The sequence below is a fragment of the Delftia sp. genome (genome assembly GCF_059499305.1).
On sequence record NZ_JCABYI010000030.1, the window covers coordinates 277,477 to 504,295 of the forward strand.

Sequence of the window (226,819 nt, forward strand, 5' to 3'; positions counted from 1 at the left end):
GATCCACGAGGACGGCCTGGAGCTGATGAAGGCCGGCCTGCCGATCGGCAAGCGCCAGCTGCCGCCCTGCCGCGTGAGCTGGCAGAACGAGAACCACCTGCGCTTTGCGCTCAAGGGCATCGCCCCCGACGAGATCGACGCCATGTGCACCGAAGTGGGCCTGCGCGTGGTCAGCCTGCGCCGCCTGCGCATTGGCCGCCTCTCTCTGGCCAAGGTGCCCGAAGGCCAGTGGCGCTACCTGATGCCCTGGGAGCGGTTCTAGGCCGGCATTGCCGGGTGCGCGGCGGGCAGCACATTCGGCAAATGAGAATCATTTCATAGAATGCGGGATTCCCGTGCTGCCTTCGGGCCTCCCGCATGCCTGCGCCCGCCTCTTCCTCTTCTTCCCTGCTGAGCAACTTCCAGGACAGCTACCACGAGCTGGTGCGCTTCGTGGCGCGCCGCGCCGGCCCGCAGGCCGCGCGTGACCTGGTGCATGACGCCTGGATACGCCTGGCCGAACGCCAGCGCGGCGAAAGCGATGCGCCCGCCGCGCCGGACAGTCCGCCAGGCGCCAGCCGCGCCTATCTCTACGCGGTGATGGAGAACATCGCCATCGACCACCTGCGCCATGGCCAGCGCACGGCCGAGCGCTTTGACACCAGCGCGAGGGAAGGCGAGCCGCCCTCCCCACTCAGCCCCGATGTGGCCGACACCCATTCCTACCGCCAGGCCCTGGCCGGGGTCGAAGGCGCCCTGGCGCAGTTGCCGGCGCGCTGCCGCGACATCTTCCTGGCCGACCGCATCGAGGGCGCCTCGCATGCCGAGCTGGCCGAGCGCCACGGCGTCTCGGTCAAAACCGTGGAACGCGAGGTCATGCGCGCCATGGACAGCGTGGAAGCCTCGCTGCACCGCTGGCGCGGAGACACCGCCGCACCCGCACCACGCACGGGCCGCCGCCGCGCCCTGTCCACCCTGCTGGGGATGGCGGGCCTGGGTGTCGGCAGCCCGGCGATCTGGCTGGCCTGGCGCCAGTGGATGCCGCAGTACCAGGTGCGGCTGGCCACGGCCACCGGCCGCCTGCTGAACCAGCCCCTGCCCGACGGCAGCACCCTGACGCTGGACGCCGCCAGCCGCGCCGAGGTGGATTTCTACGCCACGCGCCGCCAGGTGCGGCTGCTGGCCGGCAGCGCCTTCTTCGCCGTGGCGCGCGACACGGAACGGCCCTTCGTGGTCCAGGCGGCGGACGTACAGGTCACCGTGCTGGGCACGCGCTTCGAGGTGGCGCTGGAGGACGATGCGGTGCTGGTCGCCGTCGATGCGGGCCGCGTGCAGGTGCGCGACGGCAGCGGCGCCCGGCATGCACTGGGCGCAGGCCAGATGCTGCGCCTGGCGCCAGGCCAGACGGCCGCCGTGCAAACGGTTGCGGCAGTGGCCGCCTGGCGCGAGGGCTGGCTGGACTTCCAGAACACGCCGCTGGCCGAGGTGGTCCGGCGCCTGGAGCGCTACAGCCTGCAGCCACTGCGCGTGGAGCCCGACGCCGCCGCCCTGCCCGTGCTGGGGCGCGTGCGCATTGTGGCAGCCCAGGGCTGGCTGCGCATGCTCCCGCGCACCCTGCCGGTCAGCGTGCAGGAAGAGGTGCAGCAAAAGGAACAGGGCCCGGGAACCGGGCGCACCCTGGTCATCCGCCGCCGCAGCTGATGCGCCCATAGCCCCGGAGCGCCCATGGCCCCGGAATGCACGGCGCATGCGCACCAGGCGTGAGGGAATGCCTGCGCCCGTTCGTATAGGCATGAGGACCCGGGAACGCGACGCATTCGCAGCCCGGGAATCGCCATTGCCCAGATCCGCCACGGGACCTTCCATGTCTTCATTCCCCTCCAAGCCTTCCCGCCTTGCCTGCAGCCTTGCCCGCCACCATGCCGTTGCCGCGGGCATCGCGCTGCTGGCCGTGCAGCTGTCTCCAGCCGCGCTGGCCCAGGCAGCACCGGCCACGGCCACGGCCGCCAGCACCGACTTCCACATTCCCGCCCAGCCGCTGGACCAGGCGCTGGCCCAACTGGCCCGCCAGGCCGGCCTGCAACTGCTGGCTGCGCCCGAACTCGTGCAGGGCCGCCGCGCGCCCGCCGTGGAAGGGCGCCTGAGCACCGCCGCCGCCGTGGCCCGGCTGCTGCGCGGCAGCGGGCTGGAAGGCCATGTGAGCCAGGGCACGCTGGTGGTGGAAAAGCCCGCCGGTACCGTGGCCCTGCCCGAAGTCACGGTGTCCGCCGTGGGCGAGACCACGACCACCGAGGGCTCGGGCTCCTACACCACGGGGCTGATGAGCACCTCGACCAAGCTGCCGCTGTCCATCCGCGAGACGCCCCAGTCCCTCACCGTGGTCACGCGCCAGAAGATGGACGACCAGGGCATGCTGTCCATCGACGACGTGGCCAACAGCGCCACCGGCATCACCATCAACCGCTGGAGCGACGACCGGGCGCGCTATTTCTCGCGCGGGTTCGTGATCGGTTCGTTCCTGCAGGACGGCGTGCCCGTCTCGTATGAAACCGACACCTCCACCTACGACACCATGGCCATGTACGACCACGTGGAAGTGGTGCGCGGCCCCACGGGGCTGATGACGGGCGTGGGCGACCCTTCGGGCACCATCAACTTCGTGCGCAAGCGCGCGCCGCGCACCACCCAGCGCTCGGTCACCCTGCGCGGCGGCAGCTGGAACCAGGCCGTGGGCGAGGTCGATGTGGGCGGCGCCCTCAACGAGGACGGTTCGGCACGCGGGCGTGTGGTGGCCTCGGCCCAGTCGCGTGACCACTTCATTGATGGCTACAGCAGCCGCCGCCAGCTGCTGTACGGCACCGCCGAGTTCGACCTGGGGCGCGACACCACGCTGAGCGTGGGCGGCTCCTATGTGAACGAAGACAACCCCGGCTCGCAATGGATGGGCGTGCCCATGGGCTTCGATGGCTCCTTCCTCGACATTGCGCGATCCAGGCGTTTCTCGCCCTCCTGGAGCAAATGGGACAAGAAGGAGGTCAGCCTGTTCGCCGACCTGGAGCACCGCTTCGACAACGGCTGGAAGGCCAGGCTGGCCGCGCGCGCCCTGCAGGCCCAGTCCGCGCTGGACGGCGCCTACCTGGTCTCGGGCGGCCAGGACGACCAGGGCCGCACGCGCTACGACGTGGCCGGCGGCCTCTACGACTACGACAAGCGCCAGCTCAGCCTTGATGCCTCGGCCCAGGGCCCCGTGCGCCTGTTCGGCCGCGAGCATGACCTGGCCTTCGGCCTCAGCCGCCGCACCATCCGCTGGAGCGACCAGGGCTACAGCTACCTGTCGCCCACGGGGGAATGGCTGATCGCCAATGGCGTCGATCCCTATACCTGGAACCCCGACTCGCTGGACCGCTCCGGCCTGCTGGCCGAAGACCTGTGGACGCGCCGCCAGAAGACCACGCTGACCTCGGCCTACGCCACGGGCCGCTTCCTGCTGGCCGAGCCGCTGAACCTGATCGCCGGCGCGCGCCTGGACTGGTACGACTTCACCAACGTCCAGCGCCAGGGCAGCTGGAGCCGGGAGCGCGAATTCAGCGAGAAAGCCCATGCCACGCCCTATGCGGCGCTGACCTATGACATCAGCAAGACCTACTCGGCCTATGCCAGCTACACCAGCATCTTCCGGCCGCAGGATTTTCTGGATGTCTCGGGCAGCATGCTGGCGCCGGTGGAGGGCCGCAATTTCGAGCTGGGCCTCAAGGGCAGCTACCTGGACGAGCGCGTGAACCTGGCCGTTGCCGTGTTCAACACCACGCAGGACAACCTGCCCCAGGCCATCGCGGACATCAACTCCTGCACGGTGAAGACCAATTGCTACCGCTCCGTCGGCAAGGTCAGGAGCAAGGGGCTGGACGTGGACATCAGCGGCGAGATCCTGCCGCGCCTGAACGCCGGCCTTGGCTATACCTTCACCCAGGCCGAGATCGCCAGCGACAGCACCGAAGGCGCCAAGGGCGCGCCCTATGCCAGCTACACGCCGCGCCACCAGCTCAAGCTGTCGGCCATGTACCACCTGGGCGGCGAGCTGGGCGCATGGCGCGTGGGCGGCGGCCTGCGCTACCAGAGCCGCACCACGTCCGAGTCGCTGACCAGCGCCGAAGGCTATGCAATCCGCCAGCCCGCCCATGCCGTGGCCGACCTGGTCATCGGCTATCGGGTGAACCGGCAGCTGGACCTGCAGATGAACGTCAGCAACCTGTTCGACCGCCGCTACTTCGAGACCCTGGGCACGAACAACGGCGGCAACTATTTCGGCGTGCCGCGCAGGCTGCTGCTGACGGCCAAATACCAGTTCTGAACCGCCCATGAAAATGCCCCGCCGGTGGCGGGGCATGGAAAAAAGTGTGAAGCGCGCCGATAAGCCGGATTCTGTGCACGCGGTTGCCCGCATGTGACCGCCATTAATCTGGGCCGGGCGTCGCCGCCCGGCTCGGTGCTACCTACCCGCACACTCCGGGGGCCCCGTCAACGTGTGCCTACTTGGTATTGCTGCGCGTAGAGATTGCCCGTTTCACCCGGGGACGCGTTCCGCGTCCCCGGGTGGCTATGGGGCCCAGGCTTTCGCCTGGGCGTCTGGCTTGCGCCATCCGTCGCCAGCTTGCGCTGGCACCCCATAGAACACCAAGTTGGCGGCACATGTCCCCGACTCGTCTCTGTTGCTCTGATCCTCACCTCACGGTGGACAGCCGTTAGCTGCTACGCTGCCCTGTGCAGTCCGGACGTTCCTCCAGTGCCGTGTTTCCACGATTGCACCAGCGGCGGTCTGGCGTGCTTCACGGGCGGCATTATCTCGCGGCTGGGGCCGGGCTGCAGACAGATGGCGCAACAGCCTCACGGCGGCATGCAGAACTCGCGGCGGAATTGTTCTGGCGAGGTGCCGGCCTCGCGCTGGAACATGGCGATGAAGGCCGAGGGCGTGCTGTAGCCCAGGTCATAGGCGATCTGCTGCACGCTCAGGCCGGCCTCCAGCGCGTCGATGGCCAGCAGGTAGCGCATGCGCTGGCGCCATTCGCCCAGGCCCATGCCCAGCTCGCGCTGGCAGTGGCGCGCCAGGGTGCGCTCGGTCATGTGCACGCTGGCGGCCCATTGGGCCAGGCTGCGGTGGTCCTCGGGCGCAGCGCGCATGCGGGTCAGCACTTCGACCAGGGCCGGGTGTTCGGCGGCCGGCAGATAGCCGGGCTCCACGGGAACGGCCCGCAACTGGTCGTAGAGCACACGGGCCAGGCGCAGGTCGGCGTCGGTGGCGGGAATGTGCACGTCGCGCACGGCAAAGTCGGCCAGGATGGCCTTGACGATGGCGCCGATGCGCATGGAGCACGGCTGCGCCGGCAGCTCCCTGCACAACGCAGGCGCCAGGTAGACCGAGCGGTAGACCACGGCGTGCGCCACATGGCAGCTGTGCACCACGCCGGGCGGCACCCAGACGCCGTACTGCGGCGGCGAGACCCAGCGCTGGCCTGCCGTGTCCATGCACATGCTGCCGTGGGGCGTGTAGTTCAGGTGACCCCAGCTGTGGCTGTGCGGCGGCACCTCGGTGTCGGCGCCGAATTCGTCGTAGCGGAAGTAGTACTCGCCCGGCACATCCTCGACGTTCTGGATGCGCATGGGCTTGCTGGGACGGGGCATGGCGGATGGTCCGGGTTGCGCTATCGATTGTCCGAAACCAGGGATGCACTCCAAGTCGGACAGAACGATCATAGGACCAGTCTTAGGAGTCTTCCAATGGGGTCTTACCTTTTCCCTTTGATCGCCGTGCTCATCTGGTCGGTCAATACCGTGGTCAGCAAGATGGCGGCCGACAGCATCGGCGCGGCCGAGATCGGTTTCTACCGCTGGCTGGTGGCAGCCGTGCTGTTCACGCCTTTCCTGCTGCCGTCCATCTGGCGCCAGCGCGCCGACATCCGGCCGCTGCTGCCGCGCCTCGTCGTGCTGGGAATGCTGGGCATGGTGATCTACCAGAGCCTGGCCTACTACGCGGCCCATATGACATCGGCCACGCACATGGGCCTGATCGGCTCGCTCACGCCCATGATGGTGCTGGGCCTGTCCACCGCCATGCTGGGCCAGGCGCTGAGCCGGGGCGCCGTGCTGGGCTGCGTGCTGGCGATTGCGGGCGTGGCCCTGGTGGTGTCTTCGGGGCAGCCTGCCACCTTGCTCACCCAGGGCCTCAATGGCGGTGACGCGCTGATGTTCGTGGCCATGCTGGCCTATGCCGTCTACAACATCCTGCTCAAGCGCTGGCCCATGCCGCGCCTGGCCACGGTGCAACTGCTGTACCTGCAGATCCTGGTGGCCGTGATCGCGCAGCTGCCGCTGTTCCTGATGGCGCCGCGCACGGGGCTGAACGCGGCCAACCTGCCGCTGGTGGGCTTTGCGGGCATCATGGCCTCCATCGCCGCGCCGCTGCTGTGGATGATGTCGGTGGCGCGCATCGGGCCGGGCCGCTCCAGCATGTTCTTCAACCTGGTACCCATCTTCACGGCCGTGATCGCCTTCATGGCATTGGGCGAGCCCCTGGCGGCCTACCACGCCGTGGGCGGCGTGCTGACCATCGGCGGCCTGCTGCTGGCCGAGCTGTGGAAGCAGCCCTTGCGTGCGCCGCGTGCCGCCGCCACCGCCTGAAAAAATCAGGGTTTTCCCGAGCGCAAATGGTGCACGCATGCCGCATGCCGGTGCGGCGCCCGCACCATTGCTGCCCATAAGAATTTGCATTCAGGCCTGCTCATAATTTCTTGTTGGACAGCCCTGTCCTGCCTTTCGATACTGCCGCCAAAGGAACCGCTGCAAGCGCCAGACGCCTGAGGTTCCCACGACACACGGGCCCGGTCCCAGCGGCCTGGCCCGTGTGCCCGCTGCACTTTCGAAGACAGGAGACACCCCATGAGCAGCCCGGCATCCGCCGCACATCCCCTCGCACAGAGCACAGGCGCCGGCGAGGCCGCGTCCCTCGACATGGACGCCACCTACCGCAAGATCGCCTGGCGCCTGATCCCTTTTCTGGTCCTGCTCTTCATCCTGGCCTGGATAGACCGCGTCAACGTCGGTTTCGCCAAGCTGCAGATGCTGGACGACCTGCAGTTCAGCGAGGCCATCTACGGCCTGGGCGCAGGCATCTTCTTCATCGGCTACTTCCTGTTCGAGGTGCCCAGCAACCTGCTGCTGGAGAAGATCGGCGCACGCAAGACGCTGGCGCGCATCACCATCCTGTGGGGCGCGGCCTCCATGGCCATGGCCTACGTGACCACGCCCACCATGTTCTACGTGCTGCGCTTCGTGCTGGGCGTGGTGGAGGCCGGCTTCTTCCCCGGCGTGGTGCTGTACCTGACCTACTGGTTCCCGGCCCGCCACCGGGCGCGCGTCAACGGCCTGTTCATGACCTCGTTCGCCATTGCCGGCGCCGTGGGCGGCCCGATTGCGGGCGCCATCATGAATGGCATGCAGGGCGTGGGCCATCTGTCCAACTGGCAGTGGCTGTTCATCCTGGAAGGCATTCCCTCGGTGATCGCCGGCTTCTTCGTGCTGCTGTACCTGCCCGAAAAGCCCGCCAACGCCAGGTGGCTGAGCGCGGCCGAGCAGCGCGCCGTGACCGCCGCCGTGGAGGCCGAGAACCAGGGCGGCCACAAGCATGTGTCCTTCCTGGATGCCTGCCGCAACTACCGCGTGTGGCTGTGCGCCGCCGTGTATTTCTGCATCGTCAGCGGCAACGCCACCATCGCGTTCTGGTCGCCGTCCATCATCAAGGAGATCGGCATCCAGAACACGCTGCAGATCGGCCTGATCTCGGCCATTCCCTTCCTGGCCGGCACGCTGGCCATGGTCTGGAACGGCATGCATTCGGACAAGACCGGCGAGCGCCGCATGCACTGCGCCCTGTCCGCGCTGATCGCGGCGGCGGGCCTGATCCTCACGGGCCTGTTCCTGCACAACGCCGTGCTCGCCCTGTGCGCGCTGACGCTGGCCTCCATCGGCATCCTCGCGGCCTTTCCCGTGTTCTGGTCGATTCCTGCCGCCTTCCTGGCCGGCACGGCGGCGGCCGGCGGCATTGCACTGATCAACTCCATCGGCAACCTGGCCGGCTTCGTGGCGCCCTACATGATCGGCGCGCTCAAGACCAGCACGGGATCGCTGTCCTCGGGCCTGTACTTCGTGGCAGCCCTCGAATTCCTGGCGGCCTTCCTGGTCGTGCTCTTCGTCAGGAAGCAGTGAGGCCTGCGCGTGCGGTGCCGCTCCACGCCCTCCGCACGCCACAGCCTGACTTCCGCGTTTTCTCACCGGGGCCCGCGGCCCCGAATTCCCCCTGGATCGCCTGCCATGCAACTGCAGTTCACCACCCCCGAAGGCCAGACCTTCGCCCCTGAATTCGACACCCTCATCGTCGCCGGCTGGGCCGGCCGCGACCGCGATGCCATCGAGCACCACATCGAGGAGCTGGCCGCCATCGGCATCCCGCGCCCCAGCGCCGTGCCGCTGTACTACCGCATCTCCAGCAACCAGCTGAGCCAGCACAGCGCGCTGCAGGTGCTGGGCCCGGACTCCTCGGGCGAGGTCGAGGTCTTCGTGTTCACGCACGAAGGCGAGATGTTCGTGAGCCTGGCCTCCGACCACACGGACCGCAAGCTGGAAGCCTACAGCGTGGCCTTTTCCAAGCAGGCCTGCGTCAAGCCCGTGGCCACCCAGGCCTGGCGCTTTGCCGACGTGGCCGGCCACTGGGATGAGCTGGTCGTGCGCTCGTGGATCGTGGAAGACGGCCGCGAGGTGCTCTACCAGGAAGGCACGCTGGCCAGCCTGCGCACGCCCCAGGACCTGATCGCAGGCTTCACGGGCGGCAAGGATCTGCTGCCCGCAGGCTGCGGCATGACCTGCGGCACGGTGGGCGCCATCGGCGGCATCCGCCCCTCGACGCAGTTCTCCATGGAGCTGTACGATCCCCGCAGCCAGCGTTCCATCCGCCACAGCTACCGCAGCGAACTGCTGGACGTCGTGGCCTGAGCCGCGACTCCGATCCGCCCACGCCCGCCTTCACCCACAGGACTTCCCACATGACCCAAGCCCTCCCCCTGCCCAGCCTGGAACTGGCATCACAGCGCCTGCATGGCGGCGAAACCACCTCGGTGCAGCTGACCGAGCAGGCCCTGGCCCGCACCATGTCGGGGGAAGGCCCCAAGGTGTTCACGCGCGTGTTCCAGGGCGCGGCCCTGGCCGAGGCCCGCGCCAGCGACGTGCTGCGTGCGGCCGGCCTGGCGCGCTCGCCCATCGAGGGCCTGCCGGTCTCGGTCAAGGACCTGTTCGACATCGCCGGCTTTCCCACGCTGGGCGGCTCGCGCCTGCTGGCCGACGCACCGCCCGCGCAGCGCACGGCCGAAGTGGTGCAGCGCCTGCGCCAGGCCGGCGCCGTCATCGTGGGCACGACCAACATGACCGAGTTCGCCTACTCGGGACTGGGCATCAACCCGCACTACGGCACGCCGCGCAATCCCTGGCAGCGTGACGAGGACGGCGGCCGCATCCCGGGCGGCTCGTCCTCGGGCGCGGCCATCTCGGTCACCGACGGCATGGCCATGGCGGCCATCGGCTCGGACACAGGCGGCTCGGTGCGCATTCCTTCGGCGCTGTGCGGGCTCACGGGCTTCAAGCCCACGGCGCGCCGCGTGAGCATGGAAGGCGTGCTGCCGCTGTCGGCCAACCTGGACTCCATCGGCCCGCTGGCCCCCAGCGTGCGCTGCTGCGCCACGCTGGACGCCATCCTCTCCGGCGAGCCGCTGGGCGAGCTGCATGCCGCGCCGCTGCAGGGCCTGCGCCTGCTGGCACCCACCAACGTGGTGCTGGACGGCATGGACGCCACCGTGGCCGCGGCCTGGGAGCGCACGCTGGCCCGGCTGTCGCAGGCGGGCGCCCACATCACCCATGCCGTGGTCGCGCCCTTCGGCGAGCTGGCCGACATCAATTCCAAGGGCGGCTTCACGGCCGCCGAGGCCTGGGCCTGGCACCGCCACCACATCGCCACGCGCCTGTCCGAGTACGACCCGCGCGTGGGCACGCGCATCCTGCGCGGCAAGGACATCAGCGCGGCCGACTACATCGACCTGCTGGCACGCCGCAGGCAGTGGATTGCCACCGTGAGCACGCAGATGGCCGACCATGACCTGATCGTCATGCCCACCGTGCCCGTGGTCGCCCCGAAGATCGCCGACCTCACGCAGAGCGACGAGGCCTACTTCGGCGCCAACGGCCTGATCCTGCGCAACCCCACGCTGATCAACTTCCTCGACGGCTGCGCCATCTCCCTGCCCTGCCACCGCGCAGGCGAGGCACCCGTGGGCCTGAGCCTGGCCGGCCTCGGCGGGCAGGACCGGCGACTGCTGTCCGTGGCCCTGGCCGTGGAGCAGCTGCTGGCTTCGGCGCAGGGCTGATCGACCAGGCGGCCTCGGGCCTAGCCGCCCAGGCCGCTGCCCGGCAGCCGCGCCACGGCCTGGCCGTGGTTCAGCGCAAAGGCGGCAGCAGTCTCCTCGGCCGCGCGCGCCACCACTTCGGTCAGCGGGTTCTGGTGGTCATTGCGGTAGCAGGCCACCAGCGGCAGCGAGGGGAACTCCCGGTCCACGCGCAGCAGGCGCAGGCGCTGCTCGGCCAGCTCGCGCTGGATGATGGCCGGCGGCACGGCGGCCACGCCCAGGCCGTCGCAGACCACGCGGATCATGGTGGCCACCGAGGCAATGCAGTTCAGGTGCACCGAGGCACTGCTTTCGGTGGAGAACAGCTGCTCGATCACCGCATACGGCTCGGAGCCGCGCGCAAAGCACATGATGGGAAAGGCCGCCAGCTCGGCCAGGCTCAGTGTCTCGTCGCCAATGCCCAGCTTGGGGCTGCCCACCCAGGCCATGGGAAATTCACCCAGCGACAGATGGCCCACGCCGGCCGCCGTCACGGGCTTGGCCTGCAGCGACAGGTCCAGCTGGCCCTTCACCAATTGATCGGACATGTGCAGCGTGGTGTCGCAGGCGATCTCCACCTGCAGGCGCGGATAGCGCTGCTGCAGCAGCGCCAGGAAATGGGGAAACCAGCTGTGCACGATGGACTCGATGGCGCCGATGCGGATCACGCCCGCATAGGCCTGCTTGTCCAGCATGTCCTCGCGCATCTCGCGCATGAGGCGCAGCATGCGCTCGGCATGGACCAGGGCCTTGGCGCCGTCGGCTGTGAGCGTGACCTCGCGCACGCCACGGTCGAACAGGCGCACGCCGAACTCCTGCTCCAGCGTGGCGATGCGGCTGGAGACGGCGGCCTGCGTGGTGTACAGCCGCTCGGCCGTCATGCGGAAATTGCGCAGTTCGGCCAGCAGCACAAAGGTTTCCAGGAACCGTAGATTCATGCGGCGATGTTAGCCGTCCAGGCCATATCGATATAGCCCATGCATGGAACGCCTGCGTGCACAATGCTCCGTGACCGCGCACGCTGGCTGCGCAACACCCCGACTGTCCAACCACCACCCCAAAATCGCGGAGGTCCGATGAGAGCTGACAACATCCTGCAAACGATTGGCAACACGCCCCACGTGCGCATCAACCGCCTGTTCGGCGCCGGTGCCAATGTGTGGATCAAGTCCGAGCGCGGCAACCCCGGCGGCTCCATCAAGGACCGCATCGCCCTGGCCATGGTCGAGGACGCCGAAAAATCCGGCGCCCTGAAGCCCGGCGGCACCATCATCGAGCCCACCAGCGGCAACACCGGCGTGGGCCTGGCCCTGGTGGCCGCCGTCAAGGGCTACAAGCTGGTGCTGGTCATGCCCGAGAGCATGAGCATCGAGCGCCGCCGCCTGATGCTGGCCTACGGCGCCAGCTTCGACCTCACGCCCAAGGAAAAGGGCATGAAGGGCGCCATCGCCCGCGCCCAGGAACTGGCCAGCCAGACGCCTGGCGCCTGGATTCCCCAGCAGTTCGAGAACCCCGCCAACATCGATGTGCATGTGCGCACCACCGCCCAGGAAATCCTGGCCGACTTCCCCGAAGGCCTGGATGTGCTGATCACCGGCGTGGGCACGGGCGGCCACCTGACCGGCGTGGCGCGGGTGCTCAAGGCCCAATTCCCCCAGCTCAAGGTCTTTGCCGTGGAGCCTGCCGCATCGCCCGTGATCTCGGGCGGCCAGCCCTCGCCCCACCCCATCCAGGGCATTGGCGCAGGCTTCGTGCCCAAGAACCTGGACACCAGCCTGCTGGACGGCGTGATCCAGGTCGAGGCCGAACCCGCGCGCGAGTACGCACGCCGCTCGGCCCGCGAGGAAGGCATCCTGGTCGGCATCTCCTCGGGCGCCACCCTGGCCGCCATTGCGCAAAAGCTGCCCGAGCTGCCCGCAGGCGCCAAGGTGCTGGGCTTCAACTACGACACGGGCGAGCGCTACCTGTCGGTGGAAGGCTTCCTGCCTGCCTGACCGGCGGCAAGCCCCGCCCGCTGCAGTGCACTGCACTGCGGCATGAAACACAAGGCCTCGCAAGAGGCCTTTTTTGTTGCCGCCAGCGGCATGCTGCATTCCCCATTCGCGCACAACGAAGCGGCCCCGGACGCGGACAATCTTCCCCACGGCGCCGTGTTTCCCCTGCACTGAAATCCGGGCGCGAACCCACGCGTATGACAGTTGTGTGGAGATCTCTTACAAAACATGTTGCGCCCAAAGGTCATGCTGAACGCGCATCGGGCAAACCCGACTCTGGCCTACGATGGTCTGACCAAGGAGTAAAAAAATCTTGTTCGGTTTCTTTGAAAAACGCGTTCCGCCCTATCCCAGCGTCGAGCCCACGGTCCCGCCCAAGGGCTTTTTCGCCTTCATCTGGGCCTGCACGCAAGGCATGCGCGGCTGGATCGCGCTGCTGACCTGCACCTCGGCGCTGCTGGCCGTCTACGAGGCGGCGCTGTTCGCCCTGATGGGCCATGTGGTGGACTGGCTGTCCACCGTGTCGCCGGCAGGCTTCTGGGAGCAGCAGCGCGGCACGGTCTGGGGCATTGCCGCCATCCTCTTGTCCAGCGTGCTGCTGCTGGCCTTTCACACGGCAGTGATGCACCAGGTGCTGGCCATCAATTTCCCCATGCGCCTGCGCTGGGTGTTCCACCGGCTGATGCTGGGCCAGAGCATGTCGTTCTATGCGGACGAGTTCGCGGGCCGCATCACCACCAAGATCATGCAGACGGCGCTGTCGGTGCGCGAAGTGGTGTTCATGGTGGTCGATGTGCTGGTGGGCGTGAGCGTCTACATGATCGGCATCCTGGTGCTGGCGGCCAGCTTCGAGTGGCGGCTGATGATTCCGTTCGCGCTGTGGCTGCTGGCCTATATCGGCGCCTGCTTCTACTTTGTTCCGCGCCTGGGCAAGATCGGCAAGGAGCAGGCCGACGCGCGCTCCATGATGACGGGCCGCGTGACCGATGCCTATACCAACATCGCCACCGTCAAGCTGTTCGCCCACACGCGCCGCGAGGCAGAGTACGCGCGCAACGCCATGGACGCCTTCAAGTCCACCGGCTATGCGCAGATGCGGCTGGTCAGCCTGTTCGAGATCACCAACCACCTGATGATCACCCTGCTGCTGGTGGGCTCCACGGGCACGGCGCTGTACCTGTGGTCTGCCGGCCAGGCCAGCGCGGGCGTGGTGGCAGCGGTGATTGCCATGGCGCTGCGGCTGATGGGCTATTCGCACTGGGTGATGTGGCAGATGACGGGCCTGTTCGAGAACGTGGGCACCATCCAGGACGGCATCCTCACGCTGACCAAGCCGCGCACCATCGTGGACGCGCCCGACGCCAGGCCGCTGCAGGTCACGCACGGCGCCATCGCCTTCGAGGACCTGAGCTTTGCCTACAAGGACGGCGGCAAGCAGGTGATCGACCACCTGAACCTGCACATTCGCGCGGGCGAGCGCATCGGCCTGATCGGCCGCTCGGGCGCGGGCAAGTCCACGCTGGTGAACCTGCTGCTGCGCTTCCATGAACCCCAGGGCGGGCGCATCACCATCGACGGGCAGGACATCCGCACCGTCACGCAGGACAGCCTGCGCGGCGCCGTGGGCATGGTGACGCAGGACACCTCGCTGCTGCACCGCTCCATGCGCGACAACATCCTCTACGGCCGCCCCGATGCGACCGAGCAGGAGATGCTGGCCGCCGCGGACAAGGCCGAGGCCTCGGACTTCATCGCCACGCTGACCGACCTCAAGGGCCGCAGCGGCTACGACGCCCAGGTGGGCGAGCGCGGCGTCAAGCTGTCGGGTGGCCAGCGCCAGCGCGTGGCGATTGCGCGCGTGATGCTCAAGGACGCGCCCATCCTGCTGCTGGACGAGGCCACCAGCGCGCTGGACAGCGAGGTCGAGGCCGCCATCCAGCAAAGCCTGGACAGCCTCATGCACGGCAAGACCGTGATCGCCATCGCCCACCGCCTGTCGACCATCGCGGCCATGGACCGGCTCATCGTCATGGACCAGGGCCAGATCGTCGAGCAGGGCACGCACCAGCAACTGCTGGAGCTGGGCGGCATCTACGCCAAGCTGTGGTCGCACCAGAGCGGCGGCTTCCTCGCAGAGCAGGGCTCGGAAGCTGCCAACGCCAACGGCTAGACGCTCGCCAGATCCCGGTCCAGCTGCGTATGCAATGTGTAGCGGCTGGCCGGGTGCAAGGTCACACTGAGGTCCATCAACTCCCCATCGGTATCCAGGTAGCGGCGCACGATCTTCAGCGCCGCTGACCCGGCCGGGGCCTGCAACTCTTCCGACAGCGCATCCGGAATGAGCGCTCCCACCACGGCCTGCCGCACCCGCGCGATGCGCAGGCCGTATTGCTGCTCCAGCAGGCTGCTGACCAGCAACTCGGGCGCGGCGCGCACGCGCTCGGCCAGTTCCTGCGTGTCAAAGCGCTGCGCATCCACATAGACCACGGTCCAGGCAATGGGCAGGTGCGGCGCTGCGCCGTCGCGGCGCAGGCTGCAGATGGCCAGCCAGCGGCTGCCGGCCGGGCAGTCCAGTTCGGCGGCCAGGTCCTGGTCCAGCACCACCTCCTCGATGCGCCGCACTTCGCGCACATGGGTGGCGCCGAACTGCACCAAGTCCTCCAGCGAGGTCAGCGCCTGGCGGTAGTGCGCATGGGGCTGCGCCGCCTCCACGCGCGTGCCGACCTTCTTGCGCCGCGAGACCAGCCCCGACTGCTGCAGCTCGGCAATCGCCGCGCGCACGGTGTGGCGGCTCACGCCATAGCGGTCGCACAGCTCCAGCTCGGTAGGCAGCAGGGCGCCCACGGCGTATTCGCCCGAGGCAATGCGCTCGGACAGGTCGCGCGCCACCTGGGCATAGCGTGTCTCAGCCATGGGCGCAGGCCTTCCCCCCAGGCAAACCCGGATGTTCGTAATGTACGTACATAAATAAAAATATCGATATGTCCGAACTTAATTGCAATTACGCACCATGACCCTTCCGTCCTTCACCGCCAGCACCGCCATCGATTCGCTGCTGTTCCGCGACGCCTTCGGCACCCCCGCCATGCGCGCCATCTTCGCCGACAGCGCGCTGGTTTCGCGCTACATCGAGGTCGAGGTCGCGCTGGCGCGCGCCCAGGGCCGCTGCGGCGTGATTCCGGCCGAGGCCGCACACGAGATCGCGCAGCGCTGCAGCCTCGAAGCGCTGGACTTCGAGCTGCTGCGCAAGGAAACCGACATTGTCGGCTACCCCATCCTGCCGCTGGTGCACCAGCTGGTGAAACAGTGCGGCGACGCAGGCCGCTACATCCACTGGGGCGCCACCACCCAGGACATCATGGACACCGCCACCGTGCTGCAGGTGCGCGATGCGCTGGACCTGGTCGATGCCGACATCGCCGCGCTGCGCACCATCCTGGCCGACCTGGCAGAACGCCACCGCGACACGCCCATGGCCGGCCGCACGCACCTGCAGCACGCCCTGCCCATCACCTTCGGCTACAAGGCCGCCATCTGGCTGGCCATGTTCGACCGCCATGCCCAGCGCCTGAAGGAACTGCGCCCGCGCGTGCTGGTGGGCCAGTTCGCGGGGGCGGCAGGCACGCTGGCCTCGCTGAGCGGCCGGGGCCTGGAAGTGCAGCAATTGCTCATGGAAGAACTGGGCCTGGGCGTGCCCGCCACCACCTGGCATGTGGCGCGCGACGGCCTGGCCGAGGCCGTGAATTTCCTGGCCCTGGTCACCGGCTCGCTGGGCAAGATCGCCTACGACGTGATGCTGCTGTCCTCCACCGAGTTCGGCGAGGTGTTCGAGCCCTTCGTCACCGGGCGCGGCGCCAGCAGCACCATGCCGCAAAAGCGCAACGCCATCTCCAGCGAGCTGATGCTGGCCGCCTCCAAGGCCGTGCGCCAGCATGCGGGCCTGATGCTGGACGCCATGGTCCAGGACCTGGAGCGCGCCACCGGCCCCTGGCACGCCGAATGGGTGGCCCTGCCCGAGAGCTTCGTGCTCTCGGCCGGCGCCCTGCACCAGGCGCGCTTCATGCTGGGCGGCCTCATCGTCGATCCCGAACGCATGGCCCGCAACCTGGACATGACCGACGGCCTGATCGTGGCCGAGGCCGTGATGATGGGCCTGGCCCCGCACACGGGCCGCCAGCAGGCGCACGACATCGTCTATGCCGCCTGCCGCAGCGTCAACGCCGAGGGCGGCACGCTGGCCGATGCGCTGGCCCGCCTGCCCGAAGTCACAGCCCATTTCGACCGCGCGGCGCTGCAGCGCCTCACCGACCCGCGCAACTACCTGGGCGAGGCCCAGCAGATGGTGGACCGCGCCCTTGCGCTGTCGCGCGCCCATACAGCCAGCGGCCGCTGACATCCCGGCCCAGGACAGAACACAGCACTACAGGAGACAACACCATGCCTTTCCATCTTCCCCGCCTGCCACGCCTGGCCCTTGCCCTGGCCGCCACCACCTTCGCCCTGGCCGCGCACGCCCAGGGCGGCTACCCCGCCAAGCCGCTGACCTGGATCGTGCCCTTCGCGGCCGGCGGCCCCACGGACGCCATGGCGCGCGACATCGCCCAGCGCACCAGCACCCAGCTGGGCCAGCAGATCATCATCGAGAACGTTCCGGGTGCGGGCGGCACCATCGGCGCGGCCAAGGCGGCGCGCTCGGCGCCCGACGGCTACAGCTTCCTGGTCGGCCACATGGGCTACATGGGCGCGGCGCCGTCGCTGTACAAGAAGCTGGCCTATGACCCGGTCAAGGACTTCGAGGCGGTGTTCCGCTTCCCCGACACGCCGCTGGTGCTTCTGGTGGGCAAGAACTCCCCGTACAAGACGGCCGAGGAGCTGGTGGCCTTCGGCAAGCAGAACCCGGGCCGGCTGAACTTCGGCAACGCGGGCGTGGGATCGACCTCGCACCTGGTGGCAGCGCTGTTCGCCAGCCGCGCGCAGATGGAGATCACCCAGGTGGCCTACAAGGGCGCGGCACCGGCCATGACCGATGTGATCTCGGGCCAGGTCGATGCCATGTTCGACCAGACCAACACCGCCCTGCCCCAGCTGGCCGGCGAGCGCATCCGCGCCATCGCCCTCACCTCGGACAAGCCCATGCCCCAGTTCCCGGGCGCCGCCGCCCTGGGCCAGAAGCTGCTGCCGGGCTTCGAGACCGCCACCTGGTACGGCATCTACGCGCCCAAGGGCACGCCGCGCGACGTGGTGCAAAAGGTCTACCAGGCCTATACGAAGGCCCTGGCCGACAAGGCCTGGACCGACAGGATGGCCGCCCAGGGCATACGCCTGCTGCCCGCAGATCAATACGCGCCCGAAGCCCTGGCACGCCACACGGCCGCCGAGGTGGAGCGCTGGCGCAAGGTGGCGGCCGACGCGAAGATCTCGCTGGACTGAGCCCATGGACCAGACACGCACCCAGGCCCAGGCACCGACCCAAGCTCATACCCGCATCGAGCACGATGCCTTCGGCCCCGTCCACATCCCTGCCGACCGACTCTGGGGCGCGCAGACCCAGCGCGCGCTGGAGCTGTTCACCATTGGCGAGGAGCGTTTTCCGCAGGGCCTGTACCGCGCATTCGGGCTGCAGAAGCTGGCGGCAGCGCTCGCCAACCGGCGCCTGGGCGTGCTGGACGACCAGCGCGGCGCGGTGATCGAGGCCGCAGCCGCCGAACTGCGCGACGGCCTGCTGGACGCGCATTTCCCGCTGACCATCTGGCAGACGGGCTCGGGCACGCAGACCAACATGAATGCCAACGAGGTCATCGCCAACCGCGCCAACCAGATGCTGGGCCAGCCCCCGGGCACGCGCAGCCCGGTCCACCCCAACGACCATGCCAATGCCTCGCAGTCGTCCAACGACAGCTTTCCCACGGTGATGCACCTGGCCACGGCGCTGGAGCTGCGCGACCACCTGCTGCCCGCCCTGGAACAGCTGCAGCAGCGCCTGCAGGAACGCGCCCTGGCCTTTGCCGGCGTGCTCAAGGTGGCGCGCACGCACCTGATGGACGCCGTGCCCATGACGCTGGGCCAGAGCTTCGAGACATTCGCCCACCAGGTGGGCCACGGCATCCACCGGCTGCGGGACACCCAGCCCCGGCTGTGGAGCCTGGCCCAGGGCGGCACGGCGGCCGGCACGGGGCTCAACGCGCCGGCCGGATTCGACCGGATCTTCTGCGAGGAGATACAGGCGCTCACGGGCCTGGCGGTCACGCCCAATCCCTGCAAGTTCGAAGGCATGGCCGCGCACGATGCGCTCATCGAGGTCTCGGGCGCACTCAATGTGGTGGCCGGTTCGCTGGCCAAGATGGCCAACGACATCCGCCTGCTGGGCTCAGGCCCGCGCTGCGGCCTGGGGGAGCTGGTGTTTCCCGACGATGGGCTGAGCTCCTCCATCATGCCGGGCAAGCGCAACCCGACCGTGGCCGAGGTCGTGGTGCAGGCCGCCTACCAGGCCATGGGCCACCACCTCACCGTCACGCTGGCGGGCTCGGCCGGGCACTTCGAGCTCAACGTGGCCAAGCCCGTGCTGATCCACCACCTGCTGCGCGCCATGCGCGCGCTGGGCGACGCCATCCGCGTGTTTGCCGAGAAACTGGTGGCCGGCCTGCAGGCACATACGGAGCGGCTGGAGCAGCAGGTCAGCCACTCGCTGCTGCAGGCCACCGCGCTCAACCCGGTGCTGGGCTATGACGCCGTGGCACGCATCACGCGCGAGGCCATGGCGCGCGGCATTGCGCCGCGCGAGGCGGCCGTGGAGCTGGGGCTGGTCACGGCGGCCGAGTACGACCGGCTGGTGGACCTGCGGGCCATGGCCGGGCTGCCGCCCGCGTAGCGGCCTCAATCCTCCAGGCCTATGTTCTGCACGATCTTCTTCTCGTCCTCGAACGCCTTCCTGGCGAACGCCGTGTACTCCTGGCTCCCGCGGAACTGCGTGCGCACGCCATAGTTGCCGACGACCTGGCGGAAGGCCGGGTCGTCCATGGCGGCCTTGATGGCGGCTTCGAGCTTGCGCACGATCTCGGGCGGCAGGCCGCGCGGCCCGGCAATGCCCAAGGGCGAGGGCACATCGAAGGCATAACCGGCCTCGCGGAACGTGGGCACGTTGGCAAAGGCCTCGGGCCGCACCTCGGAGGCCGAGGCCAGCGCGCGCAGCTTGCCCGAGCTCAGGTACGGCAGCACCGTGTTGGCGTACACGCCGGACTTGATATGGCCGGCCATCAGCGAGTTCAGTGCCTCGGCATCGCCCTTGAAGGGCGCATGCGTAAAGCGTGCGCCCGTGGCCTGCTCCAGCAGCGCCATCACCACGTGGTTGGCCGTGAACTTGCCCGGCGTGCCGTAGTCCACGGCGCCCGGATTCTTCTTGGCGAACTCGACCAGGTCCTGCACCGTCTTGAACGGCGAGTCCTGGGGCACGGCCAGCACGAAGTCATAGGTCATGTAGGTGGCGATGTAGCTGAGATCGCGCACCGGGTCGTACTGCACCTTCTGGATGTGCGGCTGGCGGAAGATGCTCACGGGCGCCAGCGTCAGGCGGTAGCCGTCCGGCTTGGCCGATCGCATGTCCATCACGCCCATGGACGCGCCCGCGCCGGGCTTGTTCTCGATCACCACGGTCTGCCCCAGCTGCTTGCCCATGCCCTGTGCCAGCGCACGCGCCACCACATCGGTCACGCCGCCCGCGCCGTAGGGCACGACCAGGCTGATGGGGCGGCTGGGATAGCTGTCCTGCGCCCATGCTGCGCCCGTCATCAGGACCGATGCGCACATCCATGCGCCAAACACTCGTCTTTGCATTTCCATCTTCCTCAGAGGCTCACGACCATCGAACTTGCTGCTGTTCAATTTAGATGGATGCATGCCAACCATGGATTCGGGCAAGCCCGTAGCGTTGGGGATTGTGGGGAAAACGCGCAGCGTGGGTGCGGGGAGTGGAACTCTATAGCGGAGGGTGACGTGGTTACTTGGTTTGCGGAGTTTGCGGGCTGCTTTTTGTGCGCATCGCGGTGATTGGGGCATGTCTTTGACGTGACAGTTACGGGGCGTATGCCTTCAGAGCGGCTGCCATTCAGGGATGTTTTTTTGTCCCTGCCGGGGGCAGGCTATGGACCCCATAAAAGAAAAGCGCCACCAGCATCCCTGCCAGCAGCGCCTTCCTCAGTCAATCATCAGACCGAAATCAGCGAACGGTATCGCCCAGAACAAGCCCTTCACGGCGCGGATCAGCCCCACCTTCCAGCTGCGCCTGCCCATTGCGCTGCACCCGCAAGATGGTGCCGATGCCGCTGGACTGCGCACTGATGGACACCACATGGCCCAGGGCACGCAGGCCGCTGACCAGCGGATCGTCGTTGCCGCCATTGGCCGTGTTGATGTTGGGGTGCTCGCCGCCCACGTTGGTGGTCGGGCTGTTGGCCGCGCCGAAGTCCACCATCGACGTGGCCTGCTGCGCATCCAGACCCCAGTCCAGCGCGCCGACCAGGGTCTTGGTCACGTACTGGATGATGGTGCTGCCGCCCGGCGAGCCCGTGGCCATCTTGAAGTCGCCGGCGGTGCCGTCGGTCTTCAGGTCGAACACCAGCGTGGGCGCCATGGAGCTGCGCGGGCGCTTGCCCGGCTGCACGCGGTTGGCGACCGGGCCGTCGGCGGTGCTGGGGATGGCCGCGAAGTCGGTCAGCTGGTTGTTGAGCACGAAGCCGCGCGTGACGTGAAAGGACCCCATGCTGGACTCCACCGTGGTCGTCATGCTCAGCGCGTTGCCCTTGGCATCGACGATGCTCATGTGCGTGGTGCCGGCCTCCTTGACATCGACCACGCCCTGCGAAGGCGTGCCGAAGTTGCCTGCCTGGGCCGTGCCCATGCTCTTGGTCGTGGAGATGAGGGCGGCGCGCTGGCGCAGGTAGCTCTTGTCCAGCATCAGGGCCGGCGAGCCGCCGGGCAGGGACACGAAGTCGGTGTCGGCCACGTACTTGTCACGGTCGGCATAGGCCAGGCGCAGGGCTTCGCTGACCAGGTGCACGCCCATCACCGAAGGCTTGCCGCCCTCGCCATCGATGGCCGTGGGCGCATAGGCCTTGAGGTCGAAGTTCTCCAGAATGCCCATGGCCTGTGCCACGGCGATGCCGCCGGACGACGGCGGCGGCATGCTGCAGACCATGTAGCGCGCGCGGTAGGTGGTGCAGACGGCCTCGCGGCGCTTGGCCTCGTAGCTGGCCAGGTCCTGCAGCGTGGTCTTGCCGGGGGTGATGGGCGCACCGTCCGAGACGGTCTGCGTCACGCCCACCTTGCTGACGATGGCCTGGGCCAGGTCGCCACGGTAGAAGGCATCGGCACCGCCCGTGGCGATGCTGCGCAGCGTGTCGGCATAGGGCTGGTTGACGAACTTGGCGCCCAGCGCCAGCGGCTTGCCCTGGGCATCGAAGTACAGCTTGGCGGCATCGGCATCGCGCGCCAGCTCCGTCTTGGAGCCCTCCAGCGCGGCGGCCATGCGGCCGCTGATGGGAAAGCCCTTGCTGGCCAGGTCGATGCCCGAATTGAACAGCTGGGGCCACGCGGTCTTGCCGTAGTCCTTGTGCGCGAGTTCCAGCATGCGCACCACGCCCGGCGTGCCGATGGAGCGGCCGCTGGAGCGCGCCGAAGGCTTGGGCGCGGTCTGGTCGGTGGCATCGTCCACGTAGCGCAGGTAGTTTTCCGTGGCGGCAGCCGGCGCGGTCTCGCGGCCGTCATAGGCCACGACCTTGCCCGTGGCCGCATCGCGGTAGAGCATGAAGGCGCCACCGCCAATGCCGCTGGACTGCGGCTCCACCAGGCCCAGCACCATCTGCACGGCCACGGCCGCATCCACGGCCGAGCCGCCGGACTTGAGCACCTCGCAACCGGCCTTGGACGCCAGCGGGTTGGCCGTGACCACCATGTACTTGGAGGTGTGCAGGGCCTTCTTGCCGAGGCGGTAGCCCGACGAGGGTTCGGGTGCGGCCGGATCACCGGGCAGGCCCGAGCCCACGACCACGCTGCCATCGCCCGAGGTGATGGCACAGGCGGCCAGGTCGTCCTGGCCCGATCCGCCATTGCCACCACCACCGCACGATGCGAGGAACAGCGGCGTGGCGGCCGCAAGGCCGATCCACTGCCATGCAGGCAGGCGTTGCCTGGAAGGGGGTTGCTTCATGAAATGTCTCCTTGTGGTGCGTGGAATGCGTTGATCTTGTTCACCTGGGGCAGCACCCGCCCGCAGGCTTGCCGCGAGCTTACATCCGTTCCACCACCACTTCGCGCAGATGCAGCCACCCCATCAGAGCGGGACTGAAGGGCCCCGTTCGCGGATGGCCGGCCCTGCATGCAAGGTCCGTGCCCGGATCGGGACGGCACCAGCACCGGAAATATCTGGCGGAAAATCCGAACCCGAGCACACCCCAAGGCTGTGCGGCCCGCAGCCTGTGCGGTCGCCCACTTTGGCTTACCATCGCCGGCCCTCTGCTTGATAGGTACAAGCCATGATCCGCGTCTCTGAACTGAAACTGCCCCTGTCGGCAGTGCAATACCACCCCGACAGCCACACCGAATATCTGCCCCTGGAGCCGCTGCGCGCCCTGGCCGCGCGCCAGCTGGGCATTGCCGAGGAGGCCATTGCCTCCGTGCACGTGCACAAGCGCAGCTTCGATGCGCGCAAGGCCGAGCTGCTGGCCGTCTACATCGTCGACCTGACGCTGGCCGACGAGAGCCAGGAAACCGCGCTGCTGGAGCAGTTCTCCAGCCATGCCCATGTGAACCCCACGCCCGACATGCGCTGGCATGCCGTGGGCCAGGCACCTGCCGACCTGCAGCGCCGGCCCGTGGTGGTGGGCTTCGGGCCCTGCGGCATTTTTGCGGCCCTGGTGCTGGCGCAGATGGGCTTCAGGCCCATCGTGATCGAGCGCGGCCGCTCAGTGCGCGAGCGCACCCAGGACACCTGGGGCCTGTGGCGCAAGCGCGAGCTGGTGCCCGAGTCCAATGTGCAGTTCGGCGAAGGCGGCGCAGGCACCTTCTCCGACGGCAAGCTCTACAGCCAGATCAAGGACCCGCGCCACCTGGGCCGCAAGGTGATGCAGGAATTCGTCACCCACGGCGCGCCGCCCGAGATCCTCTATGCCGCGCATCCGCACATCGGCACCTTCAAGCTGGTGAAGGTGGTCGAGGGCATCCGCGAGGAGATCATCCGCCTGGGCGGCGAGATCCGCTTCGGCCAGCGCGTGTGTGACATGCGCATCGAGGGCGAGGGCAAGGATCGCCGTCTCACCGCCCTGGAAGTGCTGGACCAGGACAGCGGCGAGCGCCAGTGGCTGGAGACCGACCATGCCGTGATGGCTTTGGGCCACAGCTCGCGCGACACCTTCGCCATGTTCTACGAGCGCGGCGTGCACATGGAGGCCAAGCCGTTCTCGGTGGGCTTTCGCATCGAGCATCCGCAAAGCGTGATCGACCGCGCGCGCTGGGGCAGGCATGCCGGCCACCCGCTGCTGGGTGCGGCCGACTACAAGCTGGTGCACCACGCCAGCAACGGGCGCGCGGTCTACAGCTTTTGCATGTGCCCGGGCGGCACCGTGGTGGCGGCCACCAGCGAGCCCGAGCGCGTGGTCACCAACGGCATGAGCCAGTACTCGCGCGCCGAGCGCAATGCCAACGCCGGCATGGTCTGCGCCATCGACCCCTCCGACTACCCGCGCGATGCCAAAAGCTTTGCCTGGGCCTTCGACGGCAAGACCCATGGCGTGGAAAACCTCAAGGACGGCGAGCTGCACCCGCTGTCGGGCATCGTGCTGCAGCGCCAGCTGGAGACCAAGGCCTACCTGCTGGGCGGGCGCAACTACAACGCGCCGGGCCAGCTGGTGGGCGACTTCATCGCGGGCAAGGAATCGGCCGCGCTGGGCGAGGTCGAGCCCTCCTACAAGCCCGGCATCACGCTGACCAACCTGCACCACGTGCTGCCCGCCTATGCCATCGAGGCCATGCGCGAGGCGCTGCCCGCCTTCGGCAAGAAGATCCGCGGCTACGACATGCACGATGCCGTGCTCACCGGCGTGGAAACGCGCACCTCCTCGCCCGTGAAGATCGAGCGCGGCGCGGATTTCCACAGCCTGAACACGCGCGGCCTGTACCCGGCCGGCGAAGGCGCCAGCTACGCGGGCGGCATCCTGTCGGCCGGCGTGGACGGCGTCAAGGTGGGCGAGGCCGTGGCCTGCGCCATCCTCGGGCTGCCCCTGCCCTCGTCGGGGGCACGCGGCTCCGGTGGCGCAGCATGACACCGCGTCCGCCCCGTTTCGCCGCCCCCTCGCGCACCCAGCTGCTGGCCGCCATTGCGGCCATGGGCGTGGTGGTGCTGTCGTCCAACATCCTGGTGCAGTACGCCATCAACGACTGGCTGACCTGGGGCGCCATCACCTATCCGTTCGCCTTCCTGGTGAGCGAGCTGGTCAACCGCAGCTTCGGCCCGCAGCAGGCCCGGCGCGCGGCCTGGGTGGGCTTTGCCGTGGCCGTGGCCGCCTCGCTGGTGCTGGCGCCGCCGCGCATCGCGCTGGCCTCGGGTGCGGCCTTCATTGCCTCGCAGTGGCTGGACATCGGCGTGTTCCACCGCCTGCGTGCGGGCCGCTGGTGGCGTGCCCCCCTGGTGGCCACGCTGCTGGCCGCCTGCCTGGACACCTTCCTGTTCTGGAGCATCGCCTTCGCGGGCGCCGCCGAGCCCTGGGTGACCTGGGCCCTGGGCGACCTGGGCGTGAAGCTGGTGCTGGGCGTGGCGCTGCTGCTGCCCTTCCGGCTCGCCATCGCCCGGTGGTGGAAAGGCCCATCGGCAATCGCCAGCGCCAAATAAAGCCGACGCGGTTCGCACGGACTCGATCTCAAGCCAGGGGCACCGTGCAACGGGAAGCGGCTTCCGCCGCTCAGGGCGAGTCGAATAACTATGGGTTGCGCTGCAGATAGTCCACGGCCAGCGCGGCCAGTGAGCGCGCGCCCGTGGGCAGTTGCTTCTCGTCGATGTCGAACAGCGGCGAGTGGTTGGACGGCGCCTTCGCGAAATCCTGGCCTGCCGGCGGCGCGCCCAGGAAGTAGAAGAAGCCCGGAACCACCTTCTGGAACTCCGAGAAATCCTCGGAGCCGCTGACCTTGGGAATCACCATGGCCTTGCCGCCCATGGCCAGCTTGAGCGCGGGCAGCGAGGCCTCGGTCAGTGCGGCAGGGTTGGTGGTCACCGGATAGGCCACGGGACCGAAACGCACCTTGGCCTTGGCGCCGCTGGAGGCCGCGATCTGCTCGGCCGTGGCGGTGATGCGCTTGTGTGCCTCCTGGCGCATGTCCTCGTCGAAGGTGCGCAGCGTGCCCTGCATCTCCACGTTGTCCGGGATGATGTTGTAGCGCGTGCCGCCCTGGATGGAGCCGATCGTCAGCACGGCCGGCTCCAGGCTGATGTTGAGCTGGCGGCTGACCACGGTCTGCAGGCCCAGCACCACCTGGCTGGCCGCGACGATGGGATCGACCGCATTCCACGGCGACGAGCCATGGCCGCCCCGGCCCTCGACCTGGATGCTGAGGCTGTCCGAACCCGCCATCAGCGGCCCGCTGCGGTAGCCCACCATGCCCGACGGCAGGTTGGACGTGATGTGCAGGCCGTAGATGGCCTGCACGTCCTTGAGCACGCCGGCCTCCACCATGGCCTTGGCGCCGAAGCTGGGCACATGGCCGTGGGCATCGGCCTCCACGGGAGCGCCTTCCTCGGCGGGCTGGAAGATGAACTTCACCGTGCCGGGCAGCTTGGCGCGCATGCCGGCCAGCGCCTCGGCCGCGCCCATGAGCATGGCCACGTGGGCATCGTGCCCGCAGGCATGCATGACCGAAACTTCCTTGCCCATGTACTGGGCCTTGGCCTTGGAGGCAAAGGGCAGGCCGGTCTTCTCGGCCACGGGCAGCGCATCCATGTCGGCACGCAGCGCCACGGTCTTGCCCGGCTGGCCGCCGCGCAGCACGCCCACCACGCCCGTGCCGCCCACGCCGGTCTGCACCTCCATGCCGAGGCGGCGCAGGTGATCGGCCACCACCTTGGCCGTGCGTTCTTCCTGCCCCGACAGTTCGGGGTGCTGGTGGATGTCGCGGCGCCACTCCACCATCTTGGGCGCCAGCGGCTGGATGGCGGCATCCAGGGCCGCCAGGCCCTGTGCATCAAGCCCCTGGGCGCTGGCCGCCAGTGGCAGGCCGCAGGTCAGCAGCCCGGCCAGGGCGATGGAGCGCAGGCCTGTGCGCGGGAAGGAGGAAGGCTTTGTCTCGGCGCTGGTGTGGAGCATCTTCGTGGTCCTGGAAAGTGGCACAAGCAGCCATGCTAAAAGTGAAGCACGTATGACGGGCACGTCAAAATCGCCATTCGAGGAGCCAGAACCGCCATGCCCCGGACCTTTGTCATCGAGCTGCCCTGCCTGGAGCACAGCGCCATCGGCCACGCCGCGCACCTGGTGGAGATGCTGCGCAGCGCCAACCTGGTCGCCAGCCTGCGCCTGGGCCGGCGCGCACCGCGCTTTGGCTGGCGCTGGGTCGACGGCCAGGGCCGGCCCCTGCCCACCATGCCGCACGCGGACGAAGGCGCGGCAGCCGAAGGGCCCGCGCAGGCCGTCTTCGTGAGCGCGCTGCACTGCCCTGACATTCCCTCCATCCGCGACATCGTCGCCGCGCATCCGGCCCTCGTGCGCCGCATCACCACGGCCTTCGACCAGGGCCTGGCCGTCTGCACGCTGGGCAGCGCCGCCTGGTTTGCGGCAGCGGGCGGCCGCTGCCAGGGCCGGCTTGTGGCCCTGCCCTGGTATTTCATGGGCGGCTTTGGCCTGGACTTCCCGGGCATCGAACTGGCCGAGGGCCAGCCCTTCGTGGACGACAGGCCCTGGCTCAGCGCCTCCCATCCCGAGGCCCTGGCACCCATGGCCGTCGCGCTCACACGCCATGCCTTCGGCGACGACCTGGCCGCAGCGCTGGCCGCCGTGCTGCAGCCCGATGCCCAGCGCGAACGCGCCACCCGCGCCGCCCTGCAGGACCGCCGCATTCCCGCCACGCGCAACAGCGTGCTGGCCCATGCCATCGCCTGGCTGGAAGCGCGCGTGGAGCAGCCCTATGACCTGCAGGCCCTCGCGCACGCGGCATCCACCAGCCCGCGCACCCTGCTGCGCCACTTCCAGCAGGAGCTGGGCCACAGCCCGCTGGACCACCTGCACCGCCTGCGCTGCGCACGGGCCCGGGTGCTGCTGGAGATCACGCTGGAGAGCGTGCCGTCCGTGGCGCTGGCCTGCGGGTATGGGGATGCCTCTGCGTTTCGGCGGGTGTTCTTGCGGTATGTGGGGATGGCGCCTGCTGCCTATCGGGAAAGGCATGCGTTGAGAGCGCCGAGGAGGCGGTGGAGGGTGGGGGCTGCCTGATTGTTTTTGCCCCTGCCGGGTCAAAAAACAGACCCGAGAACAAGAAAGACTCAGTCCACCGTCACCTTCGCCTCCCGAATCACCCTCCCCCACTTCTCCGTCTCTGCAGCAATGAACCGATCACACTCCTCAGGCGTGGACCCCTCCGCAAACGTCCCCATCACCTGCTCCAGCCGCTGCGACACCTCGGCACTGCGGATGATGCGCGACACCTCGGCAGACATGCGCTGCACGATCTCGCGCGGCACGCCGGCCGGCGCGATCATGGCCGCCCAGGTGCTGCCCAGCAGGCCGTCGTAGCCCTGCTCCACGAAGGTGGGCACGTCGGGCAGCGCGGCCAGGCGCTTGTCGCTGGCCACGCCGATGAGGCGGATGCGGCCGGCCTTGGCGGGCTGGATGAGGTTGGGCGGCGGGTCCAGGAACAGCGGGATCTGGCCGCCCATGAGGTCGGCCAGCGCGGGCGCGGCGCCCTTGTAGGGCACGTGGACCATGTCCGTCCTGGTGAGCAGCTTCATCAGCTCGGTGGTCAGGTGGGCGCTGGAGCCGCTGCCCGAGGAGCCGAAGCCCACCTTGCCGGGATTGGCCTTGGCATAGGCGATCAGCTCGGGCGTGGTCTTGAAGGGCGCGTTCATGGCCACGGCAGCGACCAGGGGCGAGACGCCCATGAGCGAGACGCCGACCAGGTCCTTCTTCGGGTTGTAGGGCAGCTTGGGATAGAGCGTGGTGTTGGCCGCATAGGCCGCGATGACCACGCCGAAGGTGTGCCCGTCCGGCGCGGCCTTGGCAATCTGGTCCACGCCGATGATGCTGTTGGCGCCGGGCTTGTTCTCCACGATGACGGGCTGGCCCAGGGCCTTTTGCAGGCCGACCTGCAGCAGGCGCGCCATCTGGTCGGTGAAGCCGCCTGCCGTGTACGGAACGATGATGCGGATGGGCTTGGAGGGCCAGGGGCTCTGGGCCCAGGCCGAGGGGGCCAGCACGGTGGTGGCCGCTGCAGCGGCGGCAGCGGTCGATTGCAAAAAGCTGCGGCGGGAAGTCGAAGGCATGGTGTCTCTGGATTCTTCTCAGTTAAAAAATGGCCCCCACGCTACCCTTGCTGCGCAAGGTCCGCTGCCCCCCAAGGGGGCCGCTTTTCATCTTGGGGCGGCCCGGCGATGAAAAATGACCCCACGCTCCCCTTGCTGCGCAAGGTCCGCTGCCCCCCAAGGGGGCCGCTTTTGATCTTGGGGCGGCCCGGCGATGAAAAAACGCCACGCAACAGCGCAGCGTCGGATGGAAAACAAGGCTCAATACCCCCGCGCCACATCCACAAGGTTGAGCAGCGGCTCGCCCGCGCGCAGGCGGCGCAGGTTCTCCAGGCACTGGCGCGCCACGGTGTCGGCCGAGGCCTGGGCCGCGATGTGCGGCGTGACAAAGGCCTTGGGATGGCCCCAGACCTTGTTGCCGGGCTGGGGCGGTTCGTCGCGCAGCACGTCCAGCGCGGCGCCGGCCAGGTGGCCTTCGTCGAGCAGGGCCAGCAGGTCGTCTTCCACCACCTGCTCGCCGCGCCCCACGTTGATGAAGTAGGCGCCGCGCGGCAGCAGGGACAGGGTGCGGCGGTCCAGCAGGTCGCGCGTCTCGGGCGTGAGCGGCAGGGCGCAGACCAGGATGTCGCTGGTGGACAGCAGTTGCTTCAGACCTTCGGCACCGCTGTGCGTGGCCAGGCCTGCAATGCTCTTGGCGCTGCGGCTCCAGCCTGCGACGGGGTAGCCGATGGCCTGCATGGCGCCGGCCACGAAGCGGCCGACCTCGCCCAGGCCCAGGATGCCCACGCGGCAGTCTGCGCTGGCGCGTACGGGGCGGCGCAGCCAGTCGCCGGCCTGCTGCTGGCGCGCGAACAGGTCCAGCTCGCGCGTGTGGCGCAGCGCGGTGCCGACCACGTACTGGGCGATCTCCACATGCTGCTGCGGATCGACGGTGCGCGCCACGGGCAGGCCAGCCGGCAGGTCGGGCACGGCCAGCAGCTTGTCCACGCCCGCGCTGGGCGCGCACAGCAGCTTCAGGCCCGGATAGGCCGGCAGCACGCCCGGCTTGAGGCTCCAGGCAAGCATGGCCTCGACCGCATCGGCCGGCGCCTCCTCGCGGTGGCCCCAGACCTGCACGCCGGGCGCCAGCGCGCGCAGCGAGTCGACGATGGGCGCGCCCATGCTCGGATGGATGTTGACCAGAATTCCCATGGTTTCCTTCAGTCCTTGTAAGAAGGGTCTATGCGGTCCAGGCGGCGCAGCAGGCCGGGCCAGGCCAGGCCTGCGCCCTTGCCCTTGGTGACCTGGCGCGACTGGTTGACCGCGTCGGCAATGATGTCCTGCGGGATGCGCGTGAGCTCGCCGCCGCCCGACTGCGCCAGGATCTGGATGCGGCAGGCCGACTCCAGCGTGTACATGGCCAGCACGGCCTCGGCCACGTTGCGGCCGCAGGTCAGCAGGCCGTGGTTGCGCAGGATGAGGAAGTTGCTGGCGCCCAGGTCATCGACCAGGCGCGGCTTCTCGTCGTCGCGCAGGGCCACGCCTTCGTAGTCGTGGTAGGCCAGGCGCGCCAGCGGGAAGATGGACTGCTGCGAGATGGGCAGCAGCCCCTCCTTCTGCGCCGAGACGGCCACGCCATAGCGCGTGTGCGTGTGCAGCACGCACTGCACCTCGGGGCGGCCGTCGTGGATGGCGCTGTGGATGACGAAGCCGGCCGGGTTGACGTCGTACTCGGTCTCCATCAGCGGCCGGCCCTCGTGGTCCACCTTGACCAGGCTGGACGCGGTGATCTCGTCGAACAGCATGCCGTAGGGGTTGATCAGGAACTGGTCGGGCTGGCCCGGCACGCGCGCCGAGATGTGGGTGAAGATCAGGTCGTCCCAGCCGAAGTGGGCGACCAGCCGGTAGGCGGCGGCCAGCTCGATGCGGGTCTGCCATTCCTCGGCCGTCACCTGGCGGCGGACCTCGGACATCGTGGTGTCGTTGCTCATGGGGTGTACCTCTTGGTGGACATCGTGGTGGACATCGTTTGGAGAAAGCATCCGCCGGTTCAGCGCCCCGTCGCGTACTGGTCGCGCAGCTCGCGCTTGAGCACCTTGCCGATGGCGCTGCGCGGCAGCTCGGCAATGAAGCGCAGGTCCGCCAGGCGCTGGGTCTTGCCGGCCCGCTGGTTGTACCAGCCCATGATGTCCTCGGGCAGGGCCGGCTGCCCCGCGCGCGACACCACGTACGCCACGGGCGTCTCGCCCCACTGCTCGGACGGCACGCCGACCACGGCCACGTCGTCCACGGCCGGGTGGGCGCGCAGCTGGGTTTCCAGGTCGCTGGGGTAGATGTTGAAGCCGCCGCTGATGATCATGTCCTTGCGGCGGTCGAACAGGGTGAGGAATCCATCGGCATCGAAGCGGCCCACGTCGCCCGTGCGGATGAAGCGCTTGCCCGTGGGGTCGAACCATTCGGCTTCGCGCGTCTTGGCGGGCTGGCCGTGGTAGCCGGTCATCATGCTGGCAGAGTGGCCCACGACCTCGCCATCCTCGCCCGGGGCGACCTCGCGGCCGTCCTCGTCGATGAGGCGGATGTCATGGCCCTCGGCGGGCTTGCCCACGGTGTGCAGCTTGTCCGGGTGCAGATGGGCTTCGAGGATGCAGGTGCCGCCGCCTTCGGTCATGCCGTAGAACTCGGTCAGGCTGCCGGGCCAGCGCGCCACCACGTCGGCCTTGAGCTCGGCCCGGAACGGCGCGCTGGTGCAGAACTTGGCGCGGAAGCTGGACAGGTCATGCTCGCCGAACTGCGGCAGCGCCATGATGCGCTGGTACTGCACGGGCACCAGCATGGTGTGGGTGACGCGGTGCTGCTGGGCCAGCTGCAGGTAGCGGGCCGCGTCGAACTTGGGCATCAGTACCACGCAGCCGCCGCTGCCCAGCGTGGGGAAGAACACCACCAGCGTGGTGTTGGAGTACAGCGGCGTGGCCAGCAGCGTCGTGCCATCGGGGCCGTAGCCGTAGACGCTGCCCCGGTTGATGTGGGCCCAGCGCATGCCGTGCGACTGCACGATGCCCTTGGGGGTGCCCGTGGTGCCCGAGGAATAGATGATGTTGAACGGCGCGGCCGGCTCCACGCTCACGGGCGCGGGCTGCGCGCCTTCGGGCGCCAGCCAGTCGTCAAAGGCACGGCCGGGAGCGGCGCCGTCCAGCGAGATGCATTGCAGGGCGCTGTCAGCAGGCACCAGGTCCTGGGCCGCCTTGTCGAGGAACAGGTGGCGCGCCTGGGCATCGCGCAGCATGGAGGCCAGGCTGTCGGCCGTGGAGGACGGCGCCAGCGGCGCAACCACCACGCCCGCGCGCAAGGCGCCCAGGAACAGCGCGGCATAGCGCACCGAGTTCAACGCGCAGATGGCAATCGCCTGGCCAGGCTGCACGCCGTCGCGCTGCAGCGCGGCGGCCACGCGGTCCATGAGGGCGTCGAGCTGCGCGTAGCTCAGCGTCTGCTGGTCGTCGCGCAGCGCGGCATGGGCAGGCTGCTGGCGCGCGTGGCTGCGGATCAGCTCGGCCAGCGTGGTGAAGGGCGCATCGGGCGAAGGCAGGGAGACAGTCATGAGGAACTCCGTTTCACGAATTCACGAATCTCAAGCGGACTGCGCCCGCCAGCCCCCTGGCCCTGCGGGCGCATTGGAGGACAGGCCTACTTGGCGGCCAGGCCCAGGCGGTCGATCAGGACCTTGTCCTTGGCATAGGCCTCGCGCACCCACTGCGCATAGTCGGCGCCGGAGCGGTACCAGGCGTCCTGGTTCAGCTGCTTGAGCACCTCGATGTGGCGCGGGTCATCCATGGCTTTCTTGAAGGCGTCGTGCAGCTTGCGCACCACGGCCGGGTCCATGCCCTTGGGGCCGGCCAGTCCGTAGGGCGAGGTGGAGACCACGCCATAGCCCAGCTCCTTGGCCGTGGGCACGTCGGGCCAGCGCTGGGTGCGCTTTTCGCCGAAGGTCATGAGCAGGCGCATCTGGCCGCCATCCACATAGGTGTCCCAGCCCGAGGCATCGCTTTGCGCGGCCACGTGGCCGCCCAGCAGGGCCTGCTGCAGGTCGGCGTTGCCCTTGAAGGGCACGTGGTTGAGCGTGACCTTGGCGTTCTCGGCCAGCTCCTCCATCAGCAGGTGGGGCGAGGAGCCTATGCCGGTGGAGCCGTACTCGATCTTGCCGGGGCTCTTGCGCGCGGCGGCAATGTATTCGTTGAAGCTCTTGTAGGGCGAGTCCGAGCGCACCGTGAAGCCGAAGGTGTAGCCCGAGACGCCGATGATGTAAGTGAAGTCCGTGACCGGGTTCCAGGCCGTCTTCTGCATGTGCGCCATGCGCAGCATGGACATGGGGAACTGGGTGATGGTGTAGCCATCGGGCTTGGCCGTGCGGGACATGTTGCCCGGGCCCAGCGTGCCGCCCGCGCCGGGCTTGTTCTCCACGATGATGGTCTGGCCCAGCTGCTTGCCCGCGATGTCGGCCAGGGTGCGCATGTGGCGGTCGGTGGAGCCGCCTGCGGGGAAGGGCACGATCAGCGTGATCGGGCGCGTGGGAAAGTCGCTGGCCTGGGCCCATGCCGGCGCGCTGGCGCCCGTGGTGGCCACAAAGACAACAGCCGCAAGCGCAAGGCTGCGGCGCCCAATGGAAATCTGCATGTCTGTCTCCTGCATCTCTGAACCAGGTGGGGCCGGGGCACATGCCTTGTGTGCCGCTCTGGCCAGGGCCCGGATACTTCACCCGGGCCCGTTGGCACCGCCTCCCGGTGCGGCGCCTTGCATTCTTACAGCGACTGCACCAGCTCGGGCACGGCCTGGAACAGGTCGGCCTCCAGGCCGTAGTCGGCCACCGAGAAGATCGGTGCCTCGGGGTCCTTGTTGATCGCCACGATCACCTTGGAGTCCTTCATGCCGGCCAAGTGCTGGATGGCGCCGGAAATACCGGCCGCAATGTACAGCTGGGGCGCCACGATCTTGCCGGTCTGGCCGACCTGCAGGTCATTGGGCGCATAGCCTGCGTCCACCGCTGCGCGGCTGGCGCCGATGGCGGCGCCCAGCTTGTCGGCCAGCGGGGTCATGACCTCGTTGAATTTCTCGCTGCTGCCCAGCGCGCGGCCGCCGGAGACGATGATCTTGGCGGCCGTCAGTTCAGGGCGGTCGCTCTTGGTCACTTCACGGCCCACGAAGCTGCTCTTGCCGCTGTCGCCAGCGGCCGCCAGCTGCTCCACCTGGGCGCTGCCGCCCGTGGTGGCGGCTGCGTCAAAGCCCGTGCCGCGCACGGTGATGACCTTGACCTTGTCGCTGCTTTGCACCGTGGCAATGGCGTTGCCTGCGTAGATGGGGCGCTCGAAGGTGTCGGCGCTGTCCACCTTGGTGATGTCGCTGATCTGGGCCACGTCCAGCTTGGCGGCCACGCGCGGCGCGGCGTTCTTGCCGCTGGCGGTGGCAGGGAACAGGATGTGGCTGTAGTTCGAGGCAATCGCCAGCACTTGCGCTGCGATGTTCTCGGCCAGGCCGTCCTTCAGGCTGGCGCCGTCGGCGTGGATGACCTTGGCAACGCCGGCGATCTGGGCCGCAGCCTGCGCAGCGGCGCCGGCATTCTCGCCTGCCACCAGCACATGCACGTCGCCGCCGCAGGCCAGGGCCGCAGTGACGGTGTTGAGCGTGGCGCTCTTGATGGAAGCGTTGTCGTGTTCTGCAATAACGAGGGATGTCATGTCTGCGAATTCCTTTAGATGACCTTGGCTTCGTTCTTGAGCTTGCTGACCAGGGTCGCCACATCGGGCACCTTCACGCCAGCGCCGCGCTTGGCGGGCTCGGCCACCTTGAGCGTCTTCAGGCGCGGGGCGACATCGACGCCCAGCTCTTCAGGCTTGACGGTGTCCAGCTGCTTTTTCTTGGCCTTCATGATGTTGGGCAGCGTGACGTAGCGCGGCTCGTTCAGGCGCAGGTCGGTGGTGATGACGGCCGGCAGGCTCAGGGCCAGGGTTTCCAGGCCGCCGTCCACTTCACGCGTGACATTCACCTTGTCGCCAGCGACTTCGACCTTGGAGGCGAAGGTGGCCTGGGGCAGGTCGGCCAGGGCCGCCAGCATCTGGCCGGTCTGGTTGGCATCGTCGTCGATGGCCTGCTTGCCCAGGATGATCAGGCCAGGCTGCTCCTTGTCCACCAGGGCCTTGAGCAGCTTGGCGACGGCCAGGGGCTGCAGTTCCTCGGTGGTCTCCACCAGGATGCCGCGGTCGGCACCGATGGCCATGGCCGTGCGCAGGGTTTCCTGGCACTGGGCCACGCCGCAGGAGACGGCGATGACTTCGGTGACCACGCCCTTTTCCTTGAGGCGAACGGCTTCTTCGACGGCGATTTCGTCAAAGGGGTTCATGCTCATCTTGACGTTGGCGATGTCCACGCCCGTGCCGTCCGACTTCACGCGGACCTTCACGTTGTAGTCCACGACACGTTTGACGGGTACAAGGATTTTCATGAGAAAGCTCTTTCCTGGTTTTTGAAGTACGACCTACGCAAGAAGGAACAAGGCAAGCGGCTTGCCATGGGGCGCAGCACGTTGTCGCATCCTGTTTGCGTAAGCCCTGTGAAGATGGGCGGTCAGCGGGCCAGGCCGGCCAACCGCTCGTTGATCAGTGCATGGGCCTGGTCCATGATGCCGGAGATCAGCTGCTGGACCGTGGGCACGTCGTTGATCAGGCCGGCCACCATGCCACAGGACCAGACGCCTGCGTCCATGTCGCCGTCATGCATGATGCGCGGATAGACGCCGGCCACCTCGGGCGCGATGTCGGCGAAGGTGATGGCCGCGCCCAGCTCGCGCTCCTTTTGCAGCAGGCGCTCGGTGGCCGGGTTGGTCAGCACGCGCTCGGTGTTGCGCAGCGGGCGCATGACCAGGCGCGTGTCCAGCTCGCTGGCCGCGACGATGGCCTGCTTGACGTTGTCGTGCACGGGCGCTTCCTGGGTGGCGATGAAGCGCGTGCCCATGTTGATGCCCTCGGCGCCCAGCGCCAGCGCAGCCACCAGCGAGCGGCCGTCGGCCATGCCGCCCGAGGCGACGAAGGGAATCTTCAGTTCTTCGGCCGCGCGCGGCAGCAGGATGAAATTGGGGATGTCGTCCTCGCCCGGATGGCCGCCGCATTCGAAGCCGTCCACGCTGATGGCGTCGCAGCCGATGGCCTCGGCCTTGAGCGCATGGCGCACCGAGGTGCACTTGTGGATGACCTTGATGCCGGCTTCCTTGAGCGCGGGCAGCCATTTCTGCGGGTTGTTGCCCGCCGTCTCCACGACCTTGACGCCGCCTTCGATGATGGCCTTGACGTAGCCCGGGTAGTCGGGCGGGTTGACCGAGGGCAGGAAGGTCAGGTTGACGCCGAAGGGCTTGTCCGTCATCTCGCGGCAGCGCGCGATCTCGCGCGCCAGCAGCTCGGGCGTGCGCTGGGTCAGGCCCGTGATCAGCCCCAGGCCGCCCGCGTTGGAGACGGCGGCGGCCAGCTCGGCCAGGCCCACATGGTGCATGCCCCCCTGGATGATGGGATGCTCGATGCCAAAGAGTTCGGTGATGCGTGTCTTCATGTCGTTGTCACTCCACTGCAATGCCCTTGTCGCGGATCAGCTGGCCCCAGCGCGTGTAGTCCTGCTGGATGCGCTGGCCCAGCTGGGCGGGGTTCTGGTAGGCGGCGATGGCGCCTGCGTTGAGCAGCTTTTCCTGGATGTCCTTGTCGGCCAGGATCTGCTGCACTTCGCTGGCGATGCGGTCGACCACGGCCTTGGGGCTACCCTTGGGCGCCAGCAGGCCGCCCCAGGAGACGGCGTCGTAGCCCTTGATGCCCTGCTCGGCAATGGTCTTGGTGTCGGGCAGCATGGCCACGCGCTGGGGCGATCCCACGGCGATGGCGCGCAGCTTGCCGGCCTGGATGTGGGGCAGCGCGGCCACGAGGTCGGCATACATGATGGGCACCTGGCCGCCGATGGTGTCGGTGATGGCGGGCACGCCGCCCTTGTAGGGCACGTGCTGCATGTCGAAGCCGGCCATCTGCTTGAGCAGCTCCATGCTCAGGTGGCCGAAGCTGCCGGCGCCCGAGCTGGTGTAGTTGAGCGCGACCTTCTGCGCCTTGGCGTGGGCGATCAGGCTCTTGAGGTCGGTGACGTCGGGCAGCAGCGTGGGGTTGACCACGATGACGATGGGCAGGTCATAGACCGTGGCCACGGGCGTGAAGTCCTTGACGGTGTCGTAGCCGGCCTTCTTGTACAGGTGCGGCGCCAGCAGCGTGGGCGTGGCCAGCATCATCAGCGTGTAGCCGTCGGCCGGGCTCTTGGCGACCTGCACGGCCGCGATGGAGCCGGAGGCGCCAGGGCGGTTTTCCACCACCACGGTCTGCTTGAGGCGCTCGCCCAGCTTCTGGCCCACGATGCGCGATGCCGTGTCGGTGGGGCCGCCCGCCGGGAAGGGAACGACCAGCCGCAGCATCTTGCTGGGCCAGCCGGTCTCGGCCAGGGCGCCGCCGGCCAGGCCGGCCAGCAGCGGGGCTGCGGCCAGGGCCAGAACGCTGCGCCGCGTGGGGCGTGCCGGGGATGCGGGATTGCGCGTGTACATGAAGTCTCCTCTCAAAGCTGTCTCAGCAGTCGTCGGTGGCGGCCCGCTGCCGCGGGCCGGAAAAATCAATCAAGCTTCGCGCCGGCTTCTTCCACCAGCGCCTTCCAGATGGGCATGTCGCGCTGGTAGTTCTCGCGGAAGGCCTGCGGGCTGTTCATCAGCGGCATGAAACCTGCGCCCACGGTGCGCTCCAGCACCTTGGGGTCCTTGGCGATTTCGCGCAGGTGGCCGTAGAGCTGGTCCACGATCTCCTTGGGCACGCCGGCCGGCGCGCCCATGGCCACCCAGCCGTAGATGGCGTAGGCGTCGTCGGTGACGCCCTGTTCATGGATGGTGGGCAGCTTGGGCAGGATTTCCATGCGCTCCTTGCCGGTGACGCCGATGGCCTTGAGCTTGCCCGAGTCGATGAAGGGCTTGGTGTTGAGCGCGCTGGAAAAGCACATCTGCAGCTGGCCGCCGATCAGCTCCTGGATCATGGGCGCCTCGCCCTTGTAGGCGGCGTGGGTCATGTCGGCGTCCATGGTCTTGCTCATGTAGGCACCGGCCAGATGGGCATACGAGCCCACGCCCCAGGAGCCGTACGAGAGCTTGCCCTTGTTGGCCTTCACGTAGGCCAGCAGTTCCTTCATGTTGTTGGCCGGCACCGAGGGGTGGACCACCAGGGTGACGGGCGCCGCCGCGATCTGGGTGACCAGGGCGATGTCCTTTTGCGGGTTGTAGGGCAGCTTGGTGTAGAGGAACTGGTTGATCAGCATGGAGGTGCTGAGCGAGACCAGCAGGGTGTGGCCGTCGGCGGGCGCCTTGACCACGGCGTCCGTGCCCAGGATGCCGGCCGCGCCCGCGCGGTTGTCGATGACCACGGGCTGGCCCACGCGCCTGGCCAGGGCCTCGCCGATGGTGCGCGCAATGATGTCGGTGGCGCCGCCCGCGTTGAAGGGCACGACCACGCGGATGGGCTTGGTGGGCCACGCGGCCGGCTTGCCGGCCTGTGCGAGGGCGCTGGTGGCGCCCGTGGCCAGCAGGCTGGTGCCGCCGATGGCGGCCAGCCCTTGAAGAATGTCGCGGCGTGTGACTTGGTTGCTCATGGCTTTGTCTCCTGGGTGTTGCTGTCTATGGGTGCCGTCTTGGTGCGGCATGCAAACCTGGCGGGTCGGGAGCCGGGCATCAATGGCCCCCGTGGAATCAGTCGCGTGATCGGTCCTCTTATCCCTGTTGCGCGGGGGTCTCGGGCAGGGTCAGCACGCCCTTGGACTGCAGCTGCTGCAGCTGCTCGTCGCTCATGCTCAGCAGCCGGTGCAGCACCTCGCGCGTGCCCTCGCCCAGCGTGGGCGGTGCATGGCGTATGGGCAGGCGCTGGCCGTCCAGGCGGTAGGGCGGCGCGAACACGGGCGTGGTGCCGACCACGGGGTGGGGCATGTCACGCAGCAGGCCGCCACGGCGCGTGCGCTCGCTGGTCAGGGCCTCGTGCAGGCCGGCCACACGGCCGCAGGGAATGCCGGCGGCCGTCAGGCGCTCCAGCAGCAGATCGCGCGGGAAGGAGCGGATCAGTTCCTTGAGCATGGGGCCCAGCTCCAGGCGGTTCTTGGCGCGGTTGACGTTGGTGGAGAAACGCTCGTCCTCGACGATGTCGGGGCGCATCACCACCTGGCGGCAGAACTTGTCGAACTGGGCGTTGTTGCCCACGGCGATGATCAGCGGGCCGTCGGCCGCCTCGTACATGCCGTAGGGAACGATGGAGGGGTGGGCATTGCCGTAGCGCTCGGGGTCATGGCCCAGCTGCATGGCATCCAGGCCGTAGTAGCCGGTGATCATGATGCCGCTGTCGTACAGCGCCATCTCGATGAGGCGGCCCTTGCCCGTGCGCTCGCGGCGGAACAGCGCGGCCAGGATGGCCTGGGCCGCATACATGCCGGTCATGAGATCGACCACGGCCACGCCGAACTTGAGCGGCGGCGTGCCGGCCTCGCCGTTGAGCGCCATGAGGCCGGCCTCGCCCTGGATGACCAGGTCGTAGCCGGGGCGCTTGGCCTCGGGGCCGCTGCTGTCATAGCCGGCCACGGCGCAGTAGATGATGCCGGGTTTGATGGCCTTGAGCTGTTCGTAGCCCAGGCCCAGCTTCTCGGCGCCGCCGGTCTTGAAGTTGTGGATGACCACGTCGAACTGGGGCAGCAGGTCGTGGACGATCTTCACGCCCTCGGGGGTCTGCAGGTCCAGCGTGATGGACCGCTTGTTGCGGTTCATGCTGTTGTAGTAGGTGGTCTCGGTCTTGCCGATGCGCAGGCCCCAGTCGCGCGTATCGTCGCCGCGGCCCGGGTGCTCGACCTTGACCACTTCGGCGCCGAAGTCGGCCAGCACCATGCCGCACAGCGGCCCCGCGAACACGCGCGAGAGGTCGAGCACGCGCACACCCTCCAGCGGGAAGTCGATGTCCTGGTTCTGATCGTTGTGGCTGTCGGCCATGTGCGTTGTCTCCTTGGAAAGTCTTTTAGGTCTTGAGCGGTTTCAGCCGCGCAGCTTGGTGAAGTCGGCAGCGCGCTTTTCGAGGAAGGCGCCAATGCCTTCGCGCGATTCCTCGCTCTCCTGCGAGCGCACCATGTACTGCGCCTCCAGCTCCAGCTGCTCTTCCAGCGTGTTGCGCGGCGCCTGGCGGCACAGGTCCTTGATCAGGGCCATGGCCTGGTCGGGGCCGGTGGCCACCTGGGCGGCCAGCGCCACGGCGTCGGCCTGGGCCTGGCCCGGTTCGGACAGGCGGTTGACGGGCCCCAGGGCATGCAGGCGCTCGCCGCTGATGCGCTCGCCGGTCAGGCACAGCTCGGTCAGCACCTGGCGCGAGACGAACTCGGCCAGGAAGGCGGTGGCGCCGCCATCGGGCGTGAGGCCGACCTTGACGTAGGCGACCGAGAACACGGCGTTCTTCGCCGCCACCAGCATGTCGCAGGCCAGGGCCAGCGACAGGCCCGCGCCGGCCGCCGCGCCTTCGACCGCAGCGATCACGGGCTTGGGAAAGTCGCGCACGCTGCGGATCAGGTCATGCAGGCCTTCGAGCTTGGCACGTCGCTCCTGCACCGGCAGCTCGCGGCGCTTGGCCAGTTGGCGCAGGTCGCCGCCCGCGCAGAAGTGGCCGCCCTCGCCCGTGAGCACCACGGCGCCCACGGTGGGGTCGGTCGCCGCGCTCTTGAGCGCCGCCGAGACGGCCGCGTAGAACTCGGGCGACAGCGCATTGCGCGCGGCCACGTTGTTGTTGGACAGCACCAGCACGGCGCCTTCGCGGCGGGTCAGCAGGACTTGGTTCGCTTCGGTCATGGCGGCTTTCCTTGGCTCAGTGTTGCGAGCCGAGTGCGATGTAACGCGACAGATGGTGGTCCTCGTCGCCGAACTGGTGGTCGATCATGACCAGGCGCTTGGCGTAGTGGGCCAGGGGCAGTTCCCAGGTCATGCCGATGCCGCCATGCATCTGGATGCTTTCCTCGGCCACCAGGGTGCCGATGCGGCCGATGCTGTACTTGGCGGCCGACAGGGCCTTCTCGCGCGCCACGCGGTCTTCGTCCGCAATGGCGGCGGCCGCGTTGATCACGGCCGAGCGCGCCTGCTCCACTTCCAGCAGCAGGTCGGCCATGCGGTGCTGCAGGGCCTGGAAGCTGCCGATGGGCACGCCGAACTGCTTGCGCGTGCGCAGGTACTCCAGCGTCTGGTCCTTGGCCACGTCCATGGCGCCCACGGCCTCGGCGGTCAGCGCCAGCACGGCGTAGCCGCTGATACGTTCCAGCAGGGACAGGCCCCGGCCTTCTTCGCCCAGCAGGGCGTCTGCGCCGACCTGCACCTTGTCCAGCACCAGCTCGGCCGCGCGGCCGCCTTCGATGCGGTTGTAGCCGCGCTTTTGGATGCCTGCGGCATTGCCGGGGACCAGGAACAGGCTGATGCCGGCCTCGTCGTACTGGCTGCCCGAGGTGCGGGCCGAGACCAGCAGCAGGTCGGCCTTCTCGCCGAAGGCGACCACGCCCTTGGCGCCGTTCAGCACCCAGCCGTCGCCGCTGCGCACGGCCGTGGTGGCGACGTTGTTGAGCTCGTAGTGGCTGCCGGGCTCGTCATGGGCCAGGGCCGCGATGGACGTGCCGCCGATGATGGCTGCCAGCTGTTCCTTTTGCGCATCGCTGCCGGCCGCGATCAGGGCCTGGCCCACGACCAGGGCGCCCAGCAGCGGCTCGGCCACCAGGCCGCGGCCCAGGCATTCGAAGACCACGCTGATGTCGAAGCCCTGCCCGCCAAAGCCGCCAGCGTCTTCCGGGAACAGCGCGCCGATGGCGCCGATGTCCGCGAACTGCCCGTACAGCAGCGGGCTGTGGCCTTCCTCGCCATAGGCGACGTGGTTGCGCGCCTCGATGGCGTACTGCTCGGAGACGAAGCGGTTGAGGCTGTCCGCCAGCATGCGGCGGTCTTCGGTGTGTTCGAAGTTCATGTTCCGTTTTCCTTGCCGGATCAGAGGCCGAGGATCATCTTGGAGATGATGTTCTTCTGGATTTCGTTGGAGCCGCCGAAGATCGACAGCTTGCGGTAGTTGAAGTACGCGGCGGCGGCCGTGGCGGCAGCCGCGTCGCCGATGGCGGGCTGGTCGTAGCCGGCCTGCAGGGCCTCTTCGATGAAGGGCGCGGCGTAGGGTCCCATGGCGCGGCGCACCAGGGACAGGATTTCCTGGCGGATCTCGGTGCCGCGGATCTTGAGCATGGAGCTTTCGGCGCCCGGCACGCCGCCGCCGGCCACGGCGGCGATCACGCGCAGGTTGGTGGTCTTCATGTTCTCCAGGTCGATCTCGACCTTGGCCAGGCGGGCCGCGAACAGCGGGTCCTGCGTCAGCGGCTTGCCGTTGCGCAGCATGCGGCCGGCGACGGCCTTGAGCTTTTCCAGGCCGGCCACCGAGAAGCCCACGCCCGCGATGTTGGTGCGCTCGTAGGTCAGCAGGTACTTGGCGTAGGTCCAGCCCTTGTTCTCCTCGCCGACCAGGTTTTCCACGGGCACCCTGACGTCGGTGAAGAAGACTTCGTTGACCTCGTGCTCGCCGTCCAGCGTGATGATGGGGCGCACTTCCACGCCGGGCGAGTTCATGTCCACCAGCAGGAAGCTGATGCCCTGCTGCGCCTTGGCCTCGCGGTTGGTGCGCACCAGGCAGAAGATCATGTTGGCGTGCTGGCCCAGCGTGGTCCAGGTCTTCTGGCCGTTGACGATGTAGTGATCGCCATCGCGCACGGCCGACGTCTTGACCGAGGCCAGGTCCGAACCCGAACCCGGCTCCGAATAGCCCTGGCACCACCAGTCGGCGCCATTGAGGATGCGCGGCAGCCAGTGGGCCTTCTGCGCCTCGTTGCCGTACTTGATCAGGACGGGGCCCAGCATGCTCAGCCCGAAGGGCACGATGCGCGGCGTGCCTGCCAGCGCGCATTCATGCTCGAAGATGAATTTCTGCACCGCGCTCCAGCCCGGGCCGCCGTGCTGCTCGGGCCAGTGGTTGGCCAGCCAGCCGCGCTCGTTGAGGATGGCGTGCCAGCGCTCCATGTCCTGCTTGGTCAGCTGCAGGCCGTTCTTGACCTTGTGCGACAGGTCCTCGGGCAGCTTGTCCTTGAGGAAGCCGCGAACCTCGTCGCGGAAGGCCAGTTCTTCAGTCGTAAATTGCAAATCCATTGCTGTGTCCTCAATAAATTTCGAACAGGCCTGCGGCGCCCATGCCACCTGCGATGCACATGGTGACCACGCCCCACTTGACTGACGCGTCCCGGGCCTTGCGGCGCCGGCCTTCCAGCAGGATGTGGCCCGCCAGGCGCGCACCCGTCATGCCGAAGGGGTGGCCGATGGAGATGGCGCCGCCGTTGACGTTCAGGCGCTCGTTGGGAATGCCCAGCTTGCGCTGGCAGTACAGGGCCTGGGAGGCGAAGGCCTCGTTGAGTTCCCAAAGGTCGATGTCCTCGACCTTGAGGCCGTGGCGTGCCAGCAGCTTGGGGACCGCGAAGACGGGGCCGATGCCCATTTCGTCAGGCTCGCAGCCGGCCACGGCAAAGCCGCGGAAGGCGCCCAGCGGGGACAGGCCCAGGCGCTCGGCCTGCCTGGCTTCCATCAGCACGCAGGCCGACGATCCATCGGACAGCTGCGAGGCATTGCCGGCCGTGATGAACTGGTCCGGGCCCTTGACGGGTTCCAGCTTGGCCAGGCCTTCCAACGTGGTGGAGGCGCGGTTGCAGTTGTCCTTGGTGGCGACCACGTCGCGGTAGGTGATCTCGCCCGTGTCCTTGTTCTTCTCGGCCATGCGCGTGGCGCAGGCAATGATTTCGTCCTTGAACAGGTCGGCGGCCTGGGCGGCGGCCGTGCGCTGCTGGCTTTGCAGCGAGAAGGCGTCCTGGTCCTCGCGGCTGATGCCGTAGCGGCGCGCCACGATGTCGGCCGTGTCGATCATGGCCATGTACAGCGCGGGCTTGTGCTCGACCAGCCAGGGGTCCATGTCGGTGGGCAGGTTGTTGCCGGGGCGGATGCCCGAGATGGTCTCGACGCCGCCGGCCAGCATGGCGTCCACGCCCTCGGCCACGATGCGGCCCGCCGCGATGGCGATGGACTGCAGGCCCGAGGCGCAAAAGCGCGTGATGGTCGTGCCCGCGATGGACAGGGGCAGCTCGGCGCGCAGCACGGTCTGGCGGCCCAGGTTGCGGCCCTGGAAGCCGTCGGGGTTACCGCAGCCCAGGATCAGGTCCTCGATCATGGCCGGGTCGATGCCCGAGCGCTCGACCGCGGCCTTGACCGAGAAGGCCGCCAGCTGGGCGGCGGGCGTGACGTTGAACTCGCCGCGGTGCGACTTGGTCAGGGGCGTGCGGGCAGTGGAAACGATGACGGCTTCGCGCATGGTCGGTCCTTGCTTGTCTCTTGGGAATTTCTATTACTTGTTGCCGGCGCGGCCCAGTCGGGGACACCGAGGAAGGGCCTACGCCGGCCGCGCCACCCCACACCGAGGGTGTCGTCCCCCTCCCGCGTAGCGAGAGAGGGGGAAGCCGCGCAGCGGCTCAGGGGGTGATCAGTTACGCTGCCTTGTTCAGGCTTTCGAAATCGCGGCCTTCTGCCACGAGCTTTTCGAGCAGGGGAGCGGGCTTCCAGAACAGCGCGTCTTCCTTGGCGAATTCGCGGATGTCGGCCAGCACCTTGTCCAGACCTTGCATGTCGGCCCACTTCATGGGGCCGCCACGAAAGCGCGGGAAGCCGTAGCCGGACAGGAAGGTCACGTCCACATCCAGCGGGCGCAGGGCAATGCCCTCCTCCACCACCTTGGCGCCTTCGTTGACCATGGCGGCCATGTAGCGGCGCATGATTTCCTCAGGGGTGAATTGGCGCGGCGTCACGCCCTTCTTGGCGCGCTCGGCATCGACGATGGCCAGCACTTCGGGGTCGGGCTGGCCGACGCGTGCGCCCTGCGGGTAGAGGTAGAAGCCACGGCCCGTCTTCTGGCCGAACCAGCCGCGCTCGCAGACGCGGTCGGCCACTTCGACGTAGCGGGCCTTGGGATCGCCCGATTCCAGTGCCGCCGCGCGCCGCCGCTTGCGCGTGGCCCAGCCGATGTCGCCGCCGGCCAGGTCGGTGACCTGGAACGGGCCCATCGGGTAGCCGAAGCCGCGCACGGCCTCGTCGATCTCGTAGGGGCTGGCGCCGTCTTCCATGATGTAGTCGGCAGCCTGCTTGTAGACGGCCAGGATGCGGTTGCCGATGAAGCCGTCGCAGACGCCGGCGCGCACGGGCACCTTCTTCATGCGCTTGGCCAGCTCGAAGGCCGTGGTCACCACGTCGGGCGCCACCTTGGCGGGCACCACGATCTCCAGCAGCTTCATGATGTTGGCGGGGCTGAAGAAGTGCAGGCCGATCACGTCCTGCGGGCGCGAGGTGGCGGCGGCAATGGCGTCGATGTCCAGGTAGGAGGTGTTGGTGGCCAGCACGGCGCCGGGCTTGCAGACGCGGTCCAGTTCCTTGAACACGGCCTTCTTGACTTCGAGGTCCTCGAACACGGCCTCGATCACCAGGTCCACATCCTTGATGTCGTCATAGGAGGTGCTGGGCGTGTAGCGCGCCATGACGGCGGCCTTGGCCTCCTCGGTCATGCGGCCCTTGGCGATCAGGCCGTTGTAGACCTTCTCCACATTGGCCTGGCCGCGCGCGATGGACTCGGCGTCGCGCTCGATCATGGTCACCGTGAGGCCCGCGTCCAGCGCGGACACCGTGATGCCGGCGCCCATGGTGCCGCCGCCGATGACGGCGATCTTGGCAAAGTGGCGCGGCGCAGCGGCCTTGGCTTCGGGAATCTTGGCGGTTTCGCGCTCGGCGAAGAAGGCGTGGATCAGGCCGGCGCGCTGCGGGCTGTTCAGGCATTCCACGAACAGGGCACGCTCCTTGGCGATGCCTTCGTCGAAGGGCAGCTCCACGGCGGCGCGCACGCATTCCACGATCTTCAGCGGCGAGAACAGGCCGCGGCTCTTCTTGGCGGTGTCGGCGGCCAGTGCGTCGAGTTCGGCCAGGGCAGCAGCCTTGTCGGCGATTTCAATGTCACGCGTGCGGCGCGGCGCGGTATTGGTTGCCAGCAGTTCGTTGGTGTATGCCAGGCCTGCGGCCGTGGCATCCGTGCCGTCCACCAGCTTGTCCACCAGGCCGGCGGCGAGCGCGGCCTTGGCCGACAGGTGCTTGCCGCTGAGCATGAGGTCGGCGGCCGCCTTCACGCCCATCAGGCGCGGTGCGCGCTGCGTGCCGCCAGCGCCGGGCAGCAGGCCCAGGTTGACTTCGGGCAGGCCGAGCTTGGCAGCCGGCAAAGCCAGGCGATAGTGGGCCGACATGGCCACTTCCAGGCCGCCGCCCAAGGCCGGGCCATGGATGGCGGCGACCACGATCTTGTCGGAGGCTTCGAGACGATTGAGCACCTCGGGCAGCGAGGGCGGCATGGCGGGCTTGCCGAATTCGCGGATGTCTGCTCCGGCGATGAAGGCCTTGCCCTCACCCACGATGAGCACGGCCTTGACGGCGGCATCCGATTCGGCCTGCTCCACGGCAGCCAGCAGGCCGGCGCGCACGGCCTGGCCCAGGGCATTCACGGGGGGGTTGTTGATGCTGACCACCAGCACGGCGCCGTCAAGGCGGGTCTGGACCACGGAAGCCTGGGCTTGTTCGCTCATCTGCATGTCTCCGAACTTGGGTTTTCCACTCAAAACATCCATTCTTGCCACGACAATGGTTCTTTACAATCCCATGAATGATTGACAGACTGTAAAAACGTATTTGACAGTGTTGAACACCCCCTGAGGCGCTTGCGCGCCTTCCCCCTCTCTGCTTGCTTCGCAAGGGAGGGGGACGACAGCCTCGGTGCGGGGCGGCGCGGCCGGCGTAGGCCCTTCCTCGCTGCCCCTGGCTTTGGAGCGCGCCAGTTTCATAGGCTGTGGGCGAAGCAAAGTATCTGGACATACCTATGGATCTGAACTCGCTGACCCTGCTGGTGGAAATCATCGATAGCGGCAATCTGAGCCAGGCGGCGCGCAAGCTGAAGATGACGCGGGCCAATGTGAGCTATCACCTGACGCAGCTGGAAAAATCGGTGGGGGTGCAGCTGGTGCGGCGCACCACGCGGCGCGTGGAGCCTACCGAGGTGGGGATGCGGATGTACGAGCATGGCCGCGCGATCCAGAACGAGATGATGTCGGCGCGCGAGACGATCACGTCGCTGGGCCAGGGGATGGCAGGGCGCGTGGGGCTGAGCGTGCCCAGCGGCTATGGACAGATCGTGATGAGCGACTGGCTGATCGAGTTCAAGCGGCTGTATCCGGCCATCGTGCTGGATGTGCTGTTCGAGAACCGGGCCGACCATTTGCGCGACGAGGTGGACATCGCCATCCGCGTGATCCAGGAGCCGCCGCTGTCGGTGATTGCGCGCAGCCTGGGCAATGTGCACTACGTGGCCTGCGCCTCACGCGAGTATGCGCAGCAGCACGGCCTGCCCGCCACGCTGTACGAGCTGCGCAACAGCCCGCTGATCACGGCCGGCGTGATGGGCCGCCAGCTGCGCCTGTCGGCCTACCAGGGAACGGACCGCCAGGAGGTGCTGCTGGCGCCGACCATGATCTCCGAGCACTTCCCCTTCCTGCGCCAGGGCATTCTGGCGGGCCTGGGCGTGGGCCTGGTGCCCGACTACGTGGTGCAGGACAAGGTGGCCAGCGGCGAGGTGGTGCTGACCCTGCAGGAGTACCGCCTGAGCATCTTCGGCACCCACATGTACCTGCTGTACCTGCCCGACCGCCACCAGACGCGGGCCGTGCGCACCTGCATCGACTTCCTGCTGGCCAAGGCCGGCCAGGGTGGCAGCGCCGACGCCGCCGCCACCTGACTCAGCGGCGATACCAGCCGCCGGGACGCTGGTACCAGCCGCGCGGCCCATGGTCCCAGCGGTGCGGGCGCCAGGCATAGCCGGGATGCGGCGGCGCCGCCCAATAACCAGGACGCCAGGCATAACGGCCGCCACCCCAGCCCCAGGAGCCGCCGATCCAGACATGGACCGGCGAGGGAGCGACCGGAATGACCTCGGTCTGCACCGGCGGCGGCGCCATGGGCGCATAGACCACCTCGCCCGAAGGACCTACGGGATAGGCAGGCGCCACCACGCAGCCGGTCAACGCCACCGCAGCGGCAGCCAGGACCAGGGCCGGAACCAGGCGACGGCCCGGCGTTTGAATGAATACAGGCTTCACGATGCACTCCTGGCCGCGCTTAGTACGGCCATGCAGATACAACGAAAAAGCCCCTGCCGGTTGTTGACAGGGGCTTGTGAAGCCTGGGTAAAGATCAAGTCTGGCTGTACGTGGGGTTGAGACGGGCCCTACATCCAAGGGTTCAAGACGCGCACTCCATGAACTTGGAACGGCTCGAAGTCCTTGATGTTGCGGGTGACCACGCACAAGCCATGCACCTTCGCCGTGGCCGCGATCAGGCTGTCGGCCAGCGGCCGCGGCGCAGGCACGTGGTAGGCCGCGTTTTCCATGGCCACCATCGCATCCACTGGCAGCACACGTCCCTGAAAGGCCGTGAACACGCGTTCCACCAGCCAGCGGCGCAGCACCTGCCCGGCAGCCGGGTCTTGCCGGGCTTTCAACTGCACGCCTTTCTCCAGCTCCATCAGCGTGATCGCGCTGATGAAAAGGGACTCGGCCGCGACCGATTGCGCCCAGGCCACAACGCCATCGTTCGCGCGGCCGGACGATGCCTTGCGCAGTTCGGAAACGATGTTGGAGTCCAACAGATACATCAGGACAGGTCCACTGTGCGCGGCAAATCCTTCGCGCGCTCAATGTCGAAATCGATATCGGCGGCCTCGGGCATGGCCAGCAATTGAAGAATGTTCCGAGTCTGCCCCGACAGTTCACGGAATTTCTCAATGCTCATCAGCACGTGGGCAGGTTGCCCCCGGTCCAGGATGTAGACCACGTCGTCACCACTGGCCGCTTTCTTGGCAGCGGAAACATGCTGGTTGAATTCACGGCTGCTGAAGGTCGAAATCTGCATGACGCACCTCCGTCAAAGAAAATGCTTGTACGTTACTACATTCGCATAAATGCAGCACCGGACAAGCATTTCTGATGGGGCTTCGGAAAGCGGAGCCCAGTCGATGACCGGGCCCCACTGGACAGGCTCCAGCGTGTCGAACCTGATCCTGAATCAGAGGTTCTGCGCGTTTTGCAGCGCGGCAATGCGCTCTTCGATCGGCGGGTGGGTCGAGAACAGCTTGCCGATGCCACCGGCAATGCCCATGGCGGCCACGCTCTTGGGCAGCTCGCCGGGGTGCATGCCGCCCAGGCGGGCCAGGGCGTTCATCATGGGCTGCTTGCGGCCCATGAGCTGGGCGGCACCCGCGTCGGCGCGGAATTCGCGCTGGCGCGAGAACCAGGCCACGATGATGGCGGCCAGGAAGCCCAGCACGATGTCCAGCACGATGGTGGTCACGTAGTAGCCGATGCCGGGGCCCGAGCTGCTTTCGTCGTTCTTGCGCAGGAAGCTGTCCACGGCATAGCCGATGACGCGCGACAGGAAGACCACGAAGGTGTTCATCACGCCCTGGATCAGGGTCATGGTCACCATATCGCCATTGGCGATGTGGGCGACCTCGTGGCCGATGACGGCCTCCACCTCTTCGCGCGTCATGCCTTCCAGCAGGCCCGTGGACACGGCCACCAGGGCCGAGTTCTTGAAGGCGCCGGTGGCGAAGGCATTGGGCTCGCCCTCGTAGATGCCGACTTCGGGCATGCCGATGCCGGCACGGTCGGCGAAGCCGCGCACGGTGTTGACGATCCAGGCCTCATCGGCGTTGCGCGGCTCATTGATCACGTGCACGCCCGAGCTCCACTTGGCCAGCGGCTTGGAGATCAGCAGCGAGATGATGGCGCCGCCAAAGCCCATGATGAAGGCGAAGCCCAGCAGGGCCCCGAGGTTCAGGCCATTGGAGGTCAGGAAGCGGTTGACGCCCAGCAGGCTGGCGACGATGCCCAGCACCACCACGACGGCGACGTTGGTCAATAGAAAAAGTGCGATGCGTTTCATCAGTGGGTTCTCCACAAAGTGGGGAAAGGGGGAAGGATCTGGGCCCTGCAGCGTTGAAAAGTGAGGGCCGCACCGGCTGTTTTCAAGCCGGGTCCTGCGCCGTTGTCATTCCTTGTTGTGATGCTTGTACGGAACGGGGCGCCCGGAACACGAGAGAGTCATCATAGAAGGAAAAGTTCTCGTTTTCGCGCCACCAGCCGGGCACGCCCAGCACCGGCAAGGGCGCAAAAGGCTTGCACGCCAGGGTGTCGGCCTCCAGCCAGATGCTGCCGGCCAGCCAGGCGTCGATATCCGCTGCGCCAGAAGCCGGCGTGGCGCCTGCACCATCCGTGTGCACGCACAGCACATGGGCCGTGATGGGCTTGCGCGGCTGCACCAGCTTTTCCAGCAGCGCATGGCCTATGGGCAGCAGCCTGGCCTGGCGCCACAGCGCGCGCCGCTCCACGAAGAGCTGGTGCCAGCGCCGGTGGCGCAGCGCCTCGCACAGCGCGGCCGGCGCCAGCAGCAGGGCGCCGTTCTCGTCCAGCACGGTGACGGCATCGCGCAGCGGCCCGCGCTGCGCGCCCACGCCCGCCTGGGCAATGGCGCCGGCCTGCAGGGCATTGCAGCGCTGCTTGAGCGCAGGCCAGCGCAGCCAGATCAGGCCGTTGAAGAAGTCATGCAGGTTGTCGCGCGTGGGAATGCAGTGCGTCTCGAAGATGAATTGCTCGTAGGCCATGCCTTCGGGCAGATCGTGCTGGGGCACAAAGCGCCAGGGCAGCGCCTGTGCGTCGGCCAGTGACTGCAAGGCCTGCCAGACCGGCCGGCCCTGCGCCACCTGCAGGCAGGCCGCCCTGCCCTGCGTTTGCAGCCCCTGCAGCCAGGGCGCATTCCAGTCGATGGGAAACGTCAATTGCCGGACGGCCTGGACTGCGCCTTGGCCAGGCGCTTGTCACGCACGGCCACGCGCGAGGTGCCTTCGTCGCGCATCTCGAAGGCCTGCGTGGCCGCCAGCAGCTTGGTGAGCGTGGCATAGCCGTAGTTGCGCGCATCGAACGAGGCCTTGTTGCCGATCTGCGCGCCCACGGCGCCCACATGGGCCCAGCCGCTTTCGTCCTGCGTGGCGTTGACGGCGCTGCGCAGCATGTTCAACAGGCGCGTGTCCTGGCGCAGCTCCTGCGAAGGAACGCGCAGGCAGGGGCGCTGCGGCTCGGGAACCGACAAGGAGGCAGGTGCCTGCTCGGCCTGGGCCGGCGCGCGTTCCTTGCCGGCGCCGTTGGGCGGCTGGGGCGCGGCGGCGGCCGATGCAGCCACGGGCGGCACCGCCGCCTGGCTTGCCTCATGCGCGGCGTCCTGGCCATTGCCGTTGGCTGGCGCCGCCTCGCCCAGCGCTTCCAGGTACAGGAAGCGCGAGCAGGCATTGACGAAGGGCTGGGGTGTCTGCGCCATGCCGAAGCCGTAGACGGCCGCGCCCTTGGAGCGCAGGTGCATCACCAGCGGGGTGAAGTCGGCGTCGGAGGAGACGATGCCGAAGGCGTCGGGCCGCTCGGTGTAGAGCAGCTCCATGGCGTCCACGGTCATCGCCATGTCGGTGGCGTTCTTGTGCTTGGAGTAGTCGAACTGCTGCATGGGCCGCAGTGCGAAATCCAGCAGCTTGCGCTGCCAGCCGCTGAGCGAATGCTTGGTCCAGTTGCCGTAGGCGCGGCGGATGTCGATGACGCCGAAGGTCGACAGCTCGGTCAGGATCTCGTCGATCATCTCGGCCGGCGCGTTGTCGGCGTCGATCAGCAGGGCGATGCGCGGTTGCGGCTCAGGCATGGCAATCCTCTGGCGGGTGGCAGTCCCGCCAGCTTAAACCAGCTTCCAGGGCAGGGCTTCGCCGGAGCGCAGCGGCTTCAGTTGCGCCTCGCCGAAGGCGAAGCTGTCCGGCGGCGTCCAGCTCTCGCGCACCAGGGTGATCTTGCCGGTGTTGCGCGGCAGGCTGTAGAAGTCCGGGCCGTTGAAGCTGGCGAAGGCTTCGAGCTTGTCCAGCGCGCCGGCATTGTCGAAGGCCTCGGCATACATCTCGATGGCGGCATGGGCGCTGTAGCAGCCCGCGCAGCCCGTGGCGTGTTCCTTGAGATGGGCCGCGTGCGGCGCGCTGTCCGTGCCCAGGAAGAATTTGGGCAGGCCGCTGGTGGCTGCCTCGACCAGGGCCAGGCGGTGCGTCTCGCGCTTGAGCACGGGCAGGCAGTAGTAGTGGGGACGGATGCCGCCCGTGAAGATGGCGTTGCGGTTGAACAGCAGATGCTGGGGCGTGATGGTGGCGCCCACGAAGCGGTCGGCCTCGGTCACGTACTGGGCGGCTTCGCGCGTGGTGATGTGCTCGAAGACGATCTTGAGTTCGGGGAAGTCGCGGCGCAGCGGGATGAGGTGCTGGTCGATGAAGGCGGCCTCGCGGTCGAACAGGTCGATGTCGCTGCTGGTGACTTCGCCGTGCACCAGCAGCAGCAGGCCTTCGCGCTGCATGGCTTCCAAAGTGGGGTAGATCTTGCGCAGGTCGGTGACGCCGTGGTCGCTGTTGGTGGTGGCGCCAGCCGGGTAGAGCTTGCAGGCCACGACGCCGGCCGCCTTGGCGCGCACGATTTCCTCGGGCGGCAGGTTGTCGGTGAGGTACAGCGTCATCAGCGGCTCGAAGGCCATGCCCTCGGGCACGGCCGAGAGGATGCGCTGCTTGTACTCCAGCGCCTGCTCGGCAGTGGTCACCGGCGGCTTGAGGTTGGGCATGATGATGGCGCGCGCAAACTGCGCGGCCGTATGCGGCACCACGCTGCGCATGGCTTCGCCATCGCGCACGTGCAGGTGCCAGTCATCGGGACGGGTGATCGTGAGGGTGTCGGTGGAGGCGGTCATGGTGCGCTATTGTCCCATTGCCGGGCCGGCTGCGGCCGCGCGCCCCAGGCCGGCAAGATCGACCAGCGTCAGCCGCCCATAGGCGGCCTGCAGCAGGCCGCGCTGCTCCAGCAGGCGCAGCTCCTTGTTGATGGTCTGGCGCGAGACCGACAGCATGGCGGCCAGGTCGCTCTGCGAGATGCGCAGCACCACGCCCTGCCCGTCGGGCGCGGGCTGGCCATGCGTGGAGGCCAGCCGCGCCAGCAGCTCGGCCACGCGGTTGTCGATGTTGCTGAAGGCGTGGCGCTGCTGGACGACGATCAGCTCGTGCATGCGCGCCAGCACCAGCAGGCAGATGTCCTTCCACAGCGGCGGATGGGCATCGAGCAGGGCGAGGAAGGACTCGCCGGGGATCTCCACCAGCACCGTGGGCTGGTGCGCGTGGTAGTCGTAGACGAATTGCGTGTGCTCCAGCAGCCGCGCCAGGCCGACGATGTCGCCCGCGCTGTGCATGGACAGCACGAAGCGCGAGCCCGTGGCGTCCACGCCGCCCACTTCCACGCAGCCCGAAGCCACCACCAGCACCTCGCGCCGCTTGGGGTCGGCGGCGCGCACCTGCTGGTGGCGCTCGTAGCGGCCCAGGCGGGACAGCGCCGTCAGCTCATCGAGCACCTCGGGCGGCCAGTTGCGCAGCATGCGGCACAGGCCCAGGGCGCGGCGGATCAGCGCCGAAGGGTCGGCCACGGGAGCAGGCTTGGAGCGCATGGTTCTCTCACGAAGTCGAAGGCCCCGGGTTAGTCCGGTGCCCATGTACCGCCATTTGTCAATGGCTTGACAGAGTGCATCCCCTGTAGCTCGGGATAGTAGCAAGCAAGCCACCGGGCAAAGCATCCGGGGCGCTACCAAGGAGACAAGTTCGTGAAGCACAAGCATTGGCTGGCCGCCGGCGGCATGGCGGCCCTGGGCACGTCCGTGTGGGCCCAGGGCAGCGTGGAGATGTTCGGCATCGTCGACGTCCACATCAACAGCGCAAGGTCGGGCGCCACGCGCCTGAGCCGGCTGGAGGACGGGGGCAGCGCGGCATCGCGCATCGGCTTTCGCGGCAGCGAGGACCTGGGCGGCGGCCTGCGTGCCCAGTTCATGCTGGAGGCCGGCGTGGCGCCGGACACGGGCCTGGGCACCATTCCCGGCCCGGGCCTGGCCTTCACGCGCCAGGCCTGGGTGGGGCTGAACAGCGGCTGGGGCGCCGTGGAGATGGGCCGCATGTACACGCCCATGTTCGGCGCGCTGTTCCGCGCCGATCCGCTGGGCATGAACGCGCTGTTTTCCTCGCTGAACCTGGTGTCGGCCACCGATGCCCAGGCCGGCCTGCGGCCGTTTGCGGCACGGGCCAACAACCTGGTGCGCTACCGCACGCCGGCAGGCCAGCCCTGGCTGGCGGACCTGGCCTATTCCTTCGGCGAAGCGGCTTCACCGAACAGCAGCAACGGCCGCCTCTACGGCGCCACGCTGGGCTGGAACCAGAAGCCCTGGTTCCTGGCCTACAGCTTCCAGAAGTCCGTGGAAGGCAGCGCCGCCGCACCCGTGGCCGCACCCGCCACCAGCCAGTACCAGGCGTTGTCGGCCAGCTGGGAAGCCCTGAATGGGCTGCGCCTGACGGGCAACTACGTCATCAACCGCGTGGACCGCGCCGGCACACCCAAGGCGAAGCTGGCGCAGCTGGGCGCCGATTGGAGCGTGGATGCGCGCTCCAAGCTGCTGGTCTCGATGGCGCGGCGCGAGGTGGGCGGCACGGACCGCGCCCAGAACACCTGGACGCTGGGCTACGACTACGCGCTGAGCAAGCGCACCGTGCTCTACGCGCGCTGGCTGCAGCTGGGCAACGCGGCCAATGCCTCGGCCGCCATTGCCAACGTGCCGGTGGCCGCCCACAGCGGCGACGGCGTGCGGTCCCTGGCGCTGGGCGTGCGCCACAACTTCTGAGGGACATCCATGACCGACAGCCATTGCTTCGACACTTCCCGGCTCGACGCGCTGTTCGCGCCGCGCTCCATCGCCGTGGTCGGCGCCTCGGACCAGGCCAGCAAGATCGGCGGCATTCCGCTGGACTACCTGCTGCGCTTCGGCTACGGCGGCGCGCTGTATGCGGTGAACCCGCGCGCCAGCCGCGTGCAGGGCCTGCCCGCGCACGAGCGGCTGGCCGCCATCGGCGCGCCGGTGGACCTGGCCATCGTCGCCGTGCCGCAGTCGCAGGTGGCCGGCGTGCTGGAGGATGCGGCCGCCGCGCGCGTGCAGTCCATGGTGCTGTTTTCCTCGGGCTATGCCGAGACCGGCTCCGACGGCACGGCCGCCCAGCAGGCGCTGGCGCGGCGCGCGCAGGAGGCGGGCATACGCCTCATCGGCCCGAACTGCCTGGGCTTCATGCGCCCCGGCCACCAGGTCTACGCCACGTTCTCGCCCGCGCCGGGCGGCGGCCTGGTGCGGCCCGGGCGCATCGGCATGGTCAGCCAGTCGGGCGCCTTCGGGGCCTATGCCTACAGCCTGGCGCGCGAGCGCGGGCTGGGCCTGTCGCTGTGGGCCACCACGGGCAACGAGGCCGATGTGCAGCTGGCCGATGGCCTGGCCTGGCTGGCCCAGGACCCCGAGACCGACGTGATCATGGCCTACATGGAGGGCTGCCGCGACGGCCCCCGGCTGCGCGCGGCCCTGGCCCTGGCGCAGGAGCGCGGCAAGCCCGTGGTCATGTGCAAGGTGGGCACCAGCGCCCTGGGCGCGGCCGCCGCCGCATCGCACACGGCCTCGCTGGCGGGCAACGATGCCGTCTATGACGCGGTGTTCCGCCGCTACGGCGTGCTGCGCGCGCATTCCATCACCGACTTCTTCGCGCTGGCGGCCAGCGCCTCCATCGCCCGGGCCCCCAAGGGGCGGTCCATCGGACTGTTCACGGTCTCGGGCGGCGTGGGCGCCATGATGGCCGACGACGCCAGCGCAGCCGGCCTGGACGTGGCACCGCTGTCCGATGCGGCCCAGCGCCAGCTGCGCGAATGGGTGCCGTTTGCCGCGCCGCGCAACCCCGTGGACATCACGGGCCAGGTCACCAACGACATGACGCTGCTGGAGCGCAGCGCCCGCCTGATGCTGGCCGACCGGCAGTTCGACAGCTGGCTGGGCTTCTTCGCGGCAGGCGGCCTGTCCGACGCCTTCTGGCCCGTGCTGCAAAGCCTGGTGCAGACGCTGCGCACCCACCATCCCGACACCCTGCTGGCCGTCAGCACGCTGTGCCCGCCCGAGCGCCGCGATGCGCTGGAGGCGCTGGGCTGCCTGGTGTTCGCCGACCCGGGCGCGGCCATACGCTGCATTGGCGCGCTGGCCCGCCTGCATGAAACACCGCAGGCTTTGCCCGCGATGGCCGATGCAGGCAGCGCACTGCACCTGCCGGCGGGCACGCTGTCGGAGCAGCGCAGCATGGCCCTGCTGGCCGAGGCCGGCGTGCCCGTGGTGCCGCACCGGCTGGTGCGCACGGCGGCCGAGGCAGCGCAGGCCGCGCAGGAGATGGGAGGACGCATTGCGCTCAAGGTCTGCAGCGATGCCATCGCCCACAAGTCCGACGTGGGCGGCGTGGCACTGAACCTGGCGGATGCGGCCGACGCCCAGGCCGCCTTCGACCGCATCCTGGCCAATGCGCGCCAGGCCCGGCCCGAGGCGCGCATCGACGGCGCGCTGGCCGCCCCCATGGTGCAGGGCGGCGTGGAATGCATCGCCGGCGTGCACCGCGACCCGGTGTTCGGCCCGGTGCTGATGTTCGGGCTGGGCGGCATCCATGCCGAGATCCTGCGCGATGTCTCGCTGCGCCTGCTGCCCATCACGCGCGACGACGCGCTGGCCATGGTGCGCGAGCTGCGGGCCTTTGCCGTGCTGGACGGCGCCCGCGGCCGCCCCCGCGTGGACCTGGACAGCATTGCCGACACGCTGTGCGCCCTGGCCGGCTTTGCGCAGCGCGCAGGCGCCACGCTGGAAAGCGCCGAGATCAACCCCCTGATCGCCCGCCCGCGCGAGGACGGCGGCTGCGTGGCCGTCGATGCGCTGGTCATCGGCAGGGAGGCTGCATGAAAGCCAATGCCCATTCCATCTCCCGCCCGGAGGCCACCATGAACACACCCCTGCTGCGCACCGCCGCACTGACCTGCCTTGCCCTGGCCTGCAGCGCCGCGCTGGCCCAGGACGGCTATCCCGCCCGGCCCGTGCGCATCGTCGTGCAATACCAGGCCGGCGGCTCCACCGACACCGTGGCGCGCATCCTGGCCGAGGGCCTGGCCAAGCGCCTGGGCCAGCCCGTGGTGGTGGACAACCGCAGCGGCGCGGGCGGCATCATCGGCACCGAGCATGTGGCCAAGAGCGTGCCCGACGGCCACACCCTGCTGCTGACCGTGCCCGGGCCCATCACGGCCAACCTGGTGCTCTACAAGAAGCTGCCCTACGACCCGCGCACCGAGCTGCGCATGGTCTCGGACGTGGTCTCGCCCTCCATGGTGATGGCCGTCAACCCGGCCGTGCCGGCCAAGGACTTCAAGGGACTGGTCGAGGCCGTGCGCCAGTCGCCGGGCAAGTACGCCATGGGTTCCTGGGGCGCGGGCACGCAGCCGCACCAGGTCCAGGTCTTCATGGACAAGGCCTACGGCCTGCAGTCGCTGCACGTGGCCTACAAGGGCGAGGGGCCCATGTCCATCGACCTGATCAGCGGCGTGATCCAGATGACACTGGGCTCGGCCGCCACGCTCAAGCCCTTCATCGACGCCGGCAAGCTGCGCGCCCTGGCCGTGGCCGGACCGCGCCGCAGCAAGGCCCTGCCCGATGTGCCCACCTTTGCCGAGCAGGGCTACCGCGAGCCCGTGTATGCCATCACGGGATCGATCTCGCTGATGGCGCCCGCACGCACGCCCGATGCCATCGTCGAACGCCTGGGCCGCGAGGTCGCCGCCGTGATGCGCGAGCCCCAGGTGCGCCAGCGTGTCGAGGCGCTGGGCCTGGAGGCCCAGGGCAACAGCCCGGCCGAGGCCAGCGCCGCCTACGCCGCCTTCTTGCCCGTGGCGCTGGACCTGGCGCGCTCCACGGGCGTGACCCTCGACTGACCCCTCCTCCCCTGAAGAAAACAATGGACATGAACCCGACCCCTCCCTCCCTGCCCGAAGTCCGCCGCACCCTGGCGCGCTCCATCGGCCTGACCGCCTTTGTCTACGGCTATCCGCTGATAGAGACCTACCGCACCTGCCGCCTGCAGACCGATGCCGGCGCCGCACGTGCCACCGGTTTGGGCCTGGACATGCGCGGCGACTTCGACACGCTGCACCACAGCCAGCGCCCCTCCACCCATGAGGACCGCGACGTGGTCACGCCCGCCAACGACCTGCTGTACTCGCTGGCCTGGATCCACCTGGCCGACGGCCCGCGCCTGCTGACCGTGCCCTCCAGCGCCGCGCATCCGGGCCGCTATTTCGTGCTGGCCCTGTACGACGCCTATACCGAGAATTTCGAGAACCTGGGACCGCGCAACTGCGCGCCCGAAGGCGAGACCGTGGTCCTGGTCGGGCCGGGCGGCCAGGTGCCGGAACACCTGGCCGGCCACCGTCTGGTGCACTGCCCCAGCAACCTGGTCTGGCTGATCGGCCGCACCGTGGTGGGCGATGCGCCCGACTGGCCTGCAGCCCGCGCACTGCAGGCCGACATCCGGCTGGAGCCCGCGCCGGGCGTGCCGAAAGGAGGCCGCCCGGCCGCCGTCACGAACTGGGTCGGCCCGCCCGTGGACGCCATGGCGGCCGCCTTCGAGAACCAGGAGCCTGCGGCCGAGGTTGCGCCGCGCTTTTTCACCAACCTCTGCCATGCGCTGGCCGAGGCGCCCGGACGCAAGGAGGACCAGGGACTGCTGGCCTGGTTCGGCCAGGCCGGCCTGGTGGCCAGCGCCCACATGGCGTGGGAGCAGCTGGAGGAGCCCGTGCGCGGAGGCCTGACCGAGGGCTTTGCCGACGGCGTGCGCACCGTGGCCGCCATGGGGCGCAACCGCCGCCCCCGGCCCTGGACCATGACGCCGTCCACCGGCCGCTACGGCAGCGAGTACCTCGGCCGCGCACGCACCGCCTACTTGGGCCTGGGCGCGCTGGCCACCAGCGAGGCCATCTACGCGGCCGCCCACCACGACGCAGGCCTGCAGCCGCTGGACGGCAGCCAGCGCTATGTGCTGCGCTTCAATGCCGCCGACATGCCACCGGCCGACGCCTTCTGGTCCGTCACGCTGTACGACGCCGACCGCTTTCTCTACGGCAACGAGATCGGCCGCCACTCCATCGGCGACCGCACGCCGGGATTGCTGCGCGAGGCCGACGGCAGCCTGCAGATCGATCTGGGCCATGCCCGGCCGGCACAGGGCGCCGCCAACTGGCTGCCCACGCCGCACGGGCGCTTCTACCTCATCCTGCGCATGTACCACCCGCAGGCAGGCGCGCACCAATGGCCTGTTCCGCCCCTGCAGCCCGTGGCCGCATGAGACACGCCATGGACCTGAGCACCCTGGCCGAAGAGGCCGTCATCCACACCTGCCCGCTGTACGAGATGCGCCGCATGCGCGCGGCCACCTCGCCCCGGCGCAATGCGGCCGGCGAGGCTGCGCCCGCACCGCTGCGCTGGTGCAACCAGTTCGTGCATGCGCGCCAGTTGCTGCGCGCCGGCACCAGCCGCGTGGTCACGCCCAACAACGACACGCTCTACACCAACGCCTGGCTGGACCTGGGCGCCGGGCCGCTGGTGATCGACGTGCCCGACACGGCGGGCCGCTACTACGTGCTGGGCCTGCTGGACTTCTTCACCAACCCCTTCGCCCACCTGGGCCAGCGCCTGACGGGCACGGCTGCGCGCTCCTTCCTGGTCACGCCGCCCGGCTGGCAGGGGGCGCTGCCGCCACCGTTCGATGCGCCCGGCGCACACATTGCCGCGCCCACGCCCTGGCTGTGGGTGATAGGCCGCATCCTGGTCGATGGCGAGCACGACCTGCCCGCCGTGCACGCGCTGCAGGACGGCTTTGCGGTGCGCCCGCTGGCCGACTGGCAGGCGGGCACGCCCTCGCAGGCCCGCGCCTTCGACCCGGACTGCGATCCCCAGGCCCCGCCAAATGCCGAGCACTATGCAGCCCAGGTGAATGCCGCCTTGCGCGACAACCCGCCGCCGGCGGGGCATGCCGCACGGGTCGCGCGCTTTGCGGCCGTGGGCCTGGGCGCCGGGCTGGGCGCACCCGATGCGCAACAGCAAGCCGCACTGCAGCGCGCACTGGACAGCGTGCTGCCCCGGCTGCGCGCGGCCAGCACGGGCCGGCGCCTGGACTCGGGCTGGGAACTCCCCGCCCTGGTCGAAGGCAGTTTTGGCGACGACTTCCAGGCCCGCGCCGAGATTGCGCTCAAGTACATCGGCATGCTGGAAAGCCGCGAGGCCATCTACCCGCTGGCCTGGCATGACGCCCGGGGCCAGCCCCTGCACGGCAGCCGCCGCTACCGGCTGCGCTTTGCCCCAGGCGCGCTGCCGCCCGTGCAGGCCTTCTGGTCCCTGACCCTCTACGGCGCCCACGACTGCATGCTGGTGGACAACCCCATCGACCGCCATGCCATCGGCGACCGCACGCCGGGCCTGCGCCCCGACGCTGATGGCGATGACGATGGCGATGGCGGGTTGACTATCCACATCAGCCACGCGCCGCCGGCCAGCGAAGACCACCGCGCCAACTGGCTGCCCGCGCCGCGCGAAGGCTTTTACCTGTGCCTGCGCGCCTACATGCCCAGTCCCGAACTGCTGGACGGCCGCTACGCCCTGCCCCCCATCGAACCAGACCCGGAGACCCCATGAACGCCAGAGACGACGACAAGCCCTTCTTGCTGGTGGGCACCGGCAGCGAAACCGTGGCGCCGGGCCTGCACATACTGCGCGGCCAGGGGCAGTCCTTCGTGGCCGTGACCGACGCGGGCCTGGTGGTGATCGACGCCGGCCCCGGCGGCAAGGTCAGCCAGGACATGATCGCCAGCCTGCGCCAGCTCAGCGATGCGCCCGTGCATGCGCTGTGCTACAGCCACGGCCACATCGGCTACAACGCGGGCGTGCCCGCCTGGCTGGAGCATGCGGCCGCGCGCGGAGAGCCTGTGCCGCGCCTCATCGCGCACCGCAACCTGCCGCGCCGCCAGGCGCGCTACCGCGAGACCCGGGCGCTGCAGCACCGCATGGCCGAGATCCAGTTCAACCGCAGCGCGGGCTTTTTCGAGCACCGGCTGGACATGCACGAGCCCACCGAAACCTTCGACACGCGGCTGGAGATAGGCAGCGGAGACAGCCGCATCGAGCTGTTCTGGGCGCCGTCCGAGACCGACGACGCCATCGCGCTGTGGAGCCCCGGCCAGCGCGTGCTGTACGGCGGCGCGGCGCTGCTGGACTCCATCCCCAACATCGGCACGCCCTTTCGCACGCTGCGCGACACCGTGCGCTGGGCCGACACGCTGCAGGCCATGGCCGCGCTGCGCCCGCTCAAGGCCGTGCGCGAGTTCGGTCCCGTGATCGAGGGCGAGCAGGCCGTGCAGCAGGTGCTGCTGCACACCGCACAGGCGCTGCGCTGGCTGCGCGCCGAAGTCGTGCGCCTGATGAACGAGGGCCTGAACGAGCAGCAGGTGCTCGCGGCCATGGACTATCCGCAGGAGCTGTTCGGCGTGGAGTGGATGAAGCCCACCTATGGCGACCCCAGCTACATCGTGCGCGACATCTACCGTTCGGAAAACGGCTGGTGGGACCGCAACCCGACCACGCTGCACCCGGCCCCGCCCGAGGCCGCAGGCGCCGCCATCGCCGATGCCATCACCGACAAGCCCGGCCTGGTGGCCAGCGCCCAGGCGCTGGCCGACGCGGGCCAGTGGCAGCTGGCCCTGCATGTGATCGACGTGCTGGCCACGGCGCCCGGCGACGCGCCCGAGATCGGCCAGGCCCGCAGCCTGAAGGCCGCCTGGCTGCGCCAGCGTGCGCGCGAGGTAGACAGCTATGTCTCGCGCAACCTCTACCGCGTGGGGGCCGACATGATCGAGCAGGGCCGGCAGGCGCGCCTGGGGCTGCGCTGACGAGGCCGCTCACAGGCAAGGCGACACAAGGAGACAAGTGCATGAAGACGATAAAGAAGCACGGCATGGCCCTGGCACTGCTGCTGGCCATGGCCTGCACAGGCCACGCCCAGCCGGCACAGGATGCCGGCAACTACCCCGCCCGCCCCGTCACGCTGATCGTGCCCACGGCCGCCGCCGGCGGCACGGACACCATCGCGCGGGTGTTTGCCGAAGGCCTGACCAGGCTGCTCAGGCAGCCCTTCGTGGTGGACAACCGGCCCGGCGCCAACGGCCTGGTCGGCGTGGAGCAGGCCGCGCGCGGCGCGCCGGACGGCTACCGGCTGCTGTTCACCTACACGGCGTCCATGGCCGTGAACCCCAGCCTCTACCGCAAGGTTCCGTATGACCCGATCAAGGACTTTGCGCCCATTGCGCAGATCGGCCGCGCGGGCAATCTGCTGCTGGTCTCGCGCGATCTGCCCGTGCATTCGCTCAAGGAGTTCGTGGAGCATGTGCGCGCCCGGCCCGGCCAGCTCAGCTACTGTTCCTGGGGCCAGGGCTCGGGCGGGCACCTGACCATGGAATTCCTGCTCAAGCAGGCCGGCCTGCAGATGCAGCATGTGCCCTACAAGGGCAGCAGCCCCTGTGTGCAGGGCCTGCTGGGCGGGCAGGTGCAAGCGGCGTTTGCAGACACCTCTTCCACCGTGGAGCTGGTGCGTGCGGGCCGCGTGCGCGCCATCGCCCACAGCGGCGACAAGCGCATTCCCAGCCAGCCGGACCTGCCCAGCCTGACCGAGGCGGGCTACCCGTTCCACAACTATTCCTGGTACGGCGTCTTCGCGCCCGCCAAAACGCCGCAGCCCATCGTGGACAAGCTCAACGCCGCCATCAACCAGTTGCTGCAGGACCCGGCCACGGCCAAAAAGCTGGGCGAGCTCAACCTGACCGACCTGCCCCGGACCACGCCCGCGCAATTCGCCGACACGCTGCGCCAGGACCTGGCGGACTGGGGGCGGCTGGTGCGCGAGGTGGGTGTGCAGTTGGACTAGCAGCTCACTCGGCGACGATGCCCGTCCTGCGCACCACCTCGCCAAAGCGCTTGAGGCGGTCGGACATCATGGCCTCGAAGGCGGCGGGGCTCATTTCCTCGGGCGGGGTCACGCCCCGGTCCTGCAGGCTGGCCACCATGGCCGGCGCCGTGGCGGCCTGGCGCACGGCCTTGAAGAGGGCCTGCACCACGGGCGCGGGCGTGCCGGCCGGCGCGGCCAGGCCGGTCCATGAGCTCATGTTCAGCTGCGGATAGCCCACCTCGGCCAGCGTGGGCACATCGGGCAGCTGCGCCACGCGCTGCTCGGAGGCCACGGCCAGGGCGCGCACCTTGCCTGCCTGGATGTGGGGCAGCATGGAGATGAGGTTGTCCAGGAACACCTGCACCTCGCCCGCCAGCACCGAGGTGACCAGCAGCGTGCCGCCCCGGTAGGGAACATGGGTGATGTCCAGGCCCGCATCGGCCTTGAACATCTCCATGTTGAGCTGGCCCATGCTGCCCGTGCCGCCGCTGCCGTAGTTGAGCTGGCCAGGGTGCTTTTTGGCATAGGCGATGAACTCCGCAAAGCTGCGGATGGGCAGGCTCGCGGGCACGACCAGCACATTGGGCAGGCGGCCCAGGATGGCGATGTTCTCGAAATCCTTGATGGGGTCGTAGCCCACCTTGGGCTGGGTCAGAGGATTGGCCAGGTGGCTGCTCTGCGAGGACACGACCAGGGTGTAGCCGTCCGGCTTGGCGCGCGCCACGGCCAGCGCGGCCACCGAGCCACCCGCGCCGGGCCGGTTCTCCACGACGATGGGCACGCCCAGGATGCGTGCCATGGGCTCGGCGTACTGGCGTGCCATGGCATCCACCGAACCGCCCGGAGGGAACGGCACGATGAAGCTGATCTGGCGCGAGGGGTAGCCGGCGGCCTTGCCTTCGGCGGCCAGCGCCGCAAGCGGCGCCAGCATCCCCAGGCCCAGCCCCGCGCCAAGCACACGGCGGCGGGAAGGGTGGCTGGCAGCCTGGCGGGCGATAGGGGTCATGCTCATGTCTCCTCCTTATGGAAATACGTCGGCTGCGTCCGGCCATCCGGGGCGCCCTGGGGGCGCCCTGGGCGTGCCCTGCTTACTCGGCCACGATATGGGCCTTGCGCACCACCTCGCCGAAGAGCTTCAGGCGCTCGGCCATCATCTTCTCGAACGCGGCAGGGCTCATCTCCTCGGGCGCGACCACGCCGCGCTCCTTGAGGCTGGCCACCATGGCAGGCGCGGTGGCGGCCTGGCGCACGGCCTTGTGCAGCGTCTGCACGATGGCGTCGGGCGTGCCCGCAGGCGCCGCGATGCCGGTCCAGGAGCTCATGTTGAGCTGGGGATAGCCGACCTCGGCCATGGTGGGCACGTCGGGCAGCATGGGCAGGCGCTGCTCCGAGGCCACGACCAGGGCTCGCACCTTGCCCGACTGCACATGGGGCAGCATGAAGACCAGGTTGTCGAGGATGAACTGCACCTCGTTGCCGATGGCCGCCGTGACCAGCGGCGAGCCGCCGCGGTAGGGAATGTGGGTGGCGAAGATGCCCGTGGCGGCCTTGAGCATTTCCACGTTGAGCTGGCCCATGCTGCCGATGCCGGCGCTGCCGTAGTTGACCTGGCCGGGGCGCTTTTTCACGTACTCGATGAACTCCTGGAAGTTCTTCACGGGCAGGCTGGAATGCACCATCAGCGCATTGGGCTGGCGGCCCAGGATGGCGATGTTCTCGAAGTCCTTGATGGGGTCGTAGCCGATCTTGGGCTGGGTCAGCGGATTGGCCAGGTGGCTGCTTTGCGAGGACACGACCAGGGTGTAGCCGTCCGGCTTGGCGCGCGACACGTACTGCGTGGCGACCGAGCCGCCCGCGCCGGGACGGTTCTCCACCACGATGGGCACGCCCAGGATGCGCGACAGGGGCTCGGCGTACTGGCGGCCCATGATGTCCACCGAGCCGCCGGGCGGAAACGGCACGACCAGCGTGATCGGGCGCGAGGGGTACTTGTCATCGGCGCGTGCGGCCAGCGGCGCCAGCGCGGACAGGCCCGCCAGGCCAAGGCCTGCGCCCAGCAGCTTGCGGCGGGTGGGGAAGGATGCATTCACGGACAGGTTTTTCATGGGTATCAGCGGAGTCAAGGATGGTCGAAGATGGCGAGGGCCACGGCCTGGGCGCGCGGCACGAAGGTGGCCAGCTCGCAGTACTCGCGCTCGGTATGGGGATGGCCCCCCACGGGGCCGGTGGCGCACAGCGTGGGCACGCCCACCGAGGCCGTGAGGCCGCTGTCGGCCGCGCCGCCCGTGAACTCGCCCTGCACGTCGAAGCCCAGCGACTGCGCGCCGCGACGGTACAGCTGCAGCAGCGCATCGGGCGTGGGCGCCATGGGCAGGGTGCGGCGCACGGCGGTGACGCGGCCCTGGGTGCGGGGCACGGATTCTTCCTCCACGATGGCGCGGATGCGCTCCATCAGCGCATCGGGATCGGTCTGGGCCGTGTAGCGCACATCGAGTTCGGCCTTGGCGTGGGGCGCCACCATGTTCGGCACGATGCCGCCCTGCAGCACGCCCACATTGGTGGTCGTGCCCGTGGCGGGATCGGTCAGCGCATGCAAGGCCAGCAGCTTGCGCGCCATGGCTTCCAGCGCGCTGGCGCCGGCCGCGTGGTTGATGCCGGCGTGGGCGGCCACGCCCTGCACCTCGAACTCCACGGCCATCGATCCCTTGCGGCTGGTCACCAGGTTGCCGCTGACGCGGCCCGGCTCGGCGTTGAAGACGGCGCGCGCACCGCGCACCGTATCCATGATGGTCTGGCGCGTGGCGGGCGAGCCGATCTCCTCGTCGCACGAGAAGAACAGCTTGAGCGGCGCGCCCAGGCCGCCGCAGCGCGCAAAGGCCTCGGCCACGAAGACGTTGAGCACCAGGCCCGACTTCATGTCGGCCACGCCGGGACCGTAGGCCCGGCCTTCTTCCACGCGGAAGGGGCGGCGCGCCACGGTGCCGGCCGGAAAGACCGTGTCCATGTGGCCCATCAGATAGATGGGCGCGCCCTCGCCGGGCCCGGGCACGTCGGCATGCAGCAGCACGCCGTAGCCGGGAACGTCCTCGAAGCGCACGGCCACGCCGGCCGCCTCCAGCCGCTCGCGCAGGGCCTGGGCCACGGCCAGGATGCCGGCTTCATCGCGGCTGCCGCTGTCGATATCGACAATCCTGTGCAACAGATCTTGCATGGCCTGCTGCTGGCCGCCCAGCCAGTCCAGCAGTCTCGCGCGCTGCTGCACGCGGCTTTGTTCGAGGGTATCGTGCATGGTGGAATCTCCAGAGTGCATGCAGTGTTGCACGCGACCCCCTATTTTGCAACACACGTTGCATATACAAGAAAAACATGAAATCACCATTGCAAAAAGCCGCGCTGCTGCTGCCGCAGCGCCTGGCGCAGCAGGGCGCGGAACTGACGGCCAGCGAGCAGACGCTGGCCCAGACCCTGGGCAGCGACTACCCGCATGCGCTGCTGGAATCGGCCACCGCCCTGGCAGCGCGCACAGGCACCAGCGCCTCGACCGTGGTGCGCCTGTTCGCCAAGCTCGGCTATGCCAGCTATGCCGAGGCCCAGCGCGAGGCGCGCGGCGAGGTGACCGCGCTGCTGCAGACGGCTGCCCAGCGCGCGCCCGTGCTGCTGGGCGCGCAGCGCAGCCTGAGCGAGTGCGTGGACGATGCACTGCTGCACGACCAGCACAACATCCAATCCACGCGCGAAGGGCTGGACATGGCGGCCTTCGAGGCCATGGCCCGGCAGCTCGCGCAGGACGAGGGCCGGGTGTTCGTGCTGGCCCAGCTCAACAGCTCGCCGGTCTCCGCCTGGCTGGCCCTGCACCTGAACATGTGCCGCCCCGGCGTGCAGCAGCTGGATGCAGGCGCCATCGCCCCGGCCGACCAGCTGCTGTGGGTAGGCCCCACCGACACGCTGCTGGCCTTCAGCGTCAGCCAGTATTCACGCGGCACCTACGAAGTGGCGCAGCGATTTTCGGAAGCCGGCGCCCGGGTGCTGGCCATCACCGACAGCCCCACGGCCCCCCTGGCCACCGTGGCCCACCACTGGCTGCAGGTGCGCACGGCCAATGCCTCGCCCTTTCACTCCTACACGGCCGCCTTCTACCTGTGCAATGCCCTGGTCTCGGCCGTGGCCCAGTTGCGCCATGCCGATGTGTCCGAGGCGCTGGCCCGGCGCGACGCGCTGTGGAGGGAGTTCAACCACCAGCTGATCAGGACGCCCGAGCCGCGCGGGCCGGCTCGCGCCGCGCGCAAGCCACCCGCGCGCAGGTCTTCTACATAGACCAGTAGTACTTGAAGCTCAGCGTGGCCTCGCGATCCACGCCGCGGAAGATGCCTGCGAAGTACTTGCGGTTGAACAGGTTGTTGATGTTCAGCGCGATGCGGTACTGCGGCGTCTCGTAGGCCAGCGCCAGGTCGGCCAGCGTGGCGGAGTCGTTGATGTTCAGCGTGCCGTCCGCCGCCACGTTGTAGGGAGAGCGACCCTTGTAGCGCAGGCCGCCGGCCACCATCAGGCCCGGCACCGCGCGCGGGCGGTAGTCCAGCCACAGGCTGGCCATGTGGCGTGTGGTCTGTATGGTCTGGCGGCCGATTTCGGCGGGCCGGTTGCTCTGCGTGGTGCGCGGGTCCAGGTAGGTGTAGCTGGCCAGCGCGTTCAGCTCGCGCGTGAGCGCGAAGCGGCCTTCCAGCTCCAGCCCCGTGGAGCGCACCTCGCCCGTCTGGATGCTGAAGCGCGGGTGGTCGGGGTCCAGCGTGGTGACGTTGGTCTGGCGCAGGTCGAAGACCGAGGCCGTGATCAGCGAGGTGCTTCCCGGAGGCTGGTACTTCACGCCCGCCTCGTACTGCTTGCCGCGCCGGGGCTCGAACGGATTGCCGTCGTACTGCAGGCCCGTGACCGGATCGAAGGAGGTCGCATAGCTCGCATAGGGCGCCCAGCCGCTGTCGAACAGGTAGAGCAGGCCCGCGCTGCCGGTGGTGGCGCTGTCGCTCATGCGCGGCTGGGTGCTGCTGTTCTGCGTGGTGCGCGCCTGGTCATGGCGCAGGCTGAGATTGGCCACCCAGCGGTCCCACTTGAACTGGTTGAGCGTGTAGATGCCGGTCTGGCGCAGGTCCGTGCGGCTGTCCTCCAGCTCTGGATAGGCGATGGACTGGCCATAGGCGGGGTCGAGCATGTCCAGGTCGGGCACATCCCAGCCAAAGCCCAGGCCGCCGCGCTCCCTGTACTTCACATGGTCCATGCCGAAGGCCAGCCGGTGCTGCAGCCCGCCCCATCGCAGGTCCTTGTGCAGGCGGGTGTCCAGCGCCAGCGTGCGGCCCTTGGTGCGCTGGGCCAGGCTGGCGCGCGAGACGCTTCGGCCGTCGGCCAGCACGTCCATGGCGTAGATATGGCGGTAATCGATGTCGATGGCGGAGTAGCGCAGGTTCTGCGTGAGCTGCCAGCCGCTGTCGGTCTGGTGCGAGAACTCGTAGCCCAGCGATCGCGTGTCGCGGTCGAATCGGTCGAAGGACGGGTCGCCGGCGGTCAGGTGCGCGGGCAGGTCCTTGATCTGCGGGTAGGTGAACAGGCTGGGCCACCAGGACTTGGGCGTGCCGCGCTCGCGCGAGTAGCTGCCCAGCACGGTCAGGTGGGTGCGGCCGGAGAGGTTCCAGCGCAGCGAGGGCGCGATGGAGATGCGGTCATCGCGCGAGCCCACGGTGCGTCCGTCGCTGTCACGCGCCTTGAGGTTGAGCCGGTACAGCAGGTCGCCCGAGGCATCCAGCGCGCCGCCGAGATCGGCCGTGGCCTGGGCGCGCTGGTAGCGGCCATAGGACAGGCCCACGCTGTTCACATGGTCGGCCTCGGGTTTCTTGGAGACCACGTTGATCACGCCGCCCGGCCGCCCCTGGCCAAAGAGCACGGAGGCCGGGCCCTTGATGACCTCGATGCTGTCCAGCTCGTCGATCTCGTCGTTCCACGAACCATAGGTGCCGGCCGAGAACTGCCGCAGCCCGTCCTTGTAGTAGGAGCTGCCATCGCTGAAACCCCGGATGATGGCGCCCGTCATGCGCAGGTCCGCGCCCGTGACTTCGGTGGACACGCCGGCCGTGTACGACAGGGCCTGCTCGATGCTCTTGGGCGCCTGGTTCTGCAGCTGTTCCTGGGTGACGATGGAGATGGAGCGCGGCGTCTCGATCAGCGGCGTGTCCAGCTTGGTGCTGGCGCTCCTGCCGCTGCCCACGTAGCTGCCCGGCGCGGCCATGCGCTGCGAGGTCACGTTGACCGTGGACAGCGTGGTGCCCGCCGACGCCTGCGGCGCAGGCTCAGGCGCAGGCGCCTTTCGCAGCGTGAACGTGCCCTGCTCGGTGCTGTGCGCGGTCACGCCGGTGCCGGCCAACAGCCGGTCCATGGCCTCCTGCGGCGTGAAGCTGCCCCGGAGGGCCGGCGCCTGGCGGCCGCCCAGCACGGCTTCGTCGTACAGCACCTGGAACTGGGTCTGGCGGCCAAAGGCGCGCAGCGCGTTGATCAGCGGCTGGGCCGGCTGGTCAAAGGCCAGCCGCTGTCCGGATGACGGCATCGGTGAAGAGGCGGCCGGCTGCTGAAGCTGTTGCGCACGGGCGGACGGCGCGGCGCCCATGCCGGCCACGGCACCGGCCACCAGCCACGCCAGCAGGCGCGGACTGGCCTGCGGGCCGGCGCCCTGCTCCTTCATGTTCCTGCGTCGGGCATGTGTGCCCCTGCCTGCGAATTCCCTGCCTGCTGCTTCTTGCGCTCTCATTGCCACTCCGTTGCTGTGCCGTTGCACGGGCACGCGACGGGCAGGCCGCAGGCAGCCGTCGCGGGCGATCAGGAACCGCGCCGGACAAGCCATGCCAGCCCACCCGCGCATGCGCGTCAGGTGTTGCGGCCGTTGGCTGGGGCGTGAGGGACGAGCGCCCTCGGTGGTCCTTGGCTGGCAGCCGTGCGGGCCTGGAAAATCCACGCCCCTGCCCCTATAGAAGCCAAGAGCGGTGCAAAGCTGGAACCTGGGGTTGTCCACCAATTTGAAACAAATTGTTTCCCGTCCTTCGATTCATCCCCGCACGATCAGCCAACCTCCGCCGTTGCGCGGCTGCACGCGCACCGCAATCAAGGCCGGCAGCGCGCGCACAAAGCGCTCGGGCGCGGCCGTGGCCAGCAGGCCCGAGACACGCAGGCGGCCCAGCGACTCTTCGCCCAGCTCCACGGGCGCACCCAGATAGCGCGACAGCTCCTGCGCCACCTCCGCCAGCGGCGTGCCGCTGAAGCGCACCTGGCCCGTGCGCCAGTCGCCCACGCTGTCCGCATCGGCCACCACGGTGCTGTGCCGGCCGGCGCCGTCCACAGCCACGCCCGCGCCTGCCGCCAGCAGCAGGACATCGCCCCCGGCCCGGTCTCGCTCGGGCCGCAGCTGCACCTTGCCCTCCAGCACCTTCACCACCAGCCGCGGCGGCCCGGCGCGCACATTGAACGCGGTGCCCACCACCCGGACGCGGCTGGCGCCGGAGTCCACGGTGAAGGGCCTGTCCGGGCCGGGCGTGACCTCGAAGAAGGCCTCGCCCCGATCCAGCACCACCTCGCGGCGGCGCGGGTAGTAGCGCACCTGGAGTTCGCTGTCCACGTTGAGGGCCACGCGCGAGCCATCGGGCAGCTCGATGCTCTGCGTCTGCCCGGGCGCCGTGCGGGCCTGCAGCGTATAGCCTGGCGTGTGGTCCCAGCGGTACCAGCCACCCCAGGCCAGCAGCGAGACCACCGCCAGCACGGACAGGGCTGCCGCAGGGCGGCCGGGCCAGCGGTCAAGAACGCGCTGGCGCGGCGGCGCGGCCGCTGGTGCAGCGCAGACGGCAGGCGCGGCGGGCGGCACCGCTGCGCCGAACTCATCGGGAAACAATTCCCTGAGCTGTGGCGCGCCATGCCAGTGGCGCGACATGCCTTCGAAGATGCTGCGGTGCAGCGGGTGGGCGCCCAGCCACGCATCCAGCGCGCGCTCATCGGCGCCCGTCCAGTCCGGCTGCTGGCGGCGCACGAACCAGTCGGCCGCCCTGTCATGCAGCCCCACCAGCTCCTGCGGCGAAACGCCCGGGGGAAGTTCGTTGCTCATCGTGTGTTCTCTGCGGCGCCCGGCCGCTGCTCGTCTGCGCGCAGCAGGGCACGCATTTGCTCGGCGCTGGCGTAGCGTACGCGGATCTCGCAATAGGACAGTGCCCGGCTCAGGTGGCGCGAGACCATGCGCACGGTGATGTCCATGCGCTCGGCCGTCTGCTCCAGCGTCAGTTCCTGCACGCGGTGCAGCACGAAGGCCTGGCGCTGGCGCTCGGGCAGCTCGTTCAGGGCATCGCGCAGCCGGGCCAGGCGCTGGCGGCGCTCATCGTCCAGCGCATGGTCGGCTCCGTCGCGGGCCGGCAGGGCCTCGACCTCGTCGCGGCAATCCTCCACGGACACCAGCCGCACACCGGCCTGCTGCGGCGCCGTGCGGTGCGCGAAGGCCGCCACGCTGCGCACGACCTGATGCAGATAGGGCCGCTCTTCGTCCACAGGCAGGCGCTTGTCGGCCGACAGCATGCGCACGAAGACTTCCTGGGAGGCATCCTCGATATCGGCCGGGCTCTTGAAGTACCGCGCCAGCATGCGCTGCAGCGGCTTGCGCCAGCGGGTGTAGAGACTGCGGGAATGGCCACCGGGCTCTCCCGGGGCGTCGTCGCGCTTCATGGCAGGCATGGCACGGCGGACGTGGAAGTTGTCCGGTGGCGGGGAAATGGGGGCGGGATCTGGAGCACGGTGCAAACAGCTGAGCCGGCGATTGTATCGAGAACGATTCTCATCATCGTCTCGCCGTGGCCACAAAAAAGGGGCGCCGAAGCGCCCCCTTGATTGCCGTGCCCGCAAGGGCCGCACCGGTTCAGTGCTGCAGGATCTTGTTGAGGAATTCCTTGGTCCGGGGCTGGCGCGCTTCCGGGTTGCCGAAGAATTCGTCCTTGGAACAGTCCTCCAGGATCTTGCCACCCACGTCCATGAAGATCACGCGGCTGGCCACCTTGCGCGCAAAGCCCATTTCGTGGGTCACGCACATCATGGTCATGCCTTCGTTGGCCAGGCCGATCATCACGTCCAGCACTTCGCCGACCATTTCGGGGTCCAGCGCGGAGGTGGGTTCGTCGAACAGCATCACGATGGGGTCCATGGACAGCGCGCGCGCAATGGCCACGCGCTGCTGCTGGCCGCCCGACAGCTGGCCCGGGAACTTGTCCTTGTGCGCCGTCAGGCCCACGCGGTCCAGCATCTTGAGGCCGCGCTTCCTGGCGTCGTCCGCGCTGCGGCCCAGCACCTTGACCTGGGCAATGGTCAGGTTCTCGGTCACCGACAGGTGCGGGAACAGCTCGAAGTGCTGGAACACCATGCCCACGCGGCTGCGCAGCTTGGGCAGGTTGGTCTTGGGATCGTGCACGGCCACGCCGTCCACGAAGATCTCGCCCTTCTGGAAGGGCTCCAGCGCGTTGATGGTCTTGATCAGCGTGGACTTGCCCGAGCCCGACGGGCCGCAGACCACCACGACCTCACCCTTCTGGATGTTGGTGGAGCAGTCGGTCAGCACTTGAAAGCTGCCGTACCACTTGGAAACGTTCTTGAGTTCAATCATTGCAATTCCTCAATGGGGTGCTGGCTCATCGAATGATGGCAATTTTCTTGTGCAGGCGCTTCACTGCCCAGGACAGCGAATAGCACAGCACGAAGTAGGTCACGCCAGCGGCCAGATAGGATTCGATGGGACGGCCGTAGTTCTTGCCGGCCACTTCGAAGCCCTTGAGCATGTCGTAGGCACCGATGGCATAGACCAGCGAGGTGTCCTGGAACAGGATGATGGTCTGCGTCAGCAGCACGGGCAGCATGTTGCGGAAGGCCTGGGGCAGCACCACGAGGCGCATGTTCTGCCCATAGGTCATGCCCATGGCCTGGCCCGCGAAGACCTGGCCGCGCGGGATGGACTGGATGCCCGCGCGCATGATCTCGCTGAAGTAGGCCGCCTCGAAGGCGATGAAGGTGATGATGGCCGAGACCTCGGCGCCGATGGGCCGCCCGATGATCAGCGGCATCAGCAGGAAGAACCACAGGATCACCATCACCAGCGGCACGGAGCGCATTCCGTTGACGTAGAGCGTGGCGGGCACATCGAGCCACTTCTTGCCGGACAGGCGCATCAGCGCCAGCAGCGTGCCGAAGAGCACACCGCCGATGGTGGCGATGACGGTCAGCGTCAGGCTGAAGTACAGGCCCTTCAGCACGAAGTTGCTGAACAGGTCCCAGGTGAAGAACGACCAGTCGATTTGCAGGTTCATGTCAGTGTCCTCCGCCGCTGGCAGCGATCAGGCCCGGGACGCGCGAGCGCTTCTCGATGAAGGCCATGATGCGGTTGATGGCAAAGGCGGAGACCACGTACAGGCCGGTGACGGCCAGGTAGATCTCGATGCCGCGCGAAGTCTCTTCCTGCGCCTGCATGGCGAACATGGTCAGTTCGGCCACGGACACGGCAAACGCCACGGACGAGTTCTTGAACACGTTCATGGTCTCGCTGGTCAGCGGCGGAATGATGATGCGAAACGCCATGGGCAGCAGCACGTAGCGGTAGTACTGGAACGTGGTGAAACCCAGCGCCATGCCCGCGTACCGCTGGCCGCGCGGCAGCGCCTGGATGCCGGAACGCACCTGCTCGGCGATACGCGCCGAGGTGAAGAAGCCCAGCGCCAGCACCACGAGCACGAAGCCCGGCAGGGACTTCAGCGCGGGGAAGATGGACGGCACCACGTGGTACCACATGAAGATGTGGACCAGCAGCGGAATATTGCGGAACAGTTCGACCCAGGCATTGCCCAGCCGCACGATCCACGGCCGGTCGGGCAGCGTGCGCAGCGTGCCGATCAGCGAGCCGACGATCAATGCGATCAACAGCGACAGCAGCGACACGGAAATGGTCCAGCCCCAGGCCGACAGCATCCAGTCGAGGTAGGTGATGTCGCCGTTCTTGCCGAAGCAGCTTTGACCGACCTCTTGGGTAATGGTGTCCTGGCAGAACACCTGCCAATCCCAACTCATAGGAGCACCTCTTTATTCAGATTCTTGAAAAATGCACTACCGGCAAAAACGGCGCCGCAACAAAAAACGCCCCTTCCAACCGCATGGCAGAAGGGGCGGCATTCAGCTGGTGCTTACTTGACTTCGTACGACTCCATGGGCTTGTCGTTGGGGTTGGCCCATGCGTCCTTGGTGGCGTCGGACAGCGGCAGGCCGACCTTCACGTTGGCCGGGGGAATCGGCTGCATGAACCACTTGTCATAGAGCTTGGCCAGGGAGCCGTCGGCGATCTGGCGCTTGATGGAGTCGTCCACGGCCTTCTTGAAGGCGGGGTCGTCCTTGCGCAGCATGCAGGCGATGGGCTCGACCGACAGGGTTTCGCCGACGATCTTGTAGTCGGCAGGTGCCTTGGACTTGGAGATGTTGGCGGCCAGGATGGAGCCGTCCATGATGAAGGCGTCGGCACGGCCGGTTTCCAGCATCAGGAAGCTGTCGGCGTGGTCCTTGCCCATGACTTCCTTGAAGGTCAGGCCGTCGGCGCGCTTGTTCTTGCGCAGGGTCTGCACCGAGGTGGTGCCCGTCGTCGTGACGATGGTCTTGCCGTTCAGGTCCTTGATGCCGGTGATGCCGGAGTTGCCCTTGACGGCGATGCGCACTTCTTCCACATAGGTGGTCACGGCGAAGGCCACATCCTTTTGGCGGGCCTGGCTGTTGGTGGTGGAGCCGCACTCGATGTCCACGGTGCCATTGGTCACCAGGGGGATACGGTTCTGCGAGGTGACGGGCTGGTACTTGATGTCCAGCTTGGCCAGGCCCAGCTGCTTCTGGATGTCGGCCAGCACGCGCTCGCCCATCTCGGTGTGGAAGCCCACGTACTTGCCATTGCCCAGCGTATAGCCCAGGCCGGAGGATTCACGCACGCCCAGCGTCACGGCGCCGGAGGACTTGATCTTGGCCAGGGTGTCGCCAGCCTGCGCAAAAGCGCTGCCTGCAGCCAGGGCGGTCACGGCGATGGCCAACAAATGCTTCTTCATACGGGTCTCCTGAGATGAGAACGAAAACGGTCTTGATGAGAACGGTCGAGTCGCCTTGTGGGCTGTCTCGAACTATCAACGATGTGACACATATTGTGCAATCACGCACGGTGCTGGAGCACCGACACGTGCTAGGGCTTTCCAGCACGTCAGCCAGATTCAGGTAAGCAACTGCCGTGCCATGGCACGCGTTTTTTGCCCGATCCAGCGCGCCTGGGGGCCTGCACACGGCGTGGCTGCTGTGCGCGCACTCTAATGCCAGGCGTGGCAGCACAGCCAATGCCGTTTGCAGAAACCCTTATGCATGCCATGCATAATAGGTGTTTACCCTAGGCATAACCCATGCACCAAGTCGGTCTCTTGACGGGCTTTGCCGTGCACCAGCGTGCAGCAAAAAGGGGCTCGAGAGCCCCTTTGTCTTCATGTGTGCCGCCTGGCGTGTCAGCCGATGGTCTCGCCCTGCTCCAGCAGGAAGTTCCACAGCGCGCCGGCCACGCCCTGGGGCGCATCCTTGCTGGTGGGTTTTTCGCGGTAGGCGCGCACTTCCATGTCCATGCGGAAACCGTCGTCACCGGCAGGTGCGGCGCTGACCAGGCGGCCGGCCTCCAACTCGTTGCGCACGGCGCTGAATGGCAAAAAGGCCACGCCATGGCCTTCCAGCGCCATGGCCTTGAGGCCTTCGGCCATGTCGGTCTCGTAGACGCGTTCCAGGTGCACGGCCTCGGCCGCTTCCTTGAGGATGAGTTCCGTCACGCGGCCCAGGTAGGCGCCCGGCGCATAGCCCAGGTAGGGCAGCGGCTGGCCCTGGCGGCCCGGCAGCTGGTGCAGCGGCAGGCCGTCGGCGTCGGGCCTGGCGTAGGGGGCGAGCACCTCATGGCCCAGGCTGACCATCTCGTAGCGCGCCGGGTCAAGCTGGAAGGGCTGGGACGGATGGAAGTAGGCGATCAGCAGGTCGCAGCCGCCCTCGACCAGGCGCATCACGGCGTCGTGCACGTTGAGCGCGAACAGCCGGCTGCGGAACGGCCCGAACTTGGCCTGCACGCTGGAGACCCAGTTCGGGAAGAAGGTGAAGGCCAGCGTGTGCGGCACGGCAAACCCCACCATGCCCTTGCCCGCGCTGACATGGGCCCGCAGCATGGTGCGCGTGCTCTGCAGCGACTGCAGCATCTCCAGCGCCTGGTCATACATGGTCTTGCCGGCCGGCGTGAGCCGGGTCGGGTAGGAGCTGCGGTCCACAAGGTCGGTGCCGGCCCAGGCCTCCAGTGCCTGGATGCGGCGCGAGAACGCAGGTTGCGTCACATGCCGCAGTTGGGCGGAGCGGCTGAAACTGCGTGTTTCAGCCAGGCTGACGAAATCTTCTAGCCATTTGGTTTCCATGCCCGCCATTATCCGCTGTGATGGAAGGCACCCCCTGAGCGGCTACGCCGCTTCCCCCTCTCTCTCCGGGAGGGGGACGGCACCCTCGGTGCGGGGCGGCCCTTCCTCGGTGCCTCCACGCCGGGCATGCCCGTATCATCGTCCCGCATGGGCCGCCACACTGAGGAAACCGCCATCTGATGCGGCGCTCGTATGCGCACATAATGGCGCTGCGCCGCATTTACCCAATGTGACATTTTTTCCTCACGGCCCCCGGCACACGACGCCGAGGAAGCTCAGTGACTGCATCTGCCCCGCCATGTGTAATTTTCTGACTCCCCGCGTCCATGTCATCCCCTCCCACCGAAAACGGCGCCGCTGAGACGCCTTCCCAGCCGGACGAGCCGCGTTCGCTGCGCATCGAGGACTGGCTCACCGTGGTCATCATGGCCCTGCTGGCCCTGATCACCTTCGCCAATGTGCTGGTGCGCTACTTCACCTCCTCGTCCTTCGCGTGGACCGAGGAAATCTCGGTCTTCCTGATGATCCTGCTGGCCATGGTCGCGGGCTCGGCGGCCGTGGCGCGCAACGCTCACATCCGCATCGAATACTTCGCCGAAGGCGGCAGCGCCCTGCGCAGGAAGCGCCTGGCGCGCTTCGGCACGCTGATGGTGGCCCTGCTGTTCGCGGTGATCGCCGCACTGAGCGTGCGCGTGGTCTGGGACGACTACCGTTTCGAGGAAACCTCGCCAGGCATCGGCGTGCCGCAGTGGTGGTATTCGATGTGGCTGCCCATCTGCTCGGCGCTGATCACGCTGCGCGCGCTGCAACTGTTCCTGCGCCAGGGGCGCCCCGGCGCCTTCGTGGACGAGGAGAAGGCGCCATGATCGCGACCCTGCTCTTCATCGCCTTCCTGGGCCTGATGCTCCTGGGCGTGCCCATCGGCGCGGCCCTGGGCCTGGCAGGGGCGGCCGCCATCGCGCTGGCCAGCCCCGACACGCAGTGGTTCGGCCTGCTGGCCGTGCCGCAGAACTTCTATGCCGGCCTGGGCAAGTACCCGCTGCTGGCGATTCCGATGTTCGTGCTCGTGGGCTCGATCTTCGACCGCTCTGGCGTGGCGCTGCGCCTGGTGAACTTCGCCGTGGCCATCGTGGGCCGCGGCCCCGGCATGCTGCCCCTGGTGGCGATTGCCGTGGCCATGTTCCTGGGCGGCATCTCGGGCTCGGGCCCGGCCAATGCCGCTGCAGTGGGCGGCGTGATGATCGCGGCCATGAGCCGCGCCGGCTATCCGGGCAGCTTCTCGGCCAGCGTGGTGGGCGCGGCTGCGGCCACCGACATCCTGATCCCGCCGTCCGTGGCCTTCATCATCTACTCGGTGCTGGTGCCCGGCGCCTCGGTGCCGGCGCTGTTTGCGGCCGGCATGATCCCCGGCATCCTGGCCGGCGTGGCGCTGATCGTTCCGGCCGTGTGGATGTCGCGCAGGCACAGGATGGGTGCGCTGGAATCGTCCATGCCGCGCCCGCCGTTCTGGCGCAGCCTGCGCGAGGCCTCCTGGGGCCTGGCCGCCCCGGTGCTGATCCTGGGCGGCATGCGCGCCGGCTGGTTCACCCCTACCGAGGCCGCCGTGGTGGCCGTGTTCTACGGCCTGTTCGTGGGCATGGTGATCCACCGCACCATCACGCTGCGCGACCTGTATCCCATCCTGCGCGAGGCCGGCGAGCTGTCGGCCGTGATCCTGCTGGTGGTGTCGCTGGCCGGCATCTTCGCGTTCTCGCTGTCCACGCTGGGCGTGATCGATCCGGTGGCCAAGGCCATCGTGGAATCGGGCCTGGGCGAGTACGGCGTGATGGCGCTGCTGATCCTGCTGCTGATCACCGTGGGCATGTTCCTGGACGGCATCTCCATCTTCCTGATCTTCGTGCCGCTGCTGCTGCCGATCATGCAGCACTACCACTGGGACCCGGTGTGGTTCGGCGTCATCCTCACGCTCAAGGTGGCGCTGGGCCAGTTCACGCCGCCGCTGGCCGTGAACCTGATGGTGTCCTGCCGCATCGCGGGCGTGCGCATGGAGTCCACCGTGCGCTGGGTCGGCCCCATGCTGCTGGCCATGTTCCTGGTGATGATCGCCGTGATCGCCTTCCCGCAGCTGGCTCTCTGGCTCCCAGCACGCCTGGGCTACTGATTTCCCAAAAATTCAACAAGGAGACCTTCGCAATGAAACTTCGCACTTTCCTCGCCAGCGGCCTGGCCGCAGCGGCGGCCCTGGCCCTTTCGTCCGCTCCCGCAATGGCGCAGACACCGGCCAAGTACAAGAGCGAGTACCGCATGTCGCTGGTGCTGGGCACGGCCTTTCCCTGGGGCAAGGGCGGCGAGATCTGGGCCAACAAGGTGCGCGAGCGCACCAACGGCCGCATCAACATCAAGCTCTACCCGGGCGTGTCCCTGATCCAGGGCGACCAGACGCGCGAATTCAGCGCGCTGCGCCAGGGCGTGATCGACATGGCCGTGGGCTCCACGCTGAACTGGTCGCCCCAGATCAAGGAGCTGAACCTGTTCGCCCTGCCCTTCCTGATGCCCGACTACGCGGCCGCCGACGCGCTCACGCATGGCGAGCCCGGCAAGCGCCTGTTCCAGCGCCTGGACAAGGCCGGCGTGGTGCCGCTGGCCTGGGGCGAGAACGGCTACCGCGAGATCAGCAACTCCAAGCACGCCATCAAGACCCCTGCCGACCTCAAGGGCCTGAAGATCCGCGTCGTGGGCTCGCCGCTGTTCCTGGACACCTTCACCGCGCTGGGCGCCAACCCCACGCAGATGAGCTGGGCCGATGCCCAGCCCGCCATGGCCAGCGGCGCCGTGGACGGCCAGGAGAACCCCGTCTCGGTCTACATGGCCGCCAAGCTGCAGTCCGTGGGCCAGAAGCATCTGACGCTGTGGGGCTACATCAACGATCCGCTGATCTTCGTGGTCAACAAGGACATCTGGGCCACCTGGACCAAGGAAGACCAGGACATCGTGCGCCAGGCCGCCGTGGACGCCGCCAAGGAGCAGGTCGTGATCGCGCGCAAGGGCATGATCGAGGCCGACAAGCCCCTGCTCAAGGACCTGGCCGCCAACGGCGTGACCGTGACCCAGCTCACGCCGGCCGAGCGCGAAGCCTTCGTCAAGGCCACGCGCCCCGTCTACGACAAGTGGAAGCAGCAGGTCGGCGCCGACCTGGTGGATGTGGCGGAGAAAGCCATTGCCGCGCGAACTCGTTAGAATGCTATCGGTTGATCGCACACTCCGGTAGAAGCAAAAGGCCCCGCTCTGCGGGGCCTTTTTTTTTCGCCATCCTGCTTCGCAAGGACGACCAGGACTTCAGCCCGCCCATCAAGGCATGCCTTGCTGCGAAGCCGGTCCAGCGAAATGACACAGGCACAGCCCCTGCTGCCTATGGGGCAGGGGCACGGGCAGCGGCTCCCGCGTCCGTCGCGCCACCCAGCAACATATCTGCCCCCATCTCGCACAGCAGCTCCTCCAGTGCGCCCGAGGCGATCAGCGGCGAAGCCTCCAGCGAGGCAAAGCGCACCGTGCCCAGCACGGCCCGCGTGGCCACGTAAAGGCGCGCATAGGACAGCGAGGGGCCGCCCCAGCGCTGCAGGTGGGCGGCCATGCGCTCTGCGGTCTCGCGCATGGACAGGGCAATGCGCTCGTCACCATCCTGGCGCCAGGCAAAGCGCGCCAGCTTGCGCCGCGCAGGCGTGCGGCCCGCAAAGCCCTCGACGATGCAGGCGACCACGCCGCGCGCCACGGCCTCGCGCGGCAGGCCCTGCTCCGACGCCTGCTCCAGCCAGGCCTCGATGGCCGCGACGGCCGCACGGCGCTGGCCATCGACCATGGCGCGCAAGACGGCCTGCTTGTCGGGGAAGTACTGGTAGAGCGTGCCGATGGAAACGCCTGCGCGCTCGGCAATGCGATTGGTGGTGAGCGTGGCTTCGCCCTCCTTGACCAGAATCTGAGCTGCTGCCTGAACAATGGCCTCCAGCGTGCGCTGCGCACGGGCCTGTACGGGCTGTCTTCTTCTCTGGGATTCAGTGGTAGCGGAGGTATGGGAGGGCATGCGGCAAAACCTGAGCACAAGGCGAGTTTTCTGCCCGGAGTTTAAGCACTACAGTGGCCGGCCATTGCAGCAAATCCCAAGGAATACACCATGAAGAAGCATCAGCACACCGGCGCGTGGGAAGCCCTGCCGTGAAGGGCGTGCAACTGCTGGCCCTGGCCGCCGCCCTGTTCGACACGGCGGCCGCGCTGGCCCACTTCGCCTGCATCGTTTGGGGGGGACGTGGGCTGCGGCTCATGGGTGCCGGCGAGCGCATGGCGCGCATGGCCGAGGCCGGGCACTGGTATCCGCCGCTGGTGTCGGCGGCCATCGGCGTGGTGCTGTCGCTGCTGGCGGGGTATGCGCTGGCAGGCGCGGGCCTGCTGGGTCCCCTGCCCTTCATGCGCCCGGTGCTGGCCGGGGCCGGCCTGGTGCTGGTGGCGCGGGCCGCGGCCTTTCCGTGGCTGAAACCACGCTTTCCGGACAACAGCGACCGCTTCTGGCATGTGTCCTCGGCCATCTGCCTGGTCATGGGACTGCTGCACCTGGCAGCAGCTGCCGGGATGGCACAGGGCTGAATCCAGCCTCAGGCCGTGACCGGCGAGACCAGCGGGCGGCCTTCCAGGTGGCAGCGCATGTTGGCGATGAAGCGGTCCACCGAGGCCTGCACGGCTTCGGGCGACCAGCCGCCCACATGGGGCGTAAGCACCACGGCGTCCAGGTCCAGCAGTTCGGCCGGGGGCGCGGGTTCGCTTTCGTAGACATCCAGGCCCGCTCCGGCAAGGCGGCCTTCGCGCACGGCGGCGGCCAGGGCGGCGGTATCGACCACGCTGCCGCGCGCGATATTGACCAGGTGGCCCTGCGGGCCCAGTGCGTCCAGCACCTGGGCGTTGACGAGATGGCGCGTACCCGGGCCGCCCGGCGTGGCGACCAGCAGCACATCGGCCCATTGCGCCAGGGACAGCAGGTCGCCGAAGTAGCGGTGGGGCAGCCCGCTGCGCTGGCTGCGGTTGTGGTAGCCGATCTCCATCTCGAAGCCCAGCGCGCGCTGGGCGATCTTGGCGCCGATGGCGCCCATGCCCAGGATGCCCAGGCGCTTGTGCGAGACATTGGGCGGCAGCGGCATGGCGGTGCGCCAGACGCCGTCGCGCGTGGCGCGGTCCAGGCGCACCAGGCCGCGCACGGAGGCGATCAGCAGGCCCATGGCATGGTCGGCCACGCAGTCGTCATTGGTGCCTGCGCCGTTGCCCACGGCAATGCCGTGGGCCTGCGCATGGGCGACATCGATGTTCTCGTAGCCCGCGCCCAGCGCGCAGACCAGCCTGAGGGCGGGCATGCGCTGCATCTGCGCGGCCGACAGGCCGATGGAGCCTATGGTCAGCACGGCCTGTATGCGCGTGCCGTGCTCGGCGATGGCGGCCTCGCACTGGGCGGCGTCGGGCGCGTAGAGCAGGTCGAAGGAGGGAAAGGCCTGGGCCATCTGGCGCAGATGGGCCTCGGTATTGAAGTTGAGGACGAGCAGGGCAGGTTGCATGGCAGGAGGGCGGCGCCCGCCGCCACAGGGCGGGCCTTGGGGGAAAACCTCATTGTGCGCCGGCCGGCCGGGTCCCGCGCTACAGGTCCAGCACCAGCCGGGCGGATTTCGCGCGCGAGCAGCAGGGCAGGAACTGGTCGCAGGCGGCCTGCTCGTCCTCGGTCAGGTACATGTCGCGGTGCTCGGGCTCGCCCGAGAGCACACGCGTGAGGCAGGTGCCGCACACGCCCTGCTCGCACGAGGTCTGCACCTCCACGCCGATGCCGGCCAGCGCCTGGACCACGGTCTGCTCGGGCGCCACGCGCACCACCTGGCCGGTGCTGGCGATCTCGATCTCGAACCCGGCATCGCCCTCGCGCTGCACGGCCTCGCCTGCAAAGAACTCGTAGTGCAGGCGGTCCTCGCTCCAGCCCGATGTGCGAGCCATGCCCAGGGCCGCGTCCATGAAGCCGCGTGGGCCGCAGACATACAGGTGCAGGCCCGCCTGCGGGGCGCCGAGGAGCTGCGCCATGTCGAGCGCGCCCTCGCCATCCACATGCAGGTGCACGCGGTCGGCCCAGGGCATGGACTGCAGCAGGGCCGTGAAGGCCATGCGCTCGCGCGAACGCGCGCAGTAGTGCAGTTCGAAGTCGGCACCCTCGCGCGCCAGCTGGCGCGCCATGGCCAGCACGGGCGTGATGCCTATGCCGCCGGCCAGCAGCAGGTGCCGCGCAGGGCCACCCGCATGCAGCGCGAAGTGGTTGCGCGGCGCGCCGATGGCGATCTGCTGGCCTTCCTGCACCTGTTCGTGCACGGCGGCCGAGCCGCCGCGCGAGGCGGCCTCGCGCAGCACGCCGACCACGTAGCGGCCCGTGTCCTGCGGGTCGTTGCACAGCGAGTACTGGCGCACCAGGCCGCCCGGCAGGTGCAGGTCGATGTGCGAGCCGGCCGTGAAGGCCGGCAGGCTTTCGCCGTCCAGCGGCACGAGTTCAAGGCTGCAGATGTCCTGCGCCTCGGCGCATTTGCGCGCGACGCGCACCTGGAGGATGGGGTTGGCTTGCATGGGAAAAAAAGCGGAAAGGGATGGGTTCGGAAAATCAGGCCGCCGCCAGCGCACGGGCGCTGGCCTCGCGCAGCCGGCTGATCACGCGGCGCGCGCGGTTGGGGCCGGCGTCCACGTGGATGTCGATGACGGGGCGCGCGCCAAAGCGCTGCTGGTTGCGGAACTGGGCCTCGATGACGACCTTGTCCTCCTCGAAGGTGGCAGCCGTCTGGTCGATCACCAGGCGCGTGGTGTCCTGCATGTCGGGATGCGGGTTAGTGGCAATGGTCCAGAAGTAGTGGGCCGAATGCTCGGTCTCCGGCGTCACGCCGTGAAATCCCCGCATGTGAAAGCCCTCGCGCTGCGGATCGTCGAGCCGGCCGCTGCCTGCGTCCATGGCGCCGGTCCAGATGCACACGTGCGAGGGGTGGAACTCCACCTCCTGCCAGCGGTCGATGCGGCCCGCGAACGGCCAGGCTGCCGCATAGGTGGGCGGCGGGTCGGAGTCGGGCATCCAGCGCAGCACGGTGACACTGTCGCCCTCCTGGCGGACCTTGAGTTCGGCATTCATGTGGACGCCGGCATTGCCGCCAATGGTCTTGAGGTGCACATAGCCCAGGTGGCTGAGGTCCAGCAGGTTGTCGTGGATGAGCTGGTAGGGCGCGTCGTAGTGGTAGACATCGCCGCCGAAGCGGTAGCGCGCATCGCCGTGCACGGGATAGGCAGGCGGCTCCTGCGCGGGCACGGAATCGGGCGTGGCGCCCATCCAGATCCAGAGGATCTGGTCACGCTCGCGCAGGTCGAAGGACTTGACGCAGGCCTTGGGCGGTATGCGCTGCTGGCCCGGAATCTCCAGGCACTGGCCGGCGCGGTCGAACAGCAGGCCGTGGTAGCCGCAGCGCAGGCCGCGCGCCTCCACCGTGCCGCAGGACAGCGGCAGCTCGCGGTGGCAGCAGCGGTCCTCCAGCGCGGCCACGCTGCCATCGGGCGTGCGAAACAGCACGACGGGCCGGCCCAGCAGGGTGCGTGCCAGTGGCGTGTCCTGCAGCTCCCAGGCAAAGCCGGCGACATACCACTGGTCCAGCGGGAAGGCAGGCGTGGAGGCAGGTGCAATGGTGGTGCATTCGGTCATGGAGTTCTCCTTCTTGTCTGCAAGTCGCGCTCAATGCGCCGACAGCGTGCGGCCCGTGGCTGCGGGCCTGCCGGCCTCGGGCCCCTGCAGCCGGTGCAGCGACACGATGCAGGCCGCGAACACGAAGGCCAGGCCATAGCCCACATAGAGCTGGCTGGGCGACCACGCGGCGTCCAGCAGCGAGCCCGCGACCATGGGCGAGACGATGGCGCCGATGCGCCCTATGCCTATGCCCCAGCCCACGCCGGTCACGCGCACCTCGCCGCCATAGACCATGGGCGCGATGGCATAGAGCCCGGCCACGCAGCCGTTGACGAAGACGCCGATCAGAAAAGCCAGCGCATACGACAGCAGCAGCGAGCCCGGATTGCTCACGATGAAGCACAGCAGCACGGCCGTGGCCAGCATGAAGCCGGCCAGCGCGCGGTGCACGGGATAGCGCGCCGCCAGCAGGCCCAGCAAGGTGGCGCCCAGGATGCCGCCCAGGCTCAGCAGCACCCCGCCGGTCACGCCCTGCTCGGGCGTGAGGCCCGAGGCGGCCAGCAGCTTGGGCGTCCAACTCATGACGAAGTAAAAGCCGAACATCACCGCGAAGAACGACAGCCAGACCAGCAGCGTGGGCCGGCGCAGGCCCGGCGCGAACAGCTGCAGCGGGCCCCGCCGCGCCGGCCCCGCCGATGCGGGCGCGGCAGGCGGCAGCGCAGCCAATGCGGGCAGGCCCAGCCGCCCGACCAGGGCGTTGAGCCGCTGCAGCGCGCCGGCCGGGCGCCGCGCCAGCAGGAAGTCCATGGATTCCGGCAGTCGCCACCAGGCCAGGACCAGCACGCCCAGCGTCACGCAGCCGCCGAACAGGAAGACCGCGCGCCAGTCATGGCGCCCCAGCAGCCACACCGCGATGGAGCCGCCAATGCTGGCTCCCAGCGCATAGCCCGTGGACTGCAGCGTGACGGCCAGGCTGCGCCAGCGCTGCGAGGCGTATTCGCTGGCGATCACGTTGCTGCAGGCCAGGATGCCGCCCACGCCCAGGCCCGTAAGCACGCGCAGCGCCGCCAGCTGCGTGGCGCTCTGGCTGAAGGCCGAGCCCAGCATGCCCACGCCCGAGAGGGCCAGGCAGGCCAGGATCAGCGGCCGGCGGCCCAGCCGGTCGGCCCAGGGCGCGATCAGCAGCGATCCGCCCGCCATGCCGAACAGGCCCGCACTGAGCAGAAAGCCCAGCTGGGCGCCGCTGAGCTGCCAGTGCGCCGACACGGCAGAGGCCGTGAACGCCATGACCAGGACGTCGAAGCCGTCGATCATGTTGAGCACCATGCACAGGGCTATGACCGACCACTGGAAGCGCGTCATGGGCCGCTGGTCGACGCTTGCACGCAGGTCGGCGCTCATGGCCGCAGCTCCCGCAACGGGCAGTTGGACGATGCGGCGGCGCAAGGCCGCTGCAGCCATGGAACAGGGGTAGAGGCAGTCATCGTGGGTCTCCTTGGGTTGAAGCTCTGTGGAAGCTTTCTTGTGTTCTCAGCACATCATTACGTATGCTGAATGTGATTCAGTTTACTGAATGAAAATCGGCGCCAGATACCGGGATTTCCCCGATCAGGCGGGGCCGCGCAGTCTCGGACGCGGAGGCGGCCGGGCCGCTGTCAGTCGGATGAGGAAGCGTCGAGGGCGTCGCGTGCGTCGTGCAACTGCACGAACTTGCGCAGCAGGCGCTTGAACTCGGCCTGCTCCTCGGGCTCCAGCGCGGCCAGCATGCGGTTGTGCAGTTCGTGCACATTCGGCACGAAGCCGCCCAGCATGGCCTCGCCCTCGGCCGTGAGCGTCAGGCGCCGCTGGCGCCGGGGCAGGATCTCGCGCAGCACCCAGCCCTTGGCCTCCAGTCGCGCCGCGATGTCGGCCGTGGTGGAGTTGTCCAGCGCCACCAGCCGCGCCAGCGTTACCTGGTCGATGCCCGGTTTTTCCTGCAGCATGCGCAGGATGGCGTACTGCACGGGTGTCACGTCCGGCCCCAGCACGTCGCGGAACAGCTGCGCCGCGATCTGCTGCGCGCGCCGGATCAGGTGGCCCGGCTGGTCGTAGAGGTCGATGGAAAGCGGATCGGAGGCGGAGTGGACCATCGGTGGCGGCAGGCCTTGCGGCCCTGGGGTTGAAGCCCGCCGAGATTACCCCATCCCCGGCGCCGGTCCTGGATGCGCGCCGGGCCATGGCCGGCCTCAGGCCACCGCGGCGGCAGGCTGGGCCGCTGCTGCGGCCACCGCCGCCGCCTGCTGTTCCTGCGCAATCCATTTGTCGATGACCTTGCGCGACTGCACGCCGCCCGCATCGATGTTGAGCTTGAGCAGCTTGCGGTCGGGGTGGGCACTGAGGTTGCGCTGCTGCAGCTCCAGCATCTGCAGGTCTTCGCTGAAGATCTTGTGCTGGCCCTCGCGTATGCGGTCGGTGACTTCGGCATCGCCCGGATTGAAGCGGCGCGCCATGCCCCAGAAGTACCACATGGACTCCTCGGTCTCCGGCGTGATGAAGTCCACCACCATGCTGTAGACCTTGTGCTCGTCGGGCGCGTCGTAGCCGCCGTGGCCTGCGTGGGCCACGCCGACCTCGATCAGCACATGGCTGGGCGGGGTGAAGCGGCAGACCTGCCAGCGGTCCACGGGCACATCGTCGGCCAGGCCGTTGCTGCGCAGCGCCATCTTCCAGAACGGGGGCGCGGGAATGTCGTTCATGAAGCGGCTGGTGACCACCTCGACATCGGCGCCCTCGCCGCGCGTCTCGGTCTTGCATGGCGTCTCGTCGATCTCGGCCTGGCCGATGGAGCTGGCGTGCACATAGGTCTCGTGCGTCAGGTCCATGAGGTTGTCGATCATCAGCCGGTAGTCGGCCTGGATGTGGAACATGCCGCCGCCATAGGCCCATTCGGGGTTGTCGTGCCAGGGCAGCTTCGGGATGAGCGCGGCATCGGCCAGCGCCTTGTCGCCGGGCCAGACCCAGATGAAGCCGTGGCGTTCCTCGACGGGATAGCTGCGGATCTCGGGGAAGCCGCGCACGCGCTGGCCCGGCATGGCAATGGTCTTGCCGTCGCAGCCCATCTCCAGCCCGTGGTAGCCGCAGACCAGCTTGCCCTCGCAGACAAAGCCCAGCGACAGGGGCGCGCCGCGGTGCGGGCAGAAATCCTCCACGGCGGCAACGCCGTGCTGCGCGCGGTAGAACGCGATGCGCTCGCCGCAGATGCGACGGCCCAGCGGCTTGTCCTGGATCTCGTCGGACGTGGCGGCCACGTACCAGGTGTTCTTGGGGAATGTGCTCATGGGGGGTCTCCTTTATGGGTGGGGTCCGCAGTCCTTGGCGCTGCGGTGGCTGGGGCGCAGGCGGCCGAGGCCGCCGGCGTACATCAAGCGCAGATCAAGCGCGGGTCAGACTCGAATCAGGCTCGGATCAACTGCACGCCAGGAACCGCATGGCTGCCGGGCTCGCTCACGGCTTCGCGCAGGTTGCGGCGCGCAATGCGCGAGTGCTCTTTCATCAGCGCCTCGGCCCGGGCGCCCTCGCGCGCGGCAATGGCGTCCAGCACCTGGCGGTGCTGGTCCTGGGCCACCATCAGGCTGTGGCGCGCACGCGGGGATTCGGCCCGCGCCAGCACAAAGCCCGAGGGCGAGGCGAAGGGCATGCGCACCACGCGCTCCAGCTCGCGCTGCATGACGCTGCTGCCGGCCATGGAATGCAGCAGGTCGTGGAATTCGGAGTTCAGCGCCACATAGCGCGAGAAGGCCTCATCGCCCCAGTCGGGCGTCTCCAGCACGCGGTCGATGGCATCCAGGCAGCGGCCGGCCTGCGCCAGCAGCGGCTCGGCCACGCCGCGCTCGGCCGCCCAGCGCGCGGCCAGGCCTTCCAGCGTGCCGCGCAGTTCGATGGCATCGGCCACATCGGCCTCGGAGAACAGCCGCACGCGGTAGCCGCGCCCGCCGGCCATGGCTTCGAGCAGGCCTTCCTGCTCCAGCCGCATCAGCGCGGCGCGCACCGGCGTGCGCGAGATGCCCAGACGCTGCACCACGGTCAGCTCGGCGATGCGCTCGCCTGCGGGCAGTTCGCCCGCAAGAATCATCTCGCGCAGTTGCAGCTGGGCCTTGATGACCTGGGAGTGGCTTTCCGCTTCGGAGGCGGCGGGGGCAAGCTGGGGGCTCATGGGGCTTTGTCTGGATGGAATGGCGTGAATGTATACATCCAAGGCGATTAATGGTGCATTTTTCCGCAAAAACACGGGAAAACACCAATCAAATGTATACAACCGATCCCGGCAAAGACAGTGACCCGCCTGTTTGTATACATCGCCATGGCATCATGGCCGGCTCCCTTTTTCCCCTGCCGCTGCAACCCAGGAGGTCACCCTTGCCGACGTTTTCCCGACACCCCGCCATGGCCGCCCACATCCTCAACCTGGCACGGGATGCCAGCGCCGATGCGCAGGCTCCGCAGACCTATCCCATCAAGGACTTCTTCCGCAATCCGGAGCGCGGCTTCTTCCGCCTGGCCGATGACGGAAGCATGCTGGGCTTCATGCAGCCCGTCAGCGTGGACGGCCATCCGGCGCGCATGAACATCCATGTGCAGGCGCTGGAGGGCAGCACCCCTGTGGGCGAGCCGCGCCGCATCACGGCCGAGACCGAGCGCGACATCAGCAACTTCTTCTGGAAGGGCCCGGATGTAGTGCTCTACCAGAAGGACTTCGGCGGCGACGAGAACTTCCACGTGCTGGCAGTCAACGCGCGCAGCGGCGAAGCCACCGACCTGACGCCCTGGGAAGGCGTGCGCGCCAGCATCGAGGACGACCTGGAAGACGACCCCGACCATGTGCTGATCAGCCACAACCGGCGCGATGCCGAGGTCTTCGACGTGTACCGCGTGAACGTGCACACGGGGGCGGCGCAACTGGTGGCGCAGAACCCCGGCAACATCGTCGGCTGGCAGACCGACCACGCAGGCCGCGTGCGGGCCGCCGTGGCCAGCGACGGCCTGAACAGCGCCCTGCTCTACCGCGACGACGAGGCCGGCGAGTTCCAGACCCTGATCACCACCGATTACCGCACCAGCGTCAGCCCGGCCTTCTTCACCTTCGACGACCAAAAGCTCTACGCCCTGTCCAACCGGGGCCGCGACAAGCTGGCCCTGGTGGTCATCGACCCGGCCCGGCCCGACGAGGAAGAGGAAATCTTCGTGCCCGAGGAAGTCGATCTGGGCGCGGCGGCCTATTCACGCAAGCGCCGCGTGCTCACCCTGGCCGCCTACCAGACCGACAAGCCGCAGTACCGTTTCTTCGATGCCGAGACCGAAGCCCTGTACGGCCGGCTGGCTGCGCAGTTGCCGGGCTACGACTTCGCCATCCAGGGCGCCAACCGCGCCGAGGACAAGTTCATCGTCGCCGCCTTCAACGACCGCACGCCGGGCGCGCGCTACATCTACGACGCGGCCGCCGACGCGCTGACCAAGCTGGCCGACATCAACCCGGCCATCCCCGAGTCCGCCATGTCGCACGTGCAGCCCGTCAGCTACACCAGCCGCGACGGCCTGACCATCCACGGCTACCTGACCCTGCCGGCCGGCCGCGAGCCCAGGAACCTGGCCTGCATCATCAACCCGCACGGCGGCCCCTGGGCCCGCGACGGCTGGGGCTACAACCCCGAGGTGCAGTTCCTGGCCAACCGGGGCTTTTGCGTGCTGCAGGTGAATTTCCGCGGCTCCACGGGCTATGGCCGCGCGTTCTGGGAAGCGGGATTCGGCCAGTGGGGCCTGAAGATGCAGGACGACATCACCGACGGCGTGCACTGGCTGATCGACCAGGGCATTGCCGACCCTGCGCGCATCGGCATCTACGGCGGCAGCTATGGCGGCTATGCCACGCTGGCCGGCGTGGCCTTCACGCCCGACCTGTATGCGGCGGCCGTGGACTATGTGGGCGTGTCCAACCTGTTCACCTTCATGAAGACCATTCCGCCCTACTGGAAGCCGCTGCTGGACCAGATGCACGCCATGGTGGGTGATCCCGAGCGCGACAGGGAGCGCCTGGCCGCCACCTCGCCGGCCCTGCATGTGGACCGCATCAAGGCGCCGCTGTTCATCGCCCAGGGCGCGCGCGATCCGCGCGTGAACAAGGACGAGAGCGACCAGGTGGTGAATGCGCTGCGCGAGCGCGGCGTCGAGGTGCAGTACATGGTCAAGGACAACGAGGGCCACGGCTTTCACAACGACGAGAACAAGTTCGAGTTCTACGAGGCCATGGAGCAGTTCCTGGTCACGCACCTCAAGCCCTGAAGCCGTCCAGGCGCCCGGCCACCCGGCCACCCAGTCCCTCGGCCGCCCCGCGCTACAGCACGGCGGGCTCCCCGCTTTGCTGCAGCGCCCACATGTCCGCATAGCGCCCGCCCGCCGCGACCAGCTGGGCGTGGGTGCCGCGCTCGACGATGCGGCCCGCCTCCATGACCAGGATCTCGTGCGCATCGACCACGGTGGACAGGCGGTGGGCAATCACCAGCGCCGTCTTGTTGCGCGCGGCGCTTTGCAGCTCGGCCTGGATGGCGCGCTCGTTGGCCGAGTCCAGCGCCGACGTCGCCTCGTCGAAGATCAGGATGGGCGGGTCCTTGAGCAGGGTGCGCGCAATCGCCACCCGCTGCTTTTCGCCGCCCGACAGCTTCAGGCCGCGCTCGCCCACGCGCGTGGCATAGCCCTGGGGCGTGGCCTCGATGAAGTCGTGGATGCGCGCGGCGCGCGCGGCCGCCACCACCTGCTCGCGGCTGGCGCCAGGGCGGCCGTAGGCGATGTTGTATTCCACCGTGTCGTTGAACAGCACCGTGTCCTGCGGCACGATGCCCACGGCGCCGCGCACGCTGTCCTGGGTCAGCTCGCGCAGGTCGTGCCCGGCGATGCGCACATGGCCGGACTGCACGTCGTAGAAGCGGAAGATCAGCCGCGCCAGCGTGCTCTTGCCCGAGCCCGAAGGGCCGACCACGGCCACGGTCTTGCCGGCGGGAATGGTGAAGCTCACGTCCTTGAGGATGGGCCGCTCGGGGTCATAGGCGAAGTCCACATGCTCGAAGCGCAGCTCGGGCGGTGCGCAATGGGTCTGCAGCGGCTGGGCGCCGGGCGCGTCGGCCACCTCGCGTTCCTTGTCCATGAGGGTGAACATGCGCTCCAGGTCGGTCAGGCTCTGCTTGATCTCGCGGTAGATCACGCCCAGAAAGCCCAGTGGAATGTAGAGCTGGATCATGAAGGCATTGACCATGACCAGGTCGCCCAGCGACAGGCGGCCATCCACCACGCCCTGCGTGGCCCGCCAGAGGATGGCGACCAGGGCCGTGGCGATGATCAGCTGCTGCCCGCAGTTGAGCAGGCTCAGCGTGCTCTGGCTCTTGAGGCGAACGCGGCGCAGCGCCTCCAGGTTCTCGTCGTAGCGCCGCGCCTCGAAGCCCTCGTTGCCGAAGTACTTGACGGTCTCGTAGTTCAGCAGCGAGTCGATGGCCTTGGTGTGCGCCGCCGACTCCTGGGCATTGGCCTCGCGCCGAAAGCGCGTGCGCCACTCGGTCACCGTGACCGTGAACGTGATGTAGAACACCAGCGCCGCCAGTGTGATGGCCGCGAACCAGATGTCGAAGCGCAGCGCCAGGATGCCCAGCACCAGCGCCATCTCGACGAAGGTGGGCAGGATGCTGTAGAGCGAATACGAGATCAGCGACTCGGTGCTGCGCACGCCGCGCTCGATGTCGCGCGTCATGCCGCCGGTCTGGCGCTCCAGGTGAAAGCGCAGGCTCAGCGCATGCAGGTGCTCGAAGGTGGACAGCGCAATCGCCCGCGAGGCACCCTGCGTGGCCTTGGCAAAGACCAGATCGCGCAGCTCGGTGAACAGCGAGCTGGAAAAGCGCAGCAGCCCGTAGGCCAGCAGCAGGGCCACGGGCACGACGAGCACGGCCCGGGCATCGCCGGCCTTCAGATCCAGCGCATCGACCAGGTGCTTGAGCAACACCGGCACGCCCACGTTGGCGAGCTTGGCCCCGATCATGAAGCCCAGCGCCGCCAGCACGCGCCACTTGTATTGCCACAGGTAGGGCAGCAGGCGCCGCAGCGCGTTCCAGTCCCGCGACGGTGCCGGGGTTGGGACTAAGGGTAAATCCGTAGGGGAAGCGCTCTCGCGTCGCATGAAAGACAATTCTCGGTTGTTATATTGACCCGATTGTGCCCATGCCACCCCGCCCAGACCTCCCGCCCCATCCCTTGCCCGCAGACAAGGAGCTGGTTCTCAAGGTCATTCCCATGCCTGCCGATGTCAACGCCAATGGCGACATCTTCGGCGGCTGGGTGATGGCGCAGGTTGACTTGGCAGGTTCGGTGCTGCCCTCGCGCCTGGGCCAGAGCCGCATGGTCACCGTGGCCGTGAACGAGTTCATCTTCAAGCAGCCCGTGCGCGTGGGCGACATCCTGTCGTTCTACTCCAGCGTGCAGCGCGTGGGCCGCACCTCGGTCACGGTCGATGTCGAGGTCTATGCCGAGCGCTTTGCCGACCAGGGCCGCTTCGTCAAGGTGACCGAGGCCCTGCTGACTTACGTGGCCATCGACGGCCAGGGCAAGCCCCAGTCGCTGCCGGACAACGACCAGGTGCGTTCCTGGCGCGCAGCGGCCGAGCGCAATGCAGAACGCAAGCAGCAGCAGGCCGGCTGAACCCGCCCATCTGCAGCCATGAAAAAAGCGACCTTTGCAGGTCGCTTTTTCATTTCCGGCGCAGGGGTGGCTCAGGCCAGCGAGGGCGTGACGCGCGGCTGCAGCGAGGCGGCCGCGCTGGCCGCGGCCAGCGCAGCGGAGCTGCTGGCGGCGCTGTCGCTGGAGGCGGCCGACGAGGAAGACAGGCTGGAGGCGCTGGATGCCACAGCCGAACCCGACGAGGACGAGCGCGGCGAGGAGCCGGCCTCGATCTGGCCCGTGAGCTCGCCGCCCTCTTCGATCACCACCTTGCCGTAGCGGATCTTGCCGCTGACCTTGCCCGTGCCGTAGATGACCAGCTTCTCGCGCACGGTCAGCGTGCCGTCGAACACGCCATGGATCTCGGCGATGTCGATTTCGGCCGTGCCATGGAAGGCACCCTGCTCGGCGATCTGGATCACGCGCGAGTCCATGGTGGCTTCCACCGTGCCTTCGACGACCAGCGTGTCGCAGTCGGTGATCTCCACGCCCTTGAGCTTGATATTGGGGCCTACGGTGAGCTTGCTGCCCTGGGAGTCCTGCGCCACGGCTGATGCCTGGCGCTGGGCGGTCGACGGACTTGTCACGCTGGAGCTGGGCGTGACGGCACCGGAGGGGCTGCCGCCCGTACCGGTGGCGCCTATGCCGCTGCCCAGGGTGTTGCGGGAGGTGAAAGCATCGTTGTCGCGCTTGCCAAAGAACGGGTTCTGAACAGCCATGGGTGGGTCTCCTTCGGAAAAATCCGATGCTACGCACACGAACTGGCAACAAATGCCGGCATCTCGCAAGAAAAGTAACCAGATGGTTCTCCCGTTTCATGTGCTTGCAAGCCTTTCTCGATCACACACCGCGCATGCGCAGGTCGCGCAGCGGACATGCGCAAATCAATAGGTGCATCTACACTCATTTCCATTCCAGGCCACCTGCCCCACGCCCCATGACCTCCTCCACCTCAAGCGCCGCCAGTCCGGTCTGCACCTGCTTCATGGTGCGCAGCCTGTCGCGCAAGATCTCCCAGCTCTATGACGACACGCTCGCGCCCAGCGGCCTGCGCGGCACGCAGTTCAGCCTGCTGGTGCAGGCGCGCAATGCGCCCGACGGCCCGCCCACCGTCTCGGCCCTGGCCGAGCAGTTGCACACCGACCGCACGACGATGACGCGCAACCTGCGCACGCTGCAGCAGGCCGGCTTCATCGACCTGGTTCCCGGCGCGGATGCGCGCAGCCGCTGCGTGGTGGTCACGCCCGAAGGCCGCGCCCGCATCCGCGAGGCTGCCGCCCTGTGGCGCCAGGCCCAGCTGCGCGTGCGCGAGCTGTGCGGCAGCGAGCAGATCGGCGCGCTGGAAAGCCTGGTGCTGGGCATGCTGCCCGTGCTGGAAACCGCCACGCAGGAGAGCGCGGAATGAGCGCCGCCCTGTCCTCCGCAGCCCCTGGCGCTGCGGTCAGCGGGTCCGCGCATCCGTTGGTCAGTGGCCCCATCGCCTCCACCCTGATGCGCCTGGCCGTGCCCAACATGGTGGCGCTGAGCATGTCGGTGCTGGTCGCCGTGGCCGAGACCTACTACGTAGGGCAGCTGGGAACCGTGTCGCTGGCGGCCATGGCCCTGGTGTTTCCGCTGGCCATGCTCACGCAGATGATGAGCAACGGTGCCATGGGCAGCGGCGTGTCCTCGGCCATCAGCCGCGCGCTGGGTGCGGGCGACGGCGCGCGTGCCTCGGCACTGGCCCTGCACGCCATCGTGATCGGCACCATCGCAGGCCTGCTGTACTCGCTCATCTTCGTGCTCTGCGGCGCCACCTTCTACAGCTGGCTGGGCGGGCGCGGCGAGGTGCTGGCAGCGGCCACAGGCTTTGGCGCCGTGCTGTTCAGCGGCGCCATCCTGGTGTGGCTGTGCAATACGCTGGCATCGGTGGTGCGGGGCACGGGCAATATGCGCATGCCGTCGGCCGTGATCTTTGCGGCCTCGCTGGTGCAGATCGCTGTCGGCGGCACGCTGGGGCTGGGCCTGGGACCCATGCCGCGCTGGGGCATGCCGGGCGTGGCCGTGGGCAACATCGTGGCCATGGCACTGGCCGTCGCAGTCTTCCTGGCCTATCTGCAATGGGGCCAGCAGCGCCTGCAACTGGACTGGCGCAGGCCCCGCCTGGCCTGGCCCATGTTCCGCGACATCCTGCGCGTGGGGGCCCTGGCCTGCCTGTCCCCCGTGCAAACGGCGCTGGCCGCGCTGCTGCTGACAGGCATGGTCGCCCGCCTTGGCCCGCTGGCACTGGCCGGCTACGGCATTGGCCAGCGGCTGGAGTTCCTGCTGATCCCCATGGCCTTCGGCGTGGGCATGGCCGCCGTGCCCATGGTGGGCATGGCCATGGGCGCCGGCCAGGTGGCCCGTGCGCGCCGCGTGGCCTGGTCGGGCGGCGCCATGGCAGCGGCCCTGCTGGGCGTGCTGGGGCTGGTGGTCATGGTCTGGCCGCAGCTGTGGTCGGGCATTTTCACCGGCGACCCGGCCGTGCGCGCCTACGCCGACCTCTACCTGCGCACCGTGGGCCCGGCCTTCGGGCTGTTCGGCCTGGGACTGGTGCTGTACTTCGCGTCCCTGGGCGCAGGCCGCGTCTGGGCGCCCGTGCTGGCCGGCACGGTGCGCCTGCTGATCGTGGTGGTGGGCGGCGGCTGGCTCATGTCCAGCGGCCTGGGCAGCGCCCAGTCGCTGTTCATCCTCGTGGCCGTGGCCATGGCCGCCTATGGCGCAGGCACGGCCTGGGCCGTGTGGCGCGCGCGCTGGGGGTGAAGACACGCAAAAAAGAAGGCCCGCAGTCAGCGGGCCATGCTTCAAGAAACGATGTACGCCGCCGTCCCCGTGGACAGCAAGCTGCCATCGGCCCCCAGGAATTCCATGCGCGTGTTGGCCACGCGCGAGCCCAGCCGCAGCACCTCGGCGCGCAGGATGAATTCGCTGCCGATGCCGGGGCGCAGGTAGTCCACGCGCAGGTCGATGGTGCCCAGGCGCGAGAAGCGGTGCAGGCGCTGCAGCGGTGCGTCGTCCATGTGCTTGGCGCCGATGGCCGCCATGACGGCCAGGCCCCCCATGGAGTCCAGGCCGGCGCTGATCACGCCGCCGTGGATGCGCTGGTAGGCCGCGTGGCCTATGAGCTCGGGCCGCATGGTGATGCGGCCTTCAACCCGCTCGGGCAGCACTTCGGTGATGCGCAGGCCCAGCACCTGGTTGAAGGCGATCTGGCGCTCGAACACTTCGCGCAGCCCGGCGATGAACTCGGGCTCGAACTGCACGGGCGTCTCGGAGGCCCCGGAGGCCTTCGTGGATTTCAGCACTGGCTGAAGTCCGGCTTGCGCTTCTCCATGAACGCGGTGAACGCCTCCTTGGCAGCAGGCCCGCCCATCAGCTTGCCGAAGCTCGTTCCCTCCTCGGCCATGCGCTCGCGCACCAGGCCGGACTGGCCGGCCTTCATGAGGCGCTTGGTCTCGATCAGGGCCGACAGCGGCTTGGCGGCCAGCTTCCTGGCCTGGGCCTGGGCCAGCGCATTGCATTCGCTGGGCGGCACGACGCGGTTGACCAGGCCCACTTCCAGGGCGGCTTCGGCCAGGAAGGGCTCGCCCAGCAGCAGGGCCTCGGCCGCGCGGTGGTAGCCGAGCATCTGGGGCAGCAGCAGGCTGGAGGCCGCTTCGGGGCACAGGCCCAGGTTCACGAAGGGCAGCGAGAAGGCCGCGTTGTCGCCCGCATAGACCAGGTCGCAGTGCAGCAGCAAGGTGGTGCCGATGCCCACGGCCGGGCCGCAGACGGCGGCGATCACGGGCTTGGGAAAGGCGGCGATGTTGTGCAGGAAGCGCCAGACGGGGCGCTGCTCGCCCTCCGGCCTGGCGGCGCCGCCGGCCGACTGCTTGAGGAAGTCGGCAATGTCGTTGCCCGCGCTGAAGATGGCCATGTCGCCCTGGAAGACCACGCAGCGCACGGCGGCGTCTTCGCCGGCCTGGGCCAGCGCATCGGCCATGCTGGCGTACATGGCCTCGGTGATGGAGTTCTTCTTGTCTGCGCGGTTGAAGGTGATGGTGCAGACACCGGCTTCGGTGTGCACGAGGATGTCCTGGGTGGTTTCGCTCATGATGGTCTTGCCTTGCTTATTCCTTGAAATACACGATCTGGTGGCTGCTCGCCAGCATCACGCCGGCCTCGCTCCACAGCTGGGCGCTCTGGTCGAAGAAGCCGTTGCGAAATTCCTGGCCGCGCGCCTGGGCCAGCAGGTGGCCCGTGCCTGCGGCGGCCAGTTCCTCGCGCCCCGCATGGAAGTAGACGGTGATGGACACCGTGCCCGCCGGGGTGCGCTGTGCGCGGCGCAGCCACACGCGCGGGAAGAATACGTCAGCCAGGCCGGCCAGCGCGCAAAAATCCAGTGCGCGCGGCGGCTCGTCGCGCACCCACAGGCGAGTGAGGCTGTCGGTCTCGCGGCCATCCCAGGTCTGGGGAATGATGCCGTCGAGAAAGCGCATGTCGTAGCGGTTGAGCCATTCCACGCCGCCCAGCGGCGGCACGCGCGGCACGGCGGCGGGCGACGGCACCTCGGGCATGGCCAGGTCGGTGCCGCCCCAGGTGCTGCGCCGCACGGCCGTGACGGCCGTGGCCGTGGTGACGACCTGGGCATCGCCATCCTGGTCGGGCTGGGTGATGGTCAGCAGCCAGTGCTGGGTGGAGCGGTTGGTGCGAACGGGGCGGGCCTCGATGTCGAAGCGCCCCGCGCCCAGCGCGGCCGCGTAGTTGACGGTGATGGACAGCGGATCGCCCAGGCACAGCGGATGCTGCTGGATGGCCTGCACCAGCGCGGCGGCGGTGATGCCGCCGTACGGGCCCACCATGTTCCAGTAGTCCTGCGTGGTCTGGCCCTGGTAGTGGCCCACGGCGCCGGTGGGCGTGAGCGCCACGGCCTGGTCGAGAGGATGGATGTCTGTGCTCATGGCAAACGAGTGTGATGGCAAGCGGCGCCCGCGTCCGTCAAGCCGGCGACTCTGCGGGTGAGGGAAAGCGCGGGTGGGCCGCGGCGGCCGGCGCCTTGGTCCAGCCCGAGAACACGTCCACGGCCCGGCCCCAGAGCGCGTCGCGCATATCGGCGCGGAAGAAACCGAAATGCCCTATGCGCCGCAACTGCAGGGCCTTGGGTTCGATGCGCTCGATGCGGCTGGGGGCATTGGCGTAGAGCGCGAACAGGTGCTCGGTGCCGCGCCAGGTCATGAGTTCGTCGTCGCTCATGGACAGCGCCATCACCGGAAAGCGCACGGCGGCGTAGCTGCGCGCGGCGGCCTCGCCCTCGGCACCCACGCTGTAGCGCGGATTCAGGCACCAGCGGCGCCACTGCAGCATGACGCCGGCCGGCAGGTCGCCCACCTTGCGCAGGCGCCGGCCCGGAAAGTAGCCGCACAGGCGCGTGGCCACGGGCACCAGCACATGCCAGAAATAGGGAACCATGCGCTTGAGGCGGGGCGCGTTGTCGCGCCAGTAGCCGCTGCCGGCCGCAATGCTCAAAAGGCCGTCCACCAGCTGCGGGGAGCGCAGCAGGCCCGGCAGCTGGGCGCCCAGGCTGTGGCCGATCAGGAACAGCGGCTGGTCCGGCAGCTGCGCCTTGGCATGGGCGATGACCGCCTCGTAGTCGCGCGCCCAGTCGCACAGGTCGGCACGCACCTGGCGCAAAGAGCCTTGCAGGGAATCGCCATGGCCCCGGTAGTCAAAGCTGGTCACCCGATAGCCCTGGCCCGCAAGCCAGGTGGCAAAGGCCTCGTAGAAGGCCTGGCGCACCCCCATGGCCCCGCCGATGACCACGCTGGCGCGCGGCGGGCCAGCGGGCGTGTAGACGCGCAGCGCCAGCGTGGCGCCATCGCTGCTGAGTTGGTGTTGTTCCATGGCTGTCTCCTGGTCGGTGCCGTTTCTGTGCCGGCTCGCATGGATGGGAAAAAATGGGATGAGCGAAAAAGACAAAGCCCCGCGAACGGGGCCTTGAGCAACGGTCAGACCCGCTCGAAGATGCCGGCGGCGCCCTGGCCCATTCCGACGCACATCGTCACCATGCCGTAGCGCAATTGCTTGCGGCGCAGCGCATGCACCACGGTGGCCGAGCGGATGGCGCCCGTGGCACCCAGCGGGTGGCCCAGGGCAATCGCGCCGCCCATGGGGTTGACCTTGGCGGGGTCCAGACCCAGCGTGTTGACCACGGCCAGCGACTGGGCGGCAAAGGCTTCGTTGAGCTCGAACCAGTCGATGTCGTCCTGCTTGAGGCCCGCATAGCGCAGCGCGGCCGGGATGGCTTCGATGGGGCCGATGCCCATGATGGCCGGCGGCACGCCCTTGCTGGCATAGCTCACGAAGCGCGCCAGCGGCGTGAGGCCGAAGCGCTGCACGGCGGCGCCGCTGGCCAGGATCAGCGCGCCTGCGCCATCGCTGGTCTGCGAGCTGTTGCCGGCCGTCACCGAGCCGCGCGCCGCGAACACGGTGCGCAGCTTGCCCAGGCCTTCCAGGCTGGTGTCGGGGCGCGCGCCCTCGTCCAGCTCCACGGTGCGCGTGCGCACCACGGGTTCGCCCTTGGCCAGGTCCAGGCCCCGGTCGGCGACCTCGATGGGCGTGATCTCGTCCTTGAACTCGCCGGCCTGCTGCGCGGCCAGGGCACGGCGGTGCGACTCCAGCGCAAAGGCGTCCTGCGCATCGCGCGAGACCTTCCACTGCTGGGCCACCTTCTCGGCCGTCAGGCCCATGCCATAGGCAATGCCCACGTCGCCATCGCGCTCGAAGATGGACGGCGACAGCGAGGGCGCGTTGCCCATCATGGGCACCATGCTCATGCTCTCGACGCCGGCCGCGATCATCACGTCGGCCTCGCCCACGCGGATGCGGTCCGCCGCCATGGCCACGGCCGACAGGCCCGAGGCGCAGAAGCGGTTCACGGTGATGCCGCCCACGCTGGTGGGCAGGCCCGCCAGCACGGCGCTGATGCGCGCCACGTTCAGGCCCTGCTGGGCCTCGGGGATGGCGCAGCCGCAGATGATGTCCTCGATGGCAGCCGGGTCCAGCCCCGGCACCTGGGCCAGCGCGGCCTTCAGCGTGGTCGCCAGCAGGTCGTCGGGACGGTAGTTGCGGAAAAAGCCCTTGTGCGACTTGCCGATGGGCGTGCGCGTGGCGGCGACGATGTAGGCGTCTTGGATTTGTTTCATGGAGATTGCTCCTCGATCTCAGTTATTCATCACCCCCGCAGCCCCCGAAAAGGGCGCGCCCCAGACAACTGGCGTGCTCCAGACCAGGGACAGCGAGCAAGGGCCGCCCCGCCGCGAGGCTGTCGTCCCCCTGGGGGGGAAGGCGCGAAGCGACTCAGGGGGGACATATCAATTCCGGACGGGCTTGCCGGTGTTCAGCATTCCGAGAATGCGTTCATGGGTCTTCGGATGGCCGATCAGGTGGCAGAACGCCTTGCGTTCGAGCTTCATCAGATAGGCCTCGTCCACCAGGGTGCCCGCATCCACGTCGCCGCCGCAGACCACGTTGGCGATCAGGCTGGCCACATGCTGGTCGAACTCGCTGATGAAGCCGCCGTCACGCATGTTGACCAGCGAGCCCTTGATGGTGGCCACGCCGCTGCGTCCCGCCACGGGGAAGCTGCGCGGCAGCGGCGCGCGCCAGCCGCCTGCGGCCATGGACTTGGCCTCGTTGATGGCGACGAAGAGCAGCTCGTCCTTGTGCGGCACGATGAGGTCGCTGTCCAGCAGGTAGCCCAGCTTGCGCGACTCGATGGCGCTGGTGCCCACCTTGGCCATGGCCGCGGCCGTGAAGCCTTCGGTCAGGAAGGGCAGCAGGTCCTTGCCCGTGCTGGTGGCGGCGTTCTCTGCCGCGCGGCGCGCGATATAGGTCAGGCCGCCCGCGCCGGGCACCAGGCCCACGCCGACTTCCACCAGGCCGATGTAGCTTTCCATGTGCGCCACGCGGCGCGCGCTGTAGACGGCCAGCTCGCAGCCGCCGCCCAGCGCCATGCCATGGATGGCCGCAACCACGGGCACCTGGGCGTAGCGGATGCGCAGCATGAGGTTTTGCAGCTCCTGCTCCACGCTTTCGATGGCGTCGGCGCCGCCGATCACGAAGGCCGGCATGGTGGCTTCCAGGTCGGCGCCCACGCTGAACGGCGCATCGCCCGACCAGATGACCATGCCCTGGAAGTCGGTCTCGGCCACGTCCACGGCCTCCATCAGCGCTTCCATGACTTCGGGGCTGATGGCGTGCATCTTGTTCTTGATGCTGGCGATCAGAATCTGGCCGTCCAGCGTCCAGGTGCGCAGCGCCTTGGATTCGGCGATCGTGGTACCTGCCGTCTTCCAGTCGGGCAGGCTGTCTTCGCCCAGCAGCTTCTCGGGGAAGATCTGGCGCTCGTAGACGGGCAGCACGCGGCGGGGCACGAACTGGCCCAGTGCGGGGCTCCACGAGCCCTGCGCCGTGTGCACGCCGCCGGCCTCGGCCACCGGGCCTTCGAAGACCCACTTGGGCAGGGGCGCCTTGCTCAATGCCTTGCCGGCATCGATGTCCTCCTGGACCATCTTCGCCACTTCCAGCCAGCCGGCTTCCTGCCACAGCTCGAACGGGCCCTGCTTCATGCCGAAGCCCCAGCGCATGGCCTGGTCCACGTCGCGGGCGGACTCGGCAATGCTCTCCAGGTGGATGGCCGCGTAGTGGAAGCTGTTGCGCAGGATGGCCCACAGGAAGCGGCCCTGCGCCCCCTCGGCATTGCGCAGCAGCTTCAGGCGCTCGGCAGCGGGCTTCTTGAGCATGCGGCCATAGACCTCGTCGGCCTTGCCGCCTGCGGGCACGTAGTCCTCGCTGTCCAGCTCGAACTGCAGGATGTCGCGGCCGACCTTCTTGTAGAAGCCCTTCTTCGCCTTCTGGCCCAGGTTGCCCAACTCGATCAGCTTGGCCAGCACGGGCGGCGTGCCGAAGCTGGCGTAGAAGGGATCGGTCTCGGCGCTGAGGTTGTCCTGCAGCGTCTTGATCACATGGGCCATGGTGTCCAGGCCCACCACGTCGGCCGTGCGGAAGGTGCCGCTGGATGCGCGGCCCAGCTTCTTGCCGGTGAGGTCATCGACCACGTCGAAGGTCAGGCCGAAGTTCTCGACCTCTTTCATCGTGGCCAGCATGCCGGCGATGCCGATGCGGTTGGCGATGAAGTTGGGCGTGTCCTTGGCGCGCACCACGCCCTTGCCCAGGCCGCTGGTGACAAAGGCTTCGAGCTGGTCCAGCACCACGGGCTGCGTGGTCGGCGTGGCGATCAGCTCCACCAGCGGCATGTAGCGCGGCGGGTTGAAGAAGTGGATGCCGCAAAAGCGCGGCTTGATCGCGTCAGGCAGCGCCTCGGACAGCTTGGTGATGGACAGGCCCGAGGTGTTGGACGCCACGATGGCGTGCTTGGCCACATGGGGCGCGATCTTGGTGTACAGGTCGAGCTTCCAGTCCATGCGCTCGGCAATGGCCTCGATGATCAGGTCGCAGCCCTTGAGCAGCTTGAGGTGCTCCTCGTAGTTGGCGGGCTGGATCAGGTCCGCGTCCTCGGCCACGCCGATGGGCGAAGGCTTGAGCTTCTTGAGGTTGGCGATGGCGCGCTCGGCGATGCCGCTTTTCGGGCCTTCCTTGGCAGGCAGGTCGAACAGCACCACGGGCACCTTGACATTGACCAGATGGGCCGCGATCTGCGCACCCATCACGCCAGCGCCGAGCACGGCGACTTTCTTCACATTGAATCGGGACATGGATGTTCCACAAGTGGGAGGGAGGTGGCCGCTGCGGCCGCCTTCCGGAATGGTTTACTGCACGCGCACCCAGGTCTGGGTGCGGCCAAAGGGGCCGATGGAGCCGCGCACCTCGAGCTTGGCGCCGCCCTCGATGGGCGTCAGGCGCAGGGTGTAGGTCTTGCCGTTTTCGGGGTCGAGGATCTTGCCGCCTTCCCAGACGTCCTTGCCCTCGGCCTTCTTGGCGCCGCGGATGATCTCCAGCCCCTTGAGCGGCTGGCCCTTGCGGTCGTCAGAGCACTCGGTGCAGGTGGCGGCCGGATCGGCGCCCTTGCGCAGGATCTGCTCGATGCGGCCCGTGACCACGCCGTCGTTCTCGGCCACGCGGATCTCGGACTTGGCTTCGCCGCTCTTGTCGTCCACGCTCTTCCACAGGCCCACGGGCGTCATCTGCGCCTGCGCCGCGACGGCCGTGAGGCCCAGCACCATTGCTGCCAGTGCTTGATATGCCTTCATTTCAAACCCCTTTCGCCTAGAAAGGCGCACAGACCACGCTGATGCGCACAGCCCGTGCTCCCATGTTGGAGTGAAGCCGTTCAGGCCAGCGCTGCGTCCGTGTCCATCAGGGACTTGCTGCCCGCGCGGGCCGTGCGCATCAGCGTCGCGGTCTCGGGGAACAGCTTGGCGAAGTAGAAACGCGCGGTCTGCAGCTTGGCCTGGTAGAACGGGTCGGTGTTGCCCTTGGCGATTTCACGCAGCGCCACCTGGGCCATGCGGGCGAAGAAGTAGCCGAACACCAGGTGGCCCGCCACACGCAGGTAGTCCACAGAGGCGGCACCCACCTCGTCGGGGTTTTGCATGCCCTTGAAGCCGATCTCGGTGGTGAACTTGGTCATCTGGTCGCCCAGGTAGGCGATGGGATTGATGAACTCGGCCATCTTCTCGTTGACGCCCTCTTCCTCCACCAGTTGCGCCACCAGCTTGCCGAACTTCTTGAGCGATGCGCCCTGGTTGCCCAGCACCTTGCGGCCCAGCAGGTCCAGCGCCTGGATGCCGTTCGTGCCTTCATAGATCATGTTGATGCGCGCATCGCGCACGAACTGCTCCATGCCCCATTCGGTGATGAAGCCATGGCCGCCATAGACCTGCTGGCTCATGGTGGTGGCCGTCCAGCCGTTGTCGGTGATGAAGGCCTTGACGATGGGGGTCAGCAGCGCCACCAGCTCGGCGCTGTCCTTGCGCACCTTTTCGTCTGGGTGGTTGAACTCCTTGTCGATCAGGAAGGCGCAGTAGGTCACCAGCGCGCGGCCGCCTTCGGCATAGGCCTTGGCCGTCAGCAGCATGCGGCGCACGTCGGGGTGGACGATGATGGGGTCGGCCGGCTTGTCCTTGGCCTTGGTGCCCGACAGGCTGCGCATCTGCAGGCGGTCCTTGGCATAGGCCAGGGCATTCTGGTAGGCCACCTCGGTCAGGCCCAGCGACTGGTTGCCCACGCCCAGGCGGGCGGCATTCATCATCACGAACATGGCCTGCAGACCCTTGTTCGGCTGGCCCACCAGGGTGCCGATGGCGCCGTCGATATTGATCTGAGCCGTGGCATTGCCATGGATGCCCATCTTGTGCTCCAGCGCACCGCAGAAGATGGGGTTGCGCTCGCCCAGCGAGCCATCGGCCTTGACCACGAACTTGGGCACCACGAACAGGCTGATGCCCTTGGAGCCCGGGGGCGCATCGGGCAGGCGGGCCAGCACCAGGTGGACGATGTTGTCGGTGAAGTCGTGCTCGCCAGCGCTGATGAAGATCTTGTTGCCGGTGATTTTGTAGGTGCCCTCGGGCGCGCCGGCCACGGGCTCGGCCTTGGTGCGCAGCAGTCCCAGGTCGGTGCCGCAATGGGGCTCGGTCAGGCACATGGTGCCGGTCCACTCGCCGCTGGTCAGCTTGGGCAGGTACAGCTTCTTTTGCTCTTCCGTGCCATGCACATGCAGGGCCTCGTAGGCGCCGTGCGACAGCCCGGGGTACATGGTCCAGGCCTGGTTGGCGCTGTTGAGCATCTCGTACAGCGCCGAGTTCACCGCAAAGGGCAGGCCCTGGCCGCCATAGGCCGTGTCGCAGGACAGCGAAGGCCAGCCGCCTTCCACGTACTTCTGGTAGGCCTCCTTGAAGCCCTTGGGCGTGGTGACCTCGTGGGTTTCCTTGTTCAGCACGCAGCCCTCGGCATCGCCGCTGATGTTCAGCGGAAACGTCACATTGGCCGCGAACTTGCCCGCCTCTTCCAGCACGGCGTTGATGGTGTCGGCATCGACCTCGGCATGCGCCGTCATCTGCCGGTAGTCATCCGTGACCTTGAACACCTCGTGCATGAGGAATTGCATGTCGCGCAGGGGCGGGTTGTAGCTGGGCATTTGTCTTCTCCTGTGTTGGCGGGGTTTGCAGTGGATGCGGTGAAAACGGTGAAACTGAAAAATCAGGTCGGGCTGGCGTAGCGCGCCAGAATGCTCTCGAAGCCGTCGATGGCGCGCTGCATGGAGCCTTCGTTGCGCAGGAAGCGCGCCTCGTAATGCAGGGCCAGGATCAGGCCGTGGATCTCGAACAGCAGCTGGTTCTCGTCCAGGTCGGCACGCAGGTCGCCGCATTCGCGGCACTGCACGATGGTGCGGCGCATGGCTGCGTGCCAGGTCTGGACCGAGGCCGTCAGCGCATCGCGCACCGGCCCCGTGCGGTCATCGAACTCCACGGCGCCGCTGATATAGATGCAGCCCGAGTCCAGCTCGATCGAAGTGCGCTTCATCCAGTTGTCGAACAGCGCCCGCAGACGCGCCACGCCGCGCGGCGCCTGAAGCGCGGGAAAGAACACTTCCTGCTCGAAACGGTCGTGGTACTCATGCACCACGGAAATCTGCAGCTCCTCGCGCGAGCCAAAATGCGCGAACACGCCCGACTTGCTCATGCCCGTCAGCTCGGCCAGAGCGCCTATGGACAGGCCCTCAAGCCCGATGTGCGTGGCCAGGTTCAGGGCAGCCTCCACAATGGTGGCCTTGGTCTGCTGACCCTTGTGCAGCGCGCGGCGCGGCGCGGGCGCAGCCGCTTCGTGCACGGAAGAGCCGGCCTTGGGATCGGCATTGGAGTTGGCCGGAGAGCGGGCGGTGCGGCGTGGGGCGGAAACGCTGGACATGCGAAATTCTTGTTAAAACGAACGTTCGTGCTATTTTGCATGGAAAGCTTGTCGCGGCGAAGACATGCGGGGGAAAACACCTAGCAACCCGAAGCCCCCTCCACCGCGTGCCCATGAAAAAAGCCACCGGCACAAGCGGGTGGCTTTGCTGCAGAGCGGACCCTGGGGTCCGCTGGGCCATGTTCAGACCATCAAGGCCAGGCTGGCTTCCAGATGCTCGGTCGGCAGGCGGCGGAAACCCGAGCGCGCGTAGCGCTGCAGGCGGCCCAGCGCGAACGACGTCAGCACGCTGGCGGCCACCTGTGCATCGACCGTCGGGGCGGAGGAGCCCAGGGCACCGGCGGCGGGGCGCAGGCACTGGCGCAGCGTGGATTCGATGCGGTCGAAGAACTGGTTCATGCGGGCCTGCAGACGCTCGTGCTCGAAGACGATGGCATCGCCCACCATGACGCGCACCATGCCGGGGTTGCGCTCGCCGAACTGCAGCACCAGCGAGATCACGCGGCTGGCCTGGCGCATGCCATCCACTGCGGGCCGCTCTTCCTCCGGCACATCCCGCCCGACGATCTGCTGCACCAGCGTGAAGACGGATTGCTCGATGAACTCGATCAGGCCTTCGAACATCTGTGCCTTGCTGGCGAAGTGGCGGTACAGGGCCGCCTCGCTGACGCCCAGGTGAGCGGCCAGCGCTGCCGTGGTGATGCGTTCTGCGCCGGGCTTTTCCAGCATGGCCGCAAGCGCCTGCAGGATCTGCTCGCGCCGCTCCCCGGGTTTGGGGCGTTTGCGCGCAGGCGTGGGGGCGGAAGCGGAGGCGGCTTCGTCGGAAACGACATCAGCGCCAGGAGCGGATAAAGGCGACAGGACTTCAGACTCGGACATAAGCAGATCAACTATTTGTAAGTAATTCTCTCACAGCCCTCGGCGGCAACTCCGCACAAAGCTGTCCCCATGAGCGCAACCGTCAGGATCGCGTCCCTGTTGGCTGCGCTGCTACTGTTTCCGAGAGCACGGCCGGCATTTGCAATGGAAGCTCCAAGCGTACCAGCAGGCCCTTGCCCTGCGCGCCGGCGCCAAAGGCCAGAGTGCCCTGGTGCAACAGGGCGATTTCATCGGCAATCGCCAATCCCAGCCCCGTTCCATCGCCGGACGCACCCTGGGCGCGGTAAAAGCGCTGCGTGATCTGCGAGCGCTCGGCCTCGGGCACGCCGGGGCCATCGTCCTCGATCTCCAGGAAGGCCCACCCTGGCGGCTCATCCGCGGACTGCCCCGCGCCATGGTACATGCCGCAGCGCAGCGTGACGCTGCCGCCGGGCGGCGTGTACTTGATGGCGTTGTCCACGAGATTGGACACCAGTTCGCGCAGCAGCCAGCTGTGACCCCAGACACTGGCCGGAGCAACGTCAAGGCCGAAGTCCAGCCCTTTGGCGCTGGCCTGGTCGAAGAACATTTCCAGCATGCTTTCGCACAGGTCCTTGAGGTCCACCTGCTGCAGCGGCTGGACTTCGGCATTGCGGGCGTCGGCACGTGACAGCGCCAGCAACTGGCGTGCCAGCTGCGAGGTGCGCCGCGTGGCGTCGCGCAATTGCTCGATCTGCGTCACGCTGAGCACCACCTGGGCCTCGGTGCCCTTGCGCCTCGCTTCGGCCTGGGCAGCCTGCGCGCTCAGCGCCCAGGCCTCGACCTGGGCTTGCAAGGCCGCCAGAGGCGTGCGCAATTGATGGGCGGCATCGGCCACAAAGCGCCGCTGGCCTTCGGCCTGGGCGTTGACCAGTGCAAACAATCGGTTGAGCGAGCGCACCAGCGGGCGGACCTCGGCCGGCGAGCTGTGCTCAGAGATGGGACTGAGGTCGCGCGGCGAGCGCCGCTCCACAGCCTGGGTCAGGGTCAGCAGCGGCCGGAAGGCCCGGCTGACCGACCAGTAGATGGCAATGCCAGCGCCCGCGATCAGCAGAACGCTGGGCAGCAGCACATGCAGCAGCAACTGGCGCACCCATTGCTGGCGTACGTCGCCACCGTCGGCCAGCACGAGCACCATTTCACCGGCGCCATAGGTTTCGGCGCGCATGACGGCCACGCGGTAGGTCAGGCCGTCATGCTCCTGGCTGTGGAACTCGGCCAGCGGCGTGGAAGGCACATCGAAGCGGATCCAGGTGTCGCCGGCAACGACATGGCCCTGCAGGTCGCCCACGGCATATCCGACGTCGTTGCCGCGCTGGCGCAAGACTTCCTCGATGGCGGGCGTCAGCGCGACCAGCGGCGGCGTTCCCTCGGCAATCGACGGTGCCAGCACGGAGTCGGCCAGCGCGGGAAGCAGGCGCAAAAGGCGCTGGTCATGCTGGGTGGAGGCCTCGTCTGCCGAGCGGTAGCCGAACCAGCCGCCCATCAGCGCCAGCAGCGTCAGCGGCACCACCAGCAGCACCAGCAGGCGAAGTCGCAGATTGGCTGTCATGGGCGGTCAGCGCCTGGGGCCATGCGCCATATCCGCATCAGGCAACGGTATGCGAGAGTTCCAGCCGATAGCCGAAGCCCCGGATGGAGCGCAGGGCCACGCCGTGCGGCTCCAGCTTGCTGCGCAGGCGAGAGACATAGACCTCGACCGCATTGGGCGTGATCTCTCGGTCCCAGCCCGTGAGCGCCTGCAGCAGCTTGTCCTTGCTGGCCGGCTTGGGCGCGTGGATCAGCAGGTATTCCAGCACGGTCCATTCGCGCGGGCCCAGGTCGATGGGCAGCAGCTTTCCCTCGCTCTCATCGTCTTGTGCAGGCTGGCGCGCGCCGGCGCGGCGGCCTGCCGTGTCCAGCTCGATGGGACCGAAGCTGAGGACGGCCGATGTGGCTGCCTGTGACCGACGCAGCAGCGCGCGCAGCCGGGCCAGCAGTTCAGGAAGCTCGAAGGGCTTGACCATGTAGTCGTCGGCGCCCTGGTCCAGGCCCTGCACGCGGTCCTGCAGCGCGTCGCGCGCCGTCAGAATCAGCACGGGCATGGCCGAGCTCTCCACCGCGCTGCTGCGCAGGCGGCGCGTGAGCTCCAGCCCGTCGATACCGGGCAGGCCGATGTCGATCACGGCCAGGTCGAAGGCTTCCTGGGCCAGCACCTCCAGGGCGCGCTCGGCACTGCCGACCCAGTCCACGGCATACCCCGCATCGGACAGCCCCAGCTTGATGCCGCTGGCCACCATCACATCGTCTTCCACAAGAAGCAAACGCATATCAAACCTAAAAAACAAAAGCCGCCCAAAGGCGGCTTGCAGCAGACCGGCCCAGGCCGTCAGACCACGCCCGGGCCATGCGCGATGGTAACGCGAACCGCAAAGTCCGCGCCATCGGGCCTCAATGGCTGCGGATCATGGTGCCGTAGGCCTGGTCGGTCAGGATTTCCAGCAGCATGGCATGCGGCACGCGGCCATCGATGATGTGCACGGCGTTGACGCCGGCCTTGGCAGCATCCAGGGCGCCGCTGATCTTGGGCAGCATGCCGCCCGAGATGGTGCCGTCGGCGAACAGGGCGTCGATCTCGCGCGCCGTGAGGTCGGTCAGCAGGCTGCCGGCCTTGTCCAGCACGCCGGGGGTGTTGGTCAGCAGCACCAGCTTTTCGGCCTGCAGCACCGTGGCCAGCTTGCTGGCGACCACGTCGGCGTTGATGTTGTAGCTCTCGTTTTCCTCGCCAAAGCCGATGGGGCTGATCACGGGGATGAAGGCGTCATCCTGCAGCGCGCGCACCACGCTGGGGTCGATGGAGACGATGTCGCCCACCTGGCCCACGTCGTACTCGATGTTCGGATCCTTGTTGTCGACCATCTTGAGCTTGCGTGCGCGGATCAGGCCGCCATCGCGCCCTGTCAGGCCCACGGCCTTGCCACCGGCCTGGTGGATCAGGCCCACGATGTCCTGCTGCACCTCGCCGGCCAGCACCCATTCCACGACTTCCATGGTTTCCGCGTCGGTCACGCGCATGCCCTGGATGAACTCGCCCTTCTTGCCCAGGCGGTTGAGAGCCGTCTCGATTTGCGGCCCGCCGCCATGCACCACCACCGGATTCATGCCCACCAACTTCAGCAGCACCACGTCTTCCGCGAAGTCGGCCTGCAGGGCCGGATCGGTCATGGCGTTGCCGCCATACTTGATGACCATGGTCTTGCCATGGAACTTGCGGATGTAGGGCAGGGCCTGGGCGAGGATTTCGGCCTTGTCGCGGGGGGCAATCGAGAGGATATCGTTCATGGTGCTAGCCCGGGGGCGTGGAAGTAGTCAACAACAAGGCGGGCATTGTGCCGCAACTGCGCGGCAGTGTTGCATGCCCGGATGACGGAACGCCCATGGCGCCCGGTCATCATCCATTGTTCTGCATCCAGCCCGGCAGCTTGAAGCGCACGATGGCCAGATAGGCCACCACGTAGCTGACCACGAACAGCAGGCAGAACCCCACCAGGACCGGTGTATTGCTCCAGAACAGCAGCGCAGGCACCACGGTCAGCAGCGTGAAGGCCCACAGATAGGGGGAGGTCCGGTTATTGCGGCGAAGCATGCGCCGGGCCAGATCATCGTCGAACACGCCGCGCACGATGCGCCGGTAGATAAGCTGGTGGAAATGCAGCGCATCCGCCATGCCCGGCGACATGCCGCGCATCAGCTTGCGGTAAATGGAAAACACCGTCTCCCAGACCGGATAGATCAGCAGCAGCATGGGAAACCATGGAGAGACTGCGGAATTGCGCTGCACCAGGGCGATGCTGGCCAGGGCAATCGCCAGGCCCCAGACATAGGCTCCGCCATCGCCGGCAAACATCATGCCGCGCGGGTAGTTCCAGACCAGGAAGCCGCAGGTGGCGGCGGCCAGCGTCACCAGCATGGCGGCCAGCGTGCGGTCGCCCACCTGCAAGGCCACATGGGCCAGCGCCAGGCAGATGATGGTGGCCACCATGCCCGCCAGCCCGTTGTAGCCGTCGATGATATTGAAGGCATGGGGTAGGCCCGTCAGCGCCAGCACCGCAAGGCCCATGCCCAGCCAGGGCATGGCAGGACCCAGCGCCTGTTCCAGCCAGGGCCAGCCGAGCCGAGGCACGGTGAGGCCGCACAGCAAAACAGCCAGCACGGCGCTCAGCAGGGTCAGCACCAGCCGGTAGCGCACGCTCAGGCGCTGCGAGACATCCTCGATGACGCCGCCGACCACGGCCGGCAGCATGGCAGCCAGGCATACGACGACCCACAGCTGCATGCGCAGCGACGAAGGATCTCCGCGCATGCTCAGCCAGGTGCCGACTCCCCAGGAGACAGCCAGCCCGAGGTACATGGGCACGCCCCCCAGCCGGGGCACCTCGCCCATGTGGAAACGCTGCGGCTTGTCGTATCCGTAGGAGGACGTTGCGGACCGCCGGGCCCAGCGCAGCAGCAGCGCACAGCCGATGAAGGAGACCATGAAGGCCAGTACCGACATCCAGATCACGATGGTTCTCCACGCAGGCTGCGCAGCGATGGCGCTGCCTGCGGCAGGGCCCTGGCCTTGCGGTAGGCCGGCCGGCTCCACAGCCGCAGCAGGCTGGCCACGTGCCATGCGCCATGGCGCAGGCTGCGCCGGCTCGCCCTCTGGCCCGCATGGACCACAGGCAAACCGCCGCGCCTGAGCTCTCCGCCCAGCACCCGCAGGCGAAGGCACAGATCCACATCCTCACAATACATATAGAAACCTTCGTCAAACCCACGCAGCCGCAGCCAGCTGTCCCGGCCCAGCACCAGGCAGGCCGCATTCACCCATTCCACACGCCGCTCCACGCGCCCGCGCAGCTTGCGCCGCAGCAAATTCCACAGCGATGGCAGCTCCCGTTCGAAATCCTGCAGCGCGCCGTCTTCGCCGATCTGCGGGGGATAGGCCAGGGCCAGTCCCGGACGGGCCACCAGCGCCAGAAGGTCTTGCAACGGCTCCTCCTGCTCGCTCCAGAACACATCGGGATTGATCACGCAGACAAACGGCTCCCGTGCGCTCGCCAGCGCCCGGTTGTGGTTGCAGCCGAACCCCAGAGGCTGCGCATTGCGCCGGATCTCCAGCGCAAAGGGCCAGCCGGCCACGGGCGCCTGGGGCTCCGCCTCGGGAATGTTGAGCGTCAACACCACACGGGACACCGGCACAAGGCGCGCCGAAGCCAGGCACTCAAGCAGCCTCTGGATATGAGCGCCATGTCCGTGGCTCACCACCGACACGACCAACGATGAACCCATCAATGCCGCCCTTCAGATCTTCAAATTCCCGCACGGGAATCACGCGCCGCAGAAACGGCGGCACAGAGTATTCCGCCGACGGCCTTCGTCAAGCGTCAGCGGCCATGCCGTAATGCAAAAAAATGCAACAGCCGCGCAATATGTCATTACCCGGCCATGCCATGCAGTCACTGCAGTGGCCGGGATTATGATGCGCGACAATCTGCCGCCCGGACTTCCGGGATTTTTTGCGCCCTGACGTGGGCGCAGCTTGCTGCCCGCTGCGGACTGGCCAAGGCCGTCTGGCATGAATGAATACGGCCGCGGCACCTGCTCCCAGCGGAGAGATTGCCCGGCACCCTTTTTCCTATGACCACACCCATTCCCGATCCCCACGTCTACCTGCGCACTGTCGATCTGAACGAGCGCACGTCGCTGTCCGTGCTGGCCGGCCATGTCCGGGCCCAGGCGCACATACTGGATCTGGGTTGCGGCAGCGGTGCACTTGGAGCCTTTCTCGCCGAGCACAAGCAATGCGTCTGTGATGGCGTCACCCTGAGCCAGGAAGAAGCCCGCCATGCAGCGCCCTTCTACCGCCATGTCCATGTGGCCGACCTGGAGGATTGCGATCTGGACCAGCTCTTCGGCGATGCGCGCTATGACTACATCGTCTGCGCCGACGTGCTGGAGCACCTTCGCCAGCCCGAGCGCATCCTGGCTGCATGCCGCAAGCGGCTGACACCCGAAGGCCGTCTGCTGATCTCCGTACCCAATGCAGGCTACAGCGGCCTGGTGGCAGAACTGCTGCATGGCGAATTCCGCTACCGCGAAGAAGGCCTGCTGGACCGCACCCACCTGCGTTTTTTTACGCGGCGCTCGCTGTCGCGCTTTCTGGCCGAGCAAGGCTGGCAGGTGGACGACATCGACACCATCGAACGGGCGCTCCCCGAATCCGAATTCCGCGTCGCCTACGACAGCCTGCCCCCTGCCGTTGCCCGCCACCTGCTGGCCACGCCCGATGCACTGGCCTACCAGTTCATCGCCAGTGCCGCCCCGGTGGCCCAGGCACAGGCCATCGAGCCGCCGGTGAACTATCCACAGGCACATGCCCTATTCACGGCACAGCTCTACATGGCACGCGCTGGCCGCTATGACGAAGAAAGCAAGCTCTCCACCACGGGCATCATTGGCCAGGCACGCCAGACACTGCGCTTTGCGCTGCCCGACCACAACACTTCACTGAGCCATCTGCGTCTGGACCTGGCCGACCGGCCGGGCTTCATACACCTGCACCGGCTGGCCTTGCTCGATGCGCAAGGCGCCGTCGTCTGGCAATGGCTGCCCGAGGATTCGGACGCTGCCCTGCTGGGGCAACGCCCGCATCATCAGCTCGTGTGGAATGGACTTCATCCGGCAGGCGCCTTCTCGCTGATGCTGCTTCTGACCGGCGATGACCCCTGGTTCGAACTGCCCATTCCCGCAGAAACCCTGGCTGCACTGCGTGGCGCCTCGCTGGAGATCGAGATGGGATGGCCCATGTCGGCCGACTATCTGGCGCTGGCGGGCGCCGTGCAGCCGCTTGAACGGCAGATCGCGCAGGAGCGCAGCCGGGCCAATGATCTGCAGGATCAACTGCACACCCAGCAACTGGTGCATGAACAGCAACATGCGGAAACCCTTAGCCGGCTCGCCAATGAGCTTCAAGGACTGAATGTTGAGATTCAGCACAAGAGTGACTCCATCAAGGGCCTTTCGCATCGAAATGCTCTGCTAGAAGAGAGCCACGCGGCACAAAGCAAGGAACGCGCCATCTGGCAGCAGGAGGCCACCCGCGTGCAGCGGGACTTCGCGCGCCTGGAGCAGCACCTGCGCGATATAGAGAACTCCACCGTCTTCCGGGCCACGCGCCCTCTCGTCCACGCCAAGATGCGCATTGACCGCCTGCTGGGCCGCACGCCCGTGCCTGCCCCTGTCCTCCACACACCCGTGCCCCAGCCGATGCCGCAGCAGCCCGTCGATGTGATCGTGCCCGTGTACCGCGGCCTGGACGACACGCGCAACTGCATCGAATCCGTTCTGGCCAGCCCCTGCCGCACGCACTGGCAACTCGTGGTCATCAACGATGCCAGCCCGGAGCCCGAAGTCACGGCCTGGCTGCGCGAGAAGGCTGCGCAGGAGCCCCGCATCACTTTGCTGGAGAACGAGGAGAACCTCGGCTTCGTCGGCACCGTCAACTGCGGCATGGCGCTGAACACCGCCCATGACGTGCTGCTGCTCAACAGCGACACCGTGGTTGCCAATGACTGGCTGGACCGCATCCGCCAGGCTGCCTACGGAGATGCACGCATCGCCTCCGTCACGCCGTTTTCCAACAACGCCACCATCTGCAGCTACCCGCGCTTTTGCGAGGGCAACGACCTGCCGCCCGGCATGGATACGGCCGCCATCGACGCACTGTGCGCGCGCACCAATCCCGGCCAGGTGGTGGACGTGCCGACCGGCGTGGGCTTTTGCATGTACATCCGCCGCGACAGCCTGAACGCCGTCGGCCTGTTCGACACCGAGCACTTCGGCAAGGGCTATGGCGAGGAAAACGACTTCTGCCAGCGTGCCGCAGCCGCTGGCTGGCGCAACCTGCATCTGCTGGACACCTTCGTGCTGCACACAGGCGGCGTGAGCTTCGGAGAAAGCAAGAGCCCGCGTGAACGTGCCGCCATGGAAACCCTGCGCAGGCTGCATCCGCGCTACGAAGCCGATGTCATGGCCTTCGTCCAGGCGGATCCCGCATGTACGGCTCGCTTGGCAATTGATGTGGCTCGCCTGCAGGCAGACGCCGCGCACCTGCCGGTGGTGCTTTCCGTCCTGCATGATCGAGCGGGCGGCACCGTTCGCCATGTGCGCGAACTGGCGCAGCATCTGCAAGGCAAGGCCCTGTTCCTGACCCTGTCTCCTGCTGCAGGCGGCGCCGTGGTGCTGCGCCGCGCCGAAGAGAAAGAAGCCTTCGAGCTGGCCTTCCGCGTCGCCGACCAGATGGAGGAACTGGTGCAGGCCCTGCGCCAGCTTGGCGTGGTGCATGTGCACTACCAGCACCTGCTGGGCCACAGCGAAGCCATCCTGGACCTTCCCGCCCGCCTGGGTGCGGCCTATGACTTCACGACCCACGACTTCTACACCTACTGCAAGAACATATCGCTGACCGGCATAGACAACCGCTACATCGAACCGACACATGAAGGAGAGTGCGGCTGCTGCGAACCGGGAGACACCGCCCCCTACGCAGGCACCGTAGCCCAGTGGCGCCATCGCAATGCGCTGCTGCTGAACAATGCACGCCATGTACTCGCGCCCAGCCAGGACACGGCCGGCCGGATCGCCGGCTTCGCGCCCGGCGCGCGTGTCCAGGCGGTTGCCCACACCGACCTGCCGGCACAGCTGCCGGCTCCAACGGCGCGACCATTGGCCGAGACAGCCCCGCTCAAAGTCGTGGTCTTGGGTGCCATGAGCGCCATCAAGGGCGCCGACGTGCTGGAAGCCGTGGCGCAGGAGGCCGCCAAGCGTGGCGCACCCGTAGAGTTCCACTTGCTGGGCTACGGCTACCGCAGCCTGCAGACCCAGCCGCGCGCTCGCCTGACCGTGCATGGCGCCTACAAGGAAGAGGAGCTGCCTGCGCTGCTGGAGTGGCTGCAGCCCGACCTGGCCTGGTTCCCTGCGCAATGGCCGGAGACCTATAGCTACACGCTCAGCGCGTGCCTGGCTTCTGGCCTGCCTATCGTCGGCCCCGATATCGGTGCGTTTCCGGAGCGTCTTGCCGGGCGTGAATGGTCATGGGTCCACGCCTGGGATGCCAGCCCTGCACAATGGCTGGATTTCTTCGCCAAGGTACGTCAGGCGCATTTCATCGCCTCACAGGCACCGGCAACTCCTCCTGCGTCAGACATGCCGCAGGCGCTGGCTGGCGAAGCCTTCTATGGGCAAAGCTACCTGAAAGGCCTTCAGCCTTGCGAACAGGCCGTGCTCCAGCCCCTGCCCCAGGTTTTTCTGGCAACGCATCGCCTGCAGCGCGAAACCCATGTGGCCAGCTCAATGGCATTGGCCGCCCTGGCACGGTTGCGCTCCATGCCAGTCCTGCGCGGCGTGGCCAGGTGCATCCCCGCGCACTGGCAGCGGCGTGTCAAGAACTGGCTGCAGGCCTGAGCCCTGGACCATGAATTCGCAGGCGCCGCCAAGATGCCAAGGCCTGCGCAGTTCAGGACTTGCCCAGCAACAGCAAGATCTCGTTATTGCGCAACCAATCCTCGGGATATCGTCCCTGCAGCGCCTGCGGAACGGGCATATCGACATGGCGCCGCTCCTCGCGCAGCACGTCGAAGCCGGCCTGCCGGGCGATATCGATCAGCTCATCGGCAGTGAGTCGGTTCAGCGCCTGGTACTCCTTGAAGACAAAGCGCTTGTAACCATCGACACCGAAATCGGCAAAGCCGAAATCCACCTCGGCAGCATCCAACGGACCTTCATGCTTGTCGATGATGCTCCATAGCTCCTCTTCCGAAGCCATCAGGTGGTGCCAAGGTACATCGTCATAGCGGCGCAGATGCGAGCCCCAGGGCGAATGGAACAGCGGCTCAATCTGCAGGAAGAACACCCCGCCAGGGCGCAGGCAGGCGTGCAGGTCCGCCAGAATCGGCAGCACCTTGTCGCGCTGCACATGCTCAAAGGTGGACCAACTGAGCAATCCATCGTAATTTGCATGGCGCCCCGCCAGTGGCGAATTGGGCACGATGGTCTCAAAGCTCAGCGCTGCAGGAATGCGCGACATGCCCAATTGCTCTCGCGCGATGCGCGGCAGCTTGGCGTATTCCTGGCGGATGTCGATGCCGTGGATGGACGTCGCACCATGGCGCAATACCAGGGCCAGATCGGTAATGCCATCGCCGCAGCCGAAATTCAGCAGCCGAGCCTTGGACAGATCCAGCGCCCGACCCAGCCAATCATGCGCCAGATCTGCAGCATAGTTGAAATGTGCACGAAACCATTCATCCGTGATCTTGCCGGCATCCCATGGCGCCAGGCCGAACAGTCTCTCCTGCAAGCGCAGCTTCCAACTCATGCAATCGTCCTCTTTGTTCTATCAAATGGCCTGGCTGCCGTTCACAGCCGTTGAAGCACATAGGCATCCTGGTGGTTCCAGAAATGCACCAGTGAACGATGGCGCAAGGCATCACTGCCCCAGGTTTCGGCAATGCGCTCCAGCACGAAACGCTCCGAGGTGAACGCCGTGCCGTACTCATTGGCATCAATGGCATTCGATTCGCTGGACGGTGCGAAGAAAAAACCGTCATCGTCCAGTGTCACACTATCGAAATCCGCAGCCTTCACGCCATGGGTGCTGAACACCAGCAGACCACCCGGCGCCACCGCATCGCGCAGCACCTGCAGCCATCGCGTCCAGGTCGAGCGCGGCAGATGGCTGAACAGCGACAGTACAAACACCAGCTCGTACTGCTGAGGCCAGCGTACCTGCTCCGGCACGCTGGCCGACGCAAAGCCCTGCACACCGAAGGTCTGCCTGGAAAAGTCCACGGCATCGATCACGATGTCCGAGACCGTGACCCGTTCCGCACCCAGTGCCTTGACCAGGTGCCGTGTGAAGCGGCCATGGCCGCTGGCGAACTCCAGCACGCTGGCCGTGTGCAGCAAGGGCTTGTCCACTGCCTCCAGCAGCAGCATCAGCTCCGACAGCGTGCGCCAACCATCAGCGAAGTAGTCGCGCAGCGGATTGCGGCTGGAGGGATGTCCACGGAAGAAGCCAAAGATATCGTCCTGTGGCGAGATCCTGCACTCAAGCCCCATGATGTTGGAGAACGAGCCCACAAGGCCATGGGTCTCGATCAGCTCATGAGCCTGCAGCAGCGCATCGTTTTCGCTTCGTGCGCGAAGCAGTACCTGGGCAGCGCCAGCCCTGTCTCCCTGCTCCAGCAGTTGGCTGGCTTCTTTCAGCAGACGTTGCCCTTCGCTCAAATCCGTGGGCAGAGAACTCGTTGTATTCATTGAACTATCCGGGAGAGTTGTGTGCAAAGGCCGAAAAACCGACTTCAGCTCACCAGGCGCCGCAGCGGTGGAAGAGAAAAAAGCGCCAGCGATGTCACCGCAGACAGCGCAAACACCAGCAGCGTCATCAAAGGCCAGTAACTGCCGGCTTGTGCAAGACCATAGCCCCAACGTGCCAGCATATCGATCCAGAAGGGGTGAATGGCATAGATGCCCAAAGTGGCCTTGCCCAGGTGATTGACCCAGGCCGGCACCCTGTGCGCGGGAAAGCGAAGTGCCAGCAAGAAAACGCAGAAGGTCAGCATCATCGCAAACGGGCTGCGATTGCTGTAGAAGAGCACGAAGGCCCACTCCTTGAGCGCCGGGTAAAGCAATGCCACACCCCCTGCCATGCCCGCAATCGCCAGGATCACGCCCAGCCACAATTGCCATGACGTCAGGCGCACCTGGCGCCTGAGCAGATAGTAGCCACCGAGGAAATAGACGATAAACAGGGGAGCAAGCCCGATGAAGCTGGCATGCGAGGTCTTCTGCAGCGTCTGTGCGATGGAGACAAACCACGTCATGCCCGCTGCCACTGCCAAGAGATGGCGCCATCCCGGGCCATCCCCCACGCCCAGCACCGCATAGCGCATGGCAGGCATCATCAGGTACAGGCCCAGCATCATGTACATGAACCACAGGTGGTACCAGGGGCTGCCCAGCACCACATCCTGCACGATGCCCGCCCAGGTCATTCCGCCCCACATCCACTGGCGCCAAGCGAAATAGAACACCGACCAGAACAGCAGCGCCGGCAGCAGCCGGGACAGGCGTTGGCCCACCATGCCCCAGGGATCACGTTCGGCAGGCCGCGCCAACAGCACCGCCCCGCCCACCATCACAAACATGGAACTGCCCAGGCGCCCGGCCGCGTCTCCGATATTGGCAACCCACCAACCCAGGCTGTGCAAGTCGACCTGCGACACCCGCAGCACTGCCGTATGCACCATGATCACGCCGAACGATGCCAGTACCTTGAGCAGATTCAAGCGTGGATCAACACCCGACCTGGCCTCGCCAGCGGGCGGCGCGTGCTGCTGTGATCGTGCCGACTCCTGCGCCATCGTTCAGTTCCAGTGATGAGGAAGGCGCACCAATCCAGGCAGCGGCTTCGGGAAGATGAAGCGCAGATGCAGGAACTGGAACCATTCGTCATAGACGGCAAGACCTGTCTCATCGAACAGGAAGGCACTGATTACATAGTCGCCGCTGTGCAGAGGCAGTTCGGGGAAGGTCAATACCGTCTGCCAGGTTCCATCAGGCAATTGCCGCGGAAAAGCGCCATCTTCGTGGGTGGCCAGGGAGGTGATTCCCACTCCCTTGGACTGCTCGATCATGAAGCCTATGTGCGGGCGCTCCTCCCCGCGTCCACGCGCCGTGATGGTCACCACCAGATCCTGGCTCTGCAGCAGGCCAGGCTGATCGCCCTCAGGCTCGGCCAGATCCTTCACATCCACCGACAGGATACAGGCCGTGCCGCTGTCCACGGCAGCCACGGGCCCCGATGGCGGAGCCTCTGCCTCATGCGCCGTTGCCTGCTCACGCCCGCCTGCCCCCTCGGATGCAGCAGCACCTTCCAGCGCTTGCTGCTCGCGCTCCTGGCGCTCGCGTGTGTGCATATCGTAGGCAGCAAGCACCTGCTCGGTATCGCCGAACTGCGCCACCTGCCCCCCACGCAGCCACAGTGCAGCGTCGCAGAGATGGCGGATGTGGTACGGACTGTGGGAGCAGAACAGGATAGTGCAGCCGCTGTTGCGGAAGGCCATGATGCGTTCGATGCATTTCTTCTGGAAATGCTGGTCACCCACGGCCAATGCTTCATCGATGATCAGCACATCGGGTTGCACCGCCGTCACCAGCGCAAACGCCAGGCGCACGGTCATGCCCGAGGAATAGGTCTTGACCGGGCGCTCCATCGCCTCGCCCAGCTCGGCGAAGGCAGCAATCTCGGGCTCCAGCTCGCGCATGCGCTCGGGGCTGATGCCGATCAGGCTGCCGCCGAAATACAGATTGTCACGGCCGCTGAAATCAGGATGGAACCCGGCGCCCAGCTCCAGAATGGCCGTCACCCGGCCCACGCGTTCGATCTTTCCGCAGCTCGGCTGCAAGGTACCTGCCAACAGCTTGAGCAGCGAACTCTTGCCTGCGCCGTTGTCGCCAATCACGCCAATGCACTGGCCGCGGTGCAGTTCGAACGACACATCGCGCAGCGCCCAATGGCTGCGGTGCGTGGCGGTTCCTGTCAGCAGCGCCTTGAACCGCGCGCGCGGCGACGGATATAGCTTGTATTCCTTGCCCAGGTCGCGCACGCGCAAAACCAGGTCTTCGGGCAGCTCGACATGCTTGGCGTTCATAGCCAGTCCACCAATTGATCGCGGCTGCGCCGCACCAGGCCGTTCAGGAGCACGGCCAGCACCAGCAGCCAAGCGCCCAGGGCCACCCACACCGCAAGCTGGGGCCACAGGCCCTGCAGCAGCACATTCTGGTAGCCCAGCACCAGCGCCGTCATGGGATTGGCCCAGAGCACCCAACGCCAACGCTCGGGGAACAGCGTGAGCGGAAACAGGATGGGCGACAGGTAAATACCCACCGACAGCAGGAAGGTCACCAACTGCCCCACATCCCGCAGCGCCGCCGTCAGGATGGCCAGCGCATAGGCCAGCAGCGCGCACAGCAGCAACTGGCCCAGCAGCAGCGGCGCCAGGGCCAGCATCGAGGTGTTCAATCCATGCTGGGGCAGATAGGCCAGTGCCACCAGCACCAGCAAGGGCCCGAAGATCACGCTGCTGGCCAGCACGGCCCGCATGGGAAACAGCACGGGTGGCAGCGCGTTCTTCTGCAGAATACCTCCCGCCTCGATCAGGCTGTTCATGCCACGTGCCGTGGCGTCGCAGAACGCCATCCAGGGCAAGGCGCCCACGACCAGGAACGCGCCCACGGCATGCGTGGGCGCGTTGTCGCCCAGGCGCATGGAGAACACCACGTCGAACACGAGATAGTAGGCAGCCACCGTGAGCAGGGGCTGCAGATAGGGCCAGAGCACGCCTGCGGCCGTGCCCGCATGGCGAGCCGCCACTTCGCGCCGGGTCATCACCCACAGCAGGCTGCGGGCCTGCCACAGCGCGCGGCATTCGCCGAATAAAGAGTACATGCGTTGTTATGCGACAAGTGCCGCCCACGTCGCATGGCGACGCAGCGGCACTTCGTTCATGCCAAACCCGGCATTTTCGCGCAAGACGCCGGGTCTGTGCCTGCCTTTATGGGGCTGTCCAGGCAAAGAGTGTCAGTTTTTGCTGCCTGTGCGAGCAACGCAGCTTCACTCGATCGCGCAAGACAGGACTGCAGCAGTCCTGCCCCAATGGCTTCAGGGCTTTTTCACGCTTTCGCTGAAGCTGCGAATGGCATCGGTATGCGGCTTGGCCGCTGCACGCAGCTTGTCGGCCTCTGCGGTGATGGCGTCCTGCGCTGCCTTGTCCTGCACTTCAGCCAGCAACTGCTCGCGCACTTCCAGATACGGCTTGGTGCCAGCGGGCTTGCGGCCTTCCAGGCGCAGGATATGGTAGCCAAACTGGGTCTTGACCAAGTCGCTGAGCGCACCGGGCTTGTCCAGCGCAAAGGCCACCTTGTCGAACTCGGGCACCATGCGGCCCCGGCTGAAATAACCCAGATCACCGCCCTTGGCGCCACTGCCCTTGTCGGCAGAATTCGCCTTGGCCAGCTCAGCGAAGTCGGCACCTGTCTTGAGCTGTGCCAGCAGTTCCTCGGCCTTGGCCTTGGATTCGGGGGTATCGCCGGCGATCAAGATGTGGCGCACCTGCACCTGCTCGGGCATCTCAAAGCGCTCGGGCTTGGCGTTGTAGAGGCTGCGGGCCTGGGCCTCTGCCACCTGGGCAGGCAGGCGGCTGCGCTCGCGCACCTGTTCTATCCAAGCATCCGATAGCACCTTGTCGCGCGCCAGGCGCAGCACGGCCTGCACTTCGGGCGTCTTGCCCAGGCCCTGCTTTTCGGCATCATCTGCCAAGGCACGGCGCACATAGAGATTCGAGACGATCTGCTGCACCTGCTGCGGCTGGGACAGGATCACGGGGCGCACATCCTCCGGCATGCGCTGGGCATCGGCATTGACGTCGGCCGTGGTGATGCGGGTGGCGGGGCCGTCCATCAGCAGCCTGGCCTCGTCGGCCCAGGCCGGGGCACCGCCCAGGCCACCGGCCACCAGGGCCAGCGCCAGGCAAACGCGCGACAGGGGGAAGGCAGAAGTCTTGGTCACTTGCATAGTTGGCGTCTTTTCGTCAGTACAAATAAAAAAAGCGGGACTTTCGTCCCGCTTTTTTGAGTGCTACTTAGGCTTTAAGTTGCTTGCTCACGCAAACAAATTAACGCACATAGCGGTGGGGCCAGGTGATGCCGTAGGTGCCCGAGAAGCCTGCGCCAGCGCTGGGGTTGGTCAGCTTGATGAAGGCGGAACCCAGGATAGGCAGACCGTTGTCACCATTGGTGGTGGCAATGTTGGCCCAGCCGCGCTTGGAGACGGGGTTCTTGATGCCTTGGAAGGCAACGGAAGCACCCAGCACCGACACGTCGGATTGAGCCACGCCGAACTTCAGCACGCTGGTTTCGCCGCAGAACGAGGTCTTGGACGAAGGAGCGGGCGACAGATCGAAATCATCGCTCTTGACTTCTTCTTCACGACCGTAGGTCACGATGCCGTTGGCATCCACGCAGATACGTGCGTCGCCCTTGGCGGTAGCTGCATCCAGCTTGGCGTTGCCAGTGTGGAAGAAGGCGGTACCACCAGCGCCCAGGATCTGCTCCGTGAACACGGTTTGTGCGGCAGCAGCAGGGTCGTTGTTGTATGCCAGGGCCACGCTATAACGGCGGGTAGGCATGGAGAACACCCAGTCGGTCTTGCCGGAGATGCTGACATCGTTGGCGTACTGGTTGATCACGTTCTTCGTGGCCACGGCCGACGTCAGAGCGGCAGCTTGCACGACAGGCGACACCTTGGCAACGCCACCAGCCGTCACCAGGTAAGGCGTCGACATGTCGGGCAGGTCGTTCAGGTTGGCGCGGATGAACGGGTCATCGGTCGTGGCAATAGGGTTGGTCACAGTGCCTGCGGGCAGCTTGCCGAAACCAATGTTCGAGCCGTTGGACTTCAGCAGCAGCGGGTCAGCCGTAGCGTCGTTCACAACCACGAGAGCATCTGCAGCGCTGCTGGACTTCTGTTGGAACACAACGAAGTTGCCCAGGGCAGCCTTGCCAGCGTCGTCCGTAGCAGTCACAGCGGTAGCCGCGCCGGAGAACGTGGTGGTCTGGGGCACATTCATGATGTACCAGTCAGCCATCAGACCGGTGGAAGGAGCAGTCATGCCCTTCTTGGCGATCTCGGCTTCCAGGGTGTACTCGCCGTTCAGCAGAACGTCCTTCAGCACCGTCGTGTCGCAAGCAGCAACGCCAGAAGCGTTGTGCTTGATGGTCTTGTACAGATCGGACTCAGCAGTGAAGGCAGTGGCGTAGGTCTTGCTGTCCTTCTTCGGGATGTCAGCCATGTTGAAGATTTCAACATAGCCTTCACGCGTGCCGTTGGCCGCAGCGTCAGCCGACAGCTTGGGGTTCAGGCGGCCGGTCGTGGAGTTGAAGTAGCCAGCGGTACCAGCAGTCGTACGTGCGGGCACGTCGCTGAAGCTCTCGTCCAGAGCCACGGGGCGCGAACGCAGTGCGGGCAGCGTGCAGGTGTTGTCGAAGGTCGTCAGTTGCAGACGGCCATCGGGACCTTGGGCCACGGCAGCGGTCCACACGTCCTGGGGCGACAGCAGGACTTGGAAGTCCAGCAGGTCGTCAGAGTTGGCGGCGCCACGGAAACGCACCTTCACGGCCTTGCCGTTCTGGGTGTCGGTGTTCACCAGGTGCAGCACGGACATGTTGCCGTTCTGTGCATTGAAGTAAGGCACCACCAGGTTGTGGCCCGTGCCGCCTTCGGTCACTTGGAACTTCGTGGCGTTGGTGACGCCGATGCCGGTGGAACGGTCAGCGGCAACCTTGCCTTGAACGACGTCAGCCGAAGCCACGCCGGCGAAGCCCAGGCCACCAACCATGGCAGCAATGCTCAGGGCCAGAACATTTTTCTTCATAAGAACTATCTCCAGTAAAAAAGATAAGGTAGTTGCAACCACCACGATTGATCGCCGGGGAATCGTAGCACAGCCAGTTACGCCCCTATATGGCTTTTTCAGGGCGCCCAAGCGAGCTTTTGCGAAAAAAACAACACTTGCCTGGCCAGCTGCGGTACAGGGACGGCGAATTATCCCAGACATTTACACACAAGGGTAGCGGAACTTACTCCATGAACAGCCACCACTGGCCGTCCTCGCTGACCCAGGTTTCATAGATGCTCAGAGGCACCTCGGCATCGCCCATCATGGGGACCTTGGTCCTGTAGTTGCGCAGCACCTTGCAGCGAGTTTCCTCGCACTTGGCGGAGACCAGGTCCCCGCCCCTGAGTACGGTGGCGGCGCCTTGCTCCAGGCGGAAGCGCTCCTGGTTCTTGACGGCGCGGTAGGAAGGCGCCAGCAAGGCGTAAGCCTTGTCCACTTCACCGGCCTGGCGTGCCTTCAGGTAGGCGGCAGAGCGCTGGGTCACCTGCGCCTCGGGGCTCTGGTCCTGTGCACCGGTGGTGGCACAGCCTGCCAGGGCTGCGGCGCAGGCCAGGCCGGCGCCCCATTGCAGCCAGCGCGAACGCGCGGCCAGAGGAAAAGGGAATGTCGAGTGCTTCATGCGGTTTTTCTCTCCGGGAAAAGGGGAATTGGAGGCCTGGGGCGCTCAAATGTTCCTGATTGATTGCTCAATACTCAAGGCACGGCAGGTGTGAGCGGCCCCACCTCGACCGAGCTTGGAGTCTTGAGCAACGGCGCAAGAGAGCGCATCCGCTCACGCAGATCGTCGCTAACTTCACGCAAGTCAATGTCTGTACGTACCACGCGCGGGGTGATGATGACGATCAGCTCAGTGCGTGCACCCGAGTTGTTGGTGGAGCCGAACAAATTACCGACAACCGGCAGGTCATACAAATAGGGAATGCCAGAGCGACCTTCGCTAGAGTTTTCCTGAATCAGACCGCCCATAACGATGGACTCCCCAGAGCGCACTGCAACACGACTGGATATCTGGCGTTGCAGGAACGAGCGCTGCTGGGTCACTTCATCCTTACCACCAACATCCGTGACCGACTGGTTCACCGTCATGGTGACAAGATTGCCGGCGTTGACAGAAGGCGTGACCTGCAAGTTCACGCCGGTATCCTTGTATTGGTAATTTATAGAGGTGCCAACATTCACGGCGGAAGTGGAGCCAGCCTGATAGGGCTGCTGTGTTCCAACCGAAATTGCAGCCGTATGGTTGTCCAGAACGGTCACCGTAGGGCTGGCCACCACTTTGACCTGCGTCTTGCCAGCAAGCGCCGTGAGTACGGCCTTGATGTTGCCCAGGGAGTTCTTGAGCGTGTAATTAAATCCTTGACCCAGTGTGATGGCATCCTCTGTCAACTGGCCCGCCGAATTCATGCCGGCCGCGCCTGGCGGCGGCTTTTCGCCGCCGGCACTGAGCAGGCCACCGTTGCCGCTGTAGCCCTTGTTTCCCACATCGCCGCTGAAGGCCCATTGCAGCCCATAACGCAGTGTGTCATTTAGCGTGACTTCCACGATGCTGGCCTCAATCAAGACCTGCGTTGGCGGCAAGTCCAGCTTCTTGAGAGTGGATTCGATGCGCTCGAATTCCGCTGGCGTGCCCCAGACCAGCACGGTGTTGTTGAGTTCGTCCGCCATGACACGGATACTGCCCAGGTTGGCACCGACGGCACCCTGACTGCCTGGCTGCCCCATCGTCCCCGACTGTCCAAAGCCCGTATTGCTGCTCACGCGTTGGCCAGAACCGAAGTTGCTGCCGCCGAAGCCGCTATTGCCGAAGCCGCTATTGCCAAAGCCACTTCCTCCGAAGCCGCTATTGCCAAAGCCGCTGTTACTGCCGAAACCGCTGTTGCCGAAGCTGCTGTTCCCAAAACCGCTATTGCCAAAGCTGTTGTTCCCGAAGCCACTGCCACTGGTGGAAGTGCCCAAGCCAGGGGCTACACCGCTGTTGGCAGTAGCCCCCGCCATCGCGCCCCCAAAAATGCCCGCCAGCACGCCCGCCAGATGGCGGGCATTGCCGTTTTGCACTCGATAGATGTTCAACTGGGGCTGGGACCCCCCGGAACCAGGTTGATCCAGCTTGGCAATCCATCGCCGTGCTTCGTCCAGATAGGCAGCGCGCGGCGTGATCACAAGGATGCTGTTGAGGCGCTCGATGGGCATGATGCGCAGGGCACCAAACAAGGGATTGCCTTCCGTCAAGGCGGTGGCGCCCCCAGATGCGCCCGCTCCGCCGGCAATCGCACCTGTACCGACGGCCCCTGGGCGCACGGCGCTCGCTGCCCCGGGTGCCACACCCGGCGCAGCTGCACCGCCAGCCCCTGCACCGCCATTCATGATCTGCAGTGCAGCGCTGACCTCCTGAATGGAAACGTACTTCAGGGGAAAGACCCCCACAGACATGCCTTCCAGTAGATTGACGTCAAAGGTCCGCACCATGTCGAGCCAGCCTTCGGCCTGAGCGCGCGATCCGGCCATGACCAGCAGGTTGCGGATGTTGTCCACCCGCAGGATGGCATCGCCGGGAACCATGGGCCGCAGGATGGCGGCCATCTCGTTGGCGCCGATGTACTGCAGCGGCACGATGATGGTGCCGTAGCCCGGCGCCAGAGGCTTGTCTGACACGGCCTGGCGCACGGTGGCGCCGATGCTCTTGAGCGCATCGACCCGGCCCACATGGTAGGTGCCACGCGCATCGCGCACCATGGCCAGGCCATTGGCCTGCAGTGCGGTTTCGAGCAGGTTGAGCGCCTGGTCTGCAGGAATGGTGCTGCGCGTGCTCAGCGTGATGTTGCCCGTGATGGGGGGGTGCAGCACGTAGTCGAGCGACAGGATGTCCCCCAGCACGGTGCGCACCACCTGCGACAGCGGGGCATCCTCGAAATTGAGCTTGACGGGCTTGCCCTCCACGGCCGGAAAGCTCTTGGCCTCAGCCAGCAGCTTGCCGGTGCCGTCCAGGATGCGGGGCTTGGCACTGTCCGCACTTTCGGACTTCTTGCCTTTTGCCGCATCCGCCTCATCGTCCGGCAGGAATACATAGTCCGACTGCCGGGTGTCGTCGCGGAAGTGGCTGACGAAGTTGTTCTTGGCAGGCTGCGCGCAGGCCAGCAGCAACTGGCACACGGCAAGTGCCAATGCGGTTCGGATAGGTCGATTAGTCAGTTGCATAGGATGTGTTAGGTGAGTTCTTTCAATTGCGGCGGCGGGGCAGATTGGGGCCTCCACCCAGGGAGGCCTCTCCTCCCGCACCCGGCCGGGGCGGCTCGGGGCGTTCAGCGGCAGCGTTGTTGTTCGAGCCACCGTCAGGGGCGGTGCCGGACGCGCCAGCAGAAGGCCGCGGCAAGCGTGCACCCGCAGGCAGTGCAGGGGCCTTGTCCAGCGCAGCCTTGGTCAAAGTGAGAGAGCGGCGGGTTTCCCCGCGTCCGATCTCGATCCCGCGGCCCTGGATGCTCAGCAGCTTCCAGCCATCCAGGGACTGGTTGAGCATCAGGCGCTGCTCCTTGCCGCCGTACACGATGATGGCGCCGGAGACGCTTCCATCGAAAAGGCCCGTGACCTTGGCCTGGGACCATTGATCCTGCTCGGGAGGCGGTTCCGCGTCCACTTTCTTCGGCGGGGGTGGGGGCGGCGGCGGTCGGCGGCTCATCGCAAACAATGGCCGCTCCTGCATTTGCAGCAGTTGGCGATCATCCTCGGCGTCAGGTGCTTTCCTGGATGGCTGCGGCTGCAGCAGTGACTCGATATCCGCCTTGATGGCCTGCGGCGGCTGCCAGCGGCTGTCTCTGATGTCGCCCTGCGGAGTGAGCCATGCCCATGCCAGCGCACCGCACATTGCCACCTGGGCGCCAGCAAGACTCCAGCCCAGCCAATTGATGGGGTGCTTCACGATGTCTTGCTCCGGAGAATGCTGAAGGTGAGCTGGGCACTGAACTTGGGCGCCGCTTTCGTGTCGTTGGTCTGAAGAGATCCCATGAGGTTGATTTCAACGTTGTCCAGCCAGACGGTGGGACTGATGTCCTTCAAGGACAGTAGCCCCATCTGCATGGCTGGCCAGTCGCCCTCGACGGTAGTGACGACATCGATGCGCTCGAAAGGCCCTTCTTCGGGATTCGGCCGCACCTGGCTGCTGACCACCGTCAGACCAGCACGGTCAAGGGCCGAGCGCAGGCTTTGCTGCACGATGTTGCCCGTCTGCGTGGCATCGTTCTCGCCCGGATAGACATGGCGCGCCTTGACGCTGCCTATGCGCTCAAGCATCTGCTGTATTTCCTCCTCCTGGGCCTGCAGACCCAGCAGGCGCGCATAGCGCGGCTCCAGCGTATCGAGTTGCTCCTGGGCCCATTGGTGACGCTCATTCACCCAAAAAGCCAGCAAAACCATGGGCACCAGCACCAATACAACAGGCACAGCCAGCAGCGCCAGCTGGCGCAACGACAGTTTTGCACTAGTGCTCATGCGCCCTCCTTTGCGGAGGCTGGAGCATTCGGAGCATCAACATCCGAGGGCTTCTTTTCTGCATCTGCATCGGCTGCAGTCGCAGCGGGGGCCGCATACAAACCCAGAACCGCAGGATCAATCACAGCTTCCAGAGTAAAGCTCTCCTTGTTGGAGCGAGTGGGCCTCGTGACCGCACTGGGCAGCCGTACCTCACTGAAGCCCGCTTGCTTGGACAGCTTGGATACGACATCGGATGCGTTGTCGCTAAGACCTACGATGGTGAGTTTGTTGCCAGCGAACTTGATCCGCTGGACGGCCGTGTCGTCCGGCAGCAGCTCCGTCAGCAGAGCCAATACGCGCAGATGGTCAACCTGCTGCTGCTGGCGCGCCAGCAGGTCTGCGACGCTCTGCGATTCGTCCACCGCCGCCTGGCGCTTGGCCACGACTTCGGAAGATGCCTGGGAAAGCCGCTTGAGCTGATCGCTGGCATCCAGGGCCCTCAACCGCAACTGCAGCGTGGGAGTGACTGCCAGTGCAATGGCCAAGGCGATGGCCCCCCCCAGGCCCAGCATTATCCACATGCGCTGGCGCGCCTCGCGGCCGAAACGGCGCGACTCGCCAAATCCCTGGAGCAGTACGGGGCTGGACAGCGACGAGGCCCAGACCTCTGGAGCCATGCCCTGGGGAAGGCGCTGAGCCTGTTCCTGCAGCACTTTGGCAACCAGATCCTGCGATGTGATCACCACATCAACCTGTTGCATGCCTGCAGAGTCAGACCCGGCATCAGGTCGCAGCGCATAGCCCCAAAGCGTTTGCACAGCAGCAAATGGCGACATGGTCTGCACGTCTAGCGCCACCGCACTGTGCAACGCTTGCGGCGACAGGCGAGGTAGCCGCAGCGTACGCGCCAGCACCAGGTCTGGCGACAGCAGCACGCCAGCATAGGCAGCAGATGTAGAAACATCTCCTTGCCCCGCATCCGACAAGGTCAGTGAATGGCCACGCACCCAGGCCGAATGCGTCTGCCGCTGACCTGTACCGTCTGTGCTCACGATCTGCATGCGCGCGGCAGGCAGACAGCGGCGCAGCCAGGGCAATTGGGTCAATTGCTGCCAGGCGTCGCGAAATTGCCCGCCCAGTGAACTCAGATCGAGGCCGAAAAATTTGGCATCGGATGTCAGCAAGGCCATGCATCCCGCCGTTGTTGTAATGGTTGAACCATAGTCGTCAGTTCCTTTTTTTGCCCTGCCGCATCAGGCTTACATGCGTCCTACCCAAGCTTGGGAAGCCGAAAAAATAACCCAAGGCAGCCGCCTGTTTCCCATGCCGCCTTGCACATCCACCTGCCGCACCAGCCTCACGCCGCCCCCTCCGCCAAAGGGCACTTTCGCTACCAGGCTGTAGCGTGAGCTTATGGTGGTCTGTCTAAAGGCGGCGACGCCGTCCGCGCGTTCAAGCCAGGGCTGCAGTTGCGCAGGAGCGGCAGCAGGATTAATGCTGGAGCGTGCACTGACATCGGCCACGACAAAATCCCGCAAGCGGGAGTAGACGTCATAGGTCATGCCCGGGACTTGGAGCAAGTCCTCCGGCGACTCCCAAGCAGGACGCAACACCCGTCTTTGCCCATCGCCGGTGCGTGCCTGGACGATGGCCTGGGCAAGCACCTCTGCAGGCCCTTGCCCCAAGCCGGCCACCTGGGTGAGCAAGGCCGACAAAAGCGTAGACGATGCACCATTGATGTTCACCAGGCCGCTCCATGGGATGATATCCACCTCGACAACCGCGCCTCCCAGTGAGATGGGAACGACACTGAACTCCCGGAAGTCGGCTGGCCTGACCGCCATGCGTTGCAGCACCTGATAAATGGCTGCTTCTCCCAGTGCGCGTCCTTCCGCCAGTTGTCGTGTCACCCCGCCCACAGCTGCCTCCTGGCGAACGACCCTTCCCAGGCTGCTAGCAAAAATCGCCAAGGCAGCCACGATCCAGAGCACCAAAATCAGGGCCATGCCCTGTTGTTTGCAAGCCTTCTTGGCGACAAGGGTTTGATTTCTGTTCAAAAGCTGCGCCCCCCTCCAAGACTGGCCTCGTCGTCCACCCGCTGGGGATTCGATGCAGCGGGCGTGCGCAGGGCAATAACGGTCAACGGCCACGCTCCAGAAGCCGACTGCAACTCGATCTGCACGGCAGACGGCAGTTCCTTTTCGTTGTCTTTTTCGGGCCCCCATTGCGGCTGCCAATGTGCCACGCCCAGCTTGGCGTTCTGGTAACGCAAGGCAAAACCCGTGACACCGCGATCGATCACGTAGGACTGGCTCTGCCCCCAGTCGGGCATGGCATCTGGCCCCTGCCAGGGCGCAAAGCGCAGCACCAGGGCATCGCCTTCGACGGAAAGCTGGAAGTGGGTACGACCGCCCATGCCAAAGCGTGCGGGCATGATGCCCAGCCAGCGCATGCCCTGCGGGCCGCCTTCGAAAAACAGCTCGCTCTCGCCTTGCTTGCGCAGGCCCGCCTGCCGGCGCACGGCAGAGACCTGGCCCAGAACCGAGCGCAGGAAGGCAATGGACACACGCTGGTGGTCCATGCGGTCCAGTCGCGCATCGACACGCTCCTGGGTCTGGGAGACCGTGGACATGGCCGAGGCCAGCCCCAGCATGAGCAGGGACAGCAAAGCCATGACCACCAGCAGCTCCACCAGCGTGAAGCCGCGCTGCCTGGCCGAAGCCGAAGGCTTGACGCCGGACACTCTCATCGCGTTACCTCGCCTGGCTGCAATGGTCGCTGCGGACGCAGGGTTTCAAAGACCCAGCTGCGATTTTCGGCAGAGATGGTGATTCGCAATGCATGCAGGGGGACGGCGGTCTCAGGCAAGTCGCTTACCGGGAAAGGCGCCGAAGTCACTTGCCAAGCATAGATGCCATCCTGGCCGGAAGCCTGGGTGCCACCAGGATCGACCATGGGGAAGGCGTCCATCAGCGAATCGGCCAGCAGGGCCACGCCCTGGTTCTGTTCCAGCTTGGCGACGCCCCGCGCGGAACCACCCACCGCCCGATAGATGAGCGCCAGCGAGATCGCCATGATGGACAGCGCCACCAGCAACTCCAGCAAGGTCATGCCCCGCACCCGGGTGCGGGCTCCAGCGCGCCGACGCACTACAGGGCCTCTTTGGTGACTTGGCCGGACAGCCAGTCCACACGCAGACGCACGCCGCTGCCGCTTTGCGCGCGGGCGAGCGAAATGCTGCCGCCCGTGGCACCGCCCTCGGGCAGGAAGACGATGGTCTGGCTACCGTCGGGCAGGGCCATGCCGGCTGCCGTGGTCAGTTGCACCGTCAGGCTGTCGGGCAGCTTGGCCGTGGCCTGGCCGGCGATGCCGTACTGCCGATTATTCGTATTGACCGCAAACGCTACGGGCATGCCCTGCAACGTGGCCTGCTGGCGCGCCTTGCGCAGCAGGGCCGTCACGTCCTGCACCGTCTGCCGATAGTCCACGGCATCGCGCAGCTTGCCCATGGCAGGCGGCACGATGCCGATGATGGCGGCAAGGATGCCGAACACCACCAGCAACTCGATCAGCGTGAAACCATGGGCGCGCTTCAAGACTCATTCCCGGCACGGAGGCAGCGTTGCACTGAGGCGTCAGACCAGCAACTTACTTGGTGTTGCGGATATCGGAAGCTTCACCTTCTCCGCCGGGTGTGCCATCGGAGCCCAGCGAGAGGATCTCGAGGTCGCCATTGGCAGCCGGATAGGTGTAGCGGTAAGGATTGTTCCAGGGATCATTCGGCACGCCACCCTTCAGGTAAGGGCCTGCCCAGCCGGCGACGCCAGCGGGCTGCTTGACCAGCGCGTCCAGGCCTTGCTGCGAGGTGGGATAGCGGCCCACGTCGAGCTTGTACAGCTCCAGCGCCTTTTCGATGTCGGCAATCTGCACGCCGGCCGTCTTGGTCTTGGCTCCGCCCAACTGGTTCAGCACCTTGGGGCCGACCAGGCCGGCCAGCAGGGTCAGGATGGCCAGCACGACCAGCAGTTCGATCAGCGTGAAGCCACGCTTGCGGGCGCGGGAGGACAGTTGCTTTTGCATGCGCATCATCTTCTACATACCTTTCAGACAATTCAGATTCATCAGACGGCCAGATCGTTGACGGACAGGATTCCGAGCAGGATCGACACGATGATGGAGGCGATAAGGATACCGAGGACCAGGATCAGCGCCGGCTCCAGCATGGTCAGGAGGCGTTTGATCGCGTTTTCGACCTCGCGGTTCAATATGTTGGACAGCTCCAGCATCATGTCGCCCAGGCGGCCGGTTTCCTCGCCCACCCGCACCAGATTCAGGGCCAGGGGCTCGAATTCTCCGGTTTTCTGGGCAGCATGGGCCATGCGATGGCCTTCCTTGACCATGGGACCCATTTTTTCCAGGCGCTCGCGGATGGCGACGTTGGAGACCGTGTCGCTGGCAATGCGCAGTGCGGTCAGCAGCGTGACGCCGTTGCCCAGCAGCGTGCCCAGCGATCGGCTGAACAAGGTGAGCTGGTACTTGCGCACCACGCCACCCAGGCCCGGCAGGCCCAGCAGCCACGATTGCCAAGTCTGGCGGCCCTTGGGGCTCTTGGCCCAGCGGGAAAAGGCCCAGCCCAGCGCGCCCAGCACGATGAACACCGCCCAGCCGTAGCTGCGAAACGCATGGCCCAGCCCCATCACGAACTGCGTGGGAAGGGGCAGCGCGTCGCCCATGTCGTTGAAGAGCTGCTCGAACTGCGGGACCACGAAGCCCAGCATGGCCACCAGGGACAGCACGGCCACGCCCAGCAGGATGGCCGGATAGATGGTGGCCGAGACCACGCTGTCGCGCAGGGCACGCTGGCGCGCCATGTGTTCCACCAGCCGGTTGAGCACGCCCGACATCTGGCCGCTGGCCTCGCCCGAGCGCACCATGTTGATATAGAAGTCGCCGAACAGGTCATGGTGCTTGCCCAGCGCCTGGCTCAGCGGCATGCCGGCCTTGACGCTGTCGAGCACGGACTGGAGCATGGCCTGCATCTGCACCTTGTGGCTCATCTCCACCAGGACCTTGAGCGCATTGTCCAGCGACAGGCCGGCACGCATCATGATGGCCAGTTCGGTGGTCATGCCCTGGATGTCGTCGGCCTTGATGCGGCCTTTCTTGAGCGCACGCGCCGCCAGCGGCACATTGCCCAGGCTTGCGGCTTCCTCGACCTTGATGGGCGACAGGCGGCTCTTGCGCAGGTGCACCACCACCTCGGCCACGGCCGCAGCGGAAAAAGTGCCCTTGACCATCTGACCGCGGCTGTCCACGGCCTCCCAGCTGTAATCAGGCATCGCTCTGGTCCTGGGTCACGCGCAGCACTTCGTCGAGCGTGGTGACGCCCGAGGCCACCTTGCGCAGGCCGTCGTCATAGAGGCTCAGCATGCCGCTCTTGGCGGCCATGGCATGCAGGGCGTTGGCATCCTGGCCTTCGATGATGGCGCGGCGCAGCGGCTCGTCGATGACCATGAGTTCGTGGATGCCGGTACGCCCCTTGTAGCCAGTGCCGCGGCAGTGCTCGCAGCCGACGGCGCGGTAGATGGGCGAGCCCTCGCGCAGAAAGCGCTTGAGGCCGCTGCCCTCGATGGCGGCCGTCGGCAGTGTGTCGGGCTGCTTGCAGCGCGAGCACAGCGTGCGCACCAGCCGCTGGGCCAGCACGCCGTTGACCGAGGAGGTGATCAGGTAGCTCTCCACCCCCATGTCGCGCATGCGGGTGACGGCGCCTGCGGCGGTGTTGGTGTGCAGCGTGGACAGCACCAGGTGACCTGTCAGGGCGGACTGCACGGCAATCTGCGCGGTTTCTCCGTCACGCATTTCGCCGATCATGATGATGTCCGGGTCCTGGCGCAGGATGGAGCGCAGGGCGTTGGCGAAGGTCAGGTCGATCTGGGGATGGACCTGGATCTGGTTGATGCCGTCGAGCTGGTATTCGACCGGATCCTCGACGGTGATGATCTTGTTGGAAACCGCGTCGATCTTGGACAGGGCTGCATACAGCGTGGTGGTCTTGCCCGAGCCCGTGGGGCCCGTGACCAGCACAATGCCGTGCGGCTTGGCCAGCAGCGTGTTGAATTTCTCGAGCGTGTCCGCCTCGAAGCCCATGCTTTCCAGGCGCAGCCTCACGCTGGCGCGGTCCAGCACCCGCATGACGATGCTCTCGCCATGCACCGTGGGCGCGGTGGAGACGCGCAGGTCCAGTTCGCGGCCCTTGGCGCGGGTCTTGATGCGGCCGTCCTGCGGCAGGCGGCGCTCGGCAATGTCCAGATGGGCCAGCAGCTTGACGCGCGAGCCGACGGCGGCGCTCAGGCGCGGCGGCACGAGTTCGGCCGCGTGGATCACGCCGTCCATGCGGTAGCGCACCTGCAGGCCGGCTTCAAAGGGCTCGAGGTGGATGTCGGAGGCGTGCAGCTCGATGGCGCGGGAAATGATGCCTGTGACCAGGCGGATGACGGGCGCCTCGCTGGCCAGGTCCTTCAGATGTTCGACGAAGTCGCCACCCGTGGCGTCCGATTCCCAGTCCTGGCCTTCTTCCCCTTCGGGTTCCTGGCCTGCTTCGGACAGTGCCTTGCGGATGTCGGCCTCCAGCGCCAGCACGGGCTTGATCTGCAGCCCCGTGGCCAGGCGCAGCGCCTTGGTGATGAAGGGGTCCTGCGGCACGGACATGGCCACTTCGAGCACGCCGTCCTGCAGCGAAATCGGGCAGACGCACTGCGCATCCAGAAAACTGGCCAGCAGGCCCGGCACGTCGGGCAGCAGGTCGGGAAACTCTTCCGCACGCAGCCAGCGCATCTGCAGCTGCTCGGCCAGCGCCTGGGCCACGTCGGTTTCCGCCACCACACCCAGCTGTACCAGCACCTGGCCCAGGTAGCCGCCCAACTCCTGCTGCGCCTGCAGGGCGTTTTGCAGATCGCGCTCGTTCAGCTTGCCGGCGGAAAGGAGGCGTTCGCCCAGCCGCCCCTTGATCGGGGCTTCGACAGCGGCAATCGGTTCCATGAGGTGATTGGTGGAAGACATTGCCGCGGATTATCCACTGTCGCCGCATCCCCCGCCAAAGGCATAGCATGCGACACCCAGGGGCGCCGCCTTCCCGTCATCAACTGTTACGCGCGCAATCGTGCGGCGCGATGCTGCGCTGCACGATGAAAAGTGGCCTCAGGCGGTTTCAGGCGTTGTCAGGTGGTTCAAGGCGGCTTCAAGCCGCCTTCACCGCCTCCGCGGGCAGGCCGCTGGCATCGCCCCAACGGCGCTGGGCCATGACCAGCAGCCCCTCGAAGATGAGGTTGTCCACCAGTTCGAAAGGCCGCGTCATGCTGGGCACCATCTTCCAGCCTGCGCCGCCGGCCATGACGCAGGCAGGCTCCATGCTGCAGTGCATGTAGAGATGCTGGTACATGCGCTCCACGGCACCGGCGATGGCGTAGGTGCCGCCGCTGGTCAGGGCGTCGCTGGTGTTGGTGGGAAATGGCGTGACCGCGCCCGTGGGCACATGCAGGCCGGCCGTGCCGCTTTCCAGGGCGCGCAGCATGATGCCGTGGCCCGGAAGAATCAGCCCGCCCATGAAGTGGCCATGCTGGTCCAGCGCGTCCACGGTGACGGCCGTGCCGACCATGACCACGATCAGGGGCCGCTCGGGGCCGCGCTGCAGGATGTGCTGGCGCGCACCGATCATGGCCACCCAGCGGTCCGCACCCAGGCGCGACGGAAAATCGTAGCCATTGGTGACGCCGGCCTCGGCTGCGCTGGGCACGGCCCACTGCGGCTCGAAATCCCAGCCCAGCATCATGTCGATCTGGTCGTGCACGCGCCGTCGCGCCGTGTCGCCAGCCACCACGCAGCCCAGCATGCGCGTGGGCGTGGGCAGGTCGCTCCACGGCCCTTCGGCCAGGTGCTCGATGTGCTCAAGGAACTCGGCGCCGTGCGCCAGCAGGGCAGCGCCAGGCCGATGCGCGTCGTACATCGCCCATTTCAAGCGGGTGTTGCCGATGTCTATGGCCAAAAAAGTCATGGGCGGGATTATCGGAGTTTTCCGGAGGATAGCGTCAGCCATGGACGACAACTGAGTGAGGACGTGAACGCAAGAATGGCGCAAATGTCAAAAATCCGGGAGCGCTCCTGCCCGGCAGCGCGCGCTGCCACTGTTAGGCGTTACATTGGCCTTTCCGTTTTTCCACCCACCAACAGGAGTCACCCATGGGACTTTTCAGTTTCATCAAGGAAGCCGGCGAAAAGCTGTTCGGCGGCAGCGCCGCACAGGCAGCCGAGCCTGCGCAAGACCTGAATGCCAAGGCGGCCAAGGCCATCGAGACCTATATCGGCACGCAGAACCTGGGCGTCAGTGACGTGAAGGTGCAGTTCGACGGCTCGCAGGGCAAGGTCACGGTGCTGGGCACGGCACCTACCCAGGCGGCCAAGGAAAAGGTGACGCTGTGCTGCGGCAACGTCTCCAGCGTGCAGTCCGTGGACAACCAGATGACGGTGACCAACCCCGAGCCCGAAGCCCAGTACCACGACGTGGTGCGCGGCGACACGCTGTCGGCCATTGCAAAGAAGTTCTATGGCGATGCCAACAAGTACCCGGTGATCTTCGAGGCCAACAAGCCCATGCTGAGCCACCCCGACAAGATCTACCCCGGCCAGAAGCTGCGCATTCCGGCAATCTAAGCCCCCCTGAGCGGCGTCGCCGCTTCCCCCTGAGGGGGACGACACCCTCGCGGCGGGGCGGCCCTTGCTCGGTGTCTCTGACCTGGCTCATGCCAGTTCTGGATGCCGCGAATTAGACCTACCCCGCTCCGAGAAAGGCCGCAATAGCGGCCTTTCTCAATGAAAGCTTCAGTATTTACCGCTCAACAGCGCACCGAATCCCGGAACGGCTGTCGGCAAGCCCAGGCGCTTGAGCATCATGAACGTCGTGGCCACCGAGGAAGACAGTACCGGCAGGCCCACGCGGTCCTCGATGGGCTGCACCGAGGCCAGCGAGGGCATCTGCACGCAGGCCGAGGCGATGACCGCGTCGGCATTGGCCGTGTTCAGGCGCCGCGTGATCTCGATGGGTGCGCGCGCATCCTGGGCGCCCACCTGCAGGTTGTCGGCAATCTCCAGCGAGATGCTGTCCACCACTTCGATGCCTTCGTTCTCTATGTAGTCGATGACCAGCTGCGTCAGCGGCTTCATGTAGGGCGCCAGCAGCGCCACCTTCTTCGCGCCGATGGCGTGCAGGCCATCGACCAGGGCGCCGGCGCTGGTGACCACAGGCGCGGGGCCGCCGTTGTCCACGGTGCGCTGGTGCAGGCGCGTCTCGGAGACACGGTGGTAGCCGCGCCCCATGCTCATGATGGCCACCAGGCAGGCATAGCCGAGCACATCGACACGCGCATCCGACAGTTCCAGCGCGCAGTGGTCGCTGTCGCCGTCCATGGCAGCCAGCTCCTCCTTGGTCACATGCTTCATGCGCATGCGGCTCGAGTGAAAGGTGAAACGCTCGGGCGCCAGGGCCTCGCGGGCCCGCAGGATGGCGGGGATCTCGGTCTCCATCGTGGTGTTGGAGCTGGGCACGATCTGCCCGATACGGAAATGGGTTTTGGCTGTCATGTCAATCCATCGTGATGTGGTTGGCCTTGATGACCTTGCCCCAGTGGTCCGTCTCGCGCTGGACCAGGGCGGCCAGCGCCTGCGGGCCGAGGAATCGCGGCTCCACGCCCTGCAGGGCCGCGCGCTTTTGCACGTCGGGCGACTCCAGGGAGGTCTTGAGCGCGTCCGACAGCCTGGCGATGGCGTCGGGCGGCGTGCCCGCAGGCGCGAACAGGCCGACCCAGGCCTCCAGCTCGAAGCCTGGCAGGCCCGCTTCGGCCGTGGTGGGCACATCGGGCAGCATGGGATGGCGCGTCTTGCTGGTCACGGCCAGGGCCCTGAGCTTGCCCGTCTGCACATGACCCAGCACCGAAGGCGGCGTGGTGATGAACATCTGTACCTGGCCGCCCAGCACGTCCTGGATGGCCGGGCCGGACCCCTTGTAGGGCACATGCGTGATCTGGGTCTGGGTCACCTGGGCGAACACGGCCGTGCCCACATGGGACAGCGAGCCATTGCCCTGCGACGCGTAATTGACCTTGCCCGGGTTCTTGCGCAGATAGGCAATGAACTCCTGCAGATTGTTCGCCGGAACGGAAGGATGAACGGCGATCACATTGGTGGCGGCCACGATCAGCCCCACGGGTGCCAGCTCGGACTGCGCCCAGGGCAGCTTGGGAAACAGCGCCGGATTGCCCACGTGGTAGGCCGAATACGAAGCCAGCAGCGTGTAGCCGTCCTTGGGAGCCCTGGCCACCATCTGGTAGGCAATGTTGCCGCTGGCCCCGCCCCGGTTGTCCACCACGACCGACTGCCCCAGCAGGCGCGACATCGGATCGGACGCCAGGCGTGCCGCCGTGTCCACCACGCCGCCGGGCGGATTGGGGACCACGAGGGTGATGGACTTGGCTGGAAAGGCCTGGGCCTGGACGGTTCCTGCGCCCAGCAGGGCTGCCGCTGCCAGGCCGGCGGCCTGCAGCACAATGCGTCGATTCATGCTTGTCTCCATGTTCTCTTTGTACCGGCGCATTCTTGCGGGCCTGCTCGCGGTCGAACAGCCGTATCTCGTTGATCCATCCTTCGTCTCTGGTGGAGGATGCGAATGATCAACCTGCACCGCTTCGATCTGCTGACACTGCGCCTGTATGTGGCCGTGGTCGATGCCGGCAGCCTGACGGCCGGCTCGCGCACGCTGGGGCTGTCACTGGCAGCCGCCAGCAAGCGCGTGGCCGAGCTGGAGCAGCACTGCGGCGTGACCCTGCTGGTGCGCAGCAAGCGCGGCGTCACGCCCACGCCCGCCGGCCAGAGCATGTACCACCATGCCGTGGACGTGGTGGCCCGGCTGGAGCATCTGGCCCTGGCCATGGACGACTTTCGCAGCGGCGCCACAGGCCAGTTGCGCCTGTGGGCCAACAACTCGGCGTTCGCAGGCTTTCTGCCGCGGCTGCTGGCCGACTTCATGGCCTCCCACCCAGGTGTCTCGGTGGACCTGGAGGACGCGCTGAGCGAGGAATCCGTGCGGGCCGTGCTCAGCGGCGTGGCCGAACTGGCCATCATTGGCGAGAACACGCCACTGGAAGGGCTGAGCACCCAGGTCTGCGATGTGGACGAACTGGTGCTGGTCATGCCGCGCGGCCATGCGCTGGACACGGACGACGACTCCCCCGTGCCCCTGGCCACCGTGCTGGACCACGACTTCGTGAGCCTGGCCCGCTCCACCTCGCTGATGCGGCGCATTGCGGCCGAGGCCGAATCCATCAACCGGCCCGTGCGGATCCGCATCCAGGTGCGCAGCTTCGATGCCATGTGCCACATGGTCTCGGTGGGCCTGGGCCTGGCCATCCTGCCGCACGCGGCCACCGCGCCGCACCTGGCCGCGCGGGCACTGCGGCTGCGCCCGCTGGGGGCGCTCAACACACGGCGCCGGCTGTTGCTGGCCATGCGCTCGCAGGCCACGCTGTCAGGACCGGCCCAGGCCCTGGTGGACATGGTGGCCGCCCGGGCGGCGGCGCTGGGGTTCGCGCAGCCGCAGCGCTGAGCGACGACAGGCTGGCGCCGGCTTACTGGCGCCAGGGCAGGCCGCGCAGGCGCCAGCCGCCGACATGGCCGCGCTGGCCGCTGGCGTCCACATCGCCCTCGAAGCCTTCGAGGATGTTGTAGGCCTCGATGCCCAGTTGCGCTGCGCGCTGGGCAGCGGCCACCGAGCGCACGCCGCTGCGGCACAGCAGGACCACCTTGCCGCCCTCAGGCACGGCGGCGCGCAGCTGGCTGTCGAAATCGGGGTTCATGGCCATGGACGGCCACTGCTTCCAGGCCACGGCCACGGCGCCGGGTACGCGGCCCACCCACTCGCGCTCGGCATCGGTGCGCACGTCCACCAGCGCGGCTTCGCCGGATTGCAGCCATTGCCAGGCAAGTTCGGGAGGAATGTCGCCGGCATAGCCCTGTGCGGGCTGGACGGTCAGGGGAATGGCTGCGGGAACGGGAGCGTTTGCGGACATGGATGGGCTTTCTTGATAGGACGCGGTTGTGTGCCCGGCAAGAATAACCGTCCAGCCCGACTGGCGCCGCCTCGCCGGTGCCCGGATCGCCTACTCCCAGGGCGGCAGCAGCTTGTCACGCAGCACCTGGCGCTGCGCCTCCCAGCCCGGCATCACGCTGGCCACCGTGGCCCAGAAGCGCGGGCTGTGGTCCATGTGGCGCAGGTGGGACAGCTCGTGCACGACCACGTAGTCGATGACCTCGGGCGTGTGCTGCATGAGCCGCCAGTTCAGGCGGATGGCCCCTGCGGTGTTGGCGCTGCCCCAGCGCGTGCGCGCGCTGGTCAGGCGCAGGCTGGTCCATTGCACGCCCAGCAGCGGCGCATGGCGCTGCAGGCTGGCCGTGAACCAGGAGCGGGCCTCGCGCAGCATCCAGGCCTGCACGCAGGCACGCACCTCGGCAGCCGATGCGTCTGGCGCCAGGGGCAGGTGCAGGGACTGGCTGCCGTCGGCCGCCTGTTCGCGGTGGACCTGGCGGGTGCGCAGCGGCTGGGCTTCGCCACCGGTGAGAAGCAGTGCCAGGGGACGCCCCAGATAGTCGATCTGGCCGCCGTGCTCCCACCGGATGCGTGCCGACTGCTGGGCCCGCTGGCGCTGCCCGGCCTCCTGGAGCTTGCGCAGTATCCAGCCCGACTTCGCATCCAGTGCCTGCCCGATGGCCGTCATGCTCACCCATGCGGGCGCGCTGACCACCAGCCCCTGTGCGCCGATGGTGAAGCCTATGGTGCGCCGGCGCGACCGCTGCAACCGATAGTGCAGCACCTGCCCCTGGAGAACCGCCTGCTGGTTGGCTTGCGGATGAACGAAGGAACTGTGCACGGAGCCGGCGGGCGGGGTGGGTGCAGGTGCAGGTGCAGGTGCAGGTGCAGGTGCAGGCAAAGCCTGCGGCGCTTCGGGTTGAGCGGATCGCTCACGGCGCGGCCTCAGCCCGCCGTCCTGTCTTTCCACGGCGGGCGGCACCAACCAGTCCCAGGAACGCTGTGCCGTGTCCGCCATGCCGACTCCTGCCTCAGGCGCGGTAGGCCTCGGGGTCGAGGCGCTGCATCTCGGATTCGATCCAGTTTTCGACTTCCACCATCAGCTCCTCGTGCTTGCGGCCCACGGAAGGGATGGGCTTGCCTATGGAGACATCGACCACGCCCGGGGTCTTGATGAAGGCCTTGCGCGGCCAGCACTTGGCCGAGGTGACGGCAATGGGCACCACGGGCACGCCGGTCATGATGGCCAGGCGCGTGGCGCCGGTCTTGTACTCGCCGCGTTCGCCGCGCGGGATGCGCGTGCCTTCGGGGAACATGATGACCCAGGTGCCCTGGGCCAGCAGGCGCCGGCCCTGCTCCACGACCTTGTGGAATGCGCGCGAGCCGTGCTTTCGGTCGATATGGATCATGTCCATGCTGCCGATGGACCAGCCGAAGAAGGGCACCATGAGCAGTTCCTTCTTGAACACATAGGCCAGCGGGCGCGGCATGATCGCCGGCATGAGGAAGGTCTCGTAGGTGGATTGGTGCTTGACCAGCAGCACCACGCCCTGCTTGGGATCGGTGGGCAGGTTCTCCATGCCCTGCACGCGGTGGCGCACGCCCATGATCACGCGGGCGCTGTCCACCGACAGCTTGAGCCAGGCGCGCGCCACGGCATAGACGCGGCGCGGCCCGCCGCCCAGCCAGCGCGTGAGCAGCACGGCCAGGGTGTAGGGGATCACGGTGATGCCCATCCAGAGCATGTGGAGGGTGGAGCGGATCAGGGACATGGCGGCAGTGTGGTGCAGAAAGCGGCGCAGGGGCCGGGCGGCAGGCCCGGGCCTTGCGCCCTCAGGAATCGGAATTCACAAAGATAGCATTGTGCGCAGGACGGCAGGCCGGCGGCGCATGGGCAAAGCGCCATTCGGGCGTTCAGGCGTTCAGGGAGCGGGTGCGGCATCTGCCGGAACCAGCGCATCGGCCAGCGCGGCCAGGCTGGCATGGCGCTGGGTGCCGGCAGGCAATCCGGGCGGAAGTTCGCCGTCCAGAGACACTCCGGCGCTGGCGCCCGTGCAGACCAGGTGCAGGCGTGCGCCCATGGCCGCTCCGGCCTGCAGGTGGGCCACGCAGGAACCTATGACCCACAGCTGCTGCCCCTCGACGCCGAAGCGCTCGGCAATCTGCTCGAACAGCGCCGTGCCGGGCTTGCGGCAATGGCATTCCTCGTCCGGGGCATGGGGGCAGTAGAAAACCGCATCGACGCGCGCGCCTGCCGCCGCCATTTCGCGGTGCATGCGCGCGTGCACGGCATTGAGCTCGGTCACGTCGAACAGGCCCCGGCCCAGGCCTGGCTGGTTGGTGGCGACCACCACATGCCAGCCCGCCCGGTTCAGGCGCGCCACGGCTTCCAGCGCACCGCGCTGGGCCTTCCAGGCCTCGGCCGAGCCGATGAACCCCTCTTCACCGATCTGGTTGAGGGTTCCGTCACGGTCCAGGATCGCAATTTTCATGGTCGGGTCCCAAGAATGTCAGAACTCAATTGCGCGCGTCCCAAGACGAGGGACACCGAGGAAGGGCCTAGGCCGGCCGCGCCGCCCCGCACCGAGTGTGTCGTCCCCCTCCCTTGCGAAGCAAGTAGAGAGGCGCCGTGCCACGGGGGGAAGGCGCGAAGCGCCTCAGGGGGTGCTCCATTTACGCCAGTCGCGAAAGGTCCGCCACGCGATTCATGGCTTCGTGCAACGTGGCCAGCAGGCCCAGGCGGTTGGCCTTGAGCGCCGGGTCTTCGGCGTTGACCATCACATGCTCGAAGAAGGCATCGACCGGGGCGCGCAGCGCGGCCAGGGTCTGCAGGCTGGCCGTGTAGTCGCCGGCAGCAAACTGCTGCTGCGCCTTGGGCGCCACCGATTGCAGGGCTGCGTACAGGTCCTTCTCTGCCACCTCGGCCAGCACGGCCGCGTTGACCTGGGCCTGCACCGCCTGGTCGGCCTTCTTGAGGATGTTGCCCACGCGCTTGTTGGCGGCGGCCAGGGCCGGTGCCTCGGGCAGCTCGCCGAAGGCGCGCACGGCCTCCAGGCGCTTTTGCACGTCGGACAGGCGCTGCGGGCGCAGGGCCAGCACGGAGTCCACTTCCTGGGCCGAGAAACCCTGCTCGCGCAGGTTGCCGGCCAGGCGGTCGTAGATGAAATCGGCCAGCTGGGGCGTGGCGTCCTCGATCTTGTCGCCGAAGGCGGGCAGCACGCTGACCAGCAGGGTTTCCAGGTCCAGCGCCAGGTCCTTCTCGACCAGCATGCGGATCACGCCCAGGGCGTGGCGGCGCAGCGCGAAGGGGTCGCGGTCGCCCGTGGGCAGGTTGCCGATGCCGAACATGCCGACCAGGGTTTCCAGCTTGTCGGCCAGGGCCACGACCACGCCGGCGTTGCCGCGCGGCAGTTCGTCGCCCGCAAAGCGGGGCTTGTAGTGGTCCTCGATGGCATCGGCCACGGCCACGTCCAGGCCGTCGTTGAGCGCGTAGTAGCGGCCCATGGTGCCCTGCAGTTCGGGAAACTCGCCCACCATGTCGGTCACGAGGTCGGTCTTGGCCAGTTGCGCGGCCAGGTCGGCCTGCTGGGCCAGGCCCGTGTCGCCCAGCTGGCGGGCAATACTCTTGGCGATGGAGCGCACGCGCTCCACGCGCTCGCCCTGGGTGCCGAGCTTGTTGTGGTAGACCACCTTGCCCAGCCCGTCCACGCGGGAGGCCAGGGTCTTCTTGCGGTCCTGGTCGAAGAAGAACTTGGCGTCGGCCAGACGCGGGCGCACCACGCGTTCGTTGCCGCCGATGACGGCGCTGGCATCCTGGGGGCTGATGTTGCTGACCACCAGGAACTGGTGGGTCAGCCGGCCGGCGGCGTCCAGCAGCGGGAAGTACTTCTGGTTGGCCTTCATGGTGAGGATCAGGCATTCCTGCGGCACGTCGAGGAATTCCTTCTCGAACTCGCAGACCAGCACATTGGGGCGCTCGACCAGGGCCGTGACTTCGTCCAGCAGGGCCTCGTCCTCGATGGGACGGACACCGCCGCCCACGCGCTCGGCAGCGGCCTGCAGCTGGCGCGCGATCTCGGCACGGCGCTCGGCGAAGCTGGCGATGACGGCGCCTTCCTCGCGCAGCTGCGCGGCGTAGTCATCGGCGGAGCGGATAACCACGGGATCGACCGCCGCCTCGAAGCGGTGGCCATGCGTGGCCGTGCCGGCCGTCAGGCCCAGGGCCTTGACGCCGATCAGCACCTCGGTGCCGTGCAGCACCACCAGGCCGTGGGCCGGGCGCACGAAATGGACGCTGCTCCAGCCGTCGGCCAGCTGGTAGCGCATGACCTTGGGGATGGGCAGCCGGGCAATGGCTTCGTCCAGCGCCTTTTGCACGCCGTCGGCCAGCATCACGCCGCGCACGGTGGAGGCGTGGAACAGGGCCTCGGCCTTGCCTTCGCCCTGGCGGGTCAGGCTGGCAACGGCTTCTTCGCCGGCGCCCAGGGCGGCCAGCTTCTTGATCAGTGCGGGCGTGGGCTTGCCGTCGGCGTCCAGGCCCACGGAGACGGGCATGAGCTTTTGCGACACGGCCTTGTCCTCGGCCTGGGGCAGCACTTCGGTGATGTGGGCGGCCAGGCGGCGCGGCGAGGCATAGGCCGTCAGGCGCGCTTCGCTGGAGGCCAGCAGGCCCTGGGCCTTGAGCTGCTCGAACAGCACGCCGGCAAAGGCGTCGCCCAGCTTTTGCAGCGCCTTCGGGGGCAGCTCTTCGACAAACAGTTCAACAAGAAGATTCGATGCGTTCATGGTCTGGTGTTCTCTCGGTGCAGCGGTGTCCGCCTCAGGCGGCCTTCTTGCCCTGTTGTTCGGCGGCCTTGGCCAGCTCGGCCAGCACTTCGTCGGCATGGGCCTTAGGCGCCATGGGGAAGCCCAGGCGCGCACGGCTGTCCATATAGGCCTTGGCCACGGCGCGGGCCAGGTTGCGGATGCGGCCGATGTAGGCGGCACGCTCCGTCACGCTGATGGCGCCGCGCGCATCGAGCAGGTTGAAGGTGTGGGCGGCCTTGAGCACCTGCTCGTAGGCCGGCAGCGCCAGCTGTTCGCCGATCAGGTGGTTGGCCTGCTTTTCGTGGGCGCTGAAGGCGGTGAACAGGAAGTCGGCGTCCGAGTGCTCGAAGTTGTAGGTGGACTGCTCCACCTCGTTCTGGTGGTAGACGTCGCCGTAGCTCAGGCCGTCGGTCCAGGTCAGGTTGTAGACGTTGTCCACGCCCTGCAGGTACATGGCCAGGCGCTCCAGGCCATAGGTGATCTCGCCGGTGGCGGGCTTGCAGTCGATGCCGCCGACCTGCTGGAAGTAGGTGAACTGGGTCACCTCCATGCCGTTGAGCCAGACTTCCCAGCCCAGGCCCCAGGCGCCCAGCGTGGGGTTTTCCCAGTCGTCCTCGACAAAGCGGATGTCGTTCTTCTTGAGATCGAAGCCCAGGGCCTCGAGCGAGCCCAGGTACAGCTCCAGGATGTTGTCGGGCGCGGGCTTGAGCACGACCTGGAACTGGTAGTAGTGCTGCAGGCGGTTGGGGTTGTCGCCGTAGCGGCCGTCCTTGGGGCGGCGGCTGGGCTGCACGTAGGCGGCCTTCCAGGGCTCGGGGCCCAGGGCGCGCAGGAAGGTCGCGGTATGCGAGGTGCCCGCGCCCACTTCCATGTCATAGGGCTGGAGCAGCGCGCAGCCCTGGTCGGCCCAGTAGGACTGCAGCTTGAGGATGATTTGTTGGAAAGTGAGCATGACTTGTTTCAGGCGTCGCACGCAGGCCGGGGCCGCGCCGGTGAATGAGAGGCGGCTCGCGCCGCGCAAACGACGATTTTAAGGCGCCGCCCGGCCCTGCGCCGTGGCGCGGGCCTGCGGCCCCACGGCAGACGCTTCACAGGGCGATCTGCATCAAAAAACGGAGCAGGCGACACATGCCGGCAAAGGCCGTGGCGCGCGAAGCCCTGAAAGCCCGCCTTGCACGACGCATCCGGATCATTTTTTGACAATTCACCGGGGCAGCGGCCGGTGGCCGTTCTCCCCGCCGCCATGCACGCCGCCTAGAATGGCCCATTGACCTTTTTTGTCGTGGACCAACACCGTTTCGGAGCCTGCCATGAACCTGATGAACATCATCACCAAGCAACTGATAGAGATCATCGAGTGGACCGATGACTCGCGCGACACGCTCTCCTACCGCTGGCCCGACGACGACAAGGAAATCAAGAACGGCGCCCAGCTCATCGTGCGCGAGTCGCAGCAGGTGCAGTTCGTCTCGGCCGGCCAGTACGCCGACCTGTTCAGCCCCGGCAAGCACACGCTGACCACGCAGAACATTCCCATCCTGTCCACCATCCAGGGCTGGAAGTACGGCTTCAACTCGCCGTTCAAGTGCGATGTCTACTTCATCAACACGCGGCTGTTCACGGGCAACAAGTGGGGCACCTCCAACCCCGTGATGGTGCGCGACCAGGACTTCGGCGCCGTGCGCCTGCGCGCCTTCGGCACCTATGACTTCCGCATCGTCGAGCCGGCCAAGTTCCTCAAGGAAGTGGCCGGCACGGACCAGAACTTCCGCATCGACGAGTTCGCCGACACCATGCGCTCGCGCATCATCAGCGTGTTCACCGAGTCGCTGGCCAAGGCCCGGGTGCCCGTGCTGGACGTGGCCCAGCGCTATGGCGAGCTGGGCGATGCGCTGCTGCCGCTGATCAACCCGGCCATGACGGACAAGTACGGCCTGGAGATCACCAGCTTCGTGCTGGAGAACGTGTCCGTGCCGCCCGAGGTGGAGCAGGCCATCGACAAGCGCTCCAGCATGACGGCCATCGGCAACCTCAACGACTACGTCAAATACCAGATGGGCCAGGCCATGACCACGGGCGGCGAAGGCGCTGCCGCAGCCACCCTGCCCGCCACCATGGCCATGGGCTTCGGCATGGCGCAGGAGATGATGAAGAGCATGCAAAACGGCGGCGGCGCCGGCGGCGCACCGGCCGGCCAGGCCTCCGACCCGTTCTCGCCTGCCGCCGCCCAGGCCGCCCAGGCGCCGGCAGCACCCGCCGCCGGTGGCCTGCAGGTGCTGACTCCGGCACAGGCGGCCCAGGTGCTGGGTGTCAGCGAGGCCGATGTGCTGGCCGAGATCCAGGCCGGCAACCTCAAGGCGCGCCAGATCGGCAGCCAGTGGCGCATTGCGCAAGCCGCACTCGATGAGTTCCTGCGCGGCTGACATTTCCGTGGTTTGACCCCTTGCGGCGCCAGGCCCTGCCTGGCGCCGCGTCCCGTTTTCCAGGACCGATGCCGTGAGCGCGCCCTCCTCCAGTTCCTCCAGCACCTCGACTTCCCCCGCCTCCGGTTCCTGGGAGGCCGCTGCCGCCGCGCCGGCCATGGTGCGCAAGCACCCCTGCCCCGAATGCGGCGCCAACCTCGAATGGAATGCCCAGGCCCAGGCGCTCAAGTGCCCGTACTGCGGCACCACGGTGCCCTGGAGCGAGGAAACGCGCGAGGAACTGGGCCGCGATGTGGTCGAGCAGGACCTGGCCGAGGCACTGCGCAACCCCAAGTCCGGCCGGGGCTGGGGCACGGAGGACCGCTACGAGGTCCAGTGCCAGAACTGCCGCGCGATCTCGGTCTTCGTGAACCGCACCGTGGCCCAGCGCTGCGACTTCTGCGGCTCGCCCTCCATCGTGGCCCACGAGGGCCAGGGCGATGCCATCACGCCGCAGAGCATCCTGCCCTTCAAGATCAGCGACGGCCAGATCCGCGACCGCATACGCCAGTGGTACGGCAGCCGCTGGTTCGCGCCCAACCGCCTGAAATCCGCCGCGCTGACCGACACGCTGCACGGCGTCTACCTGCCCTACTGGACCTTCGACGCCCACGCCAGCGCCGACTGGCAGGCCGAGGCGGGCTTCTACTACTACACCACCGAGTCCCACCGCGACAGCAACGGCAACGTGCAGACGCGCCAGGTGCGCCATGTGCGCTGGGAGCCGGCCTCGGGCAGCCTCGCCCATTTCTTCGACGACGAGCTGGTGCCCGGCACCGTGGGCGTGCACGCCAACCTGCTGCGCCAGGTGGAGCCCTTTCCCACCACCACCGACCTCAAGCCCTACACGCCCGAGTTCGTGCGCGGCTGGACGGTGGAGCGCTACCAGATCGACCTGGGCAAGGCCGCGCAGGTCAACGTGCAGGACATGGACGAGCAGCTGCGCGCCCTGTGCGCGCGCCAGGTGCCCGGCGACACCTACCGCAACCTGCAGATGCAGCGCGAGTACCAGGGCCGCACCTTCAAGCACATCCTCGTGCCGGTCTGGCTGGTGGGCTACACCTACGGCAGCAGGACCTTCCAGATCATCGCCAACGGCTACACGGGCCAGATCGCGGGCGAGCGCCCCTACAGCGCCCTCAAGATCACGCTGGCCGTGCTGGCCACGATCATGGTGCTGGCGCTGCTGTGGGTGATGTTCGGCAAGTAGGCCGGCTGCCGCTCACCACGCGCTCCAGACCTCTTCGGCAAGCCCGAAGGCAGTGCTCGCGCCGGAACCTCCGGTGACCGCCACCACGCGCGTGGCCTCGTCGGGCGCATGCACCACGCAGGGCGCGTCCTGCGCGCTCGGGTAGACGCCCACCCAGCGCTCCACCACCTGGGCATCGCGCAGGTGCAGGGCCTCGTTCATGTGGCGCAGCATCAGCCGGTCCACGGCTTCGCTGGCAAAGGGCTGGGGCGCTGCGCCGTAGTGGTGGGAGTCGCCCACCACCAGGCTGCCGTCGGCGCTTTGCACGGCGATCAGGTGGATGCCGTGGGCCAGGCTCTCGCCCTCCTCCCTCTCCAGTTCGGCGCGCAGCACGGCGGCTTCGGGCAGGGCGCTGTAGCCCTCGTATCTGACCATGCTCAGGTCCCCCATGACCGAGCCCTTGAGCCGAAAGCCCGGCTGCGGCCGCACGCGCAGCATCTGCAGCTGGCACAGCTGGATGCGGTGCGGCGTCCACAGGCCGGCGAACAGGCCGCCCGGGTCGGCGTTGTTGCAGACCACCACGCGTTCGCCGTGGTAGCTGGCGCGCGTGCTGCGCACCCGGGGCGCGACCACGTCGAGCACGGCCTCGCCGAAGCGGAAATCCACGCCCATGGCCCGCTCCAGCCACTGCGCCAACCTGGCAATGGCCGTGCGCGACTCCACGCGCAGCTCATGCGGGCTGTAGAGCACGGCGCTGAGGTCTTCGGTGCGCAGTGCCGGGTGGCGTTCGGCGGCCTGGGCCGGCGTGAGCAGCTCGCAGCGCTCGCCCATGGAGGTGCTCAGAAAGGCGTGGAGCACGGCCTCGGCGCTGGCCCGGCGCGCCGTCAGCCACAGGCCGCGGTGCACGACCTCGATGCCGGCCTGCGGCGCGATCTCGGCCCAGGTGTCGCGCGAACGCATGGCCCGCTGCCAGTGGGCGCCCGCCTGCTGCCCCGTGACAGTGACAAAGCCGAAATTGCGGATGGAGGCGGAGATGCAGGCCGCATCGCGCTCGATGACGAGCACGCTGCGGCCACGGCGCGCAGCCGCATAGGCGTGGGCCAGGCCGACAATGCCGGCCCCCACCACGATCAGGTCGTAGTTCTTCATGGGAGAAAACAGAGGAGAGGGAAAGGAAAAAAGTCAGCGCTGGCGCCAGCGCTGCGTGCGCCGCTGCACCCAGGCATCCAGCGCCGCGATCAGCAGCCGGCCCGCAGCGGCCGTGGCAAAGATCAGCGTGGCCATGGCGGCGGCCGGCGCGGTGTCGCCCGCGTCGTCCATGGCCAGCACGGCCACCGAGGCCAGCGTGGTCTCGGGCGAGTACAGGAACACCACGGCCGACACCGTGGTCATGGCGTTGACGAAGAAATAGCCGGCCACCTGCATGACCACGGGCAGGCATACCGGCAGGTGCACGCGCCACAGCAGCGTCCAGAAGGCCACGCCCATGGAATCGGCCACGCGCTCGTACTCGGCATCGAGCTGCTGCAGCGCGGCCAGTTGCGTGATGTGCGCCACCGAGAAGAAATGCGCCACCGAACACAGCACCAGGATGGCCATGCTGCCGTACAGGAAGTGCAGCGGATTGCCCTGGGCATTGAAGAACAGGATGTAGCCCAGGCCCAGCGCCAGCCCCGGCACGGCCATGGGCAGCGTGGCCACGGCATGCAGCCACTGGCGCGTGCGCGCCCAGCGCACGGGCTTGGCCACCAGGTAGGCGGTCACAAAGCTCAGCACCGCGCCCAGCACGGCCGTGGCCAGCGCCATGGACAGCGAGTTGCCATAGCTGGCCCAGCCGCCGCCGTCCATCATGTCGAAGCGGTAGTTCTTGAATGTCAGCGTGAGGTTGTACGGCCAGTAGCTGACCAGGGAGGCCAGCACGGCCGTGCCCATGACGGCCAGCAGCGCCAGCGCCACCAGCGCGCAGTAGGCGAACAGCGCGCGGTCCAGCGGCGCATGGGGCTGGGGCACCAGCGGCACGGAGCGCACGCCCATGGTGGCCGCCTGGCGCGCGCGCAGATGGCGCTCGGCCGCAAAGGCCAGGCCGGCCGGCACCAGCAGCAGCATGGCCACCACCGCACCCATGGACAGGTTTTGCTGGCCGATGACCTGCTTGTAGATGTCGGTGGCCAGCATGGCCGTGTTGCCGCCAATGACCTTGGGCACGCCGAAGTCGGTCACCACGAGCACGAAAACCACGATCCACGAAATCATCAGCCCGTAGCGGCTGGCCGGCAGCGTGACCTGGCGGAAGCTGCGCCAGCGGCTGGCGCCCAGCGTGGCGGCCGCCTCGTACAGGCGCGCATCGCCCGAGGCCAGCGTGGTGCACAGGATCATCAGCGCATGCGGAAAGGTCCAGAGCACCGAGCCCACGATGATGCCGAAGGGCCCGTAGGCCGAGCCCCCCTGCAGCCAGCCCTTGAGCAGGCCCTGGCTGCCGAACAGGTAGATCAGGCTGATGGCCATGAGCAGCGAGGGCGCCAGCAGCGGCACCAGGGCCAGCGCGCGGAACCAGCGCGCCAGCGGCATGCAGCTGCGCACCACGCCATAGGCGTAGGCATAGGCCAGCAGCACGCAGACCGTGCTGCTCACGGCCGACAGCCACAGGCTGTTGAACAGCGATTGCGTCACGCCCGGCATGCGCGCATAGGTGATGAACTGGGCCAGGCCCGTGAAGCGGCCCGTGTCGTCCCAGAAACTCCTGCCCAGCAGGCTGGCCACCGGCAGGGCGATGGTGGCCAGCAGCCAGGCCAGTGCGCCCAGCACCAGGGCGCCCAGCCACCAGCGCTCCCAGCCTGCGCTGCGCCCCTGCGGACGCACGGGCCCTGCAGGCGCGCTGCGGCGGGCGCAAGCGAAGCGGTCCACCGGCACCGGCACGGAAACGGCCGTGTCCATGGGATGCGCGCTCATGCGGCCTTCCTCGCGTCGGGCGCCGCCAACGGCTGCAGCGCAGCGGCGGGCAGCTCCATCAGCACCTCGCCCTGCAGCCAGTCGGGCAGGCCCACGTCGTGGCGCAGGGGCCACTGGGCGTCAACCTGGCATTGCAGCGTGGGGCTGTACAGGCGCACCAGGGCCATCGATCCGAGGAAGGAGGTCTCCACCACGCGGGCGCGCAACAGGTTGGGCAACGCCGTGGGCTGGGCCGGGTGCAGCACCACGCTTTCCGGACGCACGCCGACCAGCAGCGCGTCGCCACGCTCGAAGCCGGCCAGCGCACAGCGCAGGCTGGCTTCGCCGATGCGCACCTGGTCCGCCCCCTCGGCCGTGGCCGGCAGCAGGTTCATGCGGCCCACGAAACCGGCCGCGAACTGGCTCACGGGCTGGGCATAGAGCTGCTCGGGCGAACCCTGCTGCTCGATGCGGCCCTGGTGCATGAGCACCACGCGGTCGGCCATGGACAAGGCCTCTTCCTGGTCGTGCGTGACCATGATGGAGGCGATGCCCAACTGGCGCTGCAGCTGGCGGATCTCGCTGCGCAGCTCGGTGCGCACCTGGGCATCGAGCGCGGACAGCGGCTCGTCGAGCAGCAGCAGGCGCGGCCGGGGCGCCAGCGCGCGGGCCAGTGCCACGCGCTGCTGCTGGCCGCCCGACAGCTGGGCCGGGTAGCGCTGGGCCTGCGCGCCCAGACCCACCAGGGACAGCATCTCGGCCACGCGCTCGCGCGCCTGCGCCGCAGGCTGCCCGTTCAGCCCGAAGGCCACGTTCTGCGCGGCCGTGAGATTGGGAAACAGCGCATAGCTCTGGAACACCACGCCGAAGCCACGGCGTGCGGCCGGCCAGCGCGTGATGTCATCGCCCTGGAACAGCACCCTGCCCTCGTCAGGCATGTCGATGCCGCAGACGATGCGCAGCAGCGTGGTCTTGCCGCAGCCCGAAGGGCCGAGCAGGCTGACGAACTCGCCCGCCTCCACGTTCAGGTCAATGCCGCGCAGCACCTGCTGCTCGCGGTAGCGCTTGGCGATATGGTCTATGCGCAGCATGGCGTGGCTCCGGCTTACTTTTTCTCTGCCTTGGCTTCGTAGCGGCGGCTCCACTCGGCCAGGATGCGCTCGCGGTTGGCCGCGGCCCAATCGAAGTCGTTCTTCGCCAGCCGCTTTTCGAGATCGGCAGGAATGAACTCCAGCTTTTCCTGCGCCTCGGGCAAGGCCAGCACGGCGAAGTTGGCGGCGTAGAGCTTGTTGGCCTCGGGCGTGACGGCCCAGTCGGCCAGGGCCTTGGCGGCTTCCTGCTTCTTGCTGGTCTTGAGGATGGCCGTGGCCTCCACATCCCAGCCCAGGCCTTCCCGAGGGAAAACGATGTCGATGGGCGCACCGTCCTTCTTGGTCTTGCTGGCGCGGTACTCGAAGCTCAGGCCCACGGGAAACTCGCCGGCCCCCGCCTGGCGGCAGGGCTTGGAGCCGCTGTGCGTGTACACGCCCATGTTCTGGTGCAGGGCGTCCATGTAGGCCCAGCCCTTGTCCTCGCCCATGATCTGCAGCCAGGCCGCGACCATCAGGTAGCCCGTGCCGCTGGAGGCCGGGTGGGGCATGGTGATCGTGCCCTTGAACTCGGGCCTGACCAGGTCGGCCCAGCTGGCGGGCACCGGCAGCTTGCGCTTGCCGGCCTCCACGGTGTTGAAGCAGATGGCCGAGGACCACAGGTCCATGCCCACCCAGGTCGGCTGGGCGCGCGGATCGCGCATGTTGGCGCGCACCTTGTCCAGGCCCTTGGGCGCGTAGGGCTGGAGCATGCCCTGCTTGTCCAGCAGCATCAGCGAGGTGGCGGCCACGCCCCAGATCACGTCGGCCTGGGGATTGGCCTTTTCGGCCAGCAGGCGGGCCGTGATGATGCCCGTGCTGTCACGCACGAACTTGAGTTCGATCTCGGGATGGGCCTTCTCGAAGCCGCTCTTGTAGGCCTTGATCTGGTCAGCCTCCAGGGCGCTGTAGACCAGCAGCTCGGTCTTGGCCGCGTGGGCAAGGGTGGCGAAGGAGACGACGGTCAGCGCCGCAGAGGCAATGGCGAGGCGGCGGCCCAGGGAGGCAAGGGTGTGGCGCATGGCGTGGCAGTTCCGTTGTGGGTTCGTGGACAGGTGGCAGGTTCACCACCTCTGACACCCACTTTAGGAAGCGCAGGTGAAACGCCCGTGTCACACAACGGAAATTTGGCGAAGCGGGTATTGGCGGATTTGGGTGCCCTCCGCCCCTCGGCGCCCCCTCGCCCCGCTACCGCCTTCTTCAGCGGCGCGGCTTTACCCTGCCCGGGCGCTCAGCCTGGGCCGTCTGCGGCTGCAGCGCATCCAGCAGCCGGTCCTGCAGGCGCGCGCGGTGGGCAAGGTTCTCATCCAGCCGCGCGGCCAGCGCGTCGATGTGCTCGCGCATCAGTTGCTCGGCGCGCGCCATGTCGCCGGCCGCCAGCGCATCGACGATGGCCTCGTGGTCGGCATTGGAGTGCTGGGCCTCGGTCTGCGACTGGTACAGCGCAGACACCAGGGTGGTGCGCGCCGACAGGTCGGCCATCATGGCCGTGAGAAAGCGGTTGCCCAGTTGCTCGGCCAGGCAGACGTGGAAGTCGGCCAGCAGCACGCTGCGCTGGCCGGCGTTGTCGGCCTCGGCGATGGCGCCGCGCTCCTGGGCCACATGCTCGCGCAGCGTGCGTATGGCCGCCTGCAGCGGCCGGCCCGCGTCGCGCAGCATGCCGGACTCCAGCACGCGGCGCGCGGCATAGGTTTCCTGGGCTTCCTCGAACGAGGGCTCGACCACGTACCAACCCTGGCGCGAGCGCACCTCGACGAAGCCGCGCGCCTGCAGCTGCATCAGCGCCTCGCGCACCATGGTGCGGCTCACGCCGAAGACCTCCGCCAGTTCTTTTTCGCCCAGGCGTTCGCCAGGGCGCAGCTTGCGCTCGACGATGGAGCGCATCACGCGCTCGGCAATCAAGGCCGGCCCGGTGGCCGGCGCATCCTGCGGCTCGGACATGGCGGCCTCCTCAGGCCACGGCCGGAATGCGGCGCGGGCGCAGCGTGGCCATCACCCAGTACACGCCGCCGCCGATCAGCACGCCGAAGAACCAGCCGTAGGTGCCCCACCAGACCGGCAGCAGGCTGGTGAAGTTCGGCAGGATGGTGGAGAACACGCTGCCGATGCCGGTGGCGATGAGCGCGTTGACATTCCAGCCGCCCTCGTAGCGGTACTCGCCATGCTCGTCATACAGCGCCGCCACGTTGATGTTGCCCTTGGCCACCAGGTAATAGTCCACCAGGATGATGCCCAGCAGCGGCCCCATGGTGGCGCCGATGGCGTTCACGAAGTGGGCAGCGCCGCCCTCCCATGGTGCAAAGGGGTAGAGAGCCAGGGCGATCAGTGCGGCGATGTATCCGCCGCGCTTGAAGTCGATGCGCTTGGGAAACACGTTGGAAATATCGAAGGCCGCCGAGACGAAGTTGGCCACCACGTTGATGCCCAGCGTGGCCACGGCAAAGGTGACGGCGGCCAGCAGGGCCAGCACCCAGCTGTCGAACTTGGCCGAGATCTGCTCGGGGTGCAGCAGCACCTCGCCATAGACCTTGAAGGCCGCAATCGTGGTGATGCCGGCCACCAGCGAGAACGCGATCAGGTTCACGGGCAGGCCCCAGAGGTTGCCCTTGGCGACCGCTTCCTTGTTCTTCGCATAGCGCGAGAAATCGCAGAAGTTCAGGTACAGCGCCGCAAAGTAGGTGATCCAGGTCGCGCCCACGGCCATCAGCGCCCAGAAGCTGCCCGGCGCGCCGCTCACCCCCGCATCCTTGGTCTTGTCCAGCAGCACATCCATGGGAATGCCGTGGTCGAAGCTGAAGCCGCCGGCCTTCACGCACAGGCCGATGGCCAGCACCAGCATGGCGATCCACACGGCAGGCCCGGCCCAGTCCTGGAATCGCCGCACGGTCTCCATGCCCCTTTGGATGATCAGCAGCTGCAAGGCCCAGATGACCACGTAGCAGATCACCTCCAGACCCGAATGGCCCAGCCAGTGCGTGGTCTGGTGGAAGGACAGCAACGCCTCATTGCGCACCAGCAGCGCCACCATGGCGCCCGAGGCCGCCGCCGTCTGCGCCCCGTACCAGAAACAGGCCACGATGGCTCGCACCAGGGCAGCCAGATTCGCGCCCCATACCCCGAAGGACGCACGCGCCAGCACCGGATAGGGCACGCCGGTCTTCTCGCCCGCATAGCCCACCAGGTTCATCAAGAAGAAGATGACCAGGGAGCTGATGCCGATGGCGATCAGAAAATTGACGAAGCTGCCGCACAGCAGAAACAGGCTGGCCGCTAGGTAGTAGCCCCAGAGGCTGTGCACGTCCGAAGTCCAGACGTTGAAAATGCTGAAGGCGCCCCAGCGGCGGTCCTTGGTGGGCGCCAGGTCTTCGTTGTAAAGACCCGGCGAGGGATTGCGAATATCCATTGCTGCGCTCCTTGATCACGAGCAATCACTGACACAAGACCAGCCGAGACCCATGAATCAGCTGGCACACAAACTGGCACGCAAACTGGTATGCAAGAAGTGTGCCTTCAGGCGCAGGAGTTGTTTCCAGGGACATACCCGGCCACGCCGGCCCTGCGCATCACGGCGCCATGTTGAAATGGCGCCAGGCATTCCTGACCCCAACACCCCGCCATGTTCGTCACGCAGCTCAAGTCCTTCTTCTGGGTGGCCCGCCTGGGCAGCATCACGCAGGCGGCACGCCAGCTTTCGCTGAGCCAGCCCACCGTGACCACCCAGATCCGCGCACTGGAAGAGCACTATGGCGTGGAGCTGTTCCATCGCCAGGGCGGGCGCCTGTCCATCACCGATGCCGGGCTGCGCCTGCTGCCCCAGGTCGAGCAATTGCTGCTGCAGACCATCCAGCTGGAGTCGGCGCTGCGCCATTCGGGCGATGCCAGCCAGGGCCAGCTGCGCATCGGTGCGACGGCGCCCTACTACGTGCTGGACATCGTCAAGCGCTACCAGCGGCGCTTCGAGCGGGTGGAAGTCGCCATCGTGGGCGGCAACTCGCGCCAGATGGTGCAGGCGCTGGTGGACTACCAGGTGGACCTGGCGACCTCATCGCACCTGGAAGGTGATCCGCGCCTGCTGCGCGTGGAACTGGGCCAGGACCCGCTGGCCCTGCTGGTGCACCGCAGCCACCGGCTGGCGCAGCGCACCATGGTGCAGGCGTCCGATCTGGTGCAAGACACGCTGATCCTGCGCGAGCGCGGCTCCATGACGCGCCAGCTCACCGAACAGATGCTGGCCGCCGCCGGCCTGGCACCGCGCCACATCATGGAAATCGCCAGCCGCGAAGCCATCCGCGAGGCCGTGATCCGCGACATGGGCATCAGCGTCTTCGCCCGGCATGAAGCCTCGGCCCACCCCGACATCGTCGTCCTGCCCTTCGCAGGCCCCGTGCCGCGCCTGCCCGAATACCTGTACTGCCTGCGCGAACGCCGCCAGGCCCGGCTGATCGCCGGCTTTCTGGAGGAGGCCGTGCCGGGCGGGGTGCTGCCGGACCAGATGTGAACTGGCTCAGGCCAGCTCGGCATCCGCCAGCAGCGGCTGCTTGAGATCCTTGTCCGACAGCGACAGCTCCACATTGAGCTGCGGCCACTGCACGCCGATGGCCGGGTCGTCCCAGGCAATGCCGCGATCGGCCTGGGGCGCGTAGAAGGCCGTGGCCTTGTAGAGGAAGTCGGCGCTGTCGCTGAGCACCATGAAGCCGTGGGCAAAGCCTGGGGGCACCCACAGCTGGCGGTGGTTGTCTTCCGTCAGCTCGGCGCCCACCCATTGGCCGAAGGTGGACGAGCCCTTGCGGATGTCCACGGCCACATCGAACACGGCGCCGCGCACCACGCGCACCAGCTTGCCCTGGGCATGGGGAGGCAGCTGGTAGTGCAGGCCGCGCAGCACGCCCTTCTTGCTGCGGCTGTGGTTGTCCTGCACGAACTGGTGGTCCGTGCCCGTGGCCTGGTTGAAGGCCTGCTGGTTGAAGCTTTCGAGGAAGAAGCCGCGATCGTCACCAAAGACCTTGGGCTCGATCAGCATCACCTCGGGAATGGCCAGGGGGGTTGCCTTCATGCGTGCACCTTTTCCTTGAGGATCTGCAGCAGGTACTGGCCATAGCCGTTCTTGGCCAGCGCCTGGCCCAGCGTCTCGAGCTGGGCACGGTCTATCCAGCCCTGGCGGAAGGCGATCTCCTCGGGGCATGACACCTTCAGGCCCTGGCGCTGCTGCAGCGTGGCGATGAACTGGCCGGCCTCCAGCAGGCTGTCGTGCGTGCCCGTGTCCAGCCAGGCATAGCCACGGCCCATGAGCTCCACATTGAGCTGGCCCTTGTCCAGGTACAGGCGGTTGAGGTCGGTGATTTCCAGCTCGCCGCGCGCCGACGGCTTGATGGACTTGGCCAGCTCCACCACCTGGCTGTCGTAGAAATACAGGCCCGTGACCGCGTAGTTGCTCCTGGGCTGCCTGGGTTTTTCCTCCAGGGAAAGCACGCGGCCCTGGGCGTCGAACTCGGCCACGCCATAGCGCTCGGGGTCCTGCACGTGGTAGGCAAACACCGTGGCGCCCTCGCTGCGCGCGTCAGCGCGTTCGAGCAGACGGGGGAAGTCGTGTCCGTAGTAGATGTTGTCACCCAGCACCAGGGCGCTGGGGGCGCCGGCCAGGAAGTCCTCGCCGATCAAAAAGGCCTGGGCCAGTCCATCCGGGCTGGGCTGGACGGCGTACTCCAGCTTCAGGCCCCACTGCGAGCCGTCGCCCAGCAATTGCTCGAAGCGCGGCGTGTCCTGCGGGGTGCTGATCACGAGGATCTCGCGGATGCCCGCGAGCATGAGAGCGCTCAGCGGGTAGTAGATCATGGGCTTGTCGTAGACCGGCAGCAGCTGCTTGCTGATGGCCAGCGTGGCCGGGTGCAGGCGGGTGCCGGAGCCGCCAGCGAGGATGATGCCTTTGCGTTGCGCGTTCATGGGGTGGGTCCTGTCGTTCGTACTGAGTAGCGAGACCGCGCTCAGATGATTTCCTGCAGCATGCGGTCCACGCCGGCCTGCCAGTGCGGCAGGCGCAGGCCGAAGGTCTGCTGCAGCCGCTCGGTGTTCAGGCGGGAATTGTGCGGACGCTGCGCCGGGGTCGGAAAGGCGCTGGTGGGCACGGCAGCTATGCGCTGCACCTTCCAGGGCCGGTCGGGCGCGAGTTCGCGGGCGCGGGCGATCACATGGCTGGCGTAGGCATGCCAGGTGGTCTCGCCACCGGCCACCAGATGGTGCAGACCTTCGCCGCCGGACTGGCGCCGCACCTGGCGGATGGCATGGGCCGTCACGTCGGCGATCAGGTCTGCCCCCGTCGGCGCGCCCCATTGGTCGTCGATCACGCTCAGCACCTCGCGCTCCTGGGCCAGGCGCAGCATGGTCTTGGCGAAGTTGCCGCCGCGCGCCGCATAGACCCAGCTGGTGCGAAAGATCAGGTGGCGGCAGCCCGAAGCCTGGATCAGCTGCTCGCCTTCGAGCTTGCTGCCGCCATAGACGGACAGCGGCGCCGTGGCCTCGGTCTCCGTGCGCGCAGCGCTGCCGCTGCCATCGAAGACGTAGTCCGTGCTGTAGTGCACCAGCAGCGCGCCGGTCTGCGCCGCCTCGCGGGCCAGCACCTGGGGAGCCAGCGCATTGAGCAGCCGCGCCTGTTCCGGCTCGCTTTCGGCCTTGTCCACGGCCGTGTGGGCGGCGGCATTGACGATGACATCGGGACGCAGAGCGCGCACGGTCCGTGCGAGTTCATCGAGGCGAGAGAGATCGCCGCACAGGCCCTGGCCACCGGCGTCGCCCTGGCGCTCCAGCGCGACCAACTCGCCCAGCGGCGCCAGGCTGCGCTGCAGCTCCCAGCCCACCTGTCCATTGCGGCCCAGCAGCAGCAGCTTCATGCGCCGGCTCCCTCCGTGTACTGGCGGCTGACCCATTCGCGGTAGGCGCCGGACTGCACATCGGCCACCCACTCGGGATTGTCCAGGTACCACTGCACGGTCTTGCGGATGCCGGTCTCGAAGGTCTCCGCGGGCTTCCAGCCCAGTTCGCGCTCGAGCTTGCGCGCGTCGATGGCATAGCGCCGGTCGTGACCGGGGCGGTCCTTCACATAGGTGATCTGGGCAGCGTAGCTGGTGCCATCGGCCTTGGGGCGCAGCTCGTCGAGCAGCGCGCAGACGGTGTTCACGATCTCGACGTTGGGCTTTTCGTTCCAGCCGCCCACGTTGTAGGTCTCGCCCAGCTTGCCGGCCTCCAGCACGCGGCGGATGGCGCTGCAATGGTCGCGCACATAGAGCCAGTCGCGCACCTGCATGCCATCGCCATAGATGGGCAAAGGCTTGCCGGCCAGGGCGTTGACGATCATCAGGGGGATCAGCTTCTCGGGGAAATGCAGCGGGCCGTAGTTGTTGCTGCAGTTGGTGGTCAGCACGGGCAGGCCGTAGGTGTGATGCCAGGCGCGCACCAGGTGGTCGCTGGCGGCCTTGCTGGCCGAGTACGGGCTGTTGGGCTCGTAGTTATGGTCTTCGGTGAAGGCCGGTGCCGCTGGCGCCAGGCTGCCATAGACCTCGTCGGTGGAGACATGCAGGAAGCGGAAGGCCGCCCTGGCCTCGGCATCCAGCGCACTCCAGTAGCCGCGCACGGCCTCGAGCAGGCGGAAGGTGCCGACCACGTTGGTCTGGATGAAGTCCTCGGGGCCGTGGATGGAACGGTCCACATGGCTTTCGGCCGCAAAGTTGACCACGGCGCGCGGCTGGTGCTCGGCCAGCAGGCGGGCCAGGACTTCGCCATCGCCGATGTCGGCCTGCACGAAGACATGGCGCGCATCGCCCTGCAGGCTCTCCAGGCTCTTGAGGTTGCCCGCGTAGGTGAGCTTGTCCACGTTGAGCACCGGCTCATCGCCGGCAGCCAGCCAGTCCAGCACGAAATTGGCGCCGATGAAGCCGGCGCCGCCTGTGACAAGAATCATGGTTCAACCTTGCAAAATTTCATTGTTCTTGGTTCGGGGTTCAGGCAGCAGCCTGCAGTGCTGCCTCCCGCGCGACCTGGGCATTGTCGGCGTTCACCAGTGAAAAAGCCCGCAGGAGGCGGGCTTTTTCCTTCAGGACACGCCTTTTACACACCAGGGCGTATTCACTGGCCCTGCCAGCGGCGCAGCACCAGCGAGGCGTTCGTGCCACCGAAGCCGAAGCTGTTGGACAGCACGGTGTTCAACTGGGCATCGCGTGTGCGCGTGACCAGGGGCATGTCGTTCAGCGCGGGATCGGGCGTGTCCACGTTGACCGAACCCGCGATGAAGCCCTTGTTCATCATGATCATGCAGTAGATGGCTTCCTGCACGCCGGTGGCGCCCAGCGAGTGGCCAGTCAGCGACTTGGTGGAGGAGAACGGCGGCACCTGGTCGCCGAACAGCGCGCGCATGGCGCGCACTTCCTGCATGTCGCCCACGGGCGTGGAGGTGCCGTGGGTGTTGATGTAGTCCACGCCGCCTTCGAGGCCTTCAAGGGCCTGCTGCATGCAGGCGATGGCGCCGTCGCCCGAGGGCGCGACCATGTCCTCGCCATCGCTGGTGGCGCCAAAGCCCACGACTTCGGCCAGGATGTTCGCACCCCGGGCCTGGGCGTGCTCCAGGCTTTCCAGCACCACCGCGCCACCGCCACCTGCGATCACGAAACCGTCGCGGTGGGCGTCATAGGCGCGCGAAGCCTTTTCGGGCTGGTCGTTGTACTTGCTGGACATGGCCCCCATGCCGTCGAACAGCAGTGCCATGCCCCAGGACAGCTCTTCGCCGCCGCCGGCAAACATCACATCCTGCATGCCCCAGGCGATCTGCTGCGCCGCTGCGCCGATGCAGTGCGCCGAGGTGGAGCAGGCCGAGGTGATGGAGTAGTTGATGCCCTTGACCTTGAAGTTGGTCGCCAGGCAGGCGGACACCGTGGAGCTCATGCAGCGCGTGACCTGGTAGGGCCCGACGCGGCGAATGCCCTTTTCGCGCAGCGTGTCGGCCGCCTCGATCTGGTTGGCCGGCGACCCGCCGCCCGAGCCCATGATCAGGCCGGTACGCGGATGGCTGACCTGCTCGGGAGCCAGGCCGGCCTGGGCGATGGCATCTTCCAGCGCGATCTGCGCATAGGCAGCGGCATCGCCCATGAAGCGCAGCTGCTTGCGATCGATACGTGCCTCGACGTCGATCTCCGGCACACCGGCCACCTGGCTGCGCATGCCCAGTTCGGTGAACTTCGGCATGGCCTTGATGCCCGTGCGCCCCTCGCGCAGCGAGGTCTCCACGGTATCGAGGTCGTTGCCGATGCACGAGACAATGCCCGCGCCGGTGATGACTACGCGACGTTTGGTCATGCTGCCGTTCCCTGGCCTTCACCCTCGCGCAGGAACAGGCCCACGCGCAGGTCATTGGCGACGTAGATTTCCTTGCCGTCGGCCAGCAGGCGTGCATCGCCGATGGCCATGTTGAGCTTGCGCTTGATCACGCGCTTGATGTCGATTTCGTAGGTCACGAGCTTGACGTCAGGACCCACTTCGCCCGTGAACTTGACTTCGCCGGCACCCAGCGCACGGCCCCGGCCGGGAAGGCGCAGCCAGGTCAGGTAAAAGCCGATCAGTTGCCACATGGCGTCCAGACCCAGGCAGCCGGGCATGACGGGGTCGCCCCGGAAATGGCAGTCGAAGAACCAGAGATCAGGCTTGATGTCGAGTTCGGCGACGATCTTGCCCAGGCCGTGGGCGCCACCATCCGTGTCGATGTGCGTGATGCGGTCGAACATCAGCATGGGAGGCAGTGGCAGACGCCCGCTGTCTGCGGAAAACAGCTTGCCTTCGCCCGAAGCGATCAGTTGCTCATACGAAAAAGAATCGGCCATTGTCTAACTTGCTCCACGGCGGCACTGACGCCACCTCTATCTCTGAATGGGTGCGGCCCGCAGCGGACCATGCAGCCGCGCATTATCGGGGCTGAACGTTGCCAGACTGCAACAAAACCCCGAGGCCGCATCAAAACTCTGCCACAAAGCCACGCCGACCCAGGTCGCGGGACTTGGCTACAGCCCCTGAACCGAGGCCCTGCGGCGGCCGATCCAGGCCACCAGCAGCACCGCCGCAGCAGCGGCGCACAGCGGGACCAGACCTGCTGCATTCACCCAGCGCGCAAACGGTGTCAAGGCCTCGCGGCCCTGCACACTGGCCTCAAGCACCGCGCGCTCGTAAGGCACCAGCGCGTGCGTCACCACGCCCCGGTGGTCGATGGCCACCGTGGCGCCGGTATTGGTGGCGCGCAGCATGGGGCGCTCGAACTCCAGCGCCCGCATGCGGCTGATGGCCAGATGCTGGTCGATCGCCACGCTGTCGCCAAACCAGCCGATGTTGCTGAAATTCACCAGCACCGTGGGCGCCGTCGCTGCATTGCCGAAATGTGCACCCAGCTCTTCGCCAAACAAATCCTCGTAGCAGATGTTGGGTGACAGCCGCTCGCCAGCCCAGGCCATGGAAGGCTGGCCCAGCGCGCCGCGGTTGAAGTCGCCCAGCGGTATGTTCATCATCTGCGTGAACCAGCGAAACAGCGGCGGGATGAACTCCCCGAAGGGCACCAGATGGTGCTTGTCGTATTGGTAGTCCTGGATCTGGCCAGGCTGCCAGCCCACGACCGAGTTCGTATAGCCGGCCTCTTCCGAGCCCAGCGGAATGCCCAGCAGCGCCGCCTGCCGGCCTCCCTTCTTCAGATACGGTTCGCGCAGCAGGTCCAGGTATTCCTCGGGCAACTGCTGGGGCAGCAGGGGCACGGCCGTCTCGGGTGCGACCACCAGCTGCGCCGTGGCCGCGCGCAGCTCCCACCCGTACCAGCCCAGGGCCAGCGGAATGCCGCTGCCGGCCTCGAACTTCTCATCCTGCGGGATATTGCCCTGCAGCATGGCCACGCTCAGCGCTGGCCGTTCGGCCGATGGTGCATTGATGGCGGCATCGCGAAGCCACCACAGCCCGCCCCAGGCCAGAACCAGGGCCGCCACAGTGGCCGCGCACCGTGCAGGCCGAAGGGCTTGTCCGCCCCGCGAACCGGCCGCCAAGGCGGCCAGCCAATACGCCAGCCAGGACGCCACCGCCCCCGTGCCGTAGACGCCGATCCAGCGCGGCAGCACCGACAGGGGCCCTTCGACGTGGGCATAGCCCCCCGCGCCCCAGGGAAAGCCGGTCCACAGCCAGCCACGCGCCAATTCGGCCAGCAGCCAGACGGCGGCGAAAAGCAAGGCGCCGCCCGCCGTGCTGGTGGGGCGCAGCTTGTGCCAGCCCCAGGCGGCCACCGCGTAGTAGCTGCCCAGGAAGGCCGCAAGCGCCAGCACGGCGGCAACGGCCAGCGGCGCAGGCAGGCCGCCATAGACATGCATGGAGATGAACAGCCACCAGAAGGTGGCCACCAGCCAGGCGGTGGCATAGAGCATGGCCCGCCCCGCCGCCTGGGCCGGGCGCTGTGCCGTCTGCAGGGCGCGTGCCAGCACGGCCAGCGACAGAATCTGCAGCCACCACAGCGGGCGGCCATAGCCGCCGACCAGGCTCAGCGGCCCGTCGCCCTGGCCGCGCGCCCAGGGCCAGGCCAGCGACAGGGCCTGGGCTGCACCCGCAAGCAGCAGCAGCACGCCCACGGCGAGCCGGCCCATGCGCCGGCCGTCTTGCGAAAAAGCGGAAGAACTGGACAGGGGCATCGGCCAGGTACGGGAGAGATGTCGGTGGGGATAGAAAGGGGCAGCCTCAGCTGCGCAGCAGACTGTCGGCTGCGGGATCGCGCACCACCTTGAACCAGCGCACGGCGCCGCCCTTGGTGTGCAGCACGGTGAATTCCAGGCCGGCCAGATGGATCTGCTCGCCGCGCTTGGGCACATGGCCCATTTCGTGGGCGATCAAGCCTCCGATGGTGTCGAACTCATCTTCGGGATCGCGGGCATGCAGGGCGACCTCGAAGGCTTCGTTCACATGCTCGATGGTGGTGTCGCCCGCCACGCGGTAGCTGTTGTCGGCCAGGGCGAAGATGTCGCCCTCGTCCTCGGGGATGTCGAACTCGTCCTCGATCTCGCCGACGATTTCCTCCAGCACATCCTCGATGGTCACCAGGCCTGCCACGCGGCCGAACTCGTCGATGACCACGGCCAGATGGTTGCGGTTGCCCCGGAACTCGCGCAGCAGATCATTCAGGCCCTTGCTCTCCGGCACGAAGGCGGCGGGGCGCAGCAGGGCGCGGATGTTCAGGTCCGGTGAACGCTGCAGCTTGAGCAGGTCCTTGGCCAGAAGGATGCCGATGATGTTCTCGCGCTCGCCCTGGTAGACCGGGAAACGCGAATGTGCAGTGGTGATGACCTGGTGCAGCAGTTCATCGAACGGAGCGTCGATGTTGACCAGGTCCATGCGAGGGGCTGCGACCATGACGTCGCCGGCCGTCATGTCGGCCATGCGTATCACGCGTTCGAGCATGACGCGAGACTCGGGGCCGATGACCTGGTTGTCCTCGGCGTCGGCCAGGGTCTCGATCAGCTCGTCAGGAGAGTCAGGGGCCGGGTGGATGAACTCGGCCACCTTTTGCAGGAAGCTTCGCTTGCTTTCCTTCTCGGAAGAGCGCGCAGGATGGGGGTCGGACACTGTCTTGGAGTGCAGGACGTGCGGTAGTGAAACAAGCCGCAAGGATAGCGGATTGCTCCGTCACCCCTGCATGCGCTGCGCCAATTCCCTTTGCGGCGTTTTGCGCCTATTCGCCGGCCTGGTGGCGGCCATCCTGCACGCCACGGCGGATTTCCTGCACGTCGGCCAGAAAATCCCAGAACTGCTTGGCCTGCTTCTTGAGCTGGTAGTCCACCTCGCCGATGTGCTCGGTCATCAGCGACGCCATGTGCGTGTCGATGCCGGCAGGCGGCAGCTGCAGGTAGGCCTCGGACTCGGAGCCATCGCGCTTGATGGTGGCGCCGGCCTTGCGCGCAATCTTGAGCATGGCCGTGTTCTCCGACAGCGCGTGGATGAACATCATGGACACGCCCTTGGTGCGTGCATGGATCACCGCGCGGTTGAACAGGCGCCCGCCGTAGCCGCGGCCGCGTGCCTGCTTGAGCACGGAAACGCCGAATTCGGCGCAGCTCTTGTGCTCGGGATGCGAGGCAAAGGCCAGATGCGCCATGGCGATCAGCTCGAGCCGGCGGTTGTAGATGCCGAAGATGTCGTCGCGCTCGAAATCAAGCTGCATCGCATAGCGGCGAACCTGCTCGTCGCTGGCGGCATAGCCGAAGCGCAGGTAGCGGTCGCCTTCATCGAGCTTGAGCAAATGCGCCACCACGCGTTCGCGGTGGGACGGGCCCAGCGAACGAATGGGCACCATGGACGCGGAGCGCCCATCGGGACGGTGCGGCTGGCCTGCGCTCGCACGCAACATGTCCCGGCCGGCCTGCCAGGACGCCTTCAACCAGTCTTTGGATGCATTCATGGCTCAAATATAGGTAAAAACCCGAGGTCGAGCAACGAAGATATTGCAATGCAACAAAACCGTAAGGTTTTGGCATGCAAACCAATTCCCCTCCCTGCAACACCCAACGGCCTGGCGCCTGTCGAGCCCGAAGGCTACAAAGGCACGGCCGTGGTCACCTTGACGCGGTCCATCACGAAGCTGGTCTTGCAATCCTGCACGCTGGGATGCTTGAGCAAGGTGTCCATGACGAAGCGCGTGTAGTGCTGCATGTCGGCCACGACCACACGCATCAGATAGTCCATCTCCCCGGTCAGCGACACGCACTCCACCACTTCGGGCCAAGTCTGCACGCTGGCGCGGAACACGTCCATGGGGTTGCGCTTGCTGGTCTCGGTGTACTTCTCCAGGCGCACGTTGAGATAGGCGGTCAGCCCCAGGCCCACGGTCTCCGGCTGGACCAGGGCCACATAGCGGTCGATCACGCCGCTGTCTTCCAGGCGCTTGACCCGGCGCAGCACGGCACTGGGAGACAGGCCGACCTGCTCCCCGATGACGTCATAGGTTTCTCGGCCGTTGGCCTGCAGGCGGCGCAAAATGGCCCGATCCAGTTTGTCGATGGTGTGCGTGGCGCTCATGGCGGTGGACTCGTAAATAAGTACGGATTTCTTCAGGGTTAACCCGAATTAACCAGTTAAATTGCGATAAACAAAAGAATTCCGCAATTTTCATGCATTCCACATTTTCCCACCAAGGGCAAACGGCAAAAAGCTGAAGCCCCTCCCGCCTACAGTGACAGCACTGATCGCAAGCCCGCAGGCCATGCCTGGGGCGCCCGAAACACTGTCCTGCACAAAAAGGCCGGAGACCCCCATGAAAGCCCCGCTGAACCTGGCCCAGTTCCCCGCCCGCGCACAGACGGCCCGGCGCGCGCAGGACATGGGCGCGTGCGGCCTCAGCGGCAGTCGGCGCTGCCTATACTGCGGGGATCGCCTCCATTTCGCTTCACGCCATGACGCCCCGCCACGACGCCACCCGCGCCATGCCACGCGATGCCCGTGCATCTGCGCCAGTACGTGCACCTGCGGCAGCCGGCCCGCAGCCGTCGGCCCGGATGGCGCGGCGCAGCCTGCTGGCGGCCCTGGCCGCCCTGCCCTGGCTGCCGGCTTCGGCACAGCCCCAGCCGCCCCAGCCGCCCCCGACAGCCTCGACAGCCTTGACAGCCCCGGCGCGCGACGCGAAATCCGACGCCCTGACCCTGATCGTTCCCTATGCAGCCGGCGGCCCCCTGGACCGCACGGCGCGTCCTCTGGTCGAGGCCAGCTCCGCGAAGCTGGGGGCCATCCACATTCTTTACGTGCCGGGCGAAGGCGGCGCCAAGGGCTCGAACATGGTGGCCCAGGCCACGGCCCAGGACCGCTTGCTGCTGATGGGCGCGGCCGCCACGCACGCCGTGCTGCCCTGGCTGCAGCCCCAGCTGGGCTACGACCCGCTGCGCGACTTCCAGCCGCTGGTGCTGGTGGCGCGCATGCCCAATGTGCTGGTGATGCGCAGCGATCTGGCGCGCCAGTGGCGCATACGCACGGCGCTGGACCTGCAGCGCTTTCTTGCCAAGCACCGCCAGCCGCTGCGCTATGCCTCGGGCGGGCCGGGCAGCAGCGGGCACCTGTCGGGCGAGATGTACCAGATGCTCACGCGGCTGCCGCTGCTGCATCTGCCGTTTGGCGGAACGCAGCCGGCGCTGTCGGCCCTGCTCGACGGATCGGCCGATCTGCTGTTCGACAGCCTGGCGTCCTCGCTGCCGCACATCCGTGCAGGCCGGCTGCAGGCCCTGGCCGTGACCACGCTGGAACGCGTGCCGCTGCTGCCCGAGGTGCCCAGCCTCAACGACACGGTACCGGGCTTCAACCTCGCCAACTGGTTCGGCCTGTTCGCGCCTGCCGGCTGGCCCGCCGACCTGGCCCAGCGCCATGCCGCCGTGTTCTCGAAGGCCATGCGCAGCAGTCCTGTGCAGGAAACGCTGACCGCCATGGGCGTGCTGCCCGAAGACCTTCAACTGCAGGAGTTCGCGCGCTTTGTGCGCTCCGAGCACAGCAAATACGGCCTGCTGGTGCAGGCCGCCCGAATCCGCCAGCTCTGAGCCGCGCAGGTGCCTTGCCTGCCCCCGGCCCGGGGCAGCAATGACAAGATCCCTGGAGAGCACCATGATGAGCACCGCAGCGACCCCCACCTCGTCCCACGCCCCCGCCCACGCCCCTGGTGTGGCACCCGTGGTCTACGGCCAGGCCGACCGCCCCCCGCGCGGCGACTACAGCCGCGCCAGCGACGACTACACCTGCGCGCAGGACTACGACGCCTACACCGAGGCCGACCACGACACCTACCGGCGCCTGTACGAACGCCAGTCCGCCCTGCTGCCGGGACTGGCCAGCCAGCACTTCATCGACGCCCTGCCCTCGCTGGGCGCCAAGGACCGCATTCCGCGCTTCGAGGAAGTCAACGAGCGCCTGCGCCGCGCCACGGGCTGGGAGATCGTCGGCGTGCCGGGCCTGATTCCCGAGGTGCCCTTCTTCTCGCTGCTGGCCAACCGCAAATTCCCGGTCACGGACTGGATCCGCAAGCCCGAGGAGTTCGAGTACATCGTCGAGCCCGATGTCTTCCATGACCTCTTCGGCCATGTGCCGCTGCTGTTCAACCCCGTCATCGCCGACTATATCCAGGCCTATGGCCAGGGCGGGCTCAAGGCCGCCGAGCTGGGCGCCTGCGAGATGCTGTCGCGCCTGTACTGGTACACCATCGAGTTCGGGCTGATCCGCGAGCAGGGCGGCCTGCGCGCCTACGGCGCGGGCATTCTGAGTTCTTCGGGCGAGCTCAACTACTCGGTGCGCAGCCCCGAGCCGCAGCGCCTGCCGCTGTCGCTGGAGCGCGCCATGCGCACGCTCTACAAGATCGACACCTACCAGCACACCTACTTCGTGATCGACGACCTGCAGCAGCTGTTCGACCTCACGGCCGCCGATTTCGAGCCGCTGTACCGCCAGCTGCGCGATCAGCCGACCATCGCGGCCGATGCGCTGCTGCCCGGTGAAGTGGCCCTGCAGACTTCCGCGTCCTGAAGCCGCTCGCGCAGCTCCAGGCAAAAGCGCCAGACGCGCTCGTCGAACACCAGCTGCACGTGGGCCACATCGTCCAGGCGATGCGCGTGCTGCCCTGGCAGCGTGGCCACGGGGAAGGGAAAGACGATGTTGTCGCAACAGCTCCACCAGCAGCTGAAGGCCACCTCGGGCGGCGGCGGCCCCAGGCGCTGCAGCCAGGGACTGTCCTCGCGCATCTGAAGCGCCGGCAGGCCATGGGCGAAGCGCGCCATCCAGGTGCCGCGGTGCGGCGTGGCCAGGGTCACCACATGGGCAGCCAGTTGTCGGCGCTCCTGCGCGGACAACCGGCCCAGCCAGGCACGCACCACCAGTCCGCCCATGCTGTGGGCCACGATCAGCGGCGCCCGCCCCGTGGCCTGGGCCATGCGGCGCGCGCAGGCATCGAGGTCGGCCACCATGGCGTCGATGGATGCGCCGTGCGCCGGCTCCAGCGTCATGGCCGCGCAGGCAATACCGCGTTCCTTGAGCCGCCGCAGCCATGGCGCCCAGACCGCGCGATTGCAGAAGAAACCGTGGACCAGCACCATGCCGACCTGGCCTGTGACCGGGCTTGCGTTTTGTCCTGCGGCCGGGTCACCTGGCCAGCCATCGGCCTCGGCATGGACCCGGAAGGGCAGGCGCCAGCCAAACACCTGCACGGCCAATGCCCACTCGGCGAGCCAGGCTGCCGCCACCGTGCGCCAGGCGGGCACGGGTGCGCCGGCCTTGCGCACCACGCGGCGCATCAACACCATCTGCAGGCCCAGATGCAGGCCCGGCCAGCACAGGCCCGGCAGCGCTCCTGCCAGCGCCAGCCCGCGCGATTCCGGCCACCACCATGCCAGCCAGGCCATGGCGCCGGCCAGCGTGCCCAGCGCCACCATTTGCAGAATGCGTGCGTTCACGGCAGCCCGCCCTCCCTGAAAAAAACGCCAACGTAGCACACAGCGGCCGCACTTTCGTGGGGACGCCGCCCCCTGCCTAGGACAACCCCGCGTAGACCGCAAAGCACCCGCCTGACCAGAATCAGCCGCAGCGGTGGCCGGCCGACCGGCGCCTGCCCCTTTGTCGTTCCCCTGTCTCACCAGCAACCCAAGGTACCCTGCATGGACGCTGCGCCCTGGCTCAAGAACTATCCCGCCGATGTGCCCCACGAGGTGCATCCCGAGCAATACCGCTCGCTCACACACCTGCTGGAGGAGGCCTTCACCCAGCATGCAGACCTGCCCTTTTCGGTGTGCATGGACCGCTGGATGAGCTACCGCGAGCTGGACCAGCTGTCCACGCGCCTGGGCGCCTGGCTGCAGGGACTGGGGCTGGAGCCCGATGCGCGGGTGGCCATCATGCTGCCCAATGTGCCGCAGTTCGCCGTGAGCATGGCGGCCGTGCTGCGCGCCGGCTACACCTGTGTCAACGTCAATCCGCTGTACACGCCGCGCGAGCTGGAGCACCAGCTCAAGGACTCGGGCGCCACGGCCATCATCATCCTGGAGAACTTCGCCCACACCCTGGCCGACGTGATCGAGCGCAGCGCCATCCGCCATGTCTGCGTCACGGCCATGGGCGATCTGCTGGGCGGCATGTATGGCAGCTGGATCACCTTCGCCGTGCGCCACCTGGCCAAGATGGTGCCGGCCTACAGCCTGCCGCTGGACGGCGAGGGCGGCACCGTGCGCGAGGTCACGACCTTTTCCCAGGCGCTGGCGCGCGGCGCCCAGAAAGAGCTGCGCCCCAGCCAGGCGGGACTGGATTCGGTGGCCTTCCTGCAATACACGGGCGGCACCACCGGGCTGTCCAAGGGTGCCGTGCTCACCCACCGCTGCATCGTGGCCGCCACGCTGCAGGCGCATGCCTGGTTCACGCCGGCCCTGCACGGGCGCGTCAGCGCGCAGGACACGCACATCATCGCGGCGCTGCCGCTGTACCACATCTTCGCCCTCACGGTGAGCCTGTTCGCCATGCGCATGGGGGCCAGCCTGAGCCTGATCCCCAATCCGCGCGACATCCCCAAGTTCGTCAAGGTGCTGCAGAAACGGCCCTTCCACATCCTGCCGGCCGTCAACACCCTGTTCAACGCCCTGCTCAACAACGCCCAGTTCCGCGAGCTGGACTTCTCGCAGCTGCGCGTGTCGCAGGCCGGAGGCATGGCCGCCAGCGAGGGCACGGCGCGCCAGTGGCAGCAGGTCACGGGTAGCGTGATGATCGAGGGCTGGGGCATGAGCGAGACCTGCGCCATCGGCACCAACAACCCCGTCACCGCCACGGCCTTCAGCGGCACCATCGGCCTGCCGCTGCCGGGCATCTCCATCGCCATCAAGGACGACGAAGGCCGCGATCTCCCGGCCGGCGAGGCCGGCGAGCTGTGCATCAAGGGCCCCAACGTCATGCGCGGCTACTACAACCAGCCTGACGAGACCGCCAAGGCCTTCACGGCCGACGGCTACATGCGCACCGGCGACATCGGCGTGATGGACCAGGAAGGCTTCACCCGCATCATCGACCGCAAGAAGGACATGATGGTGGTCAGCGGCTTCAACGTCTATCCGAACGAGCTGGAGAACGTGATCTCCATGTGCCCCGGCGTGCTCGAATGCGCGGCCGTGGGCGTGGCCGACGAGCGCCAGGGCGAGGCCATCAAGGTCTACGTGGTGCGCAGCGACCCGGCGCTGACCGAGGACCAGGTCATGCGCTTTTGCCATGACCAGCTCACCGGCTACAAGCGCCCGCGGCAGGTGGAGTTCCGCGACGAACTGCCCAAGACCAATGTAGGCAAGATCCTCAGGCGCGCCCTGCGCGATCCCGCCTGAAGTCCGGACAGCCGCAGCTGTAGCCCACGCGTCAGCCGTGGCTGCCTGCGGCTGTTAGCCTTGGGAAAGGCTTCTCCCCCCATGACCTCCTTCGCCCCCACAAGCGCCACCGCTGCGCTGCCCTGCGGCATGACCGTGCTGGAGCGCGGCTGGCTGTCGGCCAACAACATCGTCTTCGCGGCCGACCCTGCCGATCCGCAGGACGACGGCGCGGCCGTGGTCGATACCGGCTACGTCAGCCATGCCGATCAGACCGTGCTGCTGATCGAGCAGACGCTGGCTGGCCAGCCGCTGGCGCGCATCCTCAACACCCATCTGCACAGCGACCACTGCGGCGGCAATGCCGCACTGCAGGCGCGCTGGCCGCAGGCCCGGACCTATGTCGCGCCGGGCCAGGCCGAATTCGTGCGCCACTGGAATCCCGAGGCGCTGAGCTACACACCCACCGGCCAGGAATGCCCGCCATTTGCGCTGACCGGCGTACTGCAGCCCGGCGCCAGCGTGCGGCTGGCCGGGCGCGACTGGCAGATCCATGCCGCGCCGGGGCATGACCCGCACTCCATCATCCTGTTCGAGCCTGCCAGCCGCACACTGATCTCGGCCGATGCGCTCTGGGAAAACGGCTTCGGCGTGGTGTTTCCCGAAATCGAGGGCCTGCAGGCCTTCGAGGAAGTGGCCGCCACGCTGGATGTGATCGAGGCCCTGGCACCGCTCACCATCGTCCCCGGCCACGGCGGCGTTTTCACGGGCGTGGCCGCGGCGCTGGACACGGCGCGCCGCCGCCTGGACGGCTTTGTGCGCGCCCCCGAGCGCCATGCCCTCTACGCGGCCAAGGTGCTGCTCAAGTACCGGCTGCTGGACTGGCAGCGCGTGCGCACCACTGAACTGCTGGCCTGGCTGGACGCCACGCCCTACTTCGGCATGCTGCATGCAGGCTATTTCAGCCACGAGACCGCCGAGCACTGGAGCCGCACGCTGGTGGATGCGCTGGTGCAATCGGGCGCGGCGCAGCGCGAGGGCGAATGGGTTCACAACGCCTGAACGAAACAGATCCGCGATAGGCGCAAACCACGCCAATCACATCACCGGCCGCAAGCACTGCGCAGCTGCGGCACCACGGGCAGCATCTTCATCGACCGCGTGCGCAACCTGGGCAGCCCGATGCGCGACACCTTCAACATCGAGGACATCGAGATCGTCAAGGGCGCCTCGGGTTCCGAGTACGGGCGCAGGCGCCCTGGCGCCCGCCAATCTCTACGATCCCGGCGTCAGCGATGCGATCACGGGCCAGGACATCCGCTATGCCGGCCAGATCAACGAAGGCCACACCAAGACCCTTGCGCTGTACGCCTTCATGGCCTGGGAGCTCAGCGCGAACCTGAGCCTGCAGCTGAACGTCTACAACCTCGCCAACCAGCGTTACATCGCCAGCCTGAACAGCGCGCGGCGCGCGCCACATCCCGGGCGGGGCGCGCTCGGCCAGGCTGGTCGCCGCGCTGAAGTTCCGAGACAGGGCTGTTGCTGGGCGGCAACGGCCATCCATTCACTTATCAGATTATTCTTATATTTTTATTAGGAATCATTACCATTCTCAATCCAGGCAAAACTGCCTGATCCAGCCAGCACCGGCAAGCCAAGACAGCTCTCCAGCCGCCCGCGCAACGCCGGCCAGCAAGCCAGCATGTTCACTGCCCATCCCGCTTTCCGTTCAACCATGGCGAACTCCAACTCGTACATCAAAAGCCGCAAACACGACAGCGCTGGCCGCTCGCCGTCGGCCGGCATCATCGCTGCAGCCGCGGCCCTGGCCACCCTGGGCCTGCCGGCCGTGGCCCAGACACAGACGCCCAGCGCCAGGACCGCACCCAGCCTCAAGGAAGTGACCGTCGAAGGCTCGCGCAGCACCGGCTACGAACCCGCACAGGTCTCCTCCCCCAAGTTCACGCAGCCGCTGGTGGACACGACGCAGACCATCTCCGTCATCAAGGAGCAGGTGCTGCAGGAACAAGGCGCCACCACGCTGACCGAGGCGCTGCGCAACGTGCCCGGCGCCGGCACCTTCTACGCGGGCGAGAACGGCAACACCAGCACGGGTGATGCCATCTACATGCGCGGCTTCGATACCTCCAACAGCATCTATGTGGACGGCGTGCGCGACGTGGGATCCATCTCGCGCGACGTGTTCAACACCGAGCAGGTGGAAGTCACCAAGGGCCCCGCCAGCACCGACTACGGCCGCAGCGCGCCCACCGGCGCCATCAACATGGTCACCAAGCAGCCCAGCCTGGCCGACAGCTTCGGCGCCTCGGTGGGCGCGGGTTCGGGCAGCTACAAGCGCTCCACCGTGGACTGGAACAAGAGCCTGACCGGGATGGGCGGCGCGGCCTTCCGGCTCAACGCCATGGTGCAGGACGCCGGCGTCGCCGGCCGCGACCGCGTGGCCAATGACCGCTGGGGCATCGCACCGTCGTTCGCCTTCGGACTGAACACCGACACGCGCACCTACCTGAACGTGCTGCACGTCAAGCAAAGCAATGTGCCGGACGGCGGCGTGCCCACCATCGGCCTGCCCGGCTACAGCAACACCGATGCGCGCCTGAACGCGGGCCGCCCCGTGGACCCCAGCCGCTTCTACGGCACCAGCGCCGACCACGACGACGTGACGGCCGACATGGTCACGCTGCGCGTGGAGCACGACTTCACGCCCGACACCACGCTGCGCAACACCACGCGCTGGGGCCGCACCAAGCAGGACTACCTGCTCACGGCCTTCATGACGCTGTCCAGCAACAACAGCAGCAATCCCGCCGACTGGACCGTGTCACGCAGCCTGCCGACCTTCAAGAACCAGGTCAACGACATCGTCACCAACCAGACCAACCTGACGACCAAGCTGGCGACAGGCAGCGTGCGGCACGAGCTGAGCACCGGGGTGGAGATCACGCGCGAAAAGCAGAGCAACTACGGCACGGGCACCACGGGCGCCTGGCCCAATGCCAGCCTCTATGACCCGCAGGTGCCCAGCTCCGGCCTGAACTGGTCGCGCAACGGCGCCGACAGCAAGGGCTCGACCGACACCTTCGCGCTGTACGCCTTCGACACGCTCAAGTTCAACGAGCAATGGCAGGCCAACGCCGGCCTGCGCCTGGACCGCTACAAGACGCAGTACGACGCACGCGCCGTCTGCGGCGGCCGCAGCGGCCCGGCCTGCGGCAGCAATCCTGCAGGCACCGTGCTGCCCAGCGCCGTGGGCCTGGAGGCCTCCGACACCCTGCTGAGCTGGAAGATCGGCGGCCTCTACAAGCCCGCGCCCAATGGCAGCGTGTACGTGAACTACGCCCTGTCGCAGCAGCCACCGGGCGGTGCCAACTTCACGCTGTCCACGGCCGCCAACAACGCCAACAACCCCAACATGGACCCGCAAAAGGCCAAGACCGCCGAACTGGGAACCAAGTGGGAGCTGATGGACAAGCGCCTGCTGCTGACAGGCGCGCTGTTCCGCACCGAGATCACCAACGAGATCGTCACCAACCCTGACGGCACCGTGGGACAGACCGGCAAGAAGATCGTGCAGGGCCTGGAGCTGGGCGCCACGGGCCAGATCACGCCCGCCTGGGGCGTGACTGCCGGCTACACGCTGCAGGACACCAAGGTGGACACGGGCGCCACCGTGGCGCAGGACGGCTCCAGCGGCCTGACCTATACGCCCAAGAACGCCTTCTCACTGTGGACCAGCTACCAGTTCCCGTTCGGCCTGACGCTGGCTGGCGGGGCGCGCTACTCGGGCGGACTCAAGCGTGGCACCGACGGAGCCGTGGGCACGCCCAACTTCACCGATGCCTACTGGGTCTTCGATGCCATGGCCAGCTACCGCATCAACAAGAACGCCGACATCCAGCTGAACTTCTACAACCTGTTCGACAAGGAATACGTGGGCGCCATCAACAAGAGCGGCTACCGCTATTTCCCGGGCACTCCGCGCTCCGTGCGCGTGTCCGCGAACTTCCGCTTCTGAGTGAATGCAAGACGGGCCGCCGCGCCGGCCTTGCCGCGCGCAGAGCGCCGACAATCCCAGTACCGCCCCGGCCCCGCCGGGGCTTTTTCCATGCGAGGAGGACCCGCACCATGATGCTGCACATTCCCGACGTGCTCACGCGCCAGCAGGTCACTGCCATCCGCACAGCCATCGACGCCGCCGACTGGGTGGATGGCCGTGCCACGGCGGGCAGCCAAGGCGCCCGGGTCAAGCGCAACCGCCAGTTGCCCGAAGACTCGCCCGTGGCACTGGAGCAGGGCCGCACCATCGAGCAGGCGCTGGCGGCCAATGCGCTGTACTTCAGTGCCGCCCTGCCCGCGCGCACCATGTCGCCGCTGTTCAACCGCTACGCGGACAGTGAAACCTATGGCCTGCACGTGGACGGTGCGGCACGGCGCCTGCCAGGCGCGCAGCAGTGGATGCGCACCGATGTGTCCTGCACCCTCTTCCTCTGCGATCCCGAGGACTACGATGGCGGCGAGCTGGTCGTGGTGGACACCTATGGCACGCACGAGGTCAAGCTGCCGGCCGGCGACCTGATCCTCTACCCCTCCACCAGCCTGCACCGCGTGGAGCCCGTCACCCGGGGCGAGCGCGTATGCGCCTTCTTCTGGGCACAGAGCATGGTGCGCGACGACACACGCCGGGCCATGCTGTTCGAGATGGACCAGACCATCCAGCGCCTGCGCGAAAAACTGGGCGAGACCGATGAAACCCTCAGCCTCGCGGGCCAATATCACAACCTTCTGCGCATGTGGGCCGAGACCTGAGGGATCGGATCCCTTCAGGGCTTGTGCTTTTCCGCGCAGCCGATCAGGTGGTTGTAGCTGTTGGACATGCACTGGTACATGGCCTTGGAGCGGCCCGTGGCGGCCTGGCAGTCGGCCACGGTGGCGTGCGTGCGCGCCTCGCGGAACTTGCCCGCGGTTGCATCGAACTGCGCCTGCGTGATGTAGCCGCCCTTGAGGTTTTTCTGGCCGTTCTCGACCATGGTGTCCACCTGGCTGCGGATGTTGTCCACGGCGGCTGCGCAGTTCAGCGGCACCTCCTTGGAATCGACCTTGCTCAGGCCCTTGGCCACGCCGTCCGCCAGCTCGCGCACCTGCTTGGGCAGCTTCTTCGTGCCGTCGGGATTGCGCTCTTCGCCAAACCGGCCCGAGCCTGCGCCCGAGCTGCCATTGGGCGAGACCTTGATCTGGCCGGCATCGGCCTGGTCGACGGGCAGCTGCGAACCGTAGTGCGTGCGCCCTTCGGCATCCACCCATTTGTAGACGGGCTGCGCCGCCGCCGTGCACGCCCATGCAAGACCCAGCGCGACCCAGGCCGCGCGGCTCCCTGTTGTTGTCATTCTTGAAACCCCTGCGGTATCCGGGGCCGCGGCATGCGGCCCGCCAGTCGGTAACCAAGTGTAGCGCCGACAGGCATCGCCGCATCCCGCAGGAATGTCAAGTGCGGCTCAGGGCAGATCCTTGCTGGGGTCGGGCGTGGCCGCATCACGCGGGCCGATGGTGCCCAGGCGGCTCTTGAGCGACTGGGGCTGGCCCGTGATCAGCGCCGCGTAGTTGGTGGTGTTGGACAGCACCTTCTTCACATAGTCGCGCGTCTCGGTGAAGGGCACGTTCTCGGCCCAGATGGCGGCGTCGAGCACCGGGCCGTTGCGCCAGTTGCGCGGGCGGCCGGGGCCGGCGTTGTAGCCGGCCGCAGCCAGCGCCATGGAGCCGTCGAAATCGTCCAGCGCCAGCTTCAGATAGGCGGTGCCTATGGTGATATTCACATCGCGGTCATTGATCATGGACGGGGAAAAGTCCGTCATGCCGATCTTGCGCGCCGTCCACCGGGCCGTGGCCGGCATGACCTGCATCAGGCCCGAGGCGCCCACGCCCGAGCGCGCATCCATGATGAAGCGGCTTTCCTGGCGGATCAGTCCATAGACATAGGCAGGGTCCAGCCCGATGGAACGCGAGCGCGCCAGCACCGTGTCGTGGAAGGGCATGGGAAAGCGCTGGCTCCAGTCGGCAAAGCTGCGCGTGCGCTCGCTGGTGTTGATGCAGCGGTCCCAGACCTGCTGCTGGCAGGCCAGGTCGGCGGCGGCCAGCAGTTCGCGGTCGTTCATGCCGCCGGCCTGGTGCAGGTTGGTGGCGTAGTTCCATTCACGCACGCCTTCGCTGCGCAGGCCGTTCTGGATGGCGTAGAGGCCGCGCACCAGACTGGGGTTGGCGCGGGCGGCGGCCTTCTCCTGTGCCGTGGGCGGCGCAGGCGGCGGTGGGGCCGTCACGCGCTGGCCGATGTCCTCCAGCGCCAGCTGCTCGTAGAAACTGCCGGGGCCGGCCATGTCCTCCAGCAGCTGGCGCGCCTCGGAACGCTCCTGCTCGCTGGGGCGGCCCGACAGCAGGGCGCGGGCCTTCCAGTAGGTCCATGTGTGTTCGGTGCGCTCAGGACCCATGGCGTCGATGGCGCGGCGCACCGTGCGCCAGTCGCCTGCACGCAACGCGGCACGCACCTTCCAACCCAGCAGTTCGTCGCTGAGATCGCCGTCCTTGCGCACCTTGCCGAAATAGGCCGCAGCCTCGGGCTGCAGCTTGAGCGCGGCCTGCTTGCCGATCACGCCCCAGGCCCAGTTGTTCTCCTCGGCCGTCAGCCGGGCACCCCAGCCGCCTTCCAGCTGGGTGGCCGCCGCCGCCGGGTCGCTGGACGCCATGCGGATCAGCGCCAGCAGCGCCAGTTCCTTGGGCACGGCACCACGCACGCGCGTCTGCCCGGCAAGGTATTTCGCCGGCGAGGCGAATACCTGCGCCACCTGGGGCAGGGCCCCGGGCGCGACGATGGCCACGGCATCGCGCGTGGCCTTCTGGCGATTGGCCTCGGCCGACTGGCGTGCCTTGCGCCAGACTTCGGGCTCGCTGATCTGCTTGGCTGCGTACAGCTCGCCGGCAGCATAGGTGCAGCCGTCGTCGGCGTCGCGCTGGGCCCACCACAGGTCGCGGACCTGCTGGCCGAGATTGGCGGCAGGCTGGCCCTTGAGGTTGTCGATCAGCAGGGCATAGCAGTTGACGGAACGGTCATCGCGCATGCGAAACGCCCCGTGCACCTGGTCGAACATGCCCCAGTCGCGCCGCTGCCCCAGCAGCAGCAGCCAGTCATTGCGCAGCCGGTCTTCCTGGTAGGTGCCGGGCCAGCGCTTGAAAAACCCCAGAATCTCGTCGGCACTGGCTTCTTCCAGCCGGGCCTTGAGTTCCCAATAGGCGGCCCAAGGTTCGAGCACATGGCCACGCGCAGAAGGCAGCAGCTGCGTGAGCTTGGCCTTGTCGCCCTTGCGAAAGGCCTGCTGCATTTCCAGCAGGACGTCGTCGCCACGGTTTTGCGCCAGCGCAGGCGTGGCTGCGGTGGTCCAGAGGGAAGCCGCCAGAAGCGGTGTCAAAATCTTCAGCCAGTGCATGGAGGAAATTATCTGATGGACAAAGCAGCCCTGCGCCGCAGCTTGATAGACCAGCGCCTCAACCTTCCCGACCGATTGCAGCGCGCCGACGCGCTGCAGCAGGTCATGCGCTTTTGGCTGATACAGCGGCCCGACAGCATCATCGGCGCCTATTGGCCGATCAAGGGGGAGTTCGACCCGCTGCCAGCGCTTCACCGGTGGAAGGAAGATGGCGAGCTACAGGGTACCCCACAAAGACGCCGCATCGGATTGCCCGTGATCGACAAGCAGCGTAAGACACTCAGCTTTCACGCCTGGTACCCGGGCTGTCCCATGGAAGAGGACGCCTATGGCATCCCCAAGCCCAAGGACACCGAAACCCTGACCCCCACCCTGCTGTTCGTGCCCTGCGTGGGCTACGCGGCCGGTGGCTACCGCCTGGGCTATGGCGGCGGTTTCTACGACCGCACCCTGGCCGAGCTGCAGCCCAGGCCCTTCACCGTGGGTCTGGGCTACGGCTGCGGCTATGTGGACGAGTTCGAGCCCGAGCCGCATGACCTGCCGCTGGACGCCATCTTGAACGACCACGGAGTCGTCTGGCCGGTGTAGAACAAGCACCCCCTGAGGCGCTGCACGCCTTCCCCCTCTCTGCCCGCTTCGCGGGGGAGGGGGACGACACCCTCACTGCGGGGCGGCCCTTGCTCGGTGTCCCTCGCTTTTGGCCGCGCCGGTTTCTAGCGCTGTGCTTCTTTAGTTTGCTGTCTCGCGCTGCGCCTGCCATTGATGCCAGCCGCGGGCTCGCAGGTCGCAGGCGGGGCAGGTTCCGCAGCCGTAGCCCCAGTCGTGCAGCGTCTCGCGCGTGCCCTGGTAGCAGGTGTGGGTGTCGCGCTGGATGAGGTCCACCAGGGTGTCGCCCCCCAGGTCGTGGGCCATTTGCCAGGTCTGGGCCTTGTCTATCCACATGAGCGGGGTTTCGATGCGCAGGCGCCGCTCCAGGCCCAGGTTCAGGGCGAGCTGCATGGCCTTCATGGTGTCGTCACGGCAGTCGGGGTAGCCGGAGTAGTCGGTCTCGCAGACGCCGGTGACGATGACCGACAGGCCGCGACGGTAGGCCAGCGCGCCGGCCAGGGTCAGGAACAGCAGGTTGCGGCCGGGCACGAAGGTGTTGGGCAGGCCGTCGGCCTGCATGGCGAAGGCCACGTCTTCGGTCAGGGAGGAGCCGCCGATCTGCTGCAGCACGTCCAGCGAGAGGACATGGTCGTCACCCAGGCGCGGTGCCCATTCGGGAAAATCCCTGGCCAGCCGCTCGCGCACCTGCTGGCGCACCTGCATTTCCACGCTGTGGCGCTGGCCGTAGTCGAAACCCAGGGTCTCGACGCGCTCGTACAGCGACAGCGCCTGCGCCAGGCAGGTGGTCGAATCCTGGCCGCCGGAAAACAGGACCAGCGCAGCCGTGTGGCGCGCCGCTGGCGCCTGGGGAGAAGAGCTATCGTTTTGCATGGCACGCATTAGAGCGCGCCCAGGCAGCGCCCGGCTCCTACATGGGTTTTCCTGCCATGCTTGCTAAGCTGTAGGGCCTATCGCGGAGGTTGCGGCCATGCTCACGCTCTATATCGGCAACAAGAATTACTCATCCTGGTCCATGCGCCCCTGGGTGCTGATGCGCCAGGCCGGCATTGCTTTCGAAGAAGTCATGCTGCGCTTTGACAGCTTCGACGAGCAGTCCGCCTTCAAGCAGCGTGCCCGCGCGCTGTCTCCCTCGGGCCGCGTGCCCGTGCTCATGGACGAAGGCATGGCCATCTGGGACAGCCTGGCCATCTGCGAGTACCTGGCCGAGAAATTCCCTGAAAAACACCTGTGGCCGACCCTGGCCCTGAACCGCGCCCGCGCGCGCAGCCTCTGTGCCGAGATGCACAGCGGCTTCGGCGCGCTGCGCTCGCTGTGCCCAATGAACATCGAGGCCCAGTTGCCCGAGGTCGGCGCGCGGCTGTGGGCCGAGCGCGCGGACCTGCGCGACGATGTCCAGCACCTGTCCGAGCTGTGGCAGCCGCTGCTGTCCACGGCCAGCGGCCCCATGCTGTATGACCAGTTCAGCATCGTCGATGCCTTTTTCGCGCCCGTGTGCATGCGCCTGACGACCTACGAGCTGCCGCTGGCCCCGGCCATCGACGCCTACGTGCGCCGCGTGCGCGCCTTGCCGGGCGTGCAGGACTGGGTGCAGGGCGCACTGGCCGAGCACGATTTCCGGCCGTTCGAGGAACCCTACCGCAGCGCGCCTGCGGCCGGCTGAGCGGCGCACCAGCAAAAGTCGGAGCACTGCTGCGCTGGGGTGGGCGCGGCCTGCGCAATGCCGCGGTTGCGGAGCCATTGCAGCGGCCGTCCGGCTGGTGCTGCTTGAGTGTGTCTCCAGACGGAATCCGAAAGAAAGCATGCGCTCGGCACTCCATCGGTGCGAGGAGGCAGCCCGCCATCATGTCACCGCCCAGGCCCTACCATTGCGGCATGAGCGAATTTCAGGTGTACATGGTGGGCGGCGCAGTGCGCGACCGTCTTTTGGGGCGGGCCGTGCATGACCGCGACTGGGTGGTGGTCGGCGCCACGCCCGAACAAATGTCCGCGCGCGGCTTTCTGCCAGTGGGGCGGGACTTCCCGGTCTTCCTCCATCCCGAGACGCACGAGGAATATGCGCTGGCGCGTACCGAGCGCAAGAGCGGCCTGGGGTACCGGGGTTTCGTCGTGCAGGCGGCGCCCGATGTCACGCTGGAGCAGGATCTGGCCCGGCGCGACCTGACCATCAATGCCATGGCCGCTCCTGCGGACTGGGATGGTGAAAGCGCCATCACCGATCCCTACCACGGCCAGGCCGATCTTCAGGCCCGGGTGCTGCGCCATGTGACCGGGGCCTTCCGCGAAGACCCGGTGCGCATCCTGCGCGTGGCGCGCTTCGCGGCACGTTTCCACGAATTCACGGTGGCGCCGGAAACCATGGCCCTGATGCAGGAGATGGTGGCCGCCGGCGAGGTGGATGCCCTGGTGCCCGAGCGCGTGTGGCAGGAGATCAGCCGTGGCCTGATGGAGCGCCGCCCCTCGCGCATGTTCGAGCTGCTGCGCGAGTGCGGTGCGCTGGCCGTGCTGCTGCCCGAGCTGGAGCGACTGTGGGGCGTGCCCCAGCGCGCCGAGTACCACCCCGAGGTCGATACCGGCGTGCACGCCATGATGGTGCTGGACATGGCCGCGCAGCTGGACACCCCGCTGCCCGTGCGCTACGCCTGCCTGGTGCACGACCTGGGCAAGGGCACGACGCCGGCCGATGTGCTGCCGCGCCACATAGGCCATGAGCAGCGCAGCGCCCGGCTGGCCGAGAAAGTGGGCGAGCGTCTGCGCGTGCCCACGGACTGCCGCGAACTGGGCGACGTGGTGGCGCGCGAGCACGGCAACATCCACCGCAGCGGCGAACTCAACGGCGCCGCCATCGTCCGCCTGCTGGAGCGCTGCGACGCCATCCGCAAGCCCGCGCGCTTCGAACAGGCCCTTGCGGCCTGTGAATGCGACGCGCGGGGGCGCCTGGGTTTCGAGGACCGGCCCTACCCCCAGCGCGCCCGCCTGCGCGATGCGCTGGCTGCCGCGCTGTCCATCTCCACCTCGGACATCGCGGCCCAGGCCGCTGCGCGCGGCAAGCAGGGCAAGGCCATCGGCGAAGCCGTGCAGGCGGCGCGCGCACAGGCCGTGGCCGATTGGCTGGCGCAGGCGGCCTGAGCGCAAAGGCCGCCACACACGGGAATCAGGCTCGCGCCACGGGCAGGACCAGTCGCAGGCACACGGGCTGCTCGCCTCCTGCCGTCAACAAGGCCACGCTGCCGCCCAGCCGCTCGGCGATGCGCCGCACCAGGTACAGCCCCAGCCCGGCGCCGGGCCGGTGCTGGGCGTTGCGGCCACGGTAATACCTTTCGAACAGCTGGTCCTGGTCCGCCTGGGCAATGGGCTCTGCCGGATTCGAGACCTGGATCTCCAGACCCTCGCCCTGCCTGGTCACGTCCAGGCGGACCGATTCGCCCTCGGGCGTGTGGCGGTCTGCATTGGCCAGCAGATTGCGCAGCGCGATGCGCAGCAGGCCGGCATCGGTGATCAATTGCTGCGTGCCCCCGCCCAGTTGGCAGACGATGCGGCCGGGCGCAAAGTCCAGGCACAAGCCATCCACCAGCGCATGCAGGTCGCAGGGCTGCAGGCGCGGCTCGGCATGGGGCTGGGGGTCGGCCATGCGGTCGTCGGCCAGGCAGTCGTCCACCAGGGCCAGCAGGCGCTGGGCGGCTTCGCGGATGTTGCGGCTGCGTGCCAGCGTCTTGTCGGGCGGTGCAGCCAGATTGCGCGCCAGTTGCTGCGCACTGGTCAGGATGATGGCCAGCGGCGTGCGCAGCTCGTGCGAGACCATGGCGACAAAGTCGCGCTGCTCCTGGCGCACCCTGCGCTCCAGCGCCAGCGCCTCGCTGAGTTCGCTTTCGCGCAACTGTCGCTGCCGCAGTTCCGCCTCCAGCCGGACCTGCTCGTGCTCTCGAATGCGGCGCCTGCGCTCGTATCCGCCGATGATCCAGCCACTGAGCAGCAGCATGTGCGCCATGGTGCCCAGCGCGGACGCATGCGTGGACACCAGCGCGGTCAGCGCGTTCATGGGCAGCCAGCCCAGGTTGCGCAGGAAAGAGATCAGCACGCCGGCATAGAAGATGCCGAACGCCAGCATGAAGAACCGTGCCGGGGCGTGGCCGCGCCGCCACAGCCAAAGGGCGAATGCGAGAAAGCCCACGGTCAGCGGCAGGGTCATGGCCTGCACCGGGACCATGCCCGCCGAGTAGTGCCCCGACACCACCAGCAGCATGCAGCACAGGCTGAACAGCCACAGCAGCGGCACGATCTGGCGCACCAGCCGCGGATACAGCGATGCCAGCTCCAACTGCCTGCAGGCCAGTTGCATGGAGATCGCCAGGGCGCCGGCAATGCCGCATCCCAGCAGGCGGTCGCTCCAGAAACCCGGCAGGCCCGTCAACTGCTGCACCAGCCCCAGCGATACCACCTCATTGAGCACGCAGACGCTGAGATAGGCCAGAAACAGGCCGCTCACCGGAGCCCGCGTGCCCAGCCAGAACACCAGTTGCACGCCAATCAACAGCAGGTACAGCCCGAAGTACAGGCCGAACGAGAGGGCCTCGCGCCGCGTATGGTTGTCGAACGCCAGTCGCTGCCACAGATCGATACGGGTGACGAGCGCGTTGCGCGCACGCAGGCGCACCAGCAACTCGTATGACCCGGCGGCAGCAGGTTCGAACTGGAATGCGGGACTGCGGTAGTCCACCGGCCAGGCGTGACGCGGAATCTCTTCGCCGCTGCGCCCCAGCAGCTGCCAGGGGCCGCCAGGCCGGCGCACATGGACCTCCACCTCATCGAGCAGGGCATTGCCCAGCAACAGCATCCAGCTGCCGGGCTGCTGCACCTGCAGCGGCATGCGCAACCAGACCGCCGCCTGCGTGAAGCTGGCGTTCAGGTGCCCTGGCATCGCCTTCCACCCGGGCGCCAGGTCGGCCTGCCGCACATCGAGCAGGCCCGAAGCGTCATCGAGCCGCTGCCACTGCCCTGCGGTCTCCTGCATGGGCACATCGGGGTCCAGCACGAGGGTCCGGGCCTGGAGCAGCAGTGGGCACAGCAGCCAGGCCAGCACGATGAGGGTTGCACGGTAATATCGCATCTGAAGTCCACCACGGGGCCGCCAGCGTACACCAGCTGTCTGCGCTGTCACCCGCCTGCCCTCCTCCCAGTCCATGCTTGATGTGATCCTGCTCGAAGACGAGCCCGTGCTGCGCCATGAACTGGGCGAGTTCCTCGAATCCCTGGGCTATGCACCGCAGTGCGTGGCCAGCCTGCAGGAGTTCGACCGCCATTTCGATGCGCGGCGCCACCGGCTGGCCATCATCGACATCGGCCTGCCCGACGGCAACGGCCTGGCGCTGATCCAGCGCCTGCGCCAGCAGGGCCAGCAACTGGGCATCATCGTCTTCAGCGCGCTCAACAGCAGCGCCAACCGCATCGACGGCCTGGAGATCGGCGCCGACCACTACCTGGGCAAAGGCTGCGATCTCGACGAGCTGGAAGCCACCCTGGCCGCCCTGGTGCGGCGCCTGGGCCTGCAGCAGCGCCAGGCGCCGTGGCTGCTGCAGCTTGGCCCCAGCCGCCTGCAGCCCCCCGCCTCGCCCCCTGTGGCGCTGTCACACCAGGACCTGCTGGTGCTGCACTGCCTGATGGGCAAGGCAGGGGCCAGCGTCAGCCGCCGCCAGATCGTGCAGGCGCTGGGTGGAGACTATCTGGTCTACGACCAGCGCCGCCTGGACACCCAGATGCGCCGGCTGAGGCGCAAGGTGCAAGAGGCCAGCGGCCAGCAGCTGCCTGTCAAGACGCTGCGCAACAGCGGCTATTGCTTCTATCTGCCGGGTGAAGTGCAGGCCTGAGGAAGGGCCTGAAGGCGCCCGGTCCTTGCGGCCCGGCAACCATCAGACGACCGAGCGCACCCAGCGCACGATCTCGCCGGCAGGCAGCGCGCCGGAGACACGGGCGATCTCGCGTCCTTCCTTGAACACCACCATGGTCGGGATGCTGCGGATGTTCCAGGGCGCGGCAGCGTGGGGGTGCGCCTCGGTATCGAGCTTGGCCAGCTGCACGCCGGGCGCCAGCGCCTGAGCCGCCTGCTCGAAGGCAGGCGCCATCATGCGGCAGGGGCCGCACCAGGGGGCCCAGAAATCGACCACCACGGGCACCTGGCTGCGCCCCACATGCCTGGCGAAGCTCTGCGCATCCAGCGCCACGGGCTGGCCGGTGACCAGCGGTTGATGGCAGCTGCCGCAATCAGGCGCGCTACCCAGCTGATCGACCGCAATGCGGTTGGTGGTGTGGCAATGGGGGCAGACGAAATGCAGCTTGTCGGACATGGGCGGCCTCTTGTTGGCGAGTCATGGGGGCAATTGCATGCATATACGGGCGCTGCGCCCATGCTTCAAGCCATGCTCAGACCAGCTTGGCAATCAGGGCGGCAATCACGCTGAGCAACACGGTGCTGGCAATGGGCAGAAAAATCACGCGACCGAACAGGCGAAAGCGGAAGTCGCCCGGCAGGCGGCCCAGGCCTATGCGTTCCAGCCAGGCGTGCAGGCCATTGAACAGCAGCAGGGCCAGAAAGATGACGAGGAGCCAGCGGATCATGGCGCCGAGTGTACGGCGGCGCGGGACCGGGCCATACAGAGTACACCGCGTCATGCACACGACATATGGACTGCCTACATTGCCGCTGTCCCCCCCCCTCTTCATCGCCTCCAGGCCGACCACCACGAATTCGCCATGCAACGCAACCGCCGCCTTCTTCTTGCCGCAGCCCTGCCCGCCGCCTTGCTGATGACCGCCTGCGCCAGCGCACCTGCGCCGACAGCCCGACCCGGCGCCATCGACAACAGCGCCCTGCAGCGCAGTGATTTCCGCGCCCACCAGGCCACCTATGGCCTGGTCTACCGCCTGCCGGCCGATGCCACGGCCATCATGGACAGCCAGGTCACGCCCGTGGTGCACGAGCAGTTGCTGCGCCTGAAGCTGGTGGCCGAGGCCAACACCTTCAACCTGCCCCATGTCACCGTGGTGCATATCCACAGCGCCGACCCGTCCACGCCGCGCAAGATGCTGGCGGCCCTGCCGGCGCTGCCGCCCGTGCTGCAGGACGTTCACCTGAAGAATTTCTACACCACCGAGGCCGCCAAGGGGGCCGGCAAGCCCTGGTGGCTGGACCTGGGCATCGTCAAGTCGGGCCCGGCCTACGAGGCCATGATGGACTTCAACACCCGCGCCACCGCCGCCATGGCGCCGCTGCGCGACGGCCCGCTGCCGCGCGTGACAGGACCCGTCTATGCCCGCATGAACGACTCGGCCAAGGCCATGGTGCAAAGCGTGGGTGTCAGCGGCATCAACCAGGTGCAGGCCGGCAAGGAGGTGCGCAGCCACAACCCGCACAACACCCTGGTCTACAGCGAAGCCACCTTCACGCCCGAGATCGAGCGCGCCATGGGCGAGACCGCCGCGCGCCTGAACCGCATCCTGCCCGGCGGCTTCACGACCACGTTCGAGAACCTGTCCATCGTGGAGCTGGGCTTCTCTGGCAACGTCACGCGCGAGATCTACCGCATCAACCTCAAGGACCAGACGGTCCACGACGTCAGCAACGGCCGCAGCGTCCAGCGCTGAGGCAGGCGGGTCCCGGCCCGCTACAGGCGGTGCGTGCGGTCGCCGCGCACAAAGCCCATGGCGTCCCAGGGCTCCACGCCCTTGGCCAGGCCGATGACCTTGAACAGCTCGCCCATCTCGTGCTCCATCATCAGCTTGGTGGCCATGGCGCGCGGGCCCTGGGCCAGTGCGTCGAGCTTGGGGCCCAGGCCGCAGTTGATGAGGAAATGGGCCTGCGAGGTATAGCCCAGCACCTCGAAGCCCGCCTCCTGCGCGGCCACGGCCGTGCCCGTGAAGTTCACATGGGCCGTGATGTCCTTGAGGCCGACATCGGCCAGCGGATCGTCGTCCACCTTGTGCAGCCGGTGGCACACCAGGGTGCCCATGTGGCGCTGCGGGTGGAAATACTCGGATTCGCCAAAGCCGTAGTCGATGAAAAATGCCGCGCCGCGCGCCATGCGCTCGCCCAGCGTGCGAATGAAGGCCTCGCCCTGCGGGTGGATTTCGGTCAGGTAGTCGTGCTCGCCCTCGATGTCCATCGGCGGGCGCAGTGGCGTGGGCCTGTCTTCCCAGCCCAGGCTGCCGTCCGGCTGCAGCACCACGCCGCGCTCATGCCAGACACCTGCCTTGCGCACCAGCAGCTGCACGGGCATGGCATCCAGCACCTCGTTGCCGATGACCACGCCTTCGAGCCTATCGGGCAGGGCATCGGCCCAGTGCACCAGGCTTTCGTACTTCACCAGCCTGAGCTGCTGTCGCGCACGCAGCGTGCCCGACAGGTCGACGATGGTGTAGCGGTCCGGCCGCACGCCCAGGGCCGCCAGCTCGTCCAGCACCTGCAGCGCCAGCGCGCCCGTGCCGGCACCAAACTCCCAGACTTCGCGGGTGTGCGTGCGCTGCAGCGCCTCGGCCACCTGGGCGGCCAGCAACTGGCCGAAGACAGGGGACATCTCGGGCGCGGTCACGAAATCGCTGCCCGACGATGGCATCAGCCCGAACTTGGCGGTGTCATTGGCGTAGTAGCCCAGGCCCGGCTCGTACAGCGCCAGGGCCATGAAACGGTCGAAAGCCAGCCATCCGCCCGAGGACGCAATCTCTTGCGCAATACGGGTTTGCAGGGCGGCCGTTAAAATTGAGGGTTCTGTCGTCACGATCCGTACATTGTCCTCGAATGTCCTCACCTGCCCGAACACGCACAGTTTTGGTGACCGGCGCGGCCCGCCGCCTGGGGCGCGACATCGCGCTCGCGCTTGCCAGCGCCGGTTGGCAGGTGGCCGTGCACTACCGCGATTCCCACGACGAGGCGCTGGAGACGGCCGCCACCTGCGCTGAACTGGCCGGCGACAGCGCCGCCCTGGATGCCGATTTCTTCAACGAGGACTCGGTGCGCTCCCTGGTGCCGCGTGCCGTTGCGCACTTCGGCCACCTGGACGCCGTGGTCAACAACGCCTCCCTGTTCGAGCATGACGACGCCGGCAGCTTCAGCTACGTGGCCCTGGAAGCCCACCTGCGCAGCAACACCGGCGCGCCCATCCTGCTGGCCCAGGCGCTGCATGCCCATATCGAGGACCGCGTGGCGGCCGGCGAGGAGCATGCCAGCGGCGCCGTGATCAACATGCTGGACCAGAAGCTCTGGAACCAGAACCCCGATTTCCTCAGCTACACGCTGTCCAAGGCAGCGCTTGAGGCCGCAGGCACCATGCTGGCGCTGGCCCTGGCGCCGCGCGTGCGCGTGGTCGGCGTGGCCCCGGGCCTGACGCTGACCAGCCACATGCTGAGCCAGGAGCGCTTCGAGGCCCTGCACCGCCTCAGCCCGCTGGGCCGCTCGTCCAGCGCGGCCGACGTGGCCGCCACCGTGTGCTTTGCGCTGGACAACCAGTCCATCACGGGCACCACGCTGCTGGTCGATGGCGGCCAGCACCTGCAGCGCTTCGAGCGCGACTTTTCCATGATGTAGGCGCCTGCCCGCGCCCATCCCCACACTCCACGGCTTTTCCCCATGAACTCCGCCACCGGACAACAGATCCTGACGCTCACGGGTTTGCGTTTCGACGCCAACCTGGGCATCCTCGCCCACGAAAAACAGATGCCCCAGCCCATCCAGGTCGATGCCGAGCTGAGCCTGGGCACGCAGCCGCTGGCTCCGCGCGACGACGACATCCTGCATGTGCTGGACTACCGCAAGGTGCGCCAGATCATCATCGATGAATGCACGGCCGAGCATGTGAACCTGCTGGAGAGCCTGATCGGCAAGCTGGCCCAGCGCCTGATGCAGCTGCCCGGCGTGATGGGCGTGCGCGTGAAGATCGCCAAGCTCGAAATTTTTGACGACTGCGAAGTGGCCATTCGCGTCGAGACAGGACAATGGTGAACCCCATGAACGCAGTGACCGACAATCCCTGGCTGGCCGAAGAAGCCGCCGCCGACGCCCCCGCAGACACCGCAGGCGGCAACCGCATCAAGATCGAGCGCGAGCAGATCAAGCTCGAAAAGCGCCTGTGCCGCGAGGTGGGCCGCGCCATCACCGACTTCAACATGATCGAGGAAGGCGACAAGATCATGGTCTGCATGTCGGGCGGCAAGGACAGCTACACGATGCTGGACGTGCTGCGCAAGCTGCAAAAGCGCGCGCCCGTCAAATTCGAGCTGGTGGCCGTGAACCTCGACCAGAAGCAGCCCGGCTTTCCCGACCATGTGCTGCCCGAGTACTTCAAGAGCATCGGCGTGGACTACCACATCGAAACGCAGGACACCTACAGCGTGGTCAAGCGCGTCGTGCCCGAGGGCAAGACCACCTGCGGCCTGTGCTCGCGCCTGCGCCGCGCCATCCTGTACAAGGTGGCCGACGAGCTGGGCTGCACCAAGGTGGCCCTGGGCCACCACCGCGACGACATCGTGCAGACGCTGATGCTCAACATGTTCTACGGCGGCCGCATGAAGGGCATGCCCCCGAAGCTGGTCTCGGACGACGGCAAGCATGTGGTGATCCGCCCGCTGTGCTACGTGCCCGAGAAGGACACCGTGCGCTGGGCCCAGTACCAGAACTTCCCCATCATCCCCTGCAACCTCTGCGGCAGCCAGGACGGCCTGCAGCGCGTGGCCGTGGGCGAGCTGCTGCGCGAGTGGGACAAGAAATTCCCGGGCCGCGTGGAAAGCATGTTCCGCGCCATGGGCCACATCGTGACCACGCACATGATGGATCCCGAGCTGCACGACTTCAAGAACGCCAAGGCCACCGGCATTGCCGACCCCAACGGCGACATGGCCTTCGACCATGAAGAGATGCCAGTGTCCGCATCGCTGCCCGGTCTGCAGGTGGTACAACTGTCGTCCTGACGGCTGAACCTATAACAATCGCCCCACTCCAACCAAGGCCCGTGCAAACGGGCCTTTTTTCGACCAAGGAGTACACCATGAAGCTGCGCTGCATCCATGTCCTGGCCATCGTGGCCACGGCCTTGCTCACCGGCTGCGCCAGCGTGCGCGAAGTCCAGAGCACCGTCCAGAGCTATTCCACGCTGGGCGCCCTGCCCGCGCCGCCCACCTACCGCCTGGAAGTGCTGCCCTCGCAACGCGAGGCGCAGACGCACTTCGCGGCCATCGAGTCCCAGGCCCAGCAGGCACTGGGCCGCGTGGGCCTGCAGCGCGACGACTCCCGGGCCAGCCTGATCGTGCAGATCGGCGCCGACGCACGCTATGCGCGCGACTACGCCGCCTGGCCCTACTACGACCGCTGGGGCGGCCCGCGCTGGGGTTGGGGCGTGGGCTACGGGCGCGGCTGGGGCATGGGCTTTGGCGGCAGCTTCATGTTCGACGGCCCGCCTCTGGAGTACTACCGCGCCGTCAGCATCGTGATGCGCAACGCCACCACGCAGCAGATCGTCTACGAGACCTCGGCCCAGCGCCAGGATGTGTGGACCGACGACCCGGCCATCTTCGGCATCCTGTTCGACGCCGCGCTCACCGGCTTCCCCAACCCGCCCAAGGGCTCGCGCGTGGTGCGCACCACCATCGGTCCGGTGCAGCAGGGTGGCGCGCCAGCGCAGCAGCCGGCCCAGGGGGCACCTGCGGCGCAGGCAGCACCGGCCACGCCACCAGCACCCGCCCGGTAAGCCATCGTGTCCTCAGAAGCAAAGGCCTGCATCCGCAGGCCTTTTTTGGGTCCATCGCTGTCATTCGTTCCTGGGAACATGAGAACGCTGTAGGTCATGTGGACAGCGCCTTGCAGCGTTGGTAACTCATAAGTTACCATCCAATCCATGCGAATCCAGCTCCAGGAGTACGTCCGCGAAGACGGCAGCAGCGCGTACCAGACATGGTTCAACGGGCTGGATGGCCAGGCGGCTGCCAAGGTGGCCGTCGCCATGGCCCGCATGGAGTTGGGCAACACCTCCAATATCGAATGGTTCCGGGGTATTGGCGAATACAAGATCGACTGGGGCCCGGGCTACCGCATCTATCTCGCCAAGGACGGGGAAAGATTGATCATCCTGTTCGGGGGCAGCACGAAAAAGGGCCAGCAGAAGGCCATCGACGAAGCCGTGGCCCTGCACAGCGAATACAAGGCTCGCAAGAGGCAACGCCCCTCGGACAATGCCAAAAAAGGAACGAAGGCATGACGCTCACCCGCGATTTCAAACAAACGGTCATTCAGCGCATTGAGCGCGACCCTGCTTTCGCACAGGCGCTGCTTGATGAGGCGGCCACTCTTTTTCTGAGCGGTGAGCCAGAAACGGCACGCCTCGTCCTGCGCGATCTCGTCAACGCAACGGTGGGATTCGAGACGCTGGCCGACCTCACGCACAAGCCGAGCAAGAGCCTGCACCGCATGCTCTCGCCGAAAGGCAACCCCAGCATGGACAATCTTGCCGCCATCTTTGCCGCCATCAAGAACTGGCTTCAGGTCCGGTTCGACGTGCGGGTCGTTGCCGCGACCTGAACGCCAAGCCATGGCAGTGCACTTGCCTCAGTGCACATGCTCCATATCAGGCACGGCAGCCATCAGCGCGCGCGTGTATGCATGCTGCGGCGCATCGAGCACGGCGCCGGCCTCGCCGGTCTCGACCAGGCGGCCGCGCTGCATGACGCCGATGTCGTCGCACATGTGGCGGATCACGGCCAGGTTGTGGCTGATCAGCAGATAGGTCAGGCCGAACTCCTCCTGCAGGTCGCGCATGAGGTTGAGCACCTGGGCCTGGACCGAGACGTCCAGCGCCGAGGTGGGTTCGTCGCAGATGATGAACTCGGGCCGGCTGGCCAGGGCGCGCGCGATGGCGATGCGCTGGCGCTGCCCGCCCGAGAACTGGTGCGGATACTTGCGCGCATCGTCGGGCTTCATGCGCACGCGGCGCAGCGCCTCCTGCACGCGCTCGGCCGTCTCGTCCTTGCCGGCCGTGAGGGCCAGCACCTGCAGGGGCTCGGCAATCAGTTCCTGCACGGTCCAGCGCGGGTTCAGGCTGGCATACGGGTCCTGGAAGATCATCTGGAAGCGCCGGCGCATGGCCACGGTCTGGGCGGCCGGGCTCCACTTGTCCACGCCGTCGAACAGTACGGTGCCGCTGGTGGGCGGCGTCAGCCCGGCCACCATGCGCGCCACCGTGGATTTGCCCGAACCGGACTCGCCGACCAGGCCGAAGGTGGAGCCCCTGCGGATCGAAAAGCCGACGCCGTCCACGGCCTTGAGGATCTTTTTGTCCTCGCGCGCCAGCAGCCGGGCCAGCCAGCCGCTGGACAGGTCGAACTCCTTGCACAGATCCCTGACCTCCAGCAGGGCAGCCGCGGGCTCCTGCGCACCGGCCCCGGGCTGCCAGGGCACGGCGGGCGCGGCCGGGCCGCCGCCCACCTCGGGCACGGGCAGGCGCTGCACGCGGTGGTGCACGCTGGGAATGGCGCCCATCAGCACCTGGGTGTAGGGCTGCTGCGGCGCGTCCAGCACCTGGCGCACGGGGCCGGTTTCCAGCACGCGGCCCTGGTACATGACCATGACGCGGTCGGCCGTCTCGGCGATGACGCCCATGTCGTGCGTGATCAGCATGGCGGCCGCGCCGCGCTCCTTGCACACGCGGCGCAGCAGGGCAATGATCTGCGCCTGCACGGACACGTCCAGCGCCGTGGTGGGCTCGTCGGCAATGATGAGTTCGGGCTCGGCGCACAGCGCCAGGGCGATGGCCACGCGCTGGCGCATGCCGCCCGAGAACTGGTGCGGATACTGGGCCATGCGCTCGCGCGCCTGCGGGATCTCCACCTCTTCGAGCAGGGCCAGCGCGCGTGCCTCGGCTTCCTTCTCGGAGACGGGCAGGTGCGTGCGGATGGTCTCCACCAGGTGCCGGCCCACGGTATAGACCGGGTTCAGGCTGGTCAGCGGGTCCTGGAAGATGGAGCCTATGCGCCGGCCGCGTATGCGCCGCAGGTCCTCGCCGCGCAGCGTGTCGATGCGCTCGCCGCGCAACTGCACCGTGCCGGCCGAGATGCGGCCCGGCGGCTCGATCAGGCCGATCACGGCGGCGCCCGTCATGGACTTGCCCGCGCCAGACTCGCCGACCACGCCCAGGATCTCGCCGGGCGCGATGTCGAAGGACACATCGTCCAGCACCTGCACGGGGCCCTTGTAGGTGTCGAAGGTGACGGACAGGCCGCGAACGCTCAGCACCGGAGGCTGTGCAGGGGGCTGCCCGGATTCTTGTATCGTGCTCATTGCAGCTTGGGGTTCAGTGCGTCGCGCAGCCAGTCGCCGACGAGGTTGACGGACAGCGCCAGCGCCAGCAGCACCAGCGAGGGGAACAGCAATATCCACCACTCGCCCGAGAACAGGAAGCCCTGGCCGATGCGGATCAGCGTGCCCAGCGAAGGCTGGGTGGGCGGCAGGCCCACGCCCAGGTAGGACAGCGTGGACTCGGCCACGATGGCATGCGCGAAGCTGATGGTGGCGATCACCAGAATGGGCGCCAGCAGGTTGGGCAGGATGTGGCGCACAAGGATGGCCACGCGGCTGCGGCCTATGAGCTGGGCCGCCAGCACGTAGTCCTTGTGCTTTTCCACCATCACCGCGCCGCGCACGGTGCGCGCGTACTGCACCCAGTCGGACAGGCCGATGGCCACGATGATCACGAAGACCGCCATGTCGTCGCGGTAGCCCTCGGGCAGCAGGCCGCGTGCGATGCCGAAGACCAGCAGCGCCACCAGGATCACGGGAAAGGTCAGCTGCACATCGGCGATGCGCATCATCAGCGTGTCGAACCAGCCGCCCGCATAGCCGCAGACCAGGCCCAGCGGCACGCCGATCAGCAGGGACAGCCCCACGGCCGACACGCCCACCAGCACCGACATGCGCAGCCCGTAGAGGATGGCGCTCCAGACATCGCGGCCCTGGTCGTCCGAGCCCAGCGCGTACAGCGTGCCGCTGGTGCCCGCCTGGCCCGGCGGCGTGAAGGCATCCATCAGGTCCAGATTGGCCGGATCGAAGGGGTTCTGCCAGGCCAGCCAGGGCGACAGCAGCGTGGCCGCCACGATCAGCGCCAGCACCAGCGCCGCCGCCTGCACCAGGCGCGAGCGTGCAAACGCGCGCTTGACCGGCGAGTCGCTGGCGCGCCAGCCCGTGGGAGGGATTGCTTGTTTGGCGGAATCGGTCATCGGTTTCTCAAGCGGGGGTCCACAATCACGTACAGGAAATCGACGAGCAGGTTGATGCCCACGTACAGCAGCGCGATGAACATCAGGTAGGCGGCGATCAGCGGCACGTCCACACCCTGGATGGAGGAGATGAACAGCAGGCCCACGCCGGGCCACTGGAACACGGTCTCGGTGACGATGGCAAAGGCGATCAGCGAGCCGATCTGCAGGCCCGCAATGGTGATCACGGGAATCAGGGTATTGCGCAGCGCATGGCCGAAGTACAGATCGCGCTCACGCAGCCCGCGCGCACGGCCGAAGCGCATGTAGTCGGCGCGCAGCACCTCCAGCATCTCGGCGCGCACCAGGCGCATGATCAGGGTCATGTTGTAGAAGCCCAGCGTGATGGCCGGCAGGATCAGCGCCGACCAGCCCGAAGCCGTCAGCAGCCCGGTCTCCCAGCCGCCCAGCTTCACCGTCTCGCCGCGCCCGAAGGACGGCAGCCAGCGCAGCTCCACGGCAAACAGGTAGATCAGGGCGATGCCGATCAGGAAGGTGGGCAGGGACACGCCCACCAGCGACACCGTCATGATCGAGCGGCTCAGCCATCCCTCGCGCCGTATGGCCGTGTACACGCCCAGCGCCACGCCGATGACCAGGGCGAACAGCGCCGCCGTCATCGCCAGCTCCAGCGTGGCGGGCAGGCGCTCGGCAATGATCTCGGTCACGGGGCGCTTGAGCCGGTAGGAGATGCCCAGGTCGCCCTGCAGCACCTTGCCCACGTAAGCCAGGTACTGCAGCGGCACGGGCTTGTTGAAGCCCAGGCTTTCCGTCAGCGCCTCGCGCTCGGCAACCGTCGCGTCCTCGCCCAGCAGGCTGATCGTGGGATCGCCGATATGGCGGAACACCATGAACGAGACAAAGGAGACGGCCAGCAGGACCAGGGCGGACTGGCCCAGCCGGCGCAGCAGATGGACCAGCATCGGCGCTTACTTCTTCTCGAACTTGACGAACTTGAAGTGCAGCGCGTTGTCCGGGTGCACGGGCACATTGAGCCGGGGCACGGACGCGAAGTGGATCACCTGGTCATGCAGCGCAATGTAGAAGCGCTCCTTTTGCACGGTCTCCCAGATGCTCTTGATGGTGGCATCGCGCTTTGCCTTGTCGCTCTCCGAGGACAGGGACAGGATCTTGGCATCCACATCGGCATTGCTGTAGTGCGTCGCGTTCTGCGCGCCACGGCTGTCCTTGCCGCGCGTATGCACCAGGAAGTCGAAGATGTAGGCCGAGTCGTAGGTGGGCACGCCCCAGCCGTACAGGTAGAAGTCGCTGTCCGCCTTGGTCAGCGACACGCTGTGCATGGCGATCGGCCGGGCCGAGACTTCGGTCTTGATGCCGATGCGGCCCAGGAAACCGGCCACCGCCGTGGCGATGGCCTCGTCGTTCACATAGCGGTCGTTGGGCGTGTTCAGCGTGATGGTGAAGCCGTTGGGGTAGCCCGCCTCGGCCAGCAGTTGCTTGGCCTTGGCGGCATCCGCCTTGGGATAGGCCGCAAAGGCCTTGTCGTACCCGTTGACGAACGACGGCGCGATCACCCCCGTGGGAATCGACAGGCCGCGCATCACCGAGCGCTTGATCGCATCGCGGTCGATGGCCAGCTCGATGGCCTGGCGCACCTTGGGATCGGCCAGCGGATTCTTGCCCTTGACGTTGCTGCTCTTGAGCTCGGCCGCACCCACGTTCAGGCCCAGGAAGATGGAGCGGTTCTCGGGGCCTTCATTGATGCGCAGGCGCTTGTCCTGCTTCAGGCGCGCCACGTCCTGCGCGGGAATGTCCTGGGCGAAATCCACCTCGCCCGACAGCAGGGCCGCCACGCGCGTGGCCGGGGACTTGATGGGCAGGTAGATCAGCTCGGTCACCTGCAGCGGGAACTGGCCCTTGCCCCAGTAGTCGGGGTTGAGCTTCATCACCGTCCGGGAATCGACCTCGCGGCTGGCCAGCACATAGGCGCCCGTGCCGTTGGCCGCGCGCGTGGCGCCGTTCTCGGTCTTGCTGGCCGTGTCCTGCGTAGTCTCGGCGCCGTTGGCCTTGGACCACTTCTCGCTCATGATGAAGAGATTGGTCAGGTTGTCGGGGAAGATCAGGTTCGGGCCCTTGGTCTTCACCTGCACCGTGAGATCGTCCACGGCCTTGGCCTCCTCCATCGAGGACAGCAGGGACTTGACCTGGGCGTTCTCGCCCTTGGCGCGGTTCAGCGAGAAGACCACGTCGCGCGCCGTGAACGGCGTGCCGTCATGGAACTTGACGTTGGGGCGCAGCTTGAACTCCCAGACCGACGGGTCGGAGGTCATCTTCCACGAGGTCGCCAGCGTGGGCACCAGCTTGCCGTCGGCCGAGCGGATGACCAGGGTTTCGTAGATCTGGTGCAGCAGCACGAAATTGGTGCCCACGTTGAAGGCATGCGGGTCCAGCGAAGTCGGATCGGAGCCGCGCGCCCAGCGCACGGTCTCGGCCTGGGCCAGCGCGGCCGAGGTCAACAGGCCTGCGGCCAGCAAAGAACTGCCCAGAATCTTCATGATCATTTGTCTGCTCCCCTGTGGATTGATTGGAAGGGCGGCGGCCATGCGACGCAGCAGCCCGGGCGCCGCAAGAAGCGGGCCATATAGGTGCGCCCCACTTTAAATAACTTTTTCAGCTTGTTGAATTGATTTTTATACTTAAAAGCCATTTCCAAATAACAAGACTGCCGCCGCGGCCCGCCAATGGTGTGCGGCCATCATGGACAGGCCAACGGCTTTGACAGCTAGTGAAAACGCGAAAGACCAAAACGGCCCGCTCTGGCAAAGGTTTGCAATCGGGCACAGGTCTGCGCCGCACGGCGTGCTAATTTCAGGCCCTGTATCGAGCCTGCGGGTTGCCGCGGAAAGGAAGCATCCATGAAGACATCCATTGCCAGCGCACTGCTGTGCGCCATGCTGGGCCTGGGCGCCCTGCCTGCCCAGGCGTCGGGCCTGGGCGACTCGCTTCGCCAGGCCTCGGGCCTTGGCGGTGACAAGGCCGCCGCCAGCAGCGAAGGCGCCGGCTCCGGCCTTGGCGGCATGCTGGGTGCGGGGGCAGGCGGTGCGGGCGCGCTGTCCGCCCTGGGCCTGAGCCCCTCGGCCACGGCCGGCAATGCGGCAGGCGTCATCTCCTACTGCATGAAGAACAACTACCTCAATGCCGACAAGGCGGCCCAGGTCAAGGACCAGTTGCTGGGCAAGCTGGGCATGCAAAAGCAGGAAGAGCCCAAGGACACGGGATTCCAGAACGGCCTGGGCGGCCTGGTCACCGGCTCCAACGGCAAGAGCTTCAGCATCGACAAGCTCAAGGGCGACCTCAAGGAAAAGGCCTGCGACTTCGTGCTGGACAACGCTAAATCGCTGATCTGACCCCCTGAGCGGCTGCGCCGCTTCCCCCTTCTCGCTTCGCGGAGGGGGACGACGCCTTCGGCTGGGCGCCCCCGCCGCGAGGCGGCTCTTGCTCGGCGTCCCTGAGTTGGGCCGCGCCAGTTTCAACGGCGGCGCGCGTAGCAGGCTTGCCTGGCTTGCGGGACAATGCCTGCTCTTTTTGCAGCACCCCACGCCAGCCCCTCATGCAAGCCACGCGCATCATTGCCATCCGCCACGGAGAAACCGCCTGGAATGTGGACGCCCGCATCCAGGGCCATCTGGACATTCCTCTGAACGACATGGGACTTTGGCAGGCCGCCCAGGCCGGCAAGGCCCTGGCGGGTGAGCCGGTGGCCGCCATCTACAGCAGCGACCTTCTGCGTGCCTATGCCACGGCCGAGGCCGTGGCCGCAAGCACGGGGGCGACGCTGACGGCCGACAAGGGCCTGCGCGAACGCTGCTTCGGCAGCTTCGAGGGCCAGACCTTCAACGATATCGAGGCGTCCCACCCGGAGGACGCGCTGCGCTGGCGCAAGCGCGATCCCGAGTTCGTGCCCGCTGGCGGCGGCGAGTCGCTGCTGATGCTGCGCGACCGCATCTCGGCCACGGTGGACCGCCTGGCCGGCCGCCACGCAGGCGAGCAGATCGTGATCGTGGCGCATGGCGGCGTGATGGATGTGCTCTACCGCCTGGCCACGCACCAGGAAGTGCAGGCACCACGCACCTGGGCGCTGGGCAACGCGGCCATCAACCGCCTGCTGTGGACGCCCCAGGGCCTGGGCCTGGTCGGCTGGGGCGATGTGCAGCACCTGGAAGGCGGTGCGCGCGACGAGGTTTTCAGCTAAGCACCCGCACGGGGAAGGGCGCCGCAGCGCACCTCCCCGCCGCTTGTCGCTTACCAGTTGTCGTCGTCCTTCTTGCCGACCGGGGCATCGGCCTCCTTGGCGGGCGATGCCGCGCGGCGTGCTGCGGACGGTTGTGCAGCACGTGCCGGTGCGGCCTGGGGCTCAGCGTCCGCGGCCGCATCACCTGCTGCAGCCTGTGCGGCCAGAACCGGTGCAGCGGATGCCTTCAGTACTTCACGCACCTGCAGCCCGCCCGGTGGCAGGTCTTCCATGCCGCCGCGCATGTTCTCCAGGTGGCCGTAGGAGAGGTTGGGGGTCACGCGATCGACCACCAGTTCGCAGCACGGTGACTCCAGGCGCCCCAGGCTTTGCCCGGTCTGCGGGTCCTTCATCTCCTTGCCCATGGCCACCACCTGGTAGCGCGCGCCCTCCTTCACGGCCTGGCCGCCCTGGCTCAGCACCACGCTTTCGCCATCGCGGGCGACCACGGTCAGCGGAAAGGTGCGCTGCAGGATGGAGCTGACCACGCCGGCGACCAGCGCATCGCTCATGTCGGTCATGACCTTGTCGCCATCCACGCCCGCGCCCAGCGTGGTCGGTGCCGTGGAAGGGACGGAGCCGCGCAGCGAATCCGAGGCCGTGACCTGGCGCGTGGCCACGTTCACCAGCTTCTGCGACAGGGCCCAGCCGCCCGAGTAGCTCACCAGCTGGCGGTCGCTGGTCTTGAGCTGGCGGGCATGGCGGTTGTAGGCAAAGCTGCTGACACGGGCGCTCCACACCAGATCGGCGCTGGCAGCCTGGGACAGCTTGGCCAGCTCGGCACTGGGCGCCTGGCCCGTGGCGATGATGGCCAGTTCCTGCTCGATCTCGGGGCTGAATTCGCGGTCCAGCACGGCAAAGCGGCCTGTCTGCACCAGGGCGTCGCTGATGCGTTGCCTCAGCGTTGCACCCACCTCGGCGGCGGAGACGCTGCGGTCGCCCATGGGCAGCGAGGCCTGCTCGAAGCGCACCGGCCCCACAACGACCTTGATCTTCTGCATCTCGGCCGAAGGCTTGAACTTGGAAATGTTGGCCTTGATGGTGTACTTGTAGCGCTTGGCCCAGGGCTTGGGTTCCTCCAGATCCACCACCTGGACCGACTGGATGACGCCACCGGACTTTTGCTTGACCACCTCGGCGAAGGCGCTGGCGCGCAGCGAGGCGGCGTCCTGCCCCAGCGCCACGTCGAGGCCGTACTTGGCCGTGACCGAGGCGGACTGGATCACGGCGCCATTGACCTGCAGCAGCGCCATCTGCAGCGCCTGCGCCATGGCTTCGCCAGGGGACTGGCCCAGGCCGATGACCTGGACCTCGACGGTCTCCAGCCTGCCCACGTCGGGCACGGGCGGGGCGACGCTTTGGGGTTGTTCAGGCGCGTCGGTCCTGGGCTGCTCGGACGGCTTGTCGCCACAGCCGGACATGGCGGCGCAGGCAGCCACGACGGCCGCAATGATGCGGATACGCATAGAAAGTGCTCCTTGCCTGTACCGGATCACAGCTTGAGCGTGCCCAGCGCGGCCGTGGCGTCAGCCGCATTGGCCGGCACCTCGATGTCGTTGGCCCGCGCGAAGGCAATGGCCGTCTGCACGGTGCTGAACAGGTCGGAGGCCGAGCCGGGGAACTTGGACACCACCCAGGCCGCGGAGGTGAGCTTGGTCAGCTGCATGGGGTTGGCGCTTTGCAGGCTCTTGCCCATGACCGACACATCCTTGCCCATGCCGGCGTACTTCACGCTGCCGTTGACCAGGTGCACCAGCCCCTCGGCGAAGGTGGCCTTGGAGGCGGCATCGAGCACGGGCTTCTTCGCCATGGACTCGGCAATCGCGCCGCTGGTGTCCGAGACCACCTTGTTGCCATCGCCCAGCGCGCCGATGGTGGCGCCATCGCCCAGGCTGTCCGCCGTGCTGGCGGCGCTGGCGGCCTGCTCCTTCAGGCCCAGGGCCGTGGCCATCTTGGCATTGGCGCTGAGCACCTCCTTGCTGGCGCCCACATAGCTGCGCACCAGGGCGTCGCCCTGGCCGGCCACGTCGGCAGAGCCGCTGCCGCCCATGAGCTTGCCGACACCCGGGATGGAGGGCATGGCCTGTGTCAGGGCGGGGCTGGCCATGGCGGCGGCAACGGCGACGGTGGTGAAGAGCTTTTTCATGGAGATGGACTCGGGTTGCAGCAGTCCGTGAACACGGACGGCGAAGATAAAAACGTGGAAAGCGTGGAAAACGAACGAAAGGAAAAAGGTCCGGCTGCATGGCAGCCGGACCTTGGAAGCCGCAGCGCTCAGCGCAGGCCCAGATTGGTGACCTGGCTGGTGAGATCGCGGGCCGCGTTGTTGGCGGCCAGCTTCAGCGCGTTGTTGCGCGCCTCATCCTCGGACGGGCCGGTGCCCGCATACAGCACCGGGCCGACGGCGGCAATCGTGTCGGGAATGGTCTGGGCGATGTCCAGGATCTTGGCGTTGACCGTCACGCTCACGCGCATCAGGCCGGTCTGGGGATCGGGCTCGCCCATGCCCACATCCAGCGTGCCCAGGGCGATGTAGGGAATCTGCGCCGTGCGCATGCCGGCCACCATGGCCGCAAGGGTCGAGGGCTGCAGGTCCATGCCGCTCTTGTAGTCGTTCTCCACGGCCGCGACCTTGAAGTGGCCGCCCGTGTAGGGCTCCACCATGGCAGCCTCTGACACCTTGAAGCCGGCCTTGGCGAAGTTGGAGGAAAAGACCTGGGCCAGGTTGGCGCTGGGGATCACGCGCCAGGTGGACTCGGCCGAGCGGCGCGTCGTGCTGCCGCCGGTTTCGGAAGTGCGGCTGCTCTTGACCGAGGCGTTGCCCGAGGTCGCCGTGGAGGCATTCGTGCTGATGCGTCCGCCACGGATGGATTCACCCTCGCTGCCCTTTTCGGAAGCGCTGACCTGGGCCTTGACGTCCTCGGTCTCGTCCACGCGCTTGTAGACACGGTCATCGAAGGACTTGGTCGTGGCCACCTGGCGCGAGACGAACATGAAGGCCAGCGGCGACCGGCCTGCGGGACCGCCCCTGGCCACGGCAGAGTTGGCCTTGACGGCATTGCGCAGATTGGCCACGTTCAGCGCCACGCGCACGGAGACCGTGTACTGCTTTCTGTCGGCGTTGTCCTCTTCGCTGAGCACGGTGTGCTCAAGGATGTAGCGATCGGGGTTGGCCAGGATCTTGTCGCGCACGGCGTCGAAATTCTCGGCCTCCGACTGGCCCGCTTCGGCGTAGTAGAACTCCACGGCCTTGAGCTGGGCCACCATCAGCGCACGCTCCTTGTCCTGCGGGCTGACCTTTGAATCCTGGTAGCTGACCGATGCCTTGCCGCGTGCCTGCTGCACCTGCGCGCCCGCACCGGCCGCGAACAGCGCCATGGAAAGGCACAGGAGGATTTTCTGGATTACTTGCATAGATTCATCAGGTCTTTTGTTTTGACAATTTGCGCTTCGATGTCGCTCTCGGCCGCAGCCGACTTGAGCCAGTCATTGCCCCGTCCAGCCGCCACCGTCTCGGCCAGCTTCACGAAAAGGCCGTTGAGCGAGTCATAGAACGCCGGAAAATCATCGACATGGGTTTGCGTGGAAGGCACTACCTTCACTTCCGCGTTCTTCAGCGAGGCGCCGAGAAACACCGGCCCATTGGGTTCCTGGATGCGCATATCGGCAAAGGTGCCGTAGACATAGCTGGTGCCGGCGCTGGACTCCTTGAACTTGAGCTTCTTGAATCCCTTGAAATCGACGCTGATGGCGTAGTCGGCACTGGGCAGCTGCAGCGTGTAGACCTCTCCGTCAAGCACCTGCATGCGCATCACATTGCCCACGGCATAGCCCATGGCAAAAGGAATGATGGGCACACCAATGCGGCTGGAAATGGCCTCGCCCACGATATCGGCGGCCCAGGTCTTGTGCACCTGCGGGTCCTGCAGATAGCCGGGCAGCATCTCGGCCATGGCGGCGGGAATCTGGATATCGGTGACCTGCAGGAAACGCGGCGTCTGCGAGGGCACGGTGGCCGTGGCCAGCACCTGGGCAAAACGGCCGAAGATGCCGGGCTTGCCTCCCGCGCCTTCGTATACCTTGGTCACGCGCTCCATGATTTCCTCTTGCGACGGCTCGTGGCGCAGGTTGTCGATGAAGGCAAAGCTGAGCGGATACGAACGCACCGCCGTCATGGACTTGAAGTCAAAAAACAGGGCCTGTCCACGAATCAGGATGAACAGCTTGCGCACGCCGCCAAAGCTTTCCACGGAGACCGTCTCGGAATTGAGCACCAGAGAAACCACCAGGGCCTGGTCGCGCCCCTTGAGCTCATCGATGGGATTGGTGGATATCTGCAGATGCTGTGCAGGCGCCTGCTGCACGAATGCCAGTGCCCGCGCATAGGCACTGTGTCCGGCGGCCTTCAGGCGGCTCTCATACTGCTTTGAATAAGGGAATCGCTGCTGCTGCGAACTGGCATCGCCCGAATAGGCGACTCCCGCAAAAGTGACATTGGGCCGGTCCTCGGCCATTGCAGCGCCCGACGCTGCAAGCGCAAAAAGCCAGAGCCATGCCATGGCCCGGCGCATGATTTTCTCCACCCCCACACCGCCCCCTTAAAAATGTAAGCGGAGGGTAACAGATTTCACACACCAATACGTGGCACTCGGCGCACAAAGGCGACTGCAGACAATGCCGCCGATTTCGCCGGCCCAGTCTTCATTCAATGGAAAAAAGCGGTCACCCGCTGACCGTCAGCGCGGCCTATTCCACCTGGATATTGGCGGACTTGACAATCTGCGTATAGCTCGCCTTTTCCTTCTTCAGGAACTGGGCGAACGTGGCCGGCGTGCCCGAGCCGGGCGTGGCACCGCTGTCCTGCAGGCGCTTGCGGACCTCGGGCAGCTTCAGCACCTCGGCCAGTTCGGCGGCCAGGCGGCTGACCACGGGTTCGGGCGTGCGGGCGGGGGCGAACAGGCCGGTCCAGGCTTCCAGCTCGAAGCCCTTCAAATCAGGAGCCTCCGCAAAGCTCATCACCTCGGGAATCACGTCGATGCGCTGTGCCGAGGTCACGCCCACGCCTTCCAGCTTTTTCTGCTGCACCAGCGGCGTGGCGCCGGTGGTCATCAGAATGCCCAGATCGACCTGGCCGCCCATGACCTCGCTGGTGACCTGTGCTACGCCACGATAGGGCACATGGACCAGGCGGATGCGGGCACGCTCCTGCAGCCGCTCCATGGCCAGGTGCAGCACCGTGCCCACGCCCGGCGTGGCATAGGTCAGCGCGCCGGGCCGGGCGCGGGCCATGCTGATCAGCTCGTTGAGGTTGTGCACGGGCAGGCCAGGGCGGGCCACGATCACCATGGGCGCCACCGAAGTCAGGCCCACGGGAGCCAGATCACGCTCGGCGTCATAGCGCACGGAGGAGTTCACCAGTTGCGCAATGCTCACCGGCCCGTCAAAGCCCAGCAGCAGCGTGTAGCCATCGGCATGCGAGCGCGCCACCTTGCTCACGCCCAGCACGCCGCCGGAGGCCGGCACGTTGTCCACCACCACCGACTGGCGCAGCCGCGCACCCAGCTTTTCGGCCACCAGCCGCGCCGTGGCGTCCACATCGCTGCCCGCGCCGAAGGGCACGATCAGCGTGATGGGCCCGCCTGCCGGCCAGGGCTTGCCCGCGCCCGGCGCGGCATGGGCGGCGGGTGCAGTAGCAAGGGCCGCAGCCACTGAGGCTGCAGCCGATAGCAGGGAGCGTCGGGACAGGTGCATGGAGCGTGGGCATGCGCGGCGCATGCCGGCGAAGGCGGTGCGGGCTGGCAATGGCCTGCAGGGCAGGGACGGCCAGCGCGTGGAAAGCGGGCGATTCTGCCATAGGGTGCAATTTTCCTGCCACACGCTTGCCACGAAGCCCTATTTATTGCAATCCGTTTCAACCCTTGTGATTCCGTGTCCTAGGGTTCTCGCCTAAGGCGCTGCCCCGCCGCCATGCCCAGAATCGGCTGACCATGCTCTCACCCAGCCAAGTCATTGTCTTCGCCACGCCTGCCTTTTTGCTGCTGATCGCGCTGGAATGGGGCGTGAGCCTGTGGCGCGGGCGCAATGCCTACCGGCTGGCCGACGCCATCAGCTCCATCAGCCTGGGTATGCTCAGCCAGACCAGCGCCGTCTTCACCACGCTGCTGCGCGTGGGCCTGTACACGCTGGCCTTCGAGCACCTGGCGCTGTGGCGCAACGATGCCTTCTGGACCAGCATTCCCGGCTGGCTGCTGGCCCTGCTGTTCTACGACTTCTGCTACTACTGGCTTCACCGCATGGGCCACGAGGTGGCCGTGCTGTGGGCAGCCCACGCCGTGCACCACCAGAGCCAGGACTACAACCTGTCGACGGCGCTGCGCCAGACCAGCTCGGGCGCGCTGCTGGGCTGGCTGTTCTACCTTCCCATGGCGCTGGCCGGCGTGCCGCCGCTGGTGTTTGCCATCGTGGGCCTGATCGATCTGCTCTACCAGTTCTGGGTCCATACCGAGCAGGTGCGGCGCCTGGGCTGGTTCGACCGCTGGTTCTGCGCGCCCAGCAACCACCGCGTGCACCACGCCGTCAATGACTGCTACCTGGACAGGAACTACGGCGGCATCCTCATCGTCTGGGACCGCCTGTTCGGCACCTTCAAGCCTGAGGACGACAGCGAGCCCTGCGTCTACGGCACGCGCGGCCTGCTGCAAAGCTGGGACCCGCTATGGGCCAACGCCGTGGTGTACCGGCAACTCATCCATGACAGCTGGCATGCGCGGCGCTGGGGCGACAAGCTGCGCGTCTGGCTCAAGCCGCCCGGGTGGCGCCCTGCCGACGTGGCGCAGCGCTTTCCCAGGCCGGCCTTCGACCTGGACGCGCACCGCGTGCTCTACGCACCCGACATGCAGCGCAGCCTGCGCTGGTTTGCGGGCCTGCAGTTCGTGGCGCTGATCGCCGGGGTGTCGCTGTTCCTGTGGCATGCCGACCAGTCCTCGACGGCGCGCAATGCGCTATGGTTTGGCGTGCTGCTGGCCTGCCAGTGGGCAATGGGCGCGGCCATGCAGGGGCGCATCAGCCTGTGGGTGGCCCTGGCCATCGAGGCCGGCGCGCTGGCCACCGCCACCAGCGTGCTGGACATGCTGCACTGGCACTGGCTGTTCAAGCCGCTGGCCATGGTCTTTGCGCTGATCGCTGTCATGCAGATGTGGCGCGGCAGCGCGGCGTTCTCGGCGCTGGCGAAACCCGCGCGCGGCGCCTGCTGGCTGGCCGCGGCGCTGGCGGCCTCGATGGCGGGCGACGTGTTCCTGATGCTGCCCGATCTGTTCATCCCGGGCCTGGCCAGCTTTCTGCTGGCCCACCTGGCCTATATCGTGCTGCTGCGCCAGGACGCCCCCTGGTTTGCGCACCGGCCCTCGCTGGCCGCCACGCTGGCCCTGGGCGCGGGCATGTATGCCGTGCTCTGGCAGGGCGGGCTGCCCGCCGCGCTGCGCCTGCCCGTGGCCGCCTATGTGCTGGTCATTGCGCTGATGGCGGCCCAGGCCCTGGGCCGCGCCAGGCACCTGGGCGGCCAGCCCGCCTGGACCGTGGCCATCGGCGCCTGCTTCTTCATGGCCAGCGACTCGCTGCTGGCCATCAACCGCTTCGTGCAGCCTTTCGACGGGGCGCAAGCCGCCGTGCTGACCACCTACTACGCGGCGCAGTTGCTGATCGTGCAGGGCTGGCTGGCCCGTGGCGCATCGACATCAGGGTTGACCCGAGGCAGCTCGCAAGGCACAATGGCGGGATCGCATTTTCAGGAGTCCTTCCGTGGACAGTGCCAGTTCAACCAGTGACAAACAGCGCGCCGCAATGGCTACGCTGCTGGCTGACTGACCGACTCCTGTGAAGGGAGCGGCCATGTCGGCCGGCTTCCTTCCATTGCTGCGTTTCCCCTTGGATCTTCGCGCCCGCCCGGCGCTGCAGTTGCGCTTGGCATGCATCAGGTACGCCGCTCCTGCACCGAAGATTCCAATGGCTGTTGATCACTGACCGCGTGCCCGTGTGGCTGCCATCGAGCAGCGCGCGGCCCACGCTGCTTGACGGCCCTGCCCGCGGCAGTCTTCCTGGTTCGCCAAGGAGAAAGCCATGTCCACACCGTTCGCTCGCCCCGCAATGCAACGCCTGCAGCCTGCCACTGCCGCGCCCTGCCCCGGCGCCACCGGCACGCGCGTGGCTGCCTCCCAGGCAGCAATGCAGGCCAAGGCACAGCCACAGATGCAAGCCCAGGCCCCATCGGCCATGGAGCACGCCATGCACCTGGACCTGCAGACCCACTGGCCCACGCACCGCATCCGCAGCTTTCTGAGCCTGCAGCCGCGCTGAGCGCGCGCCGCAGCCTTGTCCGCCCCATCGTCAGAAAGGAGTTCCCCCATGGACCCCGATCCGAGTCGATCTTGCCCTGACCCCTCCGATACGGTCCGGCCGCACATGCCTGCGGCCCTTCCGCCCCTTCCCAAGGCCCCGGCCGGGAGACCCGCGCACGTCCATTGACGGATAGGTGCCGGGCTTCTTTCGGCCGCAACGAAAGAAGCCCGCCATGCAACACGTCATCACCGCGCTGCGCACCACGCCGGCAACCACGCCCGCCACAGCACCCGTCTCCACACGCGCCATCCGCACCTCCCACACCACCCGCGCCAGCACCTTGCAGCTGGCCCTGCAAGCCGCCATTGCGGCACGCCATACCGGGCAACTGCACACCCTGCTGCAGCAACACGGCCCCGATCTCTTCGCCCATTCCCTCGTGGCGCTCACGCAGCGCCAGCAGGCCGACGTCCTGTCCCTGCTGGCGGCACAGGAGCGCGCCGAGGTCTACCGCCACCTGCCTGCCCATGCGCGGCGCCAATGGCTGCAGTCGGCCACCGTGGCCCGCCCGCCGCTGCGCCGCCGCCTGCTGTGCGCCTGCCAGCGCAACTGGCACTGGCTGCGCGCCACCCTTCGCTCGAGCCAGGCCTGAGCCACCGTGGAGGTCGCCATGAAAAACCTCAAGCACCTGTTCCAGGCCTTTTTGCGCAGCCGCCATGCCCTGGGGCTGTTCCGGCGCAATGCCCTGCCCTCGGGCACGGCCGTGCACCACTCGCGCTCGGTATCGCCGACCCTCACGCGCGAGCTGCTGCGCGCCTCGCGCGATGACATCGCCGCCGTGCTGGCGCGCACCGGCTCCAGCGAGGACGGCCTGACCCGCGAGCAGGCCCGCGCCGCGCTCGCACGTCTCGGCCCCAACGAGGTCGAGCACGAAAGGCCGCTGCCCGGCTGGCTGCACCTGTGGTACTGCTACCGCAATCCCTTCAACCTGCTGCTGACGCTGCTGGCCGTGGTCTCCTACGCCACGGAGGACATGAAGGCCACGGTCGTCATCGCCTCCATGGTGCTGCTGTCCACGCTGCTGCGCTTTGTGCAGGAAGGCCGCTCCAACCGCGCCGCCGCGCGGCTCAAGGCCATGGTCAGCAGCACGGCCACGGTGCTGCGCCGCAATGGCGGCCCACCGGCCCCTGCAGATGCCGACTCCGCAGACGCCCCGCACAGCGGCTTCGGCCAGCAGGCGCGCCGCTACGAGGTGCCGCTGCGCGAGGTCGTGCCCGGCGATTTCGTGGTGCTGTCGGCCGGGGACATGATTCCTGCCGACTGCCGCGTGCTCAGCGCCAAGGACCTGTTCGTGAGCCAGTCCGCCATGACCGGCGAATCCCTGCCCGTGGAAAAGCGCGCCGACGCCAGTGCATCGAATGGCACCGGCGTGCTGGACGCCAGCAACCTGCTGTTCATGGGCACCAACGTGGTCTCGGGCACGGCGCTGGCCGTGGTGCTGGCCACGGGCAACCGCAGCTATTTCGGCACCATTGCCACGCGGGTGACCTCCAACGACCGCGCGCCCACGGCCTTCGAGACCGGGGTCAACAGCGTCAGCTGGCTGCTGATCCGCTTTGCGGCCGTGATGGTGCCCGTGGTGCTGTTCATCAACGGCTACACCAAGGGCGACTGGGCCGAGGCCTTCCTGTTCGCGCTGTCCGTGGCCGTGGGCCTGACGCCCGAGATGCTGCCCATGATCGTGACCTCCACCCTGGCCAAGGGTGCCGTGGTGCTGTCGCGCCGCAAGGTCGTGGTCAAGCGGCTGGACGCCATCCAGAACTTCGGCGCCATGGACGTGCTGTGCACCGACAAGACCGGCACGCTGACCCAGGACCGCATCGTGCTGGAGCGGCACACCGACGCCTTCGGCCAGCCCTGCGACGAGACGCTGCGCTTCGCCTACCTCAACAGCCACTACCAGACGGGCCTGAAGAACCTGCTCGACCATGCCGTGCTGGAACACGTGGAGCTGCACACCCAGATGCGCGTGACCGAGGACTACCGCAAGGTCGATGAGATCCCCTTCGACTTCGAGCGCCGCCGCATGTCCGTGGTGGTGGCCGAGCGCGGCCACCACCACGAGCTGATCTGCAAGGGCGCGGTCGAGGAAATCCTGGGCGCCTGCACCCGGCTGCGCGAGGGCGACGGCACGCGCCCGCTGGACGAGGAGCAGCTGGCCCGCGTGCGCCGCGTGACGCGCGAACTCAACCGCGAGGGCCTGCGCGTGGTCGCCGTGGCCATGAAGGAAGTGCCGCCGCACAAGAGCGACTACGGCGTGGCCGACGAGTCGGAGCTGACCCTGATCGGCTACATCGCCTTCCTGGACCCACCGAAGGAAACCACGGCCGAGGCGTTGGCCGCCCTGGCCGCGCACGGCGTGGCCGCCAAGCTGCTGACCGGCGACAACGAACTGGTGGCCGCCAAGGTCTGCCGCGATGTGGGGCTGCCCGCAGACCACATCGTCCTGGGCACGCAGATCGAGCACATGAACGACGAGATGCTGCGCCAGACGGTGGAGCGGCACCAGCTGTTCGCCCGGCTCACGCCGCTGCACAAGGAACGCATCGTGCATGCGCTGCGCGCCAACGGCCACATCACCGGCTTCATGGGCGACGGCATCAACGACGCCCCGGCCCTGCGCGCGGCCGACATCGGCATCAGCGTGGACAGCGCCGTGGACATCGCCAAGGAAGCGGCCGACATCATCCTGCTGGAAAAAAGCCTGATGGTGCTGGAGCAGGGCGTGATCGAGGGCAGGCGCACCTTCAGCAACATGCTGAAGTACATCCGCATGACGGCCAGCTCCAACTTCGGCAACGTGTTCTCGGTGATGGTGGCCTCGGCCTTCATCCCCTTCCTGCCCATGCTGCCGCTGCACCTGCTGGTGCAGAACCTGCTGTACGACCTCTCGCAGATCGCCATCCCCTTCGACAACGTGGACGACGAACTGGTGCGCCAGCCGCTGCGCTGGAACCCGGCCGACCTGGGCCGCTTCATGGTGTTCTTCGGGCCCATCAGCTCGCTGTTCGACATCCTGACCTTCGCGCTGATGTGGTTCGTCTTCGCCGCCAACACGCCCGGGCAGCAGACGTTGTTCCAGTCGGGCTGGTTCGTCATCGGGCTGCTCACGCAGACGCTGATCGTGCACATGATCCGCACGCCCAGGATCCCCTTCCTGCAAAGCCGCCCGTCCTGGCCGCTGCTGCTGGCCACGGCGGCCGTGATGGCGGCCGGCATCTTCCTGCCGATGGGGCCGCTGGCCGGCTACTTCAAGCTGCAGGCGCTGCCGGCGGCCTACTTCCCGTGGATGATTGCCATATTGCTGGGCTACGCTTGCCTGGCCACGCTGCTCAAGCGCGCCTACATCCGCCGCTACGGCTGGCAGTGACGCACCCTTCAGCGCCTCTTTCAACGCCCCTTCAACCCATTCACCAGGAAAGCGCGGAAACCCCATGCAGGCCCTGCAGAACCTCAACCCCGGCGCCATGCTGGACACCTTCGTCAGCCTGACCACGGCCTTCGTGTTCGGCGCCCTCATCGGCCTGGAGCGCCAGGTGCGCCAGCGCACGGCGGGGCTGCGCACCAACACCCTGGTCGCCGTGGGCGCGGCCGTCTTCGTGGACCTGGCCGTGCGCCTGGGCGGGGCCGAGGGCGCCACGCGCGTGGTGGCCTACGTGGTCTCGGGCGTGGGCTTCCTGGGCGCGGGCGCCATCATGAAGGAAGGGGCCAACATCACCGGGCTGAACACGGCGGCCACGCTGTGGGGCTCGGCCGCCGTGGGGGCCTGCGCGGGCGCCAGCCTGGTGGCCGAGGCCGGCCTGGCCACGCTGTTCGTGCTGGCCAGCAACACCTTGCTGCGCCCCGTGGTCAACCGCATCAACCGCCGCCCGGTGGATGACGAATCCACGGAATCGACCTACTACGTCTACGCCATCTGCCACCGCGGCGCCCAGGGCGATGTGCGCGAGCAGATGCTGGAGCTGCTGGAGAACGCCAGCTACCCCGTGCGCGGCGTGGAAACCCATGCCTTCGGGCCGCAGGACACGGAGATCGAGGCCATGCTCTACGCCACCTCGGTGGACTCCGACGAGCTGGACCGCGTGATCGCCGCCATCGAGGCCCTGCCCGGCGTGCTGCAGGCCTTCTGGAACGCCGGCACGGAAGAATGAGTAGGGGTATCACACAGTCCTAGATCTAGGACACCGAGGAAGGGCCGCCCCGCACTGAGGGTGTCGTCCCACTCCCGCGAAGCGAGAGAGGGGGAAGCGGCACAGCCGCTCAGGGGGTGTCTTTTTCTGGCACCGGCAACCCGAGATGGCGGTACGCCGCCTGGGTCGCCATGCGCCCGCGCGGCGTGCGCTGCAAAAAGCCCTGCTGGATCAGGTAGGGCTCGATCACATCCTCGATGGTGCCCGCCTCCTCGCCAATGCTGGCCGCGATGTTGTCCAGGCCCACGGGGCCGCCGTCGAAGCGGTGCACCACGGCCTCCAGCAGCTTGCGGTCCATGATGTCGAAGCCCTGGGGATCGACATCGAGCATGGCCAGCGCACGGTCGGCCAGCTCGCGCGTGATGCTGCCGTCGCCACGCACATCGGCATAGTCGCGCACGCGGCGCAGCAGGCGGTTGGCAATGCGCGGCGTGCCGCGCGAGCGGCGCGCGATCTCGAAGGCGCCCTCGTCATCGATGGGCGCGTTCAACAGGCCTGCACTGCGCCGCACGATGCGCGCCAGCTCCTCGGCCGTATAGAACTCCAGCCGCGCCACGATGCCGAAGCGGTCGCGCAGCGGGTTGGTCAGCATGCCCGCGCGCGTGGTCGCGCCCACCAGCGTGAACGGCTGCAGGTCCAGCTTGATGGAGCGCGCCGCCGGCCCTTCGCCGATCATGATGTCGATCTGGTAGTCCTCCAGCGCCGGGTAGAGGATTTCCTCGACCACGGGCGACAGGCGGTGGATCTCGTCGATGAACAGCACGTCGTTGGCTTCGAGGTTGGTCAGCAGCGCCGCCAGGTCCTTGGGCTTTTCCAGCACGGGGCCGCTGGTCTGGCGCAGGTTCACGCCCAGCTCGGCCGCGATGATGTGCGACAGCGTGGTCTTGCCCAGGCCCGGCGGGCCGAACAGCAGCACATGGTCCAGCGCCTCGCTGCGCTTTCGGGCCGCGCCGATGAAGATCTCCAGCTGCTCGCGCGCCTTGGCCTGGCCCACGTACTCCTGCAGCAGCTTGGGGCGCAGGGCGCGCTCCATGGCCTCTTCCCCGCGCGAGACCGGCGCTGCCGAAATCATGCGCGGCTTTTCCGGTGCCTTATCTGGCGGGAAGCCGCCCTGCCCGAAATCGTCGGTATGGATGCTCATGCGCCGCTCACTTGGCCAGCGCCTTCAGCGCCAGCTTGATGCCTTCGGTCACGCCCACGTCGGGCGGCAGCTTCTTGAGCGCGGCGGCCGCATCCTTGTCGGAATAGCCCAGCGCCATCAGCGCCTGCACGATGTCGTTCTGGTCGTTGTTCACGAACAGCGACTGCGCGCCCGTATCGGCGCCGATCTTGCCCTTGAGCTCCAGCAGCAGGCGCTCGGCCGTCTTCTTGCCGATGCCCGGCACCTTGACCAGGCGGCCCACCTCCTGCAGCGTCACGGCCTGGGCCAGGTCCTCCACGCTCATGCCGCTGAGCACCGACAGCGCCATGCGCGGGCCGATGCCGGTGATCTTGATCAGCTCGCGGAACGCCTGGCGCTCGCTGTGCGTGCCAAAGCCGTACAGAAGCTGCGCATCCTCGCGCACCACGAAGTGCGTCAGCAGGCTGACCCTGGCCCCACTGGCGGGCAGGTTGTAGAAGGTGCTCATGGGCACCTGCACCTCGTAGCCCACGCCGCCGCAGTCCACCAGCACCTCGGGCGGGTTTTTTTCCAGCAGCGTTCCTGTCAATTTGCCTATCATTGGTGTCCTTTGCCGCCCCAGGGGCGGCTTTTCATGCCCGTCCGCAACCGAACGCCGGCCCATTCACAGGGTATGGCACCACGCCCTCGCGCTGGCCGCCGCCCGGAATCTCTGGAATTATCCGCGTGATCCTGCGCCACACATTCACACCCCACGACAACAACCGGTTGAGCCATCTGTGCGGCCCGGCCGACGCGCACCTGCGCACCATCGAGATCGCACTGGGCGTCAAGATCGCCCACCGCCACGAGCAATTCAAGATCGACGGCCCCAAGGCCAAGGCCAACGACGCACTGGAGCTGCTGCAGGCCCTCTACGAGATGGCCGACGACCCCATCCTGGACGATTCGCTGCAGCTCATGCTGGCCGGCGACACCGAACTCATCGAGCAGCCCCTGGACGCCATCCAGCTGTCCACGCGCCGCCCCGACCTGCGCGCGCGCACGGCCAACCAGTCGGCCTACCTGGAGAACATCGCCCGCCACGACATCACCTTCGGCATCGGCCCGGCCGGCACCGGCAAGACCTACCTGGCCGTGGCCTGCGCCGTGGACGCGCTGGAGCGCAGCGCCGTGCAGCGCATCGTGCTCACGCGCCCGGCCGTGGAGGCGGGCGAGCGCCTGGGCTTCCTGCCCGGCGACCTCACGCAGAAGGTCGACCCCTACCTGCGCCCGCTGTACGACGCGCTCTACGACCTCATGGGCTACGAGAAAGTGCAAAAGGCCTTCGAGCGCAATGTGCTGGAGATCGCGCCGCTGGCCTTCATGCGCGGGCGCACGCTGAACAACGCCTTCGTCATCCTGGACGAGGCGCAGAACACCACGCCCGAGCAGATGAAGATGTTCCTCACGCGCATCGGCTTCGGCGCCCGCGCCGTGGTCACGGGCGACGTCAGCCAGATCGACCTGCCCAAGGGCGCCCTGAGCGGCCTGATCGATGCCGAGCGCGTCTTGAAGCGCGTCAAGGGCATCGCCATCAACCACTTCACCAGCGCCGACGTGGTGCGCCACCCGCTGGTGGCCCGCATCGTGGACGCCTACGACGCACGCGGCCAGGCCCCGGCACGCCGTGCCGCACCGCGCCTTGCAGCGCCTTGATCCCGACAGCCACAGCAGACGCCCGCCCACGGGCGCTCCAAAGCACAAGCTCACGCCCACGCACTTCCCCATGTCCCTGAACCAACTGCAACTGTCCCTGCAATTCGCGCGCTTTGCCGAGGCGCCCGCCCACCGCGCCGTGCTGTCCCGCAGCAAGGTCACGCGCTGGATACGCCACGCCCTGGCCGTCGATGCCGAAATCACCGTGCGCATCGTCGATGCCGAGGAAGGCCAGCAGCTCAACCGCGAGTACCGGCAAAAGGACTACGCCACCAACGTCCTGACCTTCGACTACCAGCAGGAGCCCACGGCCATGGCCGACCTGGTGCTGTGCGCCCCCGTGGTCGAGCGCGAGGCGCGCGAGCAGAACAAGACGCTGGAGGAGCACTACGCCCACCTGCTGGTGCACGGCACGCTGCATGCCCAGGGCTGGGACCATGAAACCAGCGAGCAGGACGCCGAGGAAATGGAAGCCTACGAGACCGAGATCATGGTCGAGCTGGGCTTTGCCGACCCCTACGCCAAGTAGGGCCCGCGCGGGCCTCAGCGCGCCGTATCGATGACGACCCGGCCGCGCACCTGGCCGGCAAGCAGCCGGGGCGCCAGCGCAACCGCATCGGCCAGGCCCGCCTCTTCGGTATTGCGCTCCAGCACCTCGCGCGGCAGTTCGGCAGCCAGCCGCGCCCAGGCCTGCTCGCGCCGCGCCTGCGGCGCATAGACGCTGTCGATGCCCAGCAGCGACACGCCGCGCAGAATGAACGGTGCCACGGAAGCCGGCAGGTCCAGCCCCTGGGCCAGCCCGCAGGCCGCCACGCAGCCGCCGTAGCGCAGGCTGGCGCACACATTGGCCAGCGTATGGCTGCCCACGCTGTCCACGGCCGCCGCCCAGACCTCCTTTTGCAGCGGCTTGCCGGGCGCATCCAGGCTGCTGCGCTCCACGATCCGCGCCGCGCCCAGCGCCTTCAGGTGCTCGGCCTGTTCGGGCCGCCCGGTGCCGGCGTGCACCTCGAAGCCCAGGCGCGACAGCAGGGCCACGGCAATGCTGCCCACGCCGCCATTGGCCCCCGTCACCAGCACGGGGCCGCTGGAGGGCGCGATGCCATGCGCCTGCAGCGCCATCACGCACAGCATGGCCGTATAGCCGGCCGTGCCTATGGCCATGGCATCCCGTGCGCTGAAGGCCTCGGGCCGGCGGATCAGCCAGTCGCCGTTCACCCGCGCCTGCTGGGCGAGCCCGCCCCAGTGGGTCTCGCCCACGCCCCAGCCGTTGAGCAGCACGGCATCGCCGGGCTGGAAACGCGCGTCCTCGCTGTCCAGCACCGTGCCGGCCAGGTCGATGCCCGGCACCATGGGGAACTGGCGCACCACGGGCGAGCGCCCCGTGATGGCCAGTGCATCCTTGTAGTTGAGCGTGGAATGCGAGACGGCCACGCGCACCGCGCCGGCGGGCAGGCTGGCTTCGTCCAGCTCCACACACTCGGCACGGGTTTCACGCGGTACGGGTTGGGTCAGCAGCAAGGCTTTGAACATGGGGTCTCCAGCAAGGCAGTGGCAAAGGAATCCAAAGGCAATCAGGACTGCGGCGCGCCCAACACGCCGCTGCGGCACAGGCAGGCGATGGCCTCGTCCGCCATCCCCAGCTCCCGCAGCAGCGCAAGGTTGCCATCGCCCAGGACGGGGGCCGGCGCACCCGGCAGGGGCTCGGCATCCATCCACCGGAACCCCATTCCCGGAGTGTCCACCGCAGCGCCGCCGGCGCCATAGCTCACAGGTGACACGGTGCCGGCAGCGCGGGCCTCGCCCAGGAATTCACCCAGGCGCCGCACCCTGGCGGCAGGCACGCCCACGGCGTTGAGCCGGGCTTCCATGTCCCGTGCGCTGCGTGCGGCGAAGGCCTCGGCCAGACAGGCCTGCAGCCGCTGCAGCGCGGACGCATCGCGCGCGGCCACAAAGCCGCCCTCGGGCGCGTTGAAGGCATCGAGGTCCAGCAGCGTGGCGTCCTCGCACAGCGCATCGAGCCCCAGCACGCTGGCGAGCCTGCGGAACTGCTGCGGCGTGTTGGCGGCCGTGAACAGCCAGCCGTCGGCGCACCGGTAGGTGTCGGCCGCCGGGCTCCCCGTATAGCCCCGGTTGCCCGCGCGCAGCTCCATGCTGCGCCGCATGATGGAAGAGGTGTTCCGCCGCGAAGGCGTGATCGCGCCCACGCCCGTCATCGAATCCACCAGCCCCTTCACCAACCTGCAACTGGTCCGGGCCGGCCTGGGGCTCAGCGCCGTGCCCGACTCCACGCTGCAGGCCTCGCACCGGTCGCTGGGGGTGCGCAGGGTGCATGTCACATCCGCCATCTCCATGGGCCCCGTGGCGCTGATCTACCGCAGCGCCGTCGCCAACCCACGCGTCGCCCTGCTGCGCGCCACGCTGGGCCTGCCCGGCCCGGTGGTGGCGCCGCCCTAGTCGCCTGGTGGCCGCCACGCCGGCGCGATCCTGTCCTTTTGCGCAAAGCAGCCCTGACCCAGCCGCCATGCCGGTGCGACAGCCCGCCCGATGGTCCGGCACTAAGATCGGCCTCGACCTATAACACCGGCCTGGCCGCGCAAGGCCACGGCGGCCTGCCGATGCCCGGCCCCAGGAGGAGACAACACCCATGTGGGACATCGCACTGCTCATGAGCGCCGCCTTCGTGGCCGGCGCGCTCAATGCCGTCGCCGGGGGCGGCAGCTTCCTCACCCTGCCCGCCCTGGTCTTCACCGGCGTGCCGCCCGTGGCCGCCAACGCCACCGGCACCGTCGCCCTGCTGCCCGGCTACATGGCCGGTGCCTGGGGCTTTCGCCAGGACATGGAGCCGCCGCCCGGCCTGGGCATGCGCGGCGTCATCGTGCTGTCGCTCATCGGCGGCTCGCTGGGCGCGGCCCTGCTGCTGGTCACGCCCGACCACCTTTTCCGCAAGGTCGTCCCCTGGCTGCTGCTGGCCGCCACCGCCATGTTCGCCTTCGCGCCCCAGCTCAGGCGCATGGCATCACGCGGCAGCGCCGAGCATGCAGCCCATGCCTCACCCGTCAAAGCCGGCGCCGGCATGCTGGCCGTGGCCATCTACGGCGGCTACTTCAACGGCGGCCTGGGCATCCTGCTACTGGCCCTGTTCGGCCTGCTGGGCCAGACCAGGCTGCATGCCATGAACGGCATGAAGAACCTGGTCTCCGCCCTGCTCACGGCCATTGCCGTCGCCATCTATGCGGCCGGCGGCGTCGTGCAGTGGGAGCAGGCCCTGGTCATGATGATTGCCGCCACCGCAGGCGGCTACGGCGGCGCCCGCCTGGCGCGCCGCATCCCGCCCGAATGGCTGCGCGCGGGCATCGTGCTGACGGGGCTAGTGATGGCGGGGGTGTTTTTCTGGCGGCAGTGAGGCCAGAAAGCTACTTCTTCGGCGCCGCACTCTGCGCTGACTTCGATACGCGCTTGCCTGTGGATTTTTCCGGCGTCGCCGCATCCGTGGCTGGCTGAGAGCCGCTCTGTGGCAGGGCCAGGGCTTGCGCAAGCGATTGCAACCGCTCTTCGATACGCTTCACGGTTTCCAGCGTTTCGTCACCGACGCGGGTATCCAGATTCATTTGCAAACTACCGCTGTCCATGCCCGAAACGTGCGGCGCCGCAAAGGTCTGCTGTAGCCGAGCCACGACCTCGGCAGTCATTGAGCGCCGGTTCTCTTCGGAAGCGGCATCCAGCAGATCCTTCAGCTCCTGAGGGATACGCATGTAGATGGTTGGGTCGTCGCGTGCCATCCGCGCACTTTGCCATGGAACACACTTGCCATTTTCTATGCACAGTGCATAGAATATTGAGTGCATAGATCGTGCATAGAAAGCCCGAGTCATTGAAGCGACGACAAAGGAATCGATATGGCTGCGTCACGGCACTCAACGAACGAGCCCTGCACGATGGACACCGCTGCCTGGCCCACCATGCAGCAAATGATCGCCCTGTCCATTGCCCGCGCAGAGATGGGGCTGGTTGCCCTGATCGAAACACGCTGTGCCGACATGCACTGGCATGACGCGGATGTCGAGGTGGACCTGGCCGCAGACCTGGCGCTGAACCACATCCGGCAAATCCGGCACAAGGTATTCGAGGACGCCAGCGAATTCGACAACGAGTGGTACCTCGCCCGCGCAGCCATCGCCCTGGCCGCCCAGGCCTTCGACCGGCCACAGAGTCTCTACGCCCGGCGCCTGAAACTACTCCTGCAACTGTTTGATGAAGCACCGTCCTTTGTGGAATACGCGGAGCATGGCCCGGAGGGTTGAATGCAGAGGCTTCTCTGTCGCCTCCAAGTCAGCAGCCTTTCTGAGCTGCCTACGCGGCAGCGAACGCGAGCAGGCACCAGGCCAGGGCCTTGAGCCATTTCTGAGCTGCCCATGCGGCAGCGAACAACGAGCGATACGGCAAAGGCACCGTGGGAATTTTCTGAGCTGCCTATGCGGCAGCGAACCCATGTCTTCCTGGGTCACGTCCGGCACCTTGTTTCTGAGCTGCCTATGCGGCAGCGACCTTGTTCACCCCGTCCCGCACCGTCTCGCTGTATTTCTGAGCTGCCTATGCGGCAGCGAACCGGCGTGTTCGACAACGCCGTGGACGTGCAATTTTCTGAGCTGCCTATGCGGCAGCGAACTCGGGTTATCCAATCCGGCCCGTGTCTTCGTTTTTCTGAGCTGCCTATGCGGCAGCGAACGCCGATCCGAAGTGCAGCCGATCACCAATCCTTTTCTAAGCTGCCTATGCGGCAGCGAACCAGCAGGGAGCCGTGCTTGTAGAGCGCGTCCATTTCTGAGCTGCCTATGCGGCAGCGAACGGCCCGGCCCGGTCTACGAGCCAGAAGCCGATTTTCTGAGCTGCCTATGCGGCAGCGAACCCGCGCCGGCCTCAGGCTGCCGCCCAAAGACTTTTCTGAGCTGCCTATGCGGCAGCGAACTGCACGCGGGGCTCGGTGCGGCGGGCGGCGAGTTTCTGAGCTACCTATGCGGCAGCGAACGCTCAATGTGCTTGAAACCATACTGATTGGTTTTTCTGAGCTGCCTATGCGGCAGCGAACCTCAGGCCGCGAGTGATGCTCTTTCTGATCTATTTCTGAGCTGCCTATGCGGCAGCGAACGTTGTCGCGCGAGATGGTGCGGATGCGGTCCATTTCTGAGCTGCCTATGCGGCAGCGAACAGGGCCGGACTTGATGGGCGCTTCGATCTCGCTTTCTGAGCTGCCTATGCGGCAGCGAACCGCAGGTGATCGCGAGGCACTTGTTTGACTTCGTTTCTGAGCTGCCTATGCGGCAGCGAACATCCGGGCGTCTCGACATAGACGCACCACTCTTTTCTGAGCTGCCTACGCGGCAGCGAACCCGCGCCAGCTGGTGGAGCAGCGGGATGCGCTTTTCTGAGCTGCCTACGCGGCAGCGAACGCGGCAGCACCTGCTGCGCCTGCAGTGGATGCTTTCTGAGCTGCCTACGCGGCAGCGAACGACCAGGAGCTGAAGCCACTGCGCGATGAAGATTTTCTGAGCTGCCTACGCGGCAGCGAACTACATCACTGATAGCGAGCTGCGGCGAATCAATTTCTGAGCTGCCTACGCGGCAGCGAACTGCGGCGAATCAAGGTGGCGGCGCTGCGCAGTTTTCTGAGCTGCCTACGCGGCAGCGAACAGGATCGTCATGAGCAAGCGAGACGTGCGCCATTTCTGAGCTGCCTACGCGGCAGCGAACGTTGCGAAATCGATCTGCTCGCGCACCCATGCTTTCTGAGCTGCCTACGCGGCAGCGAACGTCGTGCTCATCGTTCGTACCCGATTCAAAGATTTCTGAGCTGCCTACGCGGCAGCGAACCTGCCGGCGCGCCATGGCTGATGGCATGACCTTTTCTGAGCAGCCTACGCGGCAGCGAACCAACGTCCTCAAGTTCGAGGTCGCTGGAGTTCTTTCTGAGCTGCCTACGCGGCAGCGAACAGACGGTGCGCGGCGTTCGGTTCCGCGCTCAGTTTCTGAGCTGCCTACGCGGCAGCGAACAGAACCAACACTCGCGAGCCGGGCCCAGCTGGTTTCTGAGCTGCCTACGCGGCAGCGAACATGGGGCGGGGCTTGGCCAGGCCCACGGACATTTTCTGAGCTGCCTACGCGGCAGCGAACGGTCAGGGCGTCGGCCGAGGTCACGGTGGTGTTTTCTGAGCTGCCTACGCGGCAGCGAACGACCGAGGTATGAGCGCAGGGCTTACGACACATTTCTGAGCTGCCTACGCGGCAGCGAACGGCTTCGAGCGGCACGCCCCACATGATTCCCGTTTCTGAGCTGCCTACGCGGCAGCGAACTGCTCTGGGCTTGGAATGGCCAGAAGCTTTAATTTCTGAGCTGCCTACGCGGCAGCGAACGACGGCGCTCACAGGCTGGCCGCGCATATCCTTTTCTGAGCTGCCTACGCGGCAGCGAACGCGCCCATGCTCAAAGTCAAACTGCCCGATGTTTTCTGAGCTGCCTACGCGGCAGCGAACCTGGGTGGCTCATTGCCCCTGCGCCCCGTACTTTTCTGAGCTGCCTACGCGGCAGCGAACCCGACGCCAAATCTTGGATTACGTGGAATGCTTTTCTGAGCTGCCTACGCGGCAGCGAACGTTGGGTTGCGAGCGCGGCGCGGACCGCATCGTTTCTGAGCTGCCTACGCGGCAGCGAACGCGCCTGAGTTCGTGGAAGAGGCGCTGCATAATTTCTGAGCTGCCTACGCGGCAGCGAACGCGACCGCATGCGCAAGAGCATTGCCGAGCAGTTTCTGAGCTGCCTACGCGGCAGCGAACCGGAACTCGGCCAGGGCAGGGTGGCGGGCGACTTTCTGAGCTGCCTACGCGGCAGCGAACGCTCCAGTCAGCCTGGTGCAGGTCCTGGCACATTTCTGAGCTGCCTACGCGGCAGCGAACGCCTGCCATTCGGCGCGCCATGGACCCCGCATTTTCTGAGCTGCCTACGCGGCAGCGAACAAGGGCACATACAACGATGGGGATGTGCTTCTTTTCTGAGCTGCCTACGCGGCAGCGAACGAGCGCGGCACTGAAAAACTGTAACCCGGCGTTTTCTGAGCTGCCTACGCGGCAGCGAACGGCTGTGCAAGCAGTCAAAACGTCCAGAGACTTTTCTGAGCTGCCTACGCGGCAGCGAACGCGGATGTCGGCGCGGTAGTGGCGTGTCTGCGTTTCTGAGCTGCCTACGCGGCAGCGAACATGCTCGAAGCCATCAAGTCCAAGGCCTGGCATTTCTGAGCTGCCTACGCGGCAGCGAACGAAGACCTGAGCGCTGCCCATATGCGACTGCATTTTCTGAGCTGCCTACGCGGCAGCGAACACTGGGTGGCCGTCTGCAGGCTGCGTGATCATTTTCTGAGCTGCCTACGCGGCAGCGAACCGGTGCTCAGGGCGTGTTTGATCGACGGCTTTTTTCTGAGCTGCCTACGCGGCAGCGAACTGGTGGGCGAGCTGCTCGCCCTGCAGGCGCCATTTCTGAGCTGCCTACGCGGCAGCGAACACTGCTGCCCCGCTTGCAACGTGCTGCGCGAGTTTCTGAGCTGCCTACGCGGCAGCGAACTACCGCACCTTCCACGGCGCAGAGCCGCCAGCTTTCTGAGCTGCCTACGCGGCAGCGAACTTGCCGATGCGCTCGCGCTTGGCCTGGTCGCTTTTCTGAGCTGCCTACGCGGCAGCGAACGCGATGAGGCTGCCCAGGCTGGTTCCAAGGCTTTTCTGAGCTGCCTACGCGGCAGCGAACGCCGAAGCGCACACGGCCCGCATCGTGCAGGATTTCTGAGCTGCCTACGCGGCAGCGAACCACCTGCTGGCCCGCGCCGATCGCGGCGAATTTTTCTGAGCTGCCTACGCGGCAGCGAACTAGATAAAAATCCTCCCAATTCATTGATTTTTAAAGAACTTTCACCCCTAACCCGAAAACACCCCAAAATTCCGAGGCGTCGCCAATTTGTTGATTTGAAAGGCGACCCCACAGGCCGCCAGAAAAAGGGTCAGAACCAGGGAACAGCAGTTCCCAGGCTCAGCCCGTAGGTGTTGAAGCCTTCCTGGCCCGCCGTGCCCTGCACCGCTTTCTGCTCCACGAACAGGCAAAACGGCTGGCCGGTGCTGGCGCTGCGCAGTTGAACGTAGGGCAGGTCCGGGGTGCGCTCCACGCTGTCGGGGATGGCGGCCGCAGCCTGTTCAGCGGTTTCTCCCTTGCGCCGCATGCGGCGGCGGCGCAGGCGGTCGGGGCTGGTCTTGAATTGCCGGCGCTGCACCAGGCAGGGCACGGCGCCCTCTGGCACCAAAGCTGGCGGCGTGCAGTGCACGTGATCGCGCATGCCCTGCAGCCAGGGCTGTTCCATCAGGCCGCGCAGCGCGGCTTCACTGCCATGCAGGCGCAGGATGGTGCCCAGAGTGCGTGGACGCAGGCTGTAGCCAGGAAAGCTGATGCCTATGTCCGCGCTGCCCAGTTGCACGAGCGCGCGGTGCAGCTTGGCGACCAGCGCGCCCAGCAGGTGGGCGTGGCTGAATTCCGGGTCAGGCAGCAGCGTGATGTCGATGTAGTGCGAGGTCATGGCCATCAGCTCGCATCGCCGAAGACGCCGCCACGGATCAGCACGGCCATCACGAAGTGCTGCTGCTCGACGGGCGGCACCTTGTCCTTGAGCAGCCAGTCGTCCAGCAGGGTGTAGAAGTCCTGCTTTTGCTTGGGCTGGCGCCAGGCCTTGCCCTGGGTAGTGACGGAGCCGTAGGGCTCGACCGCGATGGGTCCCAGGTCCTGCGCGCCGTCGTACCAGGTGTCGATGGTGCGCAGGGCGTTGCCGATTTTCTGGGAGTGGATGGCGGCGACCTCCTGGCCTTTTTCCCCGATCTGGTAGAGCGTCTTGCTCTTTTTGGTGCTGCCCTTGTCAAGGATCAGTTCCTGCGAGGGGAAGACTTCCTGGCCCGCGCCCAGGCGCACAAAGGCGGTGATCTGCAGCAGCACATGGGCATTGCCCTCAAGCCCCTGCGCGATCACGCTGCCCAACGCAGCCACTTTCTCGTCAGGCTGCTCCAGCGTGCGCAGGTTGTGGGCCAGCGCATCGAACGACCATGCCTGCCCGGCCTTGCCATCCTTGAGCTGCACCACCTGCACCTGCACGCTTTCCGCGCCCACGCGGTTGCGCCACAGAAAGCGTCCGTTCGCCAGGTTGGCCGCATAGCGGTTGGCCAGTTCGGCAAAGCCCTGGGCCGAGGCATAGGCCTGCACCGTTTGCGCGAGCCTGGCCTGGTATTCGGCGCTGTTGCAGGCAGACGGGGTGCCTGCGCCAGACAGCACGCGCAGCGTGAACTGCACCTTGAGCGTGTCGGCATCGGCGGGCAGGGCTGCCACGTCCACGGTCTGCAGGTTGGGGTTCTCGATGGCAGCGTCGAGCTTGGCCGGGTCCTGGTCCTTGGTCTTGAGGCGGTTGGAGATGGTGCCGCGCACGGATTTCTCGCGCAGCTTGACGGAGGGCCAGGAGGCGGAGGCCGCCCGGTCATCCCAGTTGCCTGCGTGGAAGACGGCGTCGGAGGGGTCGAGCTTGCGTTCGAAGGCGAGGACGGATGCGGTCTTGAGGGTGCTGGACATGGTGTTCAATCCTTTGGCAATACGGTGTGAAAGGCGGCGGTGCAAGGACGCGGGTCAGGTGTATGCATAGCTGTCGTCGTCTTCCTGCTCCTGGGCTGCGGCGTCGTCAGGGTCGGCCACGGCTGCGGGGTCTGGGACGTAGCCGCTGCGGCAGCGGTAAAGGCCCCGCTTTTCATCGGTGTGCGCATGCCACAGCAGTTGCTCCAGATGGGTGAGGCGGTGCGGGCTGATCCATTCGCCCAGCGAGTAGACCGACTCCACGAAGCGCAGCGGCGTGGTGGCATCGCGGGCGTTGAGCACTTCGCCTGCGGCATGTGATGGCGAGAGCGCCGCATAGCCCACGGGCACAGGCACGATCCAGCCGCTGCCCGGGCCGCGCCAGGGGTCTGCCCATGGCTGCTTGCCATCGGCAGGCGGGGGCTGGCCTTCGGCCGCTGCCACGGGCTCGTGGTTGAAGCGCGATGCATGCAGCCAGGCGTCGAGCAGCGTGGTGTGCGCCGCTTTGTCGCGCAGCCTGTGCAGGCGGTCGGCCAGCAGGTCGTCACGCCCCACCAGGGCGAAGCCCGGCAGCCACTGGCGCCGCCATTCGCGGAACTGGCGGCTGCGCTCGGTGGCGTCTTCTGCCAGCACGGCCAGCCTGGGGCGCACACGCCTGCCGGGCGCGGCGCGCGATGGCAGCAGGCTGCCACCGGCCACCCGCATTTGCGACAGGATTTGCCCGGCTTCATCGGCCCATTGCTGCATCGGCTCGGCAGCGCTTTGCACCAGGGTCGGGGCCGAGTTGGAGCCAGGGACGCGTTTTTCCGAGACGGTGAAGACCAGGGAGATGTCCAGGTGGATGCGCCCTTCCTCCACGATGGCGGCGGTGCTGCCGTCCTTGTCCACCGGGTTGCGCGTGAGGTTGAAGCTGCGCACATAGCCCTGCGTCACCTGCTCCTGATGGTGGTGGCAGACCACGCCCACCGCGTGCAGGCGCAAGGGGATGCCGGCCTGCGCCAGCTTGCGCTCCAACGCCCACATCAGTCCGGTGAAGGCGGTGATGGAGGGGAAGCCGTGCGTAAGCGGGCTGGAGATGGCGTTGGCGTTTTGCACGCGCAGATGGGGAAAAACGAGAAGCGCTTGTGGAGACTGGCTCATTGCGCGTCCTCCCTGTCTTCAATCCGTTTGCGCAGTTCACGCAACTGCTGCACAAAACCATCCTCATCGGTCAGCAGCTCTT

General features: G+C 67.3%; 203 protein-coding genes, 1 other RNA gene and 1 CRISPR repeat array (2 of these 205 running past the window's edge). Of the genes, 67 read left to right on the top strand and 137 right to left on the bottom strand.

The features are described 5' to 3' along the window. The 3 genes from AC5I49_RS17895 to AC5I49_RS17905 all read left to right on the top strand — a co-directional run. Positions 1–262, top strand: partial view of a pseudouridine synthase gene (locus AC5I49_RS17895; protein WP_012203381.1) — the 3' portion only. It extends 482 nt beyond the left edge of the window; the window shows 262 of its 744 coding nt (coding positions 483–744); its start codon lies off the left edge, out of view; it ends in the stop codon at positions 260–262. A 95-nt stretch (positions 263–357) separates the two neighbouring features. Beyond that, a complete protein-coding gene (locus AC5I49_RS17900; RefSeq protein ID WP_151019291.1) occupies positions 358–1,680 on the top strand; it encodes a sigma-70 family RNA polymerase sigma factor in 1,323 nt (440 codons plus the stop codon). Positions 1,681–1,843: 163 nt separating this feature from the next. Then, positions 1,844–4,330 carry a TonB-dependent siderophore receptor gene (locus tag AC5I49_RS17905; RefSeq protein ID WP_495789678.1) on the top strand — a complete coding sequence of 829 codons (2,487 nt, stop codon included), beginning with the start codon at positions 1,844–1,846 and terminating at the stop codon, positions 4,328–4,330. 44 nt (positions 4,331–4,374) lie between these two features. Here AC5I49_RS17905 and rnpB read toward each other — a convergent pair. Beyond that, an RNA gene (gene rnpB / locus AC5I49_RS17910) (RNase P RNA component class A) lies at positions 4,375–4,807 on the bottom strand. A 56-nt stretch (positions 4,808–4,863) separates the two neighbouring features. Next, complete coding sequence (locus AC5I49_RS17915) at positions 4,864–5,658, bottom strand: AraC family transcriptional regulator (RefSeq protein WP_016453123.1); 795 nt, start codon at positions 5,656–5,658, stop codon at positions 4,864–4,866. Positions 5,659–5,754: 96 nt separating this feature from the next. On the opposite strand from AC5I49_RS17915, the gene AC5I49_RS17920 reads away from it, so the two are divergent. The 4 genes from AC5I49_RS17920 to AC5I49_RS17935 all read left to right on the top strand — a co-directional run bounded on the left by AC5I49_RS17920 (position 5,755) and on the right by AC5I49_RS17935 (position 10,442). Further along, positions 5,755–6,654, top strand: a complete 900-nt coding sequence (locus AC5I49_RS17920; RefSeq protein WP_016448051.1) for a DMT family transporter — start codon at positions 5,755–5,757, stop codon at positions 6,652–6,654. A 258-nt stretch (positions 6,655–6,912) separates the two neighbouring features. Then, a complete protein-coding gene (locus AC5I49_RS17925; RefSeq protein ID WP_016448052.1) occupies positions 6,913–8,238 on the top strand; it encodes an MFS transporter in 1,326 nt (441 codons plus the stop codon). Between the two features lie 105 nt (positions 8,239–8,343). Further along, positions 8,344–9,021 carry a DUF2848 domain-containing protein gene (locus AC5I49_RS17930; protein ID WP_016448053.1) on the top strand — a complete coding sequence of 226 codons (678 nt, stop codon included), beginning with the start codon at positions 8,344–8,346 and terminating at the stop codon, positions 9,019–9,021. 50 nt (positions 9,022–9,071) lie between these two features. Then, positions 9,072–10,442: an amidase gene (locus tag AC5I49_RS17935; RefSeq protein WP_495789679.1), complete on the top strand. Its 1,371-nt coding sequence runs from the start codon at positions 9,072–9,074 to the stop codon at positions 10,440–10,442. A gap of 20 nt (positions 10,443–10,462) precedes the next feature. Here the strand turns inward: AC5I49_RS17935 and AC5I49_RS17940 are convergent, their stop codons facing one another. After that, positions 10,463–11,398 carry a LysR family transcriptional regulator gene (locus AC5I49_RS17940; protein ID WP_495789680.1) on the bottom strand — a complete coding sequence of 312 codons (936 nt, stop codon included), beginning with the start codon at positions 11,396–11,398 and terminating at the stop codon, positions 10,463–10,465. Positions 11,399–11,536: 138 nt separating this feature from the next. On the opposite strand from AC5I49_RS17940, the gene cysK reads away from it, so the two are divergent. Then, positions 11,537–12,454 carry a cysteine synthase A gene (gene cysK / locus AC5I49_RS17945; RefSeq protein ID WP_016448056.1) on the top strand — a complete coding sequence of 306 codons (918 nt, stop codon included), beginning with the start codon at positions 11,537–11,539 and terminating at the stop codon, positions 12,452–12,454. 313 nt (positions 12,455–12,767) lie between these two features. Then, positions 12,768–14,624, top strand: a complete 1,857-nt coding sequence (locus tag AC5I49_RS17950; RefSeq protein WP_016448059.1) for an ABC transporter ATP-binding protein — start codon at positions 12,768–12,770, stop codon at positions 14,622–14,624. On the opposite strand, the gene AC5I49_RS17955 is transcribed toward AC5I49_RS17950, so the two are convergent. Beyond that, positions 14,621–15,367, bottom strand: a complete 747-nt coding sequence (locus AC5I49_RS17955; protein ID WP_013804129.1) for a GntR family transcriptional regulator — start codon at positions 15,365–15,367, stop codon at positions 14,621–14,623. The two genes, AC5I49_RS17950 and AC5I49_RS17955, sit on opposite strands and share 4 nt — an antisense overlap. Before the next feature lie 97 nt (positions 15,368–15,464). Between AC5I49_RS17955 and pcaB the strand changes: the two genes are divergently transcribed. From pcaB to AC5I49_RS17970, 3 genes are read left to right on the top strand one after another with little or no spacing between them, the layout of a single operon-like run. After that, entirely contained in the window at positions 15,465–16,847 is a 1,383-nt protein-coding gene (gene pcaB, locus AC5I49_RS17960; RefSeq protein ID WP_126312856.1) for a 3-carboxy-cis,cis-muconate cycloisomerase, read from the top strand. Positions 16,848–16,891: 44 nt separating this feature from the next. Next, positions 16,892–17,884, top strand: a complete 993-nt coding sequence (locus tag AC5I49_RS17965) for a tripartite tricarboxylate transporter substrate-binding protein (protein WP_012203368.1) — start codon at positions 16,892–16,894, stop codon at positions 17,882–17,884. Positions 17,885–17,888: 4 nt separating this feature from the next. After that, the gene (locus AC5I49_RS17970; RefSeq protein ID WP_495789681.1) at positions 17,889–19,322 is read left to right on the top strand and encodes a class II fumarate hydratase; all 1,434 of its coding nucleotides are present in this window, start codon (positions 17,889–17,891) and stop codon (positions 19,320–19,322) included. A 5-nt stretch (positions 19,323–19,327) separates the two neighbouring features. Here AC5I49_RS17970 and AC5I49_RS17975 read toward each other — a convergent pair whose 3' ends face one another. Both AC5I49_RS17975 and ggt read right to left on the bottom strand, forming a co-directional pair. Next, positions 19,328–20,284: a tripartite tricarboxylate transporter substrate binding protein gene (locus AC5I49_RS17975; RefSeq protein ID WP_016448063.1), complete on the bottom strand. Its 957-nt coding sequence runs from the start codon at positions 20,282–20,284 to the stop codon at positions 19,328–19,330. Positions 20,285–20,666: 382 nt separating this feature from the next. Then, complete coding sequence (gene ggt / locus AC5I49_RS17980; protein WP_017406720.1) at positions 20,667–22,655, bottom strand: gamma-glutamyltransferase; 1,989 nt, start codon at positions 22,653–22,655, stop codon at positions 20,667–20,669. A 325-nt stretch (positions 22,656–22,980) separates the two neighbouring features. Here ggt and AC5I49_RS17985 point away from each other — a divergent pair, with 325 nt between their 5' ends. Both AC5I49_RS17985 and AC5I49_RS17990 read left to right on the top strand, forming a co-directional pair. Continuing rightward, positions 22,981–24,765: an NAD(P)/FAD-dependent oxidoreductase gene (locus AC5I49_RS17985; protein WP_495789682.1), complete on the top strand. Its 1,785-nt coding sequence runs from the start codon at positions 22,981–22,983 to the stop codon at positions 24,763–24,765. Then, positions 24,762–25,331: a VUT family protein gene (locus AC5I49_RS17990; protein WP_209798944.1), complete on the top strand. Its 570-nt coding sequence runs from the start codon at positions 24,762–24,764 to the stop codon at positions 25,329–25,331. The genes AC5I49_RS17985 and AC5I49_RS17990 overlap by 4 nt, the downstream gene beginning before the upstream one ends. A gap of 88 nt (positions 25,332–25,419) precedes the next feature. On the opposite strand, the gene AC5I49_RS17995 is transcribed toward AC5I49_RS17990, so the two are convergent. Continuing rightward, positions 25,420–26,796 (bottom strand): amidohydrolase, encoded by a 1,377-nt coding sequence (locus tag AC5I49_RS17995; RefSeq protein ID WP_016454773.1) that lies wholly within the window; start codon positions 26,794–26,796, stop codon positions 25,420–25,422. A 96-nt stretch (positions 26,797–26,892) separates the two neighbouring features. Here AC5I49_RS17995 and AC5I49_RS18000 point away from each other — a divergent pair, with 96 nt between their 5' ends. Continuing rightward, a complete protein-coding gene (locus AC5I49_RS18000) occupies positions 26,893–27,912 on the top strand; it encodes a GlxA family transcriptional regulator (protein ID WP_016454774.1) in 1,020 nt (339 codons plus the stop codon). A gap of 50 nt (positions 27,913–27,962) precedes the next feature. Here AC5I49_RS18000 and AC5I49_RS18005 read toward each other — a convergent pair whose 3' ends face one another. The 16 genes from AC5I49_RS18005 to AC5I49_RS18080 all read right to left on the bottom strand — a co-directional run bounded on the left by AC5I49_RS18005 (position 27,963) and on the right by AC5I49_RS18080 (position 46,706). Further along, positions 27,963–28,958, bottom strand: a complete 996-nt coding sequence (locus tag AC5I49_RS18005) for a tripartite tricarboxylate transporter substrate binding protein (RefSeq protein WP_074924316.1) — start codon at positions 28,956–28,958, stop codon at positions 27,963–27,965. Between the two features lie 240 nt (positions 28,959–29,198). Continuing rightward, the gene (locus AC5I49_RS18010) at positions 29,199–30,128 is read right to left on the bottom strand and encodes a 2-hydroxyacid dehydrogenase (protein WP_043791031.1); all 930 of its coding nucleotides are present in this window, start codon (positions 30,126–30,128) and stop codon (positions 29,199–29,201) included. 8 nt (positions 30,129–30,136) lie between these two features. Further along, the gene (locus AC5I49_RS18015) at positions 30,137–30,907 is read right to left on the bottom strand and encodes a class II aldolase/adducin family protein (protein ID WP_012203336.1); all 771 of its coding nucleotides are present in this window, start codon (positions 30,905–30,907) and stop codon (positions 30,137–30,139) included. Positions 30,908–30,966: 59 nt separating this feature from the next. Next, a complete protein-coding gene (locus AC5I49_RS18020; RefSeq protein WP_495789683.1) occupies positions 30,967–32,511 on the bottom strand; it encodes a class I adenylate-forming enzyme family protein in 1,545 nt (514 codons plus the stop codon). Between the two features lie 86 nt (positions 32,512–32,597). Beyond that, positions 32,598–33,584 carry a tripartite tricarboxylate transporter substrate binding protein gene (locus AC5I49_RS18025; protein ID WP_012203334.1) on the bottom strand — a complete coding sequence of 329 codons (987 nt, stop codon included), beginning with the start codon at positions 33,582–33,584 and terminating at the stop codon, positions 32,598–32,600. Positions 33,585–33,709: 125 nt separating this feature from the next. Next, entirely contained in the window at positions 33,710–34,642 is a 933-nt protein-coding gene (locus AC5I49_RS18030) for an electron transfer flavoprotein subunit alpha/FixB family protein (RefSeq protein WP_495789684.1), read from the bottom strand. A gap of 14 nt (positions 34,643–34,656) precedes the next feature. Then, a complete protein-coding gene (locus AC5I49_RS18035; RefSeq protein ID WP_070080669.1) occupies positions 34,657–35,406 on the bottom strand; it encodes an electron transfer flavoprotein subunit beta/FixA family protein in 750 nt (249 codons plus the stop codon). A 122-nt stretch (positions 35,407–35,528) separates the two neighbouring features. Further along, a complete protein-coding gene (locus tag AC5I49_RS18040; RefSeq protein WP_012203331.1) occupies positions 35,529–36,503 on the bottom strand; it encodes an NAD(P)H-dependent flavin oxidoreductase in 975 nt (324 codons plus the stop codon). A 7-nt stretch (positions 36,504–36,510) separates the two neighbouring features. After that, positions 36,511–37,524 (bottom strand): Bug family tripartite tricarboxylate transporter substrate binding protein, encoded by a 1,014-nt coding sequence (locus AC5I49_RS18045; RefSeq protein ID WP_016450304.1) that lies wholly within the window; start codon positions 37,522–37,524, stop codon positions 36,511–36,513. Between the two features lie 65 nt (positions 37,525–37,589). After that, a complete protein-coding gene (locus AC5I49_RS18050) occupies positions 37,590–38,609 on the bottom strand; it encodes a Bug family tripartite tricarboxylate transporter substrate binding protein (RefSeq protein WP_016450303.1) in 1,020 nt (339 codons plus the stop codon). Positions 38,610–38,727: 118 nt separating this feature from the next. Then, positions 38,728–39,984 carry a CaiB/BaiF CoA transferase family protein gene (locus tag AC5I49_RS18055; RefSeq protein ID WP_043789948.1) on the bottom strand — a complete coding sequence of 419 codons (1,257 nt, stop codon included), beginning with the start codon at positions 39,982–39,984 and terminating at the stop codon, positions 38,728–38,730. Between the two features lie 42 nt (positions 39,985–40,026). Beyond that, positions 40,027–40,827: an oxepin-CoA hydrolase, alternative type gene (locus tag AC5I49_RS18060; protein WP_013804147.1), complete on the bottom strand. Its 801-nt coding sequence runs from the start codon at positions 40,825–40,827 to the stop codon at positions 40,027–40,029. 16 nt (positions 40,828–40,843) lie between these two features. After that, positions 40,844–41,980 (bottom strand): acyl-CoA dehydrogenase family protein, encoded by a 1,137-nt coding sequence (locus tag AC5I49_RS18065; RefSeq protein WP_046240841.1) that lies wholly within the window; start codon positions 41,978–41,980, stop codon positions 40,844–40,846. Between the two features lie 20 nt (positions 41,981–42,000). Next, complete coding sequence (locus tag AC5I49_RS18070; protein ID WP_016450299.1) at positions 42,001–43,197, bottom strand: acyl-CoA dehydrogenase family protein; 1,197 nt, start codon at positions 43,195–43,197, stop codon at positions 42,001–42,003. A 10-nt stretch (positions 43,198–43,207) separates the two neighbouring features. Further along, complete coding sequence (locus AC5I49_RS18075) at positions 43,208–44,404, bottom strand: acetyl-CoA C-acyltransferase (RefSeq protein ID WP_151020248.1); 1,197 nt, start codon at positions 44,402–44,404, stop codon at positions 43,208–43,210. A 172-nt stretch (positions 44,405–44,576) separates the two neighbouring features. Beyond that, on the bottom strand, positions 44,577–46,706 hold the full coding sequence (locus AC5I49_RS18080; protein WP_495789685.1) for a 3-hydroxyacyl-CoA dehydrogenase NAD-binding domain-containing protein: 2,130 nt from the start codon (positions 46,704–46,706) through the stop codon (positions 44,577–44,579). 290 nt (positions 46,707–46,996) lie between these two features. Between AC5I49_RS18080 and AC5I49_RS18085 the strand changes: the two genes are divergently transcribed. Next, positions 46,997–47,908, top strand: a complete 912-nt coding sequence (locus AC5I49_RS18085; protein ID WP_267178189.1) for a LysR family transcriptional regulator — start codon at positions 46,997–46,999, stop codon at positions 47,906–47,908. Between the two features lies 1 nt (position 47,909). Here the strand turns inward: AC5I49_RS18085 and AC5I49_RS18090 are convergent, their stop codons facing one another. The 8 genes from AC5I49_RS18090 to AC5I49_RS18125 form a co-directional block, all read right to left on the bottom strand. Continuing rightward, positions 47,910–48,269 (bottom strand): YXWGXW repeat-containing protein, encoded by a 360-nt coding sequence (locus AC5I49_RS18090; RefSeq protein ID WP_026062496.1) that lies wholly within the window; start codon positions 48,267–48,269, stop codon positions 47,910–47,912. 128 nt (positions 48,270–48,397) lie between these two features. Further along, positions 48,398–48,823, bottom strand: coding sequence for a type II toxin-antitoxin system VapC family toxin (locus AC5I49_RS18095; RefSeq protein ID WP_034365028.1), 426 nt, complete (start codon positions 48,821–48,823; stop codon positions 48,398–48,400). Further along, the gene (locus tag AC5I49_RS18100) at positions 48,823–49,080 is read right to left on the bottom strand and encodes a type II toxin-antitoxin system Phd/YefM family antitoxin (RefSeq protein WP_034365031.1); all 258 of its coding nucleotides are present in this window, start codon (positions 49,078–49,080) and stop codon (positions 48,823–48,825) included. The genes AC5I49_RS18095 and AC5I49_RS18100 overlap by 1 nt, the downstream gene beginning before the upstream one ends. Before the next feature lie 153 nt (positions 49,081–49,233). After that, complete coding sequence (gene htpX / locus AC5I49_RS18105) at positions 49,234–50,112, bottom strand: protease HtpX (RefSeq protein ID WP_013804154.1); 879 nt, start codon at positions 50,110–50,112, stop codon at positions 49,234–49,236. A gap of 82 nt (positions 50,113–50,194) precedes the next feature. After that, positions 50,195–51,004 (bottom strand): DUF3025 domain-containing protein, encoded by an 810-nt coding sequence (locus AC5I49_RS18110; protein WP_495789686.1) that lies wholly within the window; start codon positions 51,002–51,004, stop codon positions 50,195–50,197. Next, positions 51,001–51,909 carry an NYN domain-containing protein gene (locus AC5I49_RS18115; RefSeq protein WP_495789687.1) on the bottom strand — a complete coding sequence of 303 codons (909 nt, stop codon included), beginning with the start codon at positions 51,907–51,909 and terminating at the stop codon, positions 51,001–51,003. Before AC5I49_RS18115 ends, AC5I49_RS18110 begins: the two co-directional genes overlap by 4 nt. Before the next feature lie 33 nt (positions 51,910–51,942). Next, entirely contained in the window at positions 51,943–52,983 is a 1,041-nt protein-coding gene (gene pyrC / locus AC5I49_RS18120; protein ID WP_016450291.1) for a dihydroorotase, read from the bottom strand. 6 nt (positions 52,984–52,989) lie between these two features. Continuing rightward, a complete protein-coding gene (locus AC5I49_RS18125) occupies positions 52,990–53,727 on the bottom strand; it encodes a Crp/Fnr family transcriptional regulator (RefSeq protein ID WP_047217691.1) in 738 nt (245 codons plus the stop codon). A gap of 153 nt (positions 53,728–53,880) precedes the next feature. On the opposite strand from AC5I49_RS18125, the gene AC5I49_RS18130 reads away from it, so the two are divergent. The 7 genes from AC5I49_RS18130 to AC5I49_RS18160 are packed head-to-tail and all read left to right on the top strand — an operon-like array spanning position 53,881 to position 63,127. Continuing rightward, the gene (locus AC5I49_RS18130; RefSeq protein WP_495789688.1) at positions 53,881–54,945 is read left to right on the top strand and encodes a porin; all 1,065 of its coding nucleotides are present in this window, start codon (positions 53,881–53,883) and stop codon (positions 54,943–54,945) included. A 9-nt stretch (positions 54,946–54,954) separates the two neighbouring features. Continuing rightward, positions 54,955–57,072, top strand: a complete 2,118-nt coding sequence (locus AC5I49_RS18135; protein ID WP_495789689.1) for an acetate--CoA ligase family protein — start codon at positions 54,955–54,957, stop codon at positions 57,070–57,072. Beyond that, positions 57,069–58,091 carry a Bug family tripartite tricarboxylate transporter substrate binding protein gene (locus tag AC5I49_RS18140; protein WP_063327254.1) on the top strand — a complete coding sequence of 341 codons (1,023 nt, stop codon included), beginning with the start codon at positions 57,069–57,071 and terminating at the stop codon, positions 58,089–58,091. Before AC5I49_RS18135 ends, AC5I49_RS18140 begins: the two co-directional genes overlap by 4 nt. Before the next feature lie 23 nt (positions 58,092–58,114). Then, on the top strand, positions 58,115–59,500 hold the full coding sequence (locus tag AC5I49_RS18145; RefSeq protein WP_495789690.1) for a DUF1254 domain-containing protein: 1,386 nt from the start codon (positions 58,115–58,117) through the stop codon (positions 59,498–59,500). A gap of 8 nt (positions 59,501–59,508) precedes the next feature. Continuing rightward, complete coding sequence (locus AC5I49_RS18150; protein WP_495789691.1) at positions 59,509–60,846, top strand: DUF1254 domain-containing protein; 1,338 nt, start codon at positions 59,509–59,511, stop codon at positions 60,844–60,846. Further along, positions 60,843–62,096, top strand: a complete 1,254-nt coding sequence (locus AC5I49_RS18155) for an alkyl sulfatase dimerization domain-containing protein (RefSeq protein WP_495789692.1) — start codon at positions 60,843–60,845, stop codon at positions 62,094–62,096. The genes AC5I49_RS18150 and AC5I49_RS18155 overlap by 4 nt, the downstream gene beginning before the upstream one ends. A gap of 41 nt (positions 62,097–62,137) precedes the next feature. Beyond that, positions 62,138–63,127 (top strand): Bug family tripartite tricarboxylate transporter substrate binding protein, encoded by a 990-nt coding sequence (locus AC5I49_RS18160; RefSeq protein ID WP_495789693.1) that lies wholly within the window; start codon positions 62,138–62,140, stop codon positions 63,125–63,127. A 4-nt stretch (positions 63,128–63,131) separates the two neighbouring features. Here the strand turns inward: AC5I49_RS18160 and AC5I49_RS18165 are convergent, their stop codons facing one another. From AC5I49_RS18165 to AC5I49_RS18175, 3 genes are all read right to left on the bottom strand, one after another. Then, positions 63,132–64,160: a Bug family tripartite tricarboxylate transporter substrate binding protein gene (locus AC5I49_RS18165; RefSeq protein WP_392450381.1), complete on the bottom strand. Its 1,029-nt coding sequence runs from the start codon at positions 64,158–64,160 to the stop codon at positions 63,132–63,134. Positions 64,161–64,236: 76 nt separating this feature from the next. After that, on the bottom strand, positions 64,237–65,253 hold the full coding sequence (locus AC5I49_RS18170) for a Bug family tripartite tricarboxylate transporter substrate binding protein (RefSeq protein WP_016450281.1): 1,017 nt from the start codon (positions 65,251–65,253) through the stop codon (positions 64,237–64,239). A 14-nt stretch (positions 65,254–65,267) separates the two neighbouring features. Further along, positions 65,268–66,437: a M20 family metallopeptidase gene (locus AC5I49_RS18175; RefSeq protein WP_016451791.1), complete on the bottom strand. Its 1,170-nt coding sequence runs from the start codon at positions 66,435–66,437 to the stop codon at positions 65,268–65,270. 77 nt (positions 66,438–66,514) lie between these two features. On the opposite strand from AC5I49_RS18175, the gene AC5I49_RS18180 reads away from it, so the two are divergent. After that, on the top strand, positions 66,515–67,462 hold the full coding sequence (locus AC5I49_RS18180; RefSeq protein ID WP_016450279.1) for a MurR/RpiR family transcriptional regulator: 948 nt from the start codon (positions 66,515–66,517) through the stop codon (positions 67,460–67,462). Here AC5I49_RS18180 and AC5I49_RS18185 read toward each other — a convergent pair. The 8 genes from AC5I49_RS18185 to AC5I49_RS18220 all read right to left on the bottom strand — a co-directional run bounded on the left by AC5I49_RS18185 (position 67,455) and on the right by AC5I49_RS18220 (position 76,653). Next, positions 67,455–69,869, bottom strand: coding sequence for a TonB-dependent siderophore receptor (locus AC5I49_RS18185; RefSeq protein ID WP_495789694.1), 2,415 nt, complete (start codon positions 69,867–69,869; stop codon positions 67,455–67,457). The genes AC5I49_RS18180 and AC5I49_RS18185 overlap by 8 nt on opposite strands. Before the next feature lie 360 nt (positions 69,870–70,229). Then, on the bottom strand, positions 70,230–71,276 hold the full coding sequence (locus AC5I49_RS18190) for a FecR family protein (RefSeq protein WP_495789695.1): 1,047 nt from the start codon (positions 71,274–71,276) through the stop codon (positions 70,230–70,232). Next, positions 71,273–71,884 carry an RNA polymerase sigma factor gene (locus tag AC5I49_RS18195; protein WP_224986090.1) on the bottom strand — a complete coding sequence of 204 codons (612 nt, stop codon included), beginning with the start codon at positions 71,882–71,884 and terminating at the stop codon, positions 71,273–71,275. Before AC5I49_RS18195 ends, AC5I49_RS18190 begins: the two co-directional genes overlap by 4 nt. A 190-nt stretch (positions 71,885–72,074) precedes the next feature. Further along, positions 72,075–72,812: an amino acid ABC transporter ATP-binding protein gene (locus tag AC5I49_RS18200; protein ID WP_016450275.1), complete on the bottom strand. Its 738-nt coding sequence runs from the start codon at positions 72,810–72,812 to the stop codon at positions 72,075–72,077. A 25-nt stretch (positions 72,813–72,837) separates the two neighbouring features. After that, positions 72,838–73,509 carry an amino acid ABC transporter permease gene (locus AC5I49_RS18205; protein ID WP_016450274.1) on the bottom strand — a complete coding sequence of 224 codons (672 nt, stop codon included), beginning with the start codon at positions 73,507–73,509 and terminating at the stop codon, positions 72,838–72,840. 1 nt (position 73,510) lies between these two features. After that, positions 73,511–74,263 (bottom strand): amino acid ABC transporter permease, encoded by a 753-nt coding sequence (locus tag AC5I49_RS18210; protein WP_016450273.1) that lies wholly within the window; start codon positions 74,261–74,263, stop codon positions 73,511–73,513. 113 nt (positions 74,264–74,376) lie between these two features. Further along, positions 74,377–75,276: a transporter substrate-binding domain-containing protein gene (locus AC5I49_RS18215; protein ID WP_016450272.1), complete on the bottom strand. Its 900-nt coding sequence runs from the start codon at positions 75,274–75,276 to the stop codon at positions 74,377–74,379. A gap of 441 nt (positions 75,277–75,717) precedes the next feature. Then, positions 75,718–76,653, bottom strand: a complete 936-nt coding sequence (locus tag AC5I49_RS18220; RefSeq protein WP_016450271.1) for a LysR substrate-binding domain-containing protein — start codon at positions 76,651–76,653, stop codon at positions 75,718–75,720. 326 nt (positions 76,654–76,979) lie between these two features. Here AC5I49_RS18220 and AC5I49_RS18225 point away from each other — a divergent pair, with 326 nt between their 5' ends. From AC5I49_RS18225 to AC5I49_RS18235, 3 genes are read left to right on the top strand one after another with little or no spacing between them, the layout of a single operon-like run. Beyond that, positions 76,980–77,519, top strand: coding sequence for a TRAP transporter small permease (locus AC5I49_RS18225; RefSeq protein ID WP_016450270.1), 540 nt, complete (start codon positions 76,980–76,982; stop codon positions 77,517–77,519). Continuing rightward, on the top strand, positions 77,516–78,814 hold the full coding sequence (locus AC5I49_RS18230) for a TRAP transporter large permease (RefSeq protein ID WP_016451794.1): 1,299 nt from the start codon (positions 77,516–77,518) through the stop codon (positions 78,812–78,814). The genes AC5I49_RS18225 and AC5I49_RS18230 overlap by 4 nt, the downstream gene beginning before the upstream one ends. A gap of 32 nt (positions 78,815–78,846) precedes the next feature. Continuing rightward, on the top strand, positions 78,847–79,890 hold the full coding sequence (locus tag AC5I49_RS18235; RefSeq protein WP_046240113.1) for a DctP family TRAP transporter solute-binding subunit: 1,044 nt from the start codon (positions 78,847–78,849) through the stop codon (positions 79,888–79,890). 172 nt (positions 79,891–80,062) lie between these two features. On the opposite strand, the gene AC5I49_RS18240 is transcribed toward AC5I49_RS18235, so the two are convergent. Next, positions 80,063–80,731 (bottom strand): TetR/AcrR family transcriptional regulator, encoded by a 669-nt coding sequence (locus AC5I49_RS18240; RefSeq protein ID WP_495789696.1) that lies wholly within the window; start codon positions 80,729–80,731, stop codon positions 80,063–80,065. Between the two features lie 116 nt (positions 80,732–80,847). Between AC5I49_RS18240 and AC5I49_RS18245 the strand changes: the two genes are divergently transcribed. Beyond that, on the top strand, positions 80,848–81,288 hold the full coding sequence (locus AC5I49_RS18245) for a hypothetical protein (RefSeq protein WP_495789697.1): 441 nt from the start codon (positions 80,848–80,850) through the stop codon (positions 81,286–81,288). Between the two features lie 8 nt (positions 81,289–81,296). Here the strand turns inward: AC5I49_RS18245 and AC5I49_RS18250 are convergent, their stop codons facing one another. The 7 genes from AC5I49_RS18250 to AC5I49_RS18280 all read right to left on the bottom strand — a co-directional run bounded on the left by AC5I49_RS18250 (position 81,297) and on the right by AC5I49_RS18280 (position 88,571). Beyond that, the gene (locus tag AC5I49_RS18250) at positions 81,297–82,244 is read right to left on the bottom strand and encodes a 2-hydroxyacid dehydrogenase (protein ID WP_046240112.1); all 948 of its coding nucleotides are present in this window, start codon (positions 82,242–82,244) and stop codon (positions 81,297–81,299) included. A 79-nt stretch (positions 82,245–82,323) separates the two neighbouring features. Beyond that, positions 82,324–83,286 carry a PDR/VanB family oxidoreductase gene (locus AC5I49_RS18255; protein WP_046240111.1) on the bottom strand — a complete coding sequence of 321 codons (963 nt, stop codon included), beginning with the start codon at positions 83,284–83,286 and terminating at the stop codon, positions 82,324–82,326. Positions 83,287–83,320: 34 nt separating this feature from the next. Continuing rightward, on the bottom strand, positions 83,321–84,397 hold the full coding sequence (locus AC5I49_RS18260) for a Rieske 2Fe-2S domain-containing protein (RefSeq protein WP_046240110.1): 1,077 nt from the start codon (positions 84,395–84,397) through the stop codon (positions 83,321–83,323). A gap of 30 nt (positions 84,398–84,427) precedes the next feature. Next, the gene (locus tag AC5I49_RS18265) at positions 84,428–85,780 is read right to left on the bottom strand and encodes an MFS transporter (RefSeq protein ID WP_016451801.1); all 1,353 of its coding nucleotides are present in this window, start codon (positions 85,778–85,780) and stop codon (positions 84,428–84,430) included. A gap of 254 nt (positions 85,781–86,034) precedes the next feature. Beyond that, entirely contained in the window at positions 86,035–86,508 is a 474-nt protein-coding gene (locus AC5I49_RS18270) for a MarR family winged helix-turn-helix transcriptional regulator (protein WP_016446419.1), read from the bottom strand. A 96-nt stretch (positions 86,509–86,604) separates the two neighbouring features. Further along, positions 86,605–87,696 carry a Rieske 2Fe-2S domain-containing protein gene (locus tag AC5I49_RS18275; protein WP_047472851.1) on the bottom strand — a complete coding sequence of 364 codons (1,092 nt, stop codon included), beginning with the start codon at positions 87,694–87,696 and terminating at the stop codon, positions 86,605–86,607. A 116-nt stretch (positions 87,697–87,812) separates the two neighbouring features. Further along, positions 87,813–88,571 carry a GntR family transcriptional regulator gene (locus AC5I49_RS18280; protein ID WP_016451803.1) on the bottom strand — a complete coding sequence of 253 codons (759 nt, stop codon included), beginning with the start codon at positions 88,569–88,571 and terminating at the stop codon, positions 87,813–87,815. Between the two features lie 230 nt (positions 88,572–88,801). Between AC5I49_RS18280 and AC5I49_RS18285 the strand changes: the two genes are divergently transcribed. Next, the gene (locus AC5I49_RS18285; protein WP_495789840.1) at positions 88,802–90,694 is read left to right on the top strand and encodes a S9 family peptidase; all 1,893 of its coding nucleotides are present in this window, start codon (positions 88,802–88,804) and stop codon (positions 90,692–90,694) included. 52 nt (positions 90,695–90,746) lie between these two features. Here the strand turns inward: AC5I49_RS18285 and AC5I49_RS18290 are convergent, their stop codons facing one another. Continuing rightward, complete coding sequence (locus AC5I49_RS18290) at positions 90,747–92,573, bottom strand: ABCB family ABC transporter ATP-binding protein/permease (RefSeq protein ID WP_495789698.1); 1,827 nt, start codon at positions 92,571–92,573, stop codon at positions 90,747–90,749. A gap of 41 nt (positions 92,574–92,614) precedes the next feature. Between AC5I49_RS18290 and AC5I49_RS18295 the strand changes: the two genes are divergently transcribed. Then, positions 92,615–93,091: an acyl-CoA thioesterase gene (locus AC5I49_RS18295; RefSeq protein ID WP_012203278.1), complete on the top strand. Its 477-nt coding sequence runs from the start codon at positions 92,615–92,617 to the stop codon at positions 93,089–93,091. A gap of 71 nt (positions 93,092–93,162) precedes the next feature. Here the strand turns inward: AC5I49_RS18295 and AC5I49_RS18300 are convergent, their stop codons facing one another. Next, positions 93,163–93,828, bottom strand: coding sequence for a bactofilin family protein (locus tag AC5I49_RS18300; RefSeq protein WP_016446423.1), 666 nt, complete (start codon positions 93,826–93,828; stop codon positions 93,163–93,165). Positions 93,829–94,046: 218 nt separating this feature from the next. On the opposite strand from AC5I49_RS18300, the gene AC5I49_RS18305 reads away from it, so the two are divergent. Beyond that, positions 94,047–94,514: a MarR family winged helix-turn-helix transcriptional regulator gene (locus AC5I49_RS18305; protein WP_043789930.1), complete on the top strand. Its 468-nt coding sequence runs from the start codon at positions 94,047–94,049 to the stop codon at positions 94,512–94,514. Then, positions 94,511–95,890, top strand: a complete 1,380-nt coding sequence (locus tag AC5I49_RS18310) for an MATE family efflux transporter (protein WP_133072464.1) — start codon at positions 94,511–94,513, stop codon at positions 95,888–95,890. The genes AC5I49_RS18305 and AC5I49_RS18310 overlap by 4 nt, the downstream gene beginning before the upstream one ends. Positions 95,891–95,931: 41 nt before the next feature. Here AC5I49_RS18310 and AC5I49_RS18315 read toward each other — a convergent pair whose 3' ends face one another. The 15 genes from AC5I49_RS18315 to AC5I49_RS18385 all read right to left on the bottom strand — a co-directional run bounded on the left by AC5I49_RS18315 (position 95,932) and on the right by AC5I49_RS18385 (position 112,240). Beyond that, complete coding sequence (locus AC5I49_RS18315; RefSeq protein ID WP_495789699.1) at positions 95,932–96,432, bottom strand: thioesterase family protein; 501 nt, start codon at positions 96,430–96,432, stop codon at positions 95,932–95,934. Further along, positions 96,426–97,220, bottom strand: a complete 795-nt coding sequence (locus tag AC5I49_RS18320) for an enoyl-CoA hydratase (protein ID WP_016446426.1) — start codon at positions 97,218–97,220, stop codon at positions 96,426–96,428. Before AC5I49_RS18320 ends, AC5I49_RS18315 begins: the two co-directional genes overlap by 7 nt. A 16-nt stretch (positions 97,221–97,236) precedes the next feature. Then, positions 97,237–98,067 carry an acyl-CoA thioesterase gene (locus tag AC5I49_RS18325; protein ID WP_034365068.1) on the bottom strand — a complete coding sequence of 277 codons (831 nt, stop codon included), beginning with the start codon at positions 98,065–98,067 and terminating at the stop codon, positions 97,237–97,239. Positions 98,068–98,104: 37 nt separating this feature from the next. Then, complete coding sequence (locus AC5I49_RS18330) at positions 98,105–99,007, bottom strand: alpha/beta hydrolase family protein (protein WP_016451807.1); 903 nt, start codon at positions 99,005–99,007, stop codon at positions 98,105–98,107. A gap of 104 nt (positions 99,008–99,111) precedes the next feature. Continuing rightward, positions 99,112–100,308, bottom strand: a complete 1,197-nt coding sequence (locus AC5I49_RS18335; protein ID WP_203399983.1) for an acetyl-CoA C-acyltransferase — start codon at positions 100,306–100,308, stop codon at positions 99,112–99,114. Between the two features lie 168 nt (positions 100,309–100,476). Next, a complete protein-coding gene (locus tag AC5I49_RS18340; protein WP_392411650.1) occupies positions 100,477–102,879 on the bottom strand; it encodes a 3-hydroxyacyl-CoA dehydrogenase/enoyl-CoA hydratase family protein in 2,403 nt (800 codons plus the stop codon). 54 nt (positions 102,880–102,933) lie between these two features. After that, a complete protein-coding gene (locus AC5I49_RS18345; RefSeq protein WP_016446431.1) occupies positions 102,934–103,374 on the bottom strand; it encodes a DUF2147 domain-containing protein in 441 nt (146 codons plus the stop codon). An 80-nt stretch (positions 103,375–103,454) separates the two neighbouring features. Continuing rightward, positions 103,455–105,260 (bottom strand): acyl-CoA dehydrogenase C-terminal domain-containing protein, encoded by a 1,806-nt coding sequence (locus AC5I49_RS18350; protein ID WP_016446432.1) that lies wholly within the window; start codon positions 105,258–105,260, stop codon positions 103,455–103,457. Between the two features lie 62 nt (positions 105,261–105,322). Next, the gene (locus tag AC5I49_RS18355; protein WP_047217715.1) at positions 105,323–106,030 is read right to left on the bottom strand and encodes a TetR/AcrR family transcriptional regulator; all 708 of its coding nucleotides are present in this window, start codon (positions 106,028–106,030) and stop codon (positions 105,323–105,325) included. Positions 106,031–106,213: 183 nt separating this feature from the next. Then, a complete protein-coding gene (gene slmA, locus AC5I49_RS18360) occupies positions 106,214–106,909 on the bottom strand; it encodes a nucleoid occlusion factor SlmA (protein ID WP_012203254.1) in 696 nt (231 codons plus the stop codon). Between the two features lie 82 nt (positions 106,910–106,991). Continuing rightward, complete coding sequence (locus AC5I49_RS18365; protein ID WP_016451814.1) at positions 106,992–108,479, bottom strand: ATP-binding protein; 1,488 nt, start codon at positions 108,477–108,479, stop codon at positions 106,992–106,994. A gap of 37 nt (positions 108,480–108,516) precedes the next feature. Beyond that, on the bottom strand, positions 108,517–109,236 hold the full coding sequence (locus AC5I49_RS18370; protein ID WP_016446445.1) for a response regulator transcription factor: 720 nt from the start codon (positions 109,234–109,236) through the stop codon (positions 108,517–108,519). A gap of 121 nt (positions 109,237–109,357) precedes the next feature. Then, positions 109,358–110,248, bottom strand: a complete 891-nt coding sequence (gene argB / locus AC5I49_RS18375) for an acetylglutamate kinase (protein ID WP_012203251.1) — start codon at positions 110,246–110,248, stop codon at positions 109,358–109,360. A 109-nt stretch (positions 110,249–110,357) separates the two neighbouring features. Continuing rightward, complete coding sequence (locus AC5I49_RS18380; RefSeq protein WP_203401067.1) at positions 110,358–111,461, bottom strand: glycosyltransferase family 4 protein; 1,104 nt, start codon at positions 111,459–111,461, stop codon at positions 110,358–110,360. Between the two features lie 5 nt (positions 111,462–111,466). Continuing rightward, positions 111,467–112,240, bottom strand: coding sequence for a glycosyltransferase family 2 protein (locus tag AC5I49_RS18385; protein ID WP_313282829.1), 774 nt, complete (start codon positions 112,238–112,240; stop codon positions 111,467–111,469). Between the two features lie 348 nt (positions 112,241–112,588). Here AC5I49_RS18385 and AC5I49_RS18390 point away from each other — a divergent pair, with 348 nt between their 5' ends. Next, positions 112,589–116,413 carry a methyltransferase domain-containing protein gene (locus AC5I49_RS18390; protein ID WP_495789700.1) on the top strand — a complete coding sequence of 1,275 codons (3,825 nt, stop codon included), beginning with the start codon at positions 112,589–112,591 and terminating at the stop codon, positions 116,411–116,413. Positions 116,414–116,465: 52 nt separating this feature from the next. Here the strand turns inward: AC5I49_RS18390 and AC5I49_RS18395 are convergent, their stop codons facing one another. The 20 genes from AC5I49_RS18395 to AC5I49_RS18490 all read right to left on the bottom strand — a co-directional run bounded on the left by AC5I49_RS18395 (position 116,466) and on the right by AC5I49_RS18490 (position 136,981). Beyond that, positions 116,466–117,326 (bottom strand): SAM-dependent methyltransferase, encoded by an 861-nt coding sequence (locus AC5I49_RS18395; protein ID WP_047326198.1) that lies wholly within the window; start codon positions 117,324–117,326, stop codon positions 116,466–116,468. Between the two features lie 41 nt (positions 117,327–117,367). Continuing rightward, on the bottom strand, positions 117,368–118,267 hold the full coding sequence (locus AC5I49_RS18400) for a class I SAM-dependent methyltransferase (RefSeq protein WP_047326199.1): 900 nt from the start codon (positions 118,265–118,267) through the stop codon (positions 117,368–117,370). A 44-nt stretch (positions 118,268–118,311) separates the two neighbouring features. Next, positions 118,312–119,298 carry an acyltransferase gene (locus tag AC5I49_RS18405; RefSeq protein ID WP_160310738.1) on the bottom strand — a complete coding sequence of 329 codons (987 nt, stop codon included), beginning with the start codon at positions 119,296–119,298 and terminating at the stop codon, positions 118,312–118,314. A 78-nt stretch (positions 119,299–119,376) separates the two neighbouring features. Beyond that, positions 119,377–120,663 carry an ABC transporter ATP-binding protein gene (locus AC5I49_RS18410; protein WP_047326201.1) on the bottom strand — a complete coding sequence of 429 codons (1,287 nt, stop codon included), beginning with the start codon at positions 120,661–120,663 and terminating at the stop codon, positions 119,377–119,379. Next, positions 120,660–121,460 carry an ABC transporter permease gene (locus AC5I49_RS18415; protein WP_047326202.1) on the bottom strand — a complete coding sequence of 267 codons (801 nt, stop codon included), beginning with the start codon at positions 121,458–121,460 and terminating at the stop codon, positions 120,660–120,662. The genes AC5I49_RS18410 and AC5I49_RS18415 overlap by 4 nt, the downstream gene beginning before the upstream one ends. Before the next feature lie 213 nt (positions 121,461–121,673). After that, positions 121,674–122,585, bottom strand: a complete 912-nt coding sequence (locus AC5I49_RS18420; protein ID WP_209670269.1) for a peptidylprolyl isomerase — start codon at positions 122,583–122,585, stop codon at positions 121,674–121,676. A gap of 100 nt (positions 122,586–122,685) precedes the next feature. Next, positions 122,686–124,443, bottom strand: a complete 1,758-nt coding sequence (locus AC5I49_RS18425; protein ID WP_495789701.1) for a cell surface protein — start codon at positions 124,441–124,443, stop codon at positions 122,686–122,688. A 205-nt stretch (positions 124,444–124,648) separates the two neighbouring features. Further along, a complete protein-coding gene (locus tag AC5I49_RS18430) occupies positions 124,649–125,086 on the bottom strand; it encodes a hypothetical protein (protein WP_209670266.1) in 438 nt (145 codons plus the stop codon). Positions 125,087–125,160: 74 nt separating this feature from the next. Beyond that, the gene (gene gspD / locus AC5I49_RS18435) at positions 125,161–127,662 is read right to left on the bottom strand and encodes a type II secretion system secretin GspD (RefSeq protein WP_495789702.1); all 2,502 of its coding nucleotides are present in this window, start codon (positions 127,660–127,662) and stop codon (positions 125,161–125,163) included. Positions 127,663–127,684: 22 nt separating this feature from the next. Further along, positions 127,685–128,380, bottom strand: a complete 696-nt coding sequence (locus tag AC5I49_RS18440; RefSeq protein WP_495789703.1) for a hypothetical protein — start codon at positions 128,378–128,380, stop codon at positions 127,685–127,687. Beyond that, positions 128,377–128,949 (bottom strand): type II secretion system protein GspM, encoded by a 573-nt coding sequence (gspM, locus tag AC5I49_RS18445; RefSeq protein ID WP_209670259.1) that lies wholly within the window; start codon positions 128,947–128,949, stop codon positions 128,377–128,379. Before gspM ends, AC5I49_RS18440 begins: the two co-directional genes overlap by 4 nt. Next, a complete protein-coding gene (locus tag AC5I49_RS18450) occupies positions 128,946–130,121 on the bottom strand; it encodes a PilN domain-containing protein (protein WP_495789704.1) in 1,176 nt (391 codons plus the stop codon). Before AC5I49_RS18450 ends, gspM begins: the two co-directional genes overlap by 4 nt. A 69-nt stretch (positions 130,122–130,190) precedes the next feature. Then, positions 130,191–130,937 carry a general secretion pathway protein GspK gene (locus AC5I49_RS18455; RefSeq protein ID WP_209670255.1) on the bottom strand — a complete coding sequence of 249 codons (747 nt, stop codon included), beginning with the start codon at positions 130,935–130,937 and terminating at the stop codon, positions 130,191–130,193. A gap of 47 nt (positions 130,938–130,984) precedes the next feature. Further along, on the bottom strand, positions 130,985–131,680 hold the full coding sequence (locus tag AC5I49_RS18460) for a prepilin-type N-terminal cleavage/methylation domain-containing protein (RefSeq protein WP_495789705.1): 696 nt from the start codon (positions 131,678–131,680) through the stop codon (positions 130,985–130,987). After that, positions 131,677–132,081, bottom strand: coding sequence for a type II secretion system protein (locus AC5I49_RS18465; protein ID WP_312840028.1), 405 nt, complete (start codon positions 132,079–132,081; stop codon positions 131,677–131,679). The genes AC5I49_RS18460 and AC5I49_RS18465 overlap by 4 nt, the downstream gene beginning before the upstream one ends. Further along, a complete protein-coding gene (locus AC5I49_RS18470) occupies positions 132,081–132,527 on the bottom strand; it encodes a GspH/FimT family pseudopilin (RefSeq protein ID WP_312840029.1) in 447 nt (148 codons plus the stop codon). Before AC5I49_RS18470 ends, AC5I49_RS18465 begins: the two co-directional genes overlap by 1 nt. Positions 132,528–132,579: 52 nt before the next feature. After that, complete coding sequence (gene gspG, locus AC5I49_RS18475; RefSeq protein WP_017405949.1) at positions 132,580–133,020, bottom strand: type II secretion system major pseudopilin GspG; 441 nt, start codon at positions 133,018–133,020, stop codon at positions 132,580–132,582. A gap of 32 nt (positions 133,021–133,052) precedes the next feature. Continuing rightward, positions 133,053–134,270 (bottom strand): type II secretion system F family protein, encoded by a 1,218-nt coding sequence (locus tag AC5I49_RS18480; RefSeq protein ID WP_016446466.1) that lies wholly within the window; start codon positions 134,268–134,270, stop codon positions 133,053–133,055. Next, positions 134,263–135,969, bottom strand: a complete 1,707-nt coding sequence (gspE, locus tag AC5I49_RS18485) for a type II secretion system ATPase GspE (protein ID WP_016446467.1) — start codon at positions 135,967–135,969, stop codon at positions 134,263–134,265. Before gspE ends, AC5I49_RS18480 begins: the two co-directional genes overlap by 8 nt. A 199-nt stretch (positions 135,970–136,168) precedes the next feature. Continuing rightward, entirely contained in the window at positions 136,169–136,981 is an 813-nt protein-coding gene (locus AC5I49_RS18490) for a type III pantothenate kinase (RefSeq protein ID WP_016446468.1), read from the bottom strand. Positions 136,982–137,166: 185 nt separating this feature from the next. Between AC5I49_RS18490 and lysM the strand changes: the two genes are divergently transcribed. Beyond that, positions 137,167–137,637: a peptidoglycan-binding protein LysM gene (gene lysM / locus AC5I49_RS18495; RefSeq protein WP_016446469.1), complete on the top strand. Its 471-nt coding sequence runs from the start codon at positions 137,167–137,169 to the stop codon at positions 137,635–137,637. 168 nt (positions 137,638–137,805) lie between these two features. Here the strand turns inward: lysM and AC5I49_RS18500 are convergent, their stop codons facing one another. Both AC5I49_RS18500 and AC5I49_RS18505 read right to left on the bottom strand, forming a co-directional pair. After that, positions 137,806–138,564, bottom strand: a complete 759-nt coding sequence (locus tag AC5I49_RS18500) for a maleate cis-trans isomerase family protein (RefSeq protein ID WP_495789706.1) — start codon at positions 138,562–138,564, stop codon at positions 137,806–137,808. A gap of 1 nt (position 138,565) precedes the next feature. Further along, positions 138,566–139,540, bottom strand: a complete 975-nt coding sequence (locus AC5I49_RS18505) for a Bug family tripartite tricarboxylate transporter substrate binding protein (RefSeq protein ID WP_277849386.1) — start codon at positions 139,538–139,540, stop codon at positions 138,566–138,568. 105 nt (positions 139,541–139,645) lie between these two features. On the opposite strand from AC5I49_RS18505, the gene AC5I49_RS18510 reads away from it, so the two are divergent. Next, complete coding sequence (locus AC5I49_RS18510; protein WP_495789707.1) at positions 139,646–140,581, top strand: LysR family transcriptional regulator; 936 nt, start codon at positions 139,646–139,648, stop codon at positions 140,579–140,581. 22 nt (positions 140,582–140,603) lie between these two features. On the opposite strand, the gene AC5I49_RS18515 is transcribed toward AC5I49_RS18510, so the two are convergent. The 6 genes from AC5I49_RS18515 to glyQ all read right to left on the bottom strand — a co-directional run bounded on the left by AC5I49_RS18515 (position 140,604) and on the right by glyQ (position 146,819). Continuing rightward, positions 140,604–141,044 (bottom strand): rhodanese-like domain-containing protein, encoded by a 441-nt coding sequence (locus AC5I49_RS18515; RefSeq protein ID WP_012203223.1) that lies wholly within the window; start codon positions 141,042–141,044, stop codon positions 140,604–140,606. A gap of 90 nt (positions 141,045–141,134) precedes the next feature. Then, positions 141,135–142,079 carry a M48 family metallopeptidase gene (locus AC5I49_RS18520; RefSeq protein WP_495789708.1) on the bottom strand — a complete coding sequence of 315 codons (945 nt, stop codon included), beginning with the start codon at positions 142,077–142,079 and terminating at the stop codon, positions 141,135–141,137. A gap of 13 nt (positions 142,080–142,092) precedes the next feature. Continuing rightward, positions 142,093–142,833 (bottom strand): lysophospholipid acyltransferase family protein, encoded by a 741-nt coding sequence (locus tag AC5I49_RS18525; protein WP_016446474.1) that lies wholly within the window; start codon positions 142,831–142,833, stop codon positions 142,093–142,095. A gap of 150 nt (positions 142,834–142,983) precedes the next feature. Further along, positions 142,984–143,553: a D-glycero-alpha-D-manno-heptose-1,7-bisphosphate 7-phosphatase gene (locus AC5I49_RS18530; protein ID WP_047326216.1), complete on the bottom strand. Its 570-nt coding sequence runs from the start codon at positions 143,551–143,553 to the stop codon at positions 142,984–142,986. A 181-nt stretch (positions 143,554–143,734) separates the two neighbouring features. Further along, positions 143,735–145,846, bottom strand: a complete 2,112-nt coding sequence (gene glyS, locus AC5I49_RS18535; protein WP_016446476.1) for a glycine--tRNA ligase subunit beta — start codon at positions 145,844–145,846, stop codon at positions 143,735–143,737. Positions 145,847–145,880: 34 nt separating this feature from the next. Further along, the gene (gene glyQ, locus AC5I49_RS18540; RefSeq protein WP_016446477.1) at positions 145,881–146,819 is read right to left on the bottom strand and encodes a glycine--tRNA ligase subunit alpha; all 939 of its coding nucleotides are present in this window, start codon (positions 146,817–146,819) and stop codon (positions 145,881–145,883) included. A gap of 358 nt (positions 146,820–147,177) precedes the next feature. Here glyQ and AC5I49_RS18545 point away from each other — a divergent pair, with 358 nt between their 5' ends. Together AC5I49_RS18545 and AC5I49_RS18550 are read left to right on the top strand one after the other, a co-directional pair. Then, positions 147,178–148,290 (top strand): SPFH and helix-turn-helix domain-containing protein, encoded by a 1,113-nt coding sequence (locus AC5I49_RS18545; protein ID WP_034365129.1) that lies wholly within the window; start codon positions 147,178–147,180, stop codon positions 148,288–148,290. Positions 148,291–148,363: 73 nt separating this feature from the next. After that, positions 148,364–149,539 carry a TFIIB-type zinc ribbon-containing protein gene (locus tag AC5I49_RS18550; protein ID WP_495789709.1) on the top strand — a complete coding sequence of 392 codons (1,176 nt, stop codon included), beginning with the start codon at positions 148,364–148,366 and terminating at the stop codon, positions 149,537–149,539. Between the two features lie 12 nt (positions 149,540–149,551). Here the strand turns inward: AC5I49_RS18550 and AC5I49_RS18555 are convergent, their stop codons facing one another. The 6 genes from AC5I49_RS18555 to AC5I49_RS18580 all read right to left on the bottom strand — a co-directional run bounded on the left by AC5I49_RS18555 (position 149,552) and on the right by AC5I49_RS18580 (position 156,976). Then, positions 149,552–150,667, bottom strand: coding sequence for a TIGR03364 family FAD-dependent oxidoreductase (locus AC5I49_RS18555; protein ID WP_495789710.1), 1,116 nt, complete (start codon positions 150,665–150,667; stop codon positions 149,552–149,554). A 33-nt stretch (positions 150,668–150,700) separates the two neighbouring features. Continuing rightward, positions 150,701–152,467 carry a putative 2-aminoethylphosphonate ABC transporter permease subunit gene (locus tag AC5I49_RS18560; protein WP_313282855.1) on the bottom strand — a complete coding sequence of 589 codons (1,767 nt, stop codon included), beginning with the start codon at positions 152,465–152,467 and terminating at the stop codon, positions 150,701–150,703. Continuing rightward, a complete protein-coding gene (locus AC5I49_RS18565) occupies positions 152,464–153,537 on the bottom strand; it encodes an ABC transporter ATP-binding protein (protein ID WP_016446482.1) in 1,074 nt (357 codons plus the stop codon). The genes AC5I49_RS18560 and AC5I49_RS18565 overlap by 4 nt, the downstream gene beginning before the upstream one ends. A gap of 14 nt (positions 153,538–153,551) precedes the next feature. Continuing rightward, positions 153,552–154,595, bottom strand: a complete 1,044-nt coding sequence (locus tag AC5I49_RS18570; RefSeq protein ID WP_495789711.1) for a putative 2-aminoethylphosphonate ABC transporter substrate-binding protein — start codon at positions 154,593–154,595, stop codon at positions 153,552–153,554. A gap of 178 nt (positions 154,596–154,773) precedes the next feature. Further along, a complete protein-coding gene (locus tag AC5I49_RS18575) occupies positions 154,774–155,514 on the bottom strand; it encodes a GntR family transcriptional regulator (protein WP_310035903.1) in 741 nt (246 codons plus the stop codon). A 10-nt stretch (positions 155,515–155,524) separates the two neighbouring features. Beyond that, on the bottom strand, positions 155,525–156,976 hold the full coding sequence (locus AC5I49_RS18580) for an NCS1 family nucleobase:cation symporter-1 (RefSeq protein ID WP_203399997.1): 1,452 nt from the start codon (positions 156,974–156,976) through the stop codon (positions 155,525–155,527). Positions 156,977–157,189: 213 nt separating this feature from the next. Here AC5I49_RS18580 and AC5I49_RS18585 point away from each other — a divergent pair, with 213 nt between their 5' ends. Then, entirely contained in the window at positions 157,190–158,071 is an 882-nt protein-coding gene (locus AC5I49_RS18585) for a LysR substrate-binding domain-containing protein (RefSeq protein ID WP_017407333.1), read from the top strand. 6 nt (positions 158,072–158,077) lie between these two features. Here the strand turns inward: AC5I49_RS18585 and rfbC are convergent, their stop codons facing one another. The 10 genes from rfbC to AC5I49_RS18635 form a co-directional block, all read right to left on the bottom strand. Then, complete coding sequence (gene rfbC, locus AC5I49_RS18590; RefSeq protein ID WP_034365106.1) at positions 158,078–158,626, bottom strand: dTDP-4-dehydrorhamnose 3,5-epimerase; 549 nt, start codon at positions 158,624–158,626, stop codon at positions 158,078–158,080. Further along, positions 158,623–159,513, bottom strand: coding sequence for a glucose-1-phosphate thymidylyltransferase RfbA (gene rfbA, locus AC5I49_RS18595; protein ID WP_392450348.1), 891 nt, complete (start codon positions 159,511–159,513; stop codon positions 158,623–158,625). Before rfbA ends, rfbC begins: the two co-directional genes overlap by 4 nt. 41 nt (positions 159,514–159,554) lie before the next feature. Further along, entirely contained in the window at positions 159,555–160,457 is a 903-nt protein-coding gene (gene rfbD / locus AC5I49_RS18600; RefSeq protein ID WP_074920541.1) for a dTDP-4-dehydrorhamnose reductase, read from the bottom strand. Next, on the bottom strand, positions 160,454–161,524 hold the full coding sequence (rfbB, locus tag AC5I49_RS18605) for a dTDP-glucose 4,6-dehydratase (RefSeq protein WP_016446490.1): 1,071 nt from the start codon (positions 161,522–161,524) through the stop codon (positions 160,454–160,456). The genes rfbD and rfbB overlap by 4 nt, the downstream gene beginning before the upstream one ends. A 164-nt stretch (positions 161,525–161,688) precedes the next feature. Continuing rightward, entirely contained in the window at positions 161,689–162,912 is a 1,224-nt protein-coding gene (gene fabB, locus AC5I49_RS18610) for a beta-ketoacyl-ACP synthase I (RefSeq protein ID WP_016446491.1), read from the bottom strand. Next, a complete protein-coding gene (gene fabA, locus AC5I49_RS18615; RefSeq protein WP_016446492.1) occupies positions 162,909–163,433 on the bottom strand; it encodes a bifunctional 3-hydroxydecanoyl-ACP dehydratase/trans-2-decenoyl-ACP isomerase in 525 nt (174 codons plus the stop codon). Before fabA ends, fabB begins: the two co-directional genes overlap by 4 nt. A gap of 177 nt (positions 163,434–163,610) precedes the next feature. Continuing rightward, complete coding sequence (gene lnt / locus AC5I49_RS18620) at positions 163,611–165,218, bottom strand: apolipoprotein N-acyltransferase (protein ID WP_495789712.1); 1,608 nt, start codon at positions 165,216–165,218, stop codon at positions 163,611–163,613. 91 nt (positions 165,219–165,309) lie between these two features. Beyond that, entirely contained in the window at positions 165,310–166,191 is an 882-nt protein-coding gene (locus AC5I49_RS18625; RefSeq protein ID WP_016446494.1) for a CorC family transporter, read from the bottom strand. Between the two features lie 106 nt (positions 166,192–166,297). Further along, complete coding sequence (locus AC5I49_RS18630; protein ID WP_016446495.1) at positions 166,298–167,023, bottom strand: GNAT family N-acetyltransferase; 726 nt, start codon at positions 167,021–167,023, stop codon at positions 166,298–166,300. A gap of 134 nt (positions 167,024–167,157) precedes the next feature. Next, complete coding sequence (locus AC5I49_RS18635) at positions 167,158–167,640, bottom strand: Lrp/AsnC family transcriptional regulator (protein WP_016446496.1); 483 nt, start codon at positions 167,638–167,640, stop codon at positions 167,158–167,160. A gap of 374 nt (positions 167,641–168,014) precedes the next feature. Between AC5I49_RS18635 and AC5I49_RS18640 the strand changes: the two genes are divergently transcribed. Further along, entirely contained in the window at positions 168,015–169,142 is a 1,128-nt protein-coding gene (locus AC5I49_RS18640; RefSeq protein WP_495789713.1) for a Bug family tripartite tricarboxylate transporter substrate binding protein, read from the top strand. Between the two features lie 64 nt (positions 169,143–169,206). Continuing rightward, the gene (gene phhA / locus AC5I49_RS18645; RefSeq protein ID WP_016446498.1) at positions 169,207–170,118 is read left to right on the top strand and encodes a phenylalanine 4-monooxygenase; all 912 of its coding nucleotides are present in this window, start codon (positions 169,207–169,209) and stop codon (positions 170,116–170,118) included. Here phhA and AC5I49_RS18650 read toward each other — a convergent pair. After that, complete coding sequence (locus AC5I49_RS18650) at positions 170,052–171,041, bottom strand: esterase/lipase family protein (protein ID WP_047217748.1); 990 nt, start codon at positions 171,039–171,041, stop codon at positions 170,052–170,054. The genes phhA and AC5I49_RS18650 overlap by 67 nt on opposite strands. A 201-nt stretch (positions 171,042–171,242) precedes the next feature. On the opposite strand from AC5I49_RS18650, the gene AC5I49_RS18655 reads away from it, so the two are divergent. From AC5I49_RS18655 to AC5I49_RS18670, 4 genes are all read left to right on the top strand, one after another. Beyond that, the gene (locus AC5I49_RS18655; RefSeq protein ID WP_016451850.1) at positions 171,243–172,943 is read left to right on the top strand and encodes a long-chain-fatty-acid--CoA ligase; all 1,701 of its coding nucleotides are present in this window, start codon (positions 171,243–171,245) and stop codon (positions 172,941–172,943) included. An 81-nt stretch (positions 172,944–173,024) separates the two neighbouring features. Further along, positions 173,025–173,984, top strand: coding sequence for an MBL fold metallo-hydrolase (locus tag AC5I49_RS18660; RefSeq protein ID WP_046983869.1), 960 nt, complete (start codon positions 173,025–173,027; stop codon positions 173,982–173,984). Between the two features lie 673 nt (positions 173,985–174,657). Then, complete coding sequence (locus AC5I49_RS18665) at positions 174,658–176,958, top strand: catecholate siderophore receptor Fiu (protein ID WP_392411703.1); 2,301 nt, start codon at positions 174,658–174,660, stop codon at positions 176,956–176,958. Between the two features lie 110 nt (positions 176,959–177,068). Continuing rightward, positions 177,069–177,749: a Fe2+-dependent dioxygenase gene (locus AC5I49_RS18670; RefSeq protein ID WP_016446503.1), complete on the top strand. Its 681-nt coding sequence runs from the start codon at positions 177,069–177,071 to the stop codon at positions 177,747–177,749. A gap of 14 nt (positions 177,750–177,763) precedes the next feature. Here the strand turns inward: AC5I49_RS18670 and AC5I49_RS18675 are convergent, their stop codons facing one another. Together AC5I49_RS18675 and AC5I49_RS18680 are read right to left on the bottom strand one after the other, a co-directional pair. Next, on the bottom strand, positions 177,764–178,327 hold the full coding sequence (locus AC5I49_RS18675) for a DUF4124 domain-containing protein (RefSeq protein ID WP_046983872.1): 564 nt from the start codon (positions 178,325–178,327) through the stop codon (positions 177,764–177,766). A 108-nt stretch (positions 178,328–178,435) separates the two neighbouring features. Continuing rightward, a complete protein-coding gene (locus tag AC5I49_RS18680; protein WP_495789714.1) occupies positions 178,436–180,415 on the bottom strand; it encodes a lytic transglycosylase domain-containing protein in 1,980 nt (659 codons plus the stop codon). 15 nt (positions 180,416–180,430) lie between these two features. On the opposite strand from AC5I49_RS18680, the gene AC5I49_RS18685 reads away from it, so the two are divergent. Next, positions 180,431–181,003, top strand: a complete 573-nt coding sequence (locus AC5I49_RS18685; RefSeq protein WP_016446506.1) for a 5-formyltetrahydrofolate cyclo-ligase — start codon at positions 180,431–180,433, stop codon at positions 181,001–181,003. Positions 181,004–181,144: 141 nt separating this feature from the next. On the opposite strand, the gene queC is transcribed toward AC5I49_RS18685, so the two are convergent. Further along, complete coding sequence (queC, locus tag AC5I49_RS18690) at positions 181,145–181,894, bottom strand: 7-cyano-7-deazaguanine synthase QueC (RefSeq protein WP_203400001.1); 750 nt, start codon at positions 181,892–181,894, stop codon at positions 181,145–181,147. Positions 181,895–181,991: 97 nt separating this feature from the next. Here queC and AC5I49_RS18695 point away from each other — a divergent pair, with 97 nt between their 5' ends. Beyond that, positions 181,992–182,684: a glutathione S-transferase family protein gene (locus AC5I49_RS18695; RefSeq protein WP_016446508.1), complete on the top strand. Its 693-nt coding sequence runs from the start codon at positions 181,992–181,994 to the stop codon at positions 182,682–182,684. 212 nt (positions 182,685–182,896) lie between these two features. Continuing rightward, the gene (locus AC5I49_RS18700; protein WP_495789715.1) at positions 182,897–184,150 is read left to right on the top strand and encodes a multifunctional CCA addition/repair protein; all 1,254 of its coding nucleotides are present in this window, start codon (positions 182,897–182,899) and stop codon (positions 184,148–184,150) included. A 25-nt stretch (positions 184,151–184,175) separates the two neighbouring features. On the opposite strand, the gene AC5I49_RS18705 is transcribed toward AC5I49_RS18700, so the two are convergent. Next, on the bottom strand, positions 184,176–186,128 hold the full coding sequence (locus tag AC5I49_RS18705; protein ID WP_047471733.1) for a sensor histidine kinase: 1,953 nt from the start codon (positions 186,126–186,128) through the stop codon (positions 184,176–184,178). A gap of 73 nt (positions 186,129–186,201) precedes the next feature. Here AC5I49_RS18705 and AC5I49_RS18710 point away from each other — a divergent pair, with 73 nt between their 5' ends. Continuing rightward, positions 186,202–186,885 (top strand): response regulator transcription factor, encoded by a 684-nt coding sequence (locus AC5I49_RS18710; protein ID WP_016446511.1) that lies wholly within the window; start codon positions 186,202–186,204, stop codon positions 186,883–186,885. A 42-nt stretch (positions 186,886–186,927) separates the two neighbouring features. On the opposite strand, the gene trxC is transcribed toward AC5I49_RS18710, so the two are convergent. Continuing rightward, positions 186,928–187,362 carry a thioredoxin TrxC gene (gene trxC, locus AC5I49_RS18715; protein WP_016451857.1) on the bottom strand — a complete coding sequence of 145 codons (435 nt, stop codon included), beginning with the start codon at positions 187,360–187,362 and terminating at the stop codon, positions 186,928–186,930. A 76-nt stretch (positions 187,363–187,438) separates the two neighbouring features. Next, entirely contained in the window at positions 187,439–187,633 is a 195-nt protein-coding gene (locus tag AC5I49_RS18720) for a DUF2905 domain-containing protein (protein WP_012203183.1), read from the bottom strand. Between the two features lie 135 nt (positions 187,634–187,768). On the opposite strand from AC5I49_RS18720, the gene AC5I49_RS18725 reads away from it, so the two are divergent. After that, a complete protein-coding gene (locus tag AC5I49_RS18725) occupies positions 187,769–188,659 on the top strand; it encodes a hypothetical protein (RefSeq protein WP_016446513.1) in 891 nt (296 codons plus the stop codon). A gap of 20 nt (positions 188,660–188,679) precedes the next feature. On the opposite strand, the gene AC5I49_RS18730 is transcribed toward AC5I49_RS18725, so the two are convergent. Beyond that, positions 188,680–189,693, bottom strand: a complete 1,014-nt coding sequence (locus AC5I49_RS18730) for a class I SAM-dependent methyltransferase (protein WP_016446514.1) — start codon at positions 189,691–189,693, stop codon at positions 188,680–188,682. Between the two features lie 116 nt (positions 189,694–189,809). On the opposite strand from AC5I49_RS18730, the gene AC5I49_RS18735 reads away from it, so the two are divergent. The 6 genes from AC5I49_RS18735 to AC5I49_RS18760 all read left to right on the top strand — a co-directional run bounded on the left by AC5I49_RS18735 (position 189,810) and on the right by AC5I49_RS18760 (position 193,577). After that, on the top strand, positions 189,810–190,595 hold the full coding sequence (locus AC5I49_RS18735; RefSeq protein ID WP_016446515.1) for an SDR family oxidoreductase: 786 nt from the start codon (positions 189,810–189,812) through the stop codon (positions 190,593–190,595). Between the two features lie 42 nt (positions 190,596–190,637). Continuing rightward, positions 190,638–191,009, top strand: coding sequence for a dihydroneopterin aldolase (locus AC5I49_RS18740; protein ID WP_016446516.1), 372 nt, complete (start codon positions 190,638–190,640; stop codon positions 191,007–191,009). Beyond that, positions 191,003–191,974, top strand: a complete 972-nt coding sequence (gene ttcA / locus AC5I49_RS18745; RefSeq protein ID WP_016446517.1) for a tRNA 2-thiocytidine(32) synthetase TtcA — start codon at positions 191,003–191,005, stop codon at positions 191,972–191,974. Before AC5I49_RS18740 ends, ttcA begins: the two co-directional genes overlap by 7 nt. Positions 191,975–192,051: 77 nt before the next feature. Continuing rightward, positions 192,052–192,750 carry a DUF4136 domain-containing protein gene (locus AC5I49_RS18750; protein ID WP_043789896.1) on the top strand — a complete coding sequence of 233 codons (699 nt, stop codon included), beginning with the start codon at positions 192,052–192,054 and terminating at the stop codon, positions 192,748–192,750. Positions 192,751–192,897: 147 nt separating this feature from the next. Beyond that, positions 192,898–193,257 (top strand): type II toxin-antitoxin system RelE/ParE family toxin, encoded by a 360-nt coding sequence (locus tag AC5I49_RS18755; RefSeq protein ID WP_126311291.1) that lies wholly within the window; start codon positions 192,898–192,900, stop codon positions 193,255–193,257. Next, positions 193,254–193,577, top strand: a complete 324-nt coding sequence (locus AC5I49_RS18760; protein WP_012203174.1) for a helix-turn-helix domain-containing transcriptional regulator — start codon at positions 193,254–193,256, stop codon at positions 193,575–193,577. The genes AC5I49_RS18755 and AC5I49_RS18760 overlap by 4 nt, the downstream gene beginning before the upstream one ends. 27 nt (positions 193,578–193,604) lie before the next feature. On the opposite strand, the gene AC5I49_RS18765 is transcribed toward AC5I49_RS18760, so the two are convergent. From AC5I49_RS18765 to AC5I49_RS18780, 4 genes are read right to left on the bottom strand one after another with little or no spacing between them, the layout of a single operon-like run. Next, positions 193,605–195,332, bottom strand: a complete 1,728-nt coding sequence (locus tag AC5I49_RS18765; RefSeq protein WP_495789716.1) for a dipeptide ABC transporter ATP-binding protein — start codon at positions 195,330–195,332, stop codon at positions 193,605–193,607. Continuing rightward, the gene (locus AC5I49_RS18770) at positions 195,329–196,267 is read right to left on the bottom strand and encodes an ABC transporter permease (RefSeq protein WP_012203172.1); all 939 of its coding nucleotides are present in this window, start codon (positions 196,265–196,267) and stop codon (positions 195,329–195,331) included. The genes AC5I49_RS18765 and AC5I49_RS18770 overlap by 4 nt, the downstream gene beginning before the upstream one ends. Continuing rightward, complete coding sequence (locus AC5I49_RS18775) at positions 196,264–197,229, bottom strand: ABC transporter permease (RefSeq protein WP_016446522.1); 966 nt, start codon at positions 197,227–197,229, stop codon at positions 196,264–196,266. Before AC5I49_RS18775 ends, AC5I49_RS18770 begins: the two co-directional genes overlap by 4 nt. A 6-nt stretch (positions 197,230–197,235) precedes the next feature. Beyond that, on the bottom strand, positions 197,236–198,828 hold the full coding sequence (locus AC5I49_RS18780; RefSeq protein ID WP_046238591.1) for an ABC transporter substrate-binding protein: 1,593 nt from the start codon (positions 198,826–198,828) through the stop codon (positions 197,236–197,238). Positions 198,829–199,182: 354 nt separating this feature from the next. Here AC5I49_RS18780 and AC5I49_RS18785 point away from each other — a divergent pair, with 354 nt between their 5' ends. Both AC5I49_RS18785 and AC5I49_RS18790 read left to right on the top strand, forming a co-directional pair. Further along, complete coding sequence (locus AC5I49_RS18785; RefSeq protein WP_016446524.1) at positions 199,183–199,674, top strand: YjjA family protein; 492 nt, start codon at positions 199,183–199,185, stop codon at positions 199,672–199,674. A 203-nt stretch (positions 199,675–199,877) separates the two neighbouring features. Next, positions 199,878–200,519: a histidine phosphatase family protein gene (locus tag AC5I49_RS18790; protein WP_133072442.1), complete on the top strand. Its 642-nt coding sequence runs from the start codon at positions 199,878–199,880 to the stop codon at positions 200,517–200,519. 50 nt (positions 200,520–200,569) lie between these two features. Here AC5I49_RS18790 and AC5I49_RS18795 read toward each other — a convergent pair whose 3' ends face one another. The 5 genes from AC5I49_RS18795 to AC5I49_RS18815 form a co-directional block, all read right to left on the bottom strand. Next, positions 200,570–202,024, bottom strand: a complete 1,455-nt coding sequence (locus AC5I49_RS18795) for a CsgG/HfaB family protein (RefSeq protein ID WP_495789717.1) — start codon at positions 202,022–202,024, stop codon at positions 200,570–200,572. 26 nt (positions 202,025–202,050) lie between these two features. Further along, positions 202,051–202,704 carry a hypothetical protein gene (locus AC5I49_RS18800; protein ID WP_495789718.1) on the bottom strand — a complete coding sequence of 218 codons (654 nt, stop codon included), beginning with the start codon at positions 202,702–202,704 and terminating at the stop codon, positions 202,051–202,053. Between the two features lie 128 nt (positions 202,705–202,832). Beyond that, the gene (locus AC5I49_RS18805; RefSeq protein ID WP_495789719.1) at positions 202,833–203,972 is read right to left on the bottom strand and encodes a hypothetical protein; all 1,140 of its coding nucleotides are present in this window, start codon (positions 203,970–203,972) and stop codon (positions 202,833–202,835) included. Then, on the bottom strand, positions 203,963–205,117 hold the full coding sequence (locus tag AC5I49_RS18810) for a hypothetical protein (RefSeq protein WP_228676823.1): 1,155 nt from the start codon (positions 205,115–205,117) through the stop codon (positions 203,963–203,965). The genes AC5I49_RS18805 and AC5I49_RS18810 overlap by 10 nt, the downstream gene beginning before the upstream one ends. 187 nt (positions 205,118–205,304) lie before the next feature. After that, a complete protein-coding gene (locus AC5I49_RS18815) occupies positions 205,305–206,309 on the bottom strand; it encodes a Bug family tripartite tricarboxylate transporter substrate binding protein (protein ID WP_016451870.1) in 1,005 nt (334 codons plus the stop codon). Between the two features lie 236 nt (positions 206,310–206,545). On the opposite strand from AC5I49_RS18815, the gene AC5I49_RS18820 reads away from it, so the two are divergent. The 5 genes from AC5I49_RS18820 to AC5I49_RS18840 all read left to right on the top strand — a co-directional run bounded on the left by AC5I49_RS18820 (position 206,546) and on the right by AC5I49_RS18840 (position 213,103). Further along, a complete protein-coding gene (locus AC5I49_RS18820) occupies positions 206,546–208,381 on the top strand; it encodes a lysoplasmalogenase family protein (protein WP_495789720.1) in 1,836 nt (611 codons plus the stop codon). A gap of 292 nt (positions 208,382–208,673) precedes the next feature. Continuing rightward, positions 208,674–208,910, top strand: a complete 237-nt coding sequence (locus tag AC5I49_RS18825; protein ID WP_047217762.1) for a hypothetical protein — start codon at positions 208,674–208,676, stop codon at positions 208,908–208,910. A gap of 214 nt (positions 208,911–209,124) precedes the next feature. Next, positions 209,125–209,544, top strand: coding sequence for a hypothetical protein (locus AC5I49_RS18830; protein WP_495789721.1), 420 nt, complete (start codon positions 209,125–209,127; stop codon positions 209,542–209,544). Positions 209,545–209,562: 18 nt separating this feature from the next. Next, positions 209,563–212,322, top strand: a complete 2,760-nt coding sequence (gene mgtA, locus AC5I49_RS18835) for a magnesium-translocating P-type ATPase (RefSeq protein ID WP_495789722.1) — start codon at positions 209,563–209,565, stop codon at positions 212,320–212,322. 64 nt (positions 212,323–212,386) lie between these two features. Next, a complete protein-coding gene (locus AC5I49_RS18840; protein WP_012203158.1) occupies positions 212,387–213,103 on the top strand; it encodes an MgtC/SapB family protein in 717 nt (238 codons plus the stop codon). A 109-nt stretch (positions 213,104–213,212) separates the two neighbouring features. Here the strand turns inward: AC5I49_RS18840 and ruvB are convergent, their stop codons facing one another. Both ruvB and ruvA read right to left on the bottom strand, forming a co-directional pair. Then, a complete protein-coding gene (gene ruvB, locus AC5I49_RS18845; protein ID WP_495789723.1) occupies positions 213,213–214,283 on the bottom strand; it encodes a Holliday junction branch migration DNA helicase RuvB in 1,071 nt (356 codons plus the stop codon). 7 nt (positions 214,284–214,290) lie between these two features. Then, on the bottom strand, positions 214,291–214,863 hold the full coding sequence (ruvA, locus tag AC5I49_RS18850; RefSeq protein WP_016446532.1) for a Holliday junction branch migration protein RuvA: 573 nt from the start codon (positions 214,861–214,863) through the stop codon (positions 214,291–214,293). A gap of 125 nt (positions 214,864–214,988) precedes the next feature. Between ruvA and AC5I49_RS18855 the strand changes: the two genes are divergently transcribed. After that, positions 214,989–215,960, top strand: coding sequence for a PhoH family protein (locus AC5I49_RS18855; protein WP_016446533.1), 972 nt, complete (start codon positions 214,989–214,991; stop codon positions 215,958–215,960). 70 nt (positions 215,961–216,030) lie between these two features. Continuing rightward, positions 216,031–216,489, top strand: coding sequence for an rRNA maturation RNase YbeY (gene ybeY, locus AC5I49_RS18860; protein ID WP_016446534.1), 459 nt, complete (start codon positions 216,031–216,033; stop codon positions 216,487–216,489). Positions 216,490–216,503: 14 nt separating this feature from the next. Here ybeY and acuI read toward each other — a convergent pair whose 3' ends face one another. Next, on the bottom strand, positions 216,504–217,490 hold the full coding sequence (gene acuI, locus AC5I49_RS18865) for an acrylyl-CoA reductase (NADPH) (RefSeq protein ID WP_016451875.1): 987 nt from the start codon (positions 217,488–217,490) through the stop codon (positions 216,504–216,506). 41 nt (positions 217,491–217,531) lie between these two features. Beyond that, a complete protein-coding gene (locus AC5I49_RS18870; protein WP_495789724.1) occupies positions 217,532–218,122 on the bottom strand; it encodes a CoA transferase in 591 nt (196 codons plus the stop codon). Between AC5I49_RS18870 and AC5I49_RS18875 the strand changes: the two genes are divergently transcribed. Both AC5I49_RS18875 and AC5I49_RS18880 read left to right on the top strand, forming a co-directional pair. Further along, positions 218,109–218,414, top strand: coding sequence for a LysR substrate-binding domain-containing protein (locus tag AC5I49_RS18875; protein ID WP_495789725.1), 306 nt, complete (start codon positions 218,109–218,111; stop codon positions 218,412–218,414). The genes AC5I49_RS18870 and AC5I49_RS18875 overlap by 14 nt on opposite strands. Before the next feature lie 190 nt (positions 218,415–218,604). Next, a complete protein-coding gene (locus AC5I49_RS18880) occupies positions 218,605–219,363 on the top strand; it encodes a sulfite exporter TauE/SafE family protein (protein WP_013804301.1) in 759 nt (252 codons plus the stop codon). A 10-nt stretch (positions 219,364–219,373) separates the two neighbouring features. On the opposite strand, the gene AC5I49_RS18885 is transcribed toward AC5I49_RS18880, so the two are convergent. Continuing rightward, entirely contained in the window at positions 219,374–219,739 is a 366-nt protein-coding gene (locus tag AC5I49_RS18885) for an Arc family DNA-binding protein (protein WP_495789726.1), read from the bottom strand. A gap of 156 nt (positions 219,740–219,895) precedes the next feature. On the opposite strand from AC5I49_RS18885, the gene AC5I49_RS18890 reads away from it, so the two are divergent. Then, complete coding sequence (locus tag AC5I49_RS18890) at positions 219,896–220,261, top strand: hypothetical protein (RefSeq protein WP_343739793.1); 366 nt, start codon at positions 219,896–219,898, stop codon at positions 220,259–220,261. 37 nt (positions 220,262–220,298) lie between these two features. Beyond that, positions 220,299–223,869: a CRISPR direct-repeat array (repeat unit 28 nt; unit sequence TTTCTGAGCTGCCTACGCGGCAGCGAAC). 130 nt (positions 223,870–223,999) lie between these two features. Here the strand turns inward: AC5I49_RS18890 and cas6f are convergent. The 4 genes in view from cas6f to csy1 are tightly spaced (at most 54 nt apart) and all read right to left on the bottom strand, a layout consistent with a single transcriptional unit that may run on beyond the window. Further along, positions 224,000–224,566, bottom strand: coding sequence for a type I-F CRISPR-associated endoribonuclease Cas6/Csy4 (cas6f, locus tag AC5I49_RS18895; RefSeq protein ID WP_043789355.1), 567 nt, complete (start codon positions 224,564–224,566; stop codon positions 224,000–224,002). 5 nt (positions 224,567–224,571) lie between these two features. Then, positions 224,572–225,600 carry a type I-F CRISPR-associated protein Csy3 gene (gene csy3 / locus AC5I49_RS18900; protein ID WP_034366809.1) on the bottom strand — a complete coding sequence of 343 codons (1,029 nt, stop codon included), beginning with the start codon at positions 225,598–225,600 and terminating at the stop codon, positions 224,572–224,574. Between the two features lie 54 nt (positions 225,601–225,654). After that, positions 225,655–226,737 (bottom strand): type I-F CRISPR-associated protein Csy2, encoded by a 1,083-nt coding sequence (csy2, locus tag AC5I49_RS18905; RefSeq protein ID WP_495789727.1) that lies wholly within the window; start codon positions 226,735–226,737, stop codon positions 225,655–225,657. Beyond that, positions 226,734–226,819 carry the 3' portion of a type I-F CRISPR-associated protein Csy1 gene (gene csy1 / locus AC5I49_RS18910; RefSeq protein ID WP_495789728.1) on the bottom strand. Its footprint extends 1,273 nt past the window's final position, so only the last 86 of its 1,359 coding nucleotides appear in the window; the start codon falls outside the window, past its right edge; the stop codon is at positions 226,734–226,736. The genes csy2 and csy1 overlap by 4 nt, the downstream gene beginning before the upstream one ends.

Coding starts and splice junctions, on each gene's coding strand:
- ybeY (WP_016446534.1), top strand. CDS start 216,031: ATGTCCCTGAACCAACTGCAACTGTCCCTGCAATTCGCGCGCTTTGCC.
- AC5I49_RS18380 (WP_203401067.1), bottom strand. CDS start 111,461: ATGTCGGTACTGGCCTTCATGGTCTCCTTCATCGGCTGTGCGCTGCTG.
- AC5I49_RS18265 (WP_016451801.1), bottom strand. CDS start 85,780: ATGAGCGCCGACCTGCGTGCAAGCGTCGACCAGCGGCCCATGACGCGC.
- csy2 (WP_495789727.1), bottom strand. CDS start 226,737: ATGAGCCAGTCTCCACAAGCGCTTCTCGTTTTTCCCCATCTGCGCGTG.
- AC5I49_RS18020 (WP_495789683.1), bottom strand. CDS start 32,511: ATGACTGTCTCCCTGCCTTCGCCCGATGCGCCCTTCACCACGCTGGCC.
- queC (WP_203400001.1), bottom strand. CDS start 181,894: ATGCAAAACGATAGCTCTTCTCCCCAGGCGCCAGCGGCGCGCCACACG.
- AC5I49_RS18210 (WP_016450273.1), bottom strand. CDS start 74,263: ATGAGTTGGGATTGGCAGGTGTTCTGCCAGGACACCATTACCCAAGAG.
- AC5I49_RS18880 (WP_013804301.1), top strand. CDS start 218,605: ATGTGGGACATCGCACTGCTCATGAGCGCCGCCTTCGTGGCCGGCGCG.
- AC5I49_RS18260 (WP_046240110.1), bottom strand. CDS start 84,397: ATGACCGAATGCACCACCATTGCACCTGCCTCCACGCCTGCCTTCCCG.
- gspM (WP_209670259.1), bottom strand. CDS start 128,949: ATGAGCACTAGTGCAAAACTGTCGTTGCGCCAGCTGGCGCTGCTGGCT.
- gspE (WP_016446467.1), bottom strand. CDS start 135,969: ATGGAACCGATTGCCGCTGTCGAAGCCCCGATCAAGGGGCGGCTGGGC.
- AC5I49_RS18685 (WP_016446506.1), top strand. CDS start 180,431: ATGGACAAAGCAGCCCTGCGCCGCAGCTTGATAGACCAGCGCCTCAAC.
- AC5I49_RS18810 (WP_228676823.1), bottom strand. CDS start 205,117: ATGGCATGGCTCTGGCTTTTTGCGCTTGCAGCGTCGGGCGCTGCAATG.
- AC5I49_RS17965 (WP_012203368.1), top strand. CDS start 16,892: ATGCCTTTCCATCTTCCCCGCCTGCCACGCCTGGCCCTTGCCCTGGCC.
- AC5I49_RS18095 (WP_034365028.1), bottom strand. CDS start 48,823: ATGTATCTGTTGGACTCCAACATCGTTTCCGAACTGCGCAAGGCATCG.
- AC5I49_RS18220 (WP_016450271.1), bottom strand. CDS start 76,653: ATGGAAACCAAATGGCTAGAAGATTTCGTCAGCCTGGCTGAAACACGC.
- AC5I49_RS18510 (WP_495789707.1), top strand. CDS start 139,646: ATGATCAACCTGCACCGCTTCGATCTGCTGACACTGCGCCTGTATGTG.
- AC5I49_RS18080 (WP_495789685.1), bottom strand. CDS start 46,706: ATGAGCGAACAAGCCCAGGCTTCCGTGGTCCAGACCCGCCTTGACGGC.
- AC5I49_RS18190 (WP_495789695.1), bottom strand. CDS start 71,276: ATGAGCAACGAACTTCCCCCGGGCGTTTCGCCGCAGGAGCTGGTGGGG.
- mgtA (WP_495789722.1), top strand. CDS start 209,563: ATGAAAAACCTCAAGCACCTGTTCCAGGCCTTTTTGCGCAGCCGCCAT.
- AC5I49_RS18235 (WP_046240113.1), top strand. CDS start 78,847: ATGAAACTTCGCACTTTCCTCGCCAGCGGCCTGGCCGCAGCGGCGGCC.
- AC5I49_RS18215 (WP_016450272.1), bottom strand. CDS start 75,276: ATGAAGAAGCATTTGTTGGCCATCGCCGTGACCGCCCTGGCTGCAGGC.
- AC5I49_RS18350 (WP_016446432.1), bottom strand. CDS start 105,260: ATGCCCAGCTACAACCCGCCCCTGCGCGACATGCAATTCCTCATGCAC.
- AC5I49_RS18345 (WP_016446431.1), bottom strand. CDS start 103,374: ATGAAGGCATATCAAGCACTGGCAGCAATGGTGCTGGGCCTCACGGCC.
- AC5I49_RS18570 (WP_495789711.1), bottom strand. CDS start 154,595: ATGCGCCACACCCTTGCCTCCCTGGGCCGCCGCCTCGCCATTGCCTCT.
- AC5I49_RS18185 (WP_495789694.1), bottom strand. CDS start 69,869: ATGAAGGAGCAGGGCGCCGGCCCGCAGGCCAGTCCGCGCCTGCTGGCG.
- cysK (WP_016448056.1), top strand. CDS start 11,537: ATGAGAGCTGACAACATCCTGCAAACGATTGGCAACACGCCCCACGTG.
- AC5I49_RS17930 (WP_016448053.1), top strand. CDS start 8,344: ATGCAACTGCAGTTCACCACCCCCGAAGGCCAGACCTTCGCCCCTGAA.
- AC5I49_RS18875 (WP_495789725.1), top strand. CDS start 218,109: ATGCTGCGCCGCATGATGGAAGAGGTGTTCCGCCGCGAAGGCGTGATC.
- AC5I49_RS18790 (WP_133072442.1), top strand. CDS start 199,878: ATGCAAGCCACGCGCATCATTGCCATCCGCCACGGAGAAACCGCCTGG.
- argB (WP_012203251.1), bottom strand. CDS start 110,248: ATGAACGATATCCTCTCGATTGCCCCCCGCGACAAGGCCGAAATCCTC.
- AC5I49_RS18660 (WP_046983869.1), top strand. CDS start 173,025: ATGACCTCCTTCGCCCCCACAAGCGCCACCGCTGCGCTGCCCTGCGGC.
- AC5I49_RS18145 (WP_495789690.1), top strand. CDS start 58,115: ATGGACATGAACCCGACCCCTCCCTCCCTGCCCGAAGTCCGCCGCACC.
- AC5I49_RS18015 (WP_012203336.1), bottom strand. CDS start 30,907: ATGAGCAACGACACCACGATGTCCGAGGTCCGCCGCCAGGTGACGGCC.
- AC5I49_RS18040 (WP_012203331.1), bottom strand. CDS start 36,503: ATGAAGACACGCATCACCGAACTCTTTGGCATCGAGCATCCCATCATC.
- AC5I49_RS18710 (WP_016446511.1), top strand. CDS start 186,202: ATGCTTGATGTGATCCTGCTCGAAGACGAGCCCGTGCTGCGCCATGAA.
- AC5I49_RS18490 (WP_016446468.1), bottom strand. CDS start 136,981: ATGACTTTTTTGGCCATAGACATCGGCAACACCCGCTTGAAATGGGCG.
- AC5I49_RS18515 (WP_012203223.1), bottom strand. CDS start 141,044: ATGTCCGCAAACGCTCCCGTTCCCGCAGCCATTCCCCTGACCGTCCAG.
- AC5I49_RS17940 (WP_495789680.1), bottom strand. CDS start 11,398: ATGAATCTACGGTTCCTGGAAACCTTTGTGCTGCTGGCCGAACTGCGC.
- AC5I49_RS18255 (WP_046240111.1), bottom strand. CDS start 83,286: ATGCAAGCCAACCCCATCCTCCAGGTGCGCGTCGCGCGCAAATGCGCC.
- AC5I49_RS18430 (WP_209670266.1), bottom strand. CDS start 125,086: ATGAAGCACTCGACATTCCCTTTTCCTCTGGCCGCGCGTTCGCGCTGG.
- AC5I49_RS18770 (WP_012203172.1), bottom strand. CDS start 196,267: ATGACCGATTCCGCCAAACAAGCAATCCCTCCCACGGGCTGGCGCGCC.
- AC5I49_RS18005 (WP_074924316.1), bottom strand. CDS start 28,958: ATGCCTTCGACTTCCCGCCGCAGCTTTTTGCAATCGACCGCTGCCGCC.
- AC5I49_RS18300 (WP_016446423.1), bottom strand. CDS start 93,828: ATGGCTGTTCAGAACCCGTTCTTTGGCAAGCGCGACAACGATGCTTTC.
- AC5I49_RS18200 (WP_016450275.1), bottom strand. CDS start 72,812: ATGATTGAACTCAAGAACGTTTCCAAGTGGTACGGCAGCTTTCAAGTG.
- AC5I49_RS18410 (WP_047326201.1), bottom strand. CDS start 120,663: ATGAACGCCAAGCATGTCGAGCTGCCCGAAGACCTGGTTTTGCGCGTG.
- AC5I49_RS18680 (WP_495789714.1), bottom strand. CDS start 180,415: ATGCACTGGCTGAAGATTTTGACACCGCTTCTGGCGGCTTCCCTCTGG.
- AC5I49_RS18775 (WP_016446522.1), bottom strand. CDS start 197,229: ATGCTGGTCCATCTGCTGCGCCGGCTGGGCCAGTCCGCCCTGGTCCTG.
- AC5I49_RS18135 (WP_495789689.1), top strand. CDS start 54,955: ATGACCGACAGCCATTGCTTCGACACTTCCCGGCTCGACGCGCTGTTC.
- fabB (WP_016446491.1), bottom strand. CDS start 162,912: ATGACCAAACGTCGCGTAGTCATCACCGGCGCGGGCATTGTCTCGTGC.
- ggt (WP_017406720.1), bottom strand. CDS start 22,655: ATGAAGCAACCCCCTTCCAGGCAACGCCTGCCTGCATGGCAGTGGATC.
- AC5I49_RS18155 (WP_495789692.1), top strand. CDS start 60,843: ATGAACGCCAGAGACGACGACAAGCCCTTCTTGCTGGTGGGCACCGGC.
- AC5I49_RS17975 (WP_016448063.1), bottom strand. CDS start 20,284: ATGCAAAGACGAGTGTTTGGCGCATGGATGTGCGCATCGGTCCTGATG.
- ruvB (WP_495789723.1), bottom strand. CDS start 214,283: ATGAGCATCCATACCGACGATTTCGGGCAGGGCGGCTTCCCGCCAGAT.
- AC5I49_RS18755 (WP_126311291.1), top strand. CDS start 192,898: ATGCGAATCCAGCTCCAGGAGTACGTCCGCGAAGACGGCAGCAGCGCG.
- AC5I49_RS18070 (WP_016450299.1), bottom strand. CDS start 43,197: ATGGATTTGCAATTTACGACTGAAGAACTGGCCTTCCGCGACGAGGTT.
- AC5I49_RS17900 (WP_151019291.1), top strand. CDS start 358: ATGCCTGCGCCCGCCTCTTCCTCTTCTTCCCTGCTGAGCAACTTCCAG.
- AC5I49_RS18175 (WP_016451791.1), bottom strand. CDS start 66,437: ATGCACGATACCCTCGAACAAAGCCGCGTGCAGCAGCGCGCGAGACTG.
- AC5I49_RS18700 (WP_495789715.1), top strand. CDS start 182,897: ATGAGCGAATTTCAGGTGTACATGGTGGGCGGCGCAGTGCGCGACCGT.
- AC5I49_RS18075 (WP_151020248.1), bottom strand. CDS start 44,404: ATGCGCGAAGCCGTCATCGTTTCCACTGCCCGCACGCCCCTGACCAAG.
- AC5I49_RS18635 (WP_016446496.1), bottom strand. CDS start 167,640: ATGAGCGCCACGCACACCATCGACAAACTGGATCGGGCCATTTTGCGC.
- AC5I49_RS17990 (WP_209798944.1), top strand. CDS start 24,762: ATGACACCGCGTCCGCCCCGTTTCGCCGCCCCCTCGCGCACCCAGCTG.
- AC5I49_RS18630 (WP_016446495.1), bottom strand. CDS start 167,023: ATGAATGCATCCAAAGACTGGTTGAAGGCGTCCTGGCAGGCCGGCCGG.
- AC5I49_RS17905 (WP_495789678.1), top strand. CDS start 1,844: ATGTCTTCATTCCCCTCCAAGCCTTCCCGCCTTGCCTGCAGCCTTGCC.
- AC5I49_RS18295 (WP_012203278.1), top strand. CDS start 92,615: ATGCCACCCCGCCCAGACCTCCCGCCCCATCCCTTGCCCGCAGACAAG.
- acuI (WP_016451875.1), bottom strand. CDS start 217,490: ATGTTCAAAGCCTTGCTGCTGACCCAACCCGTACCGCGTGAAACCCGT.
- AC5I49_RS18740 (WP_016446516.1), top strand. CDS start 190,638: ATGAACTCCGCCACCGGACAACAGATCCTGACGCTCACGGGTTTGCGT.
- AC5I49_RS18420 (WP_209670269.1), bottom strand. CDS start 122,585: ATGCAAGTGACCAAGACTTCTGCCTTCCCCCTGTCGCGCGTTTGCCTG.
- AC5I49_RS18240 (WP_495789696.1), bottom strand. CDS start 80,731: ATGCCCTCCCATACCTCCGCTACCACTGAATCCCAGAGAAGAAGACAG.
- AC5I49_RS18555 (WP_495789710.1), bottom strand. CDS start 150,667: ATGAAGAACTACGACCTGATCGTGGTGGGGGCCGGCATTGTCGGCCTG.
- AC5I49_RS18355 (WP_047217715.1), bottom strand. CDS start 106,030: ATGTCCAGCGTTTCCGCCCCACGCCGCACCGCCCGCTCTCCGGCCAAC.
- AC5I49_RS17955 (WP_013804129.1), bottom strand. CDS start 15,367: ATGGCTGAGACACGCTATGCCCAGGTGGCGCGCGACCTGTCCGAGCGC.
- AC5I49_RS17915 (WP_016453123.1), bottom strand. CDS start 5,658: ATGCCCCGTCCCAGCAAGCCCATGCGCATCCAGAACGTCGAGGATGTG.
- AC5I49_RS18395 (WP_047326198.1), bottom strand. CDS start 117,326: ATGAGTTGGAAGCTGCGCTTGCAGGAGAGACTGTTCGGCCTGGCGCCA.
- AC5I49_RS18525 (WP_016446474.1), bottom strand. CDS start 142,833: ATGTCCCTGATCCGCTCCACCCTCCACATGCTCTGGATGGGCATCACC.
- AC5I49_RS18885 (WP_495789726.1), bottom strand. CDS start 219,739: ATGGCACGCGACGACCCAACCATCTACATGCGTATCCCTCAGGAGCTG.
- AC5I49_RS18805 (WP_495789719.1), bottom strand. CDS start 203,972: ATGCAAGTAATCCAGAAAATCCTCCTGTGCCTTTCCATGGCGCTGTTC.
- AC5I49_RS18025 (WP_012203334.1), bottom strand. CDS start 33,584: ATGCAGATTTCCATTGGGCGCCGCAGCCTTGCGCTTGCGGCTGTTGTC.
- htpX (WP_013804154.1), bottom strand. CDS start 50,112: ATGAAACGCATCGCACTTTTTCTATTGACCAACGTCGCCGTCGTGGTG.
- AC5I49_RS18060 (WP_013804147.1), bottom strand. CDS start 40,827: ATGACCGAAGCGAACCAAGTCCTGCTGACCCGCCGCGAAGGCGCCGTG.
- AC5I49_RS18640 (WP_495789713.1), top strand. CDS start 168,015: ATGACGCCCCGCCACGACGCCACCCGCGCCATGCCACGCGATGCCCGT.
- AC5I49_RS18585 (WP_017407333.1), top strand. CDS start 157,190: ATGTTCGTCACGCAGCTCAAGTCCTTCTTCTGGGTGGCCCGCCTGGGC.
- AC5I49_RS18030 (WP_495789684.1), bottom strand. CDS start 34,642: ATGACATCCCTCGTTATTGCAGAACACGACAACGCTTCCATCAAGAGC.
- AC5I49_RS18150 (WP_495789691.1), top strand. CDS start 59,509: ATGGACCTGAGCACCCTGGCCGAAGAGGCCGTCATCCACACCTGCCCG.
- AC5I49_RS18780 (WP_046238591.1), bottom strand. CDS start 198,828: ATGATCATGAAGATTCTGGGCAGTTCTTTGCTGGCCGCAGGCCTGTTG.
- rfbC (WP_034365106.1), bottom strand. CDS start 158,626: ATGAAGGCAACCCCCCTGGCCATTCCCGAGGTGATGCTGATCGAGCCC.
- rfbA (WP_392450348.1), bottom strand. CDS start 159,513: ATGAACGCGCAACGCAAAGGCATCATCCTCGCTGGCGGCTCCGGCACC.
- AC5I49_RS18705 (WP_047471733.1), bottom strand. CDS start 186,128: ATGCGATATTACCGTGCAACCCTCATCGTGCTGGCCTGGCTGCTGTGC.
- AC5I49_RS18035 (WP_070080669.1), bottom strand. CDS start 35,406: ATGAAAATCCTTGTACCCGTCAAACGTGTCGTGGACTACAACGTGAAG.
- AC5I49_RS18140 (WP_063327254.1), top strand. CDS start 57,069: ATGAAAGCCAATGCCCATTCCATCTCCCGCCCGGAGGCCACCATGAAC.
- AC5I49_RS18530 (WP_047326216.1), bottom strand. CDS start 143,553: ATGAAAATTGCGATCCTGGACCGTGACGGAACCCTCAACCAGATCGGT.
- AC5I49_RS18325 (WP_034365068.1), bottom strand. CDS start 98,067: ATGAGCACAGACATCCATCCTCTCGACCAGGCCGTGGCGCTCACGCCC.
- AC5I49_RS18225 (WP_016450270.1), top strand. CDS start 76,980: ATGTCATCCCCTCCCACCGAAAACGGCGCCGCTGAGACGCCTTCCCAG.
- gspD (WP_495789702.1), bottom strand. CDS start 127,662: ATGCAACTGACTAATCGACCTATCCGAACCGCATTGGCACTTGCCGTG.
- AC5I49_RS18310 (WP_133072464.1), top strand. CDS start 94,511: ATGAGCGCCGCCCTGTCCTCCGCAGCCCCTGGCGCTGCGGTCAGCGGG.
- AC5I49_RS18480 (WP_016446466.1), bottom strand. CDS start 134,270: ATGCCTGATTACAGCTGGGAGGCCGTGGACAGCCGCGGTCAGATGGTC.
- gspG (WP_017405949.1), bottom strand. CDS start 133,020: ATGATGCGCATGCAAAAGCAACTGTCCTCCCGCGCCCGCAAGCGTGGC.
- AC5I49_RS17925 (WP_016448052.1), top strand. CDS start 6,913: ATGAGCAGCCCGGCATCCGCCGCACATCCCCTCGCACAGAGCACAGGC.
- AC5I49_RS17935 (WP_495789679.1), top strand. CDS start 9,072: ATGACCCAAGCCCTCCCCCTGCCCAGCCTGGAACTGGCATCACAGCGC.
- cas6f (WP_043789355.1), bottom strand. CDS start 224,566: ATGACCTCGCACTACATCGACATCACGCTGCTGCCTGACCCGGAATTC.
- AC5I49_RS18415 (WP_047326202.1), bottom strand. CDS start 121,460: ATGTACTCTTTATTCGGCGAATGCCGCGCGCTGTGGCAGGCCCGCAGC.
- pyrC (WP_016450291.1), bottom strand. CDS start 52,983: ATGACCGCCTCCACCGACACCCTCACGATCACCCGTCCCGATGACTGG.
- AC5I49_RS18050 (WP_016450303.1), bottom strand. CDS start 38,609: ATGAGCAACCAAGTCACACGCCGCGACATTCTTCAAGGGCTGGCCGCC.
- AC5I49_RS18870 (WP_495789724.1), bottom strand. CDS start 218,122: ATGCGGCGCAGCATGGAGCTGCGCGCGGGCAACCGGGGCTATACGGGG.
- AC5I49_RS18455 (WP_209670255.1), bottom strand. CDS start 130,937: ATGGCCCTGATTTTGGTGCTCTGGATCGTGGCTGCCTTGGCGATTTTT.
- AC5I49_RS18100 (WP_034365031.1), bottom strand. CDS start 49,080: ATGCAGATTTCGACCTTCAGCAGCCGTGAATTCAACCAGCATGTTTCC.
- AC5I49_RS18205 (WP_016450274.1), bottom strand. CDS start 73,509: ATGAACCTGCAAATCGACTGGTCGTTCTTCACCTGGGACCTGTTCAGC.
- AC5I49_RS18565 (WP_016446482.1), bottom strand. CDS start 153,537: ATGCTGCGCATAGACCATATCGCCAAGCGCTACCGCGAGCAGCAGGTG.
- AC5I49_RS18125 (WP_047217691.1), bottom strand. CDS start 53,727: ATGCGCTCCAAGCCTGCTCCCGTGGCCGACCCTTCGGCGCTGATCCGC.
- AC5I49_RS17995 (WP_016454773.1), bottom strand. CDS start 26,796: ATGCTCCACACCAGCGCCGAGACAAAGCCTTCCTCCTTCCCGCGCACA.
- AC5I49_RS18760 (WP_012203174.1), top strand. CDS start 193,254: ATGACGCTCACCCGCGATTTCAAACAAACGGTCATTCAGCGCATTGAG.
- AC5I49_RS18785 (WP_016446524.1), top strand. CDS start 199,183: ATGAAGACATCCATTGCCAGCGCACTGCTGTGCGCCATGCTGGGCCTG.
- AC5I49_RS18450 (WP_495789704.1), bottom strand. CDS start 130,121: ATGGCCTTGCTGACATCCGATGCCAAATTTTTCGGCCTCGATCTGAGT.
- lysM (WP_016446469.1), top strand. CDS start 137,167: ATGGGACTTTTCAGTTTCATCAAGGAAGCCGGCGAAAAGCTGTTCGGC.
- AC5I49_RS18275 (WP_047472851.1), bottom strand. CDS start 87,696: ATGAGCACATTCCCCAAGAACACCTGGTACGTGGCCGCCACGTCCGAC.
- AC5I49_RS18825 (WP_047217762.1), top strand. CDS start 208,674: ATGTCCACACCGTTCGCTCGCCCCGCAATGCAACGCCTGCAGCCTGCC.
- AC5I49_RS18460 (WP_495789705.1), bottom strand. CDS start 131,680: ATGAGAGTGTCCGGCGTCAAGCCTTCGGCTTCGGCCAGGCAGCGCGGC.
- AC5I49_RS18290 (WP_495789698.1), bottom strand. CDS start 92,573: ATGCGACGCGAGAGCGCTTCCCCTACGGATTTACCCTTAGTCCCAACC.
- AC5I49_RS18230 (WP_016451794.1), top strand. CDS start 77,516: ATGATCGCGACCCTGCTCTTCATCGCCTTCCTGGGCCTGATGCTCCTG.
- AC5I49_RS18800 (WP_495789718.1), bottom strand. CDS start 202,704: ATGAAAAAGCTCTTCACCACCGTCGCCGTTGCCGCCGCCATGGCCAGC.
- rfbB (WP_016446490.1), bottom strand. CDS start 161,524: ATGATTCTTGTCACAGGCGGCGCCGGCTTCATCGGCGCCAATTTCGTG.
- AC5I49_RS18400 (WP_047326199.1), bottom strand. CDS start 118,267: ATGAATACAACGAGTTCTCTGCCCACGGATTTGAGCGAAGGGCAACGT.
- fabA (WP_016446492.1), bottom strand. CDS start 163,433: ATGGCCGATTCTTTTTCGTATGAGCAACTGATCGCTTCGGGCGAAGGC.
- AC5I49_RS18545 (WP_034365129.1), top strand. CDS start 147,178: ATGAACCTGATGAACATCATCACCAAGCAACTGATAGAGATCATCGAG.
- AC5I49_RS18390 (WP_495789700.1), top strand. CDS start 112,589: ATGACCACACCCATTCCCGATCCCCACGTCTACCTGCGCACTGTCGAT.
- AC5I49_RS17920 (WP_016448051.1), top strand. CDS start 5,755: ATGGGGTCTTACCTTTTCCCTTTGATCGCCGTGCTCATCTGGTCGGTC.
- AC5I49_RS18425 (WP_495789701.1), bottom strand. CDS start 124,443: ATGAAGAAAAATGTTCTGGCCCTGAGCATTGCTGCCATGGTTGGTGGC.
- AC5I49_RS18180 (WP_016450279.1), top strand. CDS start 66,515: ATGAAATCACCATTGCAAAAAGCCGCGCTGCTGCTGCCGCAGCGCCTG.
- AC5I49_RS18045 (WP_016450304.1), bottom strand. CDS start 37,524: ATGTACACGCGCAATCCCGCATCCCCGGCACGCCCCACGCGGCGCAGC.
- AC5I49_RS17985 (WP_495789682.1), top strand. CDS start 22,981: ATGATCCGCGTCTCTGAACTGAAACTGCCCCTGTCGGCAGTGCAATAC.
- AC5I49_RS18560 (WP_313282855.1), bottom strand. CDS start 152,467: ATGAGCGCGCATCCCATGGACACGGCCGTTTCCGTGCCGGTGCCGGTG.
- AC5I49_RS18270 (WP_016446419.1), bottom strand. CDS start 86,508: ATGGTCCACTCCGCCTCCGATCCGCTTTCCATCGACCTCTACGACCAG.
- AC5I49_RS18365 (WP_016451814.1), bottom strand. CDS start 108,479: ATGACAGCCAATCTGCGACTTCGCCTGCTGGTGCTGCTGGTGGTGCCG.
- AC5I49_RS18655 (WP_016451850.1), top strand. CDS start 171,243: ATGGACGCTGCGCCCTGGCTCAAGAACTATCCCGCCGATGTGCCCCAC.
- AC5I49_RS18385 (WP_313282829.1), bottom strand. CDS start 112,240: ATGGGTTCATCGTTGGTCGTGTCGGTGGTGAGCCACGGACATGGCGCT.
- AC5I49_RS18675 (WP_046983872.1), bottom strand. CDS start 178,327: ATGACAACAACAGGGAGCCGCGCGGCCTGGGTCGCGCTGGGTCTTGCA.
- AC5I49_RS18195 (WP_224986090.1), bottom strand. CDS start 71,884: ATGAAGCGCGACGACGCCCCGGGAGAGCCCGGTGGCCATTCCCGCAGT.
- glyS (WP_016446476.1), bottom strand. CDS start 145,846: ATGAACGCATCGAATCTTCTTGTTGAACTGTTTGTCGAAGAGCTGCCC.
- AC5I49_RS18320 (WP_016446426.1), bottom strand. CDS start 97,220: ATGAGCGAAACCACCCAGGACATCCTCGTGCACACCGAAGCCGGTGTC.
- AC5I49_RS18065 (WP_046240841.1), bottom strand. CDS start 41,980: ATGAACTTCGAACACACCGAAGACCGCCGCATGCTGGCGGACAGCCTC.
- AC5I49_RS18665 (WP_392411703.1), top strand. CDS start 174,658: ATGGCGAACTCCAACTCGTACATCAAAAGCCGCAAACACGACAGCGCT.
- csy3 (WP_034366809.1), bottom strand. CDS start 225,600: ATGTCCAGCACCCTCAAGACCGCATCCGTCCTCGCCTTCGAACGCAAG.
- AC5I49_RS18830 (WP_495789721.1), top strand. CDS start 209,125: ATGCAACACGTCATCACCGCGCTGCGCACCACGCCGGCAACCACGCCC.
- AC5I49_RS18890 (WP_343739793.1), top strand. CDS start 219,896: ATGGACACCGCTGCCTGGCCCACCATGCAGCAAATGATCGCCCTGTCC.
- rfbD (WP_074920541.1), bottom strand. CDS start 160,457: ATGAAGCTGCTGCTGCTGGGCCGCAATGGACAGGTGGGCTGGGAGCTG.
- AC5I49_RS18305 (WP_043789930.1), top strand. CDS start 94,047: ATGACCTCCTCCACCTCAAGCGCCGCCAGTCCGGTCTGCACCTGCTTC.
- AC5I49_RS18795 (WP_495789717.1), bottom strand. CDS start 202,024: ATGCGTATCCGCATCATTGCGGCCGTCGTGGCTGCCTGCGCCGCCATG.
- AC5I49_RS18500 (WP_495789706.1), bottom strand. CDS start 138,564: ATGACAGCCAAAACCCATTTCCGTATCGGGCAGATCGTGCCCAGCTCC.
- AC5I49_RS18160 (WP_495789693.1), top strand. CDS start 62,138: ATGAAGACGATAAAGAAGCACGGCATGGCCCTGGCACTGCTGCTGGCC.
- AC5I49_RS18520 (WP_495789708.1), bottom strand. CDS start 142,079: ATGGCGGACACGGCACAGCGTTCCTGGGACTGGTTGGTGCCGCCCGCC.
- AC5I49_RS18010 (WP_043791031.1), bottom strand. CDS start 30,128: ATGGGAATTCTGGTCAACATCCATCCGAGCATGGGCGCGCCCATCGTC.
- AC5I49_RS18170 (WP_016450281.1), bottom strand. CDS start 65,253: ATGAAAAACCTGTCCGTGAATGCATCCTTCCCCACCCGCCGCAAGCTG.
- lnt (WP_495789712.1), bottom strand. CDS start 165,218: ATGGGCCGGCTCGCCGTGGGCGTGCTGCTGCTGCTTGCGGGTGCAGCC.
- phhA (WP_016446498.1), top strand. CDS start 169,207: ATGATGAGCACCGCAGCGACCCCCACCTCGTCCCACGCCCCCGCCCAC.
- pcaB (WP_126312856.1), top strand. CDS start 15,465: ATGACCCTTCCGTCCTTCACCGCCAGCACCGCCATCGATTCGCTGCTG.
- AC5I49_RS18735 (WP_016446515.1), top strand. CDS start 189,810: ATGTCCTCACCTGCCCGAACACGCACAGTTTTGGTGACCGGCGCGGCC.
- AC5I49_RS18840 (WP_012203158.1), top strand. CDS start 212,387: ATGCAGGCCCTGCAGAACCTCAACCCCGGCGCCATGCTGGACACCTTC.
- AC5I49_RS18815 (WP_016451870.1), bottom strand. CDS start 206,309: ATGCACCTGTCCCGACGCTCCCTGCTATCGGCTGCAGCCTCAGTGGCT.
- AC5I49_RS18330 (WP_016451807.1), bottom strand. CDS start 99,007: ATGGAACAACACCAACTCAGCAGCGATGGCGCCACGCTGGCGCTGCGC.
- glyQ (WP_016446477.1), bottom strand. CDS start 146,819: ATGCTCACTTTCCAACAAATCATCCTCAAGCTGCAGTCCTACTGGGCC.
- AC5I49_RS18285 (WP_495789840.1), top strand. CDS start 88,802: ATGGCCGCCCACATCCTCAACCTGGCACGGGATGCCAGCGCCGATGCG.
- AC5I49_RS18000 (WP_016454774.1), top strand. CDS start 26,893: ATGCCCCGGACCTTTGTCATCGAGCTGCCCTGCCTGGAGCACAGCGCC.
- AC5I49_RS18370 (WP_016446445.1), bottom strand. CDS start 109,236: ATGCGTTTGCTTCTTGTGGAAGACGATGTGATGGTGGCCAGCGGCATC.
- AC5I49_RS18725 (WP_016446513.1), top strand. CDS start 187,769: ATGCAACGCAACCGCCGCCTTCTTCTTGCCGCAGCCCTGCCCGCCGCC.
- AC5I49_RS18670 (WP_016446503.1), top strand. CDS start 177,069: ATGATGCTGCACATTCCCGACGTGCTCACGCGCCAGCAGGTCACTGCC.
- AC5I49_RS18335 (WP_203399983.1), bottom strand. CDS start 100,308: ATGAAACAAATCCAAGACGCCTACATCGTCGCCGCCACGCGCACGCCC.
- AC5I49_RS18505 (WP_277849386.1), bottom strand. CDS start 139,540: ATGAATCGACGCATTGTGCTGCAGGCCGCCGGCCTGGCAGCGGCAGCC.
- AC5I49_RS18085 (WP_267178189.1), top strand. CDS start 46,997: ATGGATCTGAACTCGCTGACCCTGCTGGTGGAAATCATCGATAGCGGC.
- AC5I49_RS18695 (WP_016446508.1), top strand. CDS start 181,992: ATGCTCACGCTCTATATCGGCAACAAGAATTACTCATCCTGGTCCATG.
- AC5I49_RS18580 (WP_203399997.1), bottom strand. CDS start 156,976: ATGGATATTCGCAATCCCTCGCCGGGTCTTTACAACGAAGACCTGGCG.
- ruvA (WP_016446532.1), bottom strand. CDS start 214,863: ATGATAGGCAAATTGACAGGAACGCTGCTGGAAAAAAACCCGCCCGAG.
- AC5I49_RS18115 (WP_495789687.1), bottom strand. CDS start 51,909: ATGCCTGAGCCGCAACCGCGCATCGCCCTGCTGATCGACGCCGACAAC.
- AC5I49_RS18165 (WP_392450381.1), bottom strand. CDS start 64,160: ATGAGCATGACCCCTATCGCCCGCCAGGCTGCCAGCCACCCTTCCCGC.
- AC5I49_RS18055 (WP_043789948.1), bottom strand. CDS start 39,984: ATGGCCGACAGCCACAACGATCAGAACCAGGACATCGACTTCCCGCTG.
- slmA (WP_012203254.1), bottom strand. CDS start 106,909: ATGTCCGAGTCTGAAGTCCTGTCGCCTTTATCCGCTCCTGGCGCTGAT.
- AC5I49_RS18340 (WP_392411650.1), bottom strand. CDS start 102,879: ATGTCCCGATTCAATGTGAAGAAAGTCGCCGTGCTCGGCGCTGGCGTG.
- ttcA (WP_016446517.1), top strand. CDS start 191,003: ATGGTGAACCCCATGAACGCAGTGACCGACAATCCCTGGCTGGCCGAA.
- AC5I49_RS18280 (WP_016451803.1), bottom strand. CDS start 88,571: ATGAGCCCCCAGCTTGCCCCCGCCGCCTCCGAAGCGGAAAGCCACTCC.
- AC5I49_RS18250 (WP_046240112.1), bottom strand. CDS start 82,244: ATGCAACCTGCCCTGCTCGTCCTCAACTTCAATACCGAGGCCCATCTG.
- AC5I49_RS18765 (WP_495789716.1), bottom strand. CDS start 195,332: ATGAGCACGATACAAGAATCCGGGCAGCCCCCTGCACAGCCTCCGGTG.
- trxC (WP_016451857.1), bottom strand. CDS start 187,362: ATGTCCGACAAGCTGCATTTCGTCTGCCCCCATTGCCACACCACCAAC.
- AC5I49_RS18820 (WP_495789720.1), top strand. CDS start 206,546: ATGCTCTCACCCAGCCAAGTCATTGTCTTCGCCACGCCTGCCTTTTTG.
- AC5I49_RS18730 (WP_016446514.1), bottom strand. CDS start 189,693: ATGGCCCTGGCGCTGTACGAGCCGGGCCTGGGCTACTACGCCAATGAC.
- AC5I49_RS18750 (WP_043789896.1), top strand. CDS start 192,052: ATGAAGCTGCGCTGCATCCATGTCCTGGCCATCGTGGCCACGGCCTTG.
- AC5I49_RS18575 (WP_310035903.1), bottom strand. CDS start 155,514: ATGTCCGAGCCGCAGGATGCGCCGGCCACCGGGCCGGCCTTGATTGCC.
- AC5I49_RS17970 (WP_495789681.1), top strand. CDS start 17,889: ATGGACCAGACACGCACCCAGGCCCAGGCACCGACCCAAGCTCATACC.
- AC5I49_RS18720 (WP_012203183.1), bottom strand. CDS start 187,633: ATGATCCGCTGGCTCCTCGTCATCTTTCTGGCCCTGCTGCTGTTCAAT.